The 230,686-nt window shown below is 52.5% G+C and carries 188 protein-coding genes, 4 pseudogenes, 1 riboswitch and 2 other annotated features (2 of these 195 running past the window's edge); of the genes and pseudogenes, 101 read left to right on the forward strand and 91 right to left on the reverse strand.

The window, feature by feature from the left end; genetic code table 11:
• The 3 genes in view from WKR14_RS05590 to WKR14_RS05600 are tightly spaced (at most 55 nt apart) and all read right to left on the reverse strand, a layout consistent with a single transcriptional unit that may run on beyond the window.
• Positions 1-247, reverse strand: the 5' end (the start) of a protein-coding gene (locus WKR14_RS05590) for a DUF6475 domain-containing protein (RefSeq protein ID WP_007105460.1). 416 nt of this gene lie to the left of the window's left edge; 247 of the gene's 663 nt are visible here — the first part of the coding sequence; the start codon lies at positions 245-247; its stop codon lies beyond the left edge, outside the window.
• Positions 234-1,103: a hypothetical protein gene (locus WKR14_RS05595; protein WP_040132807.1), complete on the reverse strand. Its 870-nt coding sequence runs from the start codon at positions 1,101-1,103 to the stop codon at positions 234-236. Before WKR14_RS05595 ends, WKR14_RS05590 begins: the two co-directional genes overlap by 14 nt.
• A gap of 55 nt (positions 1,104-1,158) precedes the next feature.
• Positions 1,159-1,410, reverse strand: coding sequence for a helix-turn-helix domain-containing protein (locus WKR14_RS05600; RefSeq protein ID WP_024015942.1), 252 nt, complete (start codon positions 1,408-1,410; stop codon positions 1,159-1,161).
• A 117-nt stretch (positions 1,411-1,527) separates the two neighbouring features.
• Between WKR14_RS05600 and WKR14_RS05605 the strand changes: the two genes are divergently transcribed.
• The 9 genes from WKR14_RS05605 (at position 1,528) to deoD (ending at position 12,318) form a co-directional block, all read left to right on the forward strand.
• Positions 1,528-2,175, forward strand: a complete 648-nt coding sequence (locus WKR14_RS05605) for a LexA family protein (protein ID WP_000854920.1) — start codon at positions 1,528-1,530, stop codon at positions 2,173-2,175.
• 256 nt (positions 2,176-2,431) lie between these two features.
• Positions 2,432-4,021, forward strand: coding sequence for a peptide chain release factor 3 (gene prfC, locus WKR14_RS05610; protein WP_165564682.1), 1,590 nt, complete (start codon positions 2,432-2,434; stop codon positions 4,019-4,021).
• Between the two features lie 228 nt (positions 4,022-4,249).
• Positions 4,250-5,047 carry a TatD family hydrolase gene (locus WKR14_RS05615; protein WP_165565987.1) on the forward strand — a complete coding sequence of 266 codons (798 nt, stop codon included), beginning with the start codon at positions 4,250-4,252 and terminating at the stop codon, positions 5,045-5,047.
• Positions 5,048-5,223: 176 nt separating this feature from the next.
• Positions 5,224-6,519, forward strand: coding sequence for a NupC/NupG family nucleoside CNT transporter (locus WKR14_RS05620; protein WP_039033647.1), 1,296 nt, complete (start codon positions 5,224-5,226; stop codon positions 6,517-6,519).
• A gap of 280 nt (positions 6,520-6,799) precedes the next feature.
• Positions 6,800-7,666, forward strand: coding sequence for an outer membrane protein OmpK (locus tag WKR14_RS05625; RefSeq protein WP_339087495.1), 867 nt, complete (start codon positions 6,800-6,802; stop codon positions 7,664-7,666).
• Between the two features lie 388 nt (positions 7,667-8,054).
• A complete protein-coding gene (gene deoC / locus WKR14_RS05630) occupies positions 8,055-8,828 on the forward strand; it encodes a deoxyribose-phosphate aldolase (RefSeq protein ID WP_101053978.1) in 774 nt (257 codons plus the stop codon).
• A 143-nt stretch (positions 8,829-8,971) separates the two neighbouring features.
• Entirely contained in the window at positions 8,972-10,312 is a 1,341-nt protein-coding gene (gene deoA, locus WKR14_RS05635) for a thymidine phosphorylase (protein WP_025009943.1), read from the forward strand.
• 1 nt (position 10,313) lies between these two features.
• Complete coding sequence (locus WKR14_RS05640) at positions 10,314-11,531, forward strand: phosphopentomutase (RefSeq protein ID WP_044733933.1); 1,218 nt, start codon at positions 10,314-10,316, stop codon at positions 11,529-11,531.
• A gap of 76 nt (positions 11,532-11,607) precedes the next feature.
• On the forward strand, positions 11,608-12,318 hold the full coding sequence (deoD, locus tag WKR14_RS05645; protein ID WP_039033651.1) for a purine-nucleoside phosphorylase: 711 nt from the start codon (positions 11,608-11,610) through the stop codon (positions 12,316-12,318).
• A gap of 108 nt (positions 12,319-12,426) precedes the next feature.
• On the opposite strand, the gene WKR14_RS05650 is transcribed toward deoD, so the two are convergent.
• Positions 12,427-13,419 (reverse strand): YtjB family periplasmic protein, encoded by a 993-nt coding sequence (locus WKR14_RS05650; protein WP_107111375.1) that lies wholly within the window; start codon positions 13,417-13,419, stop codon positions 12,427-12,429.
• Positions 13,420-13,500: 81 nt separating this feature from the next.
• Between WKR14_RS05650 and serB the strand changes: the two genes are divergently transcribed.
• Positions 13,501-14,478 (forward strand): phosphoserine phosphatase SerB, encoded by a 978-nt coding sequence (gene serB / locus WKR14_RS05655; RefSeq protein ID WP_226564349.1) that lies wholly within the window; start codon positions 13,501-13,503, stop codon positions 14,476-14,478.
• 91 nt (positions 14,479-14,569) lie between these two features.
• Positions 14,570-15,490, forward strand: a complete 921-nt coding sequence (locus WKR14_RS05660) for an alpha/beta fold hydrolase (protein ID WP_101053988.1) — start codon at positions 14,570-14,572, stop codon at positions 15,488-15,490.
• Here WKR14_RS05660 and WKR14_RS05665 read toward each other — a convergent pair.
• Positions 15,457-17,871 carry a PilZ domain-containing protein gene (locus tag WKR14_RS05665; protein WP_339087496.1) on the reverse strand — a complete coding sequence of 805 codons (2,415 nt, stop codon included), beginning with the start codon at positions 17,869-17,871 and terminating at the stop codon, positions 15,457-15,459. The genes WKR14_RS05660 and WKR14_RS05665 overlap by 34 nt on opposite strands.
• Positions 17,872-18,038: 167 nt before the next feature.
• On the opposite strand from WKR14_RS05665, the gene radA reads away from it, so the two are divergent.
• Positions 18,039-19,403: a DNA repair protein RadA gene (gene radA, locus WKR14_RS05670; protein ID WP_039033655.1), complete on the forward strand. Its 1,365-nt coding sequence runs from the start codon at positions 18,039-18,041 to the stop codon at positions 19,401-19,403.
• 91 nt (positions 19,404-19,494) lie between these two features.
• Here radA and WKR14_RS05675 read toward each other — a convergent pair whose 3' ends face one another.
• A complete protein-coding gene (locus tag WKR14_RS05675; protein WP_101053997.1) occupies positions 19,495-19,863 on the reverse strand; it encodes a PilZ domain-containing protein in 369 nt (122 codons plus the stop codon).
• A gap of 147 nt (positions 19,864-20,010) precedes the next feature.
• On the opposite strand from WKR14_RS05675, the gene torR reads away from it, so the two are divergent.
• The gene (gene torR, locus WKR14_RS05680) at positions 20,011-20,721 is read left to right on the forward strand and encodes a two-component system response regulator TorR (protein WP_071238053.1); all 711 of its coding nucleotides are present in this window, start codon (positions 20,011-20,013) and stop codon (positions 20,719-20,721) included.
• Here the strand turns inward: torR and torT are convergent.
• Entirely contained in the window at positions 20,711-21,736 is a 1,026-nt protein-coding gene (torT, locus tag WKR14_RS05685; RefSeq protein WP_373455054.1) for a TMAO reductase system periplasmic protein TorT, read from the reverse strand. The two genes, torR and torT, sit on opposite strands and share 11 nt — an antisense overlap.
• A gap of 181 nt (positions 21,737-21,917) precedes the next feature.
• Here torT and torS point away from each other — a divergent pair, with 181 nt between their 5' ends.
• A complete protein-coding gene (gene torS, locus WKR14_RS05690) occupies positions 21,918-24,788 on the forward strand; it encodes a TMAO reductase system sensor histidine kinase/response regulator TorS (RefSeq protein ID WP_287591072.1) in 2,871 nt (956 codons plus the stop codon).
• A gap of 206 nt (positions 24,789-24,994) precedes the next feature.
• Here the strand turns inward: torS and torD are convergent, their stop codons facing one another.
• From torD to WKR14_RS05710, 4 genes are all read right to left on the reverse strand, one after another.
• Positions 24,995-25,624 (reverse strand): molecular chaperone TorD, encoded by a 630-nt coding sequence (gene torD / locus WKR14_RS05695; RefSeq protein WP_101054006.1) that lies wholly within the window; start codon positions 25,622-25,624, stop codon positions 24,995-24,997.
• Between the two features lie 71 nt (positions 25,625-25,695).
• Positions 25,696-28,185 carry a trimethylamine-N-oxide reductase TorA gene (torA, locus tag WKR14_RS05700; protein ID WP_101054010.1) on the reverse strand — a complete coding sequence of 830 codons (2,490 nt, stop codon included), beginning with the start codon at positions 28,183-28,185 and terminating at the stop codon, positions 25,696-25,698.
• A 12-nt stretch (positions 28,186-28,197) separates the two neighbouring features.
• Positions 28,198-29,376, reverse strand: coding sequence for a pentaheme c-type cytochrome TorC (torC, locus tag WKR14_RS05705; RefSeq protein ID WP_339087497.1), 1,179 nt, complete (start codon positions 29,374-29,376; stop codon positions 28,198-28,200).
• Between the two features lie 18 nt (positions 29,377-29,394).
• The gene (locus WKR14_RS05710; protein ID WP_025009952.1) at positions 29,395-29,547 is read right to left on the reverse strand and encodes a nitrate reductase; all 153 of its coding nucleotides are present in this window, start codon (positions 29,545-29,547) and stop codon (positions 29,395-29,397) included.
• Between the two features lie 355 nt (positions 29,548-29,902).
• Between WKR14_RS05710 and WKR14_RS05715 the strand changes: the two genes are divergently transcribed.
• Positions 29,903-31,255: an NCS2 family permease gene (locus WKR14_RS05715; protein WP_404829479.1), complete on the forward strand. Its 1,353-nt coding sequence runs from the start codon at positions 29,903-29,905 to the stop codon at positions 31,253-31,255.
• Between the two features lie 161 nt (positions 31,256-31,416).
• Here the strand turns inward: WKR14_RS05715 and WKR14_RS05720 are convergent, their stop codons facing one another.
• Positions 31,417-32,103 carry a SapC family protein gene (locus tag WKR14_RS05720; protein WP_025889427.1) on the reverse strand — a complete coding sequence of 229 codons (687 nt, stop codon included), beginning with the start codon at positions 32,101-32,103 and terminating at the stop codon, positions 31,417-31,419.
• Between the two features lie 624 nt (positions 32,104-32,727).
• On the opposite strand from WKR14_RS05720, the gene WKR14_RS05725 reads away from it, so the two are divergent.
• The 6 genes from WKR14_RS05725 (at position 32,728) to WKR14_RS05750 (ending at position 41,762) form a co-directional block, all read left to right on the forward strand.
• Complete coding sequence (locus WKR14_RS05725; protein WP_339087499.1) at positions 32,728-35,430, forward strand: family 20 glycosylhydrolase; 2,703 nt, start codon at positions 32,728-32,730, stop codon at positions 35,428-35,430.
• Positions 35,431-35,845: 415 nt separating this feature from the next.
• A complete protein-coding gene (gene nagK / locus WKR14_RS05730; RefSeq protein ID WP_144437959.1) occupies positions 35,846-36,799 on the forward strand; it encodes an N-acetylglucosamine kinase in 954 nt (317 codons plus the stop codon).
• The gene (gene nagB-II, locus WKR14_RS05735) at positions 36,796-37,794 is read left to right on the forward strand and encodes a glucosamine-6-phosphate deaminase NagB-II (protein ID WP_144217325.1); all 999 of its coding nucleotides are present in this window, start codon (positions 36,796-36,798) and stop codon (positions 37,792-37,794) included. Before nagK ends, nagB-II begins: the two co-directional genes overlap by 4 nt.
• A 49-nt stretch (positions 37,795-37,843) precedes the next feature.
• Positions 37,844-38,989, forward strand: a complete 1,146-nt coding sequence (nagA, locus tag WKR14_RS05740) for an N-acetylglucosamine-6-phosphate deacetylase (protein WP_339087500.1) — start codon at positions 37,844-37,846, stop codon at positions 38,987-38,989.
• A 91-nt stretch (positions 38,990-39,080) separates the two neighbouring features.
• A complete protein-coding gene (nagX, locus tag WKR14_RS05745) occupies positions 39,081-40,226 on the forward strand; it encodes a transmembrane glucosamine N-acetyltransferase NagX (protein WP_339087501.1) in 1,146 nt (381 codons plus the stop codon).
• A 219-nt stretch (positions 40,227-40,445) separates the two neighbouring features.
• Positions 40,446-41,762, forward strand: a complete 1,317-nt coding sequence (locus tag WKR14_RS05750; RefSeq protein ID WP_339087732.1) for a sugar MFS transporter — start codon at positions 40,446-40,448, stop codon at positions 41,760-41,762.
• A 237-nt stretch (positions 41,763-41,999) separates the two neighbouring features.
• On the opposite strand, the gene nhaD is transcribed toward WKR14_RS05750, so the two are convergent.
• From nhaD to WKR14_RS05770, 4 genes are all read right to left on the reverse strand, one after another.
• Positions 42,000-43,250 (reverse strand): sodium:proton antiporter NhaD, encoded by a 1,251-nt coding sequence (gene nhaD, locus WKR14_RS05755; protein ID WP_226564331.1) that lies wholly within the window; start codon positions 43,248-43,250, stop codon positions 42,000-42,002.
• 486 nt (positions 43,251-43,736) lie between these two features.
• A complete protein-coding gene (hemL, locus tag WKR14_RS05760) occupies positions 43,737-45,020 on the reverse strand; it encodes a glutamate-1-semialdehyde 2,1-aminomutase (RefSeq protein WP_144380184.1) in 1,284 nt (427 codons plus the stop codon).
• 29 nt (positions 45,021-45,049) lie between these two features.
• On the reverse strand, positions 45,050-46,069 hold the full coding sequence (locus WKR14_RS05765; protein WP_165564694.1) for an aspartate carbamoyltransferase: 1,020 nt from the start codon (positions 46,067-46,069) through the stop codon (positions 45,050-45,052).
• Positions 46,070-46,193: 124 nt separating this feature from the next.
• Entirely contained in the window at positions 46,194-47,846 is a 1,653-nt protein-coding gene (locus WKR14_RS05770) for a chloride channel protein (protein WP_234556097.1), read from the reverse strand.
• Between the two features lie 130 nt (positions 47,847-47,976).
• On the opposite strand from WKR14_RS05770, the gene WKR14_RS05775 reads away from it, so the two are divergent.
• Both WKR14_RS05775 and erpA read left to right on the forward strand, forming a co-directional pair.
• Positions 47,977-48,780, forward strand: a complete 804-nt coding sequence (locus WKR14_RS05775) for a DUF6776 family protein (protein ID WP_101056716.1) — start codon at positions 47,977-47,979, stop codon at positions 48,778-48,780.
• On the forward strand, positions 48,773-49,123 hold the full coding sequence (erpA, locus tag WKR14_RS05780) for an iron-sulfur cluster insertion protein ErpA (protein WP_025010525.1): 351 nt from the start codon (positions 48,773-48,775) through the stop codon (positions 49,121-49,123). Before WKR14_RS05775 ends, erpA begins: the two co-directional genes overlap by 8 nt.
• Positions 49,124-49,185: 62 nt before the next feature.
• On the opposite strand, the gene WKR14_RS05785 is transcribed toward erpA, so the two are convergent.
• The 4 genes from WKR14_RS05785 to WKR14_RS05800 all read right to left on the reverse strand — a co-directional run bounded on the left by WKR14_RS05785 (position 49,186) and on the right by WKR14_RS05800 (position 52,714).
• Positions 49,186-49,605 (reverse strand): hypothetical protein, encoded by a 420-nt coding sequence (locus WKR14_RS05785; protein ID WP_165565990.1) that lies wholly within the window; start codon positions 49,603-49,605, stop codon positions 49,186-49,188.
• 58 nt (positions 49,606-49,663) lie between these two features.
• On the reverse strand, positions 49,664-50,041 hold the full coding sequence (locus tag WKR14_RS05790; RefSeq protein WP_100142057.1) for a DUF2750 domain-containing protein: 378 nt from the start codon (positions 50,039-50,041) through the stop codon (positions 49,664-49,666).
• A gap of 148 nt (positions 50,042-50,189) precedes the next feature.
• The gene (locus WKR14_RS05795; RefSeq protein ID WP_339087502.1) at positions 50,190-51,299 is read right to left on the reverse strand and encodes an anhydro-N-acetylmuramic acid kinase; all 1,110 of its coding nucleotides are present in this window, start codon (positions 51,297-51,299) and stop codon (positions 50,190-50,192) included.
• A gap of 14 nt (positions 51,300-51,313) precedes the next feature.
• Entirely contained in the window at positions 51,314-52,714 is a 1,401-nt protein-coding gene (locus WKR14_RS05800) for a peptidoglycan DD-metalloendopeptidase family protein (RefSeq protein WP_339087503.1), read from the reverse strand.
• Positions 52,715-52,838: 124 nt separating this feature from the next.
• On the opposite strand from WKR14_RS05800, the gene tyrS reads away from it, so the two are divergent.
• Complete coding sequence (gene tyrS, locus WKR14_RS05805) at positions 52,839-54,035, forward strand: tyrosine--tRNA ligase (RefSeq protein ID WP_339087504.1); 1,197 nt, start codon at positions 52,839-52,841, stop codon at positions 54,033-54,035.
• Between the two features lie 103 nt (positions 54,036-54,138).
• Here tyrS and WKR14_RS05810 read toward each other — a convergent pair whose 3' ends face one another.
• From WKR14_RS05810 to gltB, 8 genes are all read right to left on the reverse strand, one after another.
• On the reverse strand, positions 54,139-54,570 hold the full coding sequence (locus tag WKR14_RS05810; protein WP_335917135.1) for a hypothetical protein: 432 nt from the start codon (positions 54,568-54,570) through the stop codon (positions 54,139-54,141).
• 94 nt (positions 54,571-54,664) lie between these two features.
• Entirely contained in the window at positions 54,665-55,138 is a 474-nt protein-coding gene (locus WKR14_RS05815; RefSeq protein WP_373296856.1) for a nuclear transport factor 2 family protein, read from the reverse strand.
• Between the two features lie 2 nt (positions 55,139-55,140).
• Positions 55,141-55,764 (reverse strand): trimeric intracellular cation channel family protein, encoded by a 624-nt coding sequence (locus WKR14_RS05820; protein WP_039033679.1) that lies wholly within the window; start codon positions 55,762-55,764, stop codon positions 55,141-55,143.
• A complete protein-coding gene (locus WKR14_RS05825; protein ID WP_039033703.1) occupies positions 55,764-56,138 on the reverse strand; it encodes a DUF2721 domain-containing protein in 375 nt (124 codons plus the stop codon). The genes WKR14_RS05820 and WKR14_RS05825 overlap by 1 nt, the downstream gene beginning before the upstream one ends.
• 70 nt (positions 56,139-56,208) lie before the next feature.
• Entirely contained in the window at positions 56,209-57,198 is a 990-nt protein-coding gene (locus tag WKR14_RS05830) for a cobalamin biosynthesis protein CobD/CbiB (protein WP_039033680.1), read from the reverse strand.
• Between the two features lie 20 nt (positions 57,199-57,218).
• Complete coding sequence (locus WKR14_RS05835) at positions 57,219-57,911, reverse strand: 5'-methylthioadenosine/adenosylhomocysteine nucleosidase (RefSeq protein ID WP_101094921.1); 693 nt, start codon at positions 57,909-57,911, stop codon at positions 57,219-57,221.
• A 210-nt stretch (positions 57,912-58,121) separates the two neighbouring features.
• The gene (locus WKR14_RS05840; protein WP_071475582.1) at positions 58,122-59,528 is read right to left on the reverse strand and encodes an FAD-dependent oxidoreductase; all 1,407 of its coding nucleotides are present in this window, start codon (positions 59,526-59,528) and stop codon (positions 58,122-58,124) included.
• A 6-nt stretch (positions 59,529-59,534) separates the two neighbouring features.
• Entirely contained in the window at positions 59,535-63,983 is a 4,449-nt protein-coding gene (gltB, locus tag WKR14_RS05845; protein ID WP_339087505.1) for a glutamate synthase large subunit, read from the reverse strand.
• A 501-nt stretch (positions 63,984-64,484) separates the two neighbouring features.
• On the opposite strand from gltB, the gene WKR14_RS05850 reads away from it, so the two are divergent.
• The 10 genes and pseudogenes from WKR14_RS05850 to WKR14_RS05895 all read left to right on the forward strand — a co-directional run bounded on the left by WKR14_RS05850 (position 64,485) and on the right by WKR14_RS05895 (position 78,200).
• The gene (locus WKR14_RS05850) at positions 64,485-65,405 is read left to right on the forward strand and encodes a TIGR01212 family radical SAM protein (RefSeq protein ID WP_224867131.1); all 921 of its coding nucleotides are present in this window, start codon (positions 64,485-64,487) and stop codon (positions 65,403-65,405) included.
• Positions 65,406-65,553: 148 nt separating this feature from the next.
• Positions 65,554-65,919 carry an Hpt domain-containing protein gene (locus WKR14_RS05855; RefSeq protein WP_039033706.1) on the forward strand — a complete coding sequence of 122 codons (366 nt, stop codon included), beginning with the start codon at positions 65,554-65,556 and terminating at the stop codon, positions 65,917-65,919.
• Between the two features lie 255 nt (positions 65,920-66,174).
• Positions 66,175-67,083, forward strand: a complete 909-nt coding sequence (gene oxyR / locus WKR14_RS05860; RefSeq protein ID WP_052248010.1) for a hydrogen peroxide-inducible genes transcriptional activator OxyR — start codon at positions 66,175-66,177, stop codon at positions 67,081-67,083.
• 85 nt (positions 67,084-67,168) lie between these two features.
• A pseudogene (locus WKR14_RS05865) lies at positions 67,169-67,302 on the forward strand (IS256 family transposase); the annotation flags it as partial.
• 410 nt (positions 67,303-67,712) lie between these two features.
• Complete coding sequence (locus WKR14_RS05870; RefSeq protein WP_339087506.1) at positions 67,713-74,798, forward strand: FG-GAP-like repeat-containing protein; 7,086 nt, start codon at positions 67,713-67,715, stop codon at positions 74,796-74,798.
• Between the two features lies 1 nt (position 74,799).
• Complete coding sequence (locus tag WKR14_RS05875) at positions 74,800-75,408, forward strand: hypothetical protein (protein WP_101056702.1); 609 nt, start codon at positions 74,800-74,802, stop codon at positions 75,406-75,408.
• 205 nt (positions 75,409-75,613) lie between these two features.
• On the forward strand, positions 75,614-75,970 hold the full coding sequence (locus tag WKR14_RS05880) for a M91 family zinc metallopeptidase (protein ID WP_335918033.1): 357 nt from the start codon (positions 75,614-75,616) through the stop codon (positions 75,968-75,970).
• Between the two features lie 86 nt (positions 75,971-76,056).
• Positions 76,057-76,719: a hypothetical protein gene (locus WKR14_RS05885; protein ID WP_339087507.1), complete on the forward strand. Its 663-nt coding sequence runs from the start codon at positions 76,057-76,059 to the stop codon at positions 76,717-76,719.
• A 118-nt stretch (positions 76,720-76,837) separates the two neighbouring features.
• On the forward strand, positions 76,838-77,827 hold the full coding sequence (locus WKR14_RS05890; protein ID WP_339087508.1) for a transposase: 990 nt from the start codon (positions 76,838-76,840) through the stop codon (positions 77,825-77,827).
• Positions 77,828-78,050: 223 nt separating this feature from the next.
• Positions 78,051-78,200, forward strand: coding sequence for a hypothetical protein (locus tag WKR14_RS05895; RefSeq protein ID WP_339087509.1), 150 nt, complete (start codon positions 78,051-78,053; stop codon positions 78,198-78,200).
• A 14-nt stretch (positions 78,201-78,214) separates the two neighbouring features.
• Here WKR14_RS05895 and WKR14_RS05900 read toward each other — a convergent pair.
• A protein-coding gene (locus WKR14_RS05900) for an IS3 family transposase (protein ID WP_115389451.1) occupies positions 78,215-79,365 on the reverse strand; the annotation gives its coding sequence in 2 pieces (ribosomal slippage) (positions 78,215-79,122 and positions 79,122-79,365; 1,152 coding nt in all).
• Between the two features lie 84 nt (positions 79,366-79,449).
• Between WKR14_RS05900 and WKR14_RS21375 the strand changes: the two are divergent.
• Both WKR14_RS21375 and WKR14_RS05910 read left to right on the forward strand, forming a co-directional pair.
• Positions 79,450-79,788: pseudogene (locus tag WKR14_RS21375) on the forward strand (alpha-amylase family glycosyl hydrolase); the annotation flags it as partial.
• 420 nt (positions 79,789-80,208) lie between these two features.
• The gene (locus WKR14_RS05910) at positions 80,209-80,772 is read left to right on the forward strand and encodes a hypothetical protein (RefSeq protein WP_339087512.1); all 564 of its coding nucleotides are present in this window, start codon (positions 80,209-80,211) and stop codon (positions 80,770-80,772) included.
• A gap of 207 nt (positions 80,773-80,979) precedes the next feature.
• On the opposite strand, the gene WKR14_RS05915 is transcribed toward WKR14_RS05910, so the two are convergent.
• Positions 80,980-82,062: an adenylate/guanylate cyclase domain-containing protein gene (locus WKR14_RS05915; RefSeq protein WP_039034192.1), complete on the reverse strand. Its 1,083-nt coding sequence runs from the start codon at positions 82,060-82,062 to the stop codon at positions 80,980-80,982.
• A gap of 122 nt (positions 82,063-82,184) precedes the next feature.
• On the reverse strand, positions 82,185-82,859 hold the full coding sequence (gene mutH, locus WKR14_RS05920) for a DNA mismatch repair endonuclease MutH (protein WP_101053469.1): 675 nt from the start codon (positions 82,857-82,859) through the stop codon (positions 82,185-82,187).
• Between the two features lie 698 nt (positions 82,860-83,557).
• On the opposite strand from mutH, the gene rppH reads away from it, so the two are divergent.
• The 10 genes from rppH to WKR14_RS05970 all read left to right on the forward strand — a co-directional run bounded on the left by rppH (position 83,558) and on the right by WKR14_RS05970 (position 92,188).
• Positions 83,558-84,082, forward strand: coding sequence for an RNA pyrophosphohydrolase (gene rppH, locus WKR14_RS05925; RefSeq protein ID WP_025010542.1), 525 nt, complete (start codon positions 83,558-83,560; stop codon positions 84,080-84,082).
• Positions 84,083-84,107: 25 nt separating this feature from the next.
• Positions 84,108-86,342 carry a phosphoenolpyruvate--protein phosphotransferase gene (ptsP, locus tag WKR14_RS05930; protein ID WP_165564714.1) on the forward strand — a complete coding sequence of 745 codons (2,235 nt, stop codon included), beginning with the start codon at positions 84,108-84,110 and terminating at the stop codon, positions 86,340-86,342.
• A gap of 47 nt (positions 86,343-86,389) precedes the next feature.
• Positions 86,390-87,190 carry a sulfite exporter TauE/SafE family protein gene (locus WKR14_RS05935; protein ID WP_039034195.1) on the forward strand — a complete coding sequence of 267 codons (801 nt, stop codon included), beginning with the start codon at positions 86,390-86,392 and terminating at the stop codon, positions 87,188-87,190.
• A gap of 37 nt (positions 87,191-87,227) precedes the next feature.
• The gene (gene lgt, locus WKR14_RS05940) at positions 87,228-88,055 is read left to right on the forward strand and encodes a prolipoprotein diacylglyceryl transferase (protein WP_286997224.1); all 828 of its coding nucleotides are present in this window, start codon (positions 87,228-87,230) and stop codon (positions 88,053-88,055) included.
• Positions 88,055-88,849, forward strand: coding sequence for a thymidylate synthase (gene thyA, locus WKR14_RS05945; protein ID WP_224867356.1), 795 nt, complete (start codon positions 88,055-88,057; stop codon positions 88,847-88,849). The genes lgt and thyA overlap by 1 nt, the downstream gene beginning before the upstream one ends.
• A 117-nt stretch (positions 88,850-88,966) precedes the next feature.
• Positions 88,967-90,142 (forward strand): Na+/H+ antiporter NhaA, encoded by a 1,176-nt coding sequence (gene nhaA / locus WKR14_RS05950; RefSeq protein WP_101053479.1) that lies wholly within the window; start codon positions 88,967-88,969, stop codon positions 90,140-90,142.
• A gap of 11 nt (positions 90,143-90,153) precedes the next feature.
• On the forward strand, positions 90,154-90,522 hold the full coding sequence (locus WKR14_RS05955) for a hypothetical protein (RefSeq protein WP_224867432.1): 369 nt from the start codon (positions 90,154-90,156) through the stop codon (positions 90,520-90,522).
• 16 nt (positions 90,523-90,538) lie between these two features.
• Positions 90,539-91,447 (forward strand): transcriptional activator NhaR, encoded by a 909-nt coding sequence (gene nhaR / locus WKR14_RS05960; protein WP_101053481.1) that lies wholly within the window; start codon positions 90,539-90,541, stop codon positions 91,445-91,447.
• A 98-nt stretch (positions 91,448-91,545) separates the two neighbouring features.
• Positions 91,546-91,785: a succinate dehydrogenase assembly factor 2 gene (locus WKR14_RS05965; RefSeq protein ID WP_028779782.1), complete on the forward strand. Its 240-nt coding sequence runs from the start codon at positions 91,546-91,548 to the stop codon at positions 91,783-91,785.
• Positions 91,766-92,188: a protein YgfX gene (locus WKR14_RS05970; RefSeq protein WP_115389948.1), complete on the forward strand. Its 423-nt coding sequence runs from the start codon at positions 91,766-91,768 to the stop codon at positions 92,186-92,188. Before WKR14_RS05965 ends, WKR14_RS05970 begins: the two co-directional genes overlap by 20 nt.
• Before the next feature lie 16 nt (positions 92,189-92,204).
• On the opposite strand, the gene nadB is transcribed toward WKR14_RS05970, so the two are convergent.
• Complete coding sequence (gene nadB, locus WKR14_RS05975; RefSeq protein WP_101053485.1) at positions 92,205-93,815, reverse strand: L-aspartate oxidase; 1,611 nt, start codon at positions 93,813-93,815, stop codon at positions 92,205-92,207.
• A 199-nt stretch (positions 93,816-94,014) separates the two neighbouring features.
• Between nadB and rpoE the strand changes: the two genes are divergently transcribed.
• The 11 genes from rpoE (at position 94,015) to acpS (ending at position 103,293) form a co-directional block, all read left to right on the forward strand.
• A complete protein-coding gene (rpoE, locus tag WKR14_RS05980; RefSeq protein WP_025010551.1) occupies positions 94,015-94,593 on the forward strand; it encodes an RNA polymerase sigma factor RpoE in 579 nt (192 codons plus the stop codon).
• Positions 94,594-94,617: 24 nt separating this feature from the next.
• Entirely contained in the window at positions 94,618-95,238 is a 621-nt protein-coding gene (locus WKR14_RS05985) for a sigma-E factor negative regulatory protein (protein ID WP_101053487.1), read from the forward strand.
• 9 nt (positions 95,239-95,247) lie between these two features.
• A complete protein-coding gene (locus tag WKR14_RS05990; RefSeq protein ID WP_339087513.1) occupies positions 95,248-96,180 on the forward strand; it encodes a MucB/RseB C-terminal domain-containing protein in 933 nt (310 codons plus the stop codon).
• A gap of 10 nt (positions 96,181-96,190) precedes the next feature.
• Positions 96,191-96,670 (forward strand): SoxR reducing system RseC family protein, encoded by a 480-nt coding sequence (locus WKR14_RS05995; protein WP_226564303.1) that lies wholly within the window; start codon positions 96,191-96,193, stop codon positions 96,668-96,670.
• Between the two features lie 117 nt (positions 96,671-96,787).
• Positions 96,788-98,578, forward strand: a complete 1,791-nt coding sequence (gene lepA / locus WKR14_RS06000) for a translation elongation factor 4 (protein ID WP_234556846.1) — start codon at positions 96,788-96,790, stop codon at positions 98,576-98,578.
• A gap of 169 nt (positions 98,579-98,747) precedes the next feature.
• Positions 98,748-99,662 carry a signal peptidase I gene (lepB, locus tag WKR14_RS06005; RefSeq protein ID WP_025887849.1) on the forward strand — a complete coding sequence of 305 codons (915 nt, stop codon included), beginning with the start codon at positions 98,748-98,750 and terminating at the stop codon, positions 99,660-99,662.
• On the forward strand, positions 99,659-100,342 hold the full coding sequence (rnc, locus tag WKR14_RS06010; protein WP_101053495.1) for a ribonuclease III: 684 nt from the start codon (positions 99,659-99,661) through the stop codon (positions 100,340-100,342). The genes lepB and rnc overlap by 4 nt, the downstream gene beginning before the upstream one ends.
• Positions 100,339-101,328: a GTPase Era gene (era, locus tag WKR14_RS06015; RefSeq protein WP_101053497.1), complete on the forward strand. Its 990-nt coding sequence runs from the start codon at positions 100,339-100,341 to the stop codon at positions 101,326-101,328. The genes rnc and era overlap by 4 nt, the downstream gene beginning before the upstream one ends.
• An 8-nt stretch (positions 101,329-101,336) precedes the next feature.
• The gene (gene recO / locus WKR14_RS06020) at positions 101,337-102,059 is read left to right on the forward strand and encodes a DNA repair protein RecO (protein ID WP_165564720.1); all 723 of its coding nucleotides are present in this window, start codon (positions 101,337-101,339) and stop codon (positions 102,057-102,059) included.
• Between the two features lie 116 nt (positions 102,060-102,175).
• Positions 102,176-102,913: a pyridoxine 5'-phosphate synthase gene (pdxJ, locus tag WKR14_RS06025; protein WP_101053501.1), complete on the forward strand. Its 738-nt coding sequence runs from the start codon at positions 102,176-102,178 to the stop codon at positions 102,911-102,913.
• Complete coding sequence (gene acpS, locus WKR14_RS06030) at positions 102,913-103,293, forward strand: holo-ACP synthase (protein WP_101053503.1); 381 nt, start codon at positions 102,913-102,915, stop codon at positions 103,291-103,293. The genes pdxJ and acpS overlap by 1 nt, the downstream gene beginning before the upstream one ends.
• A gap of 140 nt (positions 103,294-103,433) precedes the next feature.
• Here the strand turns inward: acpS and WKR14_RS06035 are convergent.
• The 5 genes and pseudogenes from WKR14_RS06035 to WKR14_RS06055 form a co-directional block, all read right to left on the reverse strand.
• Positions 103,434-104,864, reverse strand: a pseudogene (locus WKR14_RS06035) (PfaD family polyunsaturated fatty acid/polyketide biosynthesis protein); the annotation flags it as partial.
• Between the two features lie 226 nt (positions 104,865-105,090).
• Positions 105,091-110,976 carry a beta-ketoacyl synthase N-terminal-like domain-containing protein gene (locus WKR14_RS06040; protein WP_339087514.1) on the reverse strand — a complete coding sequence of 1,962 codons (5,886 nt, stop codon included), beginning with the start codon at positions 110,974-110,976 and terminating at the stop codon, positions 105,091-105,093.
• 15 nt (positions 110,977-110,991) lie between these two features.
• Positions 110,992-113,292, reverse strand: coding sequence for a PfaB family protein (locus WKR14_RS06045; RefSeq protein ID WP_339087515.1), 2,301 nt, complete (start codon positions 113,290-113,292; stop codon positions 110,992-110,994).
• Positions 113,289-120,815 carry an SDR family NAD(P)-dependent oxidoreductase gene (locus WKR14_RS06050; RefSeq protein WP_339087516.1) on the reverse strand — a complete coding sequence of 2,509 codons (7,527 nt, stop codon included), beginning with the start codon at positions 120,813-120,815 and terminating at the stop codon, positions 113,289-113,291. The genes WKR14_RS06045 and WKR14_RS06050 overlap by 4 nt, the downstream gene beginning before the upstream one ends.
• Entirely contained in the window at positions 120,812-121,597 is a 786-nt protein-coding gene (locus tag WKR14_RS06055; RefSeq protein ID WP_039034214.1) for a helix-turn-helix domain-containing protein, read from the reverse strand. Before WKR14_RS06055 ends, WKR14_RS06050 begins: the two co-directional genes overlap by 4 nt.
• Positions 121,598-121,997: 400 nt before the next feature.
• On the opposite strand from WKR14_RS06055, the gene WKR14_RS06060 reads away from it, so the two are divergent.
• The gene (locus WKR14_RS06060) at positions 121,998-122,282 is read left to right on the forward strand and encodes a hypothetical protein (protein ID WP_144161927.1); all 285 of its coding nucleotides are present in this window, start codon (positions 121,998-122,000) and stop codon (positions 122,280-122,282) included.
• A gap of 75 nt (positions 122,283-122,357) precedes the next feature.
• Positions 122,358-123,098, forward strand: a complete 741-nt coding sequence (locus WKR14_RS06065; RefSeq protein WP_339087517.1) for a 4'-phosphopantetheinyl transferase family protein — start codon at positions 122,358-122,360, stop codon at positions 123,096-123,098.
• Positions 123,099-123,160: 62 nt separating this feature from the next.
• On the opposite strand, the gene queF is transcribed toward WKR14_RS06065, so the two are convergent.
• Complete coding sequence (queF, locus tag WKR14_RS06070; RefSeq protein WP_339087518.1) at positions 123,161-124,018, reverse strand: NADPH-dependent 7-cyano-7-deazaguanine reductase QueF; 858 nt, start codon at positions 124,016-124,018, stop codon at positions 123,161-123,163.
• Positions 124,019-124,077: 59 nt separating this feature from the next.
• Here queF and syd point away from each other — a divergent pair, with 59 nt between their 5' ends.
• On the forward strand, positions 124,078-124,719 hold the full coding sequence (syd, locus tag WKR14_RS06075) for a SecY-interacting protein (RefSeq protein WP_101053515.1): 642 nt from the start codon (positions 124,078-124,080) through the stop codon (positions 124,717-124,719).
• 58 nt (positions 124,720-124,777) lie between these two features.
• On the opposite strand, the gene WKR14_RS06080 is transcribed toward syd, so the two are convergent.
• Positions 124,778-125,551: a Zn-ribbon-containing protein gene (locus WKR14_RS06080; RefSeq protein ID WP_028779837.1), complete on the reverse strand. Its 774-nt coding sequence runs from the start codon at positions 125,549-125,551 to the stop codon at positions 124,778-124,780.
• On the reverse strand, positions 125,551-125,889 hold the full coding sequence (locus WKR14_RS06085; protein ID WP_165564726.1) for a hypothetical protein: 339 nt from the start codon (positions 125,887-125,889) through the stop codon (positions 125,551-125,553). The genes WKR14_RS06080 and WKR14_RS06085 overlap by 1 nt, the downstream gene beginning before the upstream one ends.
• A 166-nt stretch (positions 125,890-126,055) precedes the next feature.
• Between WKR14_RS06085 and WKR14_RS06090 the strand changes: the two genes are divergently transcribed.
• Positions 126,056-126,421: a DUF3192 domain-containing protein gene (locus WKR14_RS06090; protein ID WP_101053519.1), complete on the forward strand. Its 366-nt coding sequence runs from the start codon at positions 126,056-126,058 to the stop codon at positions 126,419-126,421.
• A gap of 22 nt (positions 126,422-126,443) precedes the next feature.
• On the opposite strand, the gene WKR14_RS06095 is transcribed toward WKR14_RS06090, so the two are convergent.
• Positions 126,444-126,674, reverse strand: coding sequence for a DUF2789 domain-containing protein (locus WKR14_RS06095; protein WP_101053521.1), 231 nt, complete (start codon positions 126,672-126,674; stop codon positions 126,444-126,446).
• Between the two features lie 264 nt (positions 126,675-126,938).
• Here WKR14_RS06095 and WKR14_RS06100 point away from each other — a divergent pair, with 264 nt between their 5' ends.
• The 8 genes from WKR14_RS06100 to WKR14_RS06135 all read left to right on the forward strand — a co-directional run bounded on the left by WKR14_RS06100 (position 126,939) and on the right by WKR14_RS06135 (position 136,495).
• Entirely contained in the window at positions 126,939-127,589 is a 651-nt protein-coding gene (locus WKR14_RS06100) for a GNAT family N-acetyltransferase (RefSeq protein WP_101053524.1), read from the forward strand.
• A 12-nt stretch (positions 127,590-127,601) separates the two neighbouring features.
• Positions 127,602-127,907 carry a DUF962 domain-containing protein gene (locus tag WKR14_RS06105; protein WP_101053526.1) on the forward strand — a complete coding sequence of 102 codons (306 nt, stop codon included), beginning with the start codon at positions 127,602-127,604 and terminating at the stop codon, positions 127,905-127,907.
• Positions 127,908-129,410: 1,503 nt separating this feature from the next.
• The gene (locus WKR14_RS06110; protein ID WP_101053530.1) at positions 129,411-130,502 is read left to right on the forward strand and encodes a 3-deoxy-7-phosphoheptulonate synthase; all 1,092 of its coding nucleotides are present in this window, start codon (positions 129,411-129,413) and stop codon (positions 130,500-130,502) included.
• Between the two features lie 13 nt (positions 130,503-130,515).
• Positions 130,516-131,655: a bifunctional chorismate mutase/prephenate dehydrogenase gene (gene tyrA, locus WKR14_RS06115; protein ID WP_101053532.1), complete on the forward strand. Its 1,140-nt coding sequence runs from the start codon at positions 130,516-130,518 to the stop codon at positions 131,653-131,655.
• A 229-nt stretch (positions 131,656-131,884) separates the two neighbouring features.
• Positions 131,885-133,546: a hydroxylamine reductase gene (gene hcp / locus WKR14_RS06120; protein ID WP_107005905.1), complete on the forward strand. Its 1,662-nt coding sequence runs from the start codon at positions 131,885-131,887 to the stop codon at positions 133,544-133,546.
• Between the two features lie 68 nt (positions 133,547-133,614).
• Positions 133,615-134,712, forward strand: a complete 1,098-nt coding sequence (locus tag WKR14_RS06125) for a hybrid-cluster NAD(P)-dependent oxidoreductase (protein ID WP_165564731.1) — start codon at positions 133,615-133,617, stop codon at positions 134,710-134,712.
• Positions 134,713-134,811: 99 nt separating this feature from the next.
• The gene (locus tag WKR14_RS06130) at positions 134,812-135,147 is read left to right on the forward strand and encodes a hypothetical protein (protein WP_028779791.1); all 336 of its coding nucleotides are present in this window, start codon (positions 134,812-134,814) and stop codon (positions 135,145-135,147) included.
• A gap of 46 nt (positions 135,148-135,193) precedes the next feature.
• Positions 135,194-136,495 carry a cation:proton antiporter gene (locus tag WKR14_RS06135; protein WP_224867397.1) on the forward strand — a complete coding sequence of 434 codons (1,302 nt, stop codon included), beginning with the start codon at positions 135,194-135,196 and terminating at the stop codon, positions 136,493-136,495.
• On the opposite strand, the gene WKR14_RS06140 is transcribed toward WKR14_RS06135, so the two are convergent.
• Both WKR14_RS06140 and hpf read right to left on the reverse strand, forming a co-directional pair.
• On the reverse strand, positions 136,483-138,438 hold the full coding sequence (locus tag WKR14_RS06140; RefSeq protein ID WP_224867399.1) for a chorismate mutase: 1,956 nt from the start codon (positions 138,436-138,438) through the stop codon (positions 136,483-136,485). The two genes, WKR14_RS06135 and WKR14_RS06140, sit on opposite strands and share 13 nt — an antisense overlap.
• 38 nt (positions 138,439-138,476) lie before the next feature.
• Positions 138,477-138,596, reverse strand: a sequence feature (Phe leader region).
• Between the two features lie 108 nt (positions 138,597-138,704).
• Positions 138,705-139,058, reverse strand: a complete 354-nt coding sequence (hpf, locus tag WKR14_RS06145; RefSeq protein WP_039034229.1) for a ribosome hibernation-promoting factor, HPF/YfiA family — start codon at positions 139,056-139,058, stop codon at positions 138,705-138,707.
• A 312-nt stretch (positions 139,059-139,370) separates the two neighbouring features.
• Here hpf and WKR14_RS06150 point away from each other — a divergent pair, with 312 nt between their 5' ends.
• Positions 139,371-140,048 carry a cytochrome b/b6 domain-containing protein gene (locus WKR14_RS06150; protein WP_101053542.1) on the forward strand — a complete coding sequence of 226 codons (678 nt, stop codon included), beginning with the start codon at positions 139,371-139,373 and terminating at the stop codon, positions 140,046-140,048.
• 72 nt (positions 140,049-140,120) lie between these two features.
• Here WKR14_RS06150 and WKR14_RS06155 read toward each other — a convergent pair whose 3' ends face one another.
• Entirely contained in the window at positions 140,121-140,573 is a 453-nt protein-coding gene (locus tag WKR14_RS06155) for a c-type cytochrome (RefSeq protein WP_215774106.1), read from the reverse strand.
• 197 nt (positions 140,574-140,770) lie between these two features.
• Here WKR14_RS06155 and trpR point away from each other — a divergent pair, with 197 nt between their 5' ends.
• Positions 140,771-141,046: a trp operon repressor gene (trpR, locus tag WKR14_RS06160; protein ID WP_101053544.1), complete on the forward strand. Its 276-nt coding sequence runs from the start codon at positions 140,771-140,773 to the stop codon at positions 141,044-141,046.
• A 1-nt stretch (position 141,047) separates the two neighbouring features.
• Here trpR and WKR14_RS06165 read toward each other — a convergent pair whose 3' ends face one another.
• Together WKR14_RS06165 and slyD are read right to left on the reverse strand one after the other, a co-directional pair.
• Positions 141,048-141,428, reverse strand: coding sequence for a hypothetical protein (locus tag WKR14_RS06165; protein WP_101053546.1), 381 nt, complete (start codon positions 141,426-141,428; stop codon positions 141,048-141,050).
• A 153-nt stretch (positions 141,429-141,581) separates the two neighbouring features.
• Positions 141,582-142,193, reverse strand: coding sequence for a peptidylprolyl isomerase (slyD, locus tag WKR14_RS06170; RefSeq protein ID WP_101053548.1), 612 nt, complete (start codon positions 142,191-142,193; stop codon positions 141,582-141,584).
• A gap of 478 nt (positions 142,194-142,671) precedes the next feature.
• Positions 142,672-142,792, forward strand: a sequence feature (Thr leader region).
• A 34-nt stretch (positions 142,793-142,826) separates the two neighbouring features.
• On the opposite strand from slyD, the gene thrA reads away from it, so the two are divergent.
• From thrA to thrC, 3 genes are read left to right on the forward strand one after another with little or no spacing between them, the layout of a single operon-like run.
• Positions 142,827-145,292 carry a bifunctional aspartate kinase/homoserine dehydrogenase I gene (gene thrA / locus WKR14_RS06175; protein WP_339087521.1) on the forward strand — a complete coding sequence of 822 codons (2,466 nt, stop codon included), beginning with the start codon at positions 142,827-142,829 and terminating at the stop codon, positions 145,290-145,292.
• Positions 145,289-146,248: a homoserine kinase gene (thrB, locus tag WKR14_RS06180; RefSeq protein ID WP_208191977.1), complete on the forward strand. Its 960-nt coding sequence runs from the start codon at positions 145,289-145,291 to the stop codon at positions 146,246-146,248. Before thrA ends, thrB begins: the two co-directional genes overlap by 4 nt.
• A gap of 38 nt (positions 146,249-146,286) precedes the next feature.
• Positions 146,287-147,570 (forward strand): threonine synthase, encoded by a 1,284-nt coding sequence (thrC, locus tag WKR14_RS06185; protein ID WP_101053554.1) that lies wholly within the window; start codon positions 146,287-146,289, stop codon positions 147,568-147,570.
• Between the two features lie 151 nt (positions 147,571-147,721).
• Here thrC and WKR14_RS06190 read toward each other — a convergent pair whose 3' ends face one another.
• The gene (locus tag WKR14_RS06190) at positions 147,722-148,363 is read right to left on the reverse strand and encodes a trimeric intracellular cation channel family protein (protein WP_101053556.1); all 642 of its coding nucleotides are present in this window, start codon (positions 148,361-148,363) and stop codon (positions 147,722-147,724) included.
• A gap of 362 nt (positions 148,364-148,725) precedes the next feature.
• Between WKR14_RS06190 and ltaE the strand changes: the two genes are divergently transcribed.
• A complete protein-coding gene (gene ltaE, locus WKR14_RS06195; RefSeq protein ID WP_101053558.1) occupies positions 148,726-149,742 on the forward strand; it encodes a low-specificity L-threonine aldolase in 1,017 nt (338 codons plus the stop codon).
• Between the two features lie 166 nt (positions 149,743-149,908).
• A complete protein-coding gene (locus WKR14_RS06200; RefSeq protein ID WP_025009448.1) occupies positions 149,909-150,277 on the forward strand; it encodes an acyl-CoA thioesterase in 369 nt (122 codons plus the stop codon).
• Between the two features lie 91 nt (positions 150,278-150,368).
• Here WKR14_RS06200 and WKR14_RS06205 read toward each other — a convergent pair whose 3' ends face one another.
• The 3 genes from WKR14_RS06205 to yegQ form a co-directional block, all read right to left on the reverse strand.
• Positions 150,369-150,569 carry a hypothetical protein gene (locus WKR14_RS06205; protein ID WP_224867401.1) on the reverse strand — a complete coding sequence of 67 codons (201 nt, stop codon included), beginning with the start codon at positions 150,567-150,569 and terminating at the stop codon, positions 150,369-150,371.
• 7 nt (positions 150,570-150,576) lie between these two features.
• Complete coding sequence (locus WKR14_RS06210; RefSeq protein WP_028779037.1) at positions 150,577-150,828, reverse strand: YfhL family 4Fe-4S dicluster ferredoxin; 252 nt, start codon at positions 150,826-150,828, stop codon at positions 150,577-150,579.
• Positions 150,829-151,097: 269 nt separating this feature from the next.
• Positions 151,098-152,462, reverse strand: a complete 1,365-nt coding sequence (yegQ, locus tag WKR14_RS06215; RefSeq protein ID WP_101053562.1) for a tRNA 5-hydroxyuridine modification protein YegQ — start codon at positions 152,460-152,462, stop codon at positions 151,098-151,100.
• 311 nt (positions 152,463-152,773) lie between these two features.
• Here yegQ and WKR14_RS06220 point away from each other — a divergent pair, with 311 nt between their 5' ends.
• Both WKR14_RS06220 and WKR14_RS06225 read left to right on the forward strand, forming a co-directional pair.
• Positions 152,774-153,616: an HDOD domain-containing protein gene (locus WKR14_RS06220; protein WP_039034241.1), complete on the forward strand. Its 843-nt coding sequence runs from the start codon at positions 152,774-152,776 to the stop codon at positions 153,614-153,616.
• 47 nt (positions 153,617-153,663) lie between these two features.
• Positions 153,664-155,157, forward strand: a complete 1,494-nt coding sequence (locus WKR14_RS06225; protein ID WP_101053564.1) for a putative bifunctional diguanylate cyclase/phosphodiesterase — start codon at positions 153,664-153,666, stop codon at positions 155,155-155,157.
• Positions 155,158-155,159: 2 nt separating this feature from the next.
• Here the strand turns inward: WKR14_RS06225 and WKR14_RS06230 are convergent, their stop codons facing one another.
• A complete protein-coding gene (locus WKR14_RS06230) occupies positions 155,160-155,594 on the reverse strand; it encodes a thioesterase family protein (RefSeq protein ID WP_101053566.1) in 435 nt (144 codons plus the stop codon).
• A 62-nt stretch (positions 155,595-155,656) separates the two neighbouring features.
• A complete protein-coding gene (locus tag WKR14_RS06235) occupies positions 155,657-156,403 on the reverse strand; it encodes a substrate-binding periplasmic protein (RefSeq protein ID WP_101053568.1) in 747 nt (248 codons plus the stop codon).
• A 189-nt stretch (positions 156,404-156,592) separates the two neighbouring features.
• Between WKR14_RS06235 and WKR14_RS06240 the strand changes: the two genes are divergently transcribed.
• Together WKR14_RS06240 and WKR14_RS06245 are read left to right on the forward strand one after the other, a co-directional pair.
• The gene (locus WKR14_RS06240) at positions 156,593-157,018 is read left to right on the forward strand and encodes an OsmC family protein (RefSeq protein WP_101053570.1); all 426 of its coding nucleotides are present in this window, start codon (positions 156,593-156,595) and stop codon (positions 157,016-157,018) included.
• Between the two features lie 209 nt (positions 157,019-157,227).
• Entirely contained in the window at positions 157,228-157,581 is a 354-nt protein-coding gene (locus WKR14_RS06245; protein WP_101053572.1) for a DUF1428 domain-containing protein, read from the forward strand.
• Between the two features lie 83 nt (positions 157,582-157,664).
• On the opposite strand, the gene WKR14_RS06250 is transcribed toward WKR14_RS06245, so the two are convergent.
• From WKR14_RS06250 to ettA, 3 genes are all read right to left on the reverse strand, one after another.
• Positions 157,665-160,784, reverse strand: a complete 3,120-nt coding sequence (locus WKR14_RS06250; RefSeq protein WP_101053574.1) for a multidrug efflux RND transporter permease subunit — start codon at positions 160,782-160,784, stop codon at positions 157,665-157,667.
• On the reverse strand, positions 160,784-161,881 hold the full coding sequence (locus tag WKR14_RS06255) for an efflux RND transporter periplasmic adaptor subunit (RefSeq protein WP_101053575.1): 1,098 nt from the start codon (positions 161,879-161,881) through the stop codon (positions 160,784-160,786). Before WKR14_RS06255 ends, WKR14_RS06250 begins: the two co-directional genes overlap by 1 nt.
• A gap of 252 nt (positions 161,882-162,133) precedes the next feature.
• Positions 162,134-163,801 carry an energy-dependent translational throttle protein EttA gene (gene ettA / locus WKR14_RS06260; RefSeq protein ID WP_025887609.1) on the reverse strand — a complete coding sequence of 556 codons (1,668 nt, stop codon included), beginning with the start codon at positions 163,799-163,801 and terminating at the stop codon, positions 162,134-162,136.
• A gap of 228 nt (positions 163,802-164,029) precedes the next feature.
• On the opposite strand from ettA, the gene glyA reads away from it, so the two are divergent.
• The 11 genes from glyA (at position 164,030) to WKR14_RS06315 (ending at position 173,896) form a co-directional block, all read left to right on the forward strand.
• Positions 164,030-165,283, forward strand: a complete 1,254-nt coding sequence (glyA, locus tag WKR14_RS06265) for a serine hydroxymethyltransferase (protein WP_025009435.1) — start codon at positions 164,030-164,032, stop codon at positions 165,281-165,283.
• Between the two features lie 109 nt (positions 165,284-165,392).
• Entirely contained in the window at positions 165,393-165,845 is a 453-nt protein-coding gene (gene nrdR / locus WKR14_RS06270) for a transcriptional regulator NrdR (protein ID WP_025009434.1), read from the forward strand.
• Between the two features lie 40 nt (positions 165,846-165,885).
• Positions 165,886-167,010: a bifunctional diaminohydroxyphosphoribosylaminopyrimidine deaminase/5-amino-6-(5-phosphoribosylamino)uracil reductase RibD gene (gene ribD / locus WKR14_RS06275; RefSeq protein WP_339087523.1), complete on the forward strand. Its 1,125-nt coding sequence runs from the start codon at positions 165,886-165,888 to the stop codon at positions 167,008-167,010.
• Positions 167,011-167,667 (forward strand): riboflavin synthase, encoded by a 657-nt coding sequence (locus tag WKR14_RS06280; protein WP_339087524.1) that lies wholly within the window; start codon positions 167,011-167,013, stop codon positions 167,665-167,667.
• Positions 167,668-167,748: 81 nt separating this feature from the next.
• Positions 167,749-168,855, forward strand: coding sequence for a bifunctional 3,4-dihydroxy-2-butanone-4-phosphate synthase/GTP cyclohydrolase II (gene ribBA, locus WKR14_RS06285; protein WP_339087525.1), 1,107 nt, complete (start codon positions 167,749-167,751; stop codon positions 168,853-168,855).
• A gap of 119 nt (positions 168,856-168,974) precedes the next feature.
• Positions 168,975-169,451, forward strand: coding sequence for a 6,7-dimethyl-8-ribityllumazine synthase (gene ribE / locus WKR14_RS06290; RefSeq protein WP_025009431.1), 477 nt, complete (start codon positions 168,975-168,977; stop codon positions 169,449-169,451).
• A gap of 13 nt (positions 169,452-169,464) precedes the next feature.
• Entirely contained in the window at positions 169,465-169,872 is a 408-nt protein-coding gene (gene nusB, locus WKR14_RS06295) for a transcription antitermination factor NusB (RefSeq protein ID WP_101053583.1), read from the forward strand.
• A gap of 88 nt (positions 169,873-169,960) precedes the next feature.
• Positions 169,961-170,917 carry a thiamine-phosphate kinase gene (gene thiL / locus WKR14_RS06300; protein WP_224867436.1) on the forward strand — a complete coding sequence of 319 codons (957 nt, stop codon included), beginning with the start codon at positions 169,961-169,963 and terminating at the stop codon, positions 170,915-170,917.
• Entirely contained in the window at positions 170,918-171,412 is a 495-nt protein-coding gene (locus WKR14_RS06305; protein WP_101053585.1) for a phosphatidylglycerophosphatase A, read from the forward strand. It begins immediately after the preceding gene.
• A gap of 242 nt (positions 171,413-171,654) precedes the next feature.
• Positions 171,655-173,100: a nodulation protein NfeD gene (locus tag WKR14_RS06310; RefSeq protein WP_339087526.1), complete on the forward strand. Its 1,446-nt coding sequence runs from the start codon at positions 171,655-171,657 to the stop codon at positions 173,098-173,100.
• A gap of 1 nt (position 173,101) precedes the next feature.
• A complete protein-coding gene (locus WKR14_RS06315; RefSeq protein WP_039034261.1) occupies positions 173,102-173,896 on the forward strand; it encodes a slipin family protein in 795 nt (264 codons plus the stop codon).
• Positions 173,897-174,179: 283 nt separating this feature from the next.
• On the opposite strand, the gene WKR14_RS06320 is transcribed toward WKR14_RS06315, so the two are convergent.
• The 3 genes from WKR14_RS06320 to WKR14_RS06330 all read right to left on the reverse strand — a co-directional run bounded on the left by WKR14_RS06320 (position 174,180) and on the right by WKR14_RS06330 (position 176,462).
• Positions 174,180-174,497, reverse strand: a complete 318-nt coding sequence (locus tag WKR14_RS06320) for a hypothetical protein (RefSeq protein WP_224868401.1) — start codon at positions 174,495-174,497, stop codon at positions 174,180-174,182.
• Between the two features lie 13 nt (positions 174,498-174,510).
• A complete protein-coding gene (locus WKR14_RS06325) occupies positions 174,511-175,191 on the reverse strand; it encodes a hypothetical protein (protein WP_224868399.1) in 681 nt (226 codons plus the stop codon).
• Between the two features lie 320 nt (positions 175,192-175,511).
• On the reverse strand, positions 175,512-176,462 hold the full coding sequence (locus WKR14_RS06330; RefSeq protein ID WP_001107060.1) for an IS30 family transposase: 951 nt from the start codon (positions 176,460-176,462) through the stop codon (positions 175,512-175,514).
• Between the two features lie 663 nt (positions 176,463-177,125).
• Between WKR14_RS06330 and WKR14_RS06335 the strand changes: the two genes are divergently transcribed.
• On the forward strand, positions 177,126-177,299 hold the full coding sequence (locus WKR14_RS06335) for an energy transducer TonB (protein WP_224868434.1): 174 nt from the start codon (positions 177,126-177,128) through the stop codon (positions 177,297-177,299).
• 166 nt (positions 177,300-177,465) lie between these two features.
• Here WKR14_RS06335 and WKR14_RS06340 read toward each other — a convergent pair whose 3' ends face one another.
• The 7 genes from WKR14_RS06340 to nadK all read right to left on the reverse strand — a co-directional run bounded on the left by WKR14_RS06340 (position 177,466) and on the right by nadK (position 187,991).
• Entirely contained in the window at positions 177,466-178,791 is a 1,326-nt protein-coding gene (locus tag WKR14_RS06340; RefSeq protein WP_115390034.1) for an IS4 family transposase, read from the reverse strand.
• A gap of 120 nt (positions 178,792-178,911) precedes the next feature.
• Positions 178,912-179,481 (reverse strand): LutC/YkgG family protein, encoded by a 570-nt coding sequence (locus WKR14_RS06345; RefSeq protein ID WP_101053593.1) that lies wholly within the window; start codon positions 179,479-179,481, stop codon positions 178,912-178,914.
• Positions 179,482-179,485: 4 nt separating this feature from the next.
• Positions 179,486-180,862, reverse strand: a complete 1,377-nt coding sequence (locus WKR14_RS06350; protein ID WP_224868318.1) for a lactate utilization protein B — start codon at positions 180,860-180,862, stop codon at positions 179,486-179,488.
• Between the two features lie 10 nt (positions 180,863-180,872).
• Positions 180,873-181,616, reverse strand: a complete 744-nt coding sequence (locus tag WKR14_RS06355) for a (Fe-S)-binding protein (RefSeq protein ID WP_224868316.1) — start codon at positions 181,614-181,616, stop codon at positions 180,873-180,875.
• A gap of 311 nt (positions 181,617-181,927) precedes the next feature.
• Positions 181,928-184,732 carry an FAD-binding and (Fe-S)-binding domain-containing protein gene (locus tag WKR14_RS06360; protein WP_101053597.1) on the reverse strand — a complete coding sequence of 935 codons (2,805 nt, stop codon included), beginning with the start codon at positions 184,730-184,732 and terminating at the stop codon, positions 181,928-181,930.
• A gap of 80 nt (positions 184,733-184,812) precedes the next feature.
• Entirely contained in the window at positions 184,813-186,459 is a 1,647-nt protein-coding gene (locus WKR14_RS06365) for an L-lactate permease (protein ID WP_224868314.1), read from the reverse strand.
• A 653-nt stretch (positions 186,460-187,112) separates the two neighbouring features.
• The gene (gene nadK, locus WKR14_RS06370; RefSeq protein ID WP_039035936.1) at positions 187,113-187,991 is read right to left on the reverse strand and encodes an NAD(+) kinase; all 879 of its coding nucleotides are present in this window, start codon (positions 187,989-187,991) and stop codon (positions 187,113-187,115) included.
• Between the two features lie 94 nt (positions 187,992-188,085).
• On the opposite strand from nadK, the gene grpE reads away from it, so the two are divergent.
• Positions 188,086-188,703, forward strand: a complete 618-nt coding sequence (gene grpE, locus WKR14_RS06375) for a nucleotide exchange factor GrpE (protein ID WP_101053601.1) — start codon at positions 188,086-188,088, stop codon at positions 188,701-188,703.
• Between the two features lie 144 nt (positions 188,704-188,847).
• On the opposite strand, the gene WKR14_RS06380 is transcribed toward grpE, so the two are convergent.
• From WKR14_RS06380 to WKR14_RS06415, 8 genes are all read right to left on the reverse strand, one after another.
• Positions 188,848-190,566 carry a proline--tRNA ligase gene (locus tag WKR14_RS06380; RefSeq protein WP_101053603.1) on the reverse strand — a complete coding sequence of 573 codons (1,719 nt, stop codon included), beginning with the start codon at positions 190,564-190,566 and terminating at the stop codon, positions 188,848-188,850.
• Positions 190,567-190,666: 100 nt separating this feature from the next.
• Complete coding sequence (locus WKR14_RS06385) at positions 190,667-191,845, reverse strand: GGDEF domain-containing protein (protein ID WP_157822661.1); 1,179 nt, start codon at positions 191,843-191,845, stop codon at positions 190,667-190,669.
• A gap of 98 nt (positions 191,846-191,943) precedes the next feature.
• Positions 191,944-192,597 (reverse strand): acyltransferase, encoded by a 654-nt coding sequence (locus WKR14_RS06390; RefSeq protein ID WP_101053607.1) that lies wholly within the window; start codon positions 192,595-192,597, stop codon positions 191,944-191,946.
• Positions 192,594-193,328 (reverse strand): tRNA (N6-threonylcarbamoyladenosine(37)-N6)-methyltransferase TrmO, encoded by a 735-nt coding sequence (gene tsaA / locus WKR14_RS06395; protein WP_101053608.1) that lies wholly within the window; start codon positions 193,326-193,328, stop codon positions 192,594-192,596. The genes WKR14_RS06390 and tsaA overlap by 4 nt, the downstream gene beginning before the upstream one ends.
• A 10-nt stretch (positions 193,329-193,338) precedes the next feature.
• A complete protein-coding gene (rcsF, locus tag WKR14_RS06400) occupies positions 193,339-193,719 on the reverse strand; it encodes an Rcs stress response system protein RcsF (RefSeq protein ID WP_101053610.1) in 381 nt (126 codons plus the stop codon).
• A gap of 61 nt (positions 193,720-193,780) precedes the next feature.
• Entirely contained in the window at positions 193,781-195,049 is a 1,269-nt protein-coding gene (locus tag WKR14_RS06405) for an amidohydrolase family protein (protein WP_101053641.1), read from the reverse strand.
• A gap of 32 nt (positions 195,050-195,081) precedes the next feature.
• A complete protein-coding gene (locus WKR14_RS06410; protein ID WP_101053612.1) occupies positions 195,082-198,168 on the reverse strand; it encodes an amidohydrolase family protein in 3,087 nt (1,028 codons plus the stop codon).
• Positions 198,169-198,428: 260 nt separating this feature from the next.
• Positions 198,429-198,824, reverse strand: a complete 396-nt coding sequence (locus WKR14_RS06415) for an H-NS family nucleoid-associated regulatory protein (RefSeq protein WP_101053614.1) — start codon at positions 198,822-198,824, stop codon at positions 198,429-198,431.
• A gap of 319 nt (positions 198,825-199,143) precedes the next feature.
• On the opposite strand from WKR14_RS06415, the gene WKR14_RS06420 reads away from it, so the two are divergent.
• From WKR14_RS06420 to rlmM, 4 genes are all read left to right on the forward strand, one after another.
• Positions 199,144-199,893 carry an electron transfer flavoprotein subunit beta/FixA family protein gene (locus WKR14_RS06420; protein ID WP_165564748.1) on the forward strand — a complete coding sequence of 250 codons (750 nt, stop codon included), beginning with the start codon at positions 199,144-199,146 and terminating at the stop codon, positions 199,891-199,893.
• Entirely contained in the window at positions 199,894-200,817 is a 924-nt protein-coding gene (locus WKR14_RS06425) for an electron transfer flavoprotein subunit alpha/FixB family protein (RefSeq protein WP_101053618.1), read from the forward strand.
• 90 nt (positions 200,818-200,907) lie between these two features.
• Positions 200,908-201,106, forward strand: a riboswitch (Lysine riboswitch).
• An 81-nt stretch (positions 201,107-201,187) separates the two neighbouring features.
• Positions 201,188-202,759, forward strand: a complete 1,572-nt coding sequence (locus WKR14_RS06430) for a Na+/H+ antiporter NhaC family protein (RefSeq protein ID WP_101053620.1) — start codon at positions 201,188-201,190, stop codon at positions 202,757-202,759.
• 283 nt (positions 202,760-203,042) lie between these two features.
• On the forward strand, positions 203,043-204,125 hold the full coding sequence (gene rlmM / locus WKR14_RS06435) for a 23S rRNA (cytidine(2498)-2'-O)-methyltransferase RlmM (protein ID WP_101053622.1): 1,083 nt from the start codon (positions 203,043-203,045) through the stop codon (positions 204,123-204,125).
• A gap of 37 nt (positions 204,126-204,162) precedes the next feature.
• Here the strand turns inward: rlmM and WKR14_RS06440 are convergent, their stop codons facing one another.
• A complete protein-coding gene (locus WKR14_RS06440; RefSeq protein WP_101053624.1) occupies positions 204,163-204,471 on the reverse strand; it encodes a hypothetical protein in 309 nt (102 codons plus the stop codon).
• Positions 204,472-204,737: 266 nt separating this feature from the next.
• Between WKR14_RS06440 and WKR14_RS06445 the strand changes: the two genes are divergently transcribed.
• On the forward strand, positions 204,738-205,991 hold the full coding sequence (locus WKR14_RS06445) for a valine--pyruvate transaminase (protein ID WP_224868301.1): 1,254 nt from the start codon (positions 204,738-204,740) through the stop codon (positions 205,989-205,991).
• A 431-nt stretch (positions 205,992-206,422) separates the two neighbouring features.
• Here WKR14_RS06445 and WKR14_RS06450 read toward each other — a convergent pair whose 3' ends face one another.
• From WKR14_RS06450 to WKR14_RS06485, 8 genes are all read right to left on the reverse strand, one after another.
• On the reverse strand, positions 206,423-206,890 hold the full coding sequence (locus tag WKR14_RS06450; RefSeq protein ID WP_224868299.1) for a hypothetical protein: 468 nt from the start codon (positions 206,888-206,890) through the stop codon (positions 206,423-206,425).
• Positions 206,891-207,205 carry a CC0125/CC1285 family lipoprotein gene (locus WKR14_RS06455; protein ID WP_144221397.1) on the reverse strand — a complete coding sequence of 105 codons (315 nt, stop codon included), beginning with the start codon at positions 207,203-207,205 and terminating at the stop codon, positions 206,891-206,893.
• Positions 207,206-207,497: 292 nt separating this feature from the next.
• On the reverse strand, positions 207,498-208,436 hold the full coding sequence (locus tag WKR14_RS06460; RefSeq protein ID WP_339087528.1) for a transposase: 939 nt from the start codon (positions 208,434-208,436) through the stop codon (positions 207,498-207,500).
• A 213-nt stretch (positions 208,437-208,649) separates the two neighbouring features.
• A complete protein-coding gene (locus WKR14_RS06465) occupies positions 208,650-209,627 on the reverse strand; it encodes a transposase (RefSeq protein WP_339087529.1) in 978 nt (325 codons plus the stop codon).
• Positions 209,628-209,814: 187 nt separating this feature from the next.
• On the reverse strand, positions 209,815-210,501 hold the full coding sequence (locus tag WKR14_RS06470; protein ID WP_339087530.1) for a hypothetical protein: 687 nt from the start codon (positions 210,499-210,501) through the stop codon (positions 209,815-209,817).
• A gap of 110 nt (positions 210,502-210,611) precedes the next feature.
• Positions 210,612-211,169, reverse strand: a complete 558-nt coding sequence (locus WKR14_RS06475; RefSeq protein WP_101055365.1) for a hypothetical protein — start codon at positions 211,167-211,169, stop codon at positions 210,612-210,614.
• Positions 211,170-211,209: 40 nt separating this feature from the next.
• The gene (locus WKR14_RS06480) at positions 211,210-211,686 is read right to left on the reverse strand and encodes a DUF2846 domain-containing protein (RefSeq protein ID WP_101055593.1); all 477 of its coding nucleotides are present in this window, start codon (positions 211,684-211,686) and stop codon (positions 211,210-211,212) included.
• A gap of 1,190 nt (positions 211,687-212,876) precedes the next feature.
• Positions 212,877-213,884, reverse strand: coding sequence for an isocitrate dehydrogenase (locus WKR14_RS06485; protein ID WP_025011991.1), 1,008 nt, complete (start codon positions 213,882-213,884; stop codon positions 212,877-212,879).
• Positions 213,885-214,140: 256 nt separating this feature from the next.
• Between WKR14_RS06485 and WKR14_RS06490 the strand changes: the two genes are divergently transcribed.
• On the forward strand, positions 214,141-216,978 hold the full coding sequence (locus WKR14_RS06490) for a prolyl oligopeptidase family serine peptidase (protein ID WP_339087531.1): 2,838 nt from the start codon (positions 214,141-214,143) through the stop codon (positions 216,976-216,978).
• A 200-nt stretch (positions 216,979-217,178) separates the two neighbouring features.
• On the opposite strand, the gene WKR14_RS06495 is transcribed toward WKR14_RS06490, so the two are convergent.
• The 7 genes and pseudogenes from WKR14_RS06495 to WKR14_RS06530 all read right to left on the reverse strand — a co-directional run bounded on the left by WKR14_RS06495 (position 217,179) and on the right by WKR14_RS06530 (position 224,673).
• On the reverse strand, positions 217,179-217,598 hold the full coding sequence (locus WKR14_RS06495; protein ID WP_224867984.1) for a DUF3192 domain-containing protein: 420 nt from the start codon (positions 217,596-217,598) through the stop codon (positions 217,179-217,181).
• A 217-nt stretch (positions 217,599-217,815) separates the two neighbouring features.
• Positions 217,816-218,001 carry a hypothetical protein gene (locus WKR14_RS06500; protein WP_234556180.1) on the reverse strand — a complete coding sequence of 62 codons (186 nt, stop codon included), beginning with the start codon at positions 217,999-218,001 and terminating at the stop codon, positions 217,816-217,818.
• A 202-nt stretch (positions 218,002-218,203) separates the two neighbouring features.
• A pseudogene (locus WKR14_RS21380) lies at positions 218,204-218,619 on the reverse strand (DUF3192 domain-containing protein).
• 41 nt (positions 218,620-218,660) lie between these two features.
• Complete coding sequence (gene xni / locus WKR14_RS06515; RefSeq protein ID WP_101057572.1) at positions 218,661-219,422, reverse strand: flap endonuclease Xni; 762 nt, start codon at positions 219,420-219,422, stop codon at positions 218,661-218,663.
• On the reverse strand, positions 219,419-220,774 hold the full coding sequence (gene ppnN / locus WKR14_RS06520) for a nucleotide 5'-monophosphate nucleosidase PpnN (RefSeq protein ID WP_071239253.1): 1,356 nt from the start codon (positions 220,772-220,774) through the stop codon (positions 219,419-219,421). The genes xni and ppnN overlap by 4 nt, the downstream gene beginning before the upstream one ends.
• A 35-nt stretch (positions 220,775-220,809) precedes the next feature.
• The gene (locus tag WKR14_RS06525) at positions 220,810-222,366 is read right to left on the reverse strand and encodes a GGDEF domain-containing protein (RefSeq protein WP_101057573.1); all 1,557 of its coding nucleotides are present in this window, start codon (positions 222,364-222,366) and stop codon (positions 220,810-220,812) included.
• Between the two features lie 159 nt (positions 222,367-222,525).
• A complete protein-coding gene (locus WKR14_RS06530; RefSeq protein WP_165564759.1) occupies positions 222,526-224,673 on the reverse strand; it encodes a tetratricopeptide repeat protein in 2,148 nt (715 codons plus the stop codon).
• Positions 224,674-224,801: 128 nt separating this feature from the next.
• Here WKR14_RS06530 and WKR14_RS06535 point away from each other — a divergent pair, with 128 nt between their 5' ends.
• The gene (locus WKR14_RS06535; RefSeq protein ID WP_101057576.1) at positions 224,802-226,616 is read left to right on the forward strand and encodes a M61 family metallopeptidase; all 1,815 of its coding nucleotides are present in this window, start codon (positions 224,802-224,804) and stop codon (positions 226,614-226,616) included.
• Between the two features lie 188 nt (positions 226,617-226,804).
• Here the strand turns inward: WKR14_RS06535 and rdgC are convergent, their stop codons facing one another.
• Positions 226,805-227,716, reverse strand: a complete 912-nt coding sequence (gene rdgC / locus WKR14_RS06540; RefSeq protein WP_101095170.1) for a recombination-associated protein RdgC — start codon at positions 227,714-227,716, stop codon at positions 226,805-226,807.
• A 292-nt stretch (positions 227,717-228,008) separates the two neighbouring features.
• Between rdgC and WKR14_RS06545 the strand changes: the two genes are divergently transcribed.
• A complete protein-coding gene (locus tag WKR14_RS06545; protein WP_039034397.1) occupies positions 228,009-228,941 on the forward strand; it encodes a porin in 933 nt (310 codons plus the stop codon).
• A gap of 203 nt (positions 228,942-229,144) precedes the next feature.
• Here WKR14_RS06545 and mutS read toward each other — a convergent pair whose 3' ends face one another.
• Positions 229,145-230,686: the 3' portion of a DNA mismatch repair protein MutS gene (gene mutS, locus WKR14_RS06550; RefSeq protein ID WP_404830129.1), read on the reverse strand. Its footprint extends 1,017 nt past the window's final position; the window shows 1,542 of its 2,559 coding nt (coding positions 1,018-2,559); its start codon lies off the right edge, out of view — the gene reads right to left on this strand; the stop codon is at positions 229,145-229,147.

Here is a 230,686-nt window from a genome sequence, read left to right on the forward strand (position 1 = left end):
AAGCAACCATGGCTCTTGAACCTGAGTTGCCGTCGATATGCTTGATGACGTCAGCGGGCTTTGGAAAAAATTGCCCAGTATCCGGTGATTGAATATGCCGAGTCAGACCGATTCGCACTTCTTCAATGCTATAAGCACGAAGGGCTTCAAATGCGATGGATAGCAATTGTGGTGATACGCTTTTGCCATACATGGCCCAAGCTGCTCCCCAAACTTCAGCAAACTCGCGTTTATCAACCTCCTGCACTTGAACGAACCTCCCGAATACCTGGTCCGGCCCAGCTTTCAGCAATGCGGCGATTGCTTTCTTCAATATTCAATTGGTGATTGCTGCCCTTTAGGCTCGTCGATGATTGCTGTACTTCATCAATGCGAACGTACTCGTCTTCCCATTGCCGGTTTAAAAGCCAGTTATGTGGCATAGGGGTCTTAGTCCGATCTTGATACTGTAATCGGTTGTCTCGTTGCTCTTTCCAGCGTGTTAGCACTTCCAAGGCGAGTTCATGGTCTTCATTGAGGCCCATGCGTAGCCATTCTTCTTTGGCTTTCGCTTTTTTTTCTTTGCGTATTTGTACATCCCAGAAGTCTTCAAACTGTATGTGGTCAACAGTTTTAACTGTTGGTTTATTGCTTCTCTCAGAGTCATCCGACCGTTGAGAGTCCCTTACCGGGTTGCCATCAGGCATAAACAATGATGAAAATTCTTCTGGTAGCCGAGCTTGAAAAGCGGCAAGAGATTTCAAAAGCGATGCCATACCAATGAAGTCGGCAGGTACATCTTTAAGCAACCGAAAGGCTGCCTTACCTTGGTTTGGGTTTTCGATTGGGTTGTGCTTCAGAAAGCTTCGAATCAAAGTCCAACCAGATCCCTCGCAACGAATCAGGAACTGATCTTGTTCTAACTCACTTAACGTCTTGGCAACCTGTTGCTCATCCCAGTTCAAGTCAGAAGCAACGTAACCAATCGGCAGTCGAAAGCAGCCAAGCAAATTACAATGTGGGCATGTAAGCAAATACAGTCCTAGCAACTTCGCTGAGTCACTCCAGGACAAAACATTTTGCTTTAGCCAAAAGCGGGTATAGACCTTGCCATAATCACGCATGGAGGAACTCGCTTTTGTGTTTACGTAAAATGCTGACCATTATTTGCCCTTAATCCTACTGGTTACTGGCTTTCAGCTCGCTTGGGCATTCGGGATAGATGTCCGGTCTTAACTGAGATCGGGTTACCTGTCCTTGCGTAGCTTGTTCGATGGGTAAAACGAATTCAGCGGGAACACGCCCTGATTTATTCAACCAAAACCAGACGTTTTGCTGTTTTGAGTTGATGGCTCTTGCTAATGCTGATTGCCCGCCGACCAAGTCAATGGCACGGCGGAGATGTTTTTGTGTCGTTTTGAACACTTCCATACCGTCTCCTGTTACAATAATAACTGTTACAAGATTGAATGTTACAGTTTAAACTGTAGATAAGTCAACAGTTAAAATTGTTGAAAGACTACAGTTTTATTTGTAGAATGCGGGCTTATGAAAACTTTATCCGAACGACTAAACCATGCCTTGCAGCTTACTGGGGTAACTCAGTCTGAGTTGGCTCGTCGCATTGGTATCAAACAGCAGTCGATCAGCCAGATTTGCTCTGGTAAATCGGCTAGGTCTCGTTACACCATGCAGATCGCGGAGGCGCTTCGCGTGAATGCTCATTGGCTCGCCACAGGTGATGGCGAGATTGGCTTGGGGGTCGGTAATGTAGAAGTCGGGCCTGATATTAAGGGAAGAATTCCTCTCATTAACTGGGTTCAGGCCGGTGATTGGACTGAAATAGCGGAGGGATTTGCCCATGAAGATGCTGAGGAGTGGCGTGAAGTCACTGGGAAAGCACATGAGGGTTGTTTCGCACTTCGCGTAAAAGGCGACAGTATGGAAAATCCAAGCGGAAAAAAATCCATACCTGAGGGGGCAGTGATCGTTGTTGATCCTGAGTTACCTTACTCTTCAGGTTCATTGGTTGTTGCGCGTTTGGATGATTCGAAAGAAGCAACCTTTAAGCAGTTGGTTATTGATGGTGAACAGAAGTATCTAAAACCTTTGAACCCGCAATACCCTGCAATACCGATCAACGGCAACTGCACCATCATCGGTGTAGTACGACAAGCTATCATCGATTTCTGGTAGCGAAGGAATTTGTGGTTTAGCCACAGTTGTTCATTAGCTGAAGAAGCAACGATTGCAAACAGCTACAACTGAGCATTGGTGCACGCTGAGAGTAAATGGTAACCGATTAGATAACCATTGATTGTTTATAAAGTCAAGATCAGCGAAAATAGCGGCCAATTACGATTAACACGACGGATTTGACAAGCGAAGAACTGAAAAGAGAGTACTTCCAAAAGTGTGTACAAATCCGTGTACAAACTAAAAGAATTTATACATGGCAAACCAAGATTTTCTTAATGAAATCAATAAGCGAAGGACCTTTGCTATCATCTCTCACCCGGATGCGGGTAAAACTACCATTACAGAAAAAGTCTTGCTTCATGGCCGCGCCATTCAATCTGCCGGTACAGTAAAAGGCCGTGGCTCGTCTCAGCATGCTAAATCTGACTGGATGGAGATGGAAAAGGAGCGGGGGATCTCGGTCACGACTTCTGTGATGCAGTTTCCTTACAACGACTGCCTGGTTAATCTGTTGGATACCCCTGGTCACGAAGACTTCTCTGAGGATACCTACCGTACCCTGACAGCGGTGGACTCCTGCCTTATGGTTATTGATGCTGCCAAAGGGGTTGAGGACAGAACCCGTAAGTTGATGGAAGTAACTCGGCTGCGTGACACCCCTATCGTTACCTTCATGAACAAGCTCGACCGGGATATCCGCGATCCGATGGAATTGCTCGATGAAGTGGAAAACGAGCTCGATATTCTCTGTGCACCTGTCAGCTGGCCGATAGGCTGTGGTAAGTCTTTCAAAGGCGTTTACCATATTCACCGCGATGAAACCATTCTGTATCAGACAGGTCATGGTCACACTATTCAGGAAGTACGGATAATCAAAGGATTGGGTAACCCTGAGCTGGATGAAGCCGTTGGCAGCGACCTGGCAGCACAGCTGCGTGACGAGATGGAGCTGGTAACCGGTGCCTCCAATGAATTTGATCTTGAACTCTTCCTGTGTGGCGAGTTGACACCTGTGTTCTTCGGGACCGCCCTGGGTAACTTTGGGGTCGACCATATGCTGGATGGCTTGACTGCTTGGGCGCCCAAACCTATGCCGAGGCAGACCACAGAGCGTTTGGTCGAAGCCGGTGAAGAGAAGTTTTCCGGTTTTGTGTTCAAGATCCAGGCAAACATGGATCCCAAACACAGAGACCGTATCGCCTTTATGCGTATCGTTTCCGGTAAATATACCCAGGGCATGAAGATGAAGCATGTCCGCATAGGTAAAACTATCAGTATTTCCGATGCGGTCACTTTTATGGCCGGTGACCGTGAGCGCGCCGCCGAAGCCTACGCCGGTGATATCATAGGTTTGCACAATCATGGCACTATTCAGATTGGCGATACCTTTACCCAAGGGGAAGAGTTGAAGTTCTCCGGGATCCCCAACTTTGCACCTGAAATGTTCCGTCGTATTCGCCTTAAAGATCCGCTGAAGCAGAAACAGCTGCTCAAAGGCCTGGTGCAACTCTCGGAAGAGGGGGCTGTGCAGGTTTTCCGTCCTCTGGATACCAATGATTTGATCGTAGGGGCTGTTGGGGTACTGCAGTTTGAAGTGGTGGTCGCCAGACTCAAATCGGAATACAACGTGGAAGCCATCTATGAGGCTATAAACGTGGCAACCGCGCGTTGGGTCTACTGTGATGATGCCCGTAAATTGGAGGAGTTCCAACGTAAGTGCTCCACCAATTTGGCGTTGGATGGCGGTGATAACCTGACTTATATCGCGCCGACCATGGTTAATCTTAATTTGTCCATGGAGCGCTATCCGGATATTGAGTTTGCCAAGACCCGGGAACACTAAATCACAAAGGTGGAGCTTGCTCCACCTTTTTTATTGGGATGTTGTTGAGAGATCTTCTGATGTTTTTTATTCAAAAGTGCTGGAAAAGTTACATCCGTTTTTGCGACAGCTTGGGGTTAACCGAAGATAGTCGCCGTTGTTGTATGCCAAGGCTCAGTGATCCGCCATTAACGAAACGTAAGCAGAAAGATCCTCTGGCAGACGGACAAAAAGAAGGAAAGCAACATGATCTTTGACTCCCATGCTCATCTGGATTTCAGTGAATTTGATCATGACAGGCGAGCCCTCATGGCCGCGATGAAGGCCGCCGGTATTGGTGGGGCCATTATTCCCGGTGTTAGCAGTGAACATTGGTCAAAACAGAAAGCGATTGCTCACCAACTGCAACTGCCTTATACCTTGGGGATCCATCCCTGGTATTGCCCGAAAACCCTCATTGAATGCGACCAATCCCTTGCAGCACTGAGAACCGAGCTCATGACAGCGAATGACTCTTTGATGGTGGGAATTGGCGAGTGCGGTTTGGACAAACCTAAGGCAGAGCTTGCACCAGATAACCCGGCGTATGTCCCTTGGAATTTACAATACCGAGTGCTTGATGGGCAGTTGGCCTTGGCGGCAGAGTTGAAGCTGCCACTGATACTGCATTCGGTGAAAAGCCATAATGAACTCTTGGGAATGTTGAAACAGTATTCGCTGCCGCGTGGCGGAGTGATTCATGCATTCAACGGCTCTTATGAAACAGCAATCGCTTATCTGGAACTGGGTTTCAAATTGGGGATTGGTGGCTTATTGCTGAATAAAAACGCAAAAAAGTTACGTGACACAGTTAGCAAATTACCTCTAGATGCGCTCTTGGTCGAGACAGATTCACCCTCAATGACACCTCATTTCCTGCCGGAAAAGCGCAATACCCCTCTGACGCTGGTACAAATAATAGCCGAAATGGCGAATTTGCAGAAAAACAGCAATGTTCTAATATCAGAACACCTCCAACAGAATCTAATGCAACTATTTGAGCTTTAGTTTTTTTTAATGGAACAGGTGTAACTCGCATTACATGCGGTGACTAAACTTTTGAAAATTAACTTCAAAAACTTGATCAAAACGACGATTTTGCCCCGGAGGTCGGGTATAATCTTGCTCGGAAAAAGGTTGGTTAACAACATAATTAAAAAGCGTTAACAATAGGGTGATGGTTAATGAATATACTTATGAGCTTGGTAGGGGTGGTCACCCTACTCGCGATTGGTTTCTTGTTGTCCAACAACAAGAAAGCAATCAATCTTAGAACAGTCGGTGGTGCACTGGCGATTCAGGCCGCTTTCGGTGGCTTTGTGCTGTATGTGCCGGTCGGTAAAGATATCCTGAAAAGTATCTCCGACGCTGTTTCCAGTGTTATCGGTTATGCACAAAATGGTATCGGTTTCCTGTTTGGTGATTTGGCTAACTTCAAAGTCGGCTTTATCTTCGCAGTAAACGTGCTGCCAATCATAGTGTTCTTCTCTTCTCTGATCGCTGTGCTCTATTATCTGGGCATCATGCAGTGGATTATCCGCATCATAGGCGGTGCCTTGCAGAAGGCCCTGGGTACCAGCCGTACCGAGTCTATGTCTGCCACTGCCAATATCTTCGTGGGTCAGACCGAAGCACCTCTGGTGGTTCGTCCCTTCATTCCTACCATGACTCAATCTGAGCTGTTCGCCATTATGGTCGGTGGTCTGGCATCTATCGCTGGTTCTGTTCTGGCCGGTTACGCGCAGATGGGTGTACCTATTCAGTATCTGGTTGCGGCATCTTTCATGGCCGCTCCAGGTGGCTTGTTGATGGCCAAACTGATGCACCCAGAGACCGAAACCGCCAAGAACGACATGGATGAACTGCCGGACGATCCGGACAAGCCAGCTAACGTGCTTGACGCTGCTGCAGCCGGTGCTTCTTCCGGTATGCACCTGGCGCTGAACGTTGGTGCTATGCTGCTGGCCTTTATCGGTTTGATTGCCATGATCAACGGTATTATAGGTGGTATCGGCGGATGGTTCGGCATGGAAAACCTTACCCTGGAACTGATCCTTGGCTATATCTTCATGCCGCTGGCTTACCTCATTGGTGTGCCTTGGAATGAAGCCATGATTGCAGGTTCTTTCATCGGTCAGAAGATAGTGGTCAACGAGTTTGTGGCTTACATGAACTTCGCTCCTTTCATCCATGATGCTGCTATGGCTTGTACTACAGTAGCCGCTGATGTCACTAAAGAGCTGCCTATGTGTGTGGCTGAGACTCAGGCGCCAATGACAGCCCGTACAATGGCGATTGTCTCTTTCGCTCTGTGTGGCTTTGCTAACTTGTCTTCTATCGCAATTCTGCTGGGCGGCTTGGGGGCTATGGCACCAAATCGTCGTCACGACCTGGCTAAACTGGGTCTGCGCGCCGTGGTTGCCGGTTCTCTGGCTAACCTGATGAGTGCGACTCTGGCAGGTTTGTTCCTGGCACTGTAAGACGGTAGTGAACAGAGGCCTGAATTCGCAGGCCTCTTGTTAACCCAATCGATTTCCAAACTTAGCTTTGCTTGGCTCATATGCCAACCTATGGTTGGCAAGATGAGCAGAACAAGAGTACAGATATTTCTGGCTAGTGAGTGAAATGGGTACTTTTGTTCAAATATAAAATTTAGTGTTCGCATTTTATTTTTGTCTTTCTTGTGGTTTTGGATGGAGAAGGTAGAATGCGGGCGCCAATTAAAAGAATGCCGCTCCAAGAGGGTGGCGAGAACCAAAGATGAATGGGGTTGATGATGAAAACGTTAAAACTTTAGCTTTAGCCGCTACCGCGGTCGCCGCCATGTCAGGCAATGCTTACGCCGCTGATCGTTCTGATCTGCACGGCAGTGATTACAAGTGGATGCAGTTCAACCTGATGTATTCTATCGGTGAGAAGCCCGATAACCCAGCTACAGGTGATCAGCACAACTACCTGGAAATGGAGTTTGGTGGTCGTTCCGGTATCTTTGACCTGTATGGTTATATTGACGTGTTTAACCTGGGTAACCAGTACACCAACGACGGTGACAAGAACCCAGGTTCAGGCAGCAGCAAGCTGTTCATGAAATTTGCACCACGTATCTCCTTGGATGCCGTATTCGGTAAAGATCTGTCTTTCGGCCCAGTTCAAGAAGTTTACTTCTCTACTCTGTTTAACTGGGACGGCCTGATTAACGACGGTGACGGCACTGGTGTTAACAGCTCTTTCTGGGGTGTGGGTGCTGACGTTATGGTGCCATGGCTGGGCAAAACCGGCATGAACCTGTATGGATACTACGACCTGAACAATAAAGAATGGAACGGTTATCAGTTCTCTATGAACTGGTTCAAGCCTTTCTACTTCTTCGACAACAAGAGCTTCCTGTCATTCCAGGGTTACATCGACTACCAGTTCGGTGCTGACGAAAACAAGACAGCTTTCGTACCAACTTCTACCAATGGCGGTAACGTATTCTTCGGTCTGTACTGGCATTCAGATCGCTACGCTCTGGGTTATGGCCTGAAAGGCTTTAAAGACGTATACCTGATCGAAGACGGTGCCGGTGCTCTAGCTCTGGAATCTACAGGTTGGTCTCACTACCTGAGCGCGACCTACAAGTTCTAATCGCAGATGGGGGTGACCCACTTGGGTGACCCCCGTTTTTATTTTGCTCTGACTTAATCTTTACCTAAGCCTGAGCTATAGTGAATTGGGTTCAATGAACCCGGATTAATAGCCGGAAGCTGGTTCAGCTTGTTTACGTAAAGGTTGACAGATTTCTCGCGTTAAAAAGGATTTTTCGCGGCAAGGCAAGGAACTTGAGTTCCCCCTTCCCGGTCTTCAAGGATTCAAGTCGTGATACTCGTTATCAAGGTTGAATACCCTACAAAGATGATTTGCAGTCAAATGCAGGCGTCGCCCGAAGGCCCGGCCATAACAATAACCACAAAGCCCCTCTGGCGCTGCCAAGACAGATTTTTAATCCTTTGATTTTATGTCTCGGAGAGCAATTATGAGCGATTTAAAACAAGCAGCACAGCGCGCCATCCAACTGATGGACCTGACCACTTTGAATGATGATGATACCGATCAAAAGGTGATCGAACTGTGTCATAAGGCCAATACTCCGGCCGGTCATACCGCTGCTATCTGCATTTATCCACGCTTTATTCCTATCGCGCGCAAGACTCTGGATGCCATGGGCGCAGATGATATCCGTATTGCCACAGTCACCAACTTTCCCCACGGCAATGATGACATAGCTATCGCGGTGCTGGAAACTCGTGCAGCAGTCGCCTACGGTGCTGATGAAGTGGATGTGGTATTCCCTTATCGTGCGCTGATGGAAGGCAACGAAACTGTTGGTTTTGAGCTGGTAAAGGCTTGCAAAGAAGCCTGTGGTGACAATGTGCTGTTGAAAGTGATCATCGAATCCGGCGAACTGAAAGACCCGGCGCTTATTCGCAAGGCTTCCGAGTTGTCTATCGATGCCGGCGCTGACTTTATCAAGACCTCTACCGGTAAAGTACCTGTCAATGCCACTCTTGAAGCGGCTGAAATCATGCTGACCGTCATCAGTGAGAAGAATCCAGCTGTAGGCTTCAAGCCCGCCGGTGGTGTGCGTGATGCCGCCCAAGCCGCTGAATTTCTTGGCGTAGCCGAGCGTATTCTGGGCAGTGACTGGGTTTCACCCCGGACTTTCCGCTTCGGTGCATCCAGCCTGCTGGCCAGTCTGCTGCACACACTGGAACTGGCTGACGCTCCAGCACCGACTCAAGGTTACTAATCCCCGCTGATTGTGATCCAAGTCTATTTGGGGACGTCAAAACTTGGTTAGTATCTGTAATAAAATTACTACACATTTGACGTCCAACCCCAATGCTGTAACAGCTTCTTTAGACAAGGTTGCAGCAGAAAGGAGGCAGTATTATGTTTCTGGCACAAGAGATAATCCGTAAAAAACGTGAAAAAATGGCGCTTTCCAAGGAGGAGATCCAGTTCTTTGTCAAAGGCATTACCGATAACAGCGTGTCTGAAGGTCAGATAGCTGCATTCGGGATGGCGGTGTATTTTAACGACATGAGCATGGATGAGCGCATCGCACTGACGACGGCTATGCGTGATTCCGGCACTGTGCTCAATTGGGATAGCCTGCAGCTCGACGGCCCTGTCATAGACAAACACAGCACAGGCGGCGTGGGCGATGTTATCAGCCTGATGCTTGGCCCCATGGCGGCAGCCTGCGGCGGTTATGTTCCCATGATTTCCGGTCGTGGTCTGGGCCACACAGGTGGCACTCTGGATAAGTTTGACGCCATCCCCGGCTATCAGACTGAGCCCGACAGCGAACTGTTCCGTAAGGTGGTTAAAGAGGTCGGTGTGGCCATTATCGGTCAAACCGGCGATCTGGTCCCTGCCGACAAGCGTTTCTATTCCATTCGTGACAACACGGCCACTGTCGAATCCATCCCGCTTATCACCGCCTCTATACTGTCGAAGAAGCTGGCTTGTAGCCTGGATGCGCTGGCGATGGACGTCAAAGTGGGCAGCGGTGCCTTTATGCCTACTTATCAGGCATCCGAGGAACTGGCTCGTTCTATTGTTGCGGTTGCCAATGGTGCAGGTACCAAGACCACGGCTTTGCTGACAGATATGAACCAGGTGTTGGCCTCCTGCGCCGGGAATGCGGTCGAAGTGCTCGAGGCGGTGAACTTCCTTACCGGCAAATATCGTAATCCGCGCCTCTACGAAGTCACCATGGGACTTTGCAGTGAGATGTTGCTGCTCGGTGGCCTTGCCGCCAATGAGGCCGAGGCCCGCAGTAAGCTCAACGCCGTGCTGGATAATGGCAAGGCCGCCGAGATCTTCGCCCGTATGGTTTCCGGACTGGGAGGCCCGGTCGATTTTGTCGAACATCCTGAAAAATACTTGCCTCAGGCCAAGATTATTCGTCCTGTGTATGCCGAGCGTTCCGGCTTTGCTTACAGCATGGATACCCGTGAACTCGGCTTGGCTGTGGTCACTCTGGGTGGTGGTCGTCGTAAGCCAGGTGATGCCCTGGATTACAGCGTCGGCCTGACACAGGTTTGTGCCCTGGGACATGAAATCAATGCTGACAAGCCGCTGGCAATGGTGCATGCCCAGTCAGAAAGCGCCTTCGAAGAAGCCGCTGCCGCGGTGCGCAGAGCCATAGTCATTGGCGACAGCGCCCCTGAGAAAACACCGGAGATCTATCGCGCCATCCGCGCTGCCGATCTCCAGGAGAAGTAGTATGAAACGTACCATTATTTTAATGCTGGATTCCTTCGGCGTCGGCGCAGCCGGTGATGCTGCCAAGTTTGGTGACCTGGGTTCAGATACCTTTGGTCATATCGCCAAAGAGTGTGCCGAAGGGCGTGCCAATGATGGCCGTGAAGGGCCGCTGAAGTTACCCAACCTTAGCCGTCTGGGGCTGGCACATGCCGCCATGGAAAGCACAGGTCAGTTTGCCCCCGGGTTTGACGCCGATGTCGAGCTGATAGGCGCCTATGGCCATGCTGAAGAGCTGAGCTCAGGCAAGGATACCCCCAGTGGTCACTGGGAGATGGCCGGTGTTCCCGTGCTGTTTGATTGGGGCTATTTCAGCGACAAACAAAACTCTTTCCCCAAAGAGTTGACCGATAAGATCCTGGCGCGCGCCGGCCTTGGCGGTTTCCTCGGCAATTGTCACGCATCCGGTACTGCGATTCTGGAAGAATTGGGTGAAGAACATATGCGTTCCGGCCTGCCTATCTTCTATACCTCGGCCGACTCCGTGTTCCAGATTGCCTGCCATGAAGAAAGCTTCGGCCTGGAAAACCTCTACCGTTTGTGTGAAATCGCCCGTGAAGAGCTTGAGCCATATAATATCGGCCGAGTTATAGCGCGACCTTTTGTTGGCAGCGGCGCCGCCGATTTTGCCCGCACCGGCAATCGCCGTGACTACGCGGTAGAGCCACCGGCGAAAACTGTGCTGGATAAGCTGAAAGCCGCCGGCGGCCAAGTGGTCAGTGTCGGTAAAATTTCCGATATTTATGCCCATTGCGGTATCACCAGCAAGGTTAAGGCCTCGGGCCTGGAGGCTCTATTCGATGCTACACTGGAGCAGGTCAAGGCTGCCGGTGACAACACCATAGTCTTCACCAACTTCGTGGATTTCGATTCCCACTATGGCCACCGCCGTGATGTGGCAGGTTATGCCCGGGGATTGGAATACTTCGATGCAAGATTGCCTGAAATCCTGGCACTGCTGAATAAGGATGATTTGCTTATCCTGACTGCAGACCATGGTTGCGACCCTACCTGGGAAGGCACAGATCATACCCGCGAACATGTGCCGGTTTTGGCCTATGGCGCAGGTTTGAGTGCCGGCTCATTGGGGCGTCGCAAGAGTTTTGCCGATATCGGCCAATCCATTGCCAGCTACTTCAAGCTGGAACCAATGGAATACGGCGAATCATTTATTCGCTGACAAGATTTGGCTCCCTCGCCGGAGCCGTCTTTAATAAACAGACTTGAGTCTTTATAAAACTAACGGGGTTATTTCGATGGCAACACCACATATTAATGCAGTTGACGGCGCATTCGCTGAAACCGTACTTTTCCCTGGCGATCCATTGCGGGCCAAGTACATTGCCGAAACCTTCCTGGAAAACGTAGAGCAGGTTACCGACGTACGTAACATGCTTGGTTTTACCGGTACTTACAAAGGTAAGCGTATCTCTGTGATGGGTTCAGGCATGGGGATCCCTTCCTGCTCCATCTATGCCACAGAGCTCATCAAGGACTATGGTGTCAAGAACCTGATCCGTGTGGGCACCTGTGGTGCAATCAGTACAGACGTTAAAGTGCGCGATGTGATTATCGGTATGGGTGCCTGCACCGACTCTCAGGTGAACCGCCTGCGTTTCAAGGGCCAGGACTTTGCCGCTATCGCCAACTATGAGCTGATGAGCGCCGTGGTTGACTCAGCCAAGGCTCACGGTACCAAAATTCGTGTAGGTAACGTGTTCTCTGCCGATCTCTTCTACACTCCGGATCCAGAAATGTTCGACGTGATGGAAAAGATGGGGGTACTGGGTGTGGAAATGGAAGCTGCCGGTCTCTACGGTGTTGCCCATGAATTCGGTGCCCGCGCTCTTTGTGTGGTAACTGTTTCCGACCATATCCGTACCGGTGAAAAGACCAGCTCTGATGAGCGTCAAACCACTTTCAACGATATGATCGTCATGACGCTGGATGCTGCGATTACTCTGTAATCCGGTAACCAACTGACATCATAAGGGCTCCCTCGGGAGCCCTTATTGTTTTTAAGCCTTTCCACTTATTCCTGGAGTGCGGCTCTGCAGCTGAAGCTGGCTCTTGGGCTACTCGTTATTTTTGTTTGCTTCTGCAGTTTGTGACTCCCGTTTGGGGGCTACTTCTGTCCTGGGACCTTTACTGCGGGGATTGTCCGCATCGACAGGATCCGGGATCAGGCTATCGCTGGCTTGTTCAGCTGCTTTGTTGGTCGCGGCGTTATTGCCAGTCTCAGGTTCAGTGTTTACTTCAGAGCGCTCTGACCTGGTCGCCTTTGCGGCCAAGGCGTTGGCCGGCTTTTCTGCCTGTTTGGGTGACATATTGGTGTTGGATTCAGCGTCAAGCTCTGTCTGGGATTCGCCGGTATCCGTGGCTGAATCTTGGCTTCCAGCAGCAATCGGTTCAGTATCCAAGGTTTCCTTGGCGGTTACTTTGTCTTGCTGCTTGAGCTTTTTGCGCCTGCGCTTGACCCGGGTGCGACGGCGGTCAAAGTCAGCACGTTTGAACGATAGCGCCCGTGATAATAACAGGCCGATAAAGCCTGCTACTATCAGCATCAGTTGCTGCTGCTCCATATTCAGCTCATGGGCTTCCTGGATCTCATTGAAAAACAGCTTGGGATCCAGTCTGACTTCTACAAAGCCCAGGTTGTTACCTTGCTGGATCACCGGCTCGACATAAGGAGGGTAGGGTGCCAGCAGATCATCCAGTTCCGGGGAATCCGGCTCCAGCAACTCGGGGCTGACATCCTGGGCAAAGGATAGCCGCTGACCATCCTCACTGTAGATAGTCGCCGCCATCACCTTGGGATCTTCCACCAGGGCGCTGGCCAGCCACTGCAACTGCTCATCATTTTGCAGTTGCAACGCCGGTGCGGCACCATAGGCTGTTTGTTGCACCAATAATCTGGCCATCTTTTGGGTTTGGGTCTTCAGAAGCCGCTGCCCTTGTAGTAGGCTTGTCTGCCACAGCTGGACCAGGCCGACCAGCAGAGTGACGGCTATGGCGATCTGCAGCAGTCTGCTGATCTTCTGGCTTTTTTTAAGGCCCTTGAACAACAATACTTTGTCCCTTAATCAAATTCGGTGTTTCCCTAATCATAATGGATTATGGGTATGCCCGATAGCCGGAGAGCAGTGACCATGGAGTCAGTCTTACCTTTTCCCCTGTTGGCCAGTCAACGTCAGGATGGTGTCTATGTCTTGAGTCTGCAGCAGCATACTTGGCCGGCATTCAAGGAAGGGCAACATGCCCAAGGTGAGCGATTACGGCTGATCTTCAATGAAAAGGCTGCGGCTGCTGTTGCCGATTTGCTTCCCGAGTTGGCACCGAGGGCGGTGGCAATTTTGCAGCGCGAGCAATCCTTGTATGGGCTCGAGTTGCTGCTCGAGGTGGGCATCTGTCAAGCCATGCACAATCGTCTTGAGTCAATTGGCGAGCTGGATTACCTGTCCATTGCCGCGACAGCGAGTTTGCCGCAGCTTTCGACTCCGGGGCTGTTGGTGATGGATATGGACTCGACCGCCATTACTATTGAGTGTATCGATGAATTGGCGGCCGCCGCCGGCGTGGGCGCCGAGGTGGCACAAGTGACCGAACGGGCGATGCAGGGCGAATTGGATTTCGAGCAGAGCTTGCGCCAGAGGGTGGCCAAGCTCAAGGGCGCCGACCAGAGTATTATTGATGATCTCTGTGCCCGTTTACCTCTGAGTCCCGGGCTTGAGAGCATGATAGCCGAGCTCAAATCCCATGGCTGGCGCACTGTGGTAGCCTCAGGTGGTTTTACCCCTTTTGTCGGTCATCTGCAGCAGTTGCTTGGGTTGGATGCCGCCTTTGCCAATGAACTGGTAATAAGCGATGGCAAGTTGCTCGGCGAGGTTCGCGGCCAAGTGGTGGATGCCGCCTTCAAGGCCGATGTGGTGACAAAATGCGCCGGGCAGTGGCAGATAGCTGCCGGGCAAAGGTTGGCTATAGGCGATGGCGCCAACGACATCCCCATGGTGCAGGCAGCCGATTTTGGTATTGCCTATCATGCCAAACCTAAGCTGGCTGCGGCGGCTGCGGCGAAGATCAATAAGCTGGGCCTGCAGGCATTACCTTTCTTGCTGCAAGGGCGCTGAAGCGTTAACAGTTAAAACTAGAGTGATTGCTCTTGTTTTTATGACCGGGATTCATTAGCTTTTGCTATAGAACCCGGTGACGACACACTCCATGGAAACTGTACAGCAATCAATCTTTCTGCCTTATCGTGATGGTGAACTGCATCTTCGCAAAATTTTTCCCGCAGCCGGCTTTCGGCATCAGATCCCGATTTTGATGTTGCATGGTGCCATGTCCAATGGCCGGGTGTTTTACAGCAGCAGAGGCCGAGGGCTGGCACCGTTTCTGGCTCAGGCGGGCTTTACCGTTTATGTAATGGATAGTGCAGGTCGTGGCCTCAGCACGCCTAAGCTGGCGCGCGGGTTTGAGCTTGGACAAGGTGAGGTCATCCGTGAACAACTGCCCTTGGTGCAACAATATCTGCTTAAGGCCGAGTCTCTGGACAAGCTGCATTGGTGCGCCCATTCCTGGGGCGGGGTGCTGATGGCCAGCGCCTTGGCACGGTTTCCTGAACTGCAAGCGTCGGTGGCATCACTGCTAACCTTTGGTAGCAAGCGCACCATAAGAGTCAGGTCATTGAAAAAGTGGTTGATGGTGGATCTGGTTTGGAACCGCTTGGCTCCCGGCATTGCTGCCGGTCACGGCTATCTCGCAGCCGACAAGTGGCGCATGGGCATGGATAACGAGAGCCGGGCTTCGCTGCAGCAGAGCATAGATTGGGTGCGCGGTGATTGGATAGATCATGACGATGGTTTCGATTATGGCCGGGCTGCCGCAAAAGCCACTTGGCCCAAGAGTTGGTTTATCGCCGGACAGAATGACACTGTACTCGGTAATCCAGAAGATGTGCTGGATATGATGGCCGAATGCGGCTTGCAAAATAGTCGCTTTACCTTGCTGTCACGGGAAAACGGCAATCGCCACGACTATGGTCATGCGGATATGCTGACCCATGTGGATGCACCAAACGATCATTTCAACAAGGTGCTCGCCTGGTATCAGGGTTTTGAGCTTTCCAGCGTCAGTGACTGAGCCTCTGGATTTAATTCCGGGTAGCGCAGCAAGACCTCGCTGGTGATTTCCAAAAACTCGCCGACACCCACTACCCGCCACAGCATCTCTTCGAGCTTCTTGGCCTTGTGCTTGGCATGGACACCTATATATTCCAGCTCGCGGCGGATATAGCCCAGATCCGGCTTACCGGCGGCGCCGCGATAGACCTTTAAGGCCATAAAGCTGCCGAGCGACTGCGCCTGACGGATAAAATCCACTTGGGCCTGACGCTCCGCCAGTTCATGGCGGGTAGTGCAACGCAGCCGCAACTGGCCGCTGGATTGGCGCACCAACTGCACAAAGACTTCGAAGCTGTCCATGGTCATCTGCGGCTTCATCGCCCGTATCGGGCCGATAAAGTCGCGCTTTAGACGGCCGTCTTGCAGTAAAGGTTCGAGATTGAACTGCAATTGCTCAGCGCTGCTGTTGGCGAACAAGTCGCTGACGGCATCCGGTTCTACGCCGACCCCCAGCGCCGACAAACGGAAAGACTTGACGGTTTTTTCCACAAGGAAAGGCACTGAATGCAGTTTGCGCATCAAGAGGTTTTTCATCGCTTCGGCCAGTTCTTTGACCTCAGAGTTATCCTCTGTCAGTTGCTGCAATTTCTCGCGGTTCTGCGCTATCAGCCGATGTAAAAACTCCACGCCCGGATGAGGCGTGTGACCCATCACCGCCGCCAGATGCAGGGTGACACCGTTTTTACGACTGCGCACCAATCGATAGGGCAACGCCTGAAGTTTGGCCTTGGGCGCCAGTGCCTGCAGCTTGGGAAAGCTGAGCAGTAGCGGCTCCTTGGGATTGAGAGTCGCGTTTTCATCCAGATTCAGCTGCAGGCCACGACTGGAAATATCATGGGTGATCCCTGTGTATTGCTGTTTGCCCTGACTGATGTTGACCAAGGTCTTGAAGGAGAACCTGGCTTCCTGGCGCCGTTCGCTGAAATACATGGACACCAATCGGATACTGTTGGTGGTAATTTTGGCTTGGCCGAAACGCTTGAGCTCATTGGCATCCATCTTGAACGGCCAGCGACGATACTCTTCGGCGGCCTGTTCGTCGGTCACATCCATCAGTTGCAGTATGTGGCTGTATTTTTGCAGCTGTTGCTCTGTCAGCGCCGAGTAGTTGCTGTCATCGCCCGGTAGCATGGAGGCCTTATAGGAACCCTGGTGGTCTATGGCGTCCAGACTCACCTGGATAACCTTCCAACTGCCCTTGGTGGCACCAAAACCCAAAAACAGAGGTTGCAGGCGGCTTTTTTTCAGTTCGCTGAGGCTGGCTGAGTAGAAGTAGAGTTGACCACGGGCGTTATAGGTAAAGCTGAACAGCAATCTGTGGTCGGCGTTGCCCGGCTCGGCGAGCATGGCCGCCAGTCTCTGCTTGCTCAGCAGTCCCGGCAATTGGTTGATATCGGCTTCATCGAGGAAATCGTGCAACAGTGCCTGATTGTCCCTACTCAGCAGCAGAGCACCAATAGCAGGATTGCCTTGGCTGTCCTGTTCGATAAACAGCGGCAGGTGCGGCAGATGGGCCAAGTAATGGCGCTCGAACCCTAGTCCTGTTGCTGTTGTCAGTACATCGTTGACATCCACCTTGTAACGGAACTTATAACCGCGAATAAGGTTGGCAAGTAGCTCGGAGAGCTGCTTACTGCCGCCGATGCGTTTGAGCCGCATCCAGCAGGTGTCCTGCTCTGTCTGGGCATCGACTATCTGGTAGTCGACCCCGAGTTGCAGATCCCGGTAATAGTATTCATCGCTGAGATCCAGCAGCTTGACCCGCAGCGGCCGGTTAAGATCTAAGTTATGTCTGGCGGGCAGACGCACTCTGGCGCCACCGACGGAGAGATCTGCGGTATTGCCGCGCACCTCCTCTCTGCCGGCTTGGGAAGCCGATATCTTGATGCTGTAGTTCATCCGCTCTTCACTGCGGTTGAAGTAGCGCCCCAGCACAATCCCGGGTACCAGATAGGGATTCCCCTGTCCTTCCTGATTGCGGGGCGTTTGCTGCAGCCGTTGGCGGCGCTGGTGATGAGCCTCCATCACCTGTTCGTATACCCCCATAGTGTATTGGTTGCGGTACAGCGCCAGTGCGGCATCAAAGGCCTCTTTGGCCGGGACATCGAGGAAGTGGCGTTGGTCGGCAAAGTGATACTCCTGGCAGGGCAGTTCCGACTTGTCTCTGAGGTCAATAATCCTCAGGCAGGGGGAAGCCAGGCGCTGGATTTCCATTTTCAACAGAAAGCGGGTCGAGTTGGACTCTTCTGCGGTGAGCTGCAAGAAGATCTCACTGAAGTCCGGCTCCATCATCAGGGGCTTGAGTTGTTCAATCAGGGCGCTGTGGTGATCTGGACTCATGGACTCGCTCTTTAAGGGGTGCTTATTCTTGTGCTGACTGTTAGTCTTATGTCGGCCCGGCTTTGGGAAGCTTGAACCCAATTCGGGATTATTACTCTGAAAGTATCACTTTGAAAGTGCAATTATTTTAATTAACTATTACAGATTTTACACAAGTTTGAACCCAGATGGCGAAGAATAAAACAGCATACGTGTGCAACGAATGTGGCCAGGACTTTCCCCGTTGGCAGGGGCAGTGCAGTGCCTGTCATGAATGGAATACCATTACCGAAGTCAGGCTGGGGGCGGCTACACCATCCCGGGGCGGTCAGTTCAGTGGTTATGCCGGTGCCGGTGCCAGTGAGATCCAAACGCTGGATCAGATAGATCTCAACGAAGTGCCGAGGATCCCCAGCAGCTTTATCGAATTTGACCGTGTGCTCGGTGGCGGCATAGTCGCCGGCAGTGCCATCCTGATTGGCGGACATCCGGGGGCCGGCAAGAGTACCTTGCTGCTGCAGACTTTATGTCAGCTGGCCGAGACCATGCCGGCTCTTTATGTCACCGGCGAGGAATCTTTGCAGCAAGTGGCGATGCGAGCCCATCGTTTGGGCCTGCCCACAGGGCGCTTGAAGATGTTGTCCGAAACCAGTGTCGAGACTATCTGCACTGTGGCACTGCGGGAGAAGCCCAAGGTCATAGTGATAGACTCGATTCAGGTGATGCATATCAGCGATGTGCAGTCCTCCCCCGGCAGTGTGGCCCAGGTTCGCGAATCGGCCGCCTTTCTGACCCGTTTTGCCAAGCAAAATGGTATCGCCATCATCATGGTCGGCCATGTCACCAAAGACGGCTCTCTGGCAGGCCCCAAGGTGCTGGAGCACTGCATAGATTGCTCGGTGATGTTTGAAGGGGACAGCGATAGCCGCTACCGTACCCTGCGCTCCCACAAGAACCGCTTTGGCGCCATCAATGAACTGGGGGTGTTCGCCATGACGGAGCGGGGGCTCAAGGAAGTGGCCAATCCGTCGGCGATATTTCTGTCTCGCGCCGATGAAGCCGCCTCCGGCTCCTTGGTGATGGTGGTTTGGGAGGGCACCCGGCCGCTGCTGGTGGAACTGCAGGTGTTGGTGGACAGCTCGGCACTGTCGCATCCGCGGCGGGTTGCCGTGGGGATGGATGCCAACCGTTTGGCTATGTTGCTGGCGGTAATGCATCGTCATGGCGGCTTACAGATGTCGGATCAGGATGTATTTGTTAACGTGGTCGGTGGTGTCAAGGTGACAGAAACCAGCGCCGATTTGACTCTGTTGCTGGCCATGGTTTCCAGTTTCCGTGGTGATATTCTGCCCAGGGATCTGGTGGTGTTCGGTGAAGTGGGCCTTTCTGGCGAGATACGTCCTGTGCCCAATGGTCAGGAGCGTTTGGTGGAAGCAGCCAAGCATGGCTTTACCCGGGCGATAGTGCCCAAGGCCAATATGCCGAAAAAGCCGCCTCAGGGGATGCAGGTGATAGGGGTGAGCAAACTCAGCGAGGCACTCGGGGCTTTGTGATTGCTATGTGAGCGCTATGTGATTGCTATGTGAGTCATAGCCCGGCAAGCAGGGCTATTGCCGCCCTGTGACCTGTGAAGCAGGAGCCGCTTCAGCGGCTCTGTTCATGTTCGGCGATAAACTGTTCCAATTCGCGGTGCAGCAGTGAGGCATCACCAAGATTCAGCTCCAATAGCCTTCTTAAGTGACTGATACTCTCAATATCGATAAGGGCGCACTTGAGGCCCAAGAGGCCGTTGCGGCGATGCACGACGTCAGCCTCCATGCACAGTTCTACTTCGGACTGGGGTAGGCAAAAACTCAGCGCCAATACACCTTCTGGAGCGAAATCGGCAGGTTCTTCCACCATGGCGCCATTGAGACAAAGATCCAGCAAATGGGTGCTCCATACCTTGTTATCGCAGCTCAGCTGGGCATCTATGGTAAACAGGATCCGTGAAAACTTGCGCTTTTCATCCATACTCAGTCCTTTAATTTTTGATTCGTCCTTATTGTAGCCACATAAAAAGCGCTTGGCACCGAACTCAGGTCAAATATCTATCCGCTACAGACAAAATATGAAAAATTGTGAATAATGGCCTCTATCCCAGCCGGTTGGAATACAAGTATGGCATACCGCATATTGATAGTGGACGATGAAGCTATCATTCGGACTCGTTTAAAAGGCTATTTTGAAAAAGATGGTTACCAGGTGATGGAAGCCGCCGACGGTGAGCAGATGTGGCAGCAACTGCAACAACAGCATGTGGATCTGGTGATGCTGGATATCAATATGCCGGGGGATGATGGCCTGATGCTGACCCGTGAGCTGCGCAGCCGCTCAGATGTGGGCATTATTCTGGTAACCGGCCGGGATGAGGCGATAGATAAGATAGTGGGCCTGGAGATGGGCGCCGATGATTATGTCACCAAGCCGTTTGAGTTTCGCGAGCTCAGGGTCAGGGTCAAAAACCTGCTCTGGCGCATCTCTCTGGTGAAGAAGGCTCAGCAGCAAACGGCTGAGCAATTGTCGCGCTCGGACGACAATCTCTATTTTGAGGGTTATCACCTGCAGCTCAACAGTCGTCGCTTGAGCCTGGATGGGCAAGTTATCAAGTTGACCAAGGCCGAGTTTGAGCTGCTGGTGGCTTTTGCCCTGCATCCGCAGCAGGTGCTCTCGAGAGAGCGCTTGATGCAGCAAACCAGCCACAGGGATCAGGATGTCAACGACCGCACCATAGATGTGATTATTCGGCGCTTGCGCAGCAAGCTGAGTCCAGAGCTGTTTGTCACTGTGCATGGTGAAGGTTATCTGTTTGCCGCCGATGTCAGCGACTGAGTTCTGAGCCCTTGGCTTCCACTCTGTATACCGGATAGAAATCCGCCGGGGCCAAACTGTCATCCAACTGCATGTTTTTGAGGTTATCCGGGCGCAACTGCAAAATTGCCGGGCCTATATCACCAAACGCCTTTTCCCCCTGCAACAGCCTGACGGCGAGATCGACCGCCAGTCGCCCCTGTAGTACAACTCTGTCATCATTGGCATAAGCGACCTTGTTGCGCTTGAGCCCTCGCAGTATATCCGGCGACAGATAGCTGCTCACCAGCGCCAATTGGTTGGTCAGGCTTCTCTGCCTGAGAGTGCCCATGGCGGCTTCAATAGCAACGGCACTGCCGAGTAAGGCTTGCGGCAGCGGCTGCATGTTTTGATTGAGCAACAGATTGAGCTGATCCCGGTAGAGATTACGGTTGTTGTCGGCATGCATCACGGCCACAATCTCCACCTGGCTGTCTTGCAGTGCTTGTTTGACACCTTTTTCCACCAGATCGGTACCGCCACGGCCTTCGGGGCCCGCCAGCATAGCCAGGCGTTTGTGCGGGGTAGATGCGAGATACTCACCGGTCAGATAACCCATCTGATACCAGTTGACTCCTATATGGGTTTGTACCCGGTGGTCAGCCAACTGATTCACCAGCGCCAACACAGGCTTGGTCAGCTCAAGCGTATGGCCCTCAAGCAGGTGTGGGCTGACGGCGCCGAGTAATATGGCATCGGCATCGCCATCGAGGCAGGATTTGAGTTGTGCCAACTGGGTCTGGTTGTTGCCATAGCCGCCGGCTTCATGGAGTTCCAGCCCGAGCCCCAAGGCTTGGCTCTGTTTTGCCAAGCCATAGTCAATCCCTATCCAGTAAGCATCTTTCAGATGCGGCACCAAAGCGCACAGTTTCCAGGGTTTATTGGCTTTGGTGAGTGGCGTGTGGGTCAGAGGACTGGCCTGCTGGATTGCTTCGTTGAAAGGACTGCGTTGCTCCAGCTCCCAGGTTTCATTGGCCAGTGCGGCAGGGATAAACATCAGCAGAGCCAATAACCACAGCAGCAGTCTTTTAGTTGCAGGCAACACAGCCTCGAACTTGGTGGCAAATTGGCTCATGGGGAAGATCCTGATATATGATGCAAGTATTCTACCATAGCATTCCTGCTGGATGTTTGAGTGAGTCAATGCCTATGCGAACCAGTATCAACAAGGATAACAAGTGAGACCTTTATCTTCATGGCTTAGCAGCCTGACCGGCCGTCTGATGCTGGCGTTTTGTTTGTTGGCGCTGCTGCTGTTATTACTGGTGACTCTGGGCAACTTGAGCCTTTACTGGGTCAAGGGCGCCGACAGTTTTCTTTATGAGAAGGCCTTGCCCGCATCAGAAGCCGCGCGGCAGCTATCGCAATCGGCCACCTCGCTGGCAGAGAATGCCCAGCGCTTGGGCACGGCTGCCGATGAAAAACAGCGCCAATATTTGGGGCGCCGTCTGTCGCTAGAAAGCAATCGCATGTTGGCGGCGATTGCGACCCTGGAGCAGTTGGCGGTGCCGGATTCAGCCAATCTGAAACAGGCGGCGGCCACCATTATCGCTGAGCTGACCTTACTCGGCGAGCAGACGGGTGAGCGGCTTGAGCGTACCCAAGCGCTGAAACAGAAAGGACTTTTATTGGTACAGGCTTCCAAGCAGGCCGACAATCTGCTGCGCTCCGAGCTGGCGGTGCTGGACTCAGTCATTATTGCCAAGCTAAGCCAGATTCCGGGGGCGGCGGCAGTGGATGACATTATAGAGCTGGATCTCAGCAGCGCCGAGCAGCTCAACCGCGCCCTGAAACTGACTCATAAGATAGCCTTGCTCGGGCAGATATTTGCAGCGGCCGATGCGCCGCAAGACTTGGTCGGTGCCATCAATCAGGCGCCGTTGACCGATGATGCCCTGTCCCCGGGATTGCTCAAGCGCATTCCCGTGGCCGATTTGGTTCGGGACCCAGGTAGAGCCGAGGCGCTCGAGGCCGAATTTGCTCGTCTTGATCAGGTGACTGCCGGCCAACAATTGGCCGAATCTATATGGCAGTTGCAGCAGCAACTGGAGCAAAGGCAACTGGTGATTTCGGACAACCTCAAGTCGATGGAGCAAACCGTGGATGCCGCCCTCGAGGGCCAGCAGCAACAGCTGAGTTTGGCCCGCCGCGACTTTTTGGGGCAGCTCAATTGGGCCAGCGCCGGGCTCTGGGGAACGGGCGCCTTGATGTTACTGCTGATCCTGTTTGTCAGTTGGCAGGTTATCTATAAGGGTATCGCCCGGCGCTTGAGCGATGCCACCCAGGCTCTCAGTCGCCTGAGTCTTGGTGATACCAATGTCAGCATACGCTCTTACGGTGATGATGAACTTACCGCCATGGCCTCGGCGCTGGAAGCCTTCAAACAGAAAACGGCCCATAATCAAAAGTTGCAGCAGGATCTGCAACGCACCGCTGCTGAGTTGACCGAGCATAAGCTGGCGCTGGAGCGGAAGGTGGCCGAGCGAACCCGCGAGCTCGCCCAGACCAACGCCCAGCTGGAAGAGGCCAGTCAGGCCAAGTCGCTGTTTTTGGCCACCATGAGCCACGAAATACGCACGCCGCTTAACGGCTTGCTAGGCACCCTGAGTCTGCTGGGGCAGGCGGAGTTACCCGCCAAGGCGCGGCAGATGTTGGCGCTGTCCCAGTACAGTGGCACTCAACTGCAAACCGTGCTCAATGACATCCTCGACTTCTCCCGTCTGGAGCAGGGCAGGCTGATCAATGAGCCAAGGGCCGTGGAGTTGCCGGCACTGCTCAACGAAGTGACCGCCATCATGTTGGCCGGGGCCAATCTTGCCGGGCTTGAGCTCAGGCTGTTAAAGCCGGAATTGCCCGAATGGGTCTGGCTAGATGGGCCCAAGCTCAGGCAGGTACTGTTTAACCTTCTGGGCAATGCCATTAAGTTTACCACCAAGGGCAGTGTGACTCTGGAGGTCAGTATTGAAGGTGCGCGCCTGTGCTTCAGCGTGACCGATACAGGTATCGGTATCCGCCCCGAGGCTATGGCACGTCTGTTTACTCCTTATGCCACAGAGGCGACCCATGCCAGTGCCAGGGGAACCGGGCTTGGGCTGAGTATCAGCCGTGACCTGGTGCAACTGATGAATGGCAGTGAGAGTGGGGATGCTCCCGCCATCGAAGTCATCAGTACGCCGGGGCAGGGCAGCCGTTTCAGTTTCAGTGTGCCGCTTCAGCCCTGTGAGCAGGGGGAGCAACAATCGAGTAGCCTGCCACAGAGTGAAATCGCCAAGCGGGTGCTGCTGGTGGAAGATAATAGGGTTAATGCCTTGGTGGCTCAGGGCTTTTTGGCGCATCTTGGGCATGAGTCACTCTTGTGTGTCAGTTTGGCAGAGGCACGGAATGTGTTGCTTGATAACACGTCAGGCCCATTCGATGCCGTGATGCTGGATTTACAGCTGAGTGACGGCTCCGGCAGTGAGCTGTTGCCTGAGCTAAGGCAACAGCTGGGCACCAAGGTGCCGATTGCCGCCTTTACCGCCCAGTTGCAGACTCAGGATATGGCTGATTACCAGGCCATGGGCTTTGATATAGTCCTGGGTAAGCCCTTGGGATTGCAGGCTCTGGCCAACTGGCTCGGGGTTGTCTCCGGCTCGAATCAGAGCGATGAGTGCCCTAAGGAAGAGGACTCTCAAGCGCCGGGCCTTAGATCCCGCAATACGGACAACGCCCAATGGCTGGCGCTGGAGCAACTTGAGCAGGACCTGCAGGTGCTCGGCAAGGCCACTTTGCTGGAGATGCGGCAACAGTTTGTGGACAGCAGTGATGCGCAGCTGCAAGCTTTACAGGCGGCAGATGGGCAACGGGATATCATGGCCGCCAAGCTGCACGCACTCAAGGGCAGCAGCGGTAACATGGGGCTTGAAGCGCTGCACTTGCGCTGCGCCGCACTGGAACAGTCCATCAAGGCTGGCAAACCTTTACGCGACGAGGAACTCACTGAGCTGACAGATTGCGTAGCGGCATCGTTGCTGGCGCTCGATAACTGGCTTGAGCAGCAATCAGACTAAGACGCTTTTTTACCTGGGGTTTAAGCGCTGAAGACAGGAAGCGCTGCATTTACCGGCTGCTGAAGATATAGAAAGGGCGCCACTCGTTACTTGAGTTGGCGCCCTTTGCCCCTTTGACTCTTTAACCCTTTAACCCTTTGATTAGGGGGGCTGTGTTACGTTTGATTCAGGCAAGTACTTGTTAGCTCTTGTCTAAATCGCCTTGCTCAGTGCGCTGCGGCGCCTTTCAGCCATTCGGCATCACTTTGAACAAAGGCCAGGGTCAGGCGCGCGAGCGCGGCATAAAAACCGCCGCGATCGCATTCGGTCACCCGCTGACAAAATGGTTCCAACCAACTGAGCAGGCACTCTTGCAGAAACTCCTGTTGCGTTGATGCCGAGGCGTTCAGACACAGATGAGCCTGGTATGCCAGAATCACCGCCAGGTGGTCGGCGGGCTCGGGGAAGTCACCGCTCAGCTGCAGCTGACTTCGCTGCAAAAAGGCCAGCATCTGTTGATGCTGCTCACCAAACAGGGTGACATCCTCATCCGCTTGCAGATAGAGGCCGGCATAGGGCGAAGCGCTCTGTTTACTGCCCACCAGAAACAGCCCGCAAAAGTCTGCCGCTAGCTCCAGCAGCGCCTTGTCTCTGTCCTGCATCCAGGCAATCGCCAGCAGTTTTTGCTCCATCAGCTTGGCTGCTTGCTTGAGGGCGGGATCGCTGCCCAGCTGTTGCCAGAAGGCCTTGCTTTCCGGCGCCGTCAGTTGGCTGAGGCGCTCGGCATTCAACTCGCGGGCGAACAGGCCCGAGAGGAAGTTGTACAGCATGGCTCTGCCTTGATTTAACTGTTCCATTGGCTTACCTCAGTTATCTGCAATTAGTGATGGTGCGAATAAGTCCTCGTGGGACTTGTTCGCACCTTCCCTTAGATTGTTATCTCAATTGGCCCATCGAAGGAGGATACCTTGGGCGCCTTACCGGTGAATTTTTCAAACTCCACCTGGCAAGTGTAGGCCGAGCAGGCCTGCGCCAGCTTGGAGGTACCTATATCCTGAGTCAGGGTATTGGGGTCACCATAGCTGCACAGGGCACCGATTTCGGCGCCGCCTTCGACGCTGCCATCTTTGCCGACCGGCCCATACCAGGCACCTTCATGGATCCGGATAACCCCTTTGGGGAAACGGCCGGAGACGACGGCACCGGCTAGCAGCTGGCCACGGTCGTTGAACACCCGCACCAGATCGCCGTCTTTGATACCGCGGGCCCTGGCATCTTCAGGGTTGATGTAAACCGGCTCACGCCCTTGCACCGTATAGGTTTCGCGATATTCCTTGGACTCACACATCTGTGAGTGCAGGCGCTTGTCCGGGTGGCAGGACTGCAGCCAAACCGGGTACTTATCGCTGCCTGGACCGCCATGGCTGCGCTCGGATTTTTCCATCCAAACTGGGTGGCCCGGGCAGTCATCATAACCGAACTGGGCAATCTTACGGCTGAAGATTTCAATCAGGCCGGAAGGAGTACCCAAGGGGTTGATCTCAGGATCCTCACGGAAGTCGGCGTGTCTGACCCAGTTTTGCCCTTCACCGAAGTGCACATAACCCTGCTTCCAGAACTCGTTGAAGTCCGGCATGGCAAACTTGCCCTGGTTGGCGGCCTTACACTCGTTGTAGAGTTTTTCCAGCCATTCCATTTCGGTTAGCCCGCGGGTGTATTCCTTCTCTTTGCCGAGTATTTTGGCAAAGCGGGTGAATATCTCAAAGTCCGACAGACTTTCAAACAGCGGCTCAACCATCTTGTGCATCGCCAGAATACCGCGGCCGGCGTAGGCACCGTAGACATCGATATCGTTGCGCTCCATGGTGGTACAGGCGGGCAAGACTATGTCTGAGAAGCGGCAGGTGGCGGTCCAGTTCACATCTATGGAGACCACGCATTCCAGCTTGCGGAATGCCTGCTTCATACGGTTTCTGTCCTGATGGTGGTTCCAGGGGTTGTTGCCCGAGAATACCATCATGCGGATATCCGGATAGGTGACCTTGCTGCCGTTGGCATCAATAGTCTTGCCGGGTTCCAGAATGGCATCTATCCAGCGGGCGACCGGAATAGTGCTGCTGGCACCCTTGAAGTCGTTGTTGTCGAACAGTGGCTTTTGGCCTTCGTCCAGGTTACGCGGGAAGGCGCCCGGCGCGGCGGCACCTGTGGCGGGTACGCCGATACCTGAGTAGTGGTGACCATAGCTGATACCACCGCCAGGCAGGCCTATCTGGCCTATCATGGTGGCCAGTACCGCCGCCATCCAGTAAGGCTGCTCACCGTGTTGCTGACGCTGAATACACCAGCCCATCATGATCTGGGTACGGCCCTTGGTCAGGGTACGGGCCAGATCGCGGATGACTTCAGCCTTGACGCCACAGATGGCTTCGGCCCATTCCGGAGTCTTGGCGATGCCGTCTTTGTCACCCAGGAGGTAGGGCAGGAACTCTTCAAAGCCCAGGCTATAGCCTTCGATAAACTTGGCATCGTGCAGCTTGGCTGTGTACATCTCATGGGCGATACCCAACATCAAGGCCACGTCTGTTTGTGGGTTGACGTACAGCTGCTCACAACCCAGATAGGCCTGGGTCTTGGTTTCGACCGGATCTATGCTGATCACCCGGATCTTACCGGCTTTGACCTTTTCCTTGAGCTGCGCCAGATAGGCGAAGGACTCGTGGGTTTCGGCGTTCCAGCCCACCTGCAGGTTTTTGTAAGGATCGTTGGACCAGAGCACTATGGTATCGCTGTGCTCGAGGATCAGCGGCCAGGAGGTGCCTTGAGCGTACACTTCGGTAGAGCCCAGCACATAAGGCATAATCGTTTGCCCGGCGCCGGTGGAGTAGTCGCCCACTTTCTTGACGAAGTTGCCGTGCATGGCGATGGCGCGCTGCATATGGCTGGTGCTCGAGTGCAGCTGTCCGGTGGCACGCCAACCGGTTTGTCCGGCGTGCAGGCCAGATGGGCCGTATTGGGTTTGAATGATATCCAGCGACTCCTTGAACAGAGTCAAGGCCTTGTCCCAGGTGACGCGAACGAAACGGAAGTCGCCGCGTTCATGGGTATTGCTCTTGTGTCCTTTGAGCAGGAAGTCGAGCCGCACCATGGGATAACGGATCCGCGATGGGTTATAGACCAGGCCACGGATGCCACGGATCATGTCGGTGGGATACTTGTCGTATTCCAGTGGTTTGACTTCGGCAATAACCCCGTTGCGGCGCTTGATACGAAATGCGCCGAAGTGGGAGCCTGTGGTCAGCCAGGCGTCACCGTCATCCATCCCCTTGGCCAGCGCCGACAGGGGAGCGAGTACCGAACTGCTTCCGGCAACCACAACGGAAGTGGAGGCCAGGCCTTTTAAAAAGTCTCTTCTGTTCATAACGCCAACCTCTTAGTGCTCTTCTTTGCTGAAGGTGGAAGAATGTTGTTGCAGGTATTTCTGCACCAGTGCCTGGGTGTCCTGATCCATGTTGACGAAGGCCAACATCCCCTGGAACATGCCCGGCCAGGTGTTGGCATCGAAGTGATGCTCATCGGGCTGGGTGTGGCAGACACTGCAACTTGAGGCATAAGTGCTGCGGGCATAACCCCAGAGTGGTGCCAGTTCGGTCAGCAGATAATCGCTGTCGGTCCAGATCTCGGCTTCCACACGCTGCCACTTGAGGCCAGTCATGGGATCTTCTTTCTCTTCAAAGGTCTTGATCACCCCGTCGGTTTCGGCGGCTGCCTTGGTCAACTGAGCCGAGAGGATATTGATACCGAAGCCCATGTAGATCACCCGGCCGGCACCTATCTTTTTACGCCAGCCATCGATGGCGATTTTGACCCGCTTGCCCTTGAGCTCCAACACCTTGATTTCGGTGGCCACGTTCAGAGTACCGGCTTCTTCCGTGCTCTTGTCATCCAGATACAGAGGCTTGGTCAAGGCGCTGAAATATTTGCCGCCCTGTTGCAGTGAAGTTTCACCCGAACCCACTTCGGCAATCAGTTCCGGGGCTCTGGCAGTACCCATATCAGGCAGCTTGTGAGCTATGCCCTTGTGGCAATCGATACAGGACTGATCTTTCTCGGCCGCTTGTTTCATCTGTTTTTGCGCCAGGGCTGACATCTCGTCCCATTTCATTGACTTGTAGTCATGGCAGTTTTTACAGGCCTGGGAGTTGTCACGGGCAAAACGTTTCCATTCACGGCTGGCCATTTCCAGACGCTTGGCTTCAAATTTTTCCGGAGTGTTGACCGTTTGGAACAGCCAGCCCCAGACATCGTGAGATGCTTCCATCTTACGGGCTATCTTGCGGCTCCAGTCGTGGGGCACGTGGCAATCAGGGCAGGTTGCCCGCACGCCGGAGTGATTCGACCAATGCACAGTTTGCTGCAGCTCTTGATAGGGATTGCTCTCCATCGAGTGGCAACTGATACAGAAGGCCTCAGTGTTGGTGGCTTCCAGCGCCGTGTTGAAGCCGCCCCAAAAAACAATGCCCATGATAAAGGCCGACAGGCTGATGGCGCCCAGGCTCAGGTACTTGGTCGGGCGATTGAGAGTACGCCAGATTGCTATTAACCGTTTCATCTATTCAATCCTCTTGTATCAGTGACTGGCGACGCCGCCGAGGGCCAGCATGATCCAGATGATCAGGCCATAGAGGCTGATACCTGTGATGGTCAGGGCCGGAAACAGCATGAAAATAATCAGGCCGTGGGCCATAAGTTCCTGTTTTTTGCTTGATGTGGACTCAGACATAGTGATTGCTCCAACGCAGCAGGGTTTGCTTGATGGGGCCACTATAGGGAAAGGATGTGAATGACGATTGCGCTGCCAATGAATGGGATTTGAGTAAATATGAAAAGTTATGAACAACTGCATATTCAGGATGAGCCACAGATCCCGAAATCTTTTTAGCCGGGGGCGCCAATTTGCAGTATTATCCGCGACCAACAAAGGCTGCGTTGGACATCGTTTGACGATACTCCTTGGTGCCCACCACCTGCAGGTCACGTTTTGTTGTGGATCTCTCACCCGCCCAGCGGGGCTCTCACCTGCCGTAGCCGGCGTCATCTGACCCGAATAAAGAGATCAAAAAGGTAGAATAATTATGATGTCTTCAAAGACAAGTACCGCTGTACCTACTACATCATCATGGCTGGAACGCTTCTTCAATATCAGCGCTCGTGGCAGCACAGTCCGCCAGGAAGTGATCGCCGGTTTGACCACGTTTCTTGCCATGGTTTACTCAGTTATCGTTGTCCCCTCCATGTTGGGAAAGGCCGGGTTTGATCCCGGCTCCGTATTTATTGCCACCTGTCTGATTGCCGCCTTCGGCTCATTGCTGATGGGCCTGTGGGCCAATCTGCCGATGGCGATAGGCTGCGCCATCTCACTGACTGCGTTTACCGCCTTCAGTCTGGTGCTGGGGCAGGGCATGAGCCTGCCTGTCACCCTGGGAGCGATTTTCCTTATGGGTATCGTCTTTACCCTGGTGAGCGTTACCGGCGTTCGCCAGTGGGTGCTTGCTAACCTGCCCAAGGGGATTGCCCATGGTACAGGGATAGGTATCGGCCTGTTTTTGCTGCTGATCGCCACTAACAGTGTGCAACTGATTGTGGCCAATGATACCGGTTTGCCGGTCAAGCTCGGCGACATCCACAGCCTGCCGGTGATCGCCACTGTCGTGGGGCTGGCTGCCACTATCGGACTCGAGCGTCGCCGGGTGCCGGGCGGCATTCTGTTGGTGATCATCGCTCTGTCAGTGTTTGGTTTGCTGTTTGACCCCAATGTGGAGTTCAAAGGCGTGTTTGCCATACCCGACTTAGGCGCAGAAGGCTCTTTGATTGGCCAGCTGGATATCATGGGGGCCCTTAACCCTGTGGTGCTGCCGATAGTGCTGGCGCTGGTGATGACGGCCATCTTCGATGCCACAGGCACCATAAGAGCCGTGGCCGGACAAGCCAATCTGCTGGATAAGGACGACAACATCATAGGTGGCGGCAAGGCGCTGACCTCGGATTCTGTCAGCTCTATTTTCGCCGGTCTGGTGGGCGGCGCACCTGCCGCTGTTTACATTGAATCGGCCGCCGGTACTGCCGCAGGCGGAAAAACAGGCCTGACCGCCACTGTGGTGGGTGTGCTGTTCCTGCTGATGATCTTCCTGGCACCCCTGTCTTATTTGGTGCCAGCCTACGCCACGGCGCCTGCGCTCATGTATGTGGGACTGCTGATGTTGTCCAATGTCACCAAGCTGGACTTCGATGACAAGGTGGACGCCATGGCGGGACTGACTTGCGCGGTATTCATCATACTCTCCTGCAACATAGTCACAGGCATTATGCTGGGGTTTGCAACTCTGGTCATCGGCCGTATCTGCAGCGGTGAGTGGCGCAAGCTCAAGCCAGGTGTATTGGTTATCACCATAGGCCTGGTGGTGTTCTATATGGGCGGCTGGGCCATCTAATCTTGAGGTTCAAGCTTTAGACTTGGCTTCGAGGGCTGACAAGGCCTTGCTTGTTGGCGCTTTTAATTCCCTACAGGGCATACTGACCCTGATCCAATAAGGCGGCCAAGCATCACTGCTTTGGCCGCCGTTTTTATTGCCCCGGAATAGGGATGAGTGGATTAATCCAGCAGCAAGTCGATTTGGTTCAGCGAGCACAGGTGAGCATAAACCGGTGAGTAGACGCCGCGCTTGGCAAATTCCAGTTTAACCTCATCGCTCAGGGCATTGAGTTTTTGCTCGTCGACGATATAGAGGCCATCTATATTGCTCTTTTCACCCTGTTTGTTGGTTACTGTCAGAGTCTTGGGTTGCAGTAATTCATGGCTGGTCAGGGTCTTGACGAACTGCTTGGTGATTTCACGGTACTCAATCAGGTTGCCGATAAATTCGATGCGGTTTTTCAGGAATTCTGTCTGCTCACCGGTTTCGGTAAACAGGGCTTCGCCCTTGTCTTCGCTGACATGCTTGCTGTTGACATCGATACCGATAAGGACATTTTCCTGGCTGGAGTCTCCGGCGGCAAAAGGCTGCATCCGGCACTGCATTGGCAGGTAACGTCGGGTCCAGGTGTTGTCCTTGATAAAGCAGTTGCTCTCAGGCTTCAGAGAGGTGATGGCAACCGGCTGGAAATCTCCACTTTGGCTGTTCTTGGCGAAAATGATCGGGAAACTGGTGGCGGCAGGCAAAAATTCCTGCACCAGCAAAGGCAACATATGGTGCTTCTCAAATTCGCTGAAATCTATGCCTGGAGTGACTTTCAGAGCCTTGTGTGCGCCGTTGTTGAGCGGGACGTATTGTGCTGTCATTGTCTTTTTATCCTTGTTGTTATTTGAGGTTCCGTCAGCCAATCAACTGACGCACCGGAAAATAAATCGTCACTGAAATATCGGCGCCAGAACCGCTTCTTCGGTTGTATTAGTACCGCAAACCAGTAAAAAGTTCAGCTTGAGACTTATTGGCTTGTGACCCCAAGCATGCTGCGGATGTTAACAGTGGTCAAACTGGATGTCATTGTTAAAAATATGTTCGCAAGCGCTGTTTTCAAGGGGACTTGGGAAAATAAAAATTGTCAAAAAAATGTAGAAATAAGGTTTGTACTTGTGTATGTTTACCGATGACAGCGTTGTCATTATTTGTGTGACTATTGTTCTCATGGCCATGTTGTCTTGTAAGGTCTGCATGTCGAGGATGAGGTCTCCTTTACATGCCTTCCACAGTTGAGTATCTGTCGGGCGGCTGCGCAACTGTGTTTTCAATACTGTAGTCTCTCCCCGGAAACTAGAGTGGGCTGGGTGCTGATTTCAGTACCTGGCCATTTTTTTATCCCGGTTGTCACTCAACATAGCTTGTTGAGGTGACAGCCACTGCTTGAGTCGACAGGGAATATGGCATCATGGTGAAAACAATAATAAGGACAGGAGAGTAACGGAATGAAGTTAACTATCGCCGCGTTAGCCATTGCCTTGAGCTTGGGGCTGACGGCTTGTTCTGACAAGCCGCCGGCAACCGGGACTGAACCAGGGCAGAGCCAAGCCGGTTCTTCGTCAAAAGCCTCGTACGAAGATCTGACTCAGAATAAGCTACATAGCTTTGCCCAGAGTTTGCAGCTGAAATATGCCGTGCTGTCCAATGTGCCGGATGATAACTGCGACCCGAGCCGCGCCGAAGGCCGCTGTTTCCAGGCGCAAATTCGCCTGACTCCGAGCGAAGATCTCAGTGCTTCTGACTGGGCCATCTATTTTAGCCAGATGCGTCCGGTACTCTCGGTTGCCTCACCTGAGTTTCATATAGAGCATATTCAGGGCGATCTGCATCGTCTGACGCCAACCGCCGCCTTCGGCGGTTTCAAAAAGGGTGTCAGCGAAATGATCAATTTTCGCGGTGAGCTGTGGCAGCTGTCGGAAATCGATGCCATGCCCAACTATTACATGGTGGTTGAGGGGCTCAAGCCGGAGGTCATCGCCAGCACTGAAGTTAAGCAAGACCCGGATACCGGGCTTGAGTTGCTTCCCTATGTGCAGCCTTACACGGATGCCGAAAAACAATATCGTCGCAGCTCACAGGATAGGCTGCCCTGGGATACCGCCAATGTCGTCTTCGGCCAAAATGCCGATACTCCCGATGATGCCGGCCTTGCGGTGGCAAGCCTTATTCCTAAGCCGGATTCAGTGACTTGGCTTGAACAAACACCTGTCACCCTCAATGCCGGGATTAAGCTTAACCCGAGCCACATAGCTACCGGAGTCGAGCTGCAATCACTCGAGGCGGCGCTCTTGCGCCTACAAAGGCTGGGTGTAAGCCAGAGCGAGCAAGGGTTGGCGCTTAACTTGCTGCCTCTTGAGGAAGGGCAAAGCGAGCACTATCGACTCGAGATTGAGGCCGGCGGAATTAACCTGGCCGCCGCAGACGCCGCGGGTTACTCCTATGGCTTGGCGAGTCTTGCCGCCTTGCTGCAGTTGCCTGCCGATGAGACCCAATCAATAGCACTGCCACAGCTGCGCATTCAAGATGGCCCCAGATACCCGTTTCGCGGCATGCATCTGGATGTTGGCCGCAACTTCCACTCCAAGGCGTTTGTGCTGAGCCTGCTGGAGCAGATGGCGGCCTATAAGCTCAACGTATTGCATTTGCACATGGCCGACGATGAAGGCTGGCGCCTGCAGATCCCCGGTCTGCCGGAGCTGACCGAGATTGGCAGCAAACGCTGCCACGATCTCGATGAAAACCGCTGTTTGCTGCCGCAACTGGGCAGTGGCCCCAATCCTGAGACTCAGGTCAACGGGTACTACACGACCCAGGACTATATAGATATTCTCAAGTTTGCCGCCGCAAGACAGATCCAGGTGATCCCGTCGATGGATATGCCGGGGCACTCCCGCGCCGCCATCAAATCGATGCGGGCACGTAGCCGCAAGCTATTGGCTCAGGGCGACAGTCAGGCCGCCAGCCAATACCTGCTGGCGGATCCCGAGGATGCCACTGTTTACAGCTCTATTCAGTATTACAACGACAACACGCTCAATGTCTGTATGGAGTCCAGTTACACCTTTGTCGCCAAGGTGATAGATGAAATTGCCAAGCTGCATCAGGCCGCCGGAGTACCGCTTAAGCGCTACCACATAGGTGCCGATGAGACCGCCGGTGCCTGGCTCGACTCGCCGGCCTGTGAACGCTTTATTGCGGCCAATTCGCAGCGGGTGGCCGACAAATCTGCCCTCGGCGCCTACTTTATTGAGCGGGTATCGCAGATGCTGGCCGAGCGCGGCATAGAGGCGGCCGGTTGGAGCGATGGCATGAGTCACGTCAACCCGGCCAATATGCCGAGCCCGGTGCAAAGTAATATCTGGGACATAGTCGCCCACGGCGGCTTCAAACGGGCGCATGCCCAGGCCAATCTCGGCTGGGATACTGTGCTGTCCAACCCGGAAGTACTCTATTTCGATATGCCGCCGGCGGCCGATCCGAAAGAGCCCGGCTATTACTGGGCCAGCCGCAGCAGCAACAGTCGCAAGTTGCACAGCTTTATGCCGGATAACCTGCCGGCCAATGCCGAGCAGTGGGGCGATATTGAGGCCAGGCCTTTTATTGCCGATGACACAGAGCAACTCAGCCCACAAGGAAAGCGTCTCAGCGGCCCAATGGCGCCGGGCAGGGGCTTTATTGGCCTGCAGGGGCAACTCTGGAGCGAGACGATTCGCAGCGACACGACCGCAGCCTATATGATTTTCCCTCGCCTCTTGGTTTTGGCGGAAAAGGCCTGGCATAAGCCGGACTGGGAACTGGCTTACCGGCATCAGGGGGCAAGTTACAGCCAGGATTCCGGTTACTTCGTTGCCGAGCAGCGACAGGCGCAGGCAGAGGATTGGCATCGACTGGCCAACATCCTGGGGCATAAGGAGCTGGCCAAGCTGGATAAGGCCGGGGTGCATTACCGTTTGCCGCTGCCGGGCGGCAGAATCAAGGATGGCAAGCTTGAGGCCAATATCATCTTTCCCGGGCTCAAGATCCAATATCGCCTACCAGGAGCTGAGTGGCAGGAGTATCGCGGCCCTGTGGCAATTGCAGCGCCGCTTGAGCTTCGCACTGTCTCACCCGATGGCCGCCGCTATAGCCGGGTTCAGCCACTGAATTAGTCTTTAAGCAGGTACTGATGTGGGCTGGCGTTAACAGATAACGCCAGCCACGCTGCCTGACTTATTTTAATGCCTGGTTTTAATACTTGAGTGGCGTTTAAAAGTGGTTAAGGAAGTCTGAGTCGCTCAAATATAGCGGCTTACTGAGTATTTATTGGTTAATTTTCAATATATTAATCAAGTCAAAGTCCTAGCCATGAGTCTATTGATTTCTGCTGATTAAAAATAAATGACAACGCTGTCATTTTTGATGTAACATTAGTTTAACCACATGGTTAACGATTGCTTTAACTTGAGTCCGCTCAGTGGAATGTCACCGGGTTAATCCTGAAAGGCGCCTTACTGCAGCGATTTGTCAGTGTTCCGCCGCGCCAGATTGCGCCGTGACCATAAAAGAAACAGAAAGAGGTCTGCCATGGGGGAAAACCCGACACCGGATGCACAAGTGTATATAGGGATAGACGGCGGCGGCAGTAAGTGCCGGGCAACCGTCTACTGCCGGCAAAAGGGTGTGCTGGGAACCGGAGTTGCCGGTCGGGCCAATCCTTTGCACGGTCTGAGCCAAACTTTCGACTCCATCATCAGTGCTACAGGTTTGGCCCTGGCCGATGCCGGTCTGCGGCAAGCCGATTGCGCCAATATGGTGGCCGGTCTCGGGCTTGCCGGTGTCAATATTCCCAGGCTTTATCAGGAGATCCTCGATTGGAGGCATCCCTTTGCCGCCATGTACCTGACCACAGATCTGCATACCGCCTGCATTGGCGCCCACCAGGGGGAAGATGGTGCCGTCATCATCACAGGTACAGGCTCCTGTGGTTATGCCCATGTGGGTGAGCGGCAATTGTCTCTCGGTGGTCATGGTTTTGCTCTGGGCGATAAGGGCAGTGGTGCCTGGATGGGCTTGAAAGCCGCGGAGCAGGTGTTGTTGTCGCTCGATGGTTTTGCGCCGCAAACAGCCCTTGGCGCCAAACTGCTGGCCCATTTCGGGGTGACAGATGCCCTGGGGATAGTGGAAAACCTCGCCGGACGCTCCTCCAGTTGTTATGCCGCCCTGGCGAGAATAGTGTTGTCCTGTGCGGCCGAGGGCGATGATACCGCTACCGCTATTGTCAGCGAAGGTGCCGACTATATCAGCCGGTTGGCACGGCGCCTGTTTGAACTCAATCCGCCGCGATTTGCCATGATAGGCGGCCTGGCCGAGCCGCTCAGGCCCTGGCTGGCCGACGATGTGGTCGAACGAATCGCCCCTGTGTTGGCGCCACCGGAAATCGGTGCCGTGCACTTTGCCATGCACCAACATCAAGACTCGCAATTTTCAGCCCGTCCGGCCGATGCCGGCGCATACGACTTAGCAAAGGTGAAACCATGACCCATACCATAATGGAGCGCGAGGCTCGCAGTGCTCCCGAAAAGATTGCCAACCAGTTGCAGGCCAATGACCGGTTAGCCCGAGAACTGGGGCAGCGGCTGCGCGAGTTTGCTCCCAAGTTTGTGATGATTGTGGGTCGCGGCTCTTCTGATCACGCCGGGGTATTTGCCAAGTATCTGTTTGAAATAGAGGCAGGTGTGCCTACTTTTGCCGCCGCGCCTTCGGTGGCCAGTGTCTATGGCAAGCGCTTGCAGTTGGCCGGTGGCCTGGTGATAGTTATCTCTCAGTCGGGACGCAGCCCGGATATTCTGGCCCAGGCCAAGATGGCCCGCGAAGCCGGTGCCTTTTGCGTGGCGCTGGTCAATGATGAAACTGCACCTATCAAGGACATAGTCGATCTTGTATTGCCGCTTCGCGCTGGAGAGGAGCAGGCGGTGGCCGCCACCAAGAGCTATTTGGCTACCCTGTCGGCGCTGCTGCAACTGGCCGCTGCCTGGACCCAGAGCCCTGAGTTGGCCCGCGCCTTAGATGAATTGCCCCAGGCGCTGCAGGCGGCTGTGGATGCAGAACCTCAACTGACTGCCGAATCTTTGCAGGGCAGCAACAATCTGGTAGTGCTGGGACGTGGACTGGGTTATGCCATCAGTAAAGAGATAGCGCTCAAACTCAAGGAAGTCTGTTCTATCCATGCCGAGGCCTTCTCCAGCGCCGAATTTCTCCATGGCCCTGTGACTCTGGTGGAGAACCACCTCAAAATAGTCGATGTCTGTGTGGCCGATGAATCCTATGCCAGCCATCTTGAGCAGATAGCCGAAGTCGGGCGCCGCGGCGCTGAGTTGGTTCACCTCAAGCAAACTGCCAATGAGGTTCATCCCAGAGTCGCGCCTCTGGCATTGCTGCAGCGTTTTTATATCGATGTGGCCGCTGTGGCCATAGCCAGAGGCATAGATCCGGATCAACCGGCCGGGCTTAAGAAAGTCACCCAAACCCTTTGATTAAAGTGGCCGGCGTGCCCAACCTGGATAACGCAGTGGAGAGCAGAGAATGACGCAAACCTTTATCGCTGAGCGCTTGTTCGATGGCAGGCAATATCATCACAATCTGAGCTTTGCCGTGGAGAACGGCCATCTGCAGGCCTTGGGCTCTGCGGCCGCTTCAGATGCTATCCGCCTGCAAGGCCTGGTCGTACCCGGGTTTATCGATGTGCAGGTCAATGGCGGTGGCGGCGCGCTGTTTAACGGCGAGCCTACGCTCGAGTGTATCGCAACCATAGGCCGGGCCCACGCCAGGTTCGGCACCACAGGCTTTTTGCCGACCCTGATCACCGACAGGATCGAAGTGATGAACCGCGCGGCCGATGCGGTGGCCGAGGCGATAGCCAGGCAAAGCACTGGGGTGTTGGGGATACATTTTGAGGGGCCGCACTTGTCTGTGCCGAAGAAAGGCGTGCATCCACAGCAGTATATCCGCCGAATTTCCGATGCCGAGCTGGCATTGTTCAGCCGTCAGGACTTGGGTGTTCGCTTGGTGACCCTGGCGCCGGAAAATATGGCGCCTGAGGTTATCAGTGCCTTGGTCGAGGCCGGTGTCCGTGTTTGTCTAGGTCACTCCAATGCCGACTATGATACCGTGCGTTCGGCCCTGGCGGCCGGTGCCAGCGGTTTTACTCACCTCTACAACGCCATGTCGCCCTTGGGCTCCAGAGCACCGGGTATGGTGGGCGCCGCCATAGAGGACGAGGCCAGTTGGTGTGGCCTTATCGTCGATGGTCACCATGTGCATCCTGCCGCAGCCAAGGTGGCCATCCGCGCCAAGGCCAAAGGCAAGATGCTCTTGGTGACGGACGCCATGCCACCCGTGGGGTTGGATCAAGATGCCAGTTTTGAGCTCTTTGGCCAGCAAGTGCTGCGCCAGGGCGACAGACTCAACGCCATCACAGGAGAGCTGGCCGGATGTGTGCTGGATATGAATACCGCGGTGCGAAACGCTGTCTCTCTGCTGGGGCTCAGTGTTGAAGAATCCATGCGGATGGCGAGCGAGTATCCGGCGGCATTTCTTGGACTCGAGCAACTGGGCCACTTGGCTGCGGGCAAACGTGCCGATTTTCTGGTGCTCGATAATGAACTCAAGGTGCAAAGCACCTATATCGGCGGTCAATTGGTTTACGCCGCCGAGGAAAGAGTGCGCTGAAATAAGCCGTTGCGCCAAGAACACATTAACCGTCTTCACATAAGCAGTGCAGCTTTTACCCGGATAAAGATAATAACAACAGGGAAGCCCTATGACTGAAAAGATAGCGGCGGTAGCTGAGACCGCCAACAAGCCCAGGCTGATGTCGCTCGATGCGCTGCGGGGCTTTGACATGTTCTGGATCCTCGGCGGTGAAGCGCTGTTTGCCGCCCTCTTGCTGCTGACTACTTGGAGTGGCTGGCGTTGGTTCGATGGCCAGATGCACCACAGCAATTGGCATGGTTTTACCTTCTACGATCTTATCTTCCCGCTGTTTATCTTCCTCTCCGGCGTTGCCCTGGGTTTGTCTCCCAAGCGTCTGGACAAGTTGGCGTTTGCCGAGCGACTTCCAAAATATAAGCACGCAGTTAAGCGTTTGGCTTTACTGCTGTTTTTGGGCGTGCTCTACAATCACGGCTGGGGGACGGGCATGCCGGCGGCCCTGGATGAGATACGCTATGCCAGCGTCTTGGGGCGTATCGCCTTCGCCTGGTTTTTTGCCGCCATGCTGGTGTGGCACACAGGGCTCAGAACCCAGATCTATGTTGCAGTCGCTATCTTGCTGGGATACGCCATGGTGCAGCTGTGGCTGCCGGTCCCGGGTGGCAGTGCCGGGGACTTCAGCGCCGCCGGTTCCATCAACGCCTGGGTAGACAGTCATTTCCTGCCCGGGATCAGCTACCAACATAAGCCTTATGATCCGGAAGGCCTGTTATCGACCCTTCCCGCAGTGGTCAATGCTTTGGCCGGTGTGTTTGTGGGCCGCTTTTTGCAGCAGCAAAGTTTTTCAGCCTGGGGCAGGGTAGGTTTGCTGTGTCTGGCCGGGCTTGTTTGTTTGGGGCTTGGCTGGCTGCTTAATCCTCTGATCCCGGTTAATAAAGATCTTTGGACCAGCAGTTTTGTGCTGGTGAGCAGCGGCTGGAGTCTGTTGCTGCTGGCACTGTTCTACGCCGTTATCGATGTGCTTGGGCTGCGTTGGTTGGGTTTCCCCTTTGTGGTGATTGGTTGCAACGCCATCATCATCTATCTCGCTTCCAGTCTGGTTCAGTGGCGCTATAGCAGCGAAAGTCTGCTTGGCGGTTTTATCAATAGCGCTCCCGAGAACTGGCAGCCACTGCTTGGGGTATTGGCCATGCTCGGGGTGCAATGGTTGCTGCTCTGGTGGATGTATCGCAGGCAGTTGTTTATTCGGGTTTAGCTTGCCTAAGTGAGGCGAACAAGCGGCCATCTGTCTGGTTTAAAATTAATGACAGCGTTGTCTTTTTTGTTATTATGACGTAACTTTATTGAAACAAAGCCGTGTATAAAGCTGCCGCGGCATCAAGGTTTCAAGGGTTAAACACCACTCAAGATGGATGGGGCGCCGATAAATTTGGTTGCCAAACAATAAATTACTATAAGAAGCAGGTTTATGAACATGACAGTTGCTACCCCGGCTGACGCAGCCTCAAGAAGCAGTTTTCTGCCTATGACTATCGTAGGTGCGCTGTTTTTCATCTTTGGATTTGTGACCTGGTTGAATGGTTCATTGATCCCTTTTCTGCAAATCATCTGTGAGCTCAATGAGTTTCAGGCACTGTTTGTCACCTTTGCCTTCTACATCGCCTATACCGTGATGGCGCTGCCCATGTCGTCTATCCTGCGCCGTACCGGCTATCGCAATGGCATGGCGGTGGGGCTGGGGATCATGGCCGTCGGCTCTATGCTGTTTATTCCCGCCGCCTTCAGCGCCAACTTTTTGATGTTCCTGCTGGCGCTTTTTGTACTGGGAACCGGCCTGACCATTTTGCAGACGGCGTCCAACCCCTATGTGGTGCATATTGGTCCAAAGGAGAGCGCCGCCATGCGGATCTCCATCATGGGGTTGATTAACAAGGGGGCCGGGGTGATAGTGCCTATCCTGTTTACCGCTTTGGTACTGGCTGATCTGGAAGGGTTCACCGCCGGGCATCTGGCTGCCATGGCCCCGGCCGAGCGAGAAGCCCAAATAAGCGAACTGTCTGCGCGTCTGGTGATGCCCTATATCTATATGACGCTGGCGCTTGTGGTACTGATCGCACTGGTGAAGTTTTCTGCTTTGCCGGAAATCGCCTTCGAGGGAGAAGAGGGAGAGCACGCCGACAAGAGTGGTATAGTGCATTTCCCTCAGGTGGTCCTGGGCGCCATGGCCATCTTTGCCTATGTAGGGGTTGAAGTGATTGCCGGTGATACCATAGGCCTCTATGGTGCCAGCCTCGAGGTCAACAATTTCGCATCCCTGACCTCCTACACCATGGTGTTTATGGTTATCGGCTACCTTTTGGGGGTTAGTTGTATTCCACGTTTTATCAGCCAGGAAAAGGCTTTACTCGCCTCGGCCTTGGCGGGTATTGCTTGCATCTTTGGCATCATCTTCTCATCGGCCGAGAGTCATGCTATCTCGTCGCTGCTGTGGGGATGGAGCGGTATTCCAACTATTCCGGATACAGTCACCTTCGTCGCCTTGATGGGCCTGGCTCACGCTCTGGTTTGGCCTTCTGTGTGGCCGCTGGCGCTGGAAGGGCTGGGCAAGTACACGGCCCAGGGCTCGGCGCTGCTGATCATGGGTATTTCAGGTGGCGCCATACTGCCGCTGATATTCGGCAAGATCGCCCACTTCAGTGACAATGTGCAGTTGGGTTACTGGATAGGCTTGCCCTGTTATCTGTTTATTCTCTTCTATGCGCTGAAAGGCCATAAGATGCGCAGTTGGTAAACAGGGGAATTCCGGGCATAAAGAAGCCACCTGCTAAACAGGTGGCTTCTTGCTTATCAAGGTATCTCTTGTATTCTTCTGTAACTCTGGCTCTTGCAACAAATAGAATAGATAAAGAAACCAGTTAACCTTTCCGTGCCGAGCTTGGCAGGTAATCAATTCCAACTTGGATTAGTCGTACGCTTGTGGCTATGAGCCACTTGCTCCTTGATTGAGCCATTATCGCTGGCATAGATATTAAATGCCGTAGAAGTAGTTACCCAGTAGCAGCGTCAGAGCATAGCCCACCGAGTAGCACAGCAGCAGCGCTGGTACATACTTGAGGTAGGAGACAAAAGTCAGCTCTTTGACCTTGCTCATGGCGATGATCCCGGCCGCCGAACCTATTACCAGCAGAGAGCCACCAACACCTACTGCGTAGGTCAGGCCGAGCCACTCTGGTGTGGTCAGTTGCGGTGCGGCTTTCAAAAGTGCCGCGGTCAGTGGCACGTTATCCAATACCGCCGAGCCCATACCTGTGACAAAGTTGGAAATGTTGGGGTCGTGACGGGCGTAGACCTGGGCCAGCAGATCCAGCGTGCCTATCTCTTTGAGCATACCCACCAACAAGAGGATCCCGAGGAAGAACAGCAAGGTGTCGTATTCCACTTGGCGGATATACTCGAGGATCTGCAGCTCTTCTTTGTCGTTACGGGCTGTGTGGCCCACCAGGAACATGATTGACAACCCGGTGAGGAAAGTCAGCACGGGGGGAATGGCAAACAGAATATTCAGTGCCATGGTCATCAATATGGTGGTGAAGAAGATGATGGCGATCAGCACATCCACTGTCTCGTAACTTTGACGAATAGGTGTGGTGGACACCTCGCCCTTGGCATTGAGGGAGAAGAGTATTGCCAGCAACATCACGCTGAACGCCGCCGGCAGCACCAACATCAACAGCTCTGACATATGCACATGGCCGCCGAGGAAGATCATCAGGGTAGTGACGTCACCCGTTATCAGAGAAACTCCTCCTGAGTTGACGGCAAAGATAATCAATACCGCCATCCGGCGACGCATCTGTTTGTCGAGCTTGAAGGTGGTCAGCAGTCCCAGAGAGACCAAGGTAGCGGTGACGTTGTCACAGATGGCCGACAATACCAGGGAAAACAGGGCGACTTGCAGCATCAGCATCCGGGTGCTCACCCGTTGCGGAAACAGCTTCTGCACTAAAATTTGGATCATGCCCTTGGCGTTGAGGTAGGCCACAAAGGTCATGGTCGACATCAAAAACAGCCAGAGCGTCGCGATTTCCAGCAGGTTTTCATTGAGTTGATGCTCTATTAGTTTTTCATGGCCGGGGTCGCCGGCAGACATGAACAGAGCTATCCAGGAGATACAACCGAAAAACAGAGTCGTTTTGGCTTTGTTGAGGTGAGTCACCTCTTCAAAAATGATACTCAGCAGTGCCAACACCGCCAGTATGATAAGAAAGGTATAGAGCATAAATGCAATTCCAACTGCTGATTTTATGTTCGTCTGCCCTGGGGGATGTGGGCAGTTTTGGTGTCGGCCATCAAGGTTCAATTAATCAAGCTGTGATAGCGCGTGCGGATCAGACCACACTGACATAGATAACGCAACTGTTAACTGGAACACATTTTCTTAGACTTTGTGATAAGTGTCCGCTGGCTTTCGGGGGAATCCAGTGATTTGGTCTGTTTGTTTTTTGTATTTTGGTGTTTTGTACTGATTGGGTTTGTTTGGCAGCGAAACGCGACAGTCGACTCGCGAGCCGGTGGCAAGTTGGCGTGACAGCCATGGTGCAGCCTCAATTGGCTTGTGAGCATGGCGTTGGGTGGAAATTTGCAGAAGGGGAATTGAGCAACCAGAATTCGAGCTGGACGCCAGACAAATTTACCCGGCGGGAGTGGGCATAAGTGGGCATAAAAAACGAGGCCATGTAGGCCCCGTTTTCAATCCATCTGCGGATTACTTCATGCGTGCCAAGACACGTTCGGCTGCATCCAGAGTCGCTTGCAGCTCTTGCTCGCCGTGAGCCATGGACAGGAAGCCTGCTTCAAAGGCGCTTGGTGCCAGGTAGATACCTTCGTCCAGCATGCCGTGATAGAAGGCGCGGAACTGCTCCATGTTGCACTTGGTGACCTGTTCAAAGCCGGTGATCTTCTCTTCATCGGTAAAGAAGAAACCAAACATGCCGCCAACATAGTTGATGGCCATGGGAATACCATGCTTGTCGGCCGCGGCCTTGAAGCCTTCGGCGATACGCTTGGTCTTGGCTGCCAGTTCCTCATAGAGGCCAGGCTCTGACAGGGCTTCCAGCTGAGCCAGACCAGCAGTCATGGCGATAGGGTTACCCGAAAGTGTGCCGGCCTGGTACACAGGGCCAGTCGGGGCAATATACTGCATGACTTCTTTCTTGCCACCGAAGGCACCAACCGGCATACCGCCGCCGATAACCTTACCCAGAGTGGTCAGATCCGGTGTCACGCCATAGTGGCCTTGGGCACCGCTCTTGGAGACGCGGAAGCCTGTCATCACTTCGTCGATGATCAGCAGGGCGCCGAACTGATCGCATAGCTCACGCAGTCCTTCAAGGAAACCTGCAACCGGCGGGATACAGTTCATGTTGCCGGCAACCGGCTCAAGTATGATACAGGCGATATCCTGCGGATGCTGGCTGAACAGCTCTTTGACTGAGTCCAGATCGTTATAGACAGCAGTCAGAGTGTGCTTGGCGAAGTCAGCAGGGATCCCTGGGGAGCTGGGCTGACCCAGAGTCAGGGCGCCTGAGCCGGCCTTAACCAGCAGACAGTCGGCATGGCCGTGGTAGCAGCCTTCGAACTTGAGGATCTTGTCTCTGTTGGTGTAACCACGAGCCAAGCGTATGGCGCTCATGGTGGCTTCTGTGCCAGAGCTCACCATGCGTACCTGCTCTATGGAAGGCACCATCTCAATGACTTTTTCTGCCATCTGCACTTCCAGCTCGGTAGGTGCGCCGAAAGACAGACCGTTCTCCACCGCCTTGAGAACCGCTTCGCGGATCTTGGGATGGTTGTGACCCAGGATCATAGGCCCCCAGGAACCGACATAGTCGATATAGGCTTTGCCGTCGGCATCATAGATATAGGCACCGTCGGCCTTTTCGATGAAGCGGGGAGAGCCGCCTACACCATTGAAGGCACGTACTGGCGAGTTCACACCGCCGGGGATGGTTTTCTTGGCCTGTTCAAACAGGTCTTCAGAACGGGTCATGTTTAATCCTTAAAGTCAGTGGCCGCTCTCTAGCGATCGGCCTTGCGTGAATACCAGTTAACCGGACACTCGTATTTTTCCAACTGATTGTCCACCCCGAGTGTCAGGGCAAACAGTGCCATGCGGATCAACAAGCCATTGTCGGCCTGACGGAAGATAGCCAGGTTGGGATGGTTGTTAAGATCATTGTCCAGCTCATTGGCCTGCAGCCTGGAGTCCCGAGGCAATGGATGCATGATCACTGTATTGGACTTACAATTTTGGGTATATATGGCGCTGTTCAAACGGAACTTGCCACGATATTTATCGGCTTCCTCCTGCGAGGGGAAGCGTTCTTCCTGAATGCGCGTCAGATAGAGTATATCAGCCTGATCTAAATTGCCTTCCAGTTGGTCTGTTATTGTGATCTTATGCCCGGCATTTTCAATGTCGGCGATCACATAGTCAGGCATTGCCAGCTCGGCGGGGGAGATCAGGGTGAAGCTGATGTTCTTGTACATGCACAGTAGACGCGACAGCGAGTGCACAGTGCGGCCGTATTTGAGATCGCCGACCATGGCGATATGCATACCATCTATGCCTAAGCCCTTGCTATGCAGTTCTTTCTGTATGGTGAACAGATCCAGCAGTGCTTGGGTTGGATGCTCGTTGGCACCATCGCCGCCGTTAATCACAGGCACCCGGCTGCCTTCGGCAAATTCGCGTACCGAGTAGGACTCGGGGTGGCGCATGGCTATCACGTCCGAGTAGCTGGACAACACTCTGGCGGTATCGTAGAGGGACTCCCCTTTGGACAGCGACGAGGAGGCCATGCCGACCGTTTCAGCGACCCGGCCGCCAAGCAGGTTGAAGGCGCAGCCGAAGCTGACCCGGGTGCGGGTGCTGGGTTCAAAAAACAGATTGCCGAGAATAGCACCATCCAGCACCTTGGTACGCTTCTCGCGCAGTGCGTATGGGGTCATCTTTTGGGCTACTGAGAAAATGGTTTGAATGGCGTCCAGATCTAACTGGTTTACAGAGAGGATATGTGATCCCTGGAAATGGTTCATCAGCCTTGGTTTCCAATGCAGTTGGGTGTTGACACTGAGGTCTGGACCCATGGGTTATGTAGGGTTTGGCTGAGGCGCAACTATAACAGAAGGCGGCGGTCATGAAAATGACTGATGACTGAAATTACACTTCTCCGGCACGGATTTCCTGCTGCAGGTTAGACCAACTGATCACTCCAACGATATTCTCCGGGTTATCCTGATAGATATAGACTTCACCGGCGCGTTTCGGCGCCAGAATTTCATACACCTCGTTGAGGGTAGCCGAGTCGGGTAGCCCCTGGATCCTGTGTTGGGTCAGGCTGGTGTCAGTGTCAAACGAAGGCATCTGCAACTCCAGCATGGCAATCTGGCCTTCGGCATCTCTGGCAAGCACGGGCCTGCCCTGGGCGCGTTTCATTACTTCCAGCAGCAGCTCATCATTGTTGTTGACTATCACTATGCGCCTGTCCATCAGGGCGCGTACCCCGAGTTTCTGTAACCCCAGGTTAACCGGGGCCACTTTATAACCCAGGCCCATGATATCCAGTTGGCGAAAGAATATGGATTTGGCGTTCAGCCCCTGATAAGCGATGAGGTAGGCGGGCACGGCCACTATCATTCCGGGCAGTATGATGGAGGCATCGTTGGTCATCTCCAGCAGTGCCACCAAGGCAGCGAGCGGTGCACTGAGGCAAACTCCCATCATGGCGGTCATGCCGATGACGGTATAGAGCCCTGCATAGGGGGCCACCGAGGGAAACAGCAGCGCGGTCGCCTGAGCCAGAATGGCGCCGCCCAGGGCGCCTATGCCATAGAGTGGACCTATGATCCCTCCCGGGATCCCAAGGCCGATGGCAGCAATGGTCGCGATAATCTTGGCCAGCAATACCGCCAGCAAAAACCAGATGGCCGGGTTGTCGCTGACCGCGAGTCCTATGGCCATTTCACCGCTGCCCAATGCCTGAGGCAGCACCAGGCCTATCAAAGTGGTGATGACACCCGCCAGTAACAGGCGGATAATCAAGGGCCAGTGTTGGCCGCGCTCGGTCACCTGAATAAGGCTGTGATTGAATAGGGCCGCGGCGCCCCCCAGCACTATACCGCCGAGTGCCAGAAGCGGGTACTGATCCAGTGGAATATGGCTGACCTTGATGGCATCAAACTCGTGGATATTACCGAACACCACCTGGCTGGATACGGCGCCGCAGATGGCCGACAGCATGATGGGGAAGAAGTACTGTACCTTGTATTCTCTGAGCACCACTTCGAGGACAAATACCACGGCAGCCAAGGGCGCGTTAAAGGTGGCGGCTATCCCGGCGGCTATGCCGCTGGCGCACATGATGCGCACACTGTTGTCCGGCAGCTTGAATTTTTCTGCCAATACCGAGGCGGTGACCGCACCCAGATGAATGGCCGGGCCTTCACGACCGACCGAGAAGTTGCTCGCCAGTGCAAACAGCGCCTGAAAAAACTGCCCCGGTGCCGATTGCAGCGGAATTTTGCCGTAATGCAGTTTCACCCTGTGCAATACATAGGCTATGCCCATCCGCTTGTAGCGTTTGGAGCCGAATCTGGCCACTAGCCAGATCAAAAAAGCCCCAAAAAGTGGTAACAGGACTCGCCAGTCACCGATTGAGCCCGTAAAATCCCATTCCTGTGTTTGGGTAAAATGATTGGCCCATTGCAGCAGCAGGCGAAACAGTATGATGACAGCCGAGGCCATCAGCGCAAACAACAGGGCCAGCAGACACAGTTGAATACTGATCCTCGTTTGGGACAGCTTGTCTCTCATCTGGTGGCGCAGATACTTTCGCGCCTCACGTTTGAACTTTCTGAATCTTGTCTGCACTGCTGCTTTCCGAAGCCTGATGTGAAATCTTAGTACCCAAGATGGAAATTTTTATATAAGGGGCTGTTAGTTAATGGCAAATTATCATCGCTGGCTCGATCGCCTGCAAGTGATGGAGCGAAATATTCGTCCATCCAGTCTGTATTTGTTGCTCTTGGTCATGGTGGCCTTTCTGACAGGACTGCTCAGCTATCACTTTTTTATTCCGCCTGCTGAAGTCAAATTTCAACGAAACGATGGCAAGAGTCAGAGATTGCAGATCGAGTTACAGGAGCAGGCGCAGCAGTTGGCGAGCCGCAATTTGGAGCTGAGCCTGGCTAAAGAAGCCAATGAGGAGATGCAGCAGCTGTTCAACAAACAGCATAAAAAGCAGCAGGAGCTTGAGCGTGAGTTGGCCTTTTACCGCAGCATCATGGCGCCAGAGCATAATGCCGAAGGGGTGGCTATTCATGGTTTGGAATTGATGCCTCTAGCCACAGCTGGACAGTTTCGCCTCAAATTGGTGCTGACCCAGCTGCAAAAGCGCAAGCAGGCGCTCAAGGGAAGAAGTGAGATACTTCTCATTGGCATGCAAGAGGGCAAGCAAGTCGAACTGAATTTAGCTAAACTGGTGGACACCAAGTTGGCATTTAACTTCAAGTACTTTCAGGTACTGGAAGCGGAATTTACCCTGCCTGAAGGGTTTGAGTTACAGCAGATGAAAGCCAAGGTCGTTGTGCCAGCGAGTCGCTGGAGCAAAGGCGCTGAAACCGAACAAAGTTTCAGCTTGCCTGAGTTGCTTGAGGGCGAAAAAGATCCCGGCATAATACTTGAACAAAATAGTCAGGTAACAGATAATCTGCCACAGCAAACAGATGTAAGAGGTAGTAATGACTGAACAAGCTGAATCAGCTATGCCCATCCAGTTTACCGATGCGGCGGCAACCAAGGTCAAGGCCTTGCTGGAAGAAGAACAGAACAGTGCGCTGAAGCTGCGGGTCTATGTCACGGGCGGCGGCTGCTCAGGTTTTCAGTATGGCTTCACCTTTGATGAAAAAGTAAATGAAGGCGATTTCACTGTGGAAAAACAGGGAGTACAGCTGGTGGTCGACCCCATGAGTCTGCAATACCTAGTTGGCGGTGAAGTGGATTACACCTCAGGGCTGGAAGGTTCGCGTTTCTTCGTCAAAAACCCAAACGCCACCACCACCTGTGGCTGTGGGGCCAGCTTCTCGGTATAACCGAGAAGCAAAGCAGCAAAAAGCCGTCCACTGGGACGGCTTTTTTGTGGGCGCAAGGCCGGTTACTGCATCAGGTTGAAGTTCATCTTACGCTTGAAGAAGGCTTTGACCTTAGGGGTAAAGGCTATCCATACCTGCAGCATGCAAAAGCCTATCAGAAAGCTGAAAATGGCCCAGTCCGGCACCTTGAGCTCAAACCCTGTGATCTTGAGTGAGTTAGGCCCAGTAGCTACACTGTCGCCCTGATCCAGAATATAGGGCAAGAAACTCACCAGCGCGAGCTGCACCAAGGTATAGAGTCGCAGTGCCCATAAGCCGGCTTGATGGCGCGCTAATACCGCCAACACCATGATCAGCGTCAGCAGACAAAAGATAACGCCTTGACCGGCAATCAGACCACTGACCGCGGCTGCAATATAAAGTAGCATCAGCAGCAGTAGGCGTTTGGGAATGGCGTAGCTTTCTGTGGCGGTTTGGCTCATCTCGCGGCGCTCCTTGTGCGCTATTGAATCATGTTCTATTGAATCATGCTCCATCGACTCAGTGACGCGTTTTGGGCGCCAGTCGCTGCTCCAGCTCATGTGGCGGGATCACTACGCCAAGATCTTCCAGCATTGGGAAGACGGCAACATAGAGCTCGTCATCTTCCATACCGGGCACCCAGCGCTCCAGCCATTCGGCCAGGCCGATGGATAGCGGCCGACAATCCTGCCAATCATCCTCGGCCCACAGAGAAGCCGTCTCTTCACTGGGCCAAACCGGAATACAGTCTTCATCGTCCGTGGTCAGCATCACGCAGCCGTCATTGTCCTGTAATACCCACAACTCTTTGTGCTCTTTGACCTGCTCTACCAGGAAATCGTAGCGGCCTTCCGGAGTCATACCGGCGAACTGGGCCTGGATTTGTTTCTTGCTCATGGTGACATCTCATCTCGGTGGCCAGGGCACTGCGCCCGGCCAAAATTGACGGCATGTTAACACCGCTTGCAGGCAAGAAAAAGCGCCCCGCAGGGCGCAATGGCTAATTCCTGTTTTTCGGCTTTGCCTGGTTGAAGCCAATCTGCTCTCAGGCGGCGGGGAAACGGGCACCGAGCACGGCTTCGCGGCTGGCGCCGGTTACCGCCGGCAGGTTCGCCGGTAAGCCTTGATAGTGGCGCAGCGCCAGCCAGGCAAACGCTATGCCTTCCACCCACTTGGGATCAATACCCAAAGCTGAGGTAGTGGCTATGCTGTGGTTGGGTAACTGGGCCCCGAGGCGTTTCATCAATACGCCATTGAGCGCGCCGCCACCACAGACATAGATTTCGCCATCCGGGCTCAGCTTGGCTATGTCTCTGGCAATGCTGTGACAGGTGAGATCCAAGAGTGTCGATTGAATATCTTCTTCCGGTAGATGGCTGAACAGCGCCAGTTGTTGATCCAACCAGGCGTTGTTGAATAGCTCTCTGCCCGTGCTCTTGGGATAATCCAGCGAGAAATAGGGGTGTGATAACAACTGCGTCAGAAACTCCGCCGAACTGTTGCCGCTTTCGGCCCACTGGCCATCTTCATCAAACGGCAGTTGTCTTATCTGCTGGCTCCAGGCGTCTATCAGGGTGTTTCCCGGGCCGGTATCAAAGCCAAGGATCTCCCGGTTATCGGCGGGCAGGAAAGTGATGTTGGCGATACCGCCGATATTGAGAATGAAGCGATTTATACCTGGGCGTGAGAATATCTGCTGGTGGAATGCCGGCACCAAGGGAGCACCCTGGCCACCGAGGGCGACATCCTTGCGGCGAAAGTCGGCGATAACATCTATACCGGTTTCGGCGGCGATAGTATTGGGGTCGCCAATCTGCAAGGTAAAGCCTACTTCCAGGTTGGGCATATGGCGTACTGTCTGGCCGTGACTGCCGATAGCACAGACCTGCTCTTTACTCACCCCAGTCTTGGCCAGCAGTTGCTTGACCGCGGCTGCAAACACCTTGCCCACAGTGCGATCCAGCCGCCCCAAACGGTTGATTTCATCCGTATCCGGTTGGCACAGACGCTGCAAGCCCTTGAACAGATGAGTGGGCAGCGGCTCTGTATGTTGGCCAAGCAACTTGGGTTGATCCTTGCTAAAGTCCACCAATACGGCATCAACGCCGTCCATGCTGGTGCCGGACATCAGCCCAATAAAGTATCCTGAATTCATCTATGCTGTCCCTGTTATTGCATCGCAACCTGAACTTGTTTGTTGCGCAGCAGAGTGGCCATCAATTGGCTACTGAGTTGTTGGAAGGCGACACGTTCGCGCTTGGCTATCGCTTCGGCCTTGGGGAGATCCACAGTGCGCGGGTTTCTGTGTACACCGTTGACGATAAACTCATAGTGCAAATGTGCGCCTGTTACCCTTCCTGTGCGGCCAAGAGTACCTATGATCTGTCCCTGTTTGACGCTTTCACCTTGTTTAACCTTACGTTTGTTGAGGTGTAAGTATTTGGTGGTATAGGTTTCGTTGTGTTTGATAAACACATAGTTGCCGTTGTATTGGTTGTAACCTGCCTTGGTGACCCGGCCGCTGCCGGCCGCTTTGATGGGAGTGCCTATAGCGGCAACATAATCTACCCCACGGTGAGCCTTCACCTGACCAGTAACAGGGTGCAGGCGGCGGGGGTTGAAGTTGGAGCTCACGTACTTGAAGTCAACCGGAGAGCGCAGGAATGCTTTGCGCATGCTGCGGCCTTCCTCGGAATAGTAGTTGCCATCCTTGTACCTTACCGCGGTGTAACGCTCGCCCTGGTTGATAAATTCGGCGGCCAATATGTTGCCGTTACGCAGAAACTCACCATCGGCATATTCTTCTTCGTACATGAGGGCAAAGCTGTCGCCTTCGCGGATATCCAGGGCAAAGTCGACGTCCCAGCCGAATATGGTGGCCAACTGCATAATCTGCGCTGGTGTCAGTCCGGCTTCGACACCGGCATTCCAGAAGTTGCTCTTGATGCTGGCGCGGGCAAACTTATCCCGGGTCTCAACGGTTTTTACTGCCAGTTCTTCTTCGTAACCTTTGCCCTGTTTGCGGACTATCAGAGTTGAGATGGCATCAAGGCGGTATCTGAGCTCTTGCAATTCGCCATCGGCGTTTTTACCTATGGCGACTTCGTCACCAGGCATGATTTTCAACAGGTTTTTTTTCGCCAGCGGCAGCTGGGTAATGTCGTGAACTTCTCTGGCAGTAAGTGAGGCGCGACTGAAGAGCGCCGCCAGGGTATCGCCACTCTTTATCTCGAAATGTTCCAGCTCGGCTATCGCCGGGCTGGTTTGCTCCTGAACTGTCAGAGCGGCTTTAGCCTGTTGATTGAGTTTCTCTGTCAACGCCTCGGCGGCGGCTTCTGATTCGGGATCTTGCCCGCTTTCAACCACTTGCTGGGCCGTAGGTGAAGTGGGGGTACGAAAGGCCAGAGGCACTTGGTAACGAACATGAGTTTCCGGAACGGCGCTGTTTTTCGATGCCTCGGCTTCGTCAGAGGGCAGCAACAGGGTTATCAGGGTTATGGTAGTAAAAATACTAAGCAGGATTTGGTGCTTTCTGGGCAGCAGTTTGAAGAGAGTTATAAGCTTTGCCATCGACCCTGATACCAATTTCTTAATTCTTGGGCATATTGCCTTAGTGTACACACTTTCATTTAGGCTGGCTAACAAGTAACATAAGTCTCTTTAAATTTGAAGAGCCTTGGGAGTTGTTGGCGAGATGGCTGATTTAGCACAAATAATGGCGGAAATTAAACGTGGTACCGACGAGGTTTTGCTCGAAGCAGATCTGCTGGAAAAGCTGAAAGAAGGTCGGCCACTGAAAATCAAGTTGGGTGCTGATCCGACTGCACCGGACATTCACCTAGGCCATACCGTCATTCTCAACAAACTCAGACTGTTCCAAGACCTGGGACACGAGGTTATCTTCCTTATCGGTGATTTTACCGGTATGGTTGGCGACCCGAGTGGCAAGAACAGCACTCGCCCACCTCTGACCCGTGAGCAGGTATTGGCCAACGCCGAAACCTACAAGGAGCAGGTATTTAAAATTCTGGATCCGGCCAAGACCCGGATTGAGTTCAATTCCAACTGGCTGGAAGATCTCGGTGCCGCCGGTATGATCCGCCTGGCCTCCCGCCAGACAGTGGCCCGTATGATGGAGCGTGACGACTTCAAGAAGCGCTTTGCCTCGGGTCAATCGATTGCTATCCATGAGTTCATGTACCCTTTGCTGCAGGGCTATGACTCAGTGGCATTGAATGCCGATGTCGAACTGGGCGGTACTGATCAGAAGTTCAACTTGCTGATGGGCCGCGAGCTGCAGAAATCCGAAGGCATGAAGCCACAGGTGGTGATTATGATGCCGTTGCTGGAAGGGTTGGACGGCGTGAAGAAGATGTCAAAGTCCGCCGGTAACTACATAGGTATCAGTGAAGCTCCGGATGAGATGTTCGGTAAGATAATGTCCATCTCCGATGAGCTGATGTGGCGTTATTTGGAGCTGCTGTCTTTCCGTCCACTGACTGAAATTGAGCAGTTTAAGGCTGATGTTGAAGCCGGTGCCAACCCCAGGGATATCAAGATAGCCCTGGCGAAAGAGATTATTGGCCGTTTCCACAGTGAAGAAGCTGCCGAGGCCGCCCATCAAGCCTTTATCAATCGTTTCCAAAAGGGGGCCATGCCGGACGATATTCCCGAGCTGACTCTGGAAGCCGGTGAAGGACTGGCGATTGCCAATCTGCTGAAAGAAGCCGGTCTGGTTGGCTCCACTTCCGATGCCATGCGGATGATCAAGCAAGGTGCGGTGAAGATGGATGGTGATAAGCTTGAAGACAGCAAGCTGGTACTGAACGCCGGCACTTGCGCGGTATTCCAGGTTGGCAAGCGTAAGTTTGCCAAGGTAACACTGGCCTGAACTCAAGGTACCTAAATTCCAAGGTAGCTAAATTTAAGCATTTGTTTGAGCGCGTAAAATACCAAACCCGGCATTGCCGGGTTTTTTCTTACCTGTATCAGGCTCAGTGGTCGTGAGGCGGGCTACAGTTGTCGGTACCAAAGTAGACCTTGTTCTGGCAGCGCCAACTGAGCACGGCTTTTTCCACTGACCAGTCTCCGGCATTGTTATCGAGCGCCAGAATAAGCAGCATCTGCGGATGTCCTTCCTGGGTGCTGACATTATAGGTTAAGGTCTTGCCGTGAGAGTGGCTGATGCGTACAAACTTAAAGGCTGAGCCAGAATAGTGGCGACTGATCCCTTCGGGATTGTTACTCCAGGGAGCCTGTTGATGTTGCGCCTGCATCAGCTTTTGATTGAAACGGTTTATAGGTTGTGCGGCGTAGGAAACCACCAGAGGTGGTTCAAACTTTTCTTCGGCATTGAATGCTGCCTGGGCCTGAGTCATTAGAGGGAAACACAGGGGCAGGGCAGCCAGTACGGATAAGCGACTCATCTTTACCTCTCGGATCAGAGTGAACCCTGATCTCGCTGTTGGCACTCAGAGGAATTGGACAGTAAAAAACAGGCCGGGTTCCCGGCGAGCTGGATTACTGAGCCGAGAGTTGATCTACCATGGTTTGATAGTCCATCAGATCCATATGTTCTTTCACCCTGTGGTTGAGGGTATCCAGCTTTAACGTGGTCACTCCGGGGATGGCGATATCAATAATTTTCCCGGGCTTGCCAAACTGTTCTCCCGGCCCCTTATAGTGGTAGTTGCCTATCATTACCACCAGAGAGCCTGAGTTGAACATGTGCTCTATGTTGAATCGATACTCGAGTACGCCGCGGTGGGCCCGCTCCAGAAACTCTATAATATGTCTGCCGCCCGTGTATTTGCGGTTTGCTGTACGGTCGTTGAAGACGCTGTCACGATTATAAAAGGTCGCCAGCTCATCATAGTCGTGAGTGGTCAGAGCATGGATATAGCGTACGGCCATCTGCTGTTCCGGCGGCATATCGCCGCTGTTGGCCAGCAGTGGTGGGCTTAACAATGCCAGGATCAACACCAAATAACGCACAATCAATCTCTCTTGGTCTTTAGGTCAAACGCGGGTAACGACAGGTGCCAACGTATGGCGGCCAGGCGAATTATCAAAGCCGTGAAAAAAGCCAGCATCAGCGCCGCCTCGGCTTCGAATTTTAACTGCAGGCTGCAGGTGTACACCAGACCGCCCAGAATAGATGCTGTGGCGTAGATTTCGGTACGCAACACCATGGGGATCCGGCGGCAAAGCAGATCCCGAATAATGCCTCCTCCCACTCCTGTGATCAAGCCCATGACTACGGCTATCAGGGCGCCAAACTCCAGAGTCAGGGCCTTTTGGGTACCGATAACGGTAAAGAGCGCCAGGCCGACGGCATCGGCTATGGCCAGGCTAGATGGGGGCAAACGCCAGGGGCGGCGTACCAGAATCAAGGTCAGTACCACGGTCAGTAGTATCACGTAGAGATAGTTGTGGTCATGAAGCCAGAATACCGGAGCGCCCAGAATGGTGTCTCTTAGGGTGCCGCCACCTATGGCAGTGACCGCTGCCAGTACCAAAACGCCGAAAGGATCCATCCTGTGCCGGCCGGCAGCCAAAGCGCCGGAAAGGGCGAATACTGCGGTGCCGAACAGATCCAGGCTATAGACCCACAATGTCATTAACCCATCTCTTTGAGATGAATGTTGAGGGCATCGACCGAGATACGGATTTCAATCACCGACAGGATTAAGGAATACAGCAATAACAGCAAACTGGCGCCGAAAATCATCGAGCCTGTAGTGTTAAAGCCAAGATAGATAAAAATCATACACAGCACACACAGGGCGAAGCTGGTGACACCTGCCTCCTGCATGCGGCGGATGATAACGATGCGGCGGCGCAGGTTTTTCAGTTGTTCGGCGGCAACGGGTTTATCGCCGCCACTCAAGGTGCGAATTAGCGCGGCCAGTGAGAAAAATCTATTGGTATAAGCCAGCAGCAGCAGGGAAATGGCCGGAAACAGCAATGCCGGGGTCGTCAAAGAGATATGCATATTGTCCAGCACGGCAGTCTTCTCAGTGTCAAGCGGGGAATGAAGGCATTATAAGGAGAAATTGAATAATTTAAAGCGTTTGTGAATAACGTAACAAAACCCAAATCAGAGGTAACAAGATCACAAAAGCAAACCAGATGGTGAAGGTGCGAAAGGTCAGCGCAATCGCTTTGGGTATGGTCTTGTGATCCGCTATGGGCCCCGGGCCGATTTTCTCCACCTGTACCTTGATGCCGGAATATTTTTGTGGTCCGCCAAGCTCTGTCATCAGTACAAATGCTGCCATGGTTGCCACCTGGAAATTAGAGCCGATAGGAAAGCGGCTATGGGGTGTTTGCCAAAGCAGTTTTAATGTCTGGGGACCACCTTGAATCGCCAGGGTAAAACGCCACAGCTGCGCCGGAATATACAATAACACTTGATTGACCAGAAAAACGGGGCGACCGAAGAAACGGTATTGTGGATCCAGACACCACCAGCTCTGTTCCAATTGTTTGAGCATTCTCACCAGCAGCACCATGGGCGCGCCGGCGAGACAGAAGAAAAACACCACGGTAACAGTGCCGTGAATGGGAGTGGTCACCAGCTTTTCTATAGTGGCCTTGGCTATGCCAGCCTCGGACAGTTCGGCGGTGTCGCGGGCAACCCAGGGGGCGAGCAACTCTCTGGCGGCCGCTTTATCTCCCCGCCTGAGGGCTTGGTATATCTCTTCGGCTTCCTGAATAAAACAGGCGTCGTTGAGACACAGATAGAGGATCAAAAACTCAAAGAACCAGGGGAATGCAGCCAGTTCCAGCAGAAAGGTGATGATTAACCAAAATGGCAGTACCAGCAGTAAAATGGCCAGTGAACCGGCAATCAGCTGCTGCTTTTCGTCTCTGTCGCCCCGTTTGACCTTGGCGGCCAGTGACCTGGCAAGATGGCTCAACCAGGCCAGGGGTTGAAAAGCCTGGGGCAGCGGCGCCAAACGTGCCAGTAATAAGGAAAAAAACAGCACCAGAAACCCCTGTATGAGGGGGCCATCTAAGGCCAGCAGCTGCTCGCAAAAGGGCAGACTCATGGGCTCTGGTGCTCCTTAAATTAAAGGTGATGCAGCATGCCTATGACCATCAGGGCCGAGTGGTGCCCCGCCTTGACCAGATAGGCATCAAAGTCGACCGGAGAGTCGTTGTTGGCATTATCGGACAGAGAGCGGATCACCACAAAGGGCACGCCGAACTGATGACATACCTGAGCAATGGCGGCGCCTTCCATTTCGCAGGCCGCCATGGTGGGGAAATGTTTTAACATGACGGCAGTGCGCTCGGGATCGCAAATAAAGCTGTCACCTGTGCAGATAAGGCCTTCAATGGCTTTGACCTCTCCCAAACCTGCGATGGCCTGTTGGGCTGCCAGCATCAATTTGGGATCCGGGATAAAGGCTGCCGGTTGCTGCGCCATCTGGCCCATCTCATAGCCAAAGGCGGTGACATCGACATCGTGGTAGCGGACTTCATCGGAAATCACTATATCACCTATCTGCAGCGCATCGACAAACCCACCGGCCGAGCCGGTATTGATGACTGCATCCGGGGCGAACTTTTCAATCAACAGACTGGTCGCTATGCTGGCGGCAACCTTGCCTATGCCGGAGCGGGTAACTATGACTTCTTTGCCAACCAGAGTGCCGCTGACAAATTCAATGCCGGCAACCTTGCTGTGCTGTGGGTTTTCCAAAGAGGCAATCAGGTGAGCAACTTCCGGCTCCATGGCGCCGATAATACCGATTTTCATGGCTTAACCTTCTTTAAATGTCTTGAGTGAGCCTGAGGGCGGCTTAATATAGCACAAGCCTAGGATGGTGCGAACAAGTCAGCTGCTTGCGACTTGTAGGGACGACAAGTCCAAGGCAGTCGCAAGCGTGTTATTTGAAGTGTGGCGGTTGGATGAAAAAAAAGCGCACCCGGGAGGTGGGTTCCCGTATGCGCTCAAAGTGTTGAGTTGTCAGCTGAGGAAATTGAGGATCCCAAGTGCCGCATCGCGCCCTTCGGCGATGGCGGTGACCACAAGATCTGAACCCCTGACCATATCACCACCGGCAAACACTTTGGGATTGCTGGTCTGGAATGGATTGGCCGCTTCTTTTTCAGCTTTTACCCGGCCCCATTGATCCAGGGCGATATCAAACTCGGCAAACCAGGGCGCCGGGCTGGGTTGGAAACCGAAGGCGACAATCACGGCGTCAGCCTCCAGCAACTGATCGCTGCCCGGGATGGGCTCAGGACGCCGGCGACCGCTGGCATCGGCGTTGCCAAGCGCGGTTTCAACAAATTCGACTCCCTTGACCTTGCCATCGTCTGTGGCAATCGCCACCGGCTGGCGGTTGAACAGAAACTCGACTCCTTCTTCGCGGGCATTTTGCACCTCACGGCGCGAACCCGGCATATTCTCTTCGTCGCGGCGATAGGCACAGATAACCGACTCGGCGCCTTGGCGCACCGCCGTGCGCACACAGTCCATGGCGGTATCACCGCCGCCGAGCACTACCACCTTCTTGCCCTTGAGGTCGATGTAGGGCTGCGCCGGATCGGCTTGCCCCATCAACTCACGGGTGTTGGCAATCAGGTAGGGCAGGGCTTGAATAACCCCTTCAGCTTCTTCACCGGGCAGGCCCGCCTGCATGGCGTTATAGGTCCCCATGCCGAGGAACACTGCATCGAAGTTGGTCAGCAGCTCGGCAAAGGGAATATCTTGGCCTACAGTGACGCCGAGGCGGAACTCTATCCCCATGCCTTCCATCACGCTGCGGCGGGTAGCCATCACGGACTTGTCGAGCTTAAAGGCGGGAATGCCATAGGTCAGCAGGCCGCCTATCTGAGGATATTTGTCAAAGACTACAGCCTTGACCCCGTTGCGGGCCAGGATATCGGCGCAGCCGAGACCGGCCGGCCCCGCGCCTATGATGGCGACCCGCTCGCTTCTGGGTGTCACCTGGCTCATGTCCGGGCGCCAGCCCTGGGCGATGGCGGTATCCGTGATGTACTTTTCCACATTGCCTATGGTGACGGCGCCGAAGTCATCATTCAGGGTACAGGCACCTTCACAGAGCCTGTCCTGCGGGCAGACTCGGCCGCAGACCTCCGGCAGGGTATTGGTTTCATGCACCAGGTCTGCCGCTTCCAGGATACGTCCCTGTTTGGCCAGCTTGAGCCAGTTGGGGATATAGTTGTGCAGCGGGCACTTCCACTCGCAGTAAGGGTTACCACAGTCCAGGCAGCGATCGGCCTGCTGGTCGACCTGCGCCTGGGCAAAGGGTTGGTAAATCTCAATAAACTCAGTCTTGCGGCGTGCGATAGCCTGCTTGCTCGGGTCGATACGACCCACTTCGATAAACTGAAAATCGTTACTCATGCTCGCTTACCCCGCTTTTACGGCCAGTTCCGGGCTCGGTTGTTCCAGTTTGAGCAGATCCGAAACCTGAATATTCTTGGGCTTGACCAGGACAAAACAGTCGAGCCAGTTGTCAAACTCACTGAGAATGGCACTGGCGTGTTCACTGCCGGTCTCGGCCACATGTTGCTCTATCAGCCCTTTGAGGTGCTGTTGATGAATGGGCATCTCCAGCTTGAGGGTATCGACCAGTTCGGTATTGACCCTACGGCTAAAGCGGCCGAATTGGTCGAACACATAGGCAAAACCGCCAGTCATACCGGCGCCGAAGTTAACGCCCGTGGTCCCCAGCACCACTACTATACCGCCTGTCATATATTCACAGCCGTTGTCACCGACCCCTTCAACTACCGCCAATGCCCCAGAGTTCCTGACCGCGAAGCGCTCACCGGCCCGTCCCGCCGCAAACAGTTTGCCGCCGGTGGCACCATAGAGGCAGGTATTACCGACAATGGCGCTGCGCTCGGATTGGAAGGCGCTGCCGAGCGGTGGATAGATGGCTATCTTGCCGCCGGACATACCTTTACCCACATAGTCGTTGGCGTCGCCGCACAGTGACAGCTCGAGTCCGGGGCTGTTCCAGACCCCGAAACTCTGACCGGCGCTACCGTTGAAGCTGAGTCTTATCGGCTTGGGACAGCCTTTTACGCCCCAGGTTGCCGCGATATGGCCCGAAAGCGCGGCGCCTACCGAGCGGTCGGTATTATTGATGGGGAAGCAGATATCGAAGCCTTCGCCCTTGGTGGCACGCTCGGCGCACTTGGCCAGCAGTTCCTGGTTCAGGCTGCCGGGATCTGCCGGCGTATTGGTCTCTTTCCAGGTCAAACTGGTGCTTGGCGATACTGTGGGTTTGAACAGGATAGGGCCCAAATCCAGCCCCTGCTGCTTGGCGGTCTGGCCTTCAATGGCCTGCAGCCAATCGCTGCGCCCTACCAATTGCTCAAACTCGCTGACCCCCAGCTTGGCCATCCATTCACGCACCTCTTCGGCGACAAACTCAAAGTAGGTCATTACTCGCTCGGGCAAACCATGATAGTGCTTGTCTCTCAAGGTCTTGTCCTGAGTGGCAACGCCGGTGGCACAGTTGTTGAGGTGGCAGATACGCAGGTATTTGCAGCCGAGCGCTATCATGGGCACAGTGCCAAAGCCGAAGCTCTCGGCGCCCAGTAGGGCTGCCTTGATAACATCTGTGCCAGTCTTGAGACCACCATCCACCTGCAGGCGTATTTTATGTCGCAGACCATTGGCCACCAGAGACTGGTGAACTTCGGCAAGGCCCAGCTCCCAGGGGCTGCCGGCATACTTGACCGAAGTCAGCGGGCTGGCGCCTGTGCCGCCATCGTAGCCGGAAACGGTAATCATATCGGCATAGGCCTTGGCGACCCCTGTGGCTATGGTGCCAACGCCCGGCTCAGAGACCAGCTTGACCGAGATAAGCGCCTTGGGGTTTATCTGCTTGAGATCGAAGATCAGTTGCGCCAAATCCTCAATAGAGTAGATATCGTGGTGCGGCGGCGGTGAAATCAGCGTCACGCCCGGGCGGGCATGTCTGAGGCCGGCGATTTCAACACTGACCTTATGACCGGGCAGCTGACCGCCTTCACCGGGCTTGGCGCCCTGGGCAACCTTGATTTGCAGCACTTCGGCGTTAATTAAATAATGGGCGGTTACCCCAAAGCGGCCAGAGGCTATCTGCTTGATGGCCGAATTGCGCTCGCTGTTGAATCTGCGGGCATCTTCGCCACCTTCGCCCGAGTTTGAGCGGCCGCCGAGACGGTTCATGGCGATGGCCAGCGCTTCGTGGGCTTCCGGGCTAAGGGCGCCGATACTCATGGCGGCGCTGTCGAATCTGGGGAAGAGTGTCTTGGCCCCTTCCACATCTTTGAGCGCTATGCTGTCGCGCTGCTGTTTGATGCTCAGCAGGTCTCTCAAGGTGGCAACCGGCCTTTGGTCTACCAACTCGGCAAACCGTTTGTAGAGCGGGTAATCCATCTCTTTCAGGGCTTGTTGCAGTGTGTTGACTACATCCGGGTTGAAGCAGTGGTATTCGCCGCCCTCAACGTACTTGAGCAAACCGCCTTGCGGCAGCGGCACATGGGGGCGGAAGGCCGCCTGACTCAGCAGTTGCTGATCGGCTTCTATGCCATCGAAACCCACACCTTGAATACGGCTGACCACGCCGTTGAAGCATTGCTTAATCACCTCGTCGGCCAGGCCTATGGCCTCAAACTGCTGGCTGCAGCGATAGGAGGCGACTGTGCTGATCCCCATCTTGGACATGATCTTGCGCAGCCCCTTCTCAATGCCGTAGCGGAAGTTGAGCATTAGATTGACGATATCCTCGGCCTGATGACGCTTGGCGAGTTCGGCAATGGACTCGTACACCAGATAGGGGTAAATGGCCGTAGCGCCAAAGCCCAGCAGTACCGCGAAATGGTGCGGATCCCGGGCCGAGGCTGTTTCCACTATGATGTTGGTGTCACAGCGCAGGCTCTTGTTCACCAGCATCTGCTGCACTGAACCTACCGCCATGGCGGCCGGAATGACCAGGGTGTCTTTGCTGACGGCGCGATCCGAGAGCACTATCAGGGTGGTGCCGGTGCGTGCCAGGCGTTCGGCTTCATCCGTGATCCGTTTGATTGCCTGACTCAGGCCTTCGGAGGCCGGATAGTTAAGGTCAACCTTGTTGGCACGGTAATAGGTGCTGTCCAGACTCAGCAACTGGTTGAAGTCACTGAACAACAAGATAGGTGAGTTGAACATCACCCGATAGGCGTGTCCCGTGGTTTCGTTAAACAGGTTCTGCTCGCGGCCGATACAGGTGGCCAGCGACATCACATGTTTCTCCCGCAGCGGATCGATTGGCGGGTTGGTGACCTGGGCAAATTTTTGCCGGAAATAGTCATACAGCGAGCGCTGTTTCTTCGACAGTACCGCCATCGGGGTGTCGTCGCCCATGGAGCCGGTGGCTTCTTCGCCTTTGCTGGCCAGTACCCAGATAACTTGCTCCAGCTCTTCACGGCTGTAGCCGAACAGCTTTTGGTACTGCAGCAAAGTGCCCTGGTTGAATTCACTGACGCCCTGATCCTGCGGCGATAGTTGCTCAGCCGGCACCAGAGTCTGGCTGTTCTTCGCCATCCACTCCTTATAGGGGTGACGACGTTTAAGGTCGTTATCAATTTCGAATGACTGATAAAGACGACCGCTTAGGGTGTCGAGCACCAAAAGCTCACCCGGGCCGACCCGGCCTTTTTCAATCACTTCATCCGGGCCATAGTCCCAGATACCCACTTCCGAGGCCAGAGTGAGAATTCTGTCTTTGGTGATCACATAGCGTGATGGCCGCAGCCCATTGCGATCAACCGCGCAGGCAGCGTGGCGACCGTTGGTCATGACTATCCCGGCCGGGCCATCCCAGGGCTCCATATGCATGGAGTTAAAGTCATAGAAGGCCTTGAGCTCTTCATCCATCTCGGGGTTACTCTGCCATGCAGGCGGGATAAGCAAACGCATGGCGCGGTACAGGTCCATGCCGCCGGCCAGCAGCATCTCCAGCATATTGTCCAGCGACGACGAGTCTGAGCCGGTTTCATTGACAAACGGGGCGGCCTGCTGCAAGTCAGGCAGCAGCGGTGAGTTGAACTTGTAGGCCCGCGCCCTAGCCCATTGACGGTTACCTGTGATGGTATTGATCTCGCCATTGTGGGCCAGAAAACGGAACGGCTGTGCCAGTGGCCACTTGGGTGAGGTGTTGGTCGAGAAGCGCTGGTGGAACAGGCAGATAGAGCTTTGCAGCCTAATATCGGCCAGATCCGGATAAAAGGCCGGCAGATCGGCCGGCATCATCAAACCTTTGTAGACAATGACCTGGCCGGAGAGGCTGGCGACATAAAAGTCTTTATCCTGGCTTAATTGCTGCTCGAGACGGCGGCGAGCCATATAAAGGCGCCGCTCCAGATCTTTTTCTCGCCAGCCAATGGGAGCATTGATGAGCACTTGCCAAATTTGCGGCAAACTGGACTTGCCTATCTCGCCGAGCACTTGCGGATTGACCGGAACCGGGCGCCAGCCGGCAATACTCAGGGTTTCTTTCTCCAGTTCCCGTTCGAGCAATATTCTGGCTTCGGCGGCCAGGGTTTCATCTTGGTTTAAAAACAGCATACCAACGGCGAACTTACGGCTGAGATGCCAGCCCTGTTCGGCCGCAATGGCTTCAAAGAATCCTGTGGGCATTTGCATCAGCAAACCGCAACCGTCGCCAGTGCGTCCGTCAGCTGCAATACCACCACGATGTTTCATGCGGTCGAGGCCATGGATTGCCGTGCGAACAATGCGATGGCTGGCTTCGCCATCCATTTGGGCTATTAATCCAAAACCACAGTTATCCCGCTCGAAACTGGGATGATACAAGCTCATACAAAACCTCCCTTAACATCACTATTACTACTCGGGAGAGAGTACCAAACTCTATAGATATGCACCCGAACCATTCAAATTATCCTGAGACTTGCTAAAGGTCAAACCTAAATATTGCATATATTTGATGAATCTTGGGGTGTTTCATACGGAATCTTCAATTGCATTACGTTAACGTAAACTGAGGATTGCGCTGTATAACACTATGAATGAAAAGAAAATCTACTTTGCCCCTGTTTTCTGTTCACCTAATTTTAACAAGAGGCCTCGAATTATCCTTAAAGAAGAAAAACTGATTTCCGGTCTCGCTGGCGTTTACATTAAAAATTTGCATTAAATGATTAAATATTCACAAAAGTGTGATCTGGGAGCGGTTTGCGCTCAAGCGGTTTGATCATAGATCACCGGCAAAAGTAGCAGCCATTTGTGACATAAATTGACCTGGAGCAGAGCGGCCCTGAATGGGAGTCGTTAGACTGGCGACTTTTTTGAGAGAAGCAAATGGGACTGGACGACTTTGTCACTACCTTTGGTCAATACTGCCGTCAACACTTTGGTCAACGGTTACAAAAGCTGACCCTGGATGCGCGTTTTACCTGTCCCAATCGCGATGGAACTCTGGGGCGCGGTGGTTGCACTTTCTGTAATGTCGCCTCTTTCAGTCATGAACATGGAACCGACTTGTCGATTGCGGCTCAGCTCGAGGCCGGCAAACAGAAGATGCGGGCTAAGGCTTCGCGGTTTTTGGCGTACTTTCAAGCTTATACCAGTACCTATGAAGAGTATGCCGAACTGAAGCGTAAATACGATGAGGCGCTGCAGAGCGAGCAGGTGGTGGGCTTGTGTGTCGGTACCCGCCCGGATTGCGTACCGGACAGGGTGCTGGATCTGCTGGCGCAATATCAACAAAGCGGCAGTGAAGTTTGGTTGGAACTGGGTTTACAAACAGCTCACGACGCCACGCTGAAAAGAATTAACCGTGGTCATGACTTTGCCGCTTACCAGGATGCTGTATGCCGCGCCCGCAGTCGCGGACTCAAGGTATGTACTCATCTGATCCTCGGACTGCCGGGAGAAGGGCTGATTGAACATCAACAAACGCTGGAAGCAGTGTTAAACGCCGGTGTCGATGGCCTTAAATTACATCCCCTTCATATAGTAGCCGGCAGTACCATGGCCAAGGCCTGGGAAGCAGGTAGGTTGCAGCCACCGACACTGGACGAATATGTTACCAGTGCGGCGCAACTGATCCGTCACACGCCAAAAGAGATAGTGTTTCATCGGGTGACCGCTTATGCCAGCCGTCCCGTGTTGCTGGCGCCGGATTGGTGCGCTCAGCGCTGGATAGGCTTGGTAGCACTGGTGGATGAGTTGGCGGCCAAGGGCGGGCAAGGTTCTAGTTTAATCAATTTAAATCAATAGCCTATAAATCATTGTATCTATTGTGCCCGGATTTTGTATCGCCAATGTTAAATCCGGGAAAGTTTTGTCTTGTTTAGCGCCTATAAGTTGCACCGGTAATTTTAGCGGGTATGATGTGGTAAATCTGACACATTTGAGGAGCGCCTTCATGGCCACAACTGAACTGGATACTATCTTAGATCTCAATACCCTGGAGCAGTACTGTAGTGCTATTGGTGCCGGCACCTTACTCAAGAGTGTGGTGTTATTTGAACAGTTGTTGCCTGAGTACGTGGCGAATTTGCAAAAGGCCGAAGCGGCCGGAGATAAAGATACCCTGTGCGCCGAGGCTCACAAGTTTAAAGGTGCTGCCGGTTCTGTGGGATTAAAGCGGATCCAGCAAACCGCACAGCAGCTGCAACACGGTGAAGAAGCCGCTTGGGAAGCCGGGCATAAAGAGTGGCTGGCGGTTATTGTTGAACATGCCGGTGCAGATCTGCAGCAACTCAAGTCTTTCCTCGAAGCCAAAGCATAAATTAGCCTTGGGTGCCGGAGAGAAGCTCCGGCGCAGTCAAGGTACTCAGAAACTCCCGTTACTACCCCTTTTCTATTACCTGAACCTTAGCCGTCAAGGCTTGGGTTCTCTGCTATTTCCGCTTCAGTGATAGATATCTTGGGGGATGATTTATCGCCTCGGTCACACTCCTGATGTGATACTGCTGCTCGACAGACTTTTTGTGTTAGATTAGATAGAACTTTCTAATGCATTACTCAATTGGTAATCGACAAAATGAAACACTTACCCAGTTTGAAAAATCTCTATTATCTGGTGAACCTGCATCAGGAACAGAACTTCAACCGGGCAGCCAAGGTGTGCCATGTTAGCCAATCGACGCTGTCCAGCGGGATCCAAAATCTGGAAGAACAGTTGGGTTATCAGCTGATTGAACGGGATCATAAGTCTTTTATGTTTACCGCTATCGGTGAAGAAGTAGTACAGCGTTCGTTGAAAATTCTGACCGATGTCGATGACTTGGTGGAATTGGTGAAAAACCAGGGTGCGCCTATGACTGGAGAGATCCGACTTGGCTGTATTCCCACCATTGCCCCGTTCCTGCTGAGCCGTGTAGTTAAGCAGTGCCAGAAGACCTATCCGGATCTGAGTTTGCTGCTCAAAGAGGACACCACAGAGCGTTTGTTGACAGCTTTGGGTAAGGGCGAGTTGGATCTGTTGTTGTTGGCTCTGCCTGCTGATACTTCCGGCTATCACAGCATGAAAGTGGGTATAGATCCCTTCAAGATGGTGGTGCACAAGGACTTATCTGCCGATATTCATGAGCCGGTGGACTATCAGGCGCTGCCGGATGAGAGTATTTTTCTGTTGCAGAGTGAGCACTGCATTACCGGTCATGCCATCAGTGCCTGCCAACTGGGTGACAGCGCCAAGGTCAACCCTTTTGCGGCCACCAGTTTGCACACTCTGGTACAGATGGTGAACAGTAAATTGGGTACGACTTTCCTGCCGCAGATGGCAATAGATGCCGGGATATTGAAAGACACAGATCTGGCGGTGATGAGCCCTCCAGGGGAGGCTCCATATCGTGAGATAGGTCTGGTATGGCGTCAGACTACCAGCCGGATCCTGACTTTCAGAACTTTGGGGCTGGAGATCCAGCAGCTGCTTCAGCAGCAGGTTTAGGCTTGGATTCAAGTCGTAACAGTAAGAAAATACATCTATGATATCTTAGAAAAGCCTTGCAGGATGGGGCTCTGCGTAGAGTCGTTTACTCAAACTGCTCTACGCAGGTATATTGAAAGCTCAAGAGCGGTAGTTACACCGATTCAAAACTGGAGCTTGACGTTGCCTCAGTTGTTCATCCATTTTGAAGAGCGACAGGAAACCTACATTGCGCTGTGATTTTTAACGTGACACAGAATTTTGAACACCTCCTTCGAATATAATCCGTAAAGCATGTTACTTGACGATGAGCTTCATCTTTACCATCAATATAGCGTTGTGAAAACAAACTAGGGACGATTCCCTAAGTCATCTTACCTGATGGACATACTTATTATTGTAAGAGTAAGACTCCATTCAACTATTCACCTAACTTCCTTTTATAACTCCTTATTGCACATTGTTTTTAAATTGATGGTTTTAGTTGTGGGTGATGGATAGGTGTTTTATTTGGTTTTTGTTTGGTGTGTTTGTTGGTTTTTTGAGGGCGGTTTGTTTTGGGTGTTGACTTTTTGCCTGTTGTTGTGTTGGATGATCATTGATAATGATTGTACAAGTGGAATGACTTTAAACATGGAGTGTTTGTCATTATGCGTTGGCTCCCCCGTTTTATTTTGCTGGTTTCTTTCGCAGTTCTAACAATATCAACAGTGCACGCATCATCCACTGCCCCTTTAAGTGGCGCTTTTCGGGTCAGTGAGCAAGGTGCGGCAACATATACCATCCCCATAGATACTCCCGCAGCCAGAGGTAAACTAAAGCCCGCCGTAGAGCTGAGTTATTCATCAGGTAGCGGCGAAGCCATTATGGGATTGGGGTGGGGGATTCAGGGGCTTTCTGCCATCAGCCGCTGTCCAAAAACCATTGAACAGGATGGCTATTTACAAGGTGTAGAGCTTACCAACAAGGACAGTTACTGCCTTGACGGTGCTCGTCTGGTTTTAACCGCCGGAACCCATAGTCTAAATGGCGCCGAGTACCATAAGGAGCTGGATGATGCCTCCGTGGTTACTGTGATTGGCCAGGCGCCTGGCGGCGGCCCAGCGGCCTTCAAGGTTGAAACCAAATCGGGAGACATCTATTTCTATGGCGATGTGGATGAGGTTTCCGGGAAGCAGTTTCTGGATGTGAATGGCACCTCATCATCCGGAGATGGTTATCGGTCCGTATCTCAAAACAACAGTGATGTGATTTATCATTGGAGTCTGAAGGCCATTGAGGACTCTGTAGGTAATTACATTAGTTATCACTATGAAAACATCGCCGGTGAGCAATACCTGAAAAGCATCGATTACGCCGGGCACAGCAATGGTGAGGTTCCCTATAATCAGGTCAGATTTATCTATACCCCCCTTAGTTACCCAAAGTATGGTTATTCCTATGGCACCTCTGTTGCGATAAAGCAGCAATTGCAAAAGATTGAGGTGAGGCTGGATGACGAAGTCGACAAAACCTATTACCTGACGTATCACAAGGCGACTTCCAGCGATAAGCATGATTACCTTGAGCAGGTTAAAGCCTGTATTGGTCAAACCCAAACCGACTGCAGCACACCGATAACCTTTGAGTGGGACAGACCGCCGGGTGCATCTGCTGGCCCTGCTTATCAACCCTTTTCCGGCAGACGGGCGTTGAATATTCCGTCCGGTAACAACGACACCGCCAAGTTTTTTGATATGGACGGCGACGGCTTATCAGATATCGTTTATGTACGGGGCGGGCGTTGGTACAAGCGTGGTATTCAGTCGGGTATTGAACAGGCGATGGCCTCGACCGGAGCCGCTAAGGCGGCTTATGCCCAAACCATAGATTATGATGGTGATGGCCAGCGTGACTTGTTGGTGGCCAACAGTGAAACCGCCAATTGGCAAATTCTGTCTTTTAAACCTTCTACTTATCAGCACACTGTGTGTGAGCCAAATGGCCGTGGTACTCAGCTATGTGAGGATGTTGAGCGTGTAGTGAATTACACGCTCAAGGATTTGGGGCGTAAGGCTATTGGGCTTGAAGGCAAAGCGCTGGTTGCCGATGTCAATGGTGATGCATTGGAAGACATCATCTTCATCGATGGTGGCGCCATCAAGTGGTATCGCAATCTGGGAAATGGAAGTTTTGCTGCGGCGCAAAGTCTTTATAGCTTTCCCAGTACTGAAGTTGGGCACAACACCAGTGTTCACCAGTGGCATTCCAGTCGAGGTTTTGGCAGCTCCTTTATGGATATCAACGGTGATGGACTCACCGACTTTATGTTGGAGGTTAGAGAGCGGGAGGCCGTGTGTATTTCCGGTAGCGGCAAAGTGATTTCGGGAGTGACCGAGAATGAGTGTCGTCTGGATATCAGAGGTACTTGGTCTGTCAGTGATTACGAGTATTGGAATCTTTATGTCTCGACTGGCTCCAGTTATCAAAGACGGCAGAAAATTTACCGGGGGCCACACAATAATATCAATATCGCCAATACCCTACGCAGTGCCGATTTCAATGGTGATGGCTTGTCGGACATTGCCTATGTCAATAATAATAAATGGTTTATTCAACTGTCAGATGGCAATGGTTTCTTGCCTCGAATGGATACGGGCATTACTACTTCCGATACTCAGAAGTACAAAACCTATTTTATCGATATCGCGGGTGATGGCAGAGCCGAAATGGTGGTTCAGCATACCTCGTCTCAGGCGTTGGTGTATCACTCCAACCCCGAGTTAACTTCATGGACCACTTATGGCGCAATCAATTACCTGTCCGATCAACCATTGAATTTTGCGGATATCGATGGTCGTGGAAAACTGGATATTGTCTATTTCAGTAACGGTCAATGGCAAAGGTTAACCCATAAGAGCCATGCATATCACAATACCATCAAGGGGATTACCGACGGATTTGGAGTCAAGACCAGGGTGACTTACGCGTCGTTGACGGAAAAGTCTGCTGGCGAATACAGTGTCTATAAGACTCAGGTTTCCAGTTATCTGGACAACAGTCGTAACTTCTCCCTTATTCCGCCGCAAAAAGTTGTTAAGCAAGTTGCCACTGAAACCGGGGATGGCAGCCAGGTTTCCGTTAACTATGAGTATGGCGGCTTGCTGATAAACCGTTTGGGGCGTGGCCCGGCCGGGTTTGAGTTATTACGCACCATAGACAATCAGACTCAGGTGGTGACCGAGACTATCTATCATCAGTTGTTCCCGCAAATAGGTTTGCCCCTGGCAACCAAACAAACCTATCAGGGAAAAACATTGTACTCGGCAATCAATGAATACAGCTTTCAGCGAGGCAATGACGGCATTTATAGCCGGGTTGAAGAAAACGTGGTGGAGCGTACCTCTCAATATGGCAGCGATGGGGGGGTAAGGGAGTTAACGCAGACAAACACCCAGACTCAGTTCGACGACTGGGGAAATGCCATTGCCATTAAAGCGGATGTAACTGACCTTGAAGCCAATCAATTGGTTTCAAGGGTCGAGACGGTTAACCAGTATGATGGTCAAGGTGGCGGCGAAGCCAAGGGGCGACTGAGTCATACCAGGGTGACTAAATCACGCTTTAATCAGCGAGAGCAGGTTCAGGCGATAGTGACCGAGAGCGCATTCAGCTATTACGATAACGGTTTGCTGATGAACTCAACGGTATCGCCAAATGACAATCGCTACAAATTGACTACCGGCAAAACCTATGACATTTACGGCAACACCCTGACAGAGCGGGTCACCGGAGGCGTAGATGCCGCCGGCAACACCCAGCAGTCGAGACAGATGAGCTATCTATTCGATGCCAGAGGGCGTCTGCTCAAGACAGTGACCAACGCGGCAGGCGACAGCAGCACCTATACCTACAATGGTCAGTCTGCAGACCAGGTAACGGGTAAAATCACTCAAATTACCGTGACTGATGCCAATGGTCGCAAACTGACCAAGGACCATGACAAGTGGGGAAGGCTGGTGCGGGAAGTCACTCCGGATGGTGTTCCAACAAGCTATCAGTATGCCACCTGTGATGCCGGGTGTTCACCTCTCGGTCATGGCCATTTGGTTACCACCAAGACCAAGGCCGGTGCGCCTCAATCCAAAGTCATCACAGATAAATATGGCCGTGAAGTCGGTAAGCAGAAGCAGGGTTTTGATGGGCAATGGATTGTTACTGCAACCAGCTACGATGCGCAGGGAAGGCCTGTCAGACAATATGAACCCGCTTTTGCCGGTATCAGTGCCTATTACACCGAAATAGAGTACGACCACTTTGGTCGGGTCATCAACCAAACCAATCCCAACGGTGGTGTTTCCAGTATTCAATATCTGGGATTTGAGACGCTGACGATAGACCCCAATGGCAAGCAAAAGCGCGCTGTCTCCAATGCCATGGGTGAGCAATTTAAAGTTGTTGATGATATCGGCAACGAACTGGAGTTTGTCTATGATGCTGGTGGCAAGCTGGTGAAAAGTTTTATCACCTCAGCATCGGGACAAGAGCTGCTGCGCACCGAGGCAAGCTATGATGCCTACGGCCGCAAAATCAGCACCAAGGACATTGATAAGGGACAGTGGCGCTACACTTATAACGCCTTTGGCGAAATGCTGTCACAGACCAATGGCAAATCCCAATCCAGCTTTATCTACTATGACATTCTGGGGCGTAAGGTCAGGCAAACTGAGCCAGATGGCACCTCTTGCTGGACCTATGGTAACAAAGGCAGCAAAACCGCCGGTTTACTTATTACGGAAACCCGTTTCGACACCGTTGTGTCCAATTGCTCTCAAACCGGCTGGGTGCACAGCAAGCAGAGCGGGTATGACAGTGCCGGCCGGTTGGCCAGCAGCAAGACAAGCATAGCAGGTAGTAGCTATGAGCATCGCTTTAGCTATGACAGCCATGGCAGAGCGGCGACTCAGACATACCCCAATAACTTGCTGACGGTTGTCAATCACTACAATGCTCAGGGATACCTTTTCAAGCGTACCGACCAACAAACAGGTAAGGCATATCAAACTATCACCGAAATGAATGCCCGTGGGCAGGTGGAGCAGGTGCGTTATGGTAATGGTGCCCAGGAATCAACCGTTTTTGATGCAAGCACTGGTTGGGTTAGCGGTATCAATTTGACCACTGCGGGAGTAACAGCCCATCAACTTGACTATCGCTTTGATACTGTAGGTAACCTGGAGTACCGTCAGCACAACCTGTCTTCGGCTCCAGCCACATTCAGCGAAAACTATCACTATGATGATTTGTATCGCCTGTATGAGCGTACCGTCAGTATCCACTCCGGTGGTACGAGTCTGCCATCAGACTTTAAAGCCACCCATGAGATGCAATATGACGATTTGGGCAATATCACCTTTAAAACCGGTGTTGGTGATTACCGCTACGATAGCACCAACCCTTACCGTTTATTAGATATTTGTGGTAAAGGAGGCTGTGGTGCGCTTGAAACAACACCTGTAAGTAAATCCTGCCCAACAGGTTATGCGCTCAATGCGGCAGGCACAACCTGCCAAAAGAGTGAAACTCAATCAGCATCGCTAAGCTACAGCTATAGCTGTCCCAGTGGTTACACTCTTTCCGGTACAACTTGTTCTAAAACGGAAACCAAAGTTGCACAGGTTAAAACCGAACAAACTTGTCCTAAAGGTGGCTACTTAAATGCATCAACGGGTAAGTGCTCTCGAGATTTCACCATAGTTTCAGCAACTAAACCTTCAGGAGCAGGGGTTGTATGCGGTGGTGGTGAACCAATGGGAGGAGGGCGCCGTCTGTGGGAGTGTACAGAAACGTATCAATCCACACCTAAACAGGTCTATAACTGTGATGCGGGCTGGACATTAAGCGGCACTAACTGCACGCGGACGCTATCACAAGCGGCAACAAAGACGCCTGTTTATTCTTGTCCCGCTGGCTGGTCTGTTTCAGGGAGCGCTTGTGATCGAACACTCACTGCCCCTATAACCTACAGCTGTCCAACGGGGTGGACGCAAAATGGCGCCCAGTGTAGTCGTGCCCGTCAAGCCAGCTATGTGATGGTTTATGATAAGAATGGCAATATCACCCAGGATGGCAGTCGCCGTTTCACTTACAGTTCTTACGATTTGGTCACCAACATTACTCAAGGTGGGGAATCAACCCGCTTTAAGTATGATGCCAACCGGCAACGCTACGAGCGTTACGACGTTAAAGTTGAAGCGGGAGTGACAAGCTATCTCACCACCTTATATGTCGGGGGGTATGAGAAAGTCACCCGTAGCGGCGGCAACAAACCGGCACTCACCGAGCAAAAATTGTATGTCGGCAATTTGGTGATAACCAAGCGTAGTAATAACACTGTTGACGAGTTTTACCTGCACAAAGATCATCAAGGCTCAACCACGACGATTACCAATAAGTCAGGTAATGTGGTGCAGCAGTTTACCTATGACCCTTGGGGTAAACAAACCGCCGCCTATAGCCATTCACTGTTGAATGATTATATCGCGCCCGCGGCATCCAAAGGTTATACCGGGCATGAAGGTATAGATAACCTGAATCTTATCCATATGAATGGGCGTATCTATGACCCCACCATAGGACGTTTCTTGCAGGCCGATCCGCATATCCAAGCGCCAACCGATACACAAAGCTATAACCGTTATAGTTATGTTTTGAATAACCCGATGAGCTTTACTGATCCCAGTGGATATTTCTTCAAGAAACTATATAAAGCTTTGGGGAAAATTGATGGTCGTTATCACACTCACAAGTATATTTTTTCAAAAAACCAGGCGCTTGCTAATGTAGTCCAAGTAGGGTTGAACTACATTCCCGTCTTCGGTCAACTGGCATCAGCACACTTTGCTTTTGATAGGGCGTTTTATGCGACAGGAAGCTTAAGATCTGCATTTAAGTCCGGTGTGATTACATATGCAACTGGTTATATACTATCAGAAATAGGTAACCATTCATGGTGGGGACAGGCAGGGAGTCCGCAAAATATTGCAGCAAATGCGATAGTTGGAGGGATTAGCTCAGAACTGCAGGGAGGTAGTTTCGGACATGGGTTTATAGCAGCAGGGGTTACCGCCTCATTTAAGCCAATGATTAATGATATCGGTGGCGATGGGAGCGCCAACTCAGCTATTGCTCGAGGGGATGTGTCTGGTTTAAATACATATAAAATACATAGGGTAGTTGCAGCTGCCACTATTGGCGGAACATCTTCAGCTATATCTGGGGGGAAATTCACTAATGGGGCCTTAACCGGAGCATTTATTCAAATGTTCAATGGCGAAACTCGAAATCGTGAACAGCTGATGTGGGTCGCTTCTTCTCCAGAACATGCCAAAATTATTGTGATGATGCGGAATCTTGCTCAAGATTCTGCAAACGAATATGATATCAACTGTTCGGGAGTTAGATGTGCTCTTCCTTGGATAAGAGGTTCAGGAATCCATAAGTTGTTTGCCGATAAGGTTAGAAGCTTAGGGACAAATTTTTATGCTGAAGTGTCATATAAGGGTGGTTTCCCTGTTACATATGGTACAACTGGGTCAGTTAGAGCTGACGCTATCTATGGGCCAATAGCAAGCCCTGAAATTGTTTTTGAATTAAAAACTGGCTGGGGTTGGGTCAGTACTGGTGAATCGAGGGCATATTTTGAGAATATTCCAAGAGGTAGAGATCCAGCCTTGTCAGTTATCAAGGTGAATTAGAGTGAATATTAGAAGGTTAATAAAAATAGTGTCTAAAGATTTTCCCGAGCTTACGTGTTTTGGAAACTACTTGGTATTTAAAAGGTTTGAGTTTGTTCTTTCGGGAATAGCTATCGAGAAAACAGGTTCAGGTATATATTTTTATAAATTTATGTACCCAACTTTTGATATCCAACAGGAAGTTAACCTTTTGTATAGTGAAAGGTTAGGGGCAGAAAAGTATTATCTCGATATTACGAATTTAACTGCAGGGGTTATTGAGTTTGAGCTAAGGCGTCGTATAAGAATGGCACTGAATCAAATTGAGAAAGTTGTTTCACTTGAAGATTTTATTGATGTTTTGAACAGCCGGGAAGGGTTAAGAGAGCATTCTCACGCTCGTATGGTCTGTGGGCTGTCCTTATTGTTGTTAAATAGGGAAGATGAATCAGAGTTGGTGTTTGAGGAAGTTAAAGGCACTTTCCATCCTTCAATAGCAAAAGATTGCTTAGATTTTATTGATATAGCGAAACGCAGCCCTGATGAAGCCAGAAAAGTATTGTTTACAAAAGATACTGCATTTAAAATTAAGTATAAGTTAACCATAGAGAAAGTAGACACCCAACCTTAAGGTCAGGGCGGGATTCCACTTTGCTCATGATTTAACCAAATAGTAATTCTGAGCGAAATATTGGATTCCAAGCGTCGAAGTGCCGCTTGCTCATCATGCTGTCTTTTTTGAACGGAAAACAGGACCGGAAAACAGGACAGCCATATCTTTTTGATGTTTCGCACAGTTTTGACTAGGCTTTGAAATACCCATCAAAGCTCAGTCGATAACTGATAGTTTGAATACTATTGCAGGCACAAAAGCTGGAGCGGAAGTATTAACAGGATTAATAGAAGCTGGAGGTTCTGTGACATTTGAGTATGCTAAAGGTACTTTAGCAACTGCTGGAGAATGGTTTGGCAACGACTCTACCATCTACTTTGATCCTAACCATGCAACTAAGGTTGTAACTAGTGGAAATTTATATAGAACAGCTAACCCTGATATGATTCTCGCTCATGAGTTGTATCATGCATGGAATAATGCTGCATCTAGTTGGTTTTCTGGCGAAGGAGCTAGACGTATTGGTAGTGCAGTATATGGTGCTTCCAGCACAAGAGGCATACGCAACAAGACACACTAATTTAATTAGGAGAGAACTAAAGTATGGCTATATAAGAACGCATTATCGCCATAATGGTCGCCAGTATTGTGTAGAGGGTTGTTAGTATGAAAAAACTATTTTCAATTTTAGCCGTGACATTTACTCTAACCGCTTGTCTAAGTGATACTGTAAGTTGGGATGGTAGTTATAATCAACTTCCTGAAGTGGGTAAGTCGTGTGCTGTTTCTTGGGTAGATAATTTTTATAGTGTTGAGCAAGCTGAAGAAGCAATTAAAAGCTTAGGGTTTAAGCCAGATAAAATAATTGTCCTTAAGTCTGGATCTTCAGGTATGGCCGCTTATAACTTTACCGCACTAGTGGAGTCCAAAGGGAAATACATGTCTATAGTTAGTAGCTCAAAATATGAAAAAGCTATAGTGGCCGTACTTAATGGTAATATTTTTAATCAATTGTCAATATATATGAAATCTATAGAGACTGATGGCAATAAGATTTACAAGGGAGATATTGCGAATGTGAGTCATGTGCCTTGTGATTTTATTTACTACAAGTCACAAGGTAAGGCTTTTAAACAAGCCTATATAGGCTTGTTTAAATCAGGGGGTAACTTTGCTAAAGCAATAAAGAAATTACCAATTGGTTCTTATCAACAAAAAGAGTTAATGTCTACACCACTACCTGTACCTTCAGAACATAGATTGGAAAAACTAAGAAAAAGAATTGAAGAAAACTTGTTCTTTGAATTGGATGATATAGAAGATTTGTAGTCGTAGAGTTGGGTTCACGGAAAACAGGACGGAATACAGGACAGCCATATCTTTTTGATGTTTCGCACAGGCTTGACTAGGCTTTGAAATACCCATCAAAGCTCAGTCGAGGTTGGTTATGACCACCGCCCGTCGCCAGTTGATAGATGCTGAAAGTACACCCTTTTACCACGTGATTAACCGTTGCGTGAGAAGGGCATTTTTGTGTGGTGAAGATGCACTGTCGGGGCGCAGTTACCAGCATAGAGGTGGCTGGATAGTGGATAGAATCAGGCAGTTGTCGTCAATATTCTGCATCGACGTTTGCGCTTATGCGGTTATGAGTAATCACTACCATTTGGTGCTCAAAATCGACCTTGCTGCGCAACAAGCGTTGTCGCCATTTGAAGTCATCGAGCGTTGGACAGAGCTCTTTAGTGGCAATCCTGTGGCGGCAAAGTTCCTCAAGGGCGATAGTCTCTCGGAAGGCGAGCGAATACAGTTGGATACGCTGATTAGCGATTGGCAGGAACGCCTTGGCAGTATCAGTTGGTTTATGCGCTGTTTAAACGAAGATATCGCCCGCAAGGCCAATCGAGAAGATGGCTGCAAGGGCGTATTCTGGGAAGGGCGCTTTAAGTCGCAGGCGCTGCTCGATGAACAGGCGCTGCTGGCCTGCATGATGTACGTGGATTTAAATCCCATTCGCGCAGGTATTGCAGATTCACTGCAAACTTCTGATTACACATCCATTCAGGAGCGCATAGAGGAAGTTGCTGAGCCAGCAACTGCCAACATTTCACTTAAGCCACTGTTGCAATTTGATGGTGCAGCCACTGCCGCCGAACAAAGCGGTATCCCGTTTCACTTTGCCGACTATCTGGAACTGATTGATTGGACAGGCCGGGCGGTGCGGGAAGACAAGCATGGCTTTATTGCCTGTTCCAGGCCCAAACTACTGCTTGAGCTTGGTATCAGTGACGATGCCTGGATAACTTCCGCCAAGGAGTTTCGCCGTCAGTACAGTGGCATGAGTGGCCGATGGGATGCAATGTGTGCCATGAAGGCCAAATATGGCGGTAAATGGTGCCGGGGTAAGCAACAAAGCCAAGCAATACATCCCCATTAACCTTAAACCCTTGGTGATTTTGCATAAACAAGCTTAAGCCTGCCGTTGGCATGCTTGGCAACCGCAGTTTTTGCATGAACCTCGCAGATTACTCATCTTAGAGAGTCTACTTCTAATAATTCATCGTCATTTATAAGCGATTGAGACCGAATGATAGGCTTCCTCGTGGCTCGCAAAGTGTTTAGGATGTCCTGTATATGGCACTGTATATGGCGTCCTGTATATGGCGCAACAATCGTTGTCGCCATTTGAAGTCATTGAGCGTTGGACAGGGCTCTTTAGTGGCAATCCTGTGGCGGCAAAGTTCCTCAAGGGCGATAGTCTCTCAGAAGGTGAACAAATACTGCTTGATTCGCTTGATCCGCACCGCTAATACAGGACACGCTACTAAGCAACACTCTTTAGTTCGTAGTTTTCTGGACTGATATAGCCCAGAGCACTGTGCCTTCTTGTTCGATTGTAATCAACCTCGATGTATTCAAACACAGCCCGACGCATTGTTTCTCGATTCATGATTGGCTCGTATTGCACCGCTTCAACCTTCAACGAGTGGAAGAAGCTTTCGGCGCAAGCATTATCCCAACAATTCCCTTTACGGCTCATGCTTATCTTCAAACCATGCGCCAAAGCTAGGTTTCGATAAGCGTGTGAGCAGTACTGGCTGCCTCTATCGCTGTGAACGATGACTCCTGTGGGCATGCCGCGACGAAACAGTGCCATACGGAGCGCATTACAGGTTAAGTCAGCTGTCATTCGGGGGCTCATCGCCCACCCTACGACAGCGCGTGAGTAAAGGTCGATGATAACGGCCAAGTACAGCCAGCCCTCGCTGGTCATTAGGTAGGTGATGTCGCCCACCCATTTTTCATTGGGCGCCGCAGCGGTAAAGTCTCTCCCAAGCAGGTTTGGCGCCACAGGAAGGCGATGGTCGCTGTTAGTCGTCACTTTGAATTTGCGGGCTGCTTTGGGCACGAGCTGTTGCCGTCTCATGCTATCAGCAATGGTTTTTACATTGGCTCTCTCGCCGTCATCTGCCAGTTCGGCCTGAATGCGTCGGGCACCATCGCGCTGTTTGCTGGCGTCAAATGCGGCCTTGATTTTCCTATCCCTGTCATCACGTTTCAGTTGTCGTTTACCAAGCTCGGAGCTGGCGTTACGCCATGCATAATACCCACTACGCGAGACCTTGAGCACAACAGTCATACGCTTTACCGAGAAGCGATGCTGGTGCTCAAGCATGAATGCAAACCGGTTCACTTTTGATTCTTCGCGAAGTAGGTAGCCGCCTTTTTTAGAATGGCGAGGTCCTCTGCTTGCTCTGCGAGCTGGCGTTTGAGTCGCGCCACTTCGGCCGTGAGCTCAGCTTCGCGCTGACTGGTGTTCGTATTCTTCTCTGCGGCATTACGCCAGTTGTAGAGTTGGGAGTCGTATATACCCAGCTCTTTAGCGGCGGCGCTTACCCCTTTGATTTTTGCTAGCTTAAGGGCTTCAGCTTTGTACTCAGATGTATAGGTTTGTCGTTTGGTCTTTGATGTCATTGTTCACCTCGTTAAACGATTTTACTCGCTTAGCGTGGTGTCCAAAACTATCGGGGCGGATCAGAAGTTGCTGAGCCAGCAACTGCCAACATTTCACTTAAGCCACTGCTGCAATTTAATGGTGCAGCCACTGCCGCCGAACAAAGCGGTATCCCGTTTCACTTTGCCGACTATCTGGAACTGATTGATTGGACAGGCCGGGCGGTGCGGGAAGACAAGCGTGGCTTTATTGCCTGTTCCAGGCCCAAACTACTGTTTGAGCTTGGTATCAGCGATGATGCCTGGATAACTTCTGCCAAGGAGTTTCGCCGTCAGTACAGTGGCATGAGTGGCCGATGGGATGCAATGTGTGCCATGAAGGCCAAATATGGCGGTAAATGGTGCCGGGGTAAGCAACAAAGCCAAGCAATACATCCCCATTAACCTTAAACCCTTGGTGATTTTGCATAAACAAGCTTAAGCCTGCCGTTGGCATGCTTGGCAACCGCAGTTTTTGCATGAACCTCGCAGATTACTCATCTTAGAGAGTCTACTTCTAATAATTCATCGTCATTTATAAGCGATTGAGACCGAATGATAGGCTTCCTCGTGGCTCGCAAAGTGTTTAGGATGTCCTGTATATATGTGATGATTCTAATGGATTACAGATTGTAGCGGCAACTGGAATAGGTGGTGGTGGGCCAGGAGGAAGTATTGATCCTGGAGTACCCGGTGGCGCGAGAGTATCATATAAATACTCATGTGAATTATGGAGATTCCCAAATGGTCTTGGTGGTCATTACTACATAAACAGAAACTGTAAATACAAAATAATTCCATATTAATACACCTAGGTAATTTACAATGAAACTAAAGAAACTTCTTGCTTTACTAATGCTCTCTACTTTAGTGGCTTGCAGCCCAAACTACAATGAAGATGTAATTACTAAAGCCGATATGATAGTTAATATAGAGGCGTTAATTTCCAAAATCAACCAATATAATATCAAAGAAGTTTCTTACTATTCTGAAGAAATAATTGTTTTAAATGGAGTTGTCATTAACCCTATTACAAAAACTTTTGGAAAAAGTCCTGATGGTGGTTTTATGATGACATATTCCCAAAAAGCTGCCGAGAACAAAATTGAAAACTGGAGCCAAGTATTATCCGTGACTCAGCCCAATGTAAAATTATCACAAGAAAATCTAAATGAGATACTTGTAGATATGACTGAAATTGGCGTTACAGATGTATTTAACGACACCCAATATAATACAGTCCGTATTCAATGGGGGAATTCTGTGATGTTAGGAATAAACGGTTTGGTTTTTGGGGAGAATATGAATGTAGAAGCATTTCAAGAACATGCACAATTTGATATCTTCAAAAAAGTATCAGATGGAGTCTACTTCTTTCAGTTATTGTAAGAAAAGATAACGAAGAAGTTTCATGTATGCTATCCATCTGCTTACAGAGTTGCTGGAGTTGCACAGCAACTGTGCTCTCTTGGTTATTCCAGGCTCTGGCATAGTTTCAATCAAATGCTTTTAACGCCAGTTACAGTGCAATTGCTACAGATAAGTACTCTGATAGCAACTTTGCCACTTAAAATTTAGCCCTTAATAGGCTGTTTTTTATGACTGATTGCCTTGTTTTGGTTTAACCCCGAACACTTCAATGGAGTGTTGTTTACCCTTTAACTTGACCGGTCCTAAATTGGTGAGCTGATACTCGCTGTCATCATTTTCCAGCCTAGCTACCAGCGCGCCGGAGAGCAGCATCCTTTGTCCTAAGGGGTTACACTGATCCTGTAGTCGCGCTAGGGTGTTGAGCACGTCGCTGAAGAAGCTGATCTCCTGTTTTTGCACCCCGACCACAGCTGCAACCACTTGGCCACAGTGAGCCGCCGCCTTGAATTTGGGGACAAAACCATAGTGTTCTTCAAAATAGCGTCGCTGCCAATTGAGCTGCTGGCTGAATTCAAAGTAGATATTCATACATCTGTCGTTAATGATGCCGTCTTCCAGCGGCCAATGGATGAGCACGGCATCACCCATGTAACGATAGATCTCGGCATCATTGTTGGTGACTGTATCGGAAAGCAAGCTGAAACTGTCCTGTATCAGCCGGGCAAAGCGGTAATCCCCCAGAGATTCGGCATGGGTAGTGGAAGCTACCATATCGAGATAGAGAAATAGCCGCTGTTCATATCTGGGCTTGTGATACTTACCCAGACCTATGTTTAACAGGATCCTGGGGCCTACCAGTAGTCCCATCTGTTCAATAAAGGCGAGCCCGACCCTGACTACCACCAGATAAATAATTAACGCCTGGAATGAGGGACTATAGAGGATATGCACTGTCAGCATCTGCCTCAAGGTTGCCATATGGTTCTCTATGGCCCACATATTCAGGTACTGGGTCATATAAGCCAAAGTGGTGGCACCCAAGAGCAGAAACAGCCCTTTAAAGATGACGGAGAAGACATAGGGCAGGCGATTGATGGCACTGAAGTCGGCTATCAGGTTTGACATCCAGTGCAAGCTACCGAAAATAATTCCCATGTAGGCGGCCAGCGTCGCGAGATCCGCCGAGCCGACAGCCCACTGAGGTAGCTCAGTGGTTTGGGCATAGCGAAAAAATACAAAAGCTGCCATAGCTACTGTCCATGCCATTATGGCAAACAGAAGCTTTTTGGCCTGGCGACGCGCTCTCACGGGGTAACTTCTATCCTAAATTAACGGGCCTTCTCAGGATGCGCTAGTTTATAGAATATACCCCTCTGATTTCCAGTGGTAATTGTGATCTTAATCAAGGCAAGTGCCGATTAGAGGCGATATCAGCCAAAAAAGCGCTCAAGTAACCCTTTTGTGAACTGAGTTTTGAGATAAAAGCCCCTGGGGTTGGTCATCTGGATACTGCCATCCTCGGCAATACTCTCGGTTAACACCTTACTGTTGGCCGCCTTTGGCCTTAACTGTAATACTTCACCGTGCCTGGCCGTGATCTTGCTGACCTTGCCCAGGCTGATAAGCTCCATGATCTCTTCCCAATCCTGGCGCAATAGCCTGTCTTCCTCGACGCTTGGTTCCCATAAAAGCGGCGAGCCGATACGTCGGACACCCGGGGGAAGATCCCTGTCCCCCTGAACCGGGATCCACAGTACCCGCTGCAATTTGTGATACACCAGACTCTGCTCCCAGCGCAGTCCTGAAATATTGGTTAGCGGCGCGACACAGACATAGGTGGTTTCCAGCGGCATACCGCGTTCATCTATTGGAATGCTCTTCAGTTCTACCCCAAGGTGCAGAAAGTCCTGTTCGGGCTTAGAGCCTGCGGTTGCTCCCAATGCCAGCTCCAGTAGTTGTCCGGTCCAGCCTTTATCACGGCGAAAGTCTTTGGGCACGGCTACCCCTAAAGATTCGGCGAGCTGTCCCAGAGTCAGCCCGGCGATATCGTCGGCGCGCTTTAGCAGTTGTGCCAAGGAGCTTGGCGGCAAGATATTGGTTTTCATGGCGTTGATTTTACCTGAGCGGGATTGGATAACAAGTTTGTGCAAAAAATGGTCATTGCGATGTCGGGTGAAGTCATCCCCAAAATTAATTTTTCTATCATTATGTTTTTATTGACTAAAGTTTTCATCTTCAACTATAGGGGAATGGATTTCCTGAGTTACTCGCCGATTTCCCCTGTGTTGCCAACAAACTTATCCACAGCATTTTGGGATAACTGAACAATTATGGCCGCAATAAAACAAATAATGGTCGGTGTCAACCGGGTTTTGACGCTGTTTTTCAGCTTGAAAGTCGAGTTTTTGTCCGTAGGGTGTGAATAAAGTTTTGTGACATTGCCGAGAAATTGCTTCTGATCGAGTGCGGGTTAAAAAGTGTACTATTGGTGGTTTAGTTGTGGTTGTATTCGTTTTTGTGCTTTGTATGATTATGTATTTGAAGTATTTTTGTTGGGTTTGTGTCTTTGTCAATTAGGAGGGAAAGGTTGTAAAAAGCAGCGTTTCCAGAAGTTCAGCCGAGTTTCAAACAGAGATATCCACAGTTTTTGTGGATATCCACTCAAGCAGAGATGGTTAATTGTTGATAAAGTGGAAAAGCTTATTTGATTATCCAAAGAAAAAGCCGTAAATAGAGAATTGCTGCCGACGTGGGATTGTGAAACAATCGAATCATTGAAATTTATCGCTTTTTCGGAGTCCATGTGATTGACAGCGACGGTTTTCGCGCAAATGTGGGCATCATTATCTGTAACAGATTTGGCCAAGTAATGTGGGCCAGGCGTTTTGGTCAGCACTCCTGGCAGTTTCCCCAAGGGGGATTGGATGACGGTGAATCCGCCGAAGATGCCATGTATCGAGAGCTGTATGAAGAAGTCGGGCTTAGGCCGGAACATGTGCAGATATTAACATCCACCCGCTCCTGGTTGCGATACAGATTGCCAAAGCGTTTGGTGCGCCAAGACAGCAAGCCTGTCTGTATCGGCCAAAAGCAGAAATGGTTTTTGCTGCAGCTCAAGAGTCAGGATAGTGCCGTTAACTTGAATTCGTCCGGCCATCCTGAATTCGATGACTGGCGCTGGGTCAGTTATTGGTACCCTGTGCGTCAGGTCGTATCTTTTAAACGTGACGTCTACCGGAAAGTGATGAAAGAGTTCGCCACCACGGCTCTGGCATTGCAGACCCGGGAGCCTTCACGCCGAAGGGGACGACAAAGAGCTGCAGGCTGAGGTTTGATATCGAAAGGGGGAACAGGTGTTAAACACGCTCAGGGATATTACTCAGGCAGTTGCGGCCGCAAGGGATCTTGAGGCTGCCCTTGAGCTATTGGTCGGCCAGATAAAGGCCGCCATGAGCACTCAGTGTTGTTCTATCTATATTCTGGATAGAAATGAGTTGGTCCTCTCGGCCACTGATGGTCTTAAGCCCAGTGCCGTTGGCCAGGTTCGCATGCCGTTGACCGAAGGTCTGGTGGGCTTGGTTGCTGAGCGTGAAGAAGCCATCAACCTTGCCGATGCCAGAGCACATCCCAGATTCAAACTCTTTCCCGAAGTGGCTGAAGAGGAATATCGAGCTTTTCTCGCCGCGCCTATTATCTATCAGAAACAGTTGCTTGGCGTCATAGTGGTGCAGCAGCCCAGTGCCCGTCAGTTCAGCGAAGGGGAAGAAGCTTTTCTTATGACGCTGGCGGCGCAGTTGGCCATGGCTATTCGCGGCCTCAAACAAAAGGCCAGCGTCAAGGAAGATCAGCTGCAAATCCTGTTTCAGGGCACACCGGCTTCCAATGGTATCGCCATTGCCCATGCTTTGGTGCTGGGTGGTCAGATATCCCTGGAGCAGCCGGATCAAACCGCAACAGATATCCCCAATGAGCTTGAACGCCTCAAGGCGGCAATCGAGCGTTGCCGTAACACTCTGAGCACCCTGGCACAGCGTTTTGACCGCGAGCAGGATGAAGAGGTGGTGTCTATCTTCTCGGCGCTGCAGCTCTTGCTGGAAGAGGCCAGTCTTGGGGGCGAATATCGCGATGAAGTGCTTGCTGGTTGGTGCGCCGAGTCGGCGGTCAGCCGCGTGTCTTTGCGTTACATCACCCAGTTTATGGCGATGGAAGACCCCTATCTCAAGGAGCGGGCCAGCGATATCCGTGACTTGGGGCAGAAGGTGCTGCGCCAGTTGATTGAGCCGGAGCGGTTGGAGCTCAATGCCGATAAGCCGGTTATTCTGGTGACCCGTGAAGCGGACACCACCTTGCTGGCCGAGTTTCCGCGGCAAAAGTTGGCTGGGATAGTGACAGAACTTGGCGGGGTCAACTCCCATGCTGCTATTCTGGCCCGGGCCCTGGGTGTGCCTGCCATCACAGGGGTCGACCAGGTTTTGGCTGCCGACATAGACAAGAAGCTTTTGGTGCTCAATGCCACCCGTGGTCAACTGATGGTGTCGCCGTCTCCGGCCGTGGTCGGTGAGTACCGCAGTTTGTTATCCGCCGAGAGAGCGTTGCAGCGGCAATACGCCAAAGAGCTGAACCTGCCGGCCGAGACGGTCGATGGCAAACGTATTCATCTATACATGAATGCCGGCTTACTCAGTGGTTTGGCCTCGGAAATTGCCGAAGGCGCCGATGGTATTGGGCTATATCGCACCGAAATCCCTTTCATGTTGCAACAGCGTTTTCCCAGCGAGTCTGAGCAGGTCAAGGTGTATCGCCAGGTGTTGGAGGCGGCATCGGGGCGCCCCGTGGTGATGCGCACCCTCGATGTGGGCGGAGACAAACCCTTGCCTTATTTCCCCATCAAGGAGGAAAACCCATTTTTGGGCTGGCGTGGCATTCGTTTGTCGCTGGACCATCCCGAGCTGTTTCTGGTGCAAATTCGCGCCATGCTCCAGGCCAGCGGCAGCGGCGAGCAGCTGCATATTTTGCTGCCCATGGTCAGTAATCTAGATGAGATAGATCAATCGCTTGAATATATCGAACAGGCTTATTCCGAGCTTAAGTCGGATGTGAACCCTGAGCTGAAAAGACCCAAGGTGGGCATTATGCTGGAGGTGCCGGCGCTGCTGTTTCAACTGGATGAAGTTGCCAAACGGGTCGATTTTGTTTCGGTCGGCAGTAACGATTTGACCCAATATCTGTTGGCGGTGGATCGCAACAACCCCAGGGTCAGCGCCCTGTTTGACAGTTATCATCCGGGGATATTGCGTTCGCTGAAACAGGCGCGGGAGACGTGCCGTCTATATGGCCTTGGTGCCAGTGTCTGTGGCGAGTTGGCCGGTGAACCCGGCGGTGCCTTGCTGCTGGTTGCTATGGGCTACAACCGCTTGAGTATGAACCAGGGGAGCTTGGCCAGAATAAATTATCTGCTGCGGCGAGTGCGCAGCGATGAACTCGAGCAGTTATTGGCCGAGGCATTGACACTCAAAAGCGGCAACGAAGTGCGGCAACTGGTGCACGATTATTTGGGGCAAAGAGAACTGGCAGCCATTCTCAATTGAACCTGCCATGCCGGGTATGGAATAACAACAAGAATTAAGGAACCTCTGTGGACGCATTTCTCTGGGTATTTGGTGTTTGTCTGGCGTTGGGCGCTTTTGTCGGCTTTATGGCCGGTTTGTTGGGGATAGGCGGCGGTCTTATCGTGGTGCCGGCGCTGCTGTATATTTTACCCAAGGTGGGGGTTCCTGCCGCGCAGTTGCCCCATGTCGCCATTGCTACTTCGTTGGCGGCCATTATTTTGACCTCTTTTTCATCCGCCCGCGCCCACCACAGCCGCGGCAATATTCCTTGGCCGCTGTTTAAATCCATGTTGCCGGGGCTGGCACTGGGGGCCTTGTGTTCGGGTTTTATTGCCGAGTTGATCCCGGCCGATGATCTGCGCCGTGCCTTTGCGGTGTTTGTTATTCTAATGGCCGCCCAGATGGCATTTCCTTTCCGTCCATCAGCGAAAGAGGGCTTGCCGCCATTTCCCGTGTTGCTTATCGTCTCGGCGATGATTGCCATTATTGCCGCCTTGATGGGGATAGGCGGTGGGGTGCTCTTGGTGCCTTTCCTCACTTGGTGTGGGTTGCAGATGCGTCAGGCGGTGGGTTTTTCATCGGCTACCGGCCTTATTATCGCCCTTTGGGGCAGTTTAGGGTATGTTATCGCAGGCTGGAATGCCCCTGATATGCCAAGTGGTACTTTGGGATATGTCTATCTGCCGGCTTTGCTGGGTATTATTGCTTCCTCAATGTTGGTTGCGCCTGTGGGGGTCAAAGCGGCCAGCACCTGGCCGACGCCTGTACTGAAGAAAATATTTGCACTTTTATTGGTTGTTGTGGGTCTTAAACTTATTCTGGCCTGATCTGCGCCTTGGTTAATTTAGGAATCGTCTTTCTGTTATGGCTTTAGAATTTCCCAATATTGATCCTGTGATCGTCTCTTTTGGCCCCTTTGAGCTGTTCGGCCAGACTTTTGAACCGGCTTTGCGTTGGTATGGTTTCATGTACCTGCTGGGCTTTTTGGCCGCTATGATACTGCTCAACCGTATGGCTGACAGATCCAAGGGGTTATGGAGCCGCGAGCAGGTCTCTGATCTGCTGTTCTATGCCTTTCTCGGGGTGATCCTGGGGGGCCGCATAGGTTATGTGCTCTTTTACCATCTGGATTACTTTATTGCCGACCCCTTGTACCTATTCAAGATCAGCGAAGGCGGCATGTCTTTCCATGGTGGTTTGATGGGGGTTATTCTGGCCATGCTCTACATCGCCTGGAAACAGAAGCGCAGCTTCTTTGCGGTGGCGGATATGGTGGCCCCTGTGGTACCTATCGGCTTGGGCGCCGGGCGTTTGGGTAACTTTATCAATGGTGAGCTTTGGGGCCGGGTGACAGATGTACCTTGGGCCATGGTGTTTCCTTCCGGTGGCCCTGAGCCTCGTCATCCTTCACAACTGTATCAATTTGCCCTCGAAGGCGTTGCGCTGTTTATTTTACTGCAATGGTTCAGCAGACGCAGTCCCAAGACCGGAGCCGTGTCCGGGATGTTTTTGCTCGGCTATGGTATCTTCCGCTGCATAGTGGAAACGGTCAGGCAGCCGGATGCTCAACTCGGGCTTTATTTGGGCTTTTTGACCATGGGGCAGATACTGTCAGTGCCCATGATCCTCTTTGGACTCTATCTGTTAATGCGTAAAGCGCCGCAGGCCGGCGTGGTGAAGGACAAGCAGTAATGCAGCAATATCTTGATTTAATGCAACATATTTTAGATGCCGGTACTGAAAAAAGTGACCGTACCGGCACGGGAACCCGCTCTGTATTTGGTTATCAGATGCGTTTTGACCTCAGTAAGGGGTTCCCCTTGGTGACCACCAAGAAGTGCCATTTGCGCTCCATCATTCATGAGTTGCTCTGGTTCCTGAAAGGGGACACCAATGTTGCCTATCTGCATGAAAATAAAGTGACTATTTGGGATGAGTGGGCCGATGAGTCCGGAAATCTGGGGCCGGTTTACGGCGCTCAGTGGCGTAGCTGGCCAACGCCCGATGGCGGTCATATCGATCAGATCGCCCAGGTGATAGAGCAGATCAAGTCACAACCTGACTCCAGACGTTTAATTGTCTCGGCCTGGAACGTCTCCGAACTCGACAAGATGGCGCTGGCGCCTTGCCATGCCTTTTTCCAGTTTTATGTGGCTGATGGCAAGTTATCCTGTCAGCTGTATCAGCGCAGCTGTGATGTGTTCCTGGGGCTGCCGTTCAATATTGCCAGCTATGCGCTGTTGACCATGATGGTAGCGCAGCAGTGTGACCTCGAGTTGGGCGATTTCGTCTGGACTGGCGGTGATACCCACCTTTACTCCAATCATATGGAGCAAACGGCGCTGCAACTCAGCCGTGAACCCAAGTCTCTGCCACAAATGAAAATTATTCGCAAGCCTGAGTCTATTTTCGATTACCGATTCGAAGATTTCGAGTTGTCAGGTTACGATCCTCACCCTCATATCAAAGCACCAGTTGCCATTTAAAAACAGTTTTTTAGCGGAATACCTCGTATATTTCGAGGTGTTTCGCAGAAACTTTCGATTATTCTTACCTAAATCCATCTACTACACTCAAATCAATTATGTTTTTGGGAGTTTAGTATGGAAAAGGCACTTCGGAATTTCCTGAGTCAGGAATCTGCCGGCGGTATCCTGTTATTGATTGCTGTAGCCTTGGCTATGGTCTTGGCTAATTCACCTCTTGCCGGCGTTTATCAAGGTTTTTTGGATACCCCGATGCAGTTGCGGCTCGGGGCGCTGGATATCAACAAGCCCTTACTGCTGTGGATCAACGATGGTCTGATGGCGCTGTTCTTTCTGTTGATTGGTCTGGAAGTTAAGCGCGAATTGCTTGAGGGAGCGCTGTCCAGTGTTTCCAAGGCATCTCTACCCACCTTTGCTGCTATAGGCGGCATGCTTGTTCCGGCCGCAGTCTATCTGCTGTTCAATGCCAATGACCCAGTGACTCAGGGGGGGTGGGCGATTCCTGCCGCGACCGATATCGCCTTTGCGCTGGGGATAATGGCACTTTTAGGCAACCGGGTTCCTGTGGCGCTCAAGGTGTTTTTATTGGCGCTGGCAATCATAGATGACCTGGGTGTCATTGTTATTATTGCGCTGTTCTACAGCAGCGATCTGTCGATGATAAGCCTGGTGATTGCCGCTGCTGCGGTTATAGGTTTGATTATTTTGAACCGTCGCGGCGTGACTGCGCTTGGCGCTTATGGCGTGCTTGGGGCCATTCTTTGGGTTGCCGTACTCAAGTCTGGGGTTCATGCCACTTTGGCCGGGGTGATCATCGCCTTTTGTATTCCGCTGCGCGACAAGCAAGGTGGTTCACCGTCCGAGCATTTGGAGCATACGCTGCACCCCTGGAGTACCTTCCTGATCCTGCCGGTCTTTGCTTTTGCCAACGCCGGGGTAGCTTTGGGCGGGATGTCGCTCGAGAGCCTGGTATCGCCTGTACCTCTGGGTATTGCTTTGGGTTTGTTGCTCGGTAAGCCGATTGGTGTGGTGCTGTTCAGTTTTATTGCGGTTAAGTTGCGTCTGGCAGAGTTGCCCGAGGGCATTGCCTGGCGCCATATCATACCTGTGGCTGTGATGTGCGGTATAGGTTTTACCATGTCGATGTTTATTGCCTCGCTGGCGTTTGAGCATGGTGGCGTTGTCTATAGCGATTTGGCCAGGTTGGGGATCCTGATCGGATCTATGTTGGCGGCAGTCGTGGGCTATTTCTGGCTGTCAAAAGTGTTACCTGAAAAAGGAGAAAAGGAATGAAAACAAGCATAATGGCAGGACTCATTCTCGTGGGCATGGCCCCTTTGGTTCAGGCGTCACAGATAGAAGCCTGTATTGCAGACAAGGAAGCTGTCCTGTGTCAGAGTTACCTTGAGGGCGTTGTTGATGGTGCGCTTATGTATAAGCCACAGGCGGTAGGTGCCCGCCTGGACAGCAACGGCTATGAAGCCCGCGCGCTTAAATATCGGGGAGGTAAGCGTTTTCAGGAAGCAAATCGCAAGTATTGCCTGGAGAGGATCCCGGATAGGGATCAACTGGTTATGGGGATCAGCGAAGCCTTTGAAAGCGGCGAGGTCAAGGATATAGAGACACTGCAGCTTGCCGTAAATAATTTGCTGGACTGTCAGCGTTTGAAGTAAGGAGTCGGGGCAGCCTATGTCTCATTTGAACTACAACCACCTGTATTACTTTTGGATGGTGCATAAGCAAGGCTCAGTGACCAAGGCTGCCGAGACACTCTGTTTAACCCCACAAACCATTACCGGCCAGATACGCACTCTGGAAGAAAGGCTTAAGGGGAGTCTGTTCAAGCGGGTAGGGCGCAATCTGGCCCCTACTGAATTGGGCGAGTTGGTGTTTCGCTACGCCGATAAAATGTTCAGCCTCTCTTATGAGATGCTCGATGTGCTCAACTATCGCAAGGATGAATCCATCCTGTTTGAGGTGGGTATTGCCGATGCTCTCTCCAAGGCGTTGGCCAGTCGGGTGCTGATGTCGGTTATCCCGGCAACTAGCTCCATGCACTTGGCCTGTTATGAATCGACTCACGAGAGTCTGATGACCCGGCTCAGGGAGCATAAACTGGATATGATACTGTCGGACTGCGCCGGTGAGTCTCTCAAATATCCGGAAATTCTTTCCAAGAAGCTGGGGGAGTGCGGTATCGCCTTCTTCTCGGCGCAGGAGTTTAAAAGTGGTTTTCCTGAATGTTTGGAAGAGGGGCCCTTGCTGATCCCCAGTCGACGCACTTCCTTGGGGCAGCAGCTCTATCGCTGGTTTGATGAGAAACGCCTTAATGTCACGATTCTCGGCGAGTTTGACGATGCGGCTATGATGAAGGCTTTTGGCTATTTCCGTAAGGGGATATTTGTTGCTCCCTCCATCTACCAGCAGGATATTCTCGAACATAATATACGTTTGCTCGGTGAAACCATGGAGATCAAAGAGGAATATCATGTGATGTTCGCAGAGCGGATGATCCAGCATCCGGCGGTGCAGCGCTTGCTGGAAACGGATTTTGGTGAGTTATTTGCCGGTCGAGATCTTCAGGTGCAGCAGTTCTGATACGGGTGGATGATTAAGGTGGGTATTCGACAGCGCAGACGCCAGAATGTAAACTTGCGGCAAAATTCTTGATTGGAGCATTATAGGTGTCTGACTTGATGAGTACCCCCAGGGTAAAGTGGGCATGTCGCCGTGGCATGCTGGAGCTTGATGTATTGTTTCAACCTTTTGTGGAGCAGCATTATGAGACTCTGAGCCCTGAGGACAAGGCCTTGTTTGTTCGTCTGCTTGAGTGTGAAGACCCGGAACTGTTTGCCTGGTTTATGGGGCATGAGCAATGTCCGGATCCGCAACTGGCACAGATGGTGGTGCGCGTTCGTGGCCGGGCAGCGCCATAGGTTTCAACTCAGTTCTTCCTTCAGCCAGTATCTGAGTCTGACGGTGCTGGCTGCTATTTGCCTGAGCAGTTTTCTTGCCTGGCCGGCGCTGGATTATCCTTTCTATTTATCGTTCAAATACTTATGTTTGCTGCTGGTACTGGTAGCTTTTGGCCTGGCTCTGTGGCGTTTGCGCCGCTGGCAACTCTGTTTCTGGCTTAATGAATTGGGTGAAGGACAGTTCGAACCCGGTTCGAGTTTCGAACTTAGTGGCAAACCTTGGGTCAGCCCCTTTGTGGTGACTTTTACCTATCAGGGGGAGGATAACTACGGGCGTTGCTGGCTGTTTGCCGATATGTTTGACGACACAGACTATCGTCATCTGTGTCGTCTATTGTTGCAGCGGTCAAAGTCCGCTAACTGACCTTATTCCAGCTAAGTTATTCAGGCTGCAAAATGGTCGGCTGCGGATTCTCCAGTTTCTGCGGATGATCGATATTACAGTGCAAGCCGCGGCTTTCCTTGCGGGACATAGCGCAGCGGATGATCAACTCGGCCACCTGCACCAGGTTGCGCAATTCCAGTAGATTGTTTGTGACGTGGAAGTTGCTGTAATATTCCTGGATCTCCTGTTGCAGCATGGCGCAGCGGCGCAGGGCCCGCTCCAAACGCTTGTCTGAGCGCACAATCCCCACATAGTCCCACATAAAAAGTCTCAGCTCATGCCAGTTGTGGGCAATTACTACTTCCTCATCCGAGTTACATACTTGGCTTTCATCCCAGGCCGGGATATTACCGGGCATGGCAATTTTACCCAATTGGCTTTGAATATCGGTCGAAGCAGCGCGGGCGAATACCAGGCACTCCAGTAAAGAGTTACTCGCCAGGCGATTGGCACCGTGCAGTCCGGTATAAGCCACTTCACCTATGGCATAGAGACCATTGAGATCTGTCTGGCCATGAAAATCTGTCATTACCCCGCCGCAGGTATAGTGTGCTGCAGGCACCACAGGGATAGGTTCCTTGGTGATATCTATCCCTAAGTCCAGGCAGCGCTGGTAAATGGTGGGGAAATGCTTGATGACAAATTCCGGATCCTTGTGGCTGATGTCCAGATAGACGCAATCGGCGCCGAGGCGTTTCATTTCATAGTCTATGGCCCTGGCTACAATGTCTCTGGGCGCCAGTTCGGCGCGTTCATCGAAGTCAGGCATAAAGCGACTGCCATCTGGACGGCGCAGATAGGCGCCTTCACCGCGCAGGGCTTCGGTCAGCAGGAAATTACGGGCATCTGAATGGTATAGACAGGTCGGATGGAACTGATTGAATTCCATGTTGGCTACCCGGCAACCGGCACGCCAGGCCATGGCAATACCATCACCACTGGCGATATCCGGGTTGGAGGTGTACTGGTAAACCTTGGAACTGCCGCCGGTCGCCAGGGCGACAAACTTAGCCTTGATGGTTTCCACCTGCTCAAGGTTACGGTTCCAGACATAGGCGCCCAATACCCGGTTGCCCGGACGGCCCAGTTTACGGGTGGTGATCAAATCTATGGCGTTGTAACGCTCAAGCACCAGAATATTGGGGTGGGCCTGGGCCATCTCCTGCAGTGTGGTCTGTACCTCTTTGCCGGTGGCATCGGCTGCGTGCAGAATACGTCTGTGGCTGTGGCCACCTTCACGGGTCAGATGGTAGGCGCTGTCATTGATGCTGCCATCGGGATTTTCTTCCTTATCGAAGGCCACACCGCATTCAATCAGCCATTGCATGGCGGCGCGGGCATTCTCGGCCGTGTAGGTTACCACGGCTTCATCACAGAGTCCGGCGCCGGCGACCAAGGTGTCGGCCACGTGGGATTCTATGGTATCCTCCTCGTCGAAAACCGAGGCTATGCCCCCTTGGGCATAATAGGTTGAGCCTTCGTTGAGAGGACCTTTGGAGAGTAAAATGACTTTGGTTTTTTCAGCCAGGTGAAGGGCGAGAGTCAAGCCCGCTGCACCACTGCCTATGACCAGGACGTCAGATTGGTGTTCAACTACTTGTTTCATCGGGTATCATGAGATGTGACTGGGGGTTCGGTTATGGTAAACCAACTCGCAAGGGATGGATACAACTCAGCTCAGGATATTCGCAGTACATTTTTTGCAAAACATCAGAACTTTTTCGAAGCACGCTAGTCTACATAAGTGAATATGATTCGAGCGACTGAGAAATCAGCATTATAAGATTTGGGAGAAGTCGGCTCGGATGAGTGGACAAACAAGTGATCAACAACTGGTTGAGCGCGTACAACGTGGCGATAAAAACGCTTTTAACCTGCTGGTACAAAAGTATCAGAGTAAGGTCATCAATCTGATATCCCGTTATGTACGGAATCAGGCCGATGTAGCAGATGTGGCGCAAGAGGCTTTTATCAAGGCTTATCGGGCGTTACCTAATTTCCGCGGTGAGAGTGCCTTTTATACCTGGTTGTACCGAATAGCAGTAAATACGGCCAAGAATCATCTGGTGTCACAGGGGCGCAGAACACCTGCGAACGATGTTGATGCCGATGAAGCCGAATTTTACGATGGTAGTGATGCCCTGAAAGAATTCGCCTCTCCTGAGCGGTTGATGCTTTCAGACGAGATAAAGAAGACTGTCTTCGACACTCTCGAATCTTTGCCGGAAGAGTTAAAGATGGCTATCTCTTTGCGTGAGCTTGATGGTATGAGCTACGAAGATATTGCCAATGTGATGGATTGCCCTGTAGGTACTGTGAGATCCCGTATCTTTCGTGCTCGGGAAGCCATCGATAAGAAGCTCCAGCCTTTGCTGGAAAGATGACCCTTTAATAGAGACAGGTGAGTAATGGATAAATTAGGTCAGGAGTGGGTTTCTGCGGCAGTGGACGGCGAAACCGACGCTCAGACGCTGGCAGAACTGGCTGGTGACACTGCTTCTCACGACAAGTGGCGTAACTACCACCTAATTGGTGATGCTATGCGTGGCGAGTTGCCTTCCGCTATCCCCTTGGATCTTTCTGCCAGTATTGCTGCCGCTATCGACAAGGAACCGACGATAGTCGCGCCTGTTACCTCGACTCAGGTATCAGAGGTTGTTGAGCCCCAACGTCAGCTTGCTTCCGGCGGTAGAGTGATCCCCATGTTCAAACAGTTTGGCCAGTATGCGATTGCGGCCACTGTTGCCATGGTTGCCATTGTTGGTGTTCAGAACTACAACCAGGCACCTGAAAGCCAGGATCCTGCATCCCCAGTGCTTATTACCCGTCCATTGGTGGGCAGTGCTTCACCTGTTAGCCTGCAAACCGGACCGGTTCAGCAGCCACAGGGATATACCAATGAGCAGTTGATTGAGCAACGTCGCAGGATTAACAGCTATATTCAGGATCATATGTTGCAACAGAGATTGAATGCCGGTGTGGTTATGGATAACAATAGTGAGGTCGTTCCTGTTCCTATGAATCGTTAAGGAAATCTCTTGCGCCTTTTCCTCTTGGCCCTCCTGGCCTTCGCAGTGCCTGCCTTCGCGCAGGATGATATGTCCGCCAAAGCCTGGCTTGAAAAAATGAGCCAGGCTTTGCGCGAAAAAGAATACAAGATTTCTCTCATCCAACTTCAGGCCGATAATATTCGGCCTTTGGTATACCTGCACGGTAAAGTCAACGGTGAGGAAGTGGCCTTCCTCGAACACCTTAATGGGCCGCCAAAAAATGCCGTTCGTGTCGGTAATATAGTGACCTTTATCGAACACGATCAGCCCGCCTATAGTATTAATGCCAAGCGTATTCAAGGAGTGATGCCAGCGGCCTTCTTCGGTGACAGCGGCAATCTTGAGGCCGGATATCAATTGGTGTTGGGGGGGCGTAGCCGTATCGCCGGCCGTCCAGGACAGATGATCCGCATTTTGCCCAATGATGAATACCGCTATGGTTTTCAGGTGTGGATGGATATGGAAACCTTCCTGCCGCTGCGCTATGACATGCTGAATCAGGACAAGCAGTTGCTGGAGCAGTTGTTGGTCATCGAATTGATAGAACTGCAGGAAACGGCGCCTCTGCTGGTGGAGGCCTACAAGCAGGAATGGCCGGCGGTGATGAACTCCTCAGAGCGTGAAGATGGCCAGAATTGGCAGTTTGATTGGCTGCCGCCCGGTTTTCAAGTGGTGGTTCGTGATCATCATCGCCTGATTGGCAGTCATGAGCCGGTGGAATACATAGCCCTGACCGATGGCTTCAGCAATATCTCTGTCTACGTTGCCCGCGCCGGTGACGCGCCTATGCCGGAAGAGCTGATGACCCGCAATGGCCTTTCCATGGCGGCCGACCGAGTCGGTAATCTGGAAGTGGTTGCCGTTGGTAAGGTGCCGACACAAACGCTTATCCGTATCGCTTCGGGTCTAAGGCTGGAGTGAGGGCTGAATTATGATGGAGCAGGTGGCTAAGGTCGTTGGCACAGACAGCGATGGTTGGGTCAAGGTGCAGGTGGAGTTGAAGAGTGCCTGTAATCACTGCTCCAGTAGCGAATCCTGCGGCACTTCTGCGGTTGCCAAGGCGTTTGGCAGTCGGCTGCAGGAGTTTTCCCTGCCCAGTACTGAAACTTATCCAGAAGGCACTTTACTGCGTTTAGGCTTGCCGGAAAGCGTAGTGCTCAAGGCGGCATTGCTGGTTTATATGCTGCCTTTGGCCGGGCTTTTTTTAGGCGGGTTGCTGGGGCGCTTCATTGCTTCGCTTGCTGGGTTCAGTACAGATGGAGGGGCTATATTCATGGCGATCATCTTTGCTTTGCTGGCTTGGCAACTGGGTAAGTCTCAGGCGCGCAGGATTGAAAACCGGGCCCAACCCGTCATACTCGCCAATCTGGGCCAAGCCATGGAGGCCGCTTCAGAAAGCAAGTGCCATTAATCCCGTCATTCCCGCAAAGGCTTAAAGTGTGAATCTAATTGGTATTGGCCCAGCAATCGGGTACAATTTCGCACCTTTGAGCACAGTCTCCCATTAGAATTTAGTCATTGCAGCATAATGAAACATATTAGAAACTTTTCGATTATTGCCCATATCGACCATGGCAAATCTACCCTCTCAGATCGCCTGATCCAGGTTTGTGGCGGCTTAACCGACCGTGAAATGGCTGCTCAGGTGCTGGATTCAATGGATCTGGAGCGCGAACGCGGTATCACCATCAAGGCCCAGAGCGTTACACTCGACTATAAGGGCAAAGACGGTGAAATCTATCAGCTGAACTTCATCGATACCCCAGGGCATGTTGACTTCTCCTATGAAGTTTCCCGCTCGCTGGCGGCTTGTGAAGGAGCCTTGCTGGTGGTTGATGCCGGTCAAGGGGTTGAGGCCCAGACACTGGCGAACTGTTATACCGCGCTGGAAATGGATCTGGATGTTGTCCCTGTACTCAACAAGATTGACCTGCCACAGGCCGAGCCCGAGCGGGTTGCGGCCGAGATTGAAGATATAGTCGGTATTGAAGCTAAAGATGCTGTGCGCTGCTCTGCCAAGACAGGTATTGGCATAGATGAAGTGCTGGAAACTATAGTGGCACAAATTCCGCCACCGGAAGGTGATCCGGAAGGGCCGCTGCAGGCACTGATCGTCGACTCTTGGTTCGATAGTTACCAAGGGGTTGTGTCTCTGGTTCGAATCAAGAACGGTGTACTCAAGAAGGGCGATAAGTTCAAGGTCATGAGCACAGGCCAGACTTACAACGCCGACAAGGTGGGGATCTTCACTCCCAAGCAGAAAGAAAAAACTGAACTGAGAACCGGTGAAGTAGGCTTTGTTATTGCCGGTATCAAGGAGATCCACGGGGCCCCAGTGGGGGATACCCTGACCCACGCCAAACACGGCGCAGACAAGCCTCTGCCTGGCTTCAAGAAAGTGAAGCCTCAGGTATACGCAGGCGTGTTCCCCATCTCTACCGATGATTATGAAAACTTCCGTGATGCGCTGAATAAGCTGAGCTTGAACGATGCTTCACTGCAATTTGAACCGGAAAACTCCACTGCTCTGGGATTTGGTTTCCGTATCGGATATCTGGGACTTCTGCATATGGAGATCATCCAGGAGCGATTGGAGCGGGAATATAACCTGGATCTGATCACCACGGCGCCCACTGTAGAGTATGAAGTTGAACTGACCAATGGCGATGTTGTCTATGTGGATAACCCATCCGAGTTGCCGGCACTCAACTATATCGAAGAGATGCGCGAGCCTATCGTCGAAGCCAATATTCTGGTGCCCAAGGATTACCTGGGCAACGTGATCACTCTGTGTGTTGAAAAACGCGGCGTGCAGAAGAATATGGTTTACCACGGCAACCAGGTGGCACTGACCTATCATATACCGGCGGCCGAAGTCGTGATGGACTTCTTCGACAGGCTTAAGTCAACCAGTCGTGGTTATGCTTCGCTCGAGTACAACTTTGTCTACTTCCAGGCGGCCGACATGGTGCGTTTGGATGTGTTGATCAACGGCGACAGGGTCGATGCACTGGCGATGATCATCCACAGGGGCAACATACGCCACCGTGGTATCGCTCTGGTGGAAAAGATGAAAGAACTGATCCCGCGGCAGATGTTTGATATTGCAATCCAAGCCGCAGTGGGCAGTCAGATTGTGGCCCGTTCGACCGTGAAAGCACTGCGTAAAGACGTAACCGCCAAGTGTTACGGTGGTGACGTTTCCCGGAAGAAAAAACTGCTGCAGAAGCAGAAAGAAGGTAAGAAACGGATGAAGCAACTCGGTAACGTGGAAGTACCGCAGGAAGCCTTCCTGGCGGTATTGAAATTGAACGAATGATCCTGTGGCGCCGTGGCGTCCAGGATAGCTACATCTCATTTGCGCCGCATTTTGCGGCGCTTTAGTTAGTTTAAGGGGAGACCTGTCCCTGGAACGGCAAATATGGGTAAACTAACTAAAGCTGACAAGACTTATTCCAATTTAATACAAGGCAGGAGTTAATTAACCAATGGCAGCCTATTTTTCCATTATTCTGGTGCTGGTGACCTTGGTCAGTGGCCTTATCTGGGCGCTCGATGCCTTTGTGTTGGCCCCCAAGCGTCAGGCTAAACTGGCTTTGGCCCAAGCGCAAAATGGCACCTTGACCGATGAAGTCACTGAAAAAATCATCCAGGAGCCAGGTTATGTGGAAACCTCCAAGTCCATTTTCCCTGTGATAGCCTTTGTGCTAATCCTGAGATCTTTTTTGTATGAACCGTTTCAGATCCCTTCCGGCTCCATGATGCCAACCCTGCTGGTGGGTGACTTCATTCTGGTGGAAAAATTCAGCTATGGCCTGAAAGATCCTGTATGGCGTAGCAAGCTGGTGGAAACCGGCGAGCCGGAGCGCGGCGACATCATAGTATTTAAATACCCGAAAGATGAGCGAGTAGATTACATCAAGCGGGTTATCGGTTTGCCAGGTGATAAGATCATCTATCGCAACAAGGAGCTCTATATTCAGGAAGCCTGTAAAGAGCAACAACCTTGTCCAGGACCTAAACTGGTATTGAGAGCACCGGTCAATAAAGGCGAGTTTCAGGATGATGGCGTGGATCTGCTGCGTTTTCGCGAGCAACTGGGTGAGGTGACTCACGATATTCTGATCAACCCGGCCCGTCCTGAGCCATCGGCTTTCTATTACCGTGAGCCAGGCTTTGCTCAAGGCGAGTTTGTCGTACCTGAAGGTCACTACTTTGCCATGGGCGATAACCGCGACAACAGTACCGACAGCCGTTTCTGGGGCTTTGTACCCGAAGCGAATCTGGTAGGTAAGGCTGTGGCAATTTGGATAAGTTTTGAGTTTGAGCGCCAGCCTCAGGATTGGTTACCTACTTGGGTGCCAAGCGGTGTGCGTTTTGAACGTGTAGGTGGTTTGAAGTGAGAGAACCTGTGAAGAATTTTGCCCGTCTGTGTCGTACTCTGGGGTATGAATTCAATAACATGGCACTGCTGGAGCAGGCCATGACTCACAGAAGTGCGGCTAATAAGCATAACGAGCGGTTGGAGTTTCTCGGAGACTCTATCCTGTCGATAGTGATTTCCGATGCCTTGTATCATCAGTTCCCCAGGGCGACCGAAGGCGATCTCAGCCGGATGCGTGCCACCTTGGTGCGGGGTGATACCCTGGCGATAATTGCCAAAGAGTTTAAGCTGGGTGATTATCTGACCCTGGGCCCGGGCGAGCTCAAGAGCGGTGGTTTTCGCCGCGAATCCATTCTCGCCGATGCGGTGGAGGCCATCATAGGTGCCATCTACCTGGACTCAGATCTGGAAACCTGTCGACCATTGCTCTTGGGCTGGTACCAGCAGCGACTGAAGGCGATTCAGCCCGGGGTCAGTCAAAAAGATGCCAAGACCCAGCTGCAGGAATACCTGCAGGGCTATAAGAAACCTCTGCCTGAGTATACAGTGGTGGCGGTTTCCGGCGAGGCGCACGATCAGACCTTTACCGTCGAATGCCGTATCGAAGAGCTGGATCAAGCCGTATCCGGCACCGGCAGTTCACGCAGAAAAGCCGAGCAGCAAGCCGCTGCTGGGATATTGGAGCTACTGAAAAAATGAGTAAGACCCCAGAGGTACCGGCCCAGGAGCCGAGCCTGGATGAGTTGTTGGCCAATATGAGCCAACCGTCACCGACACCCGCCTATGATGTTACCTACTGCGGTATGGTGGCCATAGTCGGTCGCCCCAATGTCGGCAAGTCCACCTTGCTCAACCGTTTGCTCGGCCAAAAGGTGAGTATCACCTCCCGTAAGCCACAAACCACCCGCCACAGGATCATGGGGATCCACACCGAAGGCCCATCACAGATAGTCTTTATCGACACCCCCGGATTGCACATAGAGGAAAAGCGCGCCATCAACCGTTTGATGAACCGCGCCGCCGCCAGTTCGCTGGCCGATGTCTGCATGGTGATCTTTGTGGTCGATGGTCTCAACTGGACCGCCGATGACGAAATGGTGCTCAATAAGCTGCGTCATGGCGGCAATGAGCGCAAGACAGTGCTGGCGGTGAACAAGGTCGACTATATCAAGGATAAAGAGACGCTGTTTCCGCACCTGGAAGCCCTCGGACAGAAGTATGCCTTCGATGAAATTGTGCCTATCTCTGCCAAGTCGGGTACCAACGTTGGCCGCTTGATGTCGCTGGCGAAAGAGTCACTGCCCGAGAGCGTGCACTATTTCCCGGAAGATTATATTACCGACCGTTCACAACGCTTTATGGCTTCTGAAATCGTCCGTGAAAAACTGATGCGTTTTCTCGGTGATGAACTGCCTTATGATGCCACGGTGGAAATCGAGCAGTTCAAGATGATGGAGAATGGCGTCTATCAGATCAATGCGCTTATTCTGGTTGAACGCGACGGCCAGAAACGCATGGTGATCGGCAAGAAGGGCGAGCGGATCCGCACTATCGCCACTGAGGCCCGCAAGGACATGGAGCAGTTATTTGATAACAAAGTGTTCCTGGAAGTCTGGGTCAAGGTGAAGTCGGGTTGGGCCGATGATGAACGTGCCCTTCGCAGCCTGGGTTACGGCGAAGACTGAGGCCGACTATGCTGCGAGGCTATGTGCTGCACGCCCGGCCCTATCGGGAATCCAGCATGTTGTTGAACCTGCTGGTGGATGGCCTTGGTCGGGTCGACGCCGTTGCCAGAGTCGGCAGTGGCAAACGCTCGATAAAGAGCATAGTGCAGCCGTTTCAGCCGTTGCTGTTCCAACTGAGTGGCCGCAGCGACCTCAGAACCCTGACTCAAATTGAAAGTGCGTCCCCGGCAGTGCCCCTGACCGGGGACGCTTTATATGCGGCCATGTACCTCAATGAACTCTTGGTGCGGGTACTGGGCAACCACCAGAGTGGCGAAGCGCTGTTTTTCAGTTATCATCAGAGCCTGCTGGCGCTGGCCAAGGGCTTTGAGCAGACAACACTGCGCTATTTCGAGCTCAAACTCTTATCCGAGCTTGGCTGCATGCCCTCATTGGTGAAGGATGCTGATGGCGCCGATATCCAAGCCGATGGCTGCTACAGATTCATTCCCGAACAGGGGTTCACCCCCTTTATTGGTGATGCAAGGCGGCAAGAGGCGCTACCGGGAAGCACTCTGTTGGCATTGGCTGAAAATCGCCTTCAGCAAGAGGATTGGCAAGCCGCCAAAGTCTTGACCCGGCAATTGCTCCGGCCTCTGCTCGGCGATAAGCCACTGCTCAGCAGGCAGTTGTTTGCCCGCCGGGGGGGGAAATTCGCCAAGGGAGCCACAGCCGCCCAGCCGAGGGGATAAATGAGCTCTTCAGCCCGCTTTTTTCAAATGCTGCCGTTACAATGGGCAGAGAATAGAAACTGCTTTTATACCGCCGAACAGGCTGGTGCATTACAGGAATTATCAAGGAGTTAAAGATGAATCGAATCTTGTTAGGGGTGAACATAGATCATATCGCCACCTTGCGACAGGTGCGTGGCACCCATTACCCGGATCCTGTGCATGCAGCGGCCGTGGCCGAGCACGCCGGCGCCGAAGGGATCACTATCCATCTGCGTGAAGACAGACGCCACATAGTGGATCGCGATGTCTATCTGCTGGCCAAGACGCTCAAGACCCGGATGAATCTGGAAATGGCGGTTACCGAAGAGATGCTGGATATCGCCTGTGAGGTTAAGCCTGCCTATGTTTGTCTGGTGCCGGAAAAACGCGAGGAGCTTACTACAGAGGGCGGCTTGGACGTTGCCGGTCAGCAGCCGAAAATTGCCGCGGCGGTCAAACGTCTGACCGAGCAGGGCATTAAAGTATCACTCTTTATCGATGCCAACCGCGAGCAGATAGATGCCGCCGTAGCCGTGGGGGCGCCCGTGATAGAAATTCATACCGGCCGCTACGCCGACGCCCACAGCGCCGAAGAGGAGAGCGAGGAGTTGGCCCGTATCACGGAAATGGCGACCTATGCTCATGGCAAGGGCCTGGTGGTCAACGCAGGGCACGGGCTGCACTATCACAATGTGAAGCCGATAGCGGCCATCCCCGAGCTGCATGAGCTGAATATCGGCCACGCCATCATAGCCAGGGCGGCGATAGACGGCCTGGACAAGGCGGTCAGAGATATGAAGCAACTCATGTTGGAAGGTCGCAGAGGCGAGTAATGGCTGTGCTGGGACTGGGAACCGACATAGTGGAAATCGCCCGCATTGAGGCTCAGTTGGAGCGGGGCGGAGATAGGCTGGCCAAACGGGTGCTGACCGAGGCCGAATATGTCCGCTTTCAGACGCTGAGCGAACCGGCGCGATTTCTGGCCAAGCGCTTTGCGGCCAAGGAAGCGGCTGCCAAGGCGCTGGGAACCGGAATCGGCCGCGGAGTCTCGTTTCAGCATATTCATATCAGCAACAATGCCGATGGTGCGCCCTTGCTTGAATTCAGTGATGGCGCGTGCCAACGCCTGGAAACACTGGGCGCCAAGCGGGCACTACTGTCCATTGCCGATGAACGTCACTATGCGGTGGCGACGGTTGTTCTGAGCGACTGAGCTTCAGTCGGAACAGTAAGCTCAGTTTGATAAGTCGAACAATTCATGCTAACCGCATACTTGCTCAATTGATGGTAACTGAGGCCAGAGGTAGGTTGTTAACCTGACTCTGGCCTTTTTGCATCAAGATTCGCTTATTATCAGTCCAGCGATTTCAGCGGCCGATAATGGCCCAGACTGGATGGCAGGACTATGCCCTGGCTTCGCAACTGGTTGACCCGGTTTTGATAGGCGGCGCCTTCGAGCAGTTGCAGTGCCAAGTCCACGGCGCGGCGCTGGCGGTAATCATCCAGGTAGCTATCCTTGGCCCAGGCGTTGAAGGCGCCCAGTGCCGGTCCGGCCCAGATCTGGTAATCCATCTCCCGACCGCTTTCCCCTGTGTTGGACCAGCGGCTCGATAGCCCCAGATACCAGCGAAAAATAAGCGCCATCTTGCGCTTAGGATTGCCCTCGGCGCGGCGAATTTGTTCGGGATCCCGCGCCATAAAGTGGGCAACCGTACCTTGCCAGATTTCATCCAGATTGGCGCGAAATACCTGAGTTTCCAGTTTTTGGCGCTCATCGGCCGGAATGGCCTCTATCGAGTCGTAGCGGCTGTAGATTTCGTAAAGCTTATTGGCTCGCATGGGGAAGAGGGTGCCGCGTTTTACCACTTGCAGCTTGACGCCCATCTCAAACATATCCGCGGCCGGCGCCATGGTGACATCGGCCATTTCCACTGTCGCCAATAGCTTACGGCTGTGCTCGCTGGCACCGGCTTCGATACAGGCCTGATTGATAGAGCCGGTAACAATAAAGGCGGCGCCCATATTGAAGGCCGCCAAAGCCGCATCCGGCGTGCCTATGCCGCCACCCGCTCCAACCCGGATAGGTTCTTGGTAGGCGTATTTTTCCTGCATTTTATCCCGCAAGGCGATAATGGTGGGCAGCAGGGTAACCAGAGGACGATTGTCGGTATGGCCGCCGGAGTCGGCCTCGGCGGTAATGTCGTCGGCCATGGGCACCTGCCTGGCAAGTTCGGCCTGCAGTTCAGTGATCCATCCCTGACTCAGCAGCAGCTGGAGGATTTTCTCCGGCGGCGGCGCCATAAAGTGGGCGGCGACTTCGGTGCGGCTCACCTTGGCTATCACCTTGTTGGCGATTAGGGTGTTGCCGTTACTGTCCCGGCTCAGTCCGGCCACCCGATATCTTACTATGTGAGGGGTCAGCGCCAGAAAGGCCGAGGCTTCGACCGTACGCACCCGGTGTTTGAGGTAGAGCTCGACCGCGCCTTGTTCGAGTGCCGGTTCACTGGGGCTGTGGATCAGGTTAAAGGCGTAGGGGCCGCTTGGCAGCGCCGCCTGAATTCGGCTGATGGCGGCTTCCACTCGGGCGGGCACCAGACCGGCGGCGCCGAATGAGCAGAGTATGCCGGCCTTGCCGAGGGCAATCACCAGCTCTTCGGAGGCGATACCGTTGGCCATGGCGCCGGCATAATAGGCGTACTTGACTTTGTGGCAGGCGGCAAAGGCCGGATCGCCGAGCGCTGCTGCGCTGAGTGGCGGCACCATGGCGCAAACCGGCAGTGTATTGCCGCTTGCACTCGTCTCGGCAAGCTGCGCCTGATTGGCAAACAGGATTTCACCCTTGGTTTGTCTGGCGACAAACAGCGGCTTATCCAGCGCCTTGATTGCGTTGCCGGCACAGTTATCCGTGGCCGCAAAGACATCATCACTGTTCGGGTTCAGGGCCCAGGGCCAATTGAAGCTTGTCATCTTGTTGCTCTCATTATCTGTTCGGTTGTCTTTGCCTGAGGGCTCAGGCTTCTTCAATGGCCAGAGCCAGATCTTTTATTTCATAAATTCGCAGGCCATCTTTGGCGAGCCAGGCATCGGCTGTCAGTGTGACTCTGTCCGGCGTATCCTCTATGGCTGTGATATGCAGCTCCAGCGACATCTGCCGGTTCAGGGGATTGATCTGACCGCGGTATTTCCACTGTACCTGACTCAGGCAATGGGCGAATCTAGGGTTATTGAATTGGCTTCCAAGCCCGGCGTCCAGGGCAAAGGCACTCAGGAGTTCCAGCATGGCTTCCACTCCGAGCGAGCCCGGCATCACAGGGTCCTGATGGAAATGGAAGCGGAAGAACCAGTCAGCGGCATCGATTTTGCGCTCGCCATAGATGTAGCCCAAGTTGGAATGACCGCCTTGGCGGCAGATGCGGATAGAATCGACAAAGTTGAGTCGACCGCCCGGCAGGCGCAGGTGTTTTTGATCCCAAGAGCCATGATAGAGAGCGCAATCGGCGGCGCGAAGATCATAGCTCACATCGGCCTCAAGCCCTTGCTGTTTATCCCAGGGCTCGGTCACCTTGCCGTTATCCAGTCCCAACTGGTTTTTCAGCGCCTCGGCCTTGAAGTAACCAAATACTGCCTCGCCTTCATAGAAGGGTTCACCATCGGCGCTGAGCACAAAGCTGAAGCTCTGGATGATGTTGGTGCCCGCCTTGACAGTGCTCAGCAAACGCGAGTCGTTGCGGATGGTCTTGCCACGCAGGTCAAGCCGGCGCAGCAGTGTGCCTTTACCGTCGAGGTTACGGAAGAAAAGCTCTGTGTCGCCATAGCCCAAGGTGGTGCCCATATAGCCGGAAATAAAACCGTTGGGCTGCAGCGCTATCTCCATCAAAATCGAGTAGGGCATATGCGCCGGGTGGCTGTTTTCACTGAAGTACCAAGCCTTGGGTGGCACTTCATATTCGCCGATACAGGAGGCGGGAGACTTGAAGTCGCCGCGCTTGCCAATCACCTGTGTCACCCTGGTGGTGAGCTGCAGATCGCCGCAGGGGGTGCGCGGTGGGATAAGTCCGCGGTAGGCGGCAAAGTCGGGGCCGAAGCAGTTCTCAATATCGCCGGTGGCAAATTCAAACATATGCCAGGGAGTAAAGGGCGCAGTATCGGGTCTGCGATTCGGGTAGTCCGGCGTTACTGGTGCCGGAACATGCCTGACCGGGAGCACGCCGTGAATGGGCTGAGAGTCCGGGCAGCTTTCATGGCTCATCAAGGGTGCATTGATGGACGCCTGGCGCCCGGCGTTCAACGCCTTGTTAGCATCACTTGCCGAGGCGGCAACCTGTTGCGGCTTTCCGCTGTACTCCTGGTCACTCACTGCACTGTCATCGGCGTACCTGTGGCAGTCTTCATCTTCCTTGAGCATGACGCCAAGATTCTGGAAGTCCACCACCACCTTGCCGTCGAGCAAGATCTCAATATTGGCCTTGGCCCAGGGGCTGGGTGTCAGTCCTATTTCGGTGACTTCCATCCGATAGGTGAGACGATTGGATTGCGGCTGTACCTGTCCGCGGCAACGTACCTTCTGCGGCGCACTTTCCAGTGGTTGGAAACGGCCATTGCGGGTGTGTTTGTGCAGGCCAAGATAGAGCATATAGAACTGCAGCAACTGACCGCAGCCCTCGGCCATCAAGGAACCGGCCATCACCTGATCGTCCTTGAAATGACAGGGGAAATACCAGTGATCCGGCTCCAGTTGCTTGTGCCCTTCAACCAGACCCAGGCCCCAGGCGCCGCCGCTTGGTTCGACTCTGCTGACCTCTTCGATCATCAGGAACTTTTCCGAGGCAAAACACAGCGAGGCTTGGCGGTAACCCAAGTCATGAGATGGGCCAAAGCAGGCGCCGATATCGCCGCTCAGCAGTTGCCTCATTCGCTGGTAATCAAATATCTGTTGTTTACAGTGGATCAAGGGCTGGAATTGGCGCTTGTTCGCCATCGCCAGGTTGCGGGCCTTGATCTCCTCTTCGGTGCGGATGACTCCTTTGCCATCGGCCAGCTCGGCATCGGTGAAGAAACCGGCGCAGCCGTTGTCCATCTTGAGGATCAGACGTTCGCCGACAAAACACTCGTAGGAGAAGAAAAACAGCAGGGTATCGCCGTTGCGGGCAAAGTGATTGATGGAGATGTCGTATCTCAGGGTATCACCGCCACGGGGCAGATCGCCGAGGAAGGTGAGGGTACAGTCGAGCAAACGGTAGACCCGCTCGCCCTTGTTCTCCAGATCTATGCCGAGATAGCTTATCAGCATCAAGTCACACTGGCCCGATTCCACGGCCACCGCCCAGGGGATCTGGCCATCGACCAGATAGGGGGCGTCCACGGGAATATCATACTCTGTGGTCATGGTGCTCGGCTTGTATTCGCCAAGACGGGCATTGAGTTTAGTCACCCTGGAGACCAGCAAGTAATCTGTGGTGGGCAGTCGCACCCGGCGGCGGTAGCTGTCGATCACGGCATACTCGGGGCCGAATACCGGCGCTATGTCGCCCTCGGCGTATTGCACCAGATCCTGATAATTCCAGATACAGGGTTTGTCCTTGGGCACTTGGGATGTCGCTTTGGGGGCAATGGTTTTGGCAACAGCTTCAGCAGCCGTTTGAACCGAGTCCTTGGGCGTGCGCGCTGGCAAAGACACTACTGAGGCGGAGCTCAGGTCTGTCGAGCGCTTGTCTTCTGAACCGATAGTTTCAGCGCTTAAGCGGTTTTTGGCCGTGGCCCCGGCGCCCAAGAGGGCGCTGGCCAGTGCCAGTCCGGTTTCGCGGCTCTTGAGGAAGGCCAGGTGCGCTTCACGTGCCAGCCGTTGATTATCTGCCAGTGCCTGCAGGTGCGCTTCGGTAGCGGCTTTATGGGGAGCGGCCGCAATTTTATCGCCGGGCATGGATTGTCTGAGAGCTGATGGGGCGTGCTGATTGTTCACCGGAGTGAGCTCCTTAGTCAGTTCACTGTTAACTTGTTGGCTGCTGGTGTGCATTGCAGGCGCTGCCTGGGCTTGAGTGTTCTTTGCCTGGGCAAGCTTTTGGCGAATGCCGGTCTCGTGTTTAAGCTCGGCGGTGGCGATATGCTGCTCTATGGCGTCACCGCCAAGGGTGATGGTTTGCCACAGCTGGCGGACATTTGCGCCGGCTATCTTTTGACTGGGCTTTTCACTGGCCCCTTGACTATTCTCTTGACGGTTCTTTTTATTCTGCGTGCGGAGCGCCTGTTGCAGGCGCGCCTTTTGCTCCGCTGACTGTTGCAAAGTAACCGCGGCGCAGCGGCGCTCGCCATCTATCAGCAGGGTGTGGGAATCTTTATCCCTATCCTGGGTCAGGCGCAGCAGCGAGTGCAGCAAACTGGCCATCCCGGCGGCGGCAAAGCTGTGCCCCATACGCGAGACGGCGCTGTGGCTGGTGGCCGCGAGACGACGAAAAGCCTTGATGCTGGGGCTGTGTTCATCTACCTCAGGCTGTGCGTCCCGGCAAAGTGCTTGCTCCCTTGAGTCTGCCGCAGAGAGAGGCTCTGTAGCTGTTAATTCCACTGATGAAAACGGCTTGAAACTCAGCTCTGTCAGGGCGCCGTAGCGGCCGCTTTGATGCGCAACTGACGGCGTCAGCACCAAGGCACCGGCGCCTTCACCCGGTAACAGTCCAAGTTGCTGCAGGCGCTTGCCCGAGTGCAATACCCGCTCGGCGCTGCCGGCGAGATCCACAGCGGCCACTACTACGGCGTCCAACGCCTCGGTGCGGCAGAGATTGGCGGCGACTTCCAACGCCCGGGGGACCGACAGCTCGGCGGCCGAAATACTGAAAGCCGGGCCGTTGAAATCCCATTGGGAGGCGACCCGGGAGGCCATGATGTTGCCTATATAGCTGGTGTATTGATTGAGGCTGGCGCTGGGCAGTACGCTGTCCATCGCCAAACGCTCGAGTTCGAGATACTCATCTTGGCTTAAGTTGATGCCGGCATCGTTAAGGCTCTGGCTAATCTGGCTGTGCAGATTAACTCGGCCGCGGAACTGATGCAGCTCAAGCTCGGTTTCCATGGCGACCAATACAGCCACCCGGCCACCCATGGGCAGATTGGCATCGTGAATTGCATCATCGGCCACCTTGAGCAGCAGTAATTGCTGCGCTACCAGTCTATCCCCCGGATGGGGCGGCAGGCGGAATTTGAGGAAATCCAGTTCAAACTTGTCTATGTAGCCGCCATTGGGAGCCTGTTCAAGCCCCATTCTGGAGAGCAAAGAGCGGTTTCGCTCCAGGCCTTTCCAGCGTTTGGGTGGCAGGGCTCTGGTGGCCGTTTGCCCTTTGGCTATCAGCTTGGCAAGCACCTCGAGTGAGTCGGCGGCGCCGAAATGCGCGGCGGCGCCCTCAATCGCCAGGCAGTCAGCGCCCAGGTTTGCAGCCGTTCCCGGCGAAGGCTTGGCCGGAATAAGCTCTTTGGCCGCATCGGGTCCTGTGAGCAGCAAGTGGGCGTTACAGCCCCCGAATCCGAACACAGACACCCCGGCAACCGGGCCTGTATTGCCCGTTTTGGTCGGCCAGGGGATGGCGCTGCGCACTATATTGTGCTCGCCAAACACGCCGTTGGGCGAGCTCAGCGGCGCCGATATTCTCACCGAGGCAGGTAACAGCTTGTGTTTAATCGACAGCAGCAACTTGATGATGCCTGCCATACCGGCAGCGGTCAGCAAGTGGCTGAGGTTGGACTTGACCGAGCCGATTTTAGGCGCGGCGCTGCCTTCCAGGCGTGGGCCGAAAAACTGTTCCATGGAGCTGAGTTCCACCTTGTCACCCAGAGGCGTGCCCGTGGCGTGGCACTCAACCACCTCCACCTGGGATGGCGCGATATTTGCCGCCTCGGCGGCCCGTTCAAACGCCAGTACCTGGCCCTTGCTGGCGGGGCTTAAGACAAACTGGCCGCGGCCATCGTTGGAAAGCCCTGTGCCTCTGATTATGCCGTGAATGGTATCGCCATCCCTTTGGGCATCGCTCAGGCGCTTGAGCACCAATACGCCGCAGCCTTCACCGGCAAACAGGCCGCCGGAATGGTTATCCAGCGGGGCGCTTTGGCCCGACTCGGGGAAGGCCTGGAAAATGGAAAAGCCCATATGGATAAAGAAGGGATCGGCACCGCTGACGGCACCGGCCAACATCACATCGGCGCTGTGGTTACTGAGATAGTCGCAGGCCAGGCGCAATGCATAGACTGAGCTGGCGCAGGCGGCATCCAGGCTTAGGCTTGGGCCGCCAAGACCCAGGCAATCGCACAGCAGTTCAGAGCCCTGGGCGGCGATATCCGTATCCCAATGGCGAATGCTTGCATCTGTGCCTGGGCCGGTATTTTCGTCTGTTCCCGCATCTATGGCTGACGCCAATGGCGGCATGCCGGGGAAACGGCGTCGCAGCGCCGTATCGACACTGTGATGATACAGCGGCAAAAAGGCCTTGTTGGAAGCTCGGGTAGGGAACGAAAGCGTGCCCATCACGGCGCCGCAGCGCGCCAAGTCGGAAGCGTTTTGTGCAGGGGTTAGCCCGGCGCTTTGCAGGGCCTTGCGGGCGCAATCGAGTGCCCACAACAGGTGCTGATCCCAGGTTTGGGCACCCGTTGCCATTTCATCCGCTGATCTGGCATAGCCCTCGGGCGAGAAGTTTAGCTGGCGAATATAACCGCCCTTATCACAATAGAAACGGTCGCTCTGGCCTTTTGCGCCTTGATAATCGCTGACACTGGCGCCCAATTGGCTGTCATTCAGGGAGCTGATGGCATCCCGGCCTTCGCTGAGCAGTTGCCAGAAGGCGTCCAGATCCTCACAGCCCGGGAAGCGGGCGGCCATGCCAACTATGGCAATGGGCTCGGCTTGTTTACTTGTCACTCTGTTCTCACTTTCTCACGTCACTAAGTTATCGGGCCGGGCAAGCTGTGGATACAGTGCCGCTGTGGCCAGTGGGACCCTGTGGCTGATGAGTCGAGCCAGGGCCTTGAGTAATGCTTTGTTGTCGGCGGCGCCGCTATGTTTGCGATCGCAGCCAAAGGCTTTGATATCGCTGGAGAGCTGTTTTCCGGCCATCGCCTGGATAATGCTGCTGGTTTGGCTGTCGGCGCCGACCTCCAGAAACAGCTGCGCGCCATGTTTTCGGGCTCTTTGCAGCAGCGACTCCACATCGAGTGGCTGGCTGAAACAAGTCGCTATGGTCTCGGCTATCTGCTTGCGCTCAAGCCTGGCAGGTTTGAGCGGCTGCTCGCTGCCGGCGCTGATATAGATGGGCTGCGGCTGTTCAAGCTCACCCGAGAGTGGCCTGTTATAAAAGGCGGTCAATTCGGGCTTTACACGCAGGGCCGCCGGTGTGTGCATGGCGGTGACCCGGTTGGCGGCAACGCCGCGTTTGCCAAGGGCCTTTATCAGTGCCCGGCACTGAGCCTCATCCCCGGCCAGCACGCAGCTTGGCCCCTGACGTATGGCGAGGTAGACCCGCGAGTAAGCCGGGTTTTGCAATAATGGCGTGATGCTGCCTGTATCAATGCGCAGCAGAAAACTGTTCCAGCAGATGGCATCTCTGGCATCGAGTTGCCACTCCTGGCGCACGGCTGTGAGCGCGCCCGAGATCTGCTCTGAGAAAATCCGGCTTTCCAGCGTAGGTTTAACCAAAGCAAAAGGCTTGTCCCAGACGCCATTGGCGGCAAACATGGCCGCTTCGCCCATGGAGTAGCCTATGGCAAAGGCCGGGCGGAGCTTGAACTCCCGCCGCAGTATCTGCGTCAGCAGCACACTGGCGCCGACCCCGGCAACGGCCTGCTCGGCGAGTGTCATTGTTGGCGCCGGACTGGGTGCGGCCTCTCCTTTATCGCTCAAGGTTGTTTCATTGGAAACATCGCTCAAGGCTGTTGGCAGCAGGGTGGATAGGGCGACATTTTCGGCTGTTGCTGCGGCCTCAAAATCGGCATAACTCTTGGGAAAGGCCTGTTTTAAGGCGCCGAGCATGCCATGGTAAGCCGTACCGACACCCGGGTAGACAAAGCAGAGGCGAGCCGGGCCCAGCGGCTGGGCGCAAAAAACGCTGCCATTTGGCGTAATAAGCTCAAGCTCTGGCAGTTTGGCCAAAGACGTTATTTTCCGAAGCTGACCCAGGAGCAATTCGCTCTCGGCAATAAGCTCGGCGGCATCTTTGCCAATAAGCACCAGCGAATAGTATTCGCCGCCCTCGGGCGCTGTGCCTGAAAAGCTCTGCTCCAGGGTTTTCAATTCATCCGTCAGCCAGCGCGCCAGAGCATCTGCGCTCATCGATTGGCTCAGGCGACTTTGGGCCTGCTGCAGCGCAGTTTGCGCCTCACTGAGCAGAGTCTTTGGGTTGGCAATCAAGGTCAGCGGTAAAAGCCAGGGTGCTCCTTGGGAACAAAGGCCAGAGCTTGATTCTTTTCCAAAAGCCAAGCCGCTCACACAAAAGCTGCTCACGCAAGAGTCGCTCAAGGCTGTTTTATCATAAGAGCCGCTCAAGGCTGTTTTATCGCAAGAGTCGCTCAAGGCTTTTTCATCACAAGAACTGCTCAGGGCTGTTTTATCACAAGAGCCGCTCAAGGCTGTTTTATTATAAGAGCCGCTCAGGGCTGTTTCATCGCAATAACCGCTCAAGGCTGTGCCTTGGCTGAGGATCAGCGCCATAGCAGGGGAACTGAAGACCAGCGCCAGAGACTTGCCTTGAAAAGGCAACCCCGCCATTTTCTGCGCCAGGCGCCGCTTGGCAAATGCCTCCAGTTGCAGGCATAACGGCTCAAGTTCCAGCGATTGCTCCAGAAACAGAGTGTCCCTTTCTTCTATCTCCGGGCGTTTTGCCTGCTGCCAGGCCTGCTTAAGAAGCTGCTGCGGCTTGTGAGCGCCATGGCTTAAGGCCTGCAGCAAGGCTTGGGGATGCAGTCTTGCTTGCGCCGCATCGACTGCGCTTAGCAGCAATAGCCGCTGCTTTGATGGCAGCACCAGGCTCAGGCTTGCCCCGGCCTTGACTTCGGCCACCAGCCAAGGCCAGTAGGGAACCTGATTACTATCAAACGCGATAGTGCGCAAGGCAGCCCTAAGCTTGGGCGCCAGGCTTTGCTCCTCTTCGACCAGGCACAGTGCCAGCCGCAGCGGCTTTTCGGCCGCAGACTCAGCTGGCTTTACTTCAATGTGAGGCATAGGGCCTATCGCTTTGCTCAAGGCCTTTCTCTATTACCTGTGGCGGCCTTGGCCGGTTCAAAGGCGGCATTGAGCCCCTTGCTAATGGTGACCTTGGCATTTTCCAGCCCGGTTTGCAGCTGGCCCTCGGCGTTGAACAGGGCCAGATCGGCGCTGAGCTGACGGCTGGAGTGCTTGGTCACCTGCAGGCGAATAAGGCCGGTGTCATTTTCAGGTAGCAGGGCGTTTTGCCAGAGCGTCGCCAGGGAAGAGGGCAGGCTGGCGGCATCGTATTTGAGCCGGGCCCAGATCAACATGGCCTGCAGCAGTGCGTCTTGCTGGATCAGGGCGCGATCTTCGCTCGATGCGGCATCCGGTAGCTGGTATCGGCAGCTAAGGCCTTGGTCATCAAACTGCAGTACCTCAGTAATGGCCTGCAGCTGCGGGCCATGGAACAGGGCGCCGCTGTGATAAAACTCACTGCCTTGACGCACTTGGAGCTCACCTTCGCCTATCTCTGTCATAGAAACATGTGCCAGTGGCTGACTGGCATGCTGCGGCATTAACGGCTGCGGCATTAACGGTTGCTGCATTAACGGCAGTAAGGTCGCCTGATACTGAGGCCGCTCATCACAGCTGATGCTCGCCTGCAGCTCGCCGTCGGCTCCCAGAGTCAGGCTGAGCTGCAATCGCTTTTCATCAGTGTCAAATACCACGCCTTTGAGCAGCTTATAGTCCACGGCGCGCCAATCGCCGCCAAAGAGGCTCTGGGCACTTTGCAGCATCCACTGGAGCGCGCAGACAGTCGGCCATACCGGATTGCCGCCTATGCAGTGATCTTTCAGCAGCGCCAGCTCCTGGCGCTTGATGCTGCGACTCAGGATTTGGGGGCTAGCTTGGGCCTCTGGCACATCTGTGTGGTTCAGGCCTTGTTTGTCCCCCGGGCCTTGCATACTGGAGCCAATCAACAGCTGCGGCTCCGAGCGGGCCAGAATCGCCTCGGCAAACAGCTTGGCACCGGCTTCTCTTGGGATCACATAGACGCCGCGGGACTCAAACATCTGCTTCAGCGCCGCGTTGACCATGCCGCCATCCCAGGGGCCCCAGTTGAAACTGATCACTCGGGTGGTCGGCAACTCATGATGCAGCCGATGAGCGGTTTTATTGAGAATTTCATTGGCCATGGCGTAGTCGCTCTGGCCTGTGTTGCCGTAGAAACCGGCGGCGGAGGAAAACAGCGCCAACAGTTTTAAGTGCTCGGCGGCCTTTTTGTTTGGCGCCAAGGCTCTGAGCAAGGTGGAGAGGCCGCCAACTTTAGTGCCTGTAACCAATTCGAGTTCGGCGAGGGTCTTGTCGGCGATGTGTTTATCGGCCAACACCCCGGCGCCGTGAATCAGCCCGCTGATAGGCGCCAATGCCTGAATGGGCGCCAGTGTGGACGCGACCGCATCCGGGTTACTGACATCCAGGCTCAGGTATTCGGCGCTGGCACCTATGGCCTCAAAGCGCTTGAGCGCCGCGTGAATCTCAAGCGCGTTGACCAGAGGTTTTATCAGGGCTTCCACTTCCTTGGGCGAGGGCTTTTGCCCCTTGGCCAATAGCGCGGTGATTGCGGCTGCTTTTAGCTGACCGCTCTCAAGCCCCTTGGCCCAATCGGGAAAGGCTTCCAATGCCAAGGCCTTGCTGCGACCGGCGAGAATAAAGTGACTACCACTTTCGCGGGCCAGCGCCAGGGCACAGTCCAGGGTGACGCCTTTTGCGCCCCCGGTCACCAGTATTTTATCTGAACTATCGAGCCTGCATGGCGCCATGCCTGTATCGGCAGCAATCTGGTCATAGGCCGAAGTCGCTACCAGGGTCACTCTGCCGGCGGCGCTTTTGCCCCACTCCAACGGATCCTGACTCGGGCTGTAGAGCGCATCCATGACTTGCGAGGCCAGCGCCGAGGCATCAAGCTCGGGAGCAAGATCCAACGCGCGGCAATGCACCTGAGGCCATTCCTGCGCCAGGGTCTTGGTTAAGCCAAACAGGGCGCTCTGATTCAATTCACAGGGCTGACCGCTGAAACCCAGCTGACCATCCATGCGCGCCACAGTGATAAAGGCGCGGCGGCCTTTTGTCGGCGCTTGCCAGGTTGGGCTCAAATGCTTGGCGAACAGGAAGCTCAGTTGTACCTGAGTCTTGGCCGTGATGTTGAGCGGCATCAACTCTTCGAGTTGTTCCTGCGGCAGTTGTGGCTGCAGATGGATATAGATGGCCACTTGCTGTTTGAGCCCGGCGATGAGCGCCTTGACTCCGGCATCATCATTGCTGGCCAGAGTCAGGATTGGCAGCTTGCTGTCCAGCGCCGATTGCGAATCGGTTGCCGCCGGGCGCACCAGAGTGACACTGATGCCACTGTCTGTCAGTTTCTTGGCCAGGACACCGGCATTGTGGCCGTCATCGAGCAGCAGCGCACAGCTGTTCGCGGCAAACAGAGCCTCGGCGCTTGCGCCTGAGAATCTATCTGCCGCCGGCAGCTTTTTTAGGCTGACTCCCGAATGGGGCGGCAAGGCCACACTCGGCTGAGTGTTTGGCGTCTCATAGGTTTGGGTTAGCGGCTCGGCTGCATGCTCAGCGTTTGAGCCGGCAAAACAATCTATTATCTGCCCCAAGGTGCGGCATTCGCTTAAGCTTGCGGCGTCCAGCAGCGGCAGCTCAGGCAGTTTGTCCTGCACTGTGCCGAGAATTTCTACCCGCTTGATGGAGTCGATACCGAGATCGGCCTCCATATCCATCCCAAGCTCGAGCATTTCGGCCGGGTAGCCGGTCTTCTCGGCCACTACCTGTAGCATGATTGCCGTGACATCACTAGCTGTGTTTGATTGAGCTGTGTTTGACTGGGCAGGGCTCGGCTGAATTGGCTCAGGCTGCACACTGGCGTTCACTCCGGCGCTTTGCTGTAGATAATCGACTATCTGCCCCAGGGTGCGGCATTCGCTTAAGGTGGCTGCATCCAGCGGCGGCAGCTCTGGCAATTGGTCCTGCACTGTGCCGAGAATTTCCACCCGCTTGATGGAATCGATACCGAGATCGGCCTCCATATCCATTCCCAGCTCGAGCATTTCGGCTGGATAGCCGGTCTTGTCGGCCACCACTTGCAGCATCAGTGCCGTGACATCATTTTGATTTGAAACTGGCTCAGGCTGCACACTGGCGTTCACTTCGGCGCTTTGCTGCAGATAATCGACAATCTGCCCCAGGGTGCGGCATTCGCTTAGGGTGGCGGCGTCCAATTGTGGCAGCTCAGGCAAGGCATCCTGCACTGTGCCGAGAATTTCCACCCGCTTGATGGAATCGATACCGAGATCGGCCTCCATATCCATTCCCAGTTCGAGCATCTCTGCCGGGTAGCCGGTCTTGTCCGCCACTACCTGCAGCATCAGTGCCGTCACATCACTAGCCGCGTTTGACTGGGCAGGGCTCGGCTGAATTGCCTCAGGCTGCACACTGGCGTTCACACCGGCGCTTTGCTGCAGATAATCGACTATCTGCCCCAGGGTGCGGCATTCGCTTAGAGTTGCGGCATCCAGCGGCGGCAGCTCAGGCAGTTGATCTTGCACTGTGCCGAGAATTTCCACCCGCTTGATGGAATCGATACCGAGATCGGCCTCCATATCCATCCCCAGCTCCAGCATCTCTGTGGGGTAGCCGGTTTTGTCGGCTACTACCTGCAGCATCAGTGCCGTCACATCACTAGCCGTGTTTGACTGGGCAGAACTCGGCTGAATTGGCTCGGGTTGCACGCTGGAATCCACACCGGCGCTTTGCTGCAGATAAGCGACTATCTGCCCCAGGGTGCGGCATTCACTTAGAGTTGCGGCATCCAATTGTGGCAAGTTGGGCAATTGATCTTGCACTGTGCCGAGAATTTCCACCCGCTTGATGGAGTCGATACCGAGATCGGCCTCCATATCCATCCCCAGCTCGAGCATTTCTGTGGGGTAGCCGGTTTTGTCGGCCACCACTTGCAACATCAGCTCTTCGACACCTGTGCTTGGCTTGGCTGTGGTTACGGCTACTGCTACTGCTGGGGCTGGAGCTTGAGGCCGGCTTTGTAGCACCTGGCTTGGTTGCTGTGGTGTGCTTGCTGCTTGGGCCTGCTCTATCTTGGGCAATACAGCATTGGTCAACACAGAATTTGGTAACACAGCACCGCCCTGAAGTTGTTGCAACAACTGCTGGGCGCCGAGATTTTGCGACTGAATAAAGTCGTTGTGGATCTTCAACGTCTCGGCCTGGTGCTGGTGGAACATGGCCAGGGTCTGGTTGAGGCTGTCAGGAATCGCTTTGCCGGCCGTCGCCAGTTTTACTTGCTCTGCGAGCAGTTGCTGCACACTGTTGCCATATTGCAGTGGGATATTCAGAAACTGCTGATGCAGCTCGGCCAACTGTTGCTGGGCGCTGAAAAACTGCTGTAATTCGCTGCCGCTGTTTGCTGGGAGGCCGTTTGCAGCTTGTGGCGCTGTAGCTTGGCTCGGTTGACTCGGGTTCTGGCTTGCGACCGCTACTGGGATCTCGACTATTTTTTCCACGACTTTCTCGACTATTTTTGTCTGTTGACTGACCCGGCCCTCTTTGAGTGAGGCCGCCATCTTCTGGGCGGTCGCCGGGCTGATATAGTTACTGGCACCGAGCTTGATAGTCATCGGTGAGGCCTTGTGTTTGGCCTGGGTTTGTACGGCGCGATAGGCATCGGGATCTGTCAGAGGCAGGCCCGCCAATGCCAGGCTGATAATGGCTTGCTTCAGCTCAGTGTCGGCGGCCAGTGAATCGATACAGCTTGGGTTGTCCAGCGACAGGAACAGGCATTCGGCGGCGCGATCGCCCAAGGTGGCTTGTGCCAACCTGGCCAGGGTGTTTTTCGGGCCAAACTCGACAAATATTCTGGCGCCGTCCCGGTACATGTTCTCTATCTGCTCACTGAAGCGCACCTGCTTGAGCATATGCTGCTCCAGGTTGGCTCTGAGGCTTTCGGCATCCTGTGCCAGCTTGTCACCTGTGGCATTGACATACAGAGGCGTTTTCGCATCGCTCAAGCCCTGGTGGGCAATCGCCTCGGCAAAGGGTTGCTGCGCATGGGCCACCAGCGGAGTGTGGAAGGCACCGGATACCGGCAGCGCTATGGCGCGCAAACCTGCCTCGTTCAGCTTGAGGTTGAGCCGGGCTACCGCTTCACTCGCGCCGGCAATCACAAGCTGAACCGGGCTGTTGATATTGGCTATCTGCACCTCGGGTTCAGTCTGCAACAGTTGCTCGAGCGTATTGCGCTCAGCGGCTGAAGGCAGGATAACGGCGCTCATGGCGCCTGGATCTTTATCTTCGGGGACACTGGCCATGGCATCGCCTCGGGCGAAGGCCAGCGCGTAATAGTTCTCACGGCTCAAGGCACCAGCGGCGCGCAGTGCCGACAGCTCACCAAAGCTGTGACCGGCCAGCATATCCGCCTGGAATCCGGCCTGGCAAAGCAGAGTGAACTGTCCCATGCCGAGTGCGCCAATGGCGCTTTGGGCAAAGCGGGTATTGGCCAGTGCCAGTTCATCCTCTTTGCTGGTCTGGGGCGAGAATTTGGCTATCGGGAACACCCGCGCCGACAAGGGGCCCATGCCGTACTTGTCGGCTACGCCCTGGCGGGAAAACTCACGGTCGGCGGCGGCAAATTCGGCGCGAAGCTCGGGATAGAGCTGGGTTAGCCCAGAGCCCATCTGTAGATACTGACTGCCTTGACCGGCAAACAGGGCGGCGGTCAAGGCCTCAGTCAAAGGCCCACTGCGGTACTCGACTCCCTGCTGTAGCCAACGGGTTTGCGGCTGTTCTTCCGCCGTGCTTTGCAGCTTGTTCAAGGCCTGTTGCAGCTTTTGCTGCAGCTCTATGGTGTCGCAGGCAAGCAGTCCCAGCCTGGGGCCTTGTACCTGTGTCTGGCTGCCGAGGCGATAGGGCGCGCACAGGGTTTCAAGGTCGTCATGGGCATCTGACTCCAGCGTCTTGAGCAGAGCGCTTATCTCTTGCTCCAGCGTAGGTTTGTCTGGTGCGCAAAACAGCAGCGGCAAAGGCGTGCGTCTCAGGCGCGAGGGGTGCTTGGGTAATTCGGGGCTGTGCTCTTCCAATACCAGGTGGAAGTTGGTGCCACCAAAGCCAAAGGAGCTGACGGCGGCGCGCCTTGGCGTACCGTCGGTTCTTGGCATCCAGGGGCGGGTTTGAGTGTTGAGATAGAAGGGCGATTGCTCCACTGCCATCTTGGGGTTGGGCTGCTTCACATTGATGGTGGGCGGCAACACCTTGTGATGCAGCGCCAATGCCGCCTTGATCACCCCGGCGGTGCCGGCGGTCGACTTGGTATGGCCCACCTGGGACTTGATTGAACCCAGGGCGATATGTTGCAGCTCAGGATTATCCTGGCTCATTACGGCGTTGAGGCCGCTGAATTCGGCCACATCACCGGCGGCCGTACCTGTGCCGTGGGCTTCCATCAGGCCCAGAGTATGGGGCGGGAACCCGGCATCATCATAGGCCCGCTGCAGCGCCTTGGCCTGGCCTTCGGGGCGCGGCGCGTAAATGCTCTTGAACTTACCGTCGCTGGAGGCGCCAACCCCCTTGATCACCGCATAGATGCGGTCACCGTCGCGCTCGGCATCCTCCAGGCGTTTCAGCGCCACCATGCCTATGCCTTCGCCTATCATCATGCCGCGGGAGTCGGCGTCGAACGGCTTTATCTGCTCGTCGCTGGTAAAGGCCGGGGTCTTGGAGAAGCTCATGTACATATAGGCAGAGTTGTCGGTGCAGACGCCTCCGGTGAGCATCATATCGCTGCGGCCTTCGGTCAGCTCGGTGAGCGCCATCCGCATTGCCGCCAGCGAGCCGGCACAGGCGGCATCGACCACACAGTTCATGCTGCCGAGATCGAAACGGTTGGCAATCCGACCGGCGATAACATTGCCGAGTGACCCAGGGAAGGAGTTTTCCTCCCAGTGTATATATTGGTCCTGGAATTTGCGGATCAGCATTTCGCTGTCCTGCTCACTGACGCCACTCTCGCGAAACACCTTTTTCAGCACAGGGTATTGCAGCCTGGCATTGAGGCTTTGGCTGATTTTCTGGCCACCGCCAATCCCCAAGGTGATGCCGATGCGGTCGCGATCATAGTCCGAGCCTTCATCGATACCTGCATCCTCCAACACCTCTTTGGCTACCACCAGCGACAGCAGCTGCGAGGTGTCGGTCAGTTCGAGGATATTGGGCGGCAGACCAAACTCCATCGGGTTGAAATCCACTTCCGGGATAAAGCCGCCGCGCTTGCAGTAACTCTTGTCGGCGGCTTTCTTGTCGGGGTCAAAATAGTCTGCCACTTGCCAGCGGTCGGCGGGCACTTGGGTGATGGCATCTATCTTGTCGCAGATCAGATCCCAAAACTGGTTCAGATAACGGCTGCCGGCAAACAGGCTCGCCATGCCGACTATGGCAATCGGTGTGTCTTTCAGCCTTTTGTTGAGGCGTTTGTCTATCTGAGAGGCTTGTTCTTGGCTCATTGAGCATCTCCATTGGTGGCTGCAAGTTGCGGCCTGGGTTTGCGCCCTGCCTTGGCGGCAGCGGGAAACCTGGACTGGAAAATATGATAGTTGCGTACCAGCAAGCGGCGCAGGGCAAACGGGGCGCGCTTGAGGACGTAGGCTATGTAGCGGTCGGCGGCGTGGGTGTCGTCATCCTGATAGATGTCGACATAGACCCAGCCGCTGACGGGATCCATCCCTATGAGTACCGAATGGGTCTGTTGGCCAATGGGAATACTCATGGCTTCGACCTGAACCACAGTGTGTTCATCGGTACTGGGCAGCATCAACGCATCGGCAAGCGTTTGGCTGTTGAGGGTGTAGGTTTGCATCTTGCTGCCGCTGTAGACCGGCAGCTTATTGAAGTGTTTCGGCGGCAGCGAGTGCGCGGCATCGATATTGTCGAGCCGGGATGCGCCGTGGCGTTTCAGACAGCGGGCCAGCCCGGAGCGCGAAACATGGGGATTGATAAACTCCTGGGTGACTTGCAACAGCCTGTCCAGCGGCAGCTTGAGCTGCCAGCGCAGCCCGACAACCACATACTCCTGAATATCGCTCAAAGTGGTATTCAGATGATGCGGGGTGTGGGATTGATCCTGGGTCGACTCGCGTTTACGCCACTTGCGAACGGTTGCTTCACTGATATTCAGTAACCGTGCCAGTTGGCTGACATTGAGCTCCGACTCCTGGATAAAGCGGCGCATTTCCGGGGTGGTGGTGGCATTACGATGACGCCGTTTTCCGGTTTGAGTTTGCTTCATAATCAGCTGGGACTGGGCCCTTGGGCTTCCTTTCTCGCCTGTCTGCCATGGTTGCAAACTTCCACAATACTGAGCGTCAGGCTGTTATTTCAGTAACAGGTGAAGCAGATTACCAGTGCCTGTTGCTCGATACAATCATCTGGGACTGAAAATCCTGCTTTTGTTTTAAAGCACTTACTTGCAAATGAGTCCGGAATGGCTTGTTGTTGATTTGTTTTTAAATTGATATAAATTGGTTGTTTTGGTTTTTTGTGCTGTAAAAATGGATATCTGATACCTATTTATCCCTAATCCCCAGTGGTCTGTTGCAGCTTATATTGCAGCTTATGTTACAACCTGGGTATCTGCCTTTAGGGCAACTGGATGAACTGGCATCAGCAACAGAAATGGAGAGTGTCAGGTGTATTTAACAAAAAATAATCTACTGGGAATGGCGAGTGCGACCTTGTTTACTGTACTCGGCGCCGGTTGCAGTGGTACCAGTGCAACGACCGCCGAGTTGTCGCCTGAGGACGCGGCCCGCCAACAAAGACTCGATGAACAGGGATACCGCTGCGACCGGGTTAGGGTTACCGGCAGCAATATTCCCAACCGCCGCTGTACAACCGCCCAGCAACGGGAAAGAGAGCGGGAAGAGGCGAGAGCCTATGTCGATAAAATGAATCAGCAAAACATGAACGATTAGCACTTGAGACCGAGGGGGAGCCCAAGGCAAAATAGCCTACTCCCCCTTGGTTTTTTGGAGCCTCCCATCAACGCCGTGCAACTCTTTTTGTATCCCTTACGCCAGAGTGAGCCTTTAAAACTCAAAGATCTGGCGCTGTGCCTGACACCGGCCGAGCGGGAAAAGTTTGCCCGAATAAGCCATAAAGAGGTACAACAACGAGCAATAACAAGCCGCGCCTTGCTGAGAAAAACCCTGAGTACTCAAGCGCCGCTTGCAGCCCGGGAGTGGTGTTTCGATTATGGTCCCCAGGGTAAGCCGCGCCTTTGTGATGAGCAGTTTCAACAGACTCAGCTGCAGTTTAACCTCAGTCACAGCGGTGATTGGCTGCTGTTGGCATTGCTGAAACATCCTTCTCCTGAATTGCAACTTGGCGTCGATATAGAGCGTTTACGGATGCGCACATCTATCGATACTGTGATGCGCCACTATTTTGCGCCTTTTGAGCTGCAGCAGTTACGAGATCTGGATGATGCCACGCGGCGAGAGGCGTTTTTCGACCTCTGGGCCTTGAAAGAGTCTTATATCAAAGCGACCGGAAAGGGGTTGGCGCAGCCGCTCGATGGGTTTGCGTTTGACTTGAGCTCAGGGGAGGCATGCTCGGCCGAGCGGCCTGCCGAGATTGTTTCGATGCGCCGTGGGCTTTTGTTAAAGCCTAAGGAAAACACCCAATGGCAGAGTTGGCTTGGCCATATGGAGCCGGGTTATCGATTGGCCCTGACGCTGGGGGCGCCTACAGCCATCAACTGGCAACTGCACTGGCACCTTGGTCAGTAGCACTCTGAAATGGGTTACCGGGCAGGAATGAAAAAGCGGCTTTAAAGCCGCTTTATGTTCGATTACTGTCTTGCCAGGCGTTGGCTTTCCGGCACGTGCTCAAAGTCACTGCGGAACGGGTTGATGTCCAATCCGCCTCTGCGGGTGTAGCGGGCGTAGACGGTCAATTTACTGCAATGGCAGAAACGCTTCAGATCGGTAAATATCCGCTCCACACACTGCTCGTGGAACTCGTTATGCTGGCGGAAAGAGATCAGATAACGCAGCAGTTTTTCCCTGTTTATCTTGGGTCCCTGGTAGCGGATCATCACGCTGCCCCAATCAGGCTGTGAGGTGATCAAACAGTTGGACTTAAGCAGGTTGGAGTTCAAGGTCTCGGCGACTATCTGCTTGTCGTCTGTGCTGTCCTCGAGCCATTTGGGGTTGAACTCATAGTCGCTGACTTCAATATCCAGATCGTCAATGCAGTGCCCCGGCAGCTCAACAACTCTCTGGCTGTTGAAGTGCTTGGGCTCAATCACTCTGACTTTTACCTCGCCATTGGCACAGCGGCTCAGATCTTGGATAAGGGTCTGCTCGACGGCTTCAGTACTGTCAAAGCGAGTTTGATTGAAACTGTTCAGATAGAGCTTGAAGGATTTGGACTCAATTAAATGCTCGCTGTTGAGATCCAGCTGGAACTCGGCGATGGCCACCATGGGCTTGCCCTTGGCATTGAGCCAGGAGAGTTCATAGCCGGTCCAGATATCGGCGCCCTGAAACGGCAGAGGCGTACTCAGGTTGATTGCATCACGGTTGAGTTTGCGGGGCACACCCTGCAACAGCTCTGGGGCGTAATGCTCTTGATAATCTGTCTGCTGACCCAGTGTCAGGCCAGATAAGGCTTCGGCGTTCCGGTAAGGGTCGTGATTCTGTGTCATCAAGCGGGTTTCCGTGTCAAAATAGGCCACCATTATACCTGAATTTGGAAGTGCGATAAGTGTCTTGTGCCCAGGCGTTGGAGCAATTTCTCAGCCGTTATCATCAAAGTTACCAGTCGAGTCTGGGGGAAGGCCCCAGATGTTATGCCAGGGGAGAAGCCTCGCCCTGTGTGCTGCAGGAGGATGGTGAAGATCCGCAACTGTGGCAGACTATTCGCCGTGAGCAGCCAGGCAGTTTTGCCAATGTCAGTCATGCGCTGGAGTTGCCGCTGCATGCCGATATCGACGAGTTTTATGGGCAGTTTTTTGCCGCGCATCTGTTGTTTGAAGCCGATTTCGGCGAAGGGGAACTATTGCAGCCCTGGAGTCAGGATGATTTTGAGTTCCTGCAGCAGAATCTGATTGGGCACCTGATGATGAAACGCAAGCTCAAGCAGCCACCGACCTGGTTTATCGGCCTATTGGGGCAAGGTGATGAGATGATCTGCGTGGATAACGAAACCGGTGCTGTCTGGCGTGAGACCCCGGGTGAGCTCCCCTCAAAGAAGCTGGCAGATAGCCTGGAAGAGTTTCTTGTTATGCTGCGCCCCAGAGTGGCGCCGGCAGTTGAGCCTGTGGAGCCGACCATGGCGGATGTTGACCATCCCGGTCTCTGGGCGCGGATGAAGCTTATGTGGCAACACCTGTTTTCCCGCCGCTGATAGCCGGGGTTGCCACAATCACTATTGATTGATGATCACTGCTATTGATGAGCCTAGGCTATTGATGATCCCAGGAGAGGTTGGAGACTATCCGGCAGTTGTCACAGCGGAAATGAAACAGATCCAGCAACGGGCTGGGCTGGCGCCAGTCCGGGTTGCCGCAGCGGGGACAGGGACGGGCCAATTCGGCTTGCTTACTCTCTCCCCCGACCCGGTAAAGGTAGTAATAGGTAGGAATTTGGGTCAGATATTCGATGCGGCCACGCAAATCCCAGCCGCGGCGAAACAGATCGCTATCCGGGCTGGAAAGCTCCTCAAGTGCGGCAAACTCGGCCTTGGTTGCTGCGGCCATCTGCAGTTCATCACAGGCTTGCCACTCGGTTTGCCAACGGATCACCCGCTTGTGATCGCCGTTGAAGGTCGCGGGAATGCGGTAGAGTGGAATGGGTAGCAAGTTATCGCCGCTGCGCAGTGGTGAGCACATATGCACATAGCTGGTATAAAGCAGCTGCCAACTTGGGGGCTCCAGGGTGCTGACCTCGGAATTGATATCCTGACCTATGAGCTTTTCCTTGGGGGCCAGCAGTTTGGCCTCGGTTAACTGCTGCAACGCCTGTTTGGCCCAGGGACTGTTGTGCCTGTTGGCCAGACTGGTTTCTTCAGGTAGCAGTAGCCTGACTCTGAACTCTCCGTCCCTAAAGGCCACCGCAAATTCCCGTCCCAATACCTGACCGTTGGCCCGCCAGGCTTCAAGCAGGGTATTGATGGCTTTTTCTGCGGCGCTGATCGTGGTGTTGGCAAAGCATTCAAACCTGAGTTCGCAGACAAACATTATTGCTGGCCCTCAAGCTTGGTGAGCCTTTGTTGCAAGGCCGCGAATTCTTGTTTCAGTTGCTGCTGTTCCTGGCGTAGCTGGCTGATCTCCTGCTGGAGAACTTCTACTGTGGGGACAGGTTTCTGTGGTGCAGCTTCATCCTGCCGAGGTTCGCTTTGAGTTAGTTTTTCCCGTTCACTCTCCGGAAGGGATTTGAAGCGCTGCAGACCTTCAACCAGCAGTGGCATTGGTAACTTGTTGCTGAGTCTTGCCTTAATCAGTGCCAGAGAGGGAGTATGGCCGCTTTGGGCTACTGCCGCCGCAGCGGCCATGACCTGTTCCAGTGGAGTGGACATCTTGGTAAAAAACCTCACTTTTTCGCCAATAGCTACATAGTGCAGCAGTTATTTGTTTTTATCTTTTTGATATTTATCAGTTTATTTGTTGGCCTGCATGTTGCATAGCGCTTGCTGTATTTACTTAACAAAAATTAACATTTGATAAATATAACAAGGAGTGACAATGAACAAGTTATTACTGCCACTGATGGGGATAGCAAGCTTAGGGCTTAGTGCCTGTGTGGTCAATGTCGGCGATCACGAAGCCAACTGGGATGAAAAGGAGTCCTGGCAGCTGCAGCAACAGCAAAATCAGCAACAACTGGCCAAGTTGACTCTGGGGATGGATCAGCAACAGGTGCAGCATCTCATGGGGCAGGCCGACTTCAATGAAGCCTTTCTCTCCAATGAGCAGCAAGTACAGGTACTATTTTACCGTACCCGCCACAGACACAGTGATGGCAAGACCACCAAGGATGAATGCACCCCCTTGGTGTTTCGCGATCAACAACTGATTGGCTGGGGCGATAAGGCCTACGCGCAGCTGTAATTCACACTCATCCCAATTTCAATCAACTCCTGAGCTGGGCGTCCAAATGGTCTATGGTGTCTGACCATTGGGCGTCCTCGGCCAGAGCCTCTGTTAAAAAAGTGCGCTGAGCTTCATTCCAGAATGGTGCATCCACCAGTTTGACTCCCTCGGGGATAGAATGTGTGCCGATAAAACCTTCTATCGCCTCGCTGCTGCTGGGGAGTCCCAATTGCTCAAATAAATGGGCCAAGTCTGTGTGGGTGGTATCCATATTCTGACCTCCAGAAGTCCTGGCATATCTTGCCAAGGTGATGGGTGAACAAGCCTTCATAAAACAGATAGTAAGCTTTATTCCTTCCCTTTAGCTTATACCAATCGAACCGCAGATCCATTGCTTTAAATCGGCAGAGCTTATTATCTCTATGGGAATGGTGCCCACGGCAGTAGTCGAACGGCTTGACAAGCAAAAGATTGTACTTTGATCCAAAATTGTTAAATTGGAAATTACCCTTTTGGCTGACAAGGACAACAACAAATGGAAACCCAGACTCCCGATTCCCTGCGTGCTGTTTACCTGACGGCGGAAGATTTGCGCCTGGCCGCATCAATTCTCTATAACGCCTATCACTATGATGCGTTTTTTCAGCAGACCTTGCCGGCCGCCAATGCCGCCGAATATGAACAAAAGCTCAGAGCCGCAATTCGTGAAGAGCTCAATGAGCTTTGGCAACAGGAGCAGCCCCTTATTGGGTTGTTCGATGATGAGCGCTTGATTGGGGTTGCCTGCGTGGTGACCTCATCACTTCCCCAGGGGGAGGGGCGCTATTGGCATTGGCGTTTGAAAATGCTGCTGGGGACAGGTTGGCAATCGACGCAGAAGTTGATGCAGAAGGAGAATTCAATTCTGGAGCACCTGCCGGCTACTGAATACGGCATTATACAGTTCATTGCAGTAGCTTTAACCGAGCAGCGCAAGGGTTATGGCAAGTTGCTCGTCCAGGCGGTATTGGGTTGGTGTGATGAGCAGCCGGAGCTGGAAGGGGTTGGAGTCTTTGTGACTGAGGATGGCCATTCTCATCTGTTCCGAGAGCAAGGCTTTGTACCCGTGGTTGAGCTGAATATCGGGCAGTTAACCGGAGAGTTGCTCTTTTACCACAGTCATACTGATGATGACGTCTACCAATAACAGGAGTTAAGCATGGAGCAAAAGTACAAGAGTTTTGCTGAGTTTTATCCTTTCTACCTGTCACAGCATTCCGATCCCGTATGCCGAGGTTTGCATTATCTAGGTTCGATACTGGTATTGCTTCTTCTGTTATTCAGCCTGCTTAGTGGACAATTTGTATGGCTCTTGGCTCTGCCTGTGGTGGGTTATGGCTTTGCCTGGATTGGTCACTTTGGTTTTGAACACAATAAGCCGGCGACCTTTCAATACCCAGTCTATAGCTTGATGGCTGACTGGGTCATGTTGGCCCAATTTGTCAGTGGCAAACGTCGTTTCTGAGTGTTTTTGGTTATTTACCAGTACCAATGTGAGATATGTCTCACAAAGCTGTGCGATAAACATAAGACTTATTAGCTGTTCTTACTGGCGAATAATTAAATGTTGTTAATAAACAAGTGATTATAATTTTATTAGCGACTGCTGAATATTTGTCATTCCTAGCCTGTTCTAAAATCGACCATCTCAAAGAGGGGGCCTTGGGTACACTTAAGTTGTGGTCAGGGCAGGATGCTTTGACAGAGCTTCCAAGGAAGGGCAAGTGTCAGGATGACGCGTTTTGGAAAAGCCTATTCAAGGACGAGCTGCAAGGAAACCTGCTAAATGGATTTCAGTCATGGATGACAATCAAGACAGGACGTCTTGAAACCATTTTAGGGAAGTTCAAGCCAAGGAAACGGCTCGCAGGGAAGCAGTATCCAGGATGGATACACAGAAGATTTTTCCGGTAATAAGGAAATTGCCGCGCCAGGAAAGGCCATTTGAGACAGGAAGGTCTGCTAAGGAAAGCGTTCAGGACGAAGTAGAGGACAGGCTCAGGGATGCCAGCCTTTGGGTTAAGGGAAAACCCAACTCATGGACGACAACAAGCTCGTGGATGGGCAAACATGGAAGATGAGTGCCAGGAGGCCACAAGGAGGCTCAAGGGAATTGAGCAGATACCAGGATGGTTGTCAGCAAGGATGAAAAGATAGCTTGGAAGCTGTCATCACTGAGACAAGGTGTCCACAGGAAGAAATTCATACGCATGGAAGGTGCAGGGAGCACAACTCAGCGGGATGGCTGACAGCAGTAAATAGGGCGCGTCTTAGGACGCGCCTTTTCTTTGTGTGCCGGGCATGGCGCGCAGCCTGTTAAGTTGATGCTGGTAGGATGCCATTGTAAGCTCGCTGTAAGCCCGGTCAGGGGCGTCATTTGCTGCACAGTGAGGGCGCGCATCTTGAGGTGGGAACGGAATAATGTGGAAAATAGCTCATAGAACTGACGAACAGGAATTGAATAGATCTACCTGCAATGGTTGAAATAAGTGGATTAAAGTTCTGCATTGAATCGTCACCAATCACCCAGTCACTTCAGCCGCTCTTTCAGTGGAATGAAATGGCATTTACACCATCTTTTGTACTGTTTGAAATCCGGATGAAGGGATGAATTCTCACGCTTCGTGAGATAACAGCATTTTTTCATCTGTTTTCCCTTGACGAGAAGGTACAACAAACATTGGATAAAGAAACCTTCAAGCATGGTGGATTGTTACTTTTTGTCATCCTAACTATTTGATGATTTGGCGATTTTGCTGTTTACGACAAGTGAGCCAAGCTTGGCATTCAAACTTAGACAAAGCACACATGGAAACCGTTTGCTGTTTCCTTGGCAATAAAGATGAAAATTTTTCCGGTTTCGCCCTTGATCTCCCGCTTCAGTCTCGGCATAGTGTAATGCCGTAATGGTGTACCGCTACAGTGGTGCGCTCAGGTATGCCGCACAAAATAATTTCAGGTGATCAGAATGCAGTCCAGTAACATAGAGAATGTGCACATCAGTGCCGAACAAGTCCTCATAACCCCCGAAGAACTCAAGCAGCAGTTGCCACTTTCTGATCACGGCTATCGCTATATTCTTAGTGCCCGCAAGACGGTTTCCGACATAGTTCACAAGCGTGACAACCGGGTGTTGGTCGTCACCGGCCCTTGCTCTATTCACGATATTGAGTCGGCCAAGGAATATGCCCTCAAACTGAAAAAGCTCCATGACGAGCTCAAGGATCAGTTTTTTATCCTGATGCGGGTCTACTTTGAAAAACCTCGAACCACAGTGGGCTGGAAAGGGATGATCAATGATCCCGATATGGATGAGTCCTTCAATATTGAAAAAGGGTTGCGGATGGCGCGGGAGTTGATGTTGTTTCTGGCCGAACTCGAGTTGCCGGTTGCCACCGAAGCGCTGGATCCCATCAGTCCGCAATATATTTCCGAACTGGTGACCTGGTCAGCCATAGGCGCCAGAACCACAGAATCACAAACCCACAGGGAGATGGCCTCCGGGCTTTCCATGCCGGTAGGGTTCAAGAATGGCACGGATGGCAATCTGGGGGTGGCCATTAACGCCCTCAAGTCGGCGGCCAGCAGTCACAGATTCATGGGGATCAATCAACAAGGGCAGGTGGCTTTGCTGCAAACCGCCGGTAACCCGGATGGGCATGTGATCCTGCGAGGTGGGGCGGGCCCCAACTATGATGCCGATTCGGTGGCCGAGTGTGAACGGCAGCTGCATGATGCCGGGCTCAATGCCAGACTGATTATCGACTGTAGTCATGGCAACTCCAACAAAGATCATCGGCGGCAACTGCCTGTGTGCCGGGATGTATTTGACCAGATAGCGGCGGGCAATCGCTCCATCATAGGTTTGATGTTGGAAAGCCATCTGTTTGCCGGTAGTCAGGCCTGTGACAAGCCGCTTGCCGAGCTTGACTATGGGGTTTCGGTCACTGATGCCTGCATAGATTGGCAGGATACGGAGCAACTGCTCAGGCAAGGGGCGGCGCAACTGAGTTCTATTTTACCCACTCGCTTTGATATGCTCAGGGTGGCAAATGGCTGACGGAAGATTTGAGATGAGTGAGAAAACCACGGCAGAGCTGGAGAAGTTACGCGGACTGATTGACGGCGTCGACCAAGAGTTACTCAAGTTGCTGCGTCAGCGGCTGGATCTGGTGGCCCAGGTCGGCGCGGTCAAACACAACGCCGGCCTGCCCATTTATGCACCGCAGCGGGAGGCCGCCATGTTGGCCAAGCGCCGCGTAGAAGCCGAAAGTCTGGGGGTATCGCCGCAGCTGATAGAAGATGTGCTCAGGCGCCTGATGCGGGAATCCTATCTCAACGAGAAGGATGTGGGTTTCAAGCAGGTGAACCCGGATATCAACAAGGTGGTGATCATTGGCGGTCGTGGCCAGCTGGGCACCCTGTTTGCCCAGATGCTGACACTCTCCGGTTATCCAGTACATCTGCTCGATAAAGATGATTGGGATAATGCCGATGCTATCCTTGCCGGAGCCGGTCTGGTATTGGTCACTGTGCCGATTGCCATTACCTGTGAGCTTATTCGCTCCCGTTTACAAGGCTTGCCCAAGGATTGCATTCTTGCGGATCTGACCTCGATAAAGTCGCAGCCGCTACAAGCCATGCTCGAGACCCACTGCGGGCCTGTGGTGGGGCTTCATCCCATGTTTGGCCCGGATGTGGGCAGCCTCGCCAAGCAGGTTGTCGTGGTGTGCCATGGTCGGCAGAGTGAGGCCTATGCCTGGCTGCTGGAGCAGATAGCTATTTGGGGAGCACGGCTGGTGGAAGCGGATGCCGGCAAGCATGATAAGGCGATGCAACTGGTGCAGGCGATGCGCCACTTCTCCAGCTTTGTCTATGGCCTGAACTTGTGCCGGGAGCAGGCCGATCTTGATAGTCTGCTGCAGTTCAGCTCGCCGATTTACCGGCTGGAGTTGGCCATGGTGGGTCGCTTGTTTGCTCAAAGCCCAGAGCTTTACGCCGATATCATCTTCGCCCAGCAAGAGAGCCTGGGGGCTATTTCCGACTATCTGAACAACTATGCCGGCGCTTTAGCCATGCTCAAGGCCGGTGACAGAGACGGCTTTGTGCGCCAGTTCCGTGAGGTGGCCGAATGGTTCGGTGACTTTGCACCACAGTTTCGCAGCGAGAGCCGCAGCATGCTGCAGTCGGTCAATGATATGAAGAGTCACTGATCTCAAGGCGGTCAACTCCGCTGGCAGTGCAACGCGATTTATCCAAGGGAGCCTTTTAGGCTCCTTTTTCATTTGTATCAGTAAGATAGAAGTCAAAAAGCCATTTATTCAGCAATTGCTTAAGGTGATCTCCTTCAAGCTTTATGACTCACGTTCTTTCGTCTGAGCGATGAAAGAGTACACTGATTTTAAACATGCAAAAATAAAGCATGATTAAAGGAGATATGCCGTGTTTTGTATTCAGTGTGAGCAAACCATTCGAACCCCGGCCGGTAATGGCTGCAGCTATGCCCAGGGGATGTGCGGTAAATTGGCCGCGACCTCGGATCTGCAGGATCTGTTGATTTACATGTTGCAGGGGCTGTCCGCCTATGCCGTCAAACTCCGGGAGTTTGAGGTTATCGATCCGCAAGTCGATACCTTTGTGCCCAAGGCATTTTTCGCCACTCTGACCAATGTCAACTTCGACGATGAGCGGATTACCGAATATGCAAAGGAGGCCGCTCGCTTGCGAGACCAGCTAAAGCAGCGCTATCTGGAGCTTTGTGAACAAAGGGGCGTGACACCCGAGCCTATGTCCGCCGCGGCGACTCTGCTGCTGGGGGCGTCCAAGGCCGAGCTGTTACAACAGGCCAAAGTGGCTGCGCCCAACCGAGGTGATGACCTCAATGAAGATATTCTCGGTCTGCGACTCCTGTGCCTCTACGGCCTGAAAGGGGCGGCTGCCTATATGGAACACGCCCGGGTTCTGGATCAGACCAGCAGCGAAGTGGCCGGTCGTTTCCACGAGATCATGGCCTTTCTGGCGACCGACAGCACAGATGCTGACAAGCTGTTTGCCACTGCGATGGAGATAGGTCAGCTCAACTATTCTGTGATGGCTATGCTAGATGCCGGTGAAACCGCGGCCTTTGGTCATCCAGAGCCGACTCAGGTCAACACCAAGCCGGTGAAGGGCAAGGCAATCTTGGTCTCGGGCCACGATATGAAAGATCTCGAGCTCATCCTGCAACAGACAGAAGGCAAGGGCATCAATGTCTATACCCATGGTGAGATGTTGCCGGCGCTGGCCTATCCTGAACTGAAGAAATACCCGCATCTGGTGGGGAACTACGGCAGCGCCTGGCAAAATCAACAGAAGGAATTTGCTAACTTCCCCGGCGCCGTGGTGATGACCTCCAACTGCATTATCGATCCCAATGTCGGTCAGTATGCCGACCGCATCTTTACCCGCAGTATCGTTGGTTGGCCGGGTGTGACTCACCTGACCGGCGACGATTTCAGTGCCGTTATCGACAAGGCACTGGCGCTTGAAGGCTTTGCCTATGATGAGATCCCCCATATGATCACCATAGGTTTCGCCCGCAACGCTTTGATGAACGCGGCGCCTGCCGTGGTTGAAAACGTCAAGAACGGCAATATCCGCCACTTCTTCCTGATTGGCGGCTGTGATGGTGACAAGGCCGAGCGCAGTTACTTCACCGACCTTGCCAAGGCGGCCCCAAAAGACAGCCTGATCCTGACCCTGGGCTGTGGCAAGTACAAGTTCAACAAGCTCGAATTCGGTGATATCAACGGTATCCCCAGACTGCTGGATATCGGCCAGTGTAACGACGCCTACTCGGCGATTCAGCTGGCGCTGGCACTGTCCGAGGTATTTGAGTGTGATATCAACGAATTGCCGCTGAGTCTGGTGCTGTCCTGGTTTGAGCAGAAGGCGATAGTGGTCCTGTTGACCTTGCTGTCACTGGGAGTGAAGAACATACGTACCGGCCCAACTCCGCCGGCCTTCCTGACCGCCAATTTGCTGAAGGTACTGGAAGATAAGTTCGGCCTGCGCAATGTTGGCACGGTTGAGGAAGACCTGGAGGCGATTCTCGGCGCCGCTTGATGCGTATCTCTTGAGGCCGGAATGCCTGCGGCATTCCGGCCATTCCTTTCTCTGTAGAGGGAGTTTCGATGACACTCAATCCATTACAAGTTTCGCCGGCAATCAGTCAATATCAGGCTGGTCAATGGGTTCCCGGAGAGCTGCGGCTCATTTGTGTCGCCCGCTGGCAGGAAACCCCGGATGTGGTGAGTTTTCGTTTTAAAGCGGCTCAGCCGCTGTCTTTTCATTTCAAGCCCGGGCAGTTTGTAGCATTGCAATTGGAGATTGCCGGTGAGGAGTATCGCCGCTGTTATACCATCTCCTCTTCGCCATCTCGGCCCAATTCTTTGATGCTGACCATTAAGAGGGTTGAGGGCGGCAAAATTTCCAACTACCTTATCGATAATCTTAAGCCGGGCCACAGCCTGATGGCTTCCGGGCCTTACGGCCAGTTCAACCTTATCGATATACCGGCCGAGCGCTATCTGTTTTTAAGCGCCGGTTGTGGCATTACGCCGATGTTTTCCATGAGTCGTTTTCTGACCGACAGCTATCTTGACAGCGATATCGCTTTTATTCACAGTGCCAGAAGCGAGCAGGATCTCATCTTCCGAGACAGTTTGCGGGCTATGAACAGCCGTCACGATAACTTTAAGCTGGGCTATCTGCTGGAGCAGGGAGGTGAGACTGCCTCAGTCTCCGGGGAGCTTGCTGAGTGCCCTATGTTACCGGGACGCTTGAGCTTGGCGGCACTGGAACAACTGGTGCCGGATTATCGTCAGCGCACCGTGTATGTCTGTGGCCCCGAGGCTTACATGGCGGCCACAGAGCAGATGCTGGCGCAAGCAGATTTCGATATGACGCGTTTTCACAAGGAAAGCTTTGCAGAAAATACCTCGGCGCCTGCGGGTGACGGTTCGGCCAATTACCGCTTGAGTGTTGCCGGCCTTGAGCTCAGCATCAATGGCGATCAGACCCTGCTTGAAGCGCTGGAGTCTGAAGGTTTGCCCATTATTGCCGCCTGTCGCAGCGGCGTTTGTGGCTCCTGTAAGTGCCGGGTTGTCTCCGGTGAGGTGGAAAGCAGCAGCCAGCAGACGCTCAGCCAGGATGAGATTGACTCAGGTATGGTGTTGGCGTGCTCCAGCCGGGTGAAGAGTGATATTCAACTGGAAACCGGCCCCTTCTAATTCTGTTTCCGGCATTGCAGAAGTGGCGATCTCACAGTATGGTTAAAGCAGGGCAAAAGCTTTGGGCCCTGCATTCCAGATGTTGGCCGGAGACAGACTATGACCAGCTTACCCTCAGAAGCATTTGCCAGTGAAGATCGTAGCATGGGCCATTTTTTATATGCGCTTATGTGTGCCTTTCCGTTGTTTTTCCTGCCTGTGATCCTGAGCCTGTTGATTAACTTAAGCCAAAGGCAGGTTGCACCTCTGTCGCTGCTGGGCTCTCACTTGCGCTGGCAAAGGCGCAGTATTATGGGTTTGGCACTGTTACTGGCTATGGGCTATTGGGTCAATCCGCTGTGGCTCAGCCTCAGCTTGTGCGCCCTGGGGGTTATCTGGTTCAGTTACCGGATCTTCAAGGGTTGGCTCAGCCTCACAGATGGACAAGCCATGTAGCTCTTGTCTGCTACCAGGGAAGCGGTCAGCCTGATCGCAAGGAAATATGACGGACTATCAACTCTTCTGTGTGCTGGCGGCGCTGGCACTGATTATCTCGCTGTTATCCAGTCGTTTTCACTCACTGCAAGAAACCATTGCCATCACAGGCCTGGCCATGCTCCTTAGCCTGATTATCCTGGTGGTGGGTAAGTGGTTTGAGCTGGATATCCATATCAAAACCATTTCAGTATTGCAGCGCCTCGACTTTCAGGCGCTGCTGCTGAACGGTATGTTGGGTTTTCTGCTCTTCGCCGGTGCGCTGCAGATAAGGCTCAAGGTGCTGGCCAGCCAGAAATGGGAAATTCTCTGTCTGGCTCTGTTTGGTACTGTGATTTCCACTCTGACAGTGGCAGCGCTTTGTTTCTATTTGATGCCGCTGCTGGGGCTGGCGCTACCCTGGAGTTATTGTTTGTTGTTCGGGGCCTTGATATCACCAACCGATCCGATAGCGGTTTTGGCCATCTTGAAAAAACTCGGCGCGCCTGAGGATATTGCCATTCAGGTTGAGGGTGAGTCGCTGTTCAATGATGGTATTGGCCTGGTGCTGTTTGTTGCTGTCTCGCAGCTGGCTTTTTCCGCCGAGGCTCTGAGCCTGGCCGATGTCGGCGCGCTGTTTTTCCATGAGGCCGTTGGTGGCATTGCCTATGGCCTGGCGTTGGCTTTTGCGCTGCATCAACTGATGAAACTCACGGATGAAGAAACCCAGAGACTCTTGATTACCTTGGTGGTGCCTACCGCAGGTTATGTGATGGCAGAAAAACTCTCGGTGTCCGGCCCTCTGGCCATGGTGGCCGCAGGAATCGTGCTGGGGAATTTCACAGTGCCAAAATGCTTTGGGGTCACGGGGAGAATATTGCTGCAAAGGTTCTGGAGCCTGCTTGAACACTTCTTCAATTCGCTCTTGTTCCTGCTATTGGGGCTCCTGTTGCTGTTGACCCATCTGGATATGCAACTCTGGTGGTTTGTGTTGCTGAGTATCCCTGTGGTGTTGTTGGCAAGATGTGTCAGCGTGTACTTACCTTATCTGGGGTTCCGGCGTATGCGGCAATACAGCCAAGGCGCGGAGGGGATCCTTATCTGGGGCGGGCTCAAGGGCGGCCTGGCGCTGGCTATGGCCATGAGTCTTCCGGCGGGGATAGTGCTGACCCCCGAGCTGGAGCTCAGGGATCTCTTGCTGGTAATGACCTATGCCGTGGTGGTCTTTTCTATCATGGTGCAGGGCTCAACGGTTTCCCGTTTGATCCGCCGCAGCCGCGAGGCGGCAGAGGCCGGTAAAGCCGCTGCCGAATCGACTCAGGCTGTCTGATACAGCTTGGCGATTAAGCCTGCATGTTGCTGTGGATGACGGACATCGGCTGCGATGATTAAACCATCTACGCCCAACGCCTTGATAGCCAAGACCTGAGCAGTCAGTGTTTGCTCACTGCTGCTTGGGTTGAGGCACAGACTTGGATTTACCAACAGCGGTAAGTGGCTCTGGGTTTTTAGTTCCACCAGGGCGGCGAGATCCAACATAAGCTGTTCGGGTTGATTCAATCCACTGACCCCCGCATCACAGAGGATTAACTGCTGATTCCCGCCGGCGAGCAGGGTATCTGCGCTGGTCAGCCAATCCTGTTGGCTGGCCATGGGATTACGCTCCAATATCACCGGCAGGTTCTGTCCGCCAAGCACATTGAGCAGCTCTGTGTTGTACATCTGTTTACCGCTGAGCAGCAGCATGTCGGCCGCGGTCTGGGCCAGAGCCAGATCTTCTGCATGCTCCAAGGCAACAATGCTCTGCAGCCCGGCTTGGTTTAACAGGCTCTGCAACTTGGGCAGTTGCTGTTTGGCATCGGGTTGGCGCGTCAGCGTGCTGAGAACCACGCCCTGAAATCCCGCTTCCCTGAGGGCCTTGGCGCTTGGGGCAAAGCTGTCTGCATCTATGGGGAGGTTCAGTTGCGCCAAGGCGGCGAACTGGCCTTGCCCCAGTTTGAGCTGGCCGCAACTAATTTCTGTGCTGACCGGTTTATAGTGACGGGAATGTCTCTGGGGTGACAGTTTGGCGCTGTCCTGCCTGGAACTTTCAGGTTCAATCAGCAGTTGGCTGTGACTCAGCTGGGTTGGCTCGACCGTCTCACAAGGGTAACAGCCAAGTACTTTGATAAAGCGGGTGAGCCGTTCAAGCTCGGCAAGTGCTTGCTGCATAGCTATGGATGCCAGATTGGCATCGACATCCAGATAAAACATCTCTTCCCAAGGCGTGCCCGGGATAGGGCGTGACTCCAGCTTACTCATATTGAGGTTGTGATCTTTGAGGATCAGCAAAGCTTCCACCAAGGCGCCTGGCTTTTGACCGGTTGCCATAATCAGTGTGGTTTTGGCCGGCAGTTGCTCCGGCACTTCTATCGCCTTGCGGGCCACTACGATAAAACGGCTCTGGTTGATTTTTTGATTGGCCAGTTCCTGCTCCAGAGCTTCCAACTGGTAGAGGGCGCCGCCTTCACTGGAGCCGATAGCAGCCACAGTGTTATCGCCCTGGAGAACTTTTTCCATTGCCTCGGCGCTGCTGGCGCAATATTCCAGACGAAAGTCGGGATGGCGACTCAGGTAGCGACTGCATTGACTGATGGGTTGGGGGTGGGCATAGACGGTTTTGATATCGGCAAGCTTGCTTCCCGCTTTGGCCAGCAGACAGTGGCCCACTTCTATAGTGGTTTCACCCACTATGGCCAGGCTGGTGTGCTGCAACACATCGTAGACTTCGTTGATTGAGCCGGATGAGGTGTTTTCTATCGGCAGAAAACCATAGTCGGCATGGCCGGATTCGACGGCCTGCACTATATCATCGAAGTTCTGGCAACCCAGATCCTGCATCTCTACCTGACGACGTTGGCAGTAGCGACTGGCGGCCAGGTAGGAATATGAACCTCTGGCGCCCAAATAGGCGATGCAGTATTGCTGTTTCTGGGTTTCGGGATTGGCTCTGCCCTGGAGGTAGGCCTGTTGGTTCAGCACTGAGTCTTCAATAATGGCCTGGTAGAGACTGATGACATAATGGGCATCCAATCCCTGTTCCCGCCCTTGGCGAACCAGCCTTGCCAAGAGTTCTTTCTCTCTCTGGGTATCACGGATTGGGCGAATGTCCACCTCTTTGCTGCGGGCGACTTCCAGGCTGAGTTGCCGACGTTTGGCCAATAGCGCCAACAGATCCCTGTCCAGGGTAGTGATGTCATCCCTTATTCGCTCCAGCGACGGTACTTTATTCATTCAGACCTCTAAACCAGTAATACTCAGTGCATGATACAGACAAAAAAGCCTCCCGGGTGGGAGGCTTGGCAATTTTCATTTTCGTTTTTACACGTCAGGGCCGCCTCCGGGAATGAGGTGTAAAAAAGAAAATAAAAAATGAGCGATTGAGGTTTTTCATGACATTTAAGCTAAATCTATCCCTTAGAGCTGTCAATCAAAAAATCTTTGGGTTAAACAATGAAAAGCGCACCCGAAGGTGCGCTGGTTAGTGGGAGATTGAAATATCAAGCTGCGTAGTCCTCCTTGTAATCGTATTCGAACTCAGGTTCGGTGGCTTCGGGTTCAAAGGCACCACGCTGAGCTGCGGGTTTGTGGGTCAGGCGATTGAGCTGTTTTTCCAGCTTTTGTCCCATTGCATTTATGGCTGCGTAGAGATTTTCATGTTTCGCCTGGGCAAAAAGTTGTCCGTTGGCCAGTTTTATTGATGCTTCTATTTTAAAGAGTGGCCCTTCTTTGAGGATGATGACATGGGGATTAATCAGCTGAGTATCGTAACGGTCCAGTTTGGTAAGGCGGCTCTCAACACGTTCACGGATGGCAGCTGTGACTTCAAATTGCTTGCTGGTGATCTTTAGCATATTGTCAAACCCTCTGTTGCTTCCTTGGTTTCAGATTAACAATCCCCAGACTTAAAAATGTGATCTAAATCAATATTTGTGGCGAGTCAGAGAGCGTTTGTCACTTATTTGATCACTTAGACAAGTTTGGATTATTTTGCCCTGAAAAGTCTTGAACCCTGGTTGATAAAGGGCCATATTTGATGAGATCACTGAGTATCAGTCCTTTCCGATTGCCTCCTCCCGTCGCTTTAAATATCATCATGTGTATTATCTACAACTCTTTACCCTTATGCCGTTCGGGCCAAAACGGGTGATAACAGGAAGTACTTTATGAATAACAACGAAGTTAAAGTGAAGGTCTGGGATATACCTGTGCGGGTGTTTCATTGGGGCATGTTGCTGCTCTTGGGCGGGCTGTGGTGGAGTGCCGATCAGGGCGAGATGAGCTATCACCAGTTGTTCGCCTATAGTCTGATGATCTTGTTGGTGGTACGGCTTATTTGGGGCTTTATCGGTAGCGACACTGCCCGTTTCAGTCATTTTGTCCGTCATCCCCGTCAGGCATTGGATTATCTTGCCAAGATGCGGGCCAAGCAGGCTCCTCATTCTTTAGGGCATAACCCTCTTGGGGGTTATATGGTGGTACTTTTACTGGTCATAATCAGCTTGCAATTGGTGTCGGGTTTGTTTGCCACAGATGAGATATTTACCGAAGGGCCCTTGGTTTCTTATGTCAGCGGTGAAACCGCTAGTTGGTTTACCTGGTTACACAAGAAGAATTTCGATCTTTTATTGATCCTTGCCGGTATTCATGTGGCCGCCGTCTTGCTGCACCGCTTCAAAGGTGAAAAGCTGGTGGGGGCAATGTTCAGTGGCTATAAGCGCTTACCGGCTGCAGAAGCGCAGCAACCCAGGTTTGCCTCTTTGATACTGGCATTGGTGCTTTTATTGGTAGTCGCCGTGCCTGTGGTGCACTTTTTGATGATGCCAGTGATAGGCATGTTGTAAGTTTCGTTGTAAGTTTCCAAACAATAAAAAGCCTGCTAGATGCAGGCTTTTTATTGTGATGACTAAAAGGGATTAGTCTTTTTTGTATACGTCGTGGCAGCCTTTGCAACTCTTGCCAACGGCACCGAAGGCTTTTTTCAGCTCATTCTTGTCGCCGTCTTTGGCTGCAATAGCCAGGGCGTCGGCATTGGTTTGCAGTTCTTTGAACTTGGCTTCAAAGTCAGCCTTGTCGGCCCAAATCTTGGCCAGAGCTTCAGTATCACCTTTGTCGGAACCATCGATAAAGCCTTCCAGTGGCAGTTTCGCCAGGGCGGCCACATTGGCTGCACGCATAGCTGCAACATCGGCGTTAAAGTCTTTCTTGCCTTTGAGCATGGCACCGATATCACCGAAGTTATAGGCCATCAGGCTGAAACCAGACTGACGGTACTGGATGGCATCATCGCTGCTTTCAAAGTTGTGGGCCTGAACAGCTGTAGCGCTAAGCGCCGCGGTGGCGGCTAACATCAGTAAGTATTTTTTCATTATCATTCTCACAAGTTTGTGCGTTAATGTGACATTGCTTGGCTATTGTACACATTTTGTTTGACCTAGGGAGTAGACTTTTTCAGTTTACATGTAAAGTTTTGTCAGTAACTGGCTGCTAAAACACGACTTTTTTTCGCAGGAAAACAACGCTATACTGTGTTCACGTACCATTACGTGAACACGAAAGAGTTGCTATGCGCCCTGATTGGATATCAGTACTGGAGAAAGTACTGGCTCACAATAATCCCGAAGACCTAAACTGCCTGTTTGAATTGTTGTTGACCGATGATGAAAGACATGCCATCGCCGGCCGTTTGAAGGTGTTTCAGGTATTGCTTGAAGGGGAGATGAGTCAGCGGCAGATTGCGGCCGAGTATGAGGTGAGCATAGCAACCATCACCCGTTGTTCCAACTATTTGAAGCATATGCCCGCAGCGCTGAAGGAAAAAATCCGAGCCTTGATCCTTTGAGTTACATCAGGGGTTGTCGCGGCAATTTGTGGCGGCGGTAGAGGTGGCGCTGATTCAGAATATAGCCGCTCCAGGCACAGAAGAGCAGCCCCAGTAGCTGGTAAACTTCTTGGTCGGAAAACCTTAACAGTAGCATGCCCGACAGCAGCCAGAGGAAAGGCAATCCTGCATACAGGGGTTCGGGCCAAACTCCTCCCCGCCGTAAGCGTTTGGGATCGCTGCGTCTGTGACTCGAACGCAGGTTGTAAATCCGGGCCGCGGCCAATATAAGCAAAACGGAACCCAGGATCCCAAGCAAGGATTCGAGTAAATAGAGCGCCAGGCTACCGGTCAAAAAATACAGATAGGGCAGGCTCTCGTAGACCAATCTGGACAAGATCACGGGGCATTTCTTCGCATCCGGGGTATCTATTGATTTTAGTCCAAAGAATTACGTCCAACCTTGTTTTCTAAAGTGCCATAAACAAAGAGTCCGGCATTGGCCGGACTCTCGATTGATAGCAATAATTTGCTAGGTGGTCTGTCTGCTTGGTTATTAACCGCGGCAGCCGCAACCACCGTTACCGTCACAGCCTTCTTTCTTGGCGTCTTCCTCTGCATCTGAATTACAGCAGCCGCCGTGCTCGTGATCATGACCGCCACAGCAACCGCCGTGATCCTGGCCGTGACCACCACAACCGCCATGGGCGTGGATATGGCCGTGAGCAATCTCTTCGGCTGTCGCTTCACGCACGTCCATCACTTCGACATTAAAGGTCAGTGATTGGCCTGCCAGAGGGTGGTTGCCATCAACGATAACACTGTTGTCCAGTACTTCGGTCACTTGTACCGGGCGCTGGCCCATTTCAGTTTCGGCGATGAAGCGCATACCAGGTACTATGTCCTGGATATCGCCAAAGGCTTCCAGAGGAACTTCCTGACGCAGACCATCATGGTATGGGCCATAGGCTTCTTCAGATTCTATGGTCACTTCCAGCGTATCGCCTTTGCTCTTGCCTTCCAGTGCTTTTTCAAGTCCCGGGATCAGGTTTTCCATACCGTGGAGGTAGACCATAGGATCTGCCTCAAAAGAACTTTCTATCAACTGACCCTTGGCGTCAGTCAGGCGGTAGTGAATGGTAACCGCACTGTGTTGGGTGATTTGCATATCGCCTCCCGTTCAGAATGTGGCCGCATGATAACGTGCTTTTTCCGCGCTGGCGATATCCGAGCGTTGCTTATGCCAACTGTTGCACAGAGTTTTGCCGCCAAGATGACATTTTGGGGCAGGCTGGAACTAAAAAAGCCATTATTTTTTAAACGTCTTTTCTAAAAATTCTATTTGGGTGTCTTTGATTGCACTTGCTTGGCTGAGACTCAGCTTTTTAGCCAAATACACTTTACGTTAAGGTTAATTATAATGAGGGAGTTTTGTTGATACTTATCCAGTTAAAAACAGACTTTGGTGAGACTTATTCAATGAGATTGGCATTTTATTAGAATTTTCATGAAAGCGCCCCTTGACAAATGCTACAGAAAAAAGCAATCCTGTTTGCATTGCTGTCATTCCAAGGAGCTAAACTCCTGAATGAACCGGCCTGAACACAAGAGAATAAAACGAGTATAGAAACCCAATGTATCAGCTAAGCTCAGTTGTAATTACCACCATTACAACCACCACCATTACCAGTGTGGGGGCGGGCTGACTATACCCTGAAGAATTGCAAACAAGAAGCCCGCTCCCACCAAGGAGCGGGCTTTTTTGTTTCCTGGGCGGGCGCGGTATTTAAAGGAGAGACAGATGAAAGTGATGAAGTTCGGCGGTACCTCGCTGGCAAACTGGCAAAGGTTTGAAATGGCAGCAGAAATTGTTCTGACCAGTGCCAGAGAAGAGCAAGTGGCCACAGTGCTGTCGGCTCCGGCAACCGTAACCAACAATCTGTTGGCCATGGTTGATATGGTATTGGCAAAGGGGGATGTCGACGAGGCTCTTGCCAAGGTGGCTGAGGTATTTGAAGCTTTGTATGCCGATGCATCTGTATCTTTTGCAGAGGAAGCCAGACAACAGCTGAAGAAGGTATTGGCACAACAGTTGGCGAGTTGGCGGGCAAAATTGGCTGGGGTTCAGCTTCTGGGGGAGTGTCCTGACAGTGTGCGGGCCGAGATCCTGGTGGCTGGTGAGCGACTCTCCGCAGCCTTGATGGTTGAAGTGCTCAAGGCCAAGGGAGTCAGTGCCGGTTTACTCGACCCGAGAGAATTATTCCTCGGCGTCGGCACACCATTGGAGTCTGTGGTGGATATCGCTGTCAGTAAGCCCAGATTTGCGTTGCTTAAACTCGATGAGCAGAGAGTGTGGGTCATGCCGGGGTTTACCGCTGCCGGTGCCGATGGCAAGGTGGTGACTCTGGGACGCAATGGTTCGGATTATTCGGCCGCAGTTTTGGCTGCTTGTCTGGATGCCGACAGCTGCGAAATCTGGACAGATGTCGATGGGGTATACAATACCGACCCCCGGGTGGTTGCCGATGCCAAGCTGCTCTCCCAGCTCAGTTACCAAGAGGCAATGGAGCTCTCCTATTTTGGCGCCAAGGTGCTGCACCCCAAGACCATTTCGCCCATAGCCCAGTTCCAAATCCCGTGCTACATCAAAAACAGCTTTAACCCCAAAGCGCCGGGCACTCTGGTATCCAATCAGCCGGATCAGACCGGGTTGCAGGTCAAGGCGATTTCCAATCTGGATAACCAAACCATGTTCAACGTCTCAGGCCCGGGAATGAAAGGCATGGTGGGGATGGCGTCGCGTATTTTGGAGTCCATCGCCAGAGCCAAGGTTTCGGTATCGCTGATCACTCAAAGCTCCAGTGAGTACAGCATCAGTTTCTGTGTGGCCACTTTGGATGCCCCCAGAGTCAAGTGGGCGCTGGAGCAGGAGTTTGAACTAGAGCTCAAGAGTGAACTGTTGGAGCCGCTGGAGATGCGGGATCAACTGGCGATAGTGTCCCTGATAGGTGACGGTATGCGTACCCATAAGGGTGTGGCTGCGCGCTTCTTTCAGGCCCTGGCCCAGGCCAGTGTCAATATCATCGCCATTGCCCAGGGCTCGTCCGAGCGCTCCATTTCTGCCGTGGTCGAGCAGCGCAAGACGCGTCATGCGGTAGCAGCCTGCCATCAGGGCTTTTTCGATGTGCAGCAGTATCTCGATGTCTTCCTAGTTGGCGCCGGTAACATTGGCACAGGCTTGCTGGAGCAGATAAAACAGCAGGAAGCCATGCTCAAAGGGCAACATATTAGTATTCGGGTTTGCGCCATCGCCAACTCAGGCAAGATGTTGCTCGACGCCGCCGGTATCTCCCTTGCCGATTGGCAGTCAAGGCTCAACGATTCGCCCGTCGCCTTTGATCTGACACAGATGTTGGCCTGGGCCAAGGAGCAGCAGTTACTCAATCCCGTATTGCTGGATTGCACCTCTTCGGATGTCATTGCCGGCCGTTATCTGGATGTGATGAATGCCGGTTTGCACGTGGTGACACCCAACAAGAAGGCCAATACCCGTGAGTTGGCTTTTTACCGCGCGCTGCGGCAAACCGCGCTGGCCCAGCGGCGCCAGTTCCTTTATGAAACCAATGTCGGCGCCGGTTTGCCGGTTATCGATAACCTGAAAAAGTTGCTGTTTGCCGGTGATAAGCTGCTGCGTTTCCAGGGGATACTCTCGGGTTCGCTGTCGTTTATCTTCGGTATGCTGGATGAGGGGATGAGTCTGTCACAGGCCACGGCTATAGCCCGGGAAAAGTGCTTCACCGAGCCGGACCCCAGGGACGATCTCAATGGTATGGATGTAGCGCGCAAGGTGTTGATTTTGGCACGGGAAGTGGGCTTGCCGCTGGAGCTGGATGATATTCAGGTGGAGTCTGTCTTGCCGGATGACTTCGATGCATCAGGCGATGTAGCCCAGTTTATGGCGGCTCTGCCACTGCTGGATGCGGCCGTTGCCGAGCGAGTCGCTGCCGCCCATGCCAAGGGTAAACGCCTGCGTTATGTCGGCCAGATAGATGAGTCAGGTTGCAGGGTGCGTATCGCCGAAGTGGCGGCCGATGATCCCCTGTTCAGCGTCAAAGGTGGTGAGAATGCACTGGCTTTCTACAGCCGCTACTACCAGCCGATCCCCTTTGTACTCAGAGGCTATGGTGCCGGTACTGAGGTGACGGCCGCCGGGGTGTTTGCCGACTTACTCAGAACCCTCAACTGGACTCGGGAGGTCAGCGCATGAGTCAGTTTATTCCCGCCAATGCACCTGTGACTGTCTATGCGCCCGCCTCTATGGGAAATGTCGGTGTCGGCTTCGATTTGCTGGGCGCCGCACTGGCCCCCATTGATGGCAGTTTACTGGGGGATACAGTTACAGTGGGCGCCGCGTCTTGCGGCGTTTCTCTGACTCAACTTGGCCCCTGGGCTCATAAGCTGCCACAGGAGCCGCAACAGAATATTGTCTATCGCTGCGCCGAGTTTTTCCTAGGTGAGGCCGGGATCAATCAAGGCGTTTCCTTGACCTTGTCCAAGAACCTGCCGGTAGGCAGCGGCCTTGGTTCCAGTGCCAGCTCAGTGGTGGCGGCGCTCTATGGTCTCAATGAATATTTCGGCCGTCCCTATGATGAGCAGGCCTTGCTGGGGTTGATGGGGCGTTTTGAAGGGGAGATCAGCGGCTCGGTGCACTATGACAACGTGGCGCCTTGCTACTTGGGTGGATTACAACTGATGCTGGATTTACCCGGGCGTATCTGCGAGCCCTTGCCGGCCTTTGATTCCTGGTATTGGTTGGTGGCCTATCCCGGGATTTCATTATCGACAGCGTCCATGCGCGCCTTGATGCCGAACCAATATGACAAGGGAACCTGCATAGAATTTGGCCGCAATCTCAGTGCCTTTGTTCATGCCTGTTATCGCCAGGATGAGGCGCTGGCGTTGACTGTGTTGAAAGATGTGTTGGCCGAACCCTATCGGGCCGAGGCTATCCCAGGGTATCTGGCGGCGCGGCGCGGATTGTCTGAGCTGGGTATGTTGGCCACCGGGATTTCCGGCAGCGGCCCAACCCTGTTTTCCATCAGCGGCGATCTGGCCCGCGCCGAGCAGGCCAAACGCTACCTGGAACAACACTATTTAACCGAAGCGGGCGGCTTTGCTCACATCTGCCGCCTGGATATGCAAGGCACCCGGGTATTGTCCTGAAACGCGTTTTCATCCAAAAAAGAATTTAAGGCATCAATATGGAACTCTATAACCTCAAGCACCCGGCACAGCGGGTAAGTTTTACTGAAGCGCTCAAGCTGGGTCTTGGCATGGACCGAGGGCTCTTTTTCCCAACCCGGATCCCGAAACTGGCAGATGTCGATGCCTTGTTGGCTCTGCCTTTTGTCGAGCGCAGCAAGCAGATACTCGGCGCCTGGCTCGCCGATGAACTGGGGCAGGACTGTGTCGACAAACTGGTGGAGCAAGCGTTTAATTTCCCTCTGCCGCTGGTGCAGGTGGATGCGCAGCGCAGTTGTCTGGAGCTGTTTCATGGGCCAACCTTGGCTTTCAAAGACTTCGGTGCCCGTTTTATGGCTCAGTGTCTCAACCAGCTTGGCGGCTCAGAGCCGCTGACCATTTTGACCGCGACCTCCGGGGATACAGGCGCGGCGGTGGCCGATGCCTTCTTTGGCCTGGATAAGGTGCGGGTGATGGTGCTCTATCCCAAAGGCAAGATCAGTGAGTTGCAGGAGAAGATGTTTGCCACTCTGGGCGGCAATATTCACACAGTCGCGGTCGAAGCCGACTTCGATGCCTGTCAGCATTTGGTCAAGCAGGCCTTTGAAGACAGTGATATTCGTGACGGTTTGCACCTGAACTCGGCCAACTCCATCAATATCAGCCGTTTGCTGGCGCAGATCTGTTATTACTTTGAAGCGGTCGCCCAGCATAGAAAGCTGCATCAATCGGCGCCGGTTGTCAGTGTCCCCAGTGGTAACTTCGGTAACCTGACCGCGGGTCTGCTGGCCAAAGCCATGGGATTGCCCATCAAGCGCTTTGTGGCGGCCACCAACAGCAATGATACTGTACCGCGCTATTTGAGTTTTGGTGATTGGGCGCCGCGGCAAACTGTTGCGACCATGTCCAACGCCATGGATGTGTCCGAGCCGAGCAACTGGCCCAGAGTGGAAGCGATTTTTGCCGAGATGAAATGGCCGCTGTCTGACTTGTCCGGCTTGGCGCTTTCCGAGGGGCAAACCCGTCAGGCCATGTTAGCGCTTGAGCAGACAGGTTATCTGGCAGAGCCCCATGCAGCGGTGGCCGCCGAGGCACTGCGTTTGTCACTGCAGGATGAAGAGCAGGGGATTTTTCTGGCAACCGCACATCCGGCCAAATTCAAGGATGTGGTCGACCGCGAGTTGAACACCTGTCTGCCACTGCCAGAGGCATTGCAAAGGGTGGCTGATAAGCCGCTGCTTTCGGCTGTTCTGCCGGCCGATTTTGATAGCCTTAAACAGCATATGTTTTCGGTATTGGATTAGGGATTAGAGCTTGGTTTTGGAGGTCAAATAGGCCTCCCAAATCAAGGGTTAGGTGAAACATCTACAGCTGTAGGCGAATCAATACAGATCCAATAGATAAAACAATACGTTGGATCTGTGTTTGGCTTGGCAGTATCTGCCAAGTGTATGATCAATCCAGGTGTGGATCTGAGCCGGTTTGGTAGTCGAAAGTTGGCATGGCCCAGTGATACTTAATAGCCAGCATCCTCAAACTGAACCCCAGAGTGAGACACAGGCTGAGATTTAGCCATTCTGCCAGTTGCCATTGCGACAAAAATACATAGAGCCCGGCAGTGATGATGGAGATCACTGCGTACAGCTCCTTGCGAAAGATCAGCGGCATCTGATTACAGAGAATGTCGCGAATAATACCGCCGAAAACCCCGGTAACCACACCCATTACCACAGCCACTACGGGACTGAAACCCAGCAGCAGGGTCTTTTGGGCTCCGACAATGGAAAACACAGCCAGTCCAAGGGCATCGATTGCCAGAAACAGCTTTGACAGGTAACGCATCACAGGGGCGATTATCACAGTTAGCAGTGAAGCAAAGCCGATAGCCACCAGATAATGCCAGTTTTCTACCCAGATCAGCGGGTAGTTACCCAATAGCATGTCTCTGAGCGTGCCGCCGCCTATGGCGGTAGCACAACCTATAATTACCACGCCAAAGAGATCCATCTGTTTTTTACCCGCCGCCAAGGCGCCGGTCATTGCTTCGGCCAGTACACCAATCAGCCAAAGTATGGCGATAAACTGAGCTTCTTGCATAATATTCGCATCAAAATGACAGAGGATCAGAATTCTGCCGGAAAATACCGCAGTTTAACAGTTATTTTATTTAAATATTTGGATTAGTTTTATTTATGTATTATTTGGTTTGCTTAGGTTATAAATTTTTAGTTTTATGATTTTAAATGGTTTTATTTTTTACTTTGCATGAGGATTACTGATTAATGTGTGCGCTTGTCTTTCTCTCGTTTTGTTTGGGCTGTTTGGAGGTATCAATTTGGTAAAAAGTCCAGTTATTTAGCTTTGCTCTCCTGGTGCTGTACAGTCAAGCCGAGCGGCGCTAGAGTGTTTTGGCCCCATGTATCTTAATGCGGGGCAACTGGATGTGATATGGGGGAGAGATGATAGATTTCAGAAGCGATACCGTGACTCAACCTACTGCCGCGATGCGCCAGGCCATGGCGGCCGCGCAGGTAGGCGATGACGTCTACGGAGATGACCCGACGGTTAACCGCCTGGAAGCCATGGCCGCCGAGATGTTCGGCTTTGACAGTGCCTTGTTTACCAGCTCGGGCACTCAGGCCAACCTGTTGGCACTCATGTCCCACTGCGAGCGGGGCGATGAATACCTGTGTGGCCAACAAGCCCACAATTACAAGTTTGAAGGCGGTGGCGCGGCCGTGTTAGGCAGTATTCAGCCTCAACCACTGAATAATCAGGCCGACGGCAGCATAGCGCTCGAAGATATTCGCGCTGCCATCAAACCCGATGATTTTCACTTTGCCCGCACCCGTCTATTAAGCCTGGAAAACACCATAGGTGGAAAGGTATTGCCACAGGAATACCTGGCCAAGGCGCAGCAGTTGGCCTTCAATCACGGTTTGAAAATCCATCTTGATGGCGCACGGGTGGCCAATGCTGCTGTGGCGCAGGGGTTGGAGATAGCCGATATAACCCAATATTTCGACTCGGTATCTATCTGTCTATCCAAGGGGTTAGCGGCACCGGTTGGCTCTTTATTACTCGGAGATGAGCGGCTTATTAATAAGGCGCGTCGCTGGCGGAAGATGCTGGGTGGCGGAATGCGCCAGGCCGGTATTCTGGCTGCGGCAGCCGAGCTGGCCTTGACTGAGCAGGTGGCGCGTTTGGCGGAAGATCACGCCAATGCCAAGGCTTTGGCCGAAGGTTTGAGTCAGTTGGAAGAGTTGGCATTGGATATGAGCCAGGTACAAACCAATATGGTGTTTGCCACTTTGGCCGATGAAGTGGATATTGAAGCTCTGGTCAAAGGCTTGTTGCAGGAAGGAGTGCGTATCAGCGGCGCTCGGCAACTACGCCTGGTGACTCACAAAGATATCAGCGCTGCTGATATCGACAAGACTCTGCAGGCCTTCAAACGGGTGCTCAGCCAGGTTTGAGCACGGTCCATTAGGGTGCAGCAGGAGTTATCCTGGTGCATCGCAATGGTATTTATGAGCATAAGTTTGGTGTAACTTATTGAATTATATTGATTGAATGTTTGGCGTCCAATTTGCTTTAGTTCAAGTGCGAATTTCAATCATAGGCGAATGCGAGGACGCAAACATGAAATACTACAGTCGGCGTTTGGTTAAACACGAACATCTCAACCCGGCGGGAGCCTTGTTCGGTGGACAGTTGATGAGCTGGATTGATGAGGAAGCGGCCATCTTCGCCGCATGCCAGATGAAGAGTGTCAGCCATGTGACCAAGCTTATCTCGGAAATCAACTTTATGACCCCGGCAAAGCTTGGGGATGTGATTGAATTTGGCCTTGAGCTTATCAGCCTGGGGCATACTTCCATCACCATTCGCTGCGAAGTGCGCAATAAACTGAATCTGGCGCCTATTGTCAGCATTGACAAGATGGTCTTCGTCAATGTGAATGAAGCCGGCTTGCCCGTGCCTCACGGTATGCGGGCCAATGCCGCTTGATAACTCTAATGTTTGAATGCGCTTGCCAACCAGGCTGAGCTTTGCCCGGTTGGCTGGCGAGAAAGGGCTTGAATTTCTTGGGCGTGATGGCTCAGTTTTTCAATTCTTCCTTGACCGATTTGGCGGCATCACGGGAGGCGTGGCCGATTTCACGGGTCACATCCCGGGTGGTGTGGCCTATCTCCTTGGTCACGTCTCTGGTGGTGTGGCCTATGGTACGGCCGGTTTCCTTGAGCTCGGCACAGGCGCCAAGACTAAGTAATGCAACAAGAAGCAGTAATGTTTTCATCATTTTATCCTTATAGCTTGCCGGTCAATTGAGCGTATTTTACCAGCAATTCGTCTTGGGTTTCCTGATGTTCGGGATCCTTGTCGATACAGTCTATAGGGCAGACAGAAACACAGGTTGGGTTGTCATAGTGGCCAACACATTCGGTGCAGCGCGCCGGATCTATTTCATAGATCTCTTCACCCATAGTGATGGCTTGGTTGGGACACTCGGGCTCACACATATCGCAGTTAATGCAGCTGTCATCAATGATTAAGGCCATTGCCTTGTCTTTCCTCGAAATTACTTATCCTGTCTTGCAGGTTTTCGTTCAATGCTTGGCGCACAAAAATAGTGGCAAGTGGCGCTCAAGCTAAGTCATAACACAGATTTTATCATAGGGGGAGCACCTGTCGGCAGCACTATTATTGATAACCAGTGTGCATGGCTACAAAGGGATTGTTATAGAGCACTATGGCTTGCGTAAAACGAAAGACTGCCTGAAGGCAGCCTTTCGTGTAAAGGTTGAGAACATACTCAGGAAGACAGGATTCACTTGGTTGCGGCGTGTGGATTGCGGGTATCAGTTCCTTCCGGCAAGTTACGCAGCAAGATGGCCGAGTCCAGTTCCAAATCGGCCGGTACCGGCATATAGACAGTATGGCCCGATCCTAAACCTGCCTCAACGGCTTCGCCCTTACGGTTTTGCAAACTTTCCAATGTCAGGTTGATGTTGCCTTGCGGTGTCATCATCTCCAGGCTGTCACCCAGCAAAAACTTGTTCTTCACTTCGATTTCGGCCAGGCCTTCGGCGTTACGCTTACCGGTAAACTCACCGACAAACTGCTGGTTGTCACTGATAGAGTGGCCGTATTCGTAGTTCTGGTACTCATCGTGAACATGACGGCGCAAGAAGCCCTCGGTGTAGCCCCTGTGAGCCAAGCCTTCCAGGCGGTTCATCAGGCTGCGGTCGAAGTCTTTTCCGGCTGCGGCATCGTCTATGGCCTGACGGTAAAGCTGCGCCGTGCGCGCCACGTAGTAGAAGGACTTGGTGCGGCCTTCAATCTTCAATGAATCCACGCCGATACGGCTCAGGCGCTCTACATGCTGAATGGCGCGCAGATCTTTGGAGTTCATTATGTAGGTGCCGTGCTCGTCTTCGAAGGCCGGCATATATTCGCCGGGGCGGTTGGCCTCCTGCAGCAGGAAAATCTGATCGCTGCTTGGGCCCTGGCCTAAAGTCGGCTGCTCTATCTGCACCGGATTGACTGCGACTATGTCGCCGGTTTCATTTTCCTTGGCCTCGTGGGCATCATACTTCCAGCGGCAGGCGTTGGTGCAGGTGCCTTGGTTAGGGTCGCGCTTATTGATATAGCCGGACAACAGGCAACGGCCGGAATAGGCCATGCACAGTGCGCCGTGAACAAACACTTCCAGCTCTATGTCCGGGCAACGCTGACGGATCTCTTCGATTTCATCCAGTGACAGCTCGCGGGAGAGGATCACGCGTTTAATCCCCTGGGACTGCCAGAATTTGACCGAGGCCCAGTTGATGGCGTTGGCCTGTACCGAAAGGTGTACCACCTGCTCGGGAAAGGCTTCACGAACCATCATGATGAGACCGGGATCTGACATGATAAGGGCATCCGGCTGCATGGCGACCACAGGCTCCATGTCCTTGATATAGGTCTTGAGCTTGGCATTGTGGGGAGCGATATTGCTGACCACATAGAGTTTCTTGCCCAGAGCATGGGCTTCCTGAATACCCGTAGCCAGATTTTCCATCTTAAAGTCGTTGTTACGTACCCTTAAGCTGTATCTGGGTTGGCCTGCATATACGGCATCTGCACCATAGGCAAAGGCATAACGCATATTTTTCAGGGTCCCGGCGGGAGACAGAAGCTCTGGTTTAAACATAATTTACTCTCAATTAACGGCAGTCCGGCGGTTGCGCGACTTGGCAGCAGGGGCGGCATTTTACTCAATTAGGGCCGGGCTATCAAATATCCCCGCCCCGGGTTACCAATCAGTAAACTTTGGCCATTTAAAATTGCCTGAATGGCTCAACTTGGCAAGCCATTACGAGGTCTTCAATCCCGGCAAGTTGTTACTTGGTTGAATTTTAGTGGCAGTCAACATCACTTGACGCTTTTTTACGCTCGCGGCCGCCGGGGTTGCTGATATACTGAGTCACAGTATTTGAACAGTTTTTTTACATTGGAGAGTGCATGTCTACCGAACATCAACTCTTGGTTGGTTTGTTGCGGAAACTCAAGAACGATACCCTGGTGCTACCCACTTTGCCGGAAGTGGCCATGCGGGTGCAGGAAGTCGTCAGTCGTCCCGATTCAAGCCTGAGGGAGGTTGCCGATATCATAGGTCAGGATGCCGCCATATCGGCGCGTATGATCAAGGTAGCCAATAGTGCTTTCTACAGCCGGGGGATCCCGGCGGAAAACATCAACAGCGCGGTGACCCGTATAGGCTTGGCGCAGATAAAATCCATCGCTACCTCTATCGCCATGGAGCAGCTGTTTATTTCCACCAACGAAATGGTGTGGGAAGTCATGGACGAAGTGTGGCGCACATCAATAGATGTTACCGCTGCGGCCGGCGCCATGTTACTTATCTATAACAAGACCCATCCGGGCAGCGGCCTGAATTATGATACTTTGACCCTGGCGGGCCTGGTGCACAATATAGGTGCCTTGCCGGTACTGACCGAGGCCGAGGCACACCCCGAGCTTTTTGGCAGCATAGATCAGCTAAGAGCCTTGGTGCGCAAGATGCAAGGGCCCATAGGGCGGGCGGTACTCAAGAGCTGGGACTTTGCCCCGGATGTGATGGAAGTGGTCGAACGCTGGGCCGATCTGCCCTATCTGCCGGATCATGTGACTTACTTGGATTTTATTCGTTCGGCGGCCTTCTATACCGGTGAGTTACGAGCCGGCGCCGAGCTTGAGCAGCGTTTGGAAGTCTTTGTTGACAGAGGTCTACCCGTCAGTGCCGAACTACTTGGCTGTGATGAGTTTCTGGATAAATATCATTCAATCAAGCAAAGCTATGAGTAAGTATTGAATTAACCCATCTTTGTTGTTCACGGGAGAATACCACTTTGATGATAGGCCCATGGTTGCTTTCTATCGCGTTAATTACTGTGTTTATTCTCCTTTTGTGGCGCCGCCAGCGCCAAAAAGAACGTCGCTTTATCAAGCGGCTTGGCATGCAACTCGATAATCAGATAAAAGCCCGCGCACCACTCGAACTGCCTTGGGTGCCGGTCGCATTTTATGATTTGGTTAATAGTCTGGAGAAGTTGCTGCAGGCGCTTCCGCCTCCCGTGGGGAAAGATAAACTCACAGGCCTTGCCAATCGGGTAGGGCTCAAGCGCAGCGTTACCGCCTTGATGCCGTTGCAACAGGGCACCATGGTGCTGCTGGACATCTACCGTTTCCGTTACGTCAATGACCTGTTTGGCTTTGCCTTTGGTGATCAGCTGCTCAAGCAGATGGCAGACCGCCTGCTGGGGTTGCAACATGGGCCCAGGTTATTGGCGCGAATGAATGAAGATGAGTTTCTGCTGTACTTTGAGCAGCAACAGACAGAAGAAGATCTTCATCGGCTGCGGGGCAGGTTGCAGGTGCCTTTTGATATTGACGGTACGCCTGTAAGTATTCGCATTCAGATGGGTTATCTGGATTTACATGCTCATCATACCAATCTCAGCTTGATGTTGCGCCGCCTGGATCTGGCGCTGAAAAAGGCCCGCAATAGCCGTGATCTGCTGGCCGGTTATCAGACGGGTGAAGACAGTATCCAAATGCGCGAGCTGGAGATCATCAACAGTCTGCCCAAGGCGTTGAAGACAGGTCAGTTGTATCTGGTTTACCAGGCCAAAGAAGAGGTGAACAGCGGCCTTTGTCGCCAGGTCGAAGCGCTTATTCGCTGGGAACATCCGAAATTCGGCGCCATTTCTCCGGCCGAGTTTATTCCGTTGGCTGAGTATTCCGGCATGATAGGCCTGGTGAGTCATTGGGCGCTGGAGCAGGTGATGCTACAGCAGCGTAAGTGGCGCAGTGGTGGCTTTAAAGTGCGAATTGCACTTAACCTCTCGGCGCAGGACCTCAACAACGGCTGCATGCTGCAGGAGATTGAACGTCAATTGCAAGAATACCAGTTGCCGGGTGATGTGCTGGCGATAGAGATCACCGAGAGCAGCCTGATGGCCGACCTCGAGCAGGCGATAAAAATCCTGGAGCGGCTGCGGCAACTGGATATTCGCCTGGCGATAGATGATTTTGGTACCGGGCACTCGTCGCTGGCCTATTTGAAAAATCTGCCGGTAGATGAAGTCAAAATCGACAAGGCCTTTAACGAAGAGCTGCTCAGCAACAGTAATGCCAAGCATATCATGCGTGCCAGTATTCAGATGGCCAAGTCGCTGGGGTTTGAGGTCACTGTCGAGGGGGTAGAGTCGATGGCGCTGAAACAGGTGCTAATTTCCATGGGGGCTGACCAACTGCAGGGAGATATTGTTGCCAAACCCAAAACGGCGCCGGAACTGGAGTACTGGTACGCTAAACACTGCATACATGCCAAGACAGCAGGCTGAACTCAAGGGAACTCAATCTGCTGTAGTTGAGCAGCCAACTGTTCGAGTAGTGTCGCAGGCATGGGACAAAGCTGACGCTGACTATTCATGCATACCATTTCCACCCTGCCGTTGACCGCAGCCCTGACAGCGTTTTCACGCCAGATCTCCTGTTCCCACACGGTGCGGTATTTGCTTTCGAAGGCAAAGCGGGTACGGACATCCAGGATATCGGCAAATTCGACCCCTTCCTGACAGGTAAGCTCGGAGCGGTAGACCGCAAAACCTATTCCATCCGAATGCCACAGGCGTTTGAGTTCGTTGGCCCCTATGACCTGTTCACGGGCGCGCTCGAAGTACTTCAGAAAATTGGGGTGATACACCACGCCGGAAAAATCTGTGTCTTCGTAGTAGATCTGCAATTGAAAATGGAACCAAGGGCTGAAGCTGAGTTGCATGCGGATACCTGTGGTAGATTCGTGCCCGGCAGTTTAACACTGTGATAGCGAAAGATGAGCACTCAGAAGCGACCATTGTTGATTATTTGCTGATATTGACCGCTTTGTTTCATCTGTCGCAACCCTTTATCCAATGCCTTGGCCAAAGCCGGTGAGTCGGCGTCCTGCAGTGAGAATGCCAGGAATATTCGGCTCTGATGGTTGGGAAATGCCGGCAGAATCTCCTCCTTCACTCCCATACGTTTGATAACGCCTTCGGCCACCTTGTCGAACATAATGGCGGCATCTATACGGTTGAGCAGCAGGAGATTGAGCAGTTGTTCCTGACTGGCGACCTGAACCAGCTGCAACTGTTTGCTTAGTTTGGCGAATTCATCGCCATATTCATAACCTTTGATAACCCCTACGACACTCCCCCTCGGAAGTTGCCATTTGTTTTGGGCACTCAGTGGCCGGTTTTTGTTGTAGTAGAAGGAGGCATTGGCAATAAACAGTGGCTCTTCACCAAACAGAAAACCCGCCTCAGTACTGCGCTCACGAGTGACATTGAACACTCCTTGAACCTGGCCCTTTCGGGCCATCATCAAGGCTCTGGAGTAGGGTACTACCAAGCTTTCCACTTGGATATGTTCAATAGAAAAAGCCGCGGCGATCAGTTGGTGAGATAAGCCTTGCCCGGTTCTGTCGGCGAAAGGGGGCCAACTGTCTTCGGCGGCGAGTAAGACTTTATTCTGAGGGGTTGCCCTGGTTGACTTGGTAGGTAATATGCAAAGAAAACAAATTAATACAGCTATTATTCCAGATCTCATTCTCGTCCTTTGGTTGAGCGGCCCGGTTATAAAGACTAAAAATAGTACCTGAGTCTTAGTCTTTTCGATAGTCTCAGCGAGACAAGTTTTTGAGTTGTGAGCTTGGCGACAGTTACGTTATACGGGTTTGCATTACAATAATCATTAGATTAATCTCATTAAAATTTTTCTAATGGATGAGGTAGTACCATGCCAGAAAAGATTATTGAACTTGAAACCAAAATGGGTAAAGGCTGGAAAGTGACAGCACAGGTGCGTGAGCATACCTTGGTCATTGACCAACCGACGGCCGGTAACGAAGGGGCCAATCCGCTGGAGACTTTCCTGTTTTCTCTGGGGGGCTGTATTTCTGCCATTGCCAGAATGGTGGCCAGAGAGCAGAAAATCGATCTCCGGGGGATGAATATCAAGGTGCGTGGCGAGATGAATTCCGACGGTTTGCTGGGGAAAGTCAGCGAGGATCCTGTCGGATTTCGCCGTATCACCTTGGATGCCGATATCGATGCCGACTTGACGGCAGAGCAGAAGCAGCAGTTTCTCGATACTGTCTGCCATCGTTGTCCCGTGCATGACAACCTGCTGAGTGCCTCAAGAGTAGAGCATCAAAGTATCTGAGGCCTGAAGCTTCAAATGCGCTTGGCTTGAGCACAGCCAATCCTGGCCAAACCCGGGCTAAATAAAATAAAGCGCTGATCCAGGCTTGCTGCTGTGAATACTGGCAGGCTGACAGATAACCACTGACTCAGACGGCAAAATGCCGTTTCGCCTCCTACACTTGCAAGGGAAGATGCAAGTTCAGGGATAACAGAGCAAAGGAGGCGAAAATGAGTTATATCGATGTGGTGGTCGCTCCGGTTCCCAGCGCCAAGAAACAGCAATATCTTGAGCATGCACGCCGGGCGGCGGGTCTGTTCAAGTCTCAGGGCGCTTTGGAGCTGGTAGAATGCTGGGGGGATGATGTCCCGGAAGGTAAGCTTACTTCCATGCCTATGGCGGTAAAGCGCCAAGACGACGAGACTGTGGTGGTTTCCTGGATCCTTTGGCCGGACAAGGCCACGCGTGATAAAGGCATGCAGTTTATCATGACAGATCCTTCCGTTCCCGAGACTCTCGGCGATATGCCGTTCGATGGCAAGAGAATGATCTGGGGCGGCTTTGAGATGCTGTTCAAGGAATAGCTTTTCTTTGACTCCTCAATAAAACAAGGGATGCCGCTTGGCATCCCTTGTTTTATTGAGGCTCCTTATTGACCCAGACAGAATCAATCTGAACCTGAGCCTATGTTTATCTGCGCCTGCTGCCGGGCGATAGCGGCATTGAGCCTGTCTTTGACATGGCCGGGCGACTTGGTGTTATAGGACAAGAGTCGATACATGGCCGGGATCACCAACAGGGTGACAAAGGTCGCAAACGCCATACCGAAGAACACCACAGTACCCACGGCAATACGGCTCTCAGAGCCGGCACCAGTGGAGAAGATAAGCGGAATCGCGCCGACAATCGCGGTGAAGGAGGTCATCAGGATAGGCCGCAAACGCCGCGCTGAGGCATCGATAACCGCCTGTTCGAAGGCCAGCCCCTTGTCTCGCAGTTGGTTGGCAAATTCGACGATCAGAATCCCGTTCTTGGTTACCATGCCTATCAACATGATCATCCCTATCTGGCTGTAGAGGTTGAGTCCTTGTTGTGTCAGCCACAGACCAAGGAAGCCGCCGAAAACCCCCATAGGGACGGTCAACATCACCACCAGTGGGTTGATAAAGCTTTCGAACTGAGCCGCCAGCACCAGATAAACCACCAAGAGGGCCAAACCGAATACCAGCAGCATGCTGCTCTGGTTTTCCTTGAAGTCTTTCGACTCACCTGTGTAGCTGATACTGATATCACCGGGCAGGGATTCAATCGCCTTGGCGTCGAGGAAATCCAGTGCTTCCCCCAGAGTGGCGCCATCCATGAGGTTAGCCTTGATGGTGATGGATTTTTGTTTATTGGTATGGCTCAGTCGCTGCGGCGAGGCCACTTCTTCGATATGCGCCAGGCTGTCGAGGGTAACCAGCTCGCCCTTGGTGGTCCGCATATAGATCTGGCTGAGGTCGCTCATGCTGCTGAACTGTTTTTCATCCCCGCGCACGTAGACATCATACTCTTCACCCCTGTCCACATAAGTGGTTTGCTTGCGGCCGCCGAGCATCACCTCCAGGGTTTCCGAAACATCGGCAACACTGACACCAAGCTCTGCCGCCCTTTGTCGGTCAACCGTGACCAGAAGCTCAGGGGTGGTTTCGGCATAATCCAGATCGGCGCCGCGCATCAGGCCACTGCTGTTGGCCTCCTGTTGCAGCAGCTGTGCCCATTTGAACAGCTCTTTATAGTCGGATCCGCCGATAACAAACTGCACCGGCTCACTGGAGCGGCCACGGAAGCCGGGTAACATGGGACGCACCATCACATCGGGAATATCTTTCAATACTTGGGCTATCATCACCAGCGCCTGATCGGCGTTGATATCCCTGTCCTCCCAATCCTCGAGCTGCATGATCACAAAACCTGTTTGATCACCGGCGCGGCCACCAAAGGCCGGCGCCTGCACACTGAAGGACTTGAGCACGCCCTGGCCCAGCAGCGGCATCAGCCTATCCTGTACTATATCCATGTTGGCTGTCATGCGGTTATAGCTGGTGCCTTCGGCGCCCTTGATAAAGGCGAAGATCACTCCGCGGTCTTCCTGCGGCGCCAGCTGTGCAGGAATATGGTTTACCAGCAAGGCGCTGCCGCCGATACAGGCGAGGATCACCAGGGGCGCCGCAACCTTGTGACGTATGGCAATGGCCACCATGGCGCGATACTTAAGCTCGAGCGCGGCAAAGAATCGATTCAAGGCGCGGTTGAAGGCGTTGGGTTTGACATTGGCCTTGAGCAACTGGCTGCTGAGCACAGGTGTCAGTGTTAGCGCGACCAGGGATGAGAACAGTACAGACACCGCCAGCAGCACGGAAAACTCGGTGAACAGCAAGCCGACCATGCCTTCCATAAAGGAGATGGGCAGAAATACCATCACCAATACCGCCGTGGTGGCAATAACGGCAAAGCCCACTTCGCGGGTGCCCTTGTAGGCGGCCAGCAGCGGATCTTCCCCGCGCTCTATGTGGTGAAAGATATTCTCTACCACCACAATGGCGTCATCCACCACCAGGCCTATGGCCAGGATCAGTGCCATCAGGGTCAGCAGGTTGATGGAAAAGCCCAAGAAGTAGGCGGCCATAAAGGCCGAGATCAGCGATACCGGCACAGTCACAGCAGGAATAAGCGTTGCCCGCAGCTGGCCGATAAAAATATACAGTACCAGCAGTACCAGCGCCGCCGTGATATAGAGGGTGTAATACACCTCGTCTATGGCCTGATCGATAAACACGGTCGAGTCGTAGTCCACATATAGCTGGGTACCGGCCGGCAGAAACTTTTGCAGTGCGTCCACCTGCTTGTAAACATCTTTGGCGACATCCAGCGGATTGGCATCCGATTGCGGCACTATCCCCAGGCTGAGGTTGACTATGCCATTGCTCTTGAAAGTGGAGTTTTCATTCTCGGCGCCGACAAACACCTCGGCCACATCCTTGAGATAAACCGGCGAGCCGTTTGCGCTGCTGACCTGCAGATAGTCGAATTGCTCAGGGCTCAGATAGAGGCGGGCGGTGCGCACTGTCATCACAGTGGTGTCGTTACGCAGCTCGCCGCCGGGGGATTCCATATTCTCCGCCTTGAGGGCTGTAAGGATATCCTGCACAGTGACATTGCGACCGGCCATCTGCTCAGGCTTGAGGCGCACATACATCACCTTGTAGAGACCACCTGAGATATCCACCGAGCTGACCCCTGTGATCAGGTTGAACTTATCTTCCAGTACCCGGCGGGAATAGTCAGTGAGCTGGGTACGATCCATCTCGCTGGAGCTCAAGTTGACATAGATGGAGGGCTCGCCCGAGCCGTTGTCTTTGGAGACTACCGGGTCGTTGGCCTCTTCCGGCAGCCTGCGCTGCGCCCTGGCCACCGCATCACGGACATCGCTCACCCCTTCGGTGAGATTCCAGCCCAATTTGAAGGTCACAGTGATCCGCGACATGCCGTTGCGGCTCACCGAGGTGATTTCATCGATACCGCTGATGCCTGTCAGCTCATCCTCAAGGTTTTTGGTGACCTGACTCTCCATGATAGAGGCGCTGGCCCCTTCATAGGTGGTCATCACAGTGACGACCGGGCTCTCCACATCCGGCATTTCCCGCACCGACAGCTTGCTGAAAGACACCAGACCAAAGACACACAAAAGCAGGCTCAGCACTATGGCACTGATTGGCCGTTTGACCGATACATCGGATAACAACATCAGTGAAGCTCCCCGGTCTGCTGTACTGCTTCGGCGGTCAAGGGCTTGACACTGGCGCCATCACGAATATTCACCAGCCCCTGAACAACAATGCGATCCCCTTGGCTGACGCCATCTGTGATCAGCACCAGATTGTCGACCCGGGCGCCCAGATGCACTTCGGTGCGGTGGGCTATGCTGCTTTCATCGATGCGATAGACATAACGCTTGGTGCCGGAATACTCCAACGCCTGCACCGGCACTACCGCCTGATGCAGTGGTGGGAAGGTCAGGGTGGCCGACAACATCATGCCAGGCCTCAAGTGTTTGTTTGGGTTGTTGAACTCTACCCTTACCCTGACATTGAGTGTATCCGGGTTGACTCTGGGATCTATGGCAACCACCTTGCCCTGAAATAGTTGGCCGTTCCAGGCACTGCTGCTGCCTTGTACCTGCATGCCGACACTCAGTTGCGACAGATAAGACTCGGGCACCTGCAGATCGAGCCGCAACAAGCTCAGATCATCGAGACTCAAGAGTTCGGTTCCTTGGCTCACCAGCTTACCCTTGCTGAAATCCACCAGGCCCACTGTACCGGAAAAGGGAGCCCGCAGATGATGGTAGGATAGTTCGGCCCTGGCCGAGGCCAGCCTGGCTTCGGCGATACTGACGCTGGCGCGTTGGGCATCAATTTCTGTCTGGGTAATGGCGTTGCGGCCGATCAGTTTTTCATATTCGCCCAACTTACGCCGCTCATCGGCCAGATAAGATTCGGCTTCCATCACTGCCGCCTTGGCCTTGGATTCTTCCAAAACCAGCAAGAGTTCACCTGCCTTCACCTCTTGATTGGAGCGCACTGCGATAGCGTCTATCTTGCCGGCGACTTGAGGCGCTATGGTGACCGAGCGTTCTGCTTCCAGCTTGCCTATCAGAGTCAGGGATTGCGCCAGGGATTGCTCTGTGACTGTGGCGGTAATTACGGGAACGGCGGCTTTGCCCATCCCCATCCCCATGCCTGAGCCGGGCTTTTTGACGGTATTTTCTGCCGTTGGCGTCAATAGGAGATAGGTGGCCACACAAAGGCCAAGGACCACTAGTCCTATGTAGCTTTTCTTCATGGTGTCTTATCTGATTCCGGTAGAGGTCCATTGCGGATCTTGAGGGCACCTATTTTACGTTAGCCTTATGCATAAAGCTGGTAAATGAGTGTAAAAAAGCGCAAATTCCAGTACGAAAATGTGACTGGAAAATCGATTTACGTAACCGCCTCTGGCCTATGCTATTTGAATGACGTGATGTTCAGGGAATAAAAAACGGAGGCAGCTACCTCCGTTTTTTTATGTATGACTGTGGGTATTGCCCTTGAGGCCCTACTTGGTCATCCGCTTGTACTTGAGTCTGTGCGGCTCAATCACATCGGCACCGAATTGGTTTTTCAGCCAGGCCGAGTATTCTGTGTAGTTACCTTCGTAGAAGTTAACCTGACCCTCGTCACGGTAGTCGAGGATGTGAGTACAGATACGGTCGAGGAACCAACGGTCGTGCGAGATCACCATGGCGCAGCCCGGGAATTCCAACAGCGCTTCTTCCAGTGCCCGCAGAGTTTCCACGTCCAGATCGTTGGTCGGTTCGTCGAGCAGCAACACGTTGCCGCCGGCTTGCAGCAGCTTGGCCAGATGCACCCGGTTACGTTCACCACCGGAAAGTGAGCCGATGATCTTCTGCTGATCGCCACCACGGAAGTTGAAGCGACCGACATAGGCGCGGCTCGGGATCTCCAGATTGTTGATCCGCATTATGTCCTGACCGCCGGAAATCTCTTCCCAAACCGTGTTCTTGTCGTTCATCGAGTCACGGAACTGTTCCACAGAGGCGATTTGTACCGTATCACCTATCTCGATTTCACCGCTGTCCGGTTGTTCGGCGCCACTGAGCATTCTGAACAGGGTCGACTTACCGGCACCGTTGGCACCGATAATACCGACGATGGCGCCCTTGGGAACACTGAAGCTTAAGTTGTCTATCAGAATGCGGTCACCATAGCTCTTGGTGAGATTACGCACCTCAATCACCTTGTCACCCAGACGAGGACCGGGCGGAATAAACAGCTCATTGGTCTCGTTGCGGCGCTGATAATCTGAGCTGTTCAGCTCTTCGAAGCGGGCCATACGGGCCTTGCCCTTGGACTGACGTCCCTTGGCACCCTGACGCACCCACTCCAATTCCTTGGCGATCGTCTTCTGGCGGGCGCTTTCGCTGGCGGCTTCCTGCTTCAGACGGGCATCTTTCTGCTCCAGCCAGGAGGAGTAGTTGCCCTGCCATGGGATACCTTCACCCCGGTCCAGTTCCAGGATCCAGCCGGCGGCATTGTCGAGGAAGTAACGGTCGTGGGTAATGGCGACTACAGTGCCTGAGTATTCCTGCAGGAAGTGCTCCAGCCAGGCAACGGATTCGGCATCCAGGTGGTTGGTCGGTTCGTCCAGCAGCAGCATCTCCGGCTTTTCCAGCAGCAGACGACAGATGGCCACCCGGCGACGTTCACCCCCGGAGAGCACCTCCACCTTGGCGTCCCATTCCGGCAGACGCAGGGCGTTGGCGGCGCGCTCGAGAATGTTGTCCAGATTATGGGCATCCTGCGCTTGAATGATGGCTTCCAGCTCGCCTTGCTCCTTGGCCAGGGCGTCGAAGTCGGCATCCGGCTCGGCATAGGCCGCATAGACTTCATCCAGACGCTTGAGGGCGTTTTTGGCTTCGCTGACGGCTTCTTCTATGGTTTCCCGTACTGTCTTGTTGGGATCAAGCTGGGGCTCCTGGGGCAGGTAACCTATCTTGAGTCCCGGCATGGGACGGGCTTCACCTTCAATTTCGGTGTCCAGACCTGCCATGATTTTCAACAGGGTGGATTTACCCGAGCCGTTGAGACCCAGGACACCAATTTTGGCGCCGGGGAAGAAACTCAATGAAATATCTTTGAGGATCTGCTTTTTGGGCGGCACTATTTTGCCGACCCTCAGCATGCTGTATACAAACTGAGCCATATTGTTTCTCTGTTGTCCTGAACTGAGTTTTCCTAAACTGGCGGCAGTTTACCAATTTGCCAGGGCTCCTGCCAGATGCGGCCGGATAGCGGCACCATTGTTCAGCAAATGAAACATAGTCATCTGCTGACACAAGGATTTTCATCATCCTGCGACTGGGATATTTGTCACACTCAGAGTAGAATACCGCGCAACCCTACCAATAAGATTTGCCAGCTGGAGTGACAGATGCTGAAGAAAAGTATGAACATTGCCGACTATGATCCTGAGCTGTTCAAGGCGATTGAGGATGAAACCCGTCGTCAGGAAGAGCACATTGAGCTGATCGCCTCCGAAAACTACACCAGTCCCAGAGTCATGGAAGCCCAGGGCTCACAACTGACCAACAAGTATGCCGAAGGTTATCCCGGCAAGCGTTACTACGGTGGTTGTGAGTATGTCGATGTGGTGGAGACTCTGGCAATTGAGCGTGCCAAGCAGCTGTTTGGCGCTACTTACGCCAACGTTCAGCCACACTCAGGTTCACAGGCCAACAGCGCGGTTTATATGGCGTTGCTGCAACCCGGCGATACCGTACTGGGGATGAACCTGGCTCACGGTGGTCACCTGACCCACGGCTCTCCGGTTAACTTTTCCGGCAAGCTGTACAACATCATCCCTTACGGTATCGATGAGTCCGGCAAGATTGACTACAGCGAACTCGAAACGCTGGCGCTGGAACACAAGCCCAAGATGATCATCGGCGGCTTCTCGGCCTACTCAGGCATAGTTGACTGGGCCAAGCTGCGTGAAATCGCCGACAAGATTGGCGCTTACCTGTTTGTCGATATGGCACACGTGGCCGGTCTTATCGCTGCCGGTGTTTATCCTAACCCTGTGCCGCACGCCCACGTGGTGACTTCGACCACTCACAAGACACTGGCCGGTCCCCGCGGTGGTGTGATTCTGTCGGCTGCTGACGATGAAGATCTGTACAAGAAGCTGAATTCCGCGGTATTCCCGGGCGGTCAGGGTGGTCCTCTGATGCACGTTATCGCCGGTAAAGCCGTGGCCTTCAAAGAAGCACTGGAGCCGGAATTCAAGACCTATCAGCAGCAGGTGGTCAATAACGCCAAGGCCATGGTTGAGGTGTTCCTCGAGCGCGGTTACAAGATAGTTTCCGGCGGTACCAGCAACCATCTGATGCTGGTGGACCTGATTGGCCGTGAGCTGACCGGTAAAGAAGCCGACGCCGCTCTGGGCCGTGCCAACATCACAGTCAACAAGAACTCAGTGCCTAACGACCCCCGCTCACCCTTTGTGACCTCCGGGGTGCGTATCGGTACTCCGGCCATCACTCGCCGCGGTTTCAAGGAAGCCGAAGCCCGTGAACTGACCGGCTGGATCTGTGATGTGCTCGACAATGCTCACGATGACGCCGTTATCGAGCGCGTGAAGGGCCAGGTGCTGGAACTGTGCGCTCGCTTCCCTGTTTACGGTTAACCTTTTCAAGGGAATAGGATAAACTTCGATGGCCGCTGAATTCAGCGGCCATTTTTGTTTCTGCCATTTAGCAGCAGCCGCTGCCGGCAACTGAGCACCAGGAGGCATAATGCATTGTCCATTTTGCAGTGCGACGGATACCAAGGTGATAGATTCCAGGCTGGTGGCAGACGGTCATCAGGTGCGCCGTCGCCGGGAATGTACTCTGTGTCATGAACGCTTTACCACCTTTGAAGGTGCCGAGCTCGTCATGCCCAGAGTGATCAAGCGCGATGGCAGCAGGCAACCGTTCGATGAGGACAAGCTGCGCGGCGGTATGCTGCGCGCCGCCGAGAAACGTCCGGTTTCCATGGATAAGATTGAAGAGGCGATCAGCAAGATCAAGTCCACCCTCAGAGCCACAGGCGAGCGGGAAGTGACTTCGGAAATGATCGGCAACCTGATGATGGATCATCTTATCGAGCTGGATAAGGTGGCCTATATTCGCTTTGCCTCCGTGTATCGTGCCTTTGAAGATGTGTCAGAGTTTGGTGAAGCGATTGCCAAGCTGGAGAAAAAATAGGCTGTCAGTCACAGCCAACTGTTAAGTAACGGAAACCCCCATGTGGTCCAATACTGATATCGCCATGATGAGCCGCGCCATAATGCTGGCTCGCCGTGGCCGTTATACAACCCGTCCCAACCCCAATGTCGGCTGCGTTATCATAGATGCCGATGGCAAGATTGTCGGCGAAGGCTGGCATCAGCGTGCCGGTGAGCCCCATGCCGAAGTACATGCCCTGAAAATGGCCGCTGACAAGGCCCGCGGCGCTACTGCCTATGTCACCCTCGAACCCTGCAGTCACTATGGTCGCACGCCGCCCTGTGCCGAAGCCTTAATTAAACATGGCCTCAAGCGGGTGGTGGTGGCAATGACAGATCCCAACCCTCAGGTGGCCGGCCGAGGTATCGGCATGCTGCAGGCAGCCGGGGTTCAGGTGCAGAGCGGTCTCTTGGCCGAACAGGCCAGAGCGTTGAATCCAGGCTTTTTATCGCGGATGGAGCGAAATCGCCCCTGGGTCACTCTCAAGCTGGCGGCGAGTCTCGATGGCAAGACGGCGTTGGCCAACGGCGAGTCCAAGTGGATAACCGGCCCCGAGGCGCGCCGCGACGTGCAAAGGCTCAGGGCCCGCAGCTGCGCTCTGCTCACCGGCATTGAAACTGTATTGGCCGATGACCCTTCCTTGAATGTCCGGCACGCTGAGCTTGGCAGCCTGGGTGAAACCCTGAGTGAGCAGGAACTCATTCAACCGCTGCGAGTGATACTCGACAGCAACTGCCGTATGCCGCTCGATGCCAGGTTATTGAAGATTGTCAGCCCAGTGCTCTTGGTCAGCTGCCGCCCCTACGAGGATGAGTTCCTAGCCGCTTTGCCGCCTTATGTCACCACTTTGGTGTTGGCCGGTGAAGACAACAGAGTCGATATCGCGGCGCTGCTGCAACACCTGAACCAGAGCTGCAATGCGGTGTTGGTCGAGGCCGGGGCAACGCTTTGCGGCGCCTTTATTAGTGCCGGGTTGGCCGATGAGCTGTTGCTCTACCAAGCCCCGAAACTGCTTGGCGCCGCTGGCCGAAACCTGCTGGCCTTGCCAAACTATCAGCAGATAGCCGATACCCCGGCGATACGGGTAACAGATCAACGTAAGCTTGGCAATGATACCCGGCTTACTCTCAAGATAGGTGATTGAATGTTTACCGGAATAATTGAAGCTGTCGGTACAATACGAGCCCTGGAGCGCCGTGGTGATGATATTCGTCTGACTGTGGCCAGCGGCAAGCTGGATCTTGGCGATGTCCAATTGGGTGACAGCATTGCCACCAACGGCGTGTGTCTGACCGTGGTTGAACGCCTGGCGGATGGTTATGTGGCCGATATTTCGGCTGAAACCGTTAGCCTCACCGGCTTTGACCGCTACAGTGTCGGCACCAAAGTCAACCTGGAAAAGGCGGTCACGCCAAACACCCGCTTGGGCGGGCATCTGGTCAGTGGCCATGTGGATGGTATGGCGCGGGTCATCAGCGTGACCCCAAGGGGCAAGGCGCTGGAGTTTTGGCTTGAGGCGCCTGCTGAGCTTGCCCGTTACATTGCCCATAAAGGCTCCATTACCGTCGATGGCGTCAGCCTTACGGTCAACGAAGTGGATGGCCGCAATTTCCGTCTCACCATAGTGCCGCACACCGCCAGCGAAACTACTTTGCTTGATCTACGTCCCGGAGTTCAGGTGAATCTGGAGGTGGATCAGATAGCCCGCTATCTTGAACGTCTGATGCAGCACGAAGAGGAAGGGCTGCCCAGCGAAGGCGTGACTCTTGCTATGCTCGCCAAGGCCGGTTTCATGCGCTAGATGTGCGCAAGCACACTGGTTATCGCGCGCTAACAGGTTAGAATTCATTGATTACACAGAACAAGAGATAAAGGTCTTACAATGGCGCTACACAGTATCGAAGAGATCATCGAGGATATTCGTCAGGGCAAAATGGTTATCCTGATGGACGATGAGGACAGGGAAAATGAGGGCGACCTCATCATGGCGGCGGAGAAAGTTACCCCGGAAGCGATCAACTTCATGGCTCGCTTCGGCCGTGGTCTTATCTGCCAAACCATGACCAAGGCTCGCTGCCAGCAGCTGAATCTGCCGCTGATGGTCAGCAATAACAACGCCCAGTTTTCGACCAACTTCACCGTCTCCATTGAGGCCGCTGAAGGGGTTACCACAGGTATTAGCGCCCATGACCGCGCCGTGACAGTGCAGGCGGCTGTGGCTAAAAATGCCAAGCCGTCCGACATAGTTCAGCCCGGGCATATTTTCCCTTTGATGGCACAGGATGGCGGGGTGCTGGTGCGCGCCGGTCATACCGAAGCCGGTTGCGATCTGGCGCGTTTGGCCGGTTTGGAACCTTCGGCTGTGATCGTGGAGATCCTCAATGAGGATGGCACCATGGCGCGCCGTCCGGATCTGGAAGTGTTCGCCAAGGAGCACGGCGTTAAGATGGGCACCATTGCCGATCTGATCAACTACCGTAATAACACAGAAACCACAGTGGTACGTGAGGCCAAGTGCAAGCTGCCTACCCGTTTCGGCGAGTTTGAGCTGCACACCTTCCGCGACACCATAGACAATCAACTGCACTTTGCCATGGTCAAGGGCGAGATTGTCGACAATATTCTGGTGCGGGTACACCTGCAAAACACCATTAATGACCTGCTGTTCTCTGAGCGTGATGAAGTGCGCAGCTGGCCGCTTGAGCAAGCCATGGCGAGGATTGCCGCCGATGGTGGCGTGCTGTTGCTGCTGGGTAACCAGGAGCCTAACGAGAGCATTATCGCCAAGCTCAAGGCATTTGAAGCCGAAGACAAGGGCGAAGTGCCGGTGACCGCCAAATGGCAGGGAACCTCCCAAAGGGTTGGGGTAGGCTCACAGATTCTGGCGACGCTTGGTGTCAACAAAATGCGCCTGCTCAGCTCGCCCAAGCGTTATCACTCTTTGGGGGGCTTTGGTCTGGAAGTCACTGAGTATATTCCCGGCGAATGAGCCGACAGAATTAATTAACCATTTCCGAATAATTGCATAGGGCGGAGGGGTAAATTGCGTGCTATCATAGCGCCACTTTTTGCCCCCGGCCGGGTGCTTTAGCCAAGTTAGGTAAGATAATGAACATAGTTCAAGGTAATATCGAAGCAAAAAACGCCAAAGTCGCGATCGTTGTATCCCGTTTCAACAGCTTTGTGGTTGAAAGTCTGCTGGAGGGTGCCGTAGACACTCTTAAGCGTTTCGGTCAGGTAAGTGAAGACAACATCACTGTGGTACGCGTACCTGGTGCTTTCGAGCTGCCTTTGGCCGCCCGTCGTGTTGCCGCCAGTGGCAAGTTCGACGGTATCATCGCCCTGGGGGCAGTGATCCGTGGTGGTACACCACACTTTGATTTCGTTGCAGGTGAATGCAACAAGGGTCTGGCTCAAGTGGGTCTGGAATTCGATATCCCGGTATCTTTCGGGGTATTGACTACAGACACTATCGAACAGGCCATTGAGCGTTCCGGCACCAAGGCTGGCAACAAAGGCGGCGAAGCTGCCCTGGGTCTGCTGGAAATGGTGAACGTGCTGCAACAACTTGAGCAACAGCTGTAATACAGGAAAAAGCATGAAGCCTTCAGAGCGCCGCAGAGCCCGCCGTTTAGCGGTTCAAGCCATCTATTCATGGCAACTGAGCGGGAACAATATTGCCGATGTGGAGCACGAGTTTCTGACCGAGCAAAACATAGACGGCGTGGATGTCGCCTACTTCCGTGAACTGTTCACCGGAGCGACAACCAAAAAGGCTCAACTGGACGAGTTAATTGCCCCCCATCTGGATCAACGTCCCATAGAGGAGGTGGATCCCGTGGAGAAGGCCATTTTGCGTTTGGCGGCTTACGAGCTGACTTTCCGCAAGGATACGCCATACAAAGTGGTGATCAACGAGGCTATCGAGTTGGCCAAGGCGTTCGGCGCTGAGGACAGCCACAAGTTTGTCAATGGCATATTGGACAAGCTGGTAGCTCGTCGCTGAACCAGAAAGAAATTAGACAAACGGTATCGTCAGATACCGTTTTTTCATTGGAAAACCGGGAGGCTGCGAACCTGTGGCCAAGTCAACAGTGAAAGAATTTCAACTTATCGAGCGCTATTTTCACGGCCGCGGCCAAGCGCGCAAAGATGTCCGCCTGGGCATAGGTGATGATTGTGCCCTGGTACAACCCGCCGAACACAAATCCATTGCCATCTCCTGCGATACCCTGGTGGAAAATGTCCACTTTTTGCCGGATATGCCGGCTCAGGCGCTGGGTTACAAAGCCTTGGCGGTCAACCTGTCCGATCTTGCCGCCATGGGGGCCGAGCCCGCATGGATGACCTTGGCGTTGACCATGCCTAGTGTCGATGAAACCTGGCTGGAGCAATTTAGTGCAGGTTTATTTGAAGCGGCTGATTACTATGGTATTTCTCTGGTTGGAGGCGATACCACTCGCGGTCCTAAGGCCATCAATATCACGGTTCATGGCCAGGTGCCGGAAGGCAAAGCACTCATTCGTAGCGGCGCCCGCGCCGGTGACTGGATTTATGTCACAGGTTCCCTGGGGGATTCTGCCCTTGGGCTGGATATCATCCGCGGTGAATTGAAGGCGAGGGCGGAACACAAGGAATACCTGGTCAACCGTCACTATCATCCCAGCCCCAGAGTACTGGCCGGTCAGTCGCTGAGAGGCTTGGCATCTAGCGCTATAGATCTCTCTGATGGCTTGTTGTCGGATATCAAGCATATCCTCAAGGCATCGGCTGTCGGTGCGGTTATCGAAGTGGATAAGCTGCCGCTGTCCCAGGCGATGAAAGATACTGTGAGTTTGGAGACGGCGCTCGACTACGCCCTTTGTGGCGGTGAAGATTATGAACTGCTGTTCACTGTGCCGGAAGCGCAGCGCGGTGCGCTGGAAACCGCCTTGGGCCATGCCGGAGTCAAGTTCTATCAAGTCGGCCAGATACTCGCCGGTAATCAACTCAGGCTGCAATATCATGGTGAGGTATTCGAGCCGCAACAGACAGGATTTGAGCATTTTTAAATGAAGTGGTTTGCTCATGACGAGGCGCTCGCAAGGGTCAGCCTCAAGAATCCGGTGCACTTTCTGGCACTTGGTTTTGGCTCCGGCCTCGCGGCCAAGGCGCCGGGGACTTTTGGAACCTTGGCAGCTGTGCCAGTGTATCTATTGCTGTCTCAGTTTAGTTTGGGTGTGTATCTTGCCGTGACACTGCTGGCCTGTATCGGCGGCATCTATCTATGCGACAAGACTTCCAAAGATATGGGGGTGCATGACCACGGCGCTATCGTTTGGGACGAAGTGGCGGGGTTACTGATCACCATGATTGCAGCGCCCGCCGGAGGGCTCTGGTTGCTGCTGGGCTTTGTGTTATTCCGCGTTTTCGATATCTTCAAACCCTGGCCCATTCGGGTGCTGGATGCCAAGGTGCATGGCGGCCTTGGCATCATGGCCGATGATATCCTGGCCGGTATCTTCTCAATGTTGTCACTGCAGGCGATTGTCTGGGCGATAGGCTGAAACAGCCTTGAGCCGAAATGTATAAGCCTTGAGAGTGGGTTCCCAGCGCTTGCTCTCTAGCTTTGAAGCAAGCTAGCCCGTTACTCCAGAAAATAACTGACGCCATCGATTCGGTGCCTTTCCCCCTGTTATCCCCTTCTACTCATATTTACCGGCTTGGGTTAAGCCCGTTATTTGAGTGCTTTATGCCTAATCCCCAAAGCCGACTATCCTTAAGCTAAGGGAACCCTCATGGGGGCAGTATGATAGGTTGGCTGGCCAACGCCTTGTTCCGGCGCTGCGGCTGTGTAGGACTCTTGGCTCTGTTGTGGATCTTGCCTGGCTTAGGTGCAGACCACGTCCGGCCAGAATCTTACTCACCGGCCGTAGCGCCGACCATTACCCTGCTCAGTGTCAAAGGGGCTATAGGTCCCGGTGTCAGCGACTATTTGATCCGGGGTATAGAGAGCGCATCGGATACGCCAAACAGCCAGTTGGTGTTGATCACTCTGGATACCCCTGGAGGTCTGGTGTCCAGTCTACGGGATATCAATCAAGCGATTCTCGGTTCCAGGGTGCCGGTTGCCTGCCTGGTCTATCCATCCGGAGCTCGTGCAGCCAGCGCCGGGACTTACATGCTGTATGCCTGTCATATCGCCGCTATGGCAACGGCCACCAGCCTTGGTGCGGCGACTCCTGTGCAACTGGGCCCCATGGGAAATGAGCCGCAACAGCCCAAGCCGTCAGAGAATGAAACCGAAAAACCTGTGGGCGATAGCAATAGTCAAAAACTTGAGCGCAAGCAGCTTAATGATGCCATTGCTTATATTCGGGCGCTGGCTGAATTGCGTCAGCGTAATGTCGAGTGGGCCGAGAAGGCGGTACGTGACGCGGCAACCCTGACGGCCTCGGAAGCGCTGGAGGCCAATGTTATCGACTATATCGCCGATACGCCGCAGCAACTCTTGACCATACTTGATGGCAAGTCGGTAGCCATGCCTGGTGGTGCTCGGATACTCAATACCGAAAACGCCATAGTGCTGGATCGCAGCCCGGATTGGCGTGCCCGATTCATCAATCTGCTCACCAACCCCAATATCGCTTACATCCTGATGTTATTGGGGATCTACGGTTTGCTGCTGGAGTTTTACAGTCCTGGCGCCATGTTGCCCGGGGTAATAGGAGGGATCTGTTTGCTGTTGGCCTTGTATGCCTTCCAACTGCTCCCTATCAGCTATGCCGGTGGCGGTTTATTGCTTTTGGGAATTATTTTGCTGCTCGCCGAGGCCATGCTACCAAGCTTTGGAATTTTAGGATTCGGTGGCCTGGTCGCTTTCGTGCTGGGGTCGGTATTTTTGGTGGACAGTGAAGTGGAAGCCTTTCGTATCGCCTGGCCTGTGATAGCTCTGGTTAGTGTCGTGAGCCTGCTGTTTTTCCTGCTGTTAATCAGCTTTGTGTTCAAGACCCGCAAATTGTCCGGAGTGGCCGGCGCCGAGGGGATGGTAGGAGAATATGCCAGGGTGATAGAGGGTTTTCCCGGGCGTGGCCGGGTGCATTTTATGGGGGAAGATTGGCAAGGTGACAGCGAACAGGCCTTGAGCCCAGGGCAACGGGTGCGGGTTTTGGGCCTTAAGGGGCTGGTACTCAAGCTGGCCGAGGTGAAAAGCGCTGATATCGAGCCGACTGAAAATCAACGCAGAGGAGACTGACATGGGCGAAGCTATCAGCGGTAGTTTAAATATTTCCTTTGGGGTGTTATTGGTGCTGTTTGCGGCCTTGCTTATCAGCATGTTCCGCATCCTCAGGGAGTATGAACGTGGGGTGATTTTCTTTCTCGGGCGTTTTTACCGGGTCAAGGGGCCTGGGCTTATCATACTGATCCCTGTGGTGCAGCAGATGGTGCGGGTGGATCTTCGAACCATAGTGATGGATGTGCCCTCCCAGGATGTGATCAGCCGTGATAATGTCTCGGTGCGGGTTAATGCCGTGCTCTATTTTCGGGTAGTCGATCCGCAAAAGGCGATTATCAATGTGGAGAACTTCCTCGCCGCCACCAGTCAGTTGGCACAGACCACCCTGAGATCCGTGCTCGGTCAGCATGAGCTGGACGAGATGTTGGCCAACAGGGAGATGCTCAATGCCGATATTCAAAGGATCCTCGACTCCCACACAGATGCCTGGGGCATCAAGGTAGCCAATGTGGAGATCAAGCACGTGGATCTCAATGAAAGTATGATCCGCGCCATCGCCCGTCAGGCCGAGGCGGAGCGGGAGCGGCGGGCCAAGGTGATCCATGCTCTGGGGGAGATGGAAGCCTCGGAAAAACTGGTGGAAGCGGCGCAGACGCTGGGGAAAGAACCCAATGCCATCATGCTGCGCTATCTGCATACCCTGACGGAAGTGGCGGCAGAAAACAATTCGACCATCCTGTTTCCGCTGCCGCTTGAGTTACTGAGCAAATTAAATGGTGCATTTAGCAATTTAAATGAAAAATCCAAAAATTAGCCTGAAACTGTTTGAAATTTCGCCTATTTACAAGGGGTTAATATATTGTTAGTTTGAGCGTTTGGGGATAGCTCAATAACAGGCCTCCGGCCTAAGTTGTTTTAGTCGCGACTTGATCTGACACATTATCTTGAAAAGGTGAGAGTTACCCGTTTTGATAAAGGAGTCAAAGCTTCAATCAAAACAAAAGAGGTAACTCTCATGCTGCATACTAACAATCCCATAATTAAACACAAAGCAGATCACACATGGGACTTGCTTGTATCTTCCTTAGGCTCTAAGTTCACAATACTATAACGGCTATAATTGCTGCACCTAGTATATATAGGCCACTAGATAATGAAATTGATTTAATCACGCTAAACTCTTTTATCTCTATCTTCTTGATATTATCCATTTTTACAGACTTCCCTTCTCCGGATAACGTCGAATCAGTTGTGCTCTCGACTTTAAACTCAATTATTTCATCTGAGGTAGTGGTTATTTTGATATCCTTTCCTATATAGTTTGATGTGGGGGTAGAATCAAATTTAACTTCGTTCAATGATGTACAGCCAGATAACATCAAACTGATTAAGAGGATCATGGTTAAATTTTTCATAGTAACCTCAATTTTATGGTTCATAACATCCATGGCTTGCGCCACCTGGTCTTGCGCATGGGTTTATCCAACGTCCTGTATCATAAACCGCTTGGTTTTCGTAAGATATTTTATAGTTTCCTGATATATCAAAATCAACTTTGTTCATGTAGTATTCTCTGTAATTCCAACCAGTGTAATATCTATGGTTTTTTTCAGATATTGCTATTGATATATACTTTTCAGGATGTATTCCTTTTATTGTGTTTTTTATTTCAAAGCCTAAGTCCATACCATTAATAATCCAAGTGTTATCAGGTATAACGCTTTCAATTCCAGCTACATAATATTTGTGGTTGTGAATGCTGCTTAAGATGGAGTTCAATTCTTGTTGGAAAAAATTAGGCTTAAAAACCTTTAGCAATGATTTTGTTACCTTTGCTGCTAACTTGTTGAATATTCCATTCCCGTCAATATCTACATGGACTCTAAGGTTTCCATTGTCTCTAATGTTATAGACTTGACCATTAATAGGGTTATAATCTGCTGAAAGATTTAACTCGGATGTTTTGATTTTTGCGTATAATGTCAGTCCAGATATGTCAATTTTTATCTCAGTCGATATTGTAAATCCTTTAACAGTTGCTGTTATTATTCCATCAGGCTGTGTCATTATTTTTGTTTCTAATGGCCCATTTAAAGTTACATGTTTCAACTCCCTATACCTGAATGTTGGTAGCTTGTTGATTTCCGCTCTTGTGCTTGATTCTATAGATGAGAAGAGTTTTTCATTAATAGATTTTAATATTTTTTTGTTTCATTATGTATTGGGAGTCCTATGGATTCATTGTTGATAACCATCAAGCTATTCCATTGACCTGATTTTTTTCACTAATTTCAACAAGGTGGTTGGTTCTAGATACATAAGTTGGATAATAAGCCGTACTTGATGTTGAAAAAAAATAACGTTAATACTAATAAGATTTTTCTCATAAAAACTCGCGAATTCAACTCCGAAGTGCACCACTCGCTAAATTAGGCTGCCTTGCGTAATTCATTGAATACCGCAACAGGTTGCCTGAAGCCGAGGCACTTTCTCGGTCTGGCATTTAATGCCCGTTCAATCTCACTAATTTGCTTATCTGTTACCGTCCGCAAATCGGTGCCTTTCCGTATGTATTGCCGCAGCAAACCGTTGAAGTTTTCATTCAGTCCGCGTTCCCAGGACGAATAAGGGTTAGCGAAGTAGACATCCGTTTTAAGCTTTTCTGCGACCTGTTCGTGGTCACAGAACTCGCTGCCGTTGTCCGCAGTGATAGTTCGAACATAACCTCGATATTTCCACAGCATACCAACCATGGCCCGGGCTACATCGGCTGCGCTTTTCGCTGGCACTTTGCGTATCAGGTACAGCTTACTTTTTCGCTCAACCAGGCTGACAATCGCGCCCGTACCTTGCTTGCCCAGAACCGTGTCAGCTTCCCAGTCTCCGAACCGCTTTTTCTTGTTCACGATAGCGGGACGATGCTCTATGCCTACGCGATTCGGGATAATCACACGCTTCGCACGGTTACCTTTACGGTATCTTCGGTGACTCTGGCGGAGCTGTTTGTACAACTTGCCGCCGCATAATTTATCACGCTGGACATAGCCATAAATCCACTCGTGACTGACGTTATATCCGATGATTTTACCGACACCGGCTATTTGTTCCGGACTCCATTTCTCATTGAGACCGAACTCAACAAAGGTGATGGTCAGTCCAGATATTCTAGACTTCGCGGACTGACAACGGCGTTTTAGTGCCTTCGCCTGAGCGACTTCCGGCAAGTAATGGTTATCCCGAATTCGATTGCGATTTACTTCCCGGCTGATTGTGCTGTGACTGACTTTCAGACGTTTTCCTATCTCCCGATAACTGAAACCCTCGCGTAAATAGGCCTCAATCTGGTATCGTTGTCCCTCGATCAACTGCTTGTAATTCATGGTAACTACTCATGTTTGTTTGGCGACTACAGAGTATCACCAACAGGCAGTTGATCTCTCCTCACCGTTTAACCATGAGTGGTGCACTTATTATCTGAATTCGGGCTCCTTTTTCGTATTTGCCCCTTGAGCATAATTTGTAAATTATGCATTTCTTAAGTAACCAAAAAAATGCGTATAAGGCAATCAAAAAATCAATCTTTAACATTTTTGCATTTATTTTTTATTTGTTAAGTTTATCGTTGCTTGGTTTTTTTATTGGGTGGTGTTTGTTTTAGTTGTTTGATTTTTGTATTTTATTTGGTGTGTTTTTGTGTCACCTTGTGTTTTTTGTACTTTTCTAACACCAACTAAAGCTTTGCTAACCTGAGTATTGTAATCTCACAGGTTCAGTGTCGGGTTTATCAGTTGTATGTATCGGCGCATCGGCTGTCAGATCCATTAATTTTCCTTGCCAGGCTTATGGGGTTTCCAAGGCGTTGTTGCCTAAATCAGTGGAACCTTTTTGGCACTTTATGATCAGAGCTTGCATCGCAAGGTTTACGGTCAATATCATGGGCAAGTCAAAGCGCACTATCACCAATTGGAAGCAAATTAGTTAACCGTAGCTCTATCATTTTCTGGTTGGACAAAGCGACTCAACACTGTCAGGTGATAGGCAATATGCGCCCCTGGAGTGTGGATCAGGAGCAGCGGCCCTTGTTTCGTGCCGTGCCCGGTTATCCAATTCAGTATGCCAGGATGAGCCGAGAAGGTTGGGTCAACGTGGAAGTGACTGTAAACGAACAGGGCTTTGTCAGCCATGTGGAAGTGCTGGATTCCAAGGGTGGCAAGTAGTTTGAAACTGAAACCGTCAAAGCCGTGTCAAAGTGGCGCTATGCACCCAAGTTTGTCGATGGTAAGCCCGTTAGCGCCAAGACGTGGTCAAAGATTTCCTGCACGCTGTAAGGCTGCAGAGCTGATTGTAGCCCAATAAAAACGCCGGCAGTTGCCGTAATGCCGTTCACTTAGTGTGAACGGCATTTTTCTTAGGCTTAATGGGATACTTGTTTTTACTCATTTTTAACGCACGTGGATAGGCTCTATCCCGTTTCCCATCAAGCTTGAACTGCCTCGCATTACGCACTATGTCCAAGACATCTCTCGGGACATTCCCAGGCGTTTGAGATGACAGCTGAGTCAGTTTAAAAATGATATAACTCGACGCATCTCTAAAGCTTAATTGGTTCGGATGTAACGACGGTAAGCTTTTAGCCATCAACACCATCTTGTATCTGATGAGGTTATAGGCCAACAGTACCCCCCACAATTCTTGGATAACCAGCTCTGGCAATTGACTGCGTAACGTAAAGCGACTCTCCAGAAGATGCTGCTTCATCTCCCGATAGCCCACTTCTATCTCCCATCGATGGGCATATAAATCCGCTATCTCTGCCCCCGGGTAACGCAATGGGTCCGTTAATGACGTCAAAATGGAAACCGACTTACCTTTTATCGTCTTCGTCAGTAAGCGAGCTTCAATATTCTCAGGCAGCATAGGCCACTTCTTTCTGGCTTGAGGCGTGGTGGTTAACCGCACCAGTTGGTCGTGTTTTCCTAAAGAGCGTACCACTTCATATTGTGTCCCTTTCTTCAACGGCAGCAGCCAGTGACTGTTAGGTTGAGCCTGTTGCCAGGCGTGCAAAAGTCCCAACGAATAAAAGCCTCTGTCAAACAGCGTCAGGCTGTTATTGGGGATGCTTGATATCAATTCGGCGGCTAAATTCATTTCACTGACAGCAACAGAATCAAAGGCACTGTTCAATACCAAGTGGCTGCTTAGCTCCATCATGCAAACCATGCGAATTTGCGGATAGGCTGCATCACCAGAAGCGTTGGCAGTTTTGGCAAAGGCCTGATTGTTTTGCTCGCTATCAGGTGTTCGCCACACGACACCATCGACCCCATAGAGGTTAAGCCCACACCAATGAGGATGCTCTGCTCTTTCATGCCAGGTCTTGGCACTTCGCTTAAACACATCCCGAACAACATCAGAGCCCAGCCGTTTGCGCGCTTGCGTGACAGCACTGCGAGCAACGTAATCCACCTCTTGAGGTAAGACGATATCAAGCTTATTGATGAGTGAACGGACGGACTCGCCTCTGAACAGAGCCATACCAATCACCGCCCAAATCATGGCATCCATAGGTAACTTACGTCGCCTTAAACTGGCAACACCATGTGAATCAAGGCACGATTGAATTAACTCAGGCTCAAGCACATCGGCCAGACAGGTGAATTCGGTAAGACGATTGATATGAGTACGCGCCAAAGCTTCTGAAAGTTGCATAAAAAAATCCGATGACATGGGGTCATCGGATTTTGATCCTTTCAGTGAGATCGTCAAGCGATCTGTCTTAACTGATCGGCATTAGGCAGTTGCCGGCGTTTTTGTCATCCTCATCCTGAGTTAGATAAGGAAGACATTCAGGCTACAGGCGCCGTGGGCACCAACTACCAGTGCCTGCTCAATGTCAGCCGTCTTGGATGGGCCGGCGATAAACACCCCAAACTCACCCGAGTCCAACATTATCTTGTCGGCTGCTTCATGCATGTTGGCGACAATGGCATCGGCTTCAAGTACCAGGAACAGGTTCTCACAGATAAAGGGCGTGATCCTGTGGGACAGAGATTTCTGACTGACCCAGATGGCACCGTTTTCAGCAACACCCACTTGACCTTTGATCACTGCATAATCGATATCACGCAGATCATGGCTGTCTTCAGGGACTTCACGGTTACCGCTAACCCCTTCCACTTGAGAGATAATCTGCTTGCCTTCGGCTATCAGGGCATCGACTTGCTGTTGCAGCTCACTAAAGCCTCCGCGCTTATGCAGTTTGCCGGCAACGGTTCCCAGGTTGGTTTCAAACTGGCCAATCAGGTCGTCCAGTCTAGGGGCCACATCTATGGCCGGCATATTGTGTCCTTCAAGTGCGCAGGACTTAAGGGCATCCAAAATAAAAGATTTGCTGGACATCTGATTAGCTCCTGTTTTTCTTGAACCAGGCCTCGAAACTAGAGGCGGGTGCCTTGGGCAGTTCACGGTATTTACCCCAGGCGCCGGAGAATGGCTTGAGCAGGCTACCTGGCAGTATTCTCAAGCCCAGTCTAGCCATGCTCATGGAGCAGTTCAGCATAGTGGTATTGGCCATAAACTTACCGACCAATGGCATATAACTGCCTTTACCGTAAGGCAGTTTACCTGACTCGGCCTTTAGACGACGCTGACGGAAGATGATCTTGTCCAATGGCACCTTAGTGGGGCATACATAGGAGCAAGAGCCGCACAGGGTACAGGCCCAGGCGATGGAGTTGGTGTCATCGTCCTGCGCACCGACTGCGATGCCAATTGGACCTGGAATAGTGTAGTTGTAGCTGTAACCACCGCTGCGACGATATACAGGGCAGGTGTTCAGACAACCGCCACAGCGGATACACTTGAGCGACTCGGCAAGGATCTTGTCCTTGAGCATCTCAGTACGGCCATTGTCCACTATGATGACGTGCATCTCACCACCGGCCTGCGGGCCGCGGTAGAAGCTGGAGTAAGTGGTTACCGGCTGGCCGGTGGCGTTGCGGGCCAGAGTACGCAGGTAAACCGAGGCACTTTCCACCGATGGTACCAGCTTGTCTATTCCCATGGAGTGCAGCTGCAGCTTAGGCAGGTTACAGCCCATGTCGGCGTTACCTTCGTTGGTACAAACAACCACTGCGCCCTTGTCGGCGATGGCCATGTTAACCCCTGTCATGGCAGCATCGGCACTGAGGAATTGCTCACGCAGATGGGCACGGGCGGCACGGGTCAGGTAAGTCGGGTCGCTGGCACCGGCCTCTGTGCCGAGTTTTTCATGGAACAGTTCGCCCACTTCCTCTTTCTTGAGGTGAATAGCGGGGACCACGATATGTGAAGGTGGCTGTTTTTTCAGCTGAATGATGCGTTCACCCAAGTCTGTGTCTATGACCTCTATGCCCTTGCTTTCGAGGAAGGGGTTGAGGTGGCACTCTTCGGTGAGCATGGATTTGGACTTCACCAGCTTCTTCACCTGATGGCTGGCCAGAATCTCATGCACTATGCGGTTATGCTCGGCGCCGTCTTTGGCCCAATGCACTTGAATGCCGTTCTGGATACAGTTGGCTTCGAACTCTTCCAGATACTTGGCCAGATTGGTCAGGGTATGCAGCTTGATAGCCGAACCCAGATCCCTAAGCTGTTCCCACTCGGGCAGGCTGCCGGCAGCGCGGTCGCGCTTTTCCCGCAACACCCATAGGGCTTTGGAATGCCAATCAACTCTGGACTCATCGCGGCAGAAGATCTCTGCTTGGCTGGCGTGGGCTTTGGCCCCTTGTGTCTGTGACATGGCTATCTCCCTAAATGGCAGCGTTGAGGATCTGCGCCAGATGGCGGGTTTCTATCGGCAAGTTTTGGCGGCGGATCATGCCATCCAGATGCATCAGACAGGATGGATCAAAACCTACGGCATAGTCTGCTCCCGTGGCTGCATGGGCCTGAGCCTTGTCTTTGCCCATTTTGGCAGACACAGCACCTTCATCTACCGCAAAGGTACCGCCGAAGCCGCAGCATTCATCGCGGCGATCCGGATAGGTGATCTCTATGCCGGGAATGCGTTCCAGCAGGGCTTCCATTTTGTTGTAACGTGGGCCCATGTATTCACTGGGGCTGGCGAGATCCAGCATACGGATACCGTGACAACTCAGTTGTAGGCTCACCTTGTGCGGGAAGGGCTTGGGGAAGCTCTCTACCGGGGCGATATCGTGCAGGAATTCGGTCAATTCGTACAGTTTGGCGATAACGGCCGCGGCTTCCGGGCTGTCGTCAAACTCATGGAAGTTTTCTTTGGCGGCTACCAGGCAGGAGGCCGCTGGACATACGATAGCATCGCATTCGACTCCCTTGAAGGCATTGAGCAGCTTCAATGTAGTGTTACGGGCTTCGTTGAAACAACCCGAGTTGGTCATGGGCTGACCACAGCAGGTTTGGCCTTCAGGCAGGATCACCTGGTGCCCCAGTTTCTCCAGCAGTTCCAAGGTGGCGATGGCCACATCCGGCAGCATCTGGTTGACCAGACAGGGAATAAACAAGGCTATCTTCATTTGGTGTTTCCTAATTGGATGTTGCTTGCGTTAACCGACATCATCTATGTCCGGTGTGGCCAGATGCTTTCTGACTCTGTATTTGAACATCACCTGACACAGGGTAAATATGCTTGAATATAAGCCTATAACCACACAATAAATAGTGCTAATTCAGTAAATGATTAAAATCTTTTTTGCAAAAATGAGAAGGTTTTAATTATTTGATTTTAATGGTGTTTTTTGTCTTTAGTTTGTTCGTTAATCCGAACGCAAATCCGTTATATAACACAGATGAAAAAAGAGGGAGCTAATGCTCCCTCTAAGTATAGTCAGCGACTGCACTCCTCCAGCAGATAAGCTAGGTGGCGGTAGGAAATACCACTGTGGTGACTCAGGCCCACTTCACACATACGGTTGGCGTAGTAGCCTTCCTTGAAGTCGGTGGGGATGAGTTTCTTGATGTTACGCAGCGCCGAGGCGTTGATCTCAGGTTTGTAGAGACCTTTCTCTCCGGCATAACCACAACAGTCGACACCGGCCGGGCGCAGCACCTTGTTGGAGCAGGCATCGGCAATGGCTTGCATCTTGGGTTCCAGCTTCATTTTACGTGCCGAGCAACCCAGGTGCAGTGCCACATTGACCTTCTTGGTGAGGGTGAGTTTCGGCAATACCTTGTCGTGCAGGAACTCGACCAGATCCAACAGTTCAACCTTGGGATTGCCGGAAAGAGCACGGTAGGTGCAGGAGAGAGCATCGACAACCACGGGCAGCTTGCCGCCCTCTGTCATGGCACTGACCGCGTCAATAAGTTCGTCACGTTTCATGTCGGCGTTCTTGAAATCCCCTTTGGATTCCCACATCTGGCCGCAGCACAGATTGCGGGTCTTGGCCGGCGTAATCACGTTATAGCCGGCACGCTCCAGCAAGGTCACTACTACTTCAGGTAGGGTGCGGTCATCGGGGTCCAGCGGTGTTGGGCCGAAGGTGCGGCCGCCGCAAGCGGCGAAATAGACCACTGTTTCCTGGTTGGCTTTGGGAGCTGATGGCTTGGGCAGCTTACCGCCTTTGGGGAAGTCAGGGTTCCAGTAAGGCACTTCTTTGGAAATTGCCCGGCCCATGTTCATCAGCCCAGAGGTGATCCCCGTGCCCGTGAGTTTGTGTATTGTGCCCAGGGCATCAAAGCCTGTGCTCAGCACCTGGTTGACGGCGCCCCAGTGCTTGGCCTGGAAATCCAGAACCTTCTGCTCTGTGGTGGTGATGTAGGGAGTACGCAGCTTGCGGACCAGCTGGCCCATGCTGTTGTCTACCGGGCAGGCAATGGTACACAGCTGGCAGGCGGCGCAGGTATCCACTACATCATACTTGGCGGCGGCACGCATCTTCTCGGCCGCTTCCTTGTCGCCGCTCTGTTCCAGACGCTCGATTTCACGCAAGGTAGCTATCCGCTGTCTGGGTGACAGGTTCAGCGCCGAGGTGGGGCAGGTCTTTTCACAGAAACCGCATTCGATACACTTGTCTACCAGGTCGTCCACTTCGGGACAAGGCTTGATATTCTTGATGTGTACCTGCTTGTCGTCGTTGAGGATCACCCCTGGGTTCAGCAGTCCTTCGGGGTCGAAGATCTGCTTGATGTTTTTCATCAGGGTGTAGGCGTCACTGCCCCATTCCATTTCCACAAAAGGTGCCACGGCGCGGCCTGTGCCGTGCTCGGCCTTCATCGAACCGTCGTACTTGTTGATCACCATATCGGCGACCGCTTCCATAAATTGATGGAACTGTTCGATATCGGCCTGGGAGCCGAATTTAGGGGTAATGATAAAGTGGAAGTTACCGGCCAGGGCGTGGCCGTAGATCACCCCTTCAGGATAGCCGTGCTTATGGAACAGCTCGGTCAGATCGTGGGCTGCACTGGCCAGGTTTTCAACCCGGAAAGCTACGTCTTCGATGATTACCGAAGTGCCCTTGGGGCGCTCGCCACCGATAATGGGGAATAGGCCGGAGCGCATGGCCCAGTATTTACCGTAAACGGCAGGATCACGGCTGAAGCTGATGGGGCGCTCGGTCTCGATATGTGCCAGTTTCGCGATAACGTCCTGGGTATAGCGTTCCAAAGTTTCATCATCATTGGCGCGGGATTCTATCAGCAAAATCGCGGCGCCTTCCGGCAGTTCGGCCAGCCAATCCGGCATACCTTTCTTGCCGGTAACCGCCTTAATGGAGGCCCAGTCCAGCAGTTCGGCAGCGGCTACGCTTTCGCCCTGAATAGGAGGGATTGCCCGGGCCGCATCTTCCATATTGAAGAATACCGCCATCGCCGAGGCCTTGAATTTAGCCTCGTCCACTGTGTGATAGGTGACTTCGTTGACAAACGCCAGGGTGCCTTCGGCGCCGACTATGATGTGGTTAATGATGTCGAAGGGATCTTCAAAATCCACCAGGGCGTTGAGGCTGTAACCTGTGGTGTTTTTAATGGCGAATTTTTTGCGAATTCGCGCTGCCAGGGTCTCATTACCGCGAGCCATGGCACCCAAGTCTGCCAGCGCCTTGAGCAGTTCGGGGTGTGATTGACTGAAGGCTTCTCTGGACTCTTCGCTGCCGGTATCAAGCTCTGTGCCATCGGCCAGCAGCAGTTTTACTGAGGAGATGGTTTGGTAGCTGTTTTGGGCCGTGCCGCAACACATACCGGAAGCGTTGTTGGAGACGATACCACCCACCATGGCAGAAGCCAGAGTTGCCGGATCCGGGCCGATTTTCTTATTCAAAGGTTTGAGGGCAGCGTTGGCATCGGCGCCAATAACAGCGGCACCCAGAGTGACCTTGTTACTGTCTTCACTGATATCCAGAGTACGGAAACCGTCGAATCCCAGGATAAGCAATATGCCTTCTCCTATGGCCTGACCCGACAGACTGGTACCTGCGGCGCGGAAAGTCACCGGAGCACCGTAGCTTCTGGCTACAGCCAGAGTGCGTTTTACCTGCTCCAGATCCTCGGCATGTACCACAACCTCGGGCACTATCCGGAAATAGCTGGCATCGGTTGACCAGGCAAAACGGCGCACAGGGTCGTCACTGACGGCAGTTTCTCCCAACTGTTTACGCAGGTCACGGATCACGGCTTCATAGTTGATAGACATAAGACATTTCTCTACACATTAAATTTGATAATAAAGGCAGCGCCAAGGGCGGCTGCCTTATCGAGGAGTTATTATCGTTTTTAGAATCCACCCCAAAGCATTGCCAAGGTACCGGCCAGCAAAGCATAGCCAAGTGCTACAGGCATAGTCTTGCGGATGATTTCAGATTCGCGACCGGCCATACCGACCACAGTTGCCGCCGCGACCACGTTCATCACGCACATCATGTTACCGGCGTTGGCACCAATACCTTGCAGTGCCAGGATAAGTGCATGGTTGGCCCCTATGTTATCAGCCACGCTGTATTGCAGGCCGGAGAACATCATATTGGAGAAGGTGGCCGAACCCGACAGGAAGGCACCGAAAATACCGACTATCGGGGAAATCCAGGCCCAAACGCTGCCGAGGCTTCCAGCCAGCATATCCGCCAATGCTACCGGCATGGATTGCAGACCTGCACTGTTGGTGCCTGAGTTTAGGAAGATTTTTACCATAGGCACGGAGGCACCCAGGGAGATAATGGTTGGCACCATGGATTTGCAGGAAACTGTGACCGATTCTTTGATGGCCTTGGAGTTCATTCTGAACAGGAAGAAGCCCAGAATACACACGGCAACAAAGAAGGCGCCCGGTGCAAAGAAGGTGGCGAAGCCAGCTTTGAGCTCTGTGCCTAATAGGCCGGTCCAACTGATGTTGAAGCTGTTCAACCAGGCTTTCAGTGGCTGTACCACACGTGAAAGCACCAAGAGACCTGCCATGATCAGGTAAGGGGTCCAGGCGGCCAACTGGGAGAAACGCGCCTTGCTCTCCACTTGAGCCGTTTCGCCCTCTTTGTCGTTTTCGGCAAAGTCATTCCAAGGGGTTTTAGGCAGTAACCAGCCTTTGCGGGCAACTGGGATTACCAATGCCATACCGACCAGGGCACCAATCACGGAAGGGAACTCTGGACCGGCGAAGAAGTTGATCAACCAGGCTGGAATGGTGAAGGCCAAACCGGCAAATAGGGCAAATTTCCAGATGGCTAAGCCTTCCTTGAAGGACTTATTGCGACCAAAGAAGCCTGTCAGTACAGACACCATTACCAAGGGGATCAGCGTACCTGTTATCAGATCTATGGTGATCATATGCATGGCAATGAACTGGGCATAATCACTGAAGTGACCGCCATGTTCGGCAATTTGCGCCGCAGCCATGCTGGTACCGCCTTCGAGCAGACCCTGTTCCATACCAAAGAGCACCGGCAGACCAATGGCACCGAAAGACACTGACGTTGAGTCGGCGACCAGAGCAACCACGGCGGCCGCAACTGGTGGGATACCCAAGAGCACCAACAGAGGCGCGCCAATCGCGGCGGGTGTACCAAAACCGGCAGAGCCTTCAATAAACGAGCCGAACAGCCAACAGATGATAATCACCTGTACCCTGGCGTCTGAGCTGATATTGGTAAAGCCGGCACGAATGGTATCCATGGCACCTGAATATTTCAGGGTGTTGAGCAGGAATACTGCACCGAAGATGATGGTTAAAGGTGTAATCGCCGACAGCAGGCCTTCAACCACGGAGGCGGCCAGTAGAGTAGTGTCCATCTGCCAGATAAAAACGGCGGCCAGGGCGGTTATCACCATGGAGATTGGCATAGCTCTGGATGCAGGCATCCGGAGCAACACCAGGAACAGCATAACGCTGATCACGGGTGTCAGACTTGCGAGTAACTGAAGAAATGTCATGGTTGCCTCATCATTTCATATGTTGCTTGTGCTTATTGTGGTGTTGAGAAAGTGCTATCGCCTTTCCCATTTGTTGTTGTGCGTGCTTATCATGGTTAATTTACCCGGAACCAAAATGATCTGGATCATCTTGCCTTTCGTATCTGGCTTAAGTTTTTGGTTATGGGAGCCGCGTCTCCGCTGGCAAATGAAAAAGTGTGACGAAGATCACTGTTGCTCTGGCGTTTATATAACTTTGGGGAATAGATATTTAAAAAATGGCCCACAACCTTAGGAATTATGGCTTTGTTTTACTCAAAATGGTAATAAAGTGATCCTGTTATTTCATTTGTGATGGAATGACAGGCTTATATCGCAAATCTCGAATGTGATTTAAGTCACACTAATTGAGCTTTTGGTGAAGTTGGTTTTGGGGTGTTTTTATTTAAACCAATAAAAATCAGATAGATAAGTTGTTTTTTCTTGCGGGGTTACCGTGATCTTGGTCACCGTTATATCGGGCGCTATAAAACGTGATATTGATCACGTGAGTGCTGTTTTACATTTTTTGAAAATAAATAACAAAAAAGCACCTTTGTTCTCAGGTGCTTTAACCTTGACCTAATGCTGAACTGTGTTTGTAGCTGCAAGAGTTTGCTCAGACCACTCAAGCTTCAAAAGAGTTTACTGCCCCAGCCCAATTTGTTACGCAATACATGAAAGTAGTTGTGCCCCTTTGGGTGGATGAGTTTGAGCCGCTCCTTGCTGCGTCTTAGGATAATTTCATCGCCCGGCATTACAGACAAGGTGACATGGCCGTCACAGCTTACTTCCAGGTTTTCGCCGTTTTCCGGTGACACCACCAGTTTGATGATGCTGGAGGCGTCGACCACTATGGGGCGGCAGGAGAGGGTATGGGGAAACATGGGCACCAGGATCAGTGCTTCGAGATTAGGGGTCAATATCGCGCCGCCGGCCGACAGCGAATAGGCGGTTGAGCCGGTCGGTGTAGACACTATCATGCCATCGGCCCTTTGGCTGTACATGAATTGGTTGTCGATATAAACCTCGAACTCGATCATATGGGCTATCTTGCCTGGGTGCAGCACGGCCTCGTTGACGGCGGTATTGCTGGCTTTGACTTCGCCGTGGCGATAAACCTCGGCTTCGAGCAGGAACCTGTGTTCTGTGGCGTATTCGCCATCCAGCACCTTGGCGAGCGACTCTTCAAAGGCATCCGGCGGCAGATCGGTTAAAAATCCCAGATTACCGCGGTTGACACCGATAACACCAAGATCGAAGCGTGCCAGAACCCGGGCCGCGCCCAGCATATTGCCATCCCCCCCGACCACTATCGCCAGATCACAGTGCTCGCCGATATCCAGTAAGTCTACTGCACGTACATCTTTCCCGAGTTCAGCCGCGACTCTTTCTTCCACCAGCACATCATAGCCTTGCATTTTCAGCCAATAATGCAGACGCTTAAGGGTCAGGTTGGTCCCCTGATGGTGGGGTTTTCCTATCAGGCCTATAGTATGAAACTCAGTGGACATAGATTTTGGGAACTCTGGGGGTTGAAACGGTCAATTTGATCCCCATAATATGCCCAGAGTATGCAGAAACAAAGCATTTTTAGCTGGAGTAGAAATGAACAAAGAGTCATTTAAAGCAGAGCAGGAACAGGTCGAAGAAGTGGTTGACCAGGTTGAAACCACCGAGGGCGTAGCTGAGGAAGGCGGCATTATCGACGAGCTGACTCAGGCTAACTTCCGTATTGAGGAGCTGGAACAGGCTTTATCTGACGCACAGGCGACAGTTGAGGAGCAGAAAGATTCTGTCATCCGTGCCGCAGCTGAAGTTGATAACATACGTCGCCGGGCGGCGCAGGATGTAGAGAAGGCACATAAGTTTGCCCTGGAAAAGTTCAGCAATGAACTGCTGCCTGTGATCGATAACATGGAGCGTGCTCTGGTGGGCGCAGATAAGGCCGATGAAGTCACCAAGCCTTTGTTTGAAGGTGTTGAGCTGACACTGAAGAGCTTCCTGTCAGCGGTGGAGAAGTTCGGCGTCAAACAGATAGATCCTATGGGTGAAGCCTTTAACCCTGATCAGCATCAAGCCATTGGCATGCAACCAAGCGCCGAGTTCCCGGCCAATACCGTGATGTTGGTGATGCAAAAGGGCTATCAGCTTAATGAACGTCTGTTGCGTCCTGCCATGGTAATGGTGTCCAAGGGCGGTGAAAGCGTCGATACCCAAGCCTGATAGCGCACTAAAACGCCCGTAGCGGCGAGACTAAAAAACCGCAGATAAGTCTGCGGTTTTTTATTTGCAAGCAGGTTTCCAGCCATGAAAAAGCCGAGCTAAGCTCGGCTTTCTTGGTCTTGGATTTAAAAGCAACCCAGAAGCTTACTTCTGGCCAGCGGCCTTTTTGATAAAGTCCACTATTTCTGCCATAGGCACTTCCTGCTTTTCTCCGGTGCGGCGGTTCTTATACTCATAAACACCGGCATCCAGGTTGCGGTCGCCAATCACTATGGTGTGAGGTAGACCAAGGAGTTCCATATCGGCAAACATCACGCCAGGGCGCTCTTTACGGTCATCAAACAGCACTTCGATACCCGCATCGGTCAGCTCTTTATAAAGCTGTTCGGCAGTGTCTGTCACTCTGTGTGACTTGTGCATATTCATCGGCAGAATACCCACTGTGAATGGGGCAATCGCTTCCGGCCAGATGATACCGCGGTCATCGTGATTCTGCTCGATGGCGGCGGCAACGATGCGGCTGACGCCGACACCATAACAGCCCATCAGCAGAGTCTGAGACTTGCCATTCTCGTCCAGCACAGTGGCGTTCATGGCGGCAGAGTAGTTGGTGCCCAGCTGGAAGATATGGCCAACTTCAATACCGCGGGCGAAGGCGTAAGTGCCTTTGCCATCAGGGGTGGTTTCACCTTCCACTACGTTACGGATATCGGCAGCGCTGACCAGCGGCAGATCCCGCTCCCAGTTGATACCGAAATAGTGTTTGTCATCTAGGTTAGCGCCAGCGGCAAAGTCGCTCATCACGGCAACACTGTGATCTATGATAACAGGAATAGACAGACCGACTGGGCCAAGAGAACCTGGGCCGGCTCCCAAGGCGTCACGGATTTCTGCTTCAGAGGCAAATTCCAGCGGCGCAGCAACCAGTTCCAGTTTGTCGGCTTTGACTTCGTTCAGCTCATGGTCGCCACGGACAACCAGGGCCACCAGTGGGGCTTCTTCGGTGGCGCCTTTGACTATCAGAGTCTTAACCGTCTTGGTGATATCCAGGCCAAACTGCTCAACCAGTTCGTCTATGGTCTTGGCATTTGGGGTGTCGACCAGGGTCATTTCCTGAGTGGGCGCGGCGCGCTCTGTGGTTGGCAGCGGCGCTTCAGCCTTCTCGATATTGGCGGCATAGTCGCTGCCATTGGAGTAGGCAATCAGATCTTCTCCGCTGCTTGCCAGCACGTGGAACTCATGTGACATGCTGCCACCGATAGAGCCGGTATCTGCCAGTACAGGCCGGAAGGCCAGGCCCATGCGCGACAAGATGTTGCTGTAAGCCGTGTACATGGCCTGATAGGTATCATCCATGGTTTGCTGATCCAGATGGAAAGAATAGGCATCTTTCATCAGGAACTCACGTGAGCGCATAACACCGAAGCGTGGGCGAACTTCATCACGGAATTTGGTCTGGATTTGATAAAGGGTCAGCGGCAGTTGCTTGTAGGAGCTGACTTCTTTGCGCACCAGATCGGTAATCACTTCTTCATGGGTCGGGCCCAGGACGAAGTCACGATTGTGACGGTCGACAAAGCGCAGCAGCTCTGGACCAAACTTGTCCCAGCGACCTGTTTCCACCCAGAGATCCCCCGGCTGTACCATGGGCATCAGAATTTCGATGGCCCCGGCCTTGTTCATCTCTTCACGCACAATGGCTTCGACCTTGCGCAGTACACGCAGGCCGGACGGCAGCCAGCTATAGAGGCCTGAGGCGTTGCGGCGTATCATACCGGCGCGCAGCATAAGCTGATGACTGACTATCTCTGCATTGGCAGGGTTTTCTTTCTGTGTTGATAACAGGTATTGACTGACTCGCATTACCTTGGGTCCGAAATGAATTGAATGGCCGCCATTTTATCACTTGCTTCGATGATGTCACGCGGCCAGCGCGGATAAATTCCCCTTTCCTTGTTCGAATTTAGCTCGTTGTTAACTGATTGACACCGGCGCTACAGTTGCCGCCGCGGTTTTGGGCGCTGAGCAGGGCTTCTTCTGCTTGAAACACCAAGCTGTCCCAATTATTTTGTCTGCTGGGTTGGATGTTGGCCACGCCGATAGAAACAGTGAGTCGCGGGCTTTGGGTTTTGGCTCGCAGATTGGCCGCCAACACAAATTGATTGAGGCTCTGGGCGATGCGGATACAGGCTTCCGGATCCTGGTTTGGCAGTAACAGCGCCAACTGAGATTGTTGTAATCGCGCCAGAAAATGTTCACCGCTAATTTCAAAGTCCAGCAGCCTTTGGGCCAAATGCAACAGGGTTTCACTGGCAATGGCCTGATCGCTCTGAATGAGAAGTAAGCCTATCCTGTGCTGTCTTACGATTCCCTTATGCCAGGACTGTTTCATCAACTGGTTGAATGTACGGCGGTTATAAAGCCCCGTGAGTTCGTCTTGTTGCTGCTCGCTGGTCAAGGCTCTCATCTGCGCCTCAAGGGACAACAGCGCATGGTTTATCTTGAGTGTTTCCCGGTTCACCGGGGCTGGCGAGCGGCCACCAAAGTTTTGCTCTACCAGTTCGCTGAGCTTGTTGCTGGTCTGCAATAAAGGCTTGAGCAAGTGGCGACCAATGACTGTCCAGGCTACAGATTGGCTCAAAACTATCAGTGCCAGTGAGCCGAGCACCAGCCATAACAGGGTTTGCATCAGCGATTTGCTGTTCTTTTGCATCTGGGCATCCAGATGGGTCAGCCCTATGCCGGACAGACGCAGAGAAAGATGATCTATGGCGCTTATCATGCCGTTCATATGTGGCGCTTTCAGGGGGTGACCGCTCATCACTGACAACTGCTGCCCCAGAACTAAGGCCTCGTCATATTCTTTGGTTGCCAGGGTAAACTGGCTCAGGGTGGATATTATCTGTTGTTGTCTCTGCCTGGTTTCATCAAGAATCGCCTCCCGTTCATTGAGGGGATAACTGGGCCAGTTGTTTTTGAGTTTCAATAGTGCCAGATGCTGCATTTGATTGGCTCTAATGGCCTGCAGCAGCTGTTTTTGCTTCTGCAGTTCGGTGATATGAGTTGTGTTTGTGCTATCCATTATCCAGAGGCTGGCACCGCCAAAAAACACTATCAGCCCGGCCAGCAAGAAAAAACTCAACAGTAACCGGCTGCGGATACCCGGTAAACCCTTTGGTATGCTTCTTGGTGTTTGTGTGTTTGGGCGGGTTTGGCAATCCATGGCGCTCATCTTCCTAATTATTGATTTTTCTCTCTGCCCGTCAGTGGCTTATTGCGTCTGTCTCCCACTACTTTAGCAGGGTTTCCCGCCATTATGGCAAACGCTGGTACCGACTTGGTGACAATGGCGCCCATGGCAATGACGGCGCAGTCGCCTATGGTCACGCCATCGACGATACCTGCCTGGGCGCCAATCCAGACATCTTCGCCAATGACTATTCCCTTGGATTGGCTGCTCTGACGATAGATGGGCATATCCGGTGCCATGCCATGATTGAAGGCATAGACAGTGACATTGTTGGCAATGCGGGTCTTGTCACCTATCACTATGCCGCGACTGCCGCCATCCAGCGAGCAGCCGTGGTTGATACTGACCTCTCGGCCTATCTGTATCGGCCCGTGCAGAAAGCAGTTGGCGGCTATCATGGACTCATCGCCAAGGGTTATCGGCCTGCCGGGTTCGGCAAACAGCTCTGCCTCGGGGGCGATAAAGCAGTTTTGCCCTATGCTGATGGTTTCAAGGGCTTGGAGCCTGGCCTGAATCGCTTGTTGCCAGGGAAGGGCCCATTCTAGATGCTTGGGTTTGAGGCGATACCAGAGCCAGGGCATCCAGGAGAGGCGCCTTTTGTGCTGCGCCTGATAATCATCTGCTGAGGGCTTAAAATCACTCATGTTTCGGCGCCGGACGCTTTGGCACAAAAGGGCTGTATGGTTTCGACCTCAATGCCTTGCTCATGGGCATGCCAGAAGATATCCAGATCATACAGAGCCACTTGATAGCGTTTGGGGTCCGGCTTGCCTTTCTTGTAGGCGGGTCTCGGGTCTTGGGCCAGCACCGCCTGAATAAGCTTATCCAGCCCGGGATAGCGTTTATCGAGTCGGATCAGTTGTTCTACAGCGAGATGGCTGAAGTTGACCTCAAGCTGCTCGGGAGCCTGCTGCGCTATGCCGCCTATCGCCTCAGGTATCGCATCCGAAAAGGGAATATAGGGCTTGATGTCGATTATCGGAGTGCCATCGAGCAGATCCATGCCGGAGATCTCCAGTATCACCTTACCTTTGCCTTGGTGGATCCGATGCAGCTTCACCACAGATTGGCCAATGCCATTGGGCCTGAAGGTGGAGCGGGTGGCAAACACCCCGAGTTTTTCATTGCCGCCGAGCCGGGGAGGGCGCACTGTGGTTTTCCAGCCCTGGGCCAGATTTTCATGAAAACAGAACAGTAACCAGAGGTGGGAATACTGCTCCAGCCCACGCACCGCATCAATATGATTGTAGGGCGCTGTCAGTTCGACAAAACCGCGAACAAAATCCACCAAGCCCGGCTGACGAGGAATACCAAACTTTTGTTTATATGGTGTCCGGCAATAGGCAACCGCTTCTATTTGAGTCGAAAACCCCATAACGTCAGGCTTACTCCTTCGGGGTTGCCAGGCGAATAGCCTGGCCGACACACATGGCGCTGGTGTAGCAACCGGCTGCGGCTTCCTGGGTTTCGACACAGTTTTTAATGATAAGACCATTGGCTTTCATATCTGCTGCCGCCCGGCGCGCCTCAGTGCGGGCATCGGCCATAGTGGCCGGTACACCATCTGGCTCGGACTGGCAGGCATTGCCCTCAACCAATCCCAGCACTTCATATTGGCCTGTTGGTCGGCTGCCATCGAACAACTGTACTTCCGAGGGTTTGAAGTACTCTTGAATAGCCTGGCTGTCTAAGTTTGAATTGAAGCTGTATTCCCCGGCGCAGCCGCCAAGCAGCAATACCAGAGTGGAAAGAAAAATCGGTTTCATGGCCCGGCCTTATAGTTATTCGTCCATGCTCCCGGCCATCCCGGGAGCTGTATGGGAAATTCTATCGCTTCAAATACTTTTGATAAAGCTGCCGATGACGATTGTTGAGATCCACCTGCCTGCCGTCAATAAACATCAGCTCTATCCGGCTGCTCATGGGGTCGAGAATATCGCCGCTGCTGACCACAAGGTTGGCCTGAAACCCGGGCGCTATGGCCCCCAAGTTATCTACGCCCAGTATCTTGGCGGCATCTTGTGTAATGGCCTTGAGTGCTTGCTGCTTGCTGAGCCCCCAAGCCACGGTTTGGCCCGCGGCCAGCGGCAGGTTACGGCTGTCCCAATCGGAGCTGAAGCCGAGGGCGAAGGGAATACCGGCGCGTTTGAGCAATGCTGGTACTCTGAAAGCCTGACCTATGGGTTCATCTTCTCGTAGTGGCAAGTCAAGTGTATGGGTATAGATGACGCTTGCCTCTATTTCATTGAGCGCTGCACCCAGGCGCCAGGCATCATAGCCACCGACCAGGGTTAACTTGAATCCATACTGACGGGCCAGGGCTATGGCCGCCTCTATCTGCTGCTGCCTGTCGGCATGAACAAACAGTCGCGCCTCCTGGCGATACAGCGGCAAGAGCGCTTGCCAGCGGCTGTCTTCAAGGGCACTTTCGCTGCTTTGCTGACTCAAGGCGTAGCGTTTACCCGCTTCAAAGTGCTTGTGTATCTGTGACAGGGCGTCCTGATAGGTCATTTGTGCCTGCTTATCTGCCTCGCTGGTACCTTGTTTTTGCGGCTCCGTTGGCCAATAGAGGTGGAACTGTGGTCTAGATGGGACCTGGGCATCTTCTATGGTCCAGGCATCCAGGGAGACCAGTGCCGATTGCCCGGCAATGCCTGTGCCTCTTGGGACTATTTGCGCGTGGGTGATACCGTTGGCCCGCACACTGGGCAGCAATTCTGAATCCGGGTTGAAGGCGCTGGCGGCTTCAAGCTGTGGATTGGCACTGCCCACATCGCGGCTATCGACTGTTGGCCTGGCCATGGCTATCTCTACCAAACCCAGGGTGGTATCCAGTGCTATGAGGCCGGGATAAAGGTGTTTGCCGCTGAGATCAAATTCCCGGGCATTTTCAGCCGTTAATCCTGGGCCTACGGCGCTGATAACGCCTTGCTCGAGCAGCACATCGGTATTTTTGAGTATGCCTTGGCTGACGCTGTGAACCGTGGCGTTTTTCAGCAATATGGCTTGTTGCTGGCGCTCGGCCGGGATCAGGTTATGGGCCTTTACCGGTACGAACATCAATAGCGAACCACCTAGCAGCAGATGTGCCAGCATAGATGCGATGCGTGGCAATAGAGGAAACTTGGTCACAGGCGGCTCTCCTTATTTTGACCCCAAGCGTTGAATTGGGTGTCGCATTGCCACAAGGGCTCTAGGATTTCTGAAGTCGTTTCGCCTTGAAGCCGCGCCGGGTCGCTGCCAAGAATTTTCTGGATCAGTGCCTGACGCTCGTCGGCGATAGCCTGGGTCATTTGCTTATCCTCAGCGCGGTCAAAGTAGCGTTTGCCGCCAATCCACACTGCCTGGCTCTTGGCATAAACCGATAGGGGGTTGGCATCCCAGAGCACCAAATCTGCCTGTTTCCCCTCTTCAACTGAACCTGTTATGGCGTCTATTCCGAGCTGTTTGGCGGGGTTGATGGTTACCATATTCCAGGCATCTTCCTGGGACATGTCGCAGTATTTCACCGACTTGGCGGCTTCCTGATTCAGGCGCCGCTGCATTTCAAAGTCATCTGAGTTAATCGAGGTGAGCACGCCGGCATTCATCATCAAACAGGCGTTTTGCGGAATGGCATCATAGACCTCAAATTTATAGGCCCACCAGTCGGCAAAGGTGGAAGCGCCAGCACCATGAGCCGCCAACTCGGGGGCCAGCTTGTAGCCTTCCAGTACATGGGTGAAGGCGGTGACCTTGAAATCGTAAGCCTCGGCGAGGCGCAAGAACATCAGGATTTCAGACTGGACATAGGAGTGAATATGCACATCGCGCTCGCCATTCAGCACTTGGGCAATCGCCTGTAAACGATAATCGGGGCGAGGGGAGAGCTGCTTACGTTTCTCCCGTGAGCGCAGCTCGGCATATTGGGCTTGGGCGTCTTGATAGTCTCTGGCGGCATTGAAAGCATCACTCATCAGAGCCTTCACCCCCATGCGGCTTTGCGGGAATCTGCGGGTATAACGCTCGCCCCAGTTGCTCTGTTTGACGTTTTCCCCCAAAGCAAACTTAATTCCCTGATGGGCCTGGGTGAACTTGAGTCCCTCGGCCGACTCCCCCCAGCGCAGTTGAATGACCTGCGACTGGCCACCTATAGGGTTGGCGCTGCCATGCAGCAGATTGGCGGTGGTGACGCCGCCGGCCAAGGAGCGATAGATGGCAATATCATCCGGGTTAAGCACATCGGCTATTTGTACTTCTGAGGTGATGGCATCGGACATCTCATTGAGGCCGCCGTTCACGGCAATGTGGGAATGCTCATCTATGATCCCGGCAGTCAGGTGCATGTCTGCTCCCTCTATGACCTGATAACCTGCCGGAGTGCTGAGATCTGTGCCAATCTCTTCAATCTTGCCGTTGGCCAGAATCAGGTCGCTGTTACCAATGATGCCTGCCTCGCTTGAGGTCCAAAGGGTGACATTGCGGATATGCAGTTTTTCCGTTCTTGGCAGCTCACTGCGGCCATAGGCTTGCAGTGGACTCGTCAAACGACTGAGATACTCGGGTTTAGTCTTGGAAGAGGCTGGCGGGGAATTGGCATTGTCTCCCGTCTCTGTATCGGCCGTTAAAGGCGCGTTCGGCAATCTTGAGCCGGCCAGTTGAGTCACGGCGCCATCGGCATGCAAGAGTCTGCCCTGCAGCCCTTCATCATCTTGCCAAAGGGTTATTCGACTAATGCCATTTATGCCGGCACCCTGTAAATTGACGCTGAAGCTCAGGCGTTTGTTGTCGGCTTTCAGGTGAGCAAGCTCTATCTGTTGATCACCACTGCTGAGGCTACCCCTGAGTGTTTGGGGCGTTTGCTGGCTCAGTTGCAGCTCAAGATCCAGTTCCAGTTCAGCTAGATGCAGACGATAACTGCCTTGCCATTGGTATCCAGGAGCCGTTTGGATTTGTTCTTCACCTTGTAGCCAAACGCTGACTATTTCGCCGTCCTGAAACAGATTGCCTTTGGCTATTACCAGATCGGCCATATAGCCGGGCGCCAGTTTACCGACTAAATCCTCAATGCCGGCAACTGCAGCAGCTTCTGTTGTCAGTGCCGCCAATGCGGTTTCTTCATCGAGACCGGCCTGCAGCGCCATTCTCAATCTGGGCCAAAAGGTTTTGCCGTCCATGCCATATTGGGTGAAGGAGAAAGGAATGTTATTGGCGGCCATTACAGCAGGATTGCTCGGTGCCCGCTCCCAGTGTCTCAAGGTTCTGAGTGGTACTTCCCTGGCATTGTCTTCGTCACTGACCTGAGGAGCAGCTGGGAAGTTCAATGGCAATATCAATATGGGGCGATATTCTTGCAGTTCTTTCACTCTTGCGTACTCCTGGCCATTTCCCAGTAAGATTGGCTGGATATCTTCTTGGCTCAAGAGTTTGGCTGCACGCAACTGGTTATTGAGGTTTCGGGTGTCAAATATCGCACCACGAGTTTTTATATCGTGCAAGCGTTCAAGGGCGATATTAAATTCCGGTGATAATAGATCCTCGCGGTTGGCTGCTTTCTTTTTATTCTGGTTATACCAGTTGGCATCACTGAGAGTCTGTCTTATTAACGCTATGCTTCCCATCAGAGAATTGGGATAATCCTGCGGTGAATTACCTTTATCAAATGCCATAAAATGTCGGCTTCTGGGGCGATATATCACTTGGTTACTCTTTTTGTTCGCCAAAGAAAGTGAGACGCCTATTCCTCTGAATATTCCGTTAAGGTGTGCACTCTGGACACTGGTGAAGCCATTACTTATCCAGTTTGATGCAGTTTTGTTATCCGACAAAACATAAGTAAACCATTCCTTCTCTGCATGAATGGCACCATTTGCGGCTATCGCCCCTTTTGACTTAATTTGATAGACGGGAGCTTCAATAGTTGCCGGTGATTCTGAATATTCCAAACCATATTCGGCAAAGGGATCGATAAATCCCGGATAGATGGTGTAACCATTGAGATCTATCTTATAAGCATTTTGTGGAATTTCATTATTGGGAATTACTTGTTTTATCCGGTTATTTTCAATAAGTAATGTAGCGTTATCCAGCTGTTTTCCAGGTGAAAGTATAAGCTTGGCATGGGTTAAGGCGGTCAATCTCGGAGTATTGTCTGTCAGCTGTGTCTCATCGGCAAAGGCGCTACAGGCCACAAGACTGAACAACAGTAGGTTTATGGCGGGAAAAGAAAGTCTCATCTGTTGTGGCTACCTTGTCATAATTCCTTGGGGAGAGTCATTGTCATCAGAGAGGGAAAGGTTGCGATCATTCAGTACGTTTTCCCCTAAGAGTGATAAAAAAGCGGACGAGAGCCTCGCTTTAAGTTGGCAGTGGTAAACTTAACTCAGCCTAAATGTAAATGCCAAGGCGTAATTGTAAGGCTTTTTAACAGAAATATGGTTTTCTCCAGGCATAAAAAAGCCCCGACACTGTCGAGGCTTGAGCAAGGGGAACCTGATTAAATCAGGAAATCATCCATTGAACGACCTTTGTCTACTTCGTTCTTGAATACAGTTGGCATACGGCCTTGGCCGGTCCAAGTAATAGTTTCACCATCTACAACGATTTTGTATTTTGGTGGGCGGGGAGCACGCTTCTTGGGAGCAGCCTTGGCGGCAGCAACATTACCCAGATCTTCAACAGATAGGCCAACGGCTTCCATCTGCTTACGGATCTCTTCAATTTTAGACAGACGTTCAGCCTGCGCCTTTTCTTCTTTCTTGGCTTCTTCTTCACGATCAATAATGATCTTATCCAATTTGACTGCCAGATCGCGCAGATCTGCAACGCTTAACTCTTTTACTGCGGCTTTAAAACGACGGCCGTGAGTCAATATATCAAGAAAATCGCTCATAAGTATTTAGGTCCCACGCTAATTTATAAATTGGGTTAAGGTGAACATCGCTATAAATAATAGAAACTATAAGTGTCAGGATCAAATATTTTTACGTCAATTGACATTAATTTCTTTATTTATTTCAATTCTACGACCATAAAAGTTGCCAAGTGTTCAAAAAACTGACCATAAAGTGTGACAGAATTGGCAAACGAGCGTTTAAACTGCTGTTGACGTTAACGTCAACAGCACGTAAAGTTGAGCCATCCTGTACTGATGTATCTGGTATCATCGGTACGTAATCCACATTAGATACAAGGTGTAGGAAGGAAACCCTATGAAAGTATTGGTGCCAGTAAAACGTGTGGTCGATGCCAATGTTAAGGTCAGGGTCAAGGCTGACAATACAGGCGTTGAAACAGCCAACCTGAAAATGGCGTTGAATCCATTTTGTGAAATTGCGGTAGAAGAAGCCGTACGTCTAAAAGAAGCCGGCAGTGCTTCTGAAGTCGTTGTTGTCAGCATAGGTCCCAAGGCGGCACAGGAGCAATTGCGTACCGCACTGGCTCTGGGCGCCGACCGTGCCATTCACATTGAAACCGATGAAGAGCTGGTGCCCCTTTCTATTGCCAAACTGCTCAAGGCAGTGCAGGACAAAGAGCAGGCGCAGCTTATTCTGCTCGGCAAGCAGTCCATCGACGGCGATAATAATCAGACCGGACAGATGCTGGCGGCACTCGCCGGTATGCCTCAGGCAACCTTTGCATCTGAAGTGAAGCTGGAAGGTGAAACTTTGCTGGTTACCCGTGAAGTGGATGGCGGCTTACAGACTCTGTCTATGCCTCTACCGGCTGTAGTCACCGCAGATCTGCGTTTGAACGAACCTCGCTACGCATCTTTGCCCAATATCATGAAAGCCAAGCGCAAGCCGTTGGAAACCATGAGTGTTGAAGATTTGGAGGTGACTCTCAAGCAGCACGTACAGGTGTTGGAGGTAGCTGCACCGGCCAGCCGTCAGGCAGGTGTGATGGTGGCTTCCGTTGAGGAGCTGGTGGACAAGTTGAAAAACGAAGCGAAGGTGATCTAAATGGCCGTATTAGTAATAGCAGAACACGATAATGCCAGCCTGAAACAGGACACAGCCAAAGTCGTCGCCGCGGCTAAAGCCATAGGGGGAGATATTCACCTTTTGGTTGCCGGTCAGGATTGTAAGGCCGCCGCCGATGCCGCCACCAAGCTTGAAGGTGTCAATAAAGTATTGCTGGCCGATAATCCAGCCTATGGTGCTCATCTTGCCGACAATATTGGTGAACTCATCTTGTCTCTGAGTGGCGACTACAGCCACATTCTGGCTGCAGCTTCAAGCCAGGGTAAAGACATACTGCCACGAGTGGCGGCTTTGCTGGATGTGGCTCAGCTTTCTGAGATCACCAAGGTGATTGATGCCGACACCTTTGTCCGTCCCGTCTATGCCGGTAACGCCATGGCGACCGTTAAGAGTCTGGATGACAAGAAAGTGGCCACTGTGCGCGCCAGTGCCTTTGACGCCGTTGCCGAGACAGGCTCAGCTGAAATCAATCAGCTCGATAGTGTCTTTGACGCCAAGAGCAGCTTTGTATCCCAGAGCTTGACCGAGTCGGCTCGTCCGGAGCTTGGCAGCGCCAGAGTCATTGTTTCCGGTGGCCGCGGTATGGGCAGTGGCGAAAATTTTGCCATGCTGGAAGCCTTGGCCGATAAATTGGGCGCCGCCGTAGGTGCATCACGTGCTGCTGTGGATGCCGGGTTTGTTCCCAACGACCTGCAGGTTGGCCAGACGGGTAAAATCGTGGCGCCAGAGCTTTATATCGCCGTGGGTATCTCTGGGGCGATTCAGCATCTGGCCGGGATGAAGGACTCAAAAGTCATAGTGGCCATCAACAAAGATCCTGAAGCGCCTATCTTCCAGGTTGCCGATTATGGTTTGGAAGCAGACCTGTTTGATGTTGTGCCCAAGTTGAACGAGTTGATTTAATCTGTGATCTAGGTCACGATAGGCGGCTTTGGGGTAGCATCCTCAAAGCCGCCTATGTTTTTATGTGCCTCACGCCTGACATCAGGCGTCCTGAGAAGTAGAGGCGCACTAAATATCAGTAGCGGTAAGCAGGGTGATTCCGTTTATGTATCGCGAAAGGATTTGGTGCCGAAGTGGTTGCGACTCATCAAGGTCCACCGCTGGGGCTGTTACCAAATAGGGGCAGCACTGCCATAGTATATTCTGTCGGGATGACAGATTGACGTTACTATGGAGCGCTACTGAAAGGACAGGTGCTACTCGGTATGCTATTGCCTTTTCCCACCAGTTCAGTTGCCCTCCATTCGTATTTAACGAAGAACAAGACTCAATGACAGTACTAAGTTATGCCGACTCGGCACTCTCTTTGTTGCCGCCGGTTGTGGCAATTTTATTGGCGATCTTCACCCGGCGGGTGTTGTTATCGCTGGGACTAGGAATACTGATCGGAGCCTTGTTGCTCAATCAATGGTCGGTATTGGATACCGGGGTTTATCTGGGACAAAGGGTGCTTTCCCTGGTTTGGGACGATGGCGCTTTTAATGCCTGGAACCTGTATATTCTGGGGTTCCTGGTGCTGCTGGGAATGATCACTGCACTGATCACCGTCAGTGGCTCGGCCAGAGCCTTTGCCAACTGGGCCAGACAGCATATCCGCAATCGTCGTGATGCCAAGTTGCTGACTATGTTTCTCGGCTGTGCGGTGTTTATCGATGACTACTTCAACAGCCTGGTGGTGGGAAGTATCGCTAGGCCGCTGACCGACAGATACTATATCTCCCGCTCCAAACTGGCGTATCTTTTGGATTCGACCGCGGCGCCTGTGTGCGTTATCTCGCCGGTGTCCAGCTGGGGCGCCTATATTATTGCCCTTATCGGCGGTATTCTCACCGCCCACGGTTTTACTGAGACCGGGCATCTGAGCGCTTTCGTACAGATGATCCCGATGAACTTCTATGCCTTGTTTGCCTTGGCGCTATTGCTGTGTGTGGCCTATATGGAGCTGGATATCGGCGCTATGCGCAAACACGAGCTCAACGCCCGTAAAGGCAATCTCTATGATGAGACCAAGGGACTGCCGCCCGGTGCCAATGCAGATCTGCCCGAGGCGGAAACCGGTCAGGTGCACGGTTTGTTCTTGCCCATAGGTGTCTTGGTGGTGGCGACCTTCTACTTTATGGTTTCCAGCGGCGCCGATGCCCTGGCGGCAGAAAGCCTGCCTTTCACTATCATAGGTGCCTTCGAGAAAACCGATGTGGGTTCATCACTGTTTTTCGGTGCTTCCATTGGTCTGGTGGTAACTCTGCTGCTGGCCTTTATCCAGAAGATAGAAGCCAAGATGATCCTCAAGGCGCTTACCTCGGGTGCCCGTTCCATGTTGCCGGCCATCTATATTCTGATGTTTGCCTGGACCATAGCCGGGATCATTGGCTCACTGGAAACCGGCAAGTTTATGGCCAGTCTCGCCAGTGGCAATATTCCCTTTGCCTTGCTGCCGGCCGTGCTATTTATTTTGGCTGGGCTTACCGCCTTTTCTACCGGTACCAGTTGGGGCACTTTCGGGATCATGTTGCCGATTGCCGCCGATATGGCCATGGGCAGCCACAGCAGTATGATGTTGCCTATGTTGGCGGCCGTGCTGTCCGGCGCTGTGTTTGGCGATCACTGCTCGCCGATATCGGACACCACGATTTTGTCTTCCACAGGTGCAGGCTGCCATCATATCGACCATGTGTTGACTCAGCTGCCCTATGCGGTCTTGGTAGCAGTTATTTCCCTCGGTGGTTATATAGTGCTCGGTTTTACCGAGTCGGTATGGCTTGGGCTTGCCAGTAGTTGTGTGCTGTTCCTGTTGGGATTGGTGTGGCTCAAGTGGCAACAACCCAAGAATACTAATGCCTGATCAGCTACTGAATAGCTCGCGTTAACAGCACCCGCCCTGATGGCGGGTGTTTTGTTGTAATGGCATTGCGCGTACTTGGTTCAGCTTGAGTTGATCTCGGCAAAGAGTCGTGTGCCGCCGTCAATTTTGGCAGTATTTGAATACCTGACCAAGATTTACGCTAGTTCAAAGTCCCATAAGGAATGGAATAACTAACCTGCGATGGGAAAAGGCTTCTGATATACTTGCCGCCTTCGCCAGTTGCCGGAGGCTTTCCGGTAAGATTCACTGTTTGGAAATACCAATGAACAACCTGTTTCTGTTTTGTCGTGCCGGCTATGAAAAAGAGTGCGCGGCCGAGATCCAAAATCGGGCGGCACTGCTCAATGTCGGTGGTTTCGTCAAGGCCAATAACAACGATGCCTATGTGATCTTTCAATGTTTTGCCGAAGGGGAAGCCGACACCTTGGCACAGGAACTGGCGCTGGACTCATTGATCTTTGCCCGGCAGATGTTTGTCTGCGGCGATCTGCTCAGCGACCTGCCTCCGGAAGACAGGGTAGGGCCAATTACTGCCGCGCTTGAAGATATCAGCAAGGGCGGTGAGCTCAGGGTCGAAACCCCGGATACCAACGAAGCCAAAGAGCTGCTGACCTTCTGCCGCAAGTTTACCGTGCCGCTGCGTCAGTCGCTGAAACAGAGCGGTACATTGCTGGCCAAGGAAAACCCCAAGCGGCCGATAATCCATGTGTGCTTTGTGGCACCGGGCAAGGCGTTTGCCGGTTATTCCTACAGCCATAACTCGTCACCGTTTTTTATGGGGATCCCCAGGCTCAAGTTTCCCGCCGATGCGCCCAGCCGTTCGACTTTGAAACTGGATGAGGCTTTCAATCACTTTATTCCCGAGCCGCAGCGGGAAGAACGTTTGCGCAGCGGCCTCAACGCCGTGGATCTCGGCGCCTGCCCCGGTGGCTGGACCTATCAGTTGGTGCGCCGCGGCATGTTTGTATCGGCTGTCGACAACGGCCCCATGGATGCGGGTTTGATGGAAACCGGCCAGGTGACTCACTTCCAGGCCGACGGTTTCCGTTTCGAGCCCAAGCGCAAGAACATCTACTGGTTGGTGTGTGACATGGTGGAAAAACCGGCCAGGGTGGCCGAACTGATGGAAGCCTGGGCCATTAATGGCTGGTTCAAAGAGGCTATCTTTAACCTGAAATTACCGATGAAGAGCCGTTACAAAGAGGTGAGCACCATATTGGAAAATATGCAGGCCATTCTCAAAGAAAACGGCATCACAGAGTTTAAGCTGGCCTGTAAACACCTCTATCACGACAGGGATGAAGTGACTGTGCATCTGTGGCTGCGACCCAACTCTCCTTGGTGAGTTGGCACTCGAGGCCCCAAGCGGGCCTTGATGCGTTTCAGCTCAAGGCCAACTGCTGTAGCACGGCATCCGGGATGTCATACTGGCCGCAAACCCACTCAAGATTGCCGTCGACAAAGCCGAGTAGCTCCCGGGTCAACATCAGGTTATAGACGGCATCGGCCACTAGGCTAACGTACTCGGCTTTTTTTCTCGGTGACAAGTGATGGTGGCGCTGATAATCCTGCAGTGCCTGTTCCAACTTCTTGCCGGCAACGCCCAGGGAACCGGCTTGTTCCCGCATCAATTCCTGCTCTAACAGACTCTGCTGTTGCTGCTTTAGTTCTCTCAGTTTTGAGGCTGACACCCGCTGCTCCTATGGTTGCTTCTCCTGTTTTTAAGTGTGTGCCCCTGATAATGGATCAACAAGTCGATGTCGGCGAAATGTTCGCTGGCGCACAAAAATTTGCTCTCAAATGACCATGCAACTCTTATTCGGGGCGTTTGCAGCCATTTAAGCTTGGTAAATATTGAGTTGTATCACGCAACTAAAAAACTTTTAAGGTGTAATCTGCCGCGGTTCCTGTTACTAAATAAGTTCTGTTTCTTGATATGAGTCTGCGGATAGAAGTAATGCAGTTTTCCAAGTTTGGCGACAAGTTTAACCGTTATACAGGTATCACCCAGTTGATGGATGATCTCAACGAAGGGCTACGCACTCCGGGAGCGATTATGCTGGGGGGCGGTAACCCGGCGGCCATCCCCTCCATGTTGGACTATTTTACCGAGCTCAGTGCCGATATGTTGGCCAAGGGCGAGTTGCTCGCGGCCATGACCAACTATGATGGCCCGCAGGGAAAAGATGCCTTTCTCAATGCCTTGGCCAAGCTGCTGAACGATACCTACGGTTGGTCGCTGACCAAAAACAATATCAGCCTCACCAACGGCAGCCAGAGCTCGTTTTTCTCGCTGTTCAACCTGTTTGCCGGCACCACTGCCGAGGGGCAAAAACGCAAGATTGTACTGCCGCTGGCCCCGGAGTATATCGGCTACAGTGATGCCGGTCTGGAAGATGAACTGTTTCGTACCTTCAAGCCGGAAATCACCAAGCTGGATGGCGGTTTATTCAAATATCACATCGACTTTGAAAGGCTTAAAGTCGATGCCGATATCAGCGCCATTTGTGTTTCACGGCCGACTAACCCTACAGGCAATGTGCTGACCGATGAAGAGGTGGATAAGCTGGATAAGCTGGCAAGAGCGCATGGGATCCCGCTGATCCTCGACTGCGCTTATGGCTCACCTTTCCCCAATATTCTGTTTGAGGATGTGACCCCTTTCTGGAACGACAACACTGTGTTGTGCATGAGTCTTTCCAAGCTGGGGCTGCCGGGGCTGCGCTGCGGGATAGTGATAGCCAACGAAGCCATTACCCAGGCGCTGACCAATATCAACGGTATTATCTCACTGGCACCGGGCAGCATGGGCCCGGCGATGGCGACAGAGATGATAGCCCGTGGTGATATGCTGCGGCTCGGCAATGAAGTGGTGCGGCCTTTCTATCTGCAGCGGGCGCAGCAAACCGTGGCCATGCTGCAACAGGCTCTGCCGGACCCCAGGTTCAGAATTCATAAACCCGAGGGCGCGATTTTCCTCTGGCTCTGGTTTGAAGGCCTGCCCATCAGTGCCATGGAACTTTATCGACGCCTGAAAGCCAGGGGCGTGTTGCTGGTGCCCGGGGAGTATTTCTTCTTCGGACTGGCCGAAGAGTGGCCACACGCCGGCGAGTGTATTCGGATGAACTATGTACAACAACCCGAGTTGATGCGCCGCGGCATTGAAATCATCGCCGAAGAAGTCAATAAGGCTTGGGCGCAGCTTGGTTGAAACCAAGGCTACTATCGCAGAGTTGCTTGCTGTGAGTTTTAAGCAACTCTGCTGTAGCATTGTGAATCGCCACTGATTTTCCAGACACCTTTTAGTTAGATAAACTCGCTAATTGTCAGAAATTGTTTAGCTGAATCCCTGCGGCTCCCAAGTATTTCTCCCCAATCGAACTTTGTTCGACCTCCATCGTGTCTGAAATTCGATTTTTTGCACTCATTTCAATAACCGAGCACCCCTCAAAAGGCTTGAAAGATTATTTTCTCTCAGTGAAAACATCAGTGTTTCTGTGATCCAGGCAACTAGAGTCTTCACTCAGCTAATAATGGGTGTCTTTGTTACTTCTCGCTTGTTAAAGGGCAAAATTTGGTTGGCTATAATCTTGAGCGGAGCGAAATCAGCCAACTGAATTTTGTCCACTATTCAACAGCTTGTTAGTTGCGTTTTGCAAACTGCCACCAATCCCTATTTGCATAGAAAATCCAACTCAAATTTTTAGGAACCACATATAGGAATAGGATATCAGTGGAACTCTGAAATCTATCAAAGCTTTCCCAGTTCAATTCAAATTCAGCGTTTAACTTCTTAGTTAAGCCTGTACTTGTGTATGTTCGTTCAAATGTCTCAAACGCATAAACAGAGATATTATTTGAATGCTCAGAGGTGGAAATGAACACTGCATCAAATTGCTCTTTAGATAACCAATTATGGTCGTCTGAGTTAAATCCTTTAGTAACCAACCAGTCATTATCAATTAGGTTAATTTCATGGTCACCATCCAAAACTAAAATGCTTTTCAAATTATCGAAATTCATTTGGATACCAGTAAGCAACTGACGCCCCAAGCGGGGGCTATTTTGAGCGCAGCGAGAAATAGTCCCACTGCCTTGGTTTGTTAGCATTCAATCACATTTAATTTCTGCTTTTTTCCATGGATGATCGAATGTGACACCAGCAGTACCCATTGCAAAAGAATTGTTTTTGCCAGTGTTGGCAGATAATTCGGTGTAGCCATTTGGACAAAGTTCACTCGCGCGTCTTGCCCAATATTCATTAACAGTTTCCTTTGAAGTAGTGCCATTGCCAAGGTACTCAACATAATAATGGCCATCACTTATTTCTTTGTCCTTGTAACCGCCAGACCACGTGTGCGCTTGATAACCTGTTGCACAAGCACTTAAAAGAAAAATAAGAGAAATAATAGCTGTGTTTTTCACGATACCTCCATGTTCAAAATTGAATGCTAACAGCTGTATAGTGTGCATGCGCGTTTTAGTCCTCGGAAATAAATATCAAGCCACCCACTATAAAACAATAACTTAATCTTCTTTCAGTCTGCGTTCAAGCACCGTTAGATGATTTGAGCCCCCGGCGGCCGAACGTTACTTTGTCGTTGCAGAAGTTTGATGAAATCGAACCGATTTCACGCAAAAATGCGAGATTTGAGCCGTGCTAGCCCTACCCATGGTTCAGGGGATTTCAATGACTGTGGTTGAGATAGCGTGGGGTTCAGGTCATTTGAAAGTACTGACAGCTGGTTGCAAAATGCCGTCGTCGCTTCTCCAAGTGTTCGCAGTAGCAGCTGAGCTCTTGCAAGGTGCCTACCGGCCCACGAAATAGTTTTCCAAATTCAGTGGTAAGCTTGAGCCAGTTCTCATGATGGATATTCAACCGCATCAGTAGCTTGGCACTCCTTTCACCTATCACGCCACGCTTATCATCGCGAATACAACGCCCGGTATCATCCACCAATTCAAGATAATCCTTGAGCCCAAACGCAATACCGCTGCGCTGGTTATCGCATTCATTGCCAATAAAGGGCAGTAGCTTGGTGGGTTGTTCGCATTTCAAAGCGGCCTGAATACGTAGCCGAATGCTGGTATGCTCTGATTGCTCAGGCGTATCGGCCATCTTGGCTCTGATGGGATTGAGGTCAACGTAAGCCATGCAGGTTAACACTGCGGCTTCATCCAGTAAGGCTTGCGACTTAAATCTTCCTTCCCAGAATCGGCCGGTACAGTTATCTTCCTGATTGGCTTGACGCGCTATCGGTTCGTTGAGACAACGCATGAACCAACTGATGTCACATAACCTACTGCGATAAATCGCAATGGTGCGTTTCAGCCTGGGCACTTCATACGCTTCAATCAGCTCACCCTGGGTGAATTTGTGGGTTAACTCATCACCTTTGAACAGCTTATGCCATTGCTCAAGCACTTCTCTGTCTGTCCATCGGTTTGCTGTCTCTATATCGATATGCAACACCAGATGCAGATGATTACTCATGATGGCGAATGCCGCCACATCAATGGCAAAAACGGCCTCCAATTCAAACAGTAAAGATTCTACCCAACCACGGCGGTGGTCATAATTCTTGCCCGAGTAGGCATCATCACCACATAGAAAGGCACGCCGCACCACGCGGCTGCAACAGTGGTACAAAATCAAGCCACCCACTATAAAACAATAACTTAATCTTCTTTCAGTCTGCGTTCAAGCACCGCTAGGGGATTTGAGCACTCAGAGATCGAAAGAGATCCTTGAGTTGCAGAGGTTTGATGAAATCGAACCTATTTCACGTAAAAATGCGAGATTTGAGCCGTGCTAGCCCTACCCATGGTTCAGGGGATTTCAATGACTGTGGTTGAGATAGCGTGGGGTTCAGGTCATTTGAAAGTACTGACAGCTGGTTGCAAAATGCCGTCGTCGCTTCTCCAAGTGTTCACAGTAGCAGCTGAGCTCTTGCAAGGTGCCTACCGGCCCACGAAATAGTTTTCCAAATTCAGTGGTAAGCTTGAGCCAGTTCTCATGATGGATATTCAAGCGCGTCAGTAGCTTGGCACTCCTTTCACCTATCACGCCACGTTTATCATCGCGAATACAACGCCCGGTATCATCCACCAATTCAAGATAATCCTTGAGCCCAAACGCAATACCATTGGGCTGGTTATCGCACTCATCGCCAATAAAGGGCAGTAGCTTGGTGGGTTGTTCGCATTTCAAAGCGGCCTGAATACGTAGCCGAATGCTGGTATGCTCTGATTGCTCAGGCGTATCGGCCATCTTGGCTCTGATGGGGTTGAGGTCAACGTAGGCCATGCAGGTTAACACCGCGGCTTCATCCAGTAAGGCTTGCGACTTAAATCTTCCTTCCCAGAATCGGCCGGTACAGTTATCTTCCTGATTGGCTTGACGCGCTATCGGTTCGTTGAGACAACGCATGAACCAACTGATGTCACATAACCTACTGCGATAAATCGCGATAGTATGCTTCAGCCTGGGGACTTCATGCGCTTCAATCAGCTCACCCTGGGTGAATTTCTGGGTTAACTCATCACCTTTGAACAGCTTATGCCATTGCTCAAGCACTTCTCTGTCTGTCCATCGGTTTGCTGTCTCTATATCGATATGCAACACCAAATGCAGATGATTACTCATGATGGCGAATGCCGCCACATCAATGGCAAAAACGGCCTCCAGTTCAAACAGTAACGATTCTACCCAACCACGGCGGTGGTCATAATTTTTACCCGAGTAGGCATCATCACCACACAGAAAGGCTCGCCGTACCACGCGGCTGCAACAGTGATAGTAAGTTGTATCTTCAAGGCTGATTTGAGTTCGGCGAGGGCGCGGCATAATAACCTCCTTGTTAAATGCTTAAACAAAGGATAGTCGGAGGCTAACTACCGCGCTATTAACGTTGGGTGTCCATATTTTGTTGGGTGTCCATATTTTGTTTCAGTAAGCTACCTTAAACACAAAAACGCAACGCATAGCGGAAATGCCAAGCGTTGCGAATCACTCTTAAACAGATTGTTAAATGTCACTTTTCGTTGGACGAATTAGACGACCCTGAGCCACCACCATTACCTGCTGATGATTGTCCACTAGACTTCGTTTGAGTTCCCGGAGCCATTTGCATTGTAGGGATATCAGCACTAGCTGTGGCTGAACTACGACTTGGGGCACTTTGCATTCTAGGAATATCAGCGCTATCAGTTGTAGTCGCACGGAATGACGTTGGATTTTTATTTGCCATAGGTTCACTTTTTATATTAAGAATTACGAATAAGACAACTAATGATATTGCCACACCAAAAAATATACCAGTAAATCTGTTAAGGATTGTATTGAATTTTTGATATGGGTTCTTTGCTGTCTGAGCACTGACTAAAGCCTTTAAATAGTAGTCTTCTGCGATCTCTAATTGTGTATCAATCGCCTTGTTACCAACCAGATAAGCGACCAAGGTTGATAGGACTGTCAGCAAAAATAATACCCATGATGTTTTCAATGCCCATAAGTAACTTGCCGTTTCTAATGGGACAACAAATCTTATTGCGGTCAGAGACAATGCAAGCCCAGCGGAAGACAATGATAAGATTGCTTTATCATACCCTTCATTGTTTGAAAGCTGACGCTTCAGTAGCTCTTCTCGAAACTTGTCATGTATTTCTTCACTGCGTTTTTGTTCTTCTTCTGTTCTTTCGAACTTATCTTGCTTCGCCAAGCTTCCTCCACTGACATTTAACGCCCTGTTAATGGGCAAAATTTAGTTGGCTATAATCTTGAGCGGAGCGAAACCAGCCAACTTAATTTTGTCCACTATTCAACAGCTTGTTAGGTTTCATCTTCATAAAACCACATTGGCACATGTAAGCACATGAACTCTTTAAGTATCTTTAGGGACTTCAATGAATCCTGTTTAGCGAATTCAACTGGCTCGAAAATGCCGCTATCTAGAATTTTCTTATCCAAAGAACCGGCTTTCAACCCTGCTTTAGCGTGCACATATGGGTTTCTTATTAACCGAAGCTCATTCAATCTGTTGTGGAGTTCAGTTGATACGTAATTCTGTTCTTTAGCAGAATCTATTATTTTCTTAAATGATGATTCTGCGATCCCATTTTGACCGGACATTATGAAATGCCCCGATAAACTATGCTCTATGAACGCCTGGCAAAGTAAAATGACCGCCATGAAGTTTCCCGATACATAACTGTTTGCGACCTCATGTAGCGCTAGTAATGACTGAGTTCCCCCCTGAAGCAACTTATCCCCTTGAGGGCCAAATAATTCATTTAATTCAACTAGCCTTTCAATTCGCTCTTTTTCAGTTTGCTGTTGGTCTTCAAGATAGCCCTCAATTACTGACTTTATAAAGTCACTGTACTCCATTACCTACTCCAGAAACCTAACGCTCAAAGCAGTGGCCGCATTAGCGGTCCAGCTGACTTTGCTTGTTAGCTGGGGTGATATATCTACAACATTCTTTTAACTCTTTCTCAGCTATTGATTTTTCCATATATAGTGCCTCAGAACCCGCACGATACTTAAGACCTAAATTTTCGAAACTACCAGTAATTTTTAAAAAGTGTTCTTTTCCTGCTTCAATAGGAATTTCAAAACTTAAATCAGGCCACCCAGCATCCCATGCCCAGTCAACGGTCACGTTATGGTTGCCTGGTGATAGATAAATCCATGTATATGCTTTTTCTGGTGGATCGATGATCTTATTGCTGTCAACTAATATACTTGGTGTTCTTAAAATTGGATACGCGCCCACACGATAAATGTACAAGGTACCACTGTTATCATTAGCGATAGGTGCAGGTCTATAAGGCGGCGCATCTTTTGGTATAGAGGCACAACCAGACAAGACAGCTAACATTATAATTGGTAAGATTTTTCTCATAGTTTTTCCTTTAGTACAGCTAACAGCTGTATAGTACGCATGCGCGTTTTAGTCCTCGGAGGAGTGTAAACGCGCATCGCTATCTGTTTGTATTAGCTGGATATAATAGAGTTTAGCCCTAATATCCCTTGCAGCTAAACGCGCATGCGCGTTTTCTAAACCTATTATCTACCAGCTGTATTTTTTAACGTTATGAATTTAATAGTATTTCCTGCAATGTTACGGAAATAACGCGCAAGCTTAGCTGCAAATTCCCGGCATTTTGCCCGGAACGTCAATAATACAGTGTAAAAAATCAGTTCTGAGGTGCTTGTCATGAACGTTCTAGGTCCAATAAAAGCCGAGTAAAGCCATGGCTACCGCACGGGGCTAAACTCTGTTCGTCCCTGCATTCCGTTGAAAACGGAAAAGTGTTGCTGCTTCTGGCCTTAAGCTTAAGAAAGTGCTAAAGCTAAGCGTTTGAATTGGTTATACAATACCCAGTACTGAATTTGAAAACAATTAGCCAAAGGTCAAGTTTTTGACAAAGGCAACAAAACCCTAATTTGGTTTGTTTTTGAAGCAGAATTGACTGGGTTTGAAACCTAAAGTGACTTCCCCCAGCTAATGCCGGGTGTTTGCATTACAGATGTTTCAAGCTACTCAGCGCTAACAAAATTGCACCAATTCCCCCTTCGGAGCCGCCGCTGGCGTTGTTGCAAATTGGCGTAGCCGAGACAGGGATGTCGAGGCTCGAAGGTCGAGCAAGGCGAATGTTGCGAAGCAACAAGTGCATGAGCGCGAGCCAAGGAAGGCGAGCTGGCCGTTATGCATGGAAGCATTTGGCGAGTCCTGAGTGTAGCCAATTTGCTTTATAAGGCAGCGGGGATTTCGGCTACGTCGGGGTGTCCTTGGGGATGCAAGGGGCTTTGGACAAGCAAAGCCCCTTGCCCGGTGTGGTTTGACGAGAGTTGCGTAACAACGTGCTTCGAGCGAGAGCCAGGGAAGGCGAACTGGCCCTTGTGCATGGATGCACTTGCTCCACGACTTTAACCCGCTGGCACAGCGACTAACATAGCTTTCAGCTCAAAATAGCCAAAAACATTAGTTGGGCTTCCAGCGACGGATGTTTCCCATTGTCTGCCAACACAGGCATAAAAAAGGATGACCTTGGGTCATCCTTTTTAGCAACTTACTGAGTTGATATTAGATCAGAGTCTATCCAGCACCGCTTGGGTGAAGTCAGTGGTGCCATGGGTACCACCGAGATCGCGGGTAGTGCGGTCGCCTTCTTCGATAACCGCAGAAACTGCAGCGCGAATGGCGGCGGCTTTATCTGACATACCCAAGTATTCCAGCATCTGGATAGATGCCAGGATCACTGAAGTTGGGTTCGCCAGGTTTTTGCCGGCAATATCCGGGGCACTGCCATGAACCGCTTCAAAGATAGCGGCGTTGCTGCCGATGTTGGCGCCCGGGGCCATGCCCAGACCACCCACCAGACCGGCGCAGAGATCTGACAGAATGTCACCGAACAGGTTGGTGGTGACTATCACGTCGAAGTTTTCCGGGTTCATTACCAGCTTCATACAAGTGGCGTCAACAATCATCTCTTCGGTAGTAATGTCCGGATAACGCTGGCTGACTTCACGGGCCACTTTCAGGAACAGGCCTGAAGTCGACTTCATGATGTTGGCCTTGTGGACTATGGTCACCTTCTTGCGACCTTCCTTGCGAGCCAGTTCATAGGCGAAGGTAGCTATCTGCTCGGCACCCTGACGGGTAATGATACTGGTGGCTTCGGCAATGGCACCGTCTTCAGACAATTTTTGTCCCAGGCCTGAGTACATACCTTCAGTGTTTTCACGCACTGTAATGATATCTATGTTCTCATATCTGGCTTGGGTGCCCTTGAAGGAAAGCACGGGCCGCACGTTGGCGTACAGGCTGAACTTCTTACGCAGGGTCACGTTGATAGAGGTGAAGCCTTCGCCAACAGGGGTTGTCAGTGGGCCTTTGAGAGTGATACGGTTCTTCTCGATGAGATCCAGCGTGCGCTGAGGCAGGAGCTCACCGTGTTTTTCCAGAGCAGTCAGACCGGCATCGGCAAATTCATATTCAAAGTCGCACCCCGCCTTATCGAGAATTTTAAGGGCTGAGTCGATAATGCTGGGGCCGATCCCATCACCAGGGATCACGGTAATAGTTCTTTTTGACATGGAGAGGTCCTTCCACGGTTGGTCGTTACTGCTATTTATCAGACCATGTCATCGACACGGTTTTCGACTGAGGATCTTGTACTTTAGAACGCCGCTATTCTATACACTTTCAACGCGTTTTCACAGGGAATAGTGAGCAATATCACGCTTTTTTGTGTGGGTTAGCTTGCTAAAAAGCGGGTGCCTGACCATGATGGAACGCCAATAAAATAATAAAGTCTACTTTAGTCTAACAACAATGAAAAAGAGGACGATCTTGAAGTTAACGCCCTTAGCCTCGCTGCTGTTGCTGTCAGTCGGTTTCGCGACCACTGTCAGTGCCCAGAGCAGCCCCTCACTGACCCTCAAGGATATAATGCAGTTTGAGTCGATTACCGATCAGGTTCTCGACCCACAAGGCAAGGTGCTGGCCTACAGTGTCGCGCCGGATCGCGGCGACAGCCGTGGTGTGGTCAAGTCACTGGTCAATACCAAGGCTTATGATGTTGCTGGTGGTTCCAAGCCGCAGCTGTCAGCCGATGGCCGTTACACTGCCTTTACTCTGGCGCCTTCGCTGCTCGAATCGGAAAAGCTTGCTCCCAAGGCGCGCAAGAAGCTGAAAAAAGGCCTGTTGCTGCTGGATAACACCACAGGTGAGCAGCGCCGCTTTGAGCGGGTCAAGTCTTATGCCTTCAGCGAAGATGGCACTTTACTGGCTATCTGGTATGAGGCCGATGAAGAAAGCAAAGAGAGCGCAGAGGCAAACGGCATTGATGCCAAAGCAACCACTCAAGCATCCGCCTCTGAGGCTCCAGCAGCCAAAACGCCGAAACTGGATGCCGGCAGCAGTTTCGAGCTGTTGTCGCTGGCAAGCGGCAAGTCACAGCGTTTCGAGCATGTGACCGCCTGGCAACTGGCTTATAACGGCAGCGTACTGGCACTGGCGCAAAATGACAGTGCCAGTAATAGCCACAGCATCACTGTGCTTGATACCCGCAGCTTCGAACTCAAATCGGTCAGCAGCCAAGCCGACAAGCAGTTTGGTGCCCTGGCGCTGAGCCGTGACGGCCGCTATCTTGCCTATACCCGAGGAGATGCGGCGCTGGATGCGAATGAGCGCCCCTATGCCTTGTCTCTCTACGACAGAAAGTCGGGTAAACTGAGCCAGATATTGCCTAGCAAGGGCGACAGCAAGGGCTGGCTCATTAATCGCCATGCCAAGCTGAGCTTTTCGGCCGACGGTGAGCGGCTGTTCTTCGGCCGGGTGCCCGAGATAAGCAAGCAGCTGCAAATTCCCAAGGTGGAGCAGAGCAGCGACCTGTACGACACCGCGCTGGTCAGTGCCCAGCGGGATCTGCGCCTGTGGCACGGGGATGATCCGCTGATCAAGCCCAACGAAGTCAAACAGTATGAAAAAGAGCAGAGCCGCACTTATCTGGCTGTGCTGCACCTTGGTTCGCGCAACCTGGTGCAACTGGCCGACCGCAAGGTGCCGGACATTGAGCTGAGCGAACACAAGCGGGTGCTGCTGGGGAGCTCGGATATTCCCTATCGCAAGATGATCACCTGGGCCGGTTTCTACCGGGATTTTTACCTGGTGGATATCAATACCGGTCACAAGACCCGGATATTGACCCAACAGCCCAGCGGCAGTGCGCCAACCCTGTCACCGGCAGGTAAATACCTGGCCTTTTATCAGCAGGGCGGCATCTATCTCTATGATGTGGCCAGCGGTCGCAAACATAACCTCAGCAGTAAGCTCAAGGTCAGCTTCGCCGACGAAGATCATGATTATCCCTCTGCGGCGCCCGGCTATGGCTTCGGCCCCTGGCTCGAGGATGACTCAGGCCTGCTGGTTTACGACAAATACGATATCTGGCAGTTTGATACCCGCTCCCACGACGGCTTTATGCTGACAGGTGGCGAGGGCCGCAAGCAGCAGCAAAGTCTGCGTATCGAAGCTCTGGCTCAGCCAGACAAGGCTTATCCGGCCACAGTGGCGCGCAATCAGGCTGTGTTGCTGCAGGGTTATAGCCATAAGACCAAGGCCGACGGTTTTTACCGTGCGGTTATCGGCCGGGCTCAACTGACGCCGCTGCTTGCCAAAGACAACAAGCTGGCTGTGCTGGCCAGAGCCGACAAGGGTGATACCTTGCTGTTCAGTCAGGAGCGTTACGACAGCTATCCGGATCTCTACAGCTCGGCTTTGCTTGAGCCGGCCAAGGCGGTCAAACAAACCGACTTTGATGCCCAGCGCCGCAAACTGCCCTGGGGCAAGTCAGAGCTGGTGCACTGGCGCGACGGTGATGGCCGTGAAATGGACGGCGTGTTAATCAAGCCTGCCAACTATCAAAGTGGCAAGCGTTATCCTGTGTTGGTGTATTTCTACCGCTTTATGAGCGATCGCCTGCACGCCTTCCCGGACATGAAAATCAATCACAGGCCCAACTTTGCCTGGTATGCCGCCGATGATTACGCCATCTTCCTGCCGGATATCCGCTTTGAAGTCGGCTATCCCGGTATCAGTTCGGTCAAGGCGTTGACCGCCGGAGTGCAGAAGCTTATCGACATGGGGATTGCCGATCCGGATGCAGTGGGTATTCAGGGCCACTCCTGGGGCGGTTACCAGACTGCCTTTGCCGTGACCCAGACCAATATCTTCAAGGCTGCAGTCAGCGGTGCGCCGGTCAGCAATATGACCAGTGCCTACAGCGGCATACGTCACGGTACCGGCCTTGCCCGTCAGTTCCAGTATGAAACCGGCCAGAGCCGTATCGGTGAAAGGCTGATGCGCGCGCCGCAGAAATACATAGAAAACTCCCCTGTGTTCTATGTCGACCGTATTCAAACGCCGATGATGATCATGTTCGGTGACAAAGACGATGCCGTGCCTTGGGAGCAAGGGGTTGAACTGTACCTGGCAATGCGCCGCGCCGGAAAAGATGTGGTCTTGCTGCAGTATCAGGACGAGCCGCACCATCTGAAGAAGTATCCCAACAAGCTGGATTACAGTGTGCGGATGAAAGACTGGTTTGATCATTACCTCAAGGGTGCCAAGGCCCCCGAGTGGCTTGAAAAGGGCGAAGCTTATCGCGAGCCCAAGGCGGAAGACTGAACTTTCTTGCTGGCAAAATAACTCACAGAGGCGGCCCAATTGGTCGCCTCTTTTTTCTGTTTATAGGGTAGGGGCAGGTGATGTGGAGGGGGGATTCTTCAGTCGGCTCTGGAAAAGATCTCAGTCTTGTTTGAGCGTTCTGAGACATCCCCATAGATTTTCATTGGTTGTCCGTTCCTTAAACTGCGAGTTTTCTGTTGTTATTCGGGTTGAGCTGGGGCCTTGGGTAGCACTTGCTGCGGCGAATGTTGCTGCAGATATTGCTGGTAAGTGTCTTCGCCCCAGGCCAGCAGTTGCCCATCTTCGAATAGCAGTGGGGTGCATTCATCTTTGGTGGTCTTGCCGTCTGATTTACTGTGATGGGTGCGATAGAAGAGCACCTGCAGCGAGCGCCCCTCTGTTTGCTTGGCTTCGCTGAAGTCGGCTCTGCCCAGGGTTTGGGTGACGTCTGCCAGTGTTTGCCCCAGTTGCAGCTCTGAAATCATAGACTGGTTATAGGCTTGCCTGTCTTCCCAGCTCATGTCTTCCGGCTTGGGTTCGTAGAAGAGAATGACCACGGCAACAAAGGCCAGGTAGGCGAGAAAGATGCTGCCGATAACTACAGGTGCCTTACTTTTCATGTTGTTATTCCGTTTTATTGCTCAACCTGGGTTTACTCAAGAGCAAGACAGCTCACTCTGTATTGAGTGGTATAAGATACTCGCGACAGCATCAATGTAAACAGTGCGTTTGTAATATGTTTTGTTTGTGGGTGTCTTCTTTAGATTGATTCTTTAGATTGAAAATAGGCATAGAGCACTTCATCAAGGCTATCCAGTTCGTCTCTTGTACCTATGTCTATCTCGGCATACAGTTCTTCATCCGGCTTGTAGGATTTTCAATACGCTCAACCCCGAAAGGCCCCATCGAGGAGAGTATGTTGACGAAAGGTTCAGCGAAGAATAGGCGAGTGCACTGGGCAAAATCCACCACCAGATCCAGCCCCAATTCTACCGGGCGTTGGAGCGTGTTGGCTTTTATCAACCAGTTCAGTTCCAGATAAAATTGGCGGCGGTGGAAAATCAGCTAGTCATTCATATTTGTTTACTCCATTAAACTGTTTTGCCGGGAATGCAGCATCTCAGTTGGAAGAGAGTTTTTAAATAACGAACAGCCAGTAAGGCTGCGCCATAGGTTTGGGCGCTTAAGAGCGTTTGCACTCAAGCCGATATTTGAGCTCGGTTCGCTATTTCTGTGTCTGTTTGGGGTTGGTCTGCAGGGGCTGTATATGTTGCTGCAGATATTGCTGGTAAGTGTCTTCCCCCCAGGCTTGGAGTCGGCCATCTTTAAACAAGAGTGGGGTGCACTCGTCTTTGGTGGTCTTGCCGTCTGATTTGACATGCTGGGTGCGGTAGAAGAGCACTTGCAGCGACTGACCATGGGTTTGTATGGCTTCGCTGAAATCGGCTCTGCCCAGGGTTTCAATAGTTTGTTCCAGTGTCTGCCCAGTTGTAATTCAGTGACTTTGGACAGGTTATAGGCTTGCCTGTCTTCCCAGCTCATCTCTTCCGGCTTGGGCTCATAGAAGAGGATGACCACGGCAATAAAGAGCAGATAGGCGACAAAGATGCTGCCGATAATCACAGGGGCCTTACCTTTCATGCTGGTTTTCCATTTTTTGCTTAAGTTGAGCTCTTGGAGCCTTAGCTTTCTTTGACTCTATACTGGCTTAAGCGAATATTGAGTTCGAGATCTGTGCGCAGTTTTGCCAATCGATAGCTGAGGCGCGCCATCTCCTTGCCTTCGGTTAGCTTTTTGGCTTGCTTTGCGCCCAGAGTATCGAGTGCATTGTAGACATTGGCCAGGGTGCGAAAGCTTCTGAGCAGTTCACCGGCCGTCTTGGGACCAATTCCCTGGATGCCGGGGATCTTGTTACCGCTATCGCCGCTGAGGGCCATAAAGTCCAGCAACTGGCTCTGCTCTATGCCGAGTTTCTGCTCCAGTGCGGCAATATCCATGGCGGCGCCATTGAAGTGATCCCATAGCAGTAAACGCGGTAACCTCAATTGGCAAAAGCCCTTGTCGGTAGAGACGATAATCGCTTCACCACCGCGCAAGCACAATTTGCTGGCCAAGGTGGCGATAACATCATCGGCTTCCGATAGCGCATTGATGGAGCCTATCCCAGCTTCGGTCAGAGCTTGTTTCAGCGCCGGTAGGCCATCGGCCAAGGCCTGGGGCATAGGTTTGCGGCCTTTTTTGTAATCCGGATACAGGCGTTTTCGCCAGGACTCTTCATCGCCGTCCCAGACAATGGCCACATGGGTGGGACTGTGCTGGCGAATAAGCTTCTGGCAGGCATTGCGGCTGCGCTCGGTCAGCCCTTGCATGTCGGCTTCATCCGGCTGCGCCGCATGCAGGCGGCGCACCAGATTCATACCATCAATAATCAGCAGTCGGTTCATTTCATTATTTGATAGCAGGGCACATAGGCGGTGCCAGGTAACTTCATTCTTTGTTGGCTGACAAAGGCGCCCAATAGTTTATCCATCAAGGCCATCAGCTCGGGATCGCCTTTGAGCTTGAATGGACCATGACGCTCGATGTTTTTCATGGTTTCCGCCTTGACGTTGCCCGCGACTATGCCGGAAAACGCCTTGCGTAAGTTGGCCGCCAGCTCAGCCTTGTTGCTCTGGAAGTGCAGGTTGAGGTTTTCCATCACTTCATGGGTGGGCACAAAGGGCAACTGGAATTCCGGCTCTATTTTGAGGCTCCATTGGTATTGGTAGGCATCACCGGTTTGCTTGCGGTGACGTTTAACCTCTTCCATCCCGGCACGCATGATACGCGCCACCTGGGGCGCGTCGTCTATGATAATTTGGTATTTCTGCTGCGCCTGCTCGCCCAGCGTCGCGCCGATAAAGGCATCGATTTCGCGGAAGTAGGCTTCGCTTTCTCTGGGGCCGGATAGCACCAGCGGGAAAGGAATATCGGCATTTTCGCGGTTGAGCAAAATACCAAGTAGGTAGAGCAGCTCTTCGGCGGTGCCGGCGCCGCCTGGGAAGATAACTATGCCGTGCCCCAGGCGCACAAAGGCCTCCAGGCGTTTTTCAATATCCGGCAGAATCACCAGTTCATTGACTATCTGGTTGGGCGGCTCGGCGGCGATAATGCTCGGCTCGGTCAGGCCTATGTAACGGGCGTTATGAATACGCTGCTTGGCGTGGCCGATTGCGGCGCCCTTCATTGGTCCCTTCATGGCACCCGGGCCGCAGCCGGTACAGATATCCAGCATTCTCAGCCCCAACTGGTAGCCCACCTCTTTGGTGTATTTGTATTCGGTATCGTTTATCGAGTGGCCGCCCCAGCAGACCACTACATTGGGATCCTGCATCGGGGTAATGGCTCTGGCGTTTCTCAGAATGTCGAACACCACGTTGGTGATGTGGCTGGCATTGGTGAGGTTGATGTGTTTTAGACCATCGTATTTGTTGCTGACATAGATGATGTCCCTGAGCACGGCAAACAGGTGCTCCTGAATGCCGACTATGATCTGCTCATCGACAAAGGCACTGGCCGGCGGGTTGACCAGCTCCAATTTGATACCACGCTCCCGGCGCAGCACATTGATTTCAAAGTCCTGGAATTGTTCAAACAGTTCTTTGGCATTATCAGTCTGCTGCCCCGAGGCCAAAACGGCTAAAGAGCAGTTGCGGTAGAGTTGGTAAAGGTCACTCTTGGCACTTTGTTTGAGGCGGTCGGCCTCCAGTTGCGACAGTTGGTCCATACTGCCGCGGGGACTGATCCTGACTATCATGACGACTCCTTGAGCTGAAACCGGAGTCATTGCTGTCAATCTATAATGACTCTGTCACGGCTTTCATGTTTGGCTTTGTAGAGGGCCGCATCGGCACGTTCGAAGGTTTCCTGGATGTGTTCGCCATCCAATATCTGCGCGGCCCCTATGGATACTGTAACTGTAATACGCTGATTTTTAAATTTAAAAGGAATATTTTTAATTTTTTCGCGCACCCTGTTCAATAGTTGTTCTATATCCTTGGGGGAAACATCCGGAATGATGAGAACAAACTCTTCCCCGCCGTAGCGGGCGACAAATTCTGTGTCACGCAGGGAGTTCTTCAATGCCATGGCGATAACCTGCAGTGTCTTGTCACCTGTGGTATGACCAAAGCTGTCGTTGATGGATTTGAAGTGATCTATGTCGGCTACCGCCAGCCACAGGGGCTGTTTATTGCGTTGGAAGTGGCGGTATTCCTGCTCCATCCGCTCCTCCATGGCCGCACGGTTGGGCAGCTGGGTGAGGGTATCTAGCATATTGAGCTTTTGCTGTTCAAACAGTCTTTCTTTATAGGTGGTGGCTTCGCTGGAGAGATCATTCAGTTCTTTGCGCATAGTCTCTATCGACTTACGCAGCAAGGCTTGCTCTCTCTGCTCCAGCGCTTCTTTACGGGCAAGGCTGGCACGAATGGTGGCCAGTTGTTCGCTGATCTGCTGTTTTAGTTCGGTGATGTCGTCAATATCCACCAGTGACGCACCAACATTGTCTACCTGGGCGTTGAGCTCGCGATTCAATTGGCTCTTGAGCTGATGGCTGCGCTGGGACTGATTGTATGAATCGCTGACCACTTCCCGTACGGCACTCAGGGCATCGTTGAGGGCAAACAGAAACTCCTGCGAGGCGGTTTTTTCGCGGGCAATGTTGTCCAGCAGCAGCGAGAGTATGGTTTGATAGGCTTCCAGCAGAGCCTCGACATCTATCTCGGTCGAGGCCAACAGCTCTTTGATCACCAATACCTGATCACGCTGATCTTTGCGAAACTCTATATTGGATATCATCTGCGCCAGTTCATGGCCAAGCTGCCTGTGTTTAGGCAAGATAGCAATGGGAGATTCAGATTCAAATTGGCTTTCGAGCAGCTGTTCATAAAAGCCCACCAGTTGCTCGACCTTGGGAATATAGTCCCAGACGGTATGAAAAGGTTTGCCCAGCTCCTGCTTGAAATAGCTGACCTCTTTCTTGAGGCGTTCGGGCATGGAGTCGACTCGTTGCAATTGGCGGCTGAATTTGCTCAGGCTGGAGCGGCCCTCTTCGAGTTGGCCCATCACATGATGGTACTGTCCCTTGAGTAGACGTTCGACATCGACCAGATCCGGCAGGACATCATCAATACGTTCATAGGTTCCCAGGTTATGTCTAAGCTTGGCCAGTTTGTTGTCAAGCTCCAGACTTTGTCCCTTACAGGCCAGACTGAGATGACCAATAAATTGCAGTAACGCCTGCAGTTTGGCATTTCTGTCTTCATTCATTTCATCCAACGCGGCTTTGGTAGAGTGCAATTTCTGTTTCAGTACACCCAGTTGCGACACCGTTGCGTTTGAGTCCTTCATTCCTGTTATTTTCCTTCGATGCGCGATCGAATCAATCGTCGGGTCATGAGAGGCTTGATTTCTTATGACGCCGGTTCCAGACACTTCTAAATGGTATCGCAATCCGGCCGGAGTGCAAATCTGCCATCTAGTTGTTGAGACAAAGTTTTGTCGTTTAGATCAAATTATTGACACATGTTCGCTTCTGGACGGTTGGAGTACCTCCGGCCAGTGGATCTTATCTTTCTCACCATTGGTTTCTACTCTTATCAGGCCACGGATAATGCTCTTTTGCAGTTGCAGATAGAGCGGAGCTGAGAAGATGGCGGCTGGCGTGAAGTCCAGAGTACTGAAACCGACATAGCTACCTTGGTTATTCTGCAAACTGATGGCACCGGCAAGGGCTAGCTGTGCAGTTTCAACCAGGGTTTCAGGTGACAATTTAACATCCGGGTTAGCCAATAATGGCAGCGGAATATACCCCAGGGCCAATTTGGGGGCCAGCCCCTGGAATTGCCAGTCGCTAAGTTGACGGTAAAGCTGTGCCGGTCTGGTTTCTTCGGTAAGAGTCAGGGCAAATAGGCCGGGTCTGAGCAGAAATACCTTGGCACCTGTGATAGCGGCAATATCTTCAGCCAGTTGCGCGAGTCTTGGCGCCGCCAGGCTGTTGCCCAAGGTGAGGTCGCTGTTGAGCTCATCCTCCAAAGACAGTAGCGCCAGCCCCTTGGTTTTGCTTGAAACACTGCCAAGTAGGGCGCGATAGCCCGGCAGGCTAGTTATGGGTTCCTGCTGCATTTTCGTTTTCTGGGCCAGATTGATTTTTGCCATACGTTTACGCAATTTATATTGCTGCGTCGCCAGTGCCAGTAACAGCAAGCTGAGCCCCAGGGTTATCGCCAGTAAAATATTACGGGTATGCAGTGAATCTTGTTGTTGCAGCTTTTCCTGCCTGAGTTGACTCACTTCCAACTTCAACTTTTGTTCTGTGACAGCAGAGGAGCTGACATTCGAGTTGGTATTGCGTTCTTGTTCCAGCAGCTCTTGTTGTAGTTGGAAGCTTTGCTCCTGAGAGAGCAGCGCCTGTTGATATTGTCCCTGGGCCTTGTAAGCATGAGTTTGATAACCAAGGGCTTCGATCTGCTCTTGTGGCAATTCCAATAACTTGGCCAGTCGCAGTGCTTCTGTGGCGTGTTGCATGGTTAAAGGCCAATCCTCCATGGCCTGGCTCACCTCAGCTATCAACATCTCATTATAAACCAGGTAATGATTGCTCTTCCTGTCTTTGAATATTGCGTTGGCCTGAAACAGGTAATCGAGGGCGACCTGATGGTCGTTCAAATTGAAGTAAGCTTCCCCAAGGTTGTGGAAGTTTAACCCTTGGGCGATAAAGTTTTTCAGCTCGGCATCAAGCTGCTGGGCATTGAGGTAGTAGTCTATTGCTTTATTCCACTCGCCTGTGTTGGCATATACCATGGCAATAACTGTCATGGTATGGGAGAGAAACGAGCCTGAACCCATGGATTTGTAAGCATCGGCTGCTCCGTGGGCAAACTCCAGCGCTTCGTCCCACTGCTCCATATCCCGATAGAGCTTGGCCAGATTCAACTGCAGCAGTGCCTTTTGATTGGGGTGGTTATAACGGCTGGCCAAGCGGAAGGCCTCGGTGTAGTGCTGCAGCGATTTGGTCTGCTGATCGTTCACATTATAGTATTTGCCCAACGCCGCCTCGGCATTGGCTATCAGGTAATCATTTCGTAGTTGGTAGGCGGTATCTCTGAGCAGGTTGTAGGCGTTCAGAGAGGGAATAGGTTGTTTGGCTATCAGGTTGACTGTACCCAGATCTTCATAGATGACATACCTGAGCAGTTGACTGCGTTTATCTTCTGCTTCGCCCAATTGTTCGAGTGCTTGTTGGTTGAGGGCAACAGTTTGTTGATATTGTTGATCAACCCGACCAAGATAACGACCTTCCAAGTTATAGAGAGCAGCTTTTTCATAGTCGCTGCGGGCAATTATCTTTAATAGTTCAATGATTTCCAGTGCCTGTTCCAGCCGGCCGGGAACCAGCACTTGAGCATCCAGATCCAGCCGTGCCAACAGGATAAGCTGGTTTATCAATTGTCCCGATGTGTAGCCCAATTCAGATGCGCTGGCCTGAAACTCTTTAAGAGAAAGATATCGCAGTGATTTTGGCGTTGAACTGACCACAGTGCTATGGAGTTGCCTGGGCTGCTCTCTGAAATTTATCTCTATATCATCCAGTTCATCGGCCTGCGTCGTGCCTATAAGCAGCATGGATGCGATGAAGATAACCCTGAAAAAGTACATATATTTGCCTTTGTCCCTTTCTTTGGGGACTTAATTGTTAGCTTTTATTAGCAGCGGGTGAGGTGAACTCCCCGAATTGTTATACTCGGCCGATTTTATAACAACAATGACATAAGAAGGAATTACGAGTGAAATCCGCTGTTTTGTCAATCATATCTTACTCTTCCCTACTGACAACACTGGGCTGGACATCTTCAGCTTTGGCTGACATTGATTATCAGATAAATCTGAAAAGTCCCGAACATCATTTGGCTCAGGTTAATGTTACTTTCCCGCAACATTCCGGGCAACAGCTCAAGGTTAATCTGCCGCTTTGGCGTACCGGCAAGTATCAGGTATTACCGCTGGCGGATGGGGTTCGACGTTTTCATGCCACGGACGAGCAGGGCAATAGCCTGCCTTGGAAGCGCAGCGCCAGCGGTGAATGGACTGTGGCTTTATCCAAGCCGACAGCGGTCACCGTCAGCTATCAGCTCTACGCCAACGAGTTGGGGCAAAGGGTCAGGCATATTGATGCCAGTCATGCGTTTCTGGATGCCAGCGGCGTCTTCATGTACAGCCCTGAGTTTCGTCAGGAGCCAGTCAAGGTAACACTGGATGTGCCGAGTGATTGGCGCAGTTACTCGGGGATGGCCGCGGGTGATAAGCCCCATTCGTTTGTGGCCGCCAACTATGATGTGTTGGTCGACTCGCCGATTGAAACCGGGCTCAGCCAGCATCGCGCCTTCAAGGCCGACGGCAAGCAGTATGAGTTGGTGGTTTGGGGCGAGGGCAACTACGATCTGGAGCAGATAGAGGAAGACCTCGGTAAGTTGTCCGCTACGGCGGTGGCCATTTGGGATGACTATCCCTTTGAGCGTTATGTTTATATGGTGCACGCCACCTCGGGGGCCCGCGGCGCCACCGAGCATTTGAACTCAACCATTATCCAACTGCCCAGATTCAACTTCCGTGAGCGTCAGGATTATCTGCGTTTTATCAGCACGGCTTCCCATGAGTTTATTCATACCTGGAACGTCAAGGCCTATCGCCCGGAGGGACTGGTGCCTTATGACTATCAGCAGGAGAATATGACTGAGCTTTTATGGATGGCGGAAGGCTCTACCAGCTATTTTCAAAACCAGTTGTTGCTGCGTGCCGGGATCATGACGCCGAAAGAGTTTATGGAGGACCTGGCCAAACGGGTCAATGCCAATCAGCATAAGCCGGGGCGGGAAATTCAGTCGGTGGCCGAAGCCAGCGCCGGTCAATGGGTCAGTACCGGCGGTGATTACGCCATTAACCACAGTGTGAATATCTACTCCGAAGGTTATCTGACTTCGCTGGCGCTGGATTTTTCACTGCTGCAGGACACAGCCCAAGAGGTGTCTTACCGGGATGTGCACCGGAGTCTTTATCGTGAACACAAGGTCCCCAAGGGATACAATGTCACGGATGTGAAACGTATTTTGAAAAACTTATCCGGCAAGGACTATGAGTCTTGGTGGCAAAGCCATGTCAATGCCCCCTTGGTGCTGGACTTTGACAAACTGCTGAGCCAGGCAGGGCTTAAGACCGCCTACGGCAAAGACAGTAAGGAGCAAGCCTTTGCCGGTATGACACTCACTTCCGGCTCTTTGGTGTTGCAAAGTGTTGAGCGTGGTGGCCCGGCTTGGCAGGCGGGCATAGTCGCCGGCGATCAGTTGCTGGCTATCAATGGTTTGAAAGTCAGCGCCGAAGGTTATGGCAAACGTTTGGCTGACTTTAAGGCGGGTGATGAGTTGAGAGTGACCCTGTTCCACGACGATAAGCTCATAGAGCGGCGCGTGACTCTGGCCTCAGAGCAATCCGGCAAGCTGCAAATTAAGCCTAAGGAAAGTGTCAGCCGCGCCCAGAAAGCCTTCTTCAAGGCCTGGCTTGGCATAGACTGGCCGTTTGACGCTCAGGGTAACTATAAGTCCTGAGTCTGATTATCCAGAAAACGCCGGCGCATCTTCACTTGCGCCGGCGTTTTTTATGGCGGTTATTTTATCTCAGCGTAGGGGACTTCTGCCCGGGAGCTTGCAGACAGAAGCCGAGGCAGACTCAAATGCCGTTCACACTAAGTGAACGGCATTACGCCATCAGGCGCCTTTTTACTTGGATATAGCGATTACAGGCTGTCTTCAACGCCGCCCAGGGCGTCGACCAGTGCCAGCATCAGTGCGACCAGTTCGCTGCTCATCAGCTCAAAGTCGGCGTCCAGTTTGGCCAGCGGATCCTCACCGGCAACATCATCGGTGGCGGCGCGGAACTCTTCCGAGAACTTGAGGCGACGCAGTCCGGCATCGGATTGCAGCACAAAGGCGATAGACTGACCGAAGTGCAGTGCCAGTTTATGCACCTGCTTGCCGGTTTCCAGGTGAGCCAGTACTTCTTCTTCGCTCAGATCCTGCTGCTTGAAGCGCACGGTTGCACCATCATCGGCGGCAGACTTGAGCTCGGCTTCATCCTGAATGGTGAAGGGGGCTGGGGCGTTACCTTGCTTGAGCCATTCGGTCATTTGCACTTCAATCGGTGTCTTGGTGCTCATTGGCACCACAGGCAGGCTGCCGAGCGCCTTACGCAGCAAGGCCAGCAGTTCTTCGGCCTTGGCGGCGCTGGAGCTGTCTACCAGGATCAGTTGCTCATCCAGCAGCAACAGAGCCTTGATTTGGCTGCGACGGGAGAAAGCTCTTGGCAACAGAGTGGTGGTGATTTCATCCTTGAGCGCATCTTTCTCTTTCTTGGTCAGCTTGCGGTTTTCTTCCTCTTCCAGCAGCGACACCTTTTCTTCCAGCGCTTCCTTGATGACCTGGGAAGGCAGCAGCTTCTCCTCTTTGGTGGCACAGATTAGGTGACGGTTGTTGGCGCTGTGAACCAGGGTGTGCCCCAGTTTGCCCAAAGCCTTGGAAAAACCGAACTTGCTGATGTCCTGACTGGAGCAGGGAGAAAAGGTGAAACCCTCAAGGGCAGTCTCCAGTGCCTCTATATCGGTAGAAAATGGTTTGTTGAAACGATATACGGTGAGATTTTTAAACCACATGACAGGCGCTCTTTGAAAAATAAAGCCGCAGTGTAAGGCATGAAATCCTCAAGGTAAACCCGCCCCGTTAGCACAGATTTTTCAACCCGGGAAAGATTTAACCAAAATGTCATATGGTGTATTGCTTGTCGCTAGCCCGCGTGGTTAAGGGCTTTTGCCTTTTTTAAGGAGACTCTAAAGGCATAATGAATCTGGCAGGTTAAAAGATGAAATAAAACTGCAACAGACTCGTTGCACACTTTCGCTCGTTCCAAACCAATAACCAAGACGAAGAGAACGTCGAAAGGAATTAATGATGAATGCATTTTGCAAAACACTACTCGCTTCAGCCATAGCTTCAGTCTCTCTGGCCTCTGCCCACGCTGCCGAGCCGCTGACCGTTTACGGCAAGTTGAATGTTACTGTTCAGTCAAATGACGAAGCTGCTGCTGACGATTCTGAAACCGCGGTTCAAAGCAATGCCTCTCGTTTTGGCGTGAAAGGCGAATTCGATCTGGGTAACGATCTGGCTGCATTCTACACAGTGGAATATGAGGTAGATACAGGTAATGATGCCAAAGATAACTTTTTGGCTCGTAACCAGTTTGTTGGTTTGAAGGGTAACTTCGGTGCTGTCTCTGTGGGTCGCAATGACACCATGTTGAAAGTCGCTCAAGGTAAAGTTGACCAGTTCAACGACCTGTCTGGTGACCTCAAGAGTCTGTTCAAAGGGGAAAACCGTATTGAACAAACTGTAACTTACCTGTCACCTTCATTCGGTGGTTTCAAAGTTGGTGCCACTTATGCTGCGGAAGCTGCCAAGTCACAGGGTGGTGAAGATGGGTTCTCTATTGCTGCCATGTACGGTGACAAGGATCTGAAAAAGAGCGCAGTATTCGCCTCTGTTGCCTATGACTCAGAAGTTAAAGGCTATGATGTCCTGCGTGCTACAGTGCAGGCCAAGTTGGCCAACTTCGTTCTGGGTGGTATGTTCCAGCAGGAAGAGAAGTCTGTCGATGGTGACAGCAAGAACGGTTACCTGCTGAGCGCGGCGTACAAGATTGATGCGGTGACTCTGAAAGGTCAGTGGCAGGATATGGAAGACAAGGGTGATTCCTGGTCTATCGGTGCTGACTACAAGCTGGGTAAGCCGACCAAGCTGTTTGCCTTCTACACAAATCGCTCCATGGAAAATGTGGATGATGATGACAAGTACATAGGTGTTGGTCTGGAGCACAAGTTCTAAGTCAGGCCCTGATGCATTGAAGGAGAACCTGGGCTAAGTGCTGAGCATTTAAACCAGGATCTTATGAAAAAGCTGAAAATCCGATGACCAATGTCATCGGATTTTCTATTTCACGAAGCAGCCTTCATATCAACCGCGCAACAGGCACATTTGCTCGGTGAAATCGTTGTTTCAAGTTGAGCTGAAAACTGAAATTCAAAGGTTTAGTTTGCCAACGCCTTGAGTTTATAGATTAGGTCCAGCGCCTCTCTTGGGCTGAGTTCATCCGGGTTCAGCCTGCCAAGCAGAAGTTCAAGCTCAGATGGCGGTGTTTCCAGTTGCAGTGTGGCCTGCGCCTGAACATGGGGGGCCTGACCGTGATCGCGACTTTCAAGTTGCTGCAGTTTCAATTTGGCGGCCTTGATCACCGAGGCCGGAACACCAGCCAGTGAAGCAACCTGCAAACCATAGCTCTTGCTGGCGGCCCCCTCCTGCACTGCGTGCATAAAGACTATGCTGTCGCCATGCTCCATGGCATCCAGATGCACATTGGCAACCTGGGGCATCAATTCTGCCAACTGAGTCAGCTCGAAATAATGGGTGGCAAACAGTGTCATGGCGCCGAGTCGCTGGGCCAAATACTCTGCCGCCGACCAGGCCAGTGACAAGCCGTCATAGGTTGAGGTGCCACGGCCAATCTCATCCATTAGCACCAGGCTCTCTGCGGTCGCATTGTGGAGAATATTGGCCGTTTCTGTCATTTCCACCATAAAGGTGGAGCGGCCCGAGGCCAGATCGTCCGAGGCGCCGATACGGGTGAAGATCCTGTCAACAGGCCCCAGAATCGCCTTATCTGCCGGCACAAAACTGCCGATATGCGCCATCAGGGTGATCAGCGCCACCTGACGCATGTAAGTGGACTTACCGCCCATATTGGGGCCTGTGACCACCAACATTTTACGCTCAGGGCTAAGGGTTACCGGGTTGGCGATAAAGGGAGCCTGGCTGACTCGCTCAACCACTGGGTGACGCCCGGCTTCAATATGTATGCCCGGCTTATCGCTCAACTCAGGTTGGTGGTAGTTGAGGCTGTCGGCCCGCTCGGCAAAGTTGCTCAGTACATCTAACTCGGCCGCCGCCATGGCAAAGGCCTGCAGTTCGCTGAGCTTGGGTAGCAAGAGATCGAACAGTTCGTCCCAAAGCTGTTTTTCCAGTGCCAGCGCCTTGCCCTGACTGGAAAGCACTTTCTCTTCATACTCTTTCAGCTCGGGGATGATATAGCGCTCGGTGTTTTTCAATGTCTGGCGTCTTTGATAGCTCAGGGGCACCAGTGCCGATTGTCCACGGGAAACTTCAATATAGTAGCCGTGTACCCGGTTGAAACCGACTTTCAGGGTGGCTATTCCAGTTTGTTCTTTTTCCCTGACTTCCAACTGTTGCAGATAGTCACTGGCGCCTTCACTGAGACGGCGCCATTCATCCAGTTCGGCATGATAACCATCGCGGATCACGCCGCCATCACGAATGAGTACCGGCGGGTTGTCGACAATCGCCCGCTCCAGCAGCGCGAGCTCTTCAGGGAATTCACTGAGCTGGCGTTTCAAACGGCCAAGCTCGGGGCTTTGGGTGTTTGCCAATAGTTGCTGTAGTTGCGGCAACAGCGCCAGCGCTTGTCGCAGACGGGCAAAGTCTCTAGGGCGGGCGCTTCTCAGGGCCAGGCGCGCCATGATCCGCTCCACATCACCAAGCGCCTTGAGGTCGTCATG

The sequence above is a fragment of the Shewanella chilikensis genome (assembly GCF_037953065.1).
Classification (GTDB): domain Bacteria; phylum Pseudomonadota; class Gammaproteobacteria; order Enterobacterales; family Shewanellaceae; genus Shewanella; species Shewanella chilikensis.

Excerpts from the sequence above, each read along its gene's own strand:
- WKR14_RS05625 (WP_339087495.1), top strand. The coding sequence starts at position 6,800 with ATGAATGGGGTTGATGATGAAAACGTTAAAACTTTAGCTTTAGCCGCT.
- WKR14_RS06425 (WP_101053618.1), top strand. The coding sequence starts at position 199,894 with ATGGCCGTATTAGTAATAGCAGAACACGATAATGCCAGCCTGAAACAG.
- WKR14_RS06230 (WP_101053566.1), bottom strand. The coding sequence starts at position 155,594 with ATGCAACTCAGCTTCAGCCCTTGGTTCCATTTTCAATTGCAGATCTAC.
- torA (WP_101054010.1), bottom strand. The coding sequence starts at position 28,185 with ATGAACAGAAGAGACTTTTTAAAAGGCCTGGCCTCCACTTCCGTTGTG.
- lepB (WP_025887849.1), top strand. The coding sequence starts at position 98,748 with ATGGCAGCCTATTTTTCCATTATTCTGGTGCTGGTGACCTTGGTCAGT.
- WKR14_RS05710 (WP_025009952.1), bottom strand. The coding sequence starts at position 29,547 with ATGTCTGAGTCCACATCAAGCAAAAAACAGGAACTTATGGCCCACGGC.
- WKR14_RS06255 (WP_101053575.1), bottom strand. The coding sequence starts at position 161,881 with ATGAAGAAAAGCTACATAGGACTAGTGGTCCTTGGCCTTTGTGTGGCC.
- prfC (WP_165564682.1), top strand. The coding sequence starts at position 2,432 with ATGGCAAACCAAGATTTTCTTAATGAAATCAATAAGCGAAGGACCTTT.
- WKR14_RS06280 (WP_339087524.1), top strand. The coding sequence starts at position 167,011 with ATGTTTACCGGAATAATTGAAGCTGTCGGTACAATACGAGCCCTGGAG.
- thrC (WP_101053554.1), top strand. The coding sequence starts at position 146,287 with ATGGAACTCTATAACCTCAAGCACCCGGCACAGCGGGTAAGTTTTACT.
- WKR14_RS05770 (WP_234556097.1), bottom strand. The coding sequence starts at position 47,846 with ATGAGAGACAAGCTGTCCCAAACGAGGATCAGTATTCAACTGTGTCTG.
- WKR14_RS06190 (WP_101053556.1), bottom strand. The coding sequence starts at position 148,363 with ATGCAAGAAGCTCAGTTTATCGCCATACTTTGGCTGATTGGTGTACTG.
- WKR14_RS05785 (WP_165565990.1), bottom strand. The coding sequence starts at position 49,605 with ATGAGCCAAACCGCCACAGAAAGCTACGCCATTCCCAAACGCCTACTG.
- WKR14_RS06390 (WP_101053607.1), bottom strand. The coding sequence starts at position 192,597 with ATGAGTGATTTTAAGCCCTCAGCAGATGATTATCAGGCGCAGCACAAA.
- WKR14_RS06100 (WP_101053524.1), top strand. The coding sequence starts at position 126,939 with ATGGAAACCCAGACTCCCGATTCCCTGCGTGCTGTTTACCTGACGGCG.
- WKR14_RS05640 (WP_044733933.1), top strand. The coding sequence starts at position 10,314 with ATGAAACGTACCATTATTTTAATGCTGGATTCCTTCGGCGTCGGCGCA.
- WKR14_RS06210 (WP_028779037.1), bottom strand. The coding sequence starts at position 150,828 with ATGGCCTTAATCATTGATGACAGCTGCATTAACTGCGATATGTGTGAG.
- torT (WP_373455054.1), bottom strand. The coding sequence starts at position 21,736 with ATGTTTATCCCTGCCGCACTGGCCAATGAAACCTGGGAGCTGGAGCAA.
- nadK (WP_039035936.1), bottom strand. The coding sequence starts at position 187,991 with ATGTCCACTGAGTTTCATACTATAGGCCTGATAGGAAAACCCCACCAT.
- WKR14_RS06545 (WP_039034397.1), top strand. The coding sequence starts at position 228,009 with ATGATGAATGCATTTTGCAAAACACTACTCGCTTCAGCCATAGCTTCA.
- lepA (WP_234556846.1), top strand. The coding sequence starts at position 96,788 with ATGAAACATATTAGAAACTTTTCGATTATTGCCCATATCGACCATGGC.
- WKR14_RS06050 (WP_339087516.1), bottom strand. The coding sequence starts at position 120,815 with ATGAGCCAAGAACAAGCCTCTCAGATAGACAAACGCCTCAACAAAAGG.
- hpf (WP_039034229.1), bottom strand. The coding sequence starts at position 139,058 with ATGCTAAAGATCACCAGCAAGCAATTTGAAGTCACAGCTGCCATCCGT.
- WKR14_RS06200 (WP_025009448.1), top strand. The coding sequence starts at position 149,909 with ATGAAATACTACAGTCGGCGTTTGGTTAAACACGAACATCTCAACCCG.
- WKR14_RS05855 (WP_039033706.1), top strand. The coding sequence starts at position 65,554 with ATGGCCACAACTGAACTGGATACTATCTTAGATCTCAATACCCTGGAG.
- rpoE (WP_025010551.1), top strand. The coding sequence starts at position 94,015 with ATGAGTGGACAAACAAGTGATCAACAACTGGTTGAGCGCGTACAACGT.
- WKR14_RS05715 (WP_404829479.1), top strand. The coding sequence starts at position 29,903 with ATGTCTTCAAAGACAAGTACCGCTGTACCTACTACATCATCATGGCTG.
- WKR14_RS05965 (WP_028779782.1), top strand. The coding sequence starts at position 91,546 with ATGAGTACCCCCAGGGTAAAGTGGGCATGTCGCCGTGGCATGCTGGAG.
- recO (WP_165564720.1), top strand. The coding sequence starts at position 101,337 with ATGCTGCGAGGCTATGTGCTGCACGCCCGGCCCTATCGGGAATCCAGC.
- queF (WP_339087518.1), bottom strand. The coding sequence starts at position 124,018 with ATGACACAGAATCACGACCCTTACCGGAACGCCGAAGCCTTATCTGGC.
- WKR14_RS06530 (WP_165564759.1), bottom strand. The coding sequence starts at position 224,673 with ATGTACTTTTTCAGGGTTATCTTCATCGCATCCATGCTGCTTATAGGC.
- WKR14_RS05890 (WP_339087508.1), top strand. The coding sequence starts at position 76,838 with ATGACCACCGCCCGTCGCCAGTTGATAGATGCTGAAAGTACACCCTTT.
- ribE (WP_025009431.1), top strand. The coding sequence starts at position 168,975 with ATGAACATAGTTCAAGGTAATATCGAAGCAAAAAACGCCAAAGTCGCG.
- tyrA (WP_101053532.1), top strand. The coding sequence starts at position 130,516 with ATGAGTGAGAAAACCACGGCAGAGCTGGAGAAGTTACGCGGACTGATT.
- WKR14_RS05620 (WP_039033647.1), top strand. The coding sequence starts at position 5,224 with ATGAATATACTTATGAGCTTGGTAGGGGTGGTCACCCTACTCGCGATT.
- WKR14_RS05885 (WP_339087507.1), top strand. The coding sequence starts at position 76,057 with ATGAAAAAACTATTTTCAATTTTAGCCGTGACATTTACTCTAACCGCT.
- hemL (WP_144380184.1), bottom strand. The coding sequence starts at position 45,020 with ATGACCCGTTCTGAAGACCTGTTTGAACAGGCCAAGAAAACCATCCCC.
- WKR14_RS06480 (WP_101055593.1), bottom strand. The coding sequence starts at position 211,686 with ATGAGAAAAATCTTACCAATTATAATGTTAGCTGTCTTGTCTGGTTGT.
- WKR14_RS05725 (WP_339087499.1), top strand. The coding sequence starts at position 32,728 with ATGAAGTTAACTATCGCCGCGTTAGCCATTGCCTTGAGCTTGGGGCTG.
- WKR14_RS05810 (WP_335917135.1), bottom strand. The coding sequence starts at position 54,570 with ATGAGTCGCTTATCCGTACTGGCTGCCCTGCCCCTGTGTTTCCCTCTA.
- WKR14_RS05825 (WP_039033703.1), bottom strand. The coding sequence starts at position 56,138 with ATGCATATCTCTTTGACGACCCCGGCATTGCTGTTTCCGGCCATTTCC.
- WKR14_RS05995 (WP_226564303.1), top strand. The coding sequence starts at position 96,191 with ATGATGGAGCAGGTGGCTAAGGTCGTTGGCACAGACAGCGATGGTTGG.
- WKR14_RS06235 (WP_101053568.1), bottom strand. The coding sequence starts at position 156,403 with ATGAGATCTGGAATAATAGCTGTATTAATTTGTTTTCTTTGCATATTA.
- WKR14_RS05835 (WP_101094921.1), bottom strand. The coding sequence starts at position 57,911 with ATGAAAATCGGTATTATCGGCGCCATGGAGCCGGAAGTTGCTCACCTG.
- thrB (WP_208191977.1), top strand. The coding sequence starts at position 145,289 with ATGAGTCAGTTTATTCCCGCCAATGCACCTGTGACTGTCTATGCGCCC.
- WKR14_RS05840 (WP_071475582.1), bottom strand. The coding sequence starts at position 59,528 with ATGAGTAACGATTTTCAGTTTATCGAAGTGGGTCGTATCGACCCGAGC.
- WKR14_RS06430 (WP_101053620.1), top strand. The coding sequence starts at position 201,188 with ATGACAGTACTAAGTTATGCCGACTCGGCACTCTCTTTGTTGCCGCCG.
- tsaA (WP_101053608.1), bottom strand. The coding sequence starts at position 193,328 with ATGGGGTTTTCGACTCAAATAGAAGCGGTTGCCTATTGCCGGACACCA.
- ettA (WP_025887609.1), bottom strand. The coding sequence starts at position 163,801 with ATGGCTCAGTTTGTATACAGCATGCTGAGGGTCGGCAAAATAGTGCCG.
- WKR14_RS06350 (WP_224868318.1), bottom strand. The coding sequence starts at position 180,862 with ATGTCACAGACACAAGGGGCCAAAGCCCACGCCAGCCAAGCAGAGATC.
- lgt (WP_286997224.1), top strand. The coding sequence starts at position 87,228 with ATGGCTTTAGAATTTCCCAATATTGATCCTGTGATCGTCTCTTTTGGC.
- pdxJ (WP_101053501.1), top strand. The coding sequence starts at position 102,176 with ATGAATCGAATCTTGTTAGGGGTGAACATAGATCATATCGCCACCTTG.
- WKR14_RS06250 (WP_101053574.1), bottom strand. The coding sequence starts at position 160,784 with ATGTTGTTATCCGATGTATCGGTCAAACGGCCAATCAGTGCCATAGTG.
- nagB-II (WP_144217325.1), top strand. The coding sequence starts at position 36,796 with ATGACCCATACCATAATGGAGCGCGAGGCTCGCAGTGCTCCCGAAAAG.
- WKR14_RS06205 (WP_224867401.1), bottom strand. The coding sequence starts at position 150,569 with ATGATGAAAACATTACTGCTTCTTGTTGCATTACTTAGTCTTGGCGCC.
- nagK (WP_144437959.1), top strand. The coding sequence starts at position 35,846 with ATGGGGGAAAACCCGACACCGGATGCACAAGTGTATATAGGGATAGAC.
- serB (WP_226564349.1), top strand. The coding sequence starts at position 13,501 with ATGGAGTCAGTCTTACCTTTTCCCCTGTTGGCCAGTCAACGTCAGGAT.
- WKR14_RS06335 (WP_224868434.1), top strand. The coding sequence starts at position 177,126 with ATGCGCCCCTGGAGTGTGGATCAGGAGCAGCGGCCCTTGTTTCGTGCC.
- WKR14_RS06135 (WP_224867397.1), top strand. The coding sequence starts at position 135,194 with ATGACGGACTATCAACTCTTCTGTGTGCTGGCGGCGCTGGCACTGATT.
- WKR14_RS06465 (WP_339087529.1), bottom strand. The coding sequence starts at position 209,627 with ATGCCGCGCCCTCGCCGAACTCAAATCAGCCTTGAAGATACAACTTAC.
- WKR14_RS06155 (WP_215774106.1), bottom strand. The coding sequence starts at position 140,573 with ATGAAAAAATACTTACTGATGTTAGCCGCCACCGCGGCGCTTAGCGCT.
- WKR14_RS06365 (WP_224868314.1), bottom strand. The coding sequence starts at position 186,459 with ATGACATTTCTTCAGTTACTCGCAAGTCTGACACCCGTGATCAGCGTT.
- erpA (WP_025010525.1), top strand. The coding sequence starts at position 48,773 with ATGACTGAACAAGCTGAATCAGCTATGCCCATCCAGTTTACCGATGCG.
- WKR14_RS06445 (WP_224868301.1), top strand. The coding sequence starts at position 204,738 with ATGCAGTTTTCCAAGTTTGGCGACAAGTTTAACCGTTATACAGGTATC.
- WKR14_RS06405 (WP_101053641.1), bottom strand. The coding sequence starts at position 195,049 with ATGCTGGCACATCTGCTGCTAGGTGGTTCGCTATTGATGTTCGTACCG.
- WKR14_RS06525 (WP_101057573.1), bottom strand. The coding sequence starts at position 222,366 with ATGAAGGACTCAAACGCAACGGTGTCGCAACTGGGTGTACTGAAACAG.
- ribBA (WP_339087525.1), top strand. The coding sequence starts at position 167,749 with ATGGCGCTACACAGTATCGAAGAGATCATCGAGGATATTCGTCAGGGC.
- WKR14_RS05600 (WP_024015942.1), bottom strand. The coding sequence starts at position 1,410 with ATGGAAGTGTTCAAAACGACACAAAAACATCTCCGCCGTGCCATTGAC.
- WKR14_RS05605 (WP_000854920.1), top strand. The coding sequence starts at position 1,528 with ATGAAAACTTTATCCGAACGACTAAACCATGCCTTGCAGCTTACTGGG.
- WKR14_RS06380 (WP_101053603.1), bottom strand. The coding sequence starts at position 190,566 with ATGCGAGTCAGTCAATACCTGTTATCAACACAGAAAGAAAACCCTGCC.
- ppnN (WP_071239253.1), bottom strand. The coding sequence starts at position 220,774 with ATGATAGTCAGGATCAGTCCCCGCGGCAGTATGGACCAACTGTCGCAA.
- WKR14_RS06475 (WP_101055365.1), bottom strand. The coding sequence starts at position 211,169 with ATGGAGTACAGTGACTTTATAAAGTCAGTAATTGAGGGCTATCTTGAA.
- deoD (WP_039033651.1), top strand. The coding sequence starts at position 11,608 with ATGGCAACACCACATATTAATGCAGTTGACGGCGCATTCGCTGAAACC.
- WKR14_RS05820 (WP_039033679.1), bottom strand. The coding sequence starts at position 55,764 with ATGACATTGTGGGTCTATAGCCTGGATCTGTTCGGCACCGCAGTATTC.
- yegQ (WP_101053562.1), bottom strand. The coding sequence starts at position 152,462 with ATGTTTAAACCAGAGCTTCTGTCTCCCGCCGGGACCCTGAAAAATATG.
- WKR14_RS05795 (WP_339087502.1), bottom strand. The coding sequence starts at position 51,299 with ATGAATTCAGGATACTTTATTGGGCTGATGTCCGGCACCAGCATGGAC.
- WKR14_RS06090 (WP_101053519.1), top strand. The coding sequence starts at position 126,056 with ATGAACAAGTTATTACTGCCACTGATGGGGATAGCAAGCTTAGGGCTT.
- WKR14_RS06415 (WP_101053614.1), bottom strand. The coding sequence starts at position 198,824 with ATGAGCGATTTTCTTGATATATTGACTCACGGCCGTCGTTTTAAAGCC.
- grpE (WP_101053601.1), top strand. The coding sequence starts at position 188,086 with ATGAACAAAGAGTCATTTAAAGCAGAGCAGGAACAGGTCGAAGAAGTG.
- WKR14_RS06110 (WP_101053530.1), top strand. The coding sequence starts at position 129,411 with ATGCAGTCCAGTAACATAGAGAATGTGCACATCAGTGCCGAACAAGTC.
- WKR14_RS05800 (WP_339087503.1), bottom strand. The coding sequence starts at position 52,714 with ATGGCAAAGCTTATAACTCTCTTCAAACTGCTGCCCAGAAAGCACCAA.
- deoC (WP_101053978.1), top strand. The coding sequence starts at position 8,055 with ATGAGCGATTTAAAACAAGCAGCACAGCGCGCCATCCAACTGATGGAC.
- WKR14_RS06080 (WP_028779837.1), bottom strand. The coding sequence starts at position 125,551 with ATGTTTGTCTGCGAACTCAGGTTTGAATGCTTTGCCAACACCACGATC.
- nadB (WP_101053485.1), bottom strand. The coding sequence starts at position 93,815 with ATGAAACAAGTAGTTGAACACCAATCTGACGTCCTGGTCATAGGCAGT.
- rdgC (WP_101095170.1), bottom strand. The coding sequence starts at position 227,716 with ATGTGGTTTAAAAATCTCACCGTATATCGTTTCAACAAACCATTTTCT.
- mutH (WP_101053469.1), bottom strand. The coding sequence starts at position 82,859 with ATGAAAACCAATATCTTGCCGCCAAGCTCCTTGGCACAACTGCTAAAG.
- WKR14_RS06055 (WP_039034214.1), bottom strand. The coding sequence starts at position 121,597 with ATGAAGCAAACTCAAACCGGAAAACGGCGTCATCGTAATGCCACCACC.
- WKR14_RS06420 (WP_165564748.1), top strand. The coding sequence starts at position 199,144 with ATGAAAGTATTGGTGCCAGTAAAACGTGTGGTCGATGCCAATGTTAAG.
- glyA (WP_025009435.1), top strand. The coding sequence starts at position 164,030 with ATGCTGAAGAAAAGTATGAACATTGCCGACTATGATCCTGAGCTGTTC.
- WKR14_RS06495 (WP_224867984.1), bottom strand. The coding sequence starts at position 217,598 with ATGAAAAGTAAGGCACCTGTAGTTATCGGCAGCATCTTTCTCGCCTAC.
- WKR14_RS05750 (WP_339087732.1), top strand. The coding sequence starts at position 40,446 with ATGACAGTTGCTACCCCGGCTGACGCAGCCTCAAGAAGCAGTTTTCTG.
- WKR14_RS06125 (WP_165564731.1), top strand. The coding sequence starts at position 133,615 with ATGACACTCAATCCATTACAAGTTTCGCCGGCAATCAGTCAATATCAG.
- nagA (WP_339087500.1), top strand. The coding sequence starts at position 37,844 with ATGACGCAAACCTTTATCGCTGAGCGCTTGTTCGATGGCAGGCAATAT.
- WKR14_RS06320 (WP_224868401.1), bottom strand. The coding sequence starts at position 174,497 with ATGAAAAATTTAACCATGATCCTCTTAATCAGTTTGATGTTATCTGGC.
- WKR14_RS06315 (WP_039034261.1), top strand. The coding sequence starts at position 173,102 with ATGGGCGAAGCTATCAGCGGTAGTTTAAATATTTCCTTTGGGGTGTTA.
- acpS (WP_101053503.1), top strand. The coding sequence starts at position 102,913 with ATGGCTGTGCTGGGACTGGGAACCGACATAGTGGAAATCGCCCGCATT.
- nhaA (WP_101053479.1), top strand. The coding sequence starts at position 88,967 with ATGGAAAAGGCACTTCGGAATTTCCTGAGTCAGGAATCTGCCGGCGGT.
- WKR14_RS06240 (WP_101053570.1), top strand. The coding sequence starts at position 156,593 with ATGCCAGAAAAGATTATTGAACTTGAAACCAAAATGGGTAAAGGCTGG.
- torD (WP_101054006.1), bottom strand. The coding sequence starts at position 25,624 with ATGGAACAGTTAAATCAAGGCAGAGCCATGCTGTACAACTTCCTCTCG.
- WKR14_RS05895 (WP_339087509.1), top strand. The coding sequence starts at position 78,051 with ATGGCGCAACAATCGTTGTCGCCATTTGAAGTCATTGAGCGTTGGACA.
- slyD (WP_101053548.1), bottom strand. The coding sequence starts at position 142,193 with ATGCAAATCACCCAACACAGTGCGGTTACCATTCACTACCGCCTGACT.
- WKR14_RS06220 (WP_039034241.1), top strand. The coding sequence starts at position 152,774 with ATGTCTACCGAACATCAACTCTTGGTTGGTTTGTTGCGGAAACTCAAG.
- WKR14_RS06305 (WP_101053585.1), top strand. The coding sequence starts at position 170,918 with ATGAAGTGGTTTGCTCATGACGAGGCGCTCGCAAGGGTCAGCCTCAAG.
- WKR14_RS05955 (WP_224867432.1), top strand. The coding sequence starts at position 90,154 with ATGGCAGGACTCATTCTCGTGGGCATGGCCCCTTTGGTTCAGGCGTCA.
- WKR14_RS05720 (WP_025889427.1), bottom strand. The coding sequence starts at position 32,103 with ATGACAGCACAATACGTCCCGCTCAACAACGGCGCACACAAGGCTCTG.
- trpR (WP_101053544.1), top strand. The coding sequence starts at position 140,771 with ATGCGCCCTGATTGGATATCAGTACTGGAGAAAGTACTGGCTCACAAT.
- radA (WP_039033655.1), top strand. The coding sequence starts at position 18,039 with ATGGCGAAGAATAAAACAGCATACGTGTGCAACGAATGTGGCCAGGAC.
- nhaR (WP_101053481.1), top strand. The coding sequence starts at position 90,539 with ATGTCTCATTTGAACTACAACCACCTGTATTACTTTTGGATGGTGCAT.
- WKR14_RS06095 (WP_101053521.1), bottom strand. The coding sequence starts at position 126,674 with ATGGATACCACCCACACAGACTTGGCCCATTTATTTGAGCAATTGGGA.
- WKR14_RS06330 (WP_001107060.1), bottom strand. The coding sequence starts at position 176,462 with ATGAATTACAAGCAGTTGATCGAGGGACAACGATACCAGATTGAGGCC.
- WKR14_RS05790 (WP_100142057.1), bottom strand. The coding sequence starts at position 50,041 with ATGAGCAAGAAACAAATCCAGGCCCAGTTCGCCGGTATGACTCCGGAA.
- ltaE (WP_101053558.1), top strand. The coding sequence starts at position 148,726 with ATGATAGATTTCAGAAGCGATACCGTGACTCAACCTACTGCCGCGATG.
- WKR14_RS06355 (WP_224868316.1), bottom strand. The coding sequence starts at position 181,616 with ATGAAGATAGCCTTGTTTATTCCCTGTCTGGTCAACCAGATGCTGCCG.
- WKR14_RS06340 (WP_115390034.1), bottom strand. The coding sequence starts at position 178,791 with ATGCAACTTTCAGAAGCTTTGGCGCGTACTCATATCAATCGTCTTACC.
- thyA (WP_224867356.1), top strand. The coding sequence starts at position 88,055 with ATGCAGCAATATCTTGATTTAATGCAACATATTTTAGATGCCGGTACT.
- WKR14_RS05910 (WP_339087512.1), top strand. The coding sequence starts at position 80,209 with ATGAAACTAAAGAAACTTCTTGCTTTACTAATGCTCTCTACTTTAGTG.
- gltB (WP_339087505.1), bottom strand. The coding sequence starts at position 63,983 with ATGAGCTTGTATCATCCCAGTTTCGAGCGGGATAACTGTGGTTTTGGA.
- WKR14_RS05660 (WP_101053988.1), top strand. The coding sequence starts at position 14,570 with ATGGAAACTGTACAGCAATCAATCTTTCTGCCTTATCGTGATGGTGAA.
- deoA (WP_025009943.1), top strand. The coding sequence starts at position 8,972 with ATGTTTCTGGCACAAGAGATAATCCGTAAAAAACGTGAAAAAATGGCG.
- thrA (WP_339087521.1), top strand. The coding sequence starts at position 142,827 with ATGAAAGTGATGAAGTTCGGCGGTACCTCGCTGGCAAACTGGCAAAGG.
- WKR14_RS06485 (WP_025011991.1), bottom strand. The coding sequence starts at position 213,884 with ATGTCAAAAAGAACTATTACCGTGATCCCTGGTGATGGGATCGGCCCC.
- oxyR (WP_052248010.1), top strand. The coding sequence starts at position 66,175 with ATGAAACACTTACCCAGTTTGAAAAATCTCTATTATCTGGTGAACCTG.
- WKR14_RS05870 (WP_339087506.1), top strand. The coding sequence starts at position 67,713 with ATGCGTTGGCTCCCCCGTTTTATTTTGCTGGTTTCTTTCGCAGTTCTA.
- WKR14_RS06450 (WP_224868299.1), bottom strand. The coding sequence starts at position 206,890 with ATGCTAACAAACCAAGGCAGTGGGACTATTTCTCGCTGCGCTCAAAAT.
- rlmM (WP_101053622.1), top strand. The coding sequence starts at position 203,043 with ATGAACAACCTGTTTCTGTTTTGTCGTGCCGGCTATGAAAAAGAGTGC.
- WKR14_RS06345 (WP_101053593.1), bottom strand. The coding sequence starts at position 179,481 with ATGTCCAGCAAATCTTTTATTTTGGATGCCCTTAAGTCCTGCGCACTT.
- WKR14_RS05775 (WP_101056716.1), top strand. The coding sequence starts at position 47,977 with ATGGCAAATTATCATCGCTGGCTCGATCGCCTGCAAGTGATGGAGCGA.
- WKR14_RS05675 (WP_101053997.1), bottom strand. The coding sequence starts at position 19,863 with ATGGATGAAAAGCGCAAGTTTTCACGGATCCTGTTTACCATAGATGCC.
- WKR14_RS05765 (WP_165564694.1), bottom strand. The coding sequence starts at position 46,069 with ATGAACCATTTCCAGGGATCACATATCCTCTCTGTAAACCAGTTAGAT.
- WKR14_RS05595 (WP_040132807.1), bottom strand. The coding sequence starts at position 1,103 with ATGCGTGATTATGGCAAGGTCTATACCCGCTTTTGGCTAAAGCAAAAT.
- torC (WP_339087497.1), bottom strand. The coding sequence starts at position 29,376 with ATGAAACGGTTAATAGCAATCTGGCGTACTCTCAATCGCCCGACCAAG.
- WKR14_RS05830 (WP_039033680.1), bottom strand. The coding sequence starts at position 57,198 with ATGAGTCTGCCCTTTTGCGAGCAGCTGCTGGCCTTAGATGGCCCCCTC.
- WKR14_RS06105 (WP_101053526.1), top strand. The coding sequence starts at position 127,602 with ATGGAGCAAAAGTACAAGAGTTTTGCTGAGTTTTATCCTTTCTACCTG.
- rcsF (WP_101053610.1), bottom strand. The coding sequence starts at position 193,719 with ATGAAACCGATTTTTCTTTCCACTCTGGTATTGCTGCTTGGCGGCTGC.
- WKR14_RS06245 (WP_101053572.1), top strand. The coding sequence starts at position 157,228 with ATGAGTTATATCGATGTGGTGGTCGCTCCGGTTCCCAGCGCCAAGAAA.
- WKR14_RS06140 (WP_224867399.1), bottom strand. The coding sequence starts at position 138,438 with ATGAATAAAGTACCGTCGCTGGAGCGAATAAGGGATGACATCACTACC.
- WKR14_RS06410 (WP_101053612.1), bottom strand. The coding sequence starts at position 198,168 with ATGAGACTTTCTTTTCCCGCCATAAACCTACTGTTGTTCAGTCTTGTG.
- WKR14_RS06360 (WP_101053597.1), bottom strand. The coding sequence starts at position 184,732 with ATGTCTATCAACTATGAAGCCGTGATCCGTGACCTGCGTAAACAGTTG.
- nagX (WP_339087501.1), top strand. The coding sequence starts at position 39,081 with ATGACTGAAAAGATAGCGGCGGTAGCTGAGACCGCCAACAAGCCCAGG.
- WKR14_RS06310 (WP_339087526.1), top strand. The coding sequence starts at position 171,655 with ATGATAGGTTGGCTGGCCAACGCCTTGTTCCGGCGCTGCGGCTGTGTA.
- era (WP_101053497.1), top strand. The coding sequence starts at position 100,339 with ATGAGTAAGACCCCAGAGGTACCGGCCCAGGAGCCGAGCCTGGATGAG.
- nhaD (WP_226564331.1), bottom strand. The coding sequence starts at position 43,250 with ATGCTCTATACCTTTCTTATCATACTGGCGGTGTTGGCACTGCTGAGT.
- WKR14_RS05850 (WP_224867131.1), top strand. The coding sequence starts at position 64,485 with ATGGGACTGGACGACTTTGTCACTACCTTTGGTCAATACTGCCGTCAA.
- tyrS (WP_339087504.1), top strand. The coding sequence starts at position 52,839 with ATGGCTGATTTAGCACAAATAATGGCGGAAATTAAACGTGGTACCGAC.
- WKR14_RS06150 (WP_101053542.1), top strand. The coding sequence starts at position 139,371 with ATGAATAACAACGAAGTTAAAGTGAAGGTCTGGGATATACCTGTGCGG.
- xni (WP_101057572.1), bottom strand. The coding sequence starts at position 219,422 with ATGAACCGACTGCTGATTATTGATGGTATGAATCTGGTGCGCCGCCTG.
- ribD (WP_339087523.1), top strand. The coding sequence starts at position 165,886 with ATGTGGTCCAATACTGATATCGCCATGATGAGCCGCGCCATAATGCTG.
- WKR14_RS05985 (WP_101053487.1), top strand. The coding sequence starts at position 94,618 with ATGGATAAATTAGGTCAGGAGTGGGTTTCTGCGGCAGTGGACGGCGAA.
- nusB (WP_101053583.1), top strand. The coding sequence starts at position 169,465 with ATGAAGCCTTCAGAGCGCCGCAGAGCCCGCCGTTTAGCGGTTCAAGCC.
- WKR14_RS06130 (WP_028779791.1), top strand. The coding sequence starts at position 134,812 with ATGACCAGCTTACCCTCAGAAGCATTTGCCAGTGAAGATCGTAGCATG.
- WKR14_RS06085 (WP_165564726.1), bottom strand. The coding sequence starts at position 125,889 with ATGTCCACTCCACTGGAACAGGTCATGGCCGCTGCGGCGGCAGTAGCC.
- WKR14_RS06225 (WP_101053564.1), top strand. The coding sequence starts at position 153,664 with ATGATAGGCCCATGGTTGCTTTCTATCGCGTTAATTACTGTGTTTATT.
- WKR14_RS05665 (WP_339087496.1), bottom strand. The coding sequence starts at position 17,871 with ATGAGTCCAGATCACCACAGCGCCCTGATTGAACAACTCAAGCCCCTG.
- nrdR (WP_025009434.1), top strand. The coding sequence starts at position 165,393 with ATGCATTGTCCATTTTGCAGTGCGACGGATACCAAGGTGATAGATTCC.
- torR (WP_071238053.1), top strand. The coding sequence starts at position 20,011 with ATGGCATACCGCATATTGATAGTGGACGATGAAGCTATCATTCGGACT.